Genomic DNA, 222,941 nt, shown 5'->3' with positions numbered 1-222,941 from the left:
GTGGTGAAGGAGTCGCCGCCGGTCGCGGCCGAGATCTGCTTCAGCTCGCTGGAATCGATGTCCGGGCCGATGCCGATCCCGATCACGGGCAGCGGTTTCCGCGGGTCCTGCAGCCGGTTCAGCTCGGCGAGCAGGCCGGGCAGCCCGATCGAGTCGCTGTCTTCGTTGCGCCCGTCGGTGAGCACGACGACGACGTTGATCCGGCCGAGCTGCCAGCTCTGCCGGGCGTTCTGGTACGCGGCGAGGATCGAGTCGTACAGCCCGGTCGCGCCGCCGGGTTTCGGCTTGACCGCCTGCAGCGTCGCCACCCCGCCGGAGGCGAGCTGCTCGGAGATCGGCCGCATCGGCAGCAGTTCCTTGTAGTCCTTGTCGCCGTCGAGCTTGGTCGAGAACAGCCAGAGCCCGATCTCGGTCGTCGGCTTGAACAACCCGAGCCCCTGCGTCGCCGCTTCGAGCGTGAGTGCCATCCGGCTGCGGCCGGTGCCGGGCACGGTGGCGGCCATCGAGCCGGACACGTCGAGCAGCACCTGGACGCGCGCGCTGAGGTTCGCCCCGGCCCACGCCTGGAGCACGCCGTACACCGCTTCGGGCGCGGGCGGTCCGGCCGGGCGCGGTGCGGCGTCGAAGCGGGTGTCCCGGGGCCGGTCGCCGAGGAGCTGCCCGGACGGCGTCCGGAAGCCGCCGTCCGCGAACGCCTTGGTGGCGGTCTGGTCGAGCAGCAGCCGCAGGAACCGCTCCGCCGCCGAGCGGGACGCCTCCGACGCCCGCGGCAGCACGACGTACGGGTAGTCGAAGCTCGGCACGCCGGCGGCCGGGTAGGCGGCGACGAGCTTGCGGGCCAGCACCGACTGCTCCGACGCCGGCCACGCGGTGAACGGCTGCTTCACCGCCGAGAGCTCGCGGATCTCCTCGGTGAACGCCGCGGCCGGGTCGGGCGCGTCCTTGCTCAGCTGCTGCAGCCCGATCAGCGCGCCGATGGCGGCCGGGTCCCGGCCCGGGTCGGGCAGCCCGACCGGGCTCCCGGCGAGGACGTCCGACCAGGACGGCGACTTCCCCGGCCAGCCGGCCCGCTTCGCGACGTCTTCGGTCAGCGCCAGCACGACCGGCGAGCTCGCCACCGGCTGGCCGGACTCGGGGAGGTTCCACGCGCCGCCGTCGCGGGCCTGCAGCAGCCAGGTGCTGGACTCCGGCACCCAGACGTCGGGGCCGTTCGCGCCGTTGGCCTCGAGGGCGGTCGCGGTGGCCGCCGACGGGCCGGCGGTGACCTCGACGGCGTAGCAGTCGCGTGGCGGCACGGTCCGGGCGAGCTCGGTCAGCACCGGCGCGATGTCCGGCGCGGCCGTGAGGTGCACCGCGGTGGTCGTGTCGCAGCCGCTGCCGGCCAGCCGGTCCTTCAGCCAGTCGACCCCGGCCCACGCGAGCAGCGCGACCACGAGCAGCGCGCTCAGGACGACGACCCGCGCGTCGATCCGCCGGGCCCGCGCCGGGTGTGCCGCCATGCACGTCCTTCCCTCATGAGGTGCTGGCAGCTTGCCAGCCGGGTGAGCGGGAAGCCAGTACCGGAAGCGGAACGTCACCATCGGCGCGTGAGCCGGGGGTGAAGGACGGGCCGGGTGCGGCCGTTTTGGTGATTCACCGTGCGGTGACGCGCTTTTCGCTTGACGGGCACCCCACGGGGGTAATTGCACGATGGCGGACCGCGAGAACGATTCGCCGTCCCTTCCACGGCGATGCGGCACGAACGGAGGCCGAAACCCGTGCGCACGATGTACGACGCGGTGACGGCCGCGAACATCCCCGCCGACGCCCGGATGGTCGCGGGCTACATCGACCGGATCAAGCTGGCGCCCTGGTCGGCGGCGGACTGGGCGCGGTTCCCCTACGCGGTCAAGGTGACCATCGTCAAGAAGGCGTCGACGAACGACGGGCACGTCCTCGACGTCGAGCCCGGCGACGCCACCCCGGCCGAGGCGCCCGGCTGGGTCCGGATGCGGCGCGCGGCGGGCGCGGACCCGACGGTCTACTGCAACCTGTCGACGTGGCCATCGGTGCGGTCGGCGTTCTCGTCCGCCGGCGTCGCCGAGCCGCACTACTGGATCGCCCAGTACAACGGCGATCCCGCCATCCCGGCCGGCGCGGTCGCCAAGCAGTACCGCGGGAACGTCGCCCCGGGCTACGACGTGTCGTCCGTCGCCGACTACTGGCCCGGGGTGGACGGCCCATCGACGACGACTGGAGTGGAGATCATGGAGCGCATCACCGTCACCCCGCCGAACGCCGCGGAGAACGCGGTGCGCGTGTTCCTGTCCGGCAGCCCGGGAGCCGCGGTCATCATCCGCCCCCGCCTCGGCGGCGACGGCTACGCGACACCGATGTGGGTGGGCGACATCTACGCGTGGGGCAACGACCACCAGGGCGTCGGCCACAACCCCACGAAGACGGGCGGGTACGACTCGAAGCTGACGTCGCACCGGAGGTACGACCTGCCGGGCGCGGTGTGGGCCGACATCAACTACAGCGCGGCCGAGCCGTTCGAGATCGACATCGTGGGGTAAGCCCTTACGCGGGCGGCAGGGCGCGGCACAGGGCGTCGAGCGCCGCCGGGTAAGCGTGTTCCGGCGGGGTCGCGTAGCCGACCACCAAGCCGTCCATTGTGGACGCCGTACTCTCCGGATGCCGGAACTCCGCCAGGCCGTCCAGCGCCAGTCCCTGCCAGGCCGCCGCCTTCAGTGCGGTGGTCTCGGTGCCCGGCGGGAGACGCAGGACCGCGTGCAGGCCCGCCGCGATGCCCGTCGGCGTCACGTGCGGGGCGCGCTCGGCCAGCGCCGTCACCAGCTGGTCCCGGCGGCGGCGGTAGCGCTGGCGCATCCGGCGGATGTGCCGGTCGTACGCCCCCGAGGTCAGGAACTCGGCCAGGGTGAGCTGGTCGAGCACGCTCGCCCAGGCCTCGCGCTCGCCCTTCGCCGCGAGCACCGGATCGACGAGGTGTCCCGGCAGCACCAGCCACCCCAGGCGTACCGCGGGCGACAGGCTCTTGCTGACCGAACCGGCGTAGACGACGTGCTCGGGGTCGAGGCCCTGGACCGCGCCGACCGGCTTGCGGTCGTAGCGGAACTCGCCGTCGTAGTCGTCTTCGAGGAGCACGCCGCCGGTTGCGCGGACGTGGCCGACCACCGCGGCGCGGCGGTCGTGGTGCAGCGGGCCGCCCGTCGGGAACTGGTGCGCGGGTGTCAGCAGCACGTTCGGGACGTCGAGGTCGTCCACGCGCGCGCCGCGTTCGTCCAGCGCCAGGGGGATGGTGCGCACGCCGGCCGCGGCGAGGATCGAGCGGTGGAACGCCAGGCCGTAGGACTCGACGGCGAGCGGGCCCCGCAGCACGGCCGGGAACAGCAGCCGCAGGGCGTGCGCGAACCCCGAGCACACGACGATCCGCTCCGGGGCCGTGCGCACGCCACGCGCCCGCGCGAGGTACTGGGCGAGCGCCTCCCGCAGTTCCGGCCGTCCCCGCGGATCGCCGGGGCCGAAGGCGTCGGGCGGGGCCACGTTCAGCGCGCGGCGGGCGGCGGTGAGCCATTCGGTGCGCGGGAACGACGTCGCGTCCGGCTGGCCCTGGCGGAGGTTGTACGCCGGTGCCGGTGCTCCCGGGGCCTTCTTCGGCGTCCGGACCGGTTTCAGCGGCTCGGCGCGCCCGGCGACGCGGGTGCCGGACCCCTGCACGGCGGTGAGCCACCCTTCCGCGACCAGCTCGGCGTAGGCGTCGGCGACGGTGTTGCGGGCCAGGCCCAGGTCCGCGGCCAGCGACCGGTAGGGCGGCAGCCGGGTGCCCGGCGCGAGCCGTCCGGCGCGCACGGCGTCCCGCAGCGCGGTGCTGAGCGCCGCCCGCTTGCTGCCGGCTTCCGACAGCTCAAGGTGCAGGTCCGCGCCGAGCCGCTCCCCCGAATTGACCCAGGATTCCGCCACGGAAATGCACCCTACACACGGGTCAAACCGGCCCTAGATTTCTGGTCATGACGCACCGAGTGAACTTCGCCAAGACCGCCCCGAAGGCCTTCAAGGCCCTGATCGGCTTCGACGCCGCCGCCCGCGCCGGGCTCGACCCCGCGCTGGTCGAGCTGGTCCAGATCCGCGCGTCCCAGCTCAACCGCTGCGCGTACTGCCTGCACATGCACACCGCGGACGCCCGCAAGGCCGGCGAAAGCGAGGAGCGGCTGCACATGGTCGCGGTGTGGCACGAGGCCACGGCCTTCTTCAGCGAGAAGGAGCGGGCCGCACTGGCGCTGACCGAAGCCGTCACGCTGATCTCGGGCGGCGTCCCCGACGAGGTCTACACGCGGGCCGCCGGCCAGTTCGGCGACGAGGAACTGGCCCAGCTGCTCGCGCTCATCTTCACGATCAACACGTGGAACCGCATCGCCATCACGACGGCGAAGGTGCCGGGCGCGGACGAGCGCGCACTCCGCTGAGCGCGCCCCAATGTGGCCTTCGGTGCGTGAGACGCAACCAAGGCGGCCTTGGGTGCGCGAGACGCAACCAAGGCCGCCTTGGGGCTCGAGTCAGTCCGCGAGGGCCAGCAGGTCGTCTTCCACGACCGGCTCCTCGGCCGGTCGCTTGCGGGCCACCAGGCCGCTGATCGCGACCAGCAGGCCCAGCACCGCGATCGCGGTGACCACGGTCAACGCCGGTGTCAGCCCGGTCAGCAACGCCGCCGGTGAGGCTTCGCGGCCGCCGTTGGCGGTCAGGACCGCCGTCACCACCGCCAGGCCGATCGCCCCGCCCACCTGCAGCGACGTGTTCAGCAGACCGCCGGCCAGGCCCTGTTCGTCGTCGGAAATCCCGGCCGTGGCCTGGATGTTGAGCGACGAGAACGCCAGCGTGAAGCCGATGCCGAGCAGGATCATGCTGGGCAGCACGCTGCCCGCGTAGCCCGAGTGCTCGTCGATGCGCAGGAACAGTGCGTAGCCGATCACGTGCGCGACCACGCCCGCGAAGATCGTGCGGGATGTGCCCACCCGGTCGATCAGCGGCTCGATGCGCGGGGAGCCGAACGCCACGATGAGCGCCGCCGGCAGGAAGCCCAGCGCCGTCTGTAGGGCCGACCAGCCCAGGACCCGCTGCAGGTACAGCATCACGACGAACTGGAACCCGATGTACGCGCCGAAGAACAGCGCGCCGCCGAGGTTGGCCCTGGCCAGCGGGCCCGACCGCAGGATGCCCAGGCGCAGCAGCGGGTGGCGGCTGCGCTTCTCGATGACCACGAACGTCACCAGCAGCGCCAGCGCGACGGCGAACGTGATCAGCGTGCGCGGCGCGGCCCAGCCGACCTCCGGCGCCTCCACCACGCCGAACACCAGCAGCAGCGAGCCGGCGGCGCCGGTGATGGCGCCCGGGAAGTCGTAGCCCCGGCCGGTTTCGGCGCGGTACGACGGGATCAGCTTCCACGCCGCCACCAGCGCGACCAGCGCGATCGGGGCGGGCAGCAGGAACGTCCAGCGCCAGCCGACCTCGGTCAGCAGGCCGGAGAACACCAGACCGGCGGAGTAGCCGCTCGCGCCGAACACGGCGAAGATGCTGATCGCCTTGTTGCGGGCCGGGCCCTCCTGGAACGTCGTGGTGATGATGGACAGCGCGGCCGGCGCCGTGAACGCGGCGGCGAGGCCCTTGATGAACCGGCTCGCGATGAGCAGCGCGCCGTCGTCGACGAGGCCGCCGAGCAGCGAGGCCAGCGCGAACACGGCGACGGCGACGAGGAACACGCGGCGGCGGCCGAGCAGGTCGGCGGTGCGGCCGCCGAGCAGCAGCAGCCCGCCGTAGCCGAGCACGTAACCGCTGACGACCCATTGCAGCGCGTTGGTGGACAGGCCGAGGTCGGCCTGGATGGCCGGGAGCGCGACCCCGACCATCGACACGTCGAGCGCGTCGAGGCCGATGACGATCGAGACGGTGAGCAGGACACCCCAGAGACGTGCGTCCCACCGGGTCGAGGTGGTGGACAGGGACACGGAAGAACTCATGGCGGCGACATTACATGCACACGCATCTAATGTCCAAGCATTAAATGCGTTTGCATCTGATGTGCGCGCATGCTAAGTTGGTCGCCGTGAGCGACGTCGCTGTTGAGCAGGGTCTGGTCCGGGAGTGGCACGAGCTGCTGGCCCGCTACTCGGCTGTGTTCAGCACGCTGGAGTGCCGCCTGCAGGAGCGCCACGGCATCGGCGCGAACGAGTTCGAGGCCCTCGAGCGCCTCGCCACCTGCGACTTCAAGTGCCGCTCGGCCGACCTGATCAGCACCATCCACCTGAGCCAGAGCGCGACCTCCCGCCTGGTCGCCCGCCTGGAGAAGGAGGGCTTCGTGGAGCGCGCGCTGTGCGAGGTGGACCGGCGCGGCATCTTCGTCACGATCACCGAGGCCGGCCGGGAGAAGTACCTCGCGGCGAAGAAGACGCACCGCGAGGTGCTCGCGGAGACCCTCCGCTAGCCCGTCGGCCCTTCGGCCGCCTTCACCTGGATCTGCTGCTGACCACCGTCGGCGCCGGCCACCGTCAACGTCAGCTGGTCGCCCGGGTGGTGGGTGTCCATCACGTTCGTCAACGCCGTCGCCGAGGCGGTCGGCTTGCCGTCGATGGCCGTGATCACGTCACCCGCCGCCAGGCCGGCCTTCTGGGCCGGGCCGCGCTGGACCACCTCGCGGACCCTCGCCCCGCCCTGGCCGTCCGAGACCGAAACGCCGATGAACGCCGTCTTGCCGATGTGGATCCTGTCGGACGCCTGGCCGGCGACGATCTTGTGGGCGATGTCGACCGCCTGATTGATCGGGATGGCGAAGCCCTGGCCCGCACCGCCGCTGCGGCGCCCGTTCAGCTGGTAGCCCGTCGACGCCGCGGTGTCGACGCCGATGACCTGGGCGTCCGCGTTCACGAGCGGGCCGCCGGAGTCGCCCGATTCGATGTTCGCCCGGACCTGGATCAGCCCGGTGAGCTGCTCGGACGACCCGCTGGACTCGTCCGACGCGGTGATCGACTGGTCCAGCGCCGTCACCGTGCCCGGTGCGGGCACGGGGTCGCCGCCCTTGCCGCCCGCGTTGCCCAGACCCAGGATCTGGTCACCGACCTTCACCGAGTCCGAGTCGCCGATGGCGGCGGTCGGCAGCCCGGACGCGCCCCGCAGCCGGATGACGGCGACGTCCTCGGTGCGGTCGTAGCCGAGCACGTCCGCCTGGTAGGTGTCGCCGGTGCCGATGCTCGTCACCTTGATGCTGGTCGCGCCGGCGACGACGTGGTTGTTGGTCAGCACCTCGCCGTCGGCGGTGAGCACGATGCCGGTGCCCGCCGCGGCCGCGCCCTGCAGGCCGAGCTCGGAGTTGATGTTGACGATCGCCGGGTCGACCTTGGCCGACACGGCGTCGACGTCGAGCACCGTCTTCGCCGCGCCGGGCTGGCCGGAGAAGCCGAAGTTCTGGTTGCCGCCCGCGGTGGGGGCACTCACCCCGGAGATCAGGCGGCCGATCCCGAGCCCGGCGACCACGGCCAGCGCGATCGCGACGACGGCGACGGTCAGGGCCCGCAGCGGGTGCCGCCGCGGCGGCGGCGGAACCGGGGGCGGGTAGCCGTAGCCGTAGGGCGGCCCCTCCTGGCCGTAGAAGCCCGGCGGCTGGGGGTGCTGCGGCGGGTACGGGCGGCCCCACTGGTCACGGGGCTGGTAGGGGTCCTGCGGGTAGCCGTTCTCGCCGTAGTACTCGGGCGGGTACCCGCCCTGGCCGTAGCCGTACGGGTACTCGCCGCCGCGTCCTCGGTCGTACTCGCTCATGCACAGCTCCAGCTCTCGACAAGCCTCCGGCTCGTACCAGCAAACGCCCCGTTCCTGAGAATTTCCTGGTGCACCGCCATGGACTTGCTGTGGATTACCCGCCCGAGAGCCGGGCGTGACCCGACGTGACCGGTGTTACGCCGCCGCTTCGGGATCAGCCGGGCGCGCTCACCGCCGGATCCGGTCCATGCCCGGGTCGACCAGCGGCTCGGCGGCCACGGTGGCCGCGACCCGGCGGCCGAAGTACTCGATCTCCACGCTGCTGCCGATGTCCGCCGACGCCGGGAGCCACGCGTAGGCGATCGGCCGGCCGACGGTGTACCCGTACGCCGCACTCGTGACGTAACCCGAAGGCACACCGTCGACGAACACCGGTTCCTTGCCCAGCACGACCGTGCGGCCGTCGTCGACCGTCAGGCACCGCAACCGGCGCGACGGTGTCCGGCCCTCGAGCGCGTCACGGCCCAGGAACTCGCCCTTGGCCGGCCGCACCGCGAAGTCGACGCCGGCCTCGTACGGGTCGTGCTCGGTGGTCATGTCGGTGCCCCAAAGCCGGTAACCCTTCTCCAGCCGCAGGCTGTTGAACGCCGCCCGCCCGGCCGCGATGACGCCGAGGGGCTGCCCGGCCGCCCACAGCGCGTCCCACAGCCGCAGTCCGTTGTCCGCGCTCGTGTAGATCTCCCAGCCGAGTTCGCCCACGTAGGACAGCCGCAGCGCGACCACCGGCACCCCGGCGATCCGTGCCTTCCGCGCCCGGAAGTACTTCAGACCGGCGTGCGAAAAGTCCTCGCGCGAGAGCGGCTGCACGAGATCCCGCGCCAGCGGCCCCCACACGCCGACGCAGCAGGTCCCGCCCGTGGTGTCCCGGACCTGCACCCCCGCAGGCGCGTGCTTGACGAAGTGGTCGACGTCGATGTTGCCGTTGATCCCGACCTGGAAGACCTCGGGCTCGAGCCGCGCCACCGTGACGTCACTGCGGATGCCGCCGGCGTTGTCGAGCATCAGCGTGTACGTCACCGAGCCGACCGGCTTGTCGAGCTGGTTGGTGGTCAGCGACTGCAGGAACGCCAGCGATCCCGGTCCGCTGATCTCCACGCGTTTCAACGGTGTCATGTCATACAGCGCGACGCCGTTGCGCGTGTGCCACGCCTCGGCGGCCGCGACGGGCGAGTGGAACCGCGCCGACCACGGGTCCCGCTCCGGCGGGAGCGCGTCCTGCGGCAGCTTCTCGAGCAGCGGCGCGTTGGCCTCGAACCAGTGCGGCCGCTCCCAGCCACCCGCCTCCAGGAACACCGCGCCCAGCTCGCGCTGCCGCGCGTGGAACGGCGTCACCCGCAGGTCGCGCGGGGACAGCTTGGGCTGCAGCGGGTGCAGGATGTCGTAGACCTCGACGAAGTTCTGCTGCGCCGTCTCGTCCACGTAGGACGGTGCGAGCTGGACCTCCTCGAACCGGTGGACGTCGATGTCGTGGGTGTCCACTTCGGAATGCCCGTCGACGAGCAGCTCGGCGACCGCCTTGGCGATGCCCGCGGAGTGCGTCACCCAGATCGCCTCGGCCAGCCAGAACCCGCGGACGTCGGCCGACTCGCCGACCAGCGACTGACCGTCCGGCGTGAAGGAGAAGATGCCGTTGAAGCCCTCCTCGACCTTGCTCCGGCGCAGTGCGGGCAGCAGCAGCCGGCTTTCTTCCCACGACGGCGCGAAGTCGTCCTCGGTGAAGGGCAGCATCGACGGCATCGTGGTTCCGGTGACCGACGGGTCCAACGTGGACTCGTCGACCGGCATGGGGCGGTGGGCGTAGGAGCCGATGCCGAGCCGGTCGACGTGCTCGCGGAAGTACAGGTCCTGGTCCTGGTGCCGCAGGATCGGCAGGCTCGCCTCGGCGCCTTCGGTGTTGCGCCCGGCGAGTTCCGCGAGCTGCCCGGTCTTCGCGTACTGGTGGGCGAGCGGCAGCAGCGGGACGTCCATGCCCACCATCGCCCCGATTTCGCGGCCCCAGAACCCGGCGCACGACACGACGACGTCGGCCGGGAAGTCGCCCTGGTCGGTCCGGACGCCGGTGACGCGCCCGCCTTCGGAGAGCACTTCGGTGACGCGGGTGGTGCCGAGGAACCGGGCCCCGCGCGAACCCGCTCGCGCGGCCAGCACTTCGACGGCCTTGGCGGCCCGCGCGAGCCCGTCGGTCGGGACGTGCAGCGCACCGAGGATCCGCGAGCCGTCCAGGAGCGGCCACCGGCGGACGCACTCGTCGGCGTCGATGAGCGAACCCGGCACGCCCCACGACGTCGCCCAGCCGTGCTTGCGCTTGAGGTCCTCCCAGCGGGCCGGGGTGGTCGCGACCTCCATGCCGCCGACCTGGAGGAAGCAGTCCAGCGCCACGAGCTTTTCGACCGTGTAGCGGGCGAAGTCCGTCATGGCCTTGGCCGCGTTGGTCTGGAACACCAGGCCGGGCGCGTGCGAAGTGGACCCGCCGGTGCGCGGCAGCGGGCCGCGGTCGAGCACGGTGACGTCGGTCCAGCCGCGGGTGGTCAGCTCGTCGGCGAGGTTCGCGCCGACGATGCCGGCGCCGACGATCACGACCTTCGGTGCACTCATGGCGGAACTCCTTCTACCGGAACACGACAGTGCTGTTGCCGTTGAGCAGGACGCGGCGTTCGCAGTGCCAGCGGACCGCGCGGGAGAGGGCCAGCGCTTCGGCGTCGCGGCCGACGGTCACCAGCTCGCGCGGCGAGTACGTGTGGTCGACGCGCTGGACCTCCTGCTCGATGATCGGGCCTTCGTCGAGGTCGGGCGTGACGTAGTGCGCGGTCGCGCCGACGTACTTGACGCCGCGGTCGTAGGCCTGGTGGTAGGGCTTGGCGCCCTTGAAGCCGGGCAGGAACGAGTGGTGGATGTTGATCGCGCGGCCCTCGAGCTTCTGGCACAGCTCGTTCGACAGCACCTGCATGTACCGGGCGAGCACGACGAGGTCCACTTCGTACTCCCCGACCAGGTCCAGCAGCCGCTGCTCGGCTTCCGGTTTGGTTCCGGGCGTGACCGGGACGTGCACGAACGGGACGCCGGCCGCCTCGGCCATCGGCCGCAGGTCCTCGTGGTTCGACACGACCACCGCGATCTCGGCTCCGAGACCGCCCGCGCGCCAGCGGAACAGCAGGTCGTTGAGGCAGTGCCCGAACTTCGACACCAGCACGAGGATCCGCGGCGGGGTGCCGTCGGAGAACCCGAACTCCATGCCGAAGTCCCCGGCCACCGGGGCGAACGCGCGGGTCAGATCGTCCACGGTGGTCTCTTCGGTGCAGGTGAACGAGGTGCGCAGGAACAGCGAGCCGCGGACGTCGTCGTCGAACTGCTGGTGCTCGACGATGTCGCAGCCCTGGCCGACCAGGAACGTCGTGACGGCGTGCACGATGCCCGCGCGTTCGGGGCACTTGAGGGTCAGGGTGAAGGTCACGACACGTACTCCAGGCTCGCGTCGGCGAGCCACGCCCGGAAGTAGTCCCAAAAGGACTGTCGTACGAGGATGGTGAAGCCGTCTTCCCGGACCATGAGCACGATCCCGGTGCGCGCCAGCAACGTCTGCACGCAGGTGCCCGGCGGCGCCGTTTCCAGGTCGATCGAGCAGCCGTGCGCCAGCACGTCGGCCGCGTGCGAGCCGGTCAGCCGGAAGACGTTCCGCTGCGCCGACACGTCCACCACGGCGAGGGCACCTTCACGCGAAAGTGCCCCTTCCAGCTCGGCTTGGCGGCCGGGTCCGGCGAGGACGAGGTACTCGTCGGGCCCCAGCCAGAGGAGGTCGACGCCGTTGCCGCCGGTGAAGCGGCACGGGCCGGGCAGCTCGACGCCGAGGAGCGTGCCGCCTCGCCGGAGGCGGACGGTGAGCTGGGTGCGGAACGGTTCGTCGACCGCCTCAACCGTCACGGCGGGCTCCTTCCTTGTCGAAGAGCACGGATTCGGTCACGGTCACCGGCACGACCTGAGCACCGACCGGCACGTACAGCGTCTCGCCGATCCGCTCGCGCCCCGAGCGCACCAAGGCGAGCGCGAAGGTGCGGCCGAGGGCCGCGCTGTCGTAGCTGGAGGTGACGTGGCCGAGCATCCGCACCGGCGGTTCGGGTACCGTCTCCGACTCGATGATCTGGGACCCTTCCGGCAGCAGCACCGACGGATCGACCGGCAGCAGGCCGACGAAGTGCTTGCGGTCGGGGCGGTTGTTCTCGGCGCGGGCGAAGGAGCGCTTGCCGATGAAGTCGGCCTTCTTCTTCGACACCAGCCAGGACATGCCGAGGTCCTGCGGGGTGACCGTGCCGTCGGTGTCCTGGCCGATGATCGGGTAGCCCTTCTCGGCCCGCAGCACGTGCATGGTCTCGGTGCCGTACGGCGTGGCGCCCTGGTCCACCAGGGACTGCCAGAGCGCGGGGCCGTCCCAGGACCGGACGTTGATCTCGTACGCCAGCTCACCGGAGAAGCTGATCCGGCAGACGCGCGCCGGGATTCCGGCCACCTCGGCGTCCTGCCAGGTCATGAACCCGAAGGCGTCGTTCGAGACGTCGAGATCCGGCGCCAGGCGGCCGAGGACTTCCCGGGAGCGCGGGCCGACCAGCGGAATGGTGGCCCAGTGTTCGGTGACCGACGTGGCGAAGACTTCCCGGTGCGGCCACTCCGTCTGCAGCCACTCCTCCATCCACTCGAGGATCTTCGCCGCGTTGCCGGTCGTCGTCGTGACGAGGAACCGCTCCTCACCGACGCGGATGACCGTGCCGTCGTCGATCACCATGCCGTCGACCCCGCACATCACGCCGTAGCGGATCCGGCCGACCTTGAGGGTGCTCATCAGGTTCGTGTAGAGCATGTCGAGGAACCAGCCGGCGTCCGGGCCCTGCACGTCGATCTTGCCCAAGGTGGACCCGTCCAGCACGGCGACGTCGTTGCGGGCCGCGCGGCATTCGCGCCGGACGGCGTCCGCCATCGACTCGCCCGGCCGCGGGTAGTACCACGGCCGCTTCCACTGGCCGACGTTCTCGAACGCGGCGCCGTGCTCGACGTGCCACGGGTGGATCGTGGTGACGCGCACGGGATCGTGCAGCTCACCGCGGTTCCGCCCGGCCAGCGCGGCGAAGGAGACCGGCGTGTACGGCGGCCGGAACGTCGTCGGCCGGCGGTCGGCGAGGTCGACGCCGAGGGCTTCGGCCGTGATGCCGGCGGCGAGCATGCCGGACGTCTTGCCCTGGTCGTGCGCGGTGCCGATGGTCGTGTACCGCTTGACGTGCTCCAGCGAGGTCAGCCCGGCGCCGGTGGCGCGCAGGACGTCCGACACGGTCGCGTCGCGCTGCAGGTCCACGAACCGGGTGTCTACTTCGGACTCAGGGGCGGGAACCTGCCAGAGCACCTTCGTCTCGGGCAGTCCGTCCCCCGCCGCCGCGCCCACCACGGTGACGTTCGGCAGGTCCCCGGCGGGGACGTACGCCCCGAGTTCCGGCGCGTACCGGAGGGTGCCGCGGGCCTGGCTGTACAGGTGCACGGCCGGGTTCCAGCCGCCGGACACGAGCAGCAGGTCGCAGGGCACCCGCTCCCCTCGCAGCTCGCCCAGTTTCGCCACGTGGGCGGCGGTGACGTGGGTGTCGCCGTCGGTGCCGACGACGCCGTAGCCCTCGCGAGCGTCGACGATCCGCACGATCCCGGCCCCGGCTCCGGCCAGTTCGGCGGCGGCGTCGTACGCGGAGTCGTTGGTGGTGAACACGACCACGCGCTGCCCGGCGAGGACGCCGTAGCGGTTCAGGTAGGTGCGCGCGGCCGAAGCGAGCATGATGCCGGGGCGGTCGTTGTCCGGGAACACGATCGGCCGCTCGTGGGCGCCCGTCGCGATGACGATCCGCCTCGCCCGGATCCGCCAGACCCGCTGCCGCGAGACCCGTTCGGGGGCCGCGGGCTCGCCCCGGCGCTCCAGGGCGAGCACGAACCCGTCGTCGTAGACGCCGAACGCCGTGGTGCGCGGGAGGAACCGGACACCCTCCGGAGCTTCGCCGTCGGGCTGCTCGTCGACGAGGAACACCCGGCCGGAAGCAGCGGCGGCGGCCGCGCGGCCCGCGGGCCCGGCGCCGATGACCAGGACGTCGCAGTGGGCGTGCTTGGCGTCGTACCGTGCCGGGTCGGGCTCGGCGGCGAGCCGGCCCCGGCCCCGCAGGCCGCGCGCCACCAGGCCGTCGTACAGCTCGACGGTGGTCGCGGACAGCATCGGCTCCGGGAACGGCGCTTCGATCTGCACCAGGGCGTTCGGGTCCTCGACGCCGGCACCCATGATGCCGCGCGGCCGACCGTGGGTGATGCTGGTCGCGACCTGGTGGATGCCGTTGGCCAGCAACGCGGAAGCCAGGGTGTCGCCGAGGAAACCGGTCAGCTCGCGGCCGTCGAAGGTGAACTTGAGCGGGACGCCGGACAGCCGGGTCACGAGCGCACCGGCCGAGGCTCGTCGAGGCGGTAGACCGCCAGGAGGTCGTGGGTGCGGGTGTCGCGGACGGCGTTGAACCACCGGCGGCAGCCCGCGGAGTGGCTCCAGCGCTCGGGATGGGGCCCGCTCGGGTTGTCGCGGAAGAAGACGAACTTCGCCCACTCCTCGTCCGACAGCGCCGAGGGATCCGGCGGGTAGGCGAGGTGCGCCTGGCCGCCGTAGTGGAACTCGGTTTCCTCGCGCGGCCCGCACCACGGGCAGGGGATCAGCTGCATGGAAGTGCTCCTAGTGGGCCACGGCGGCGGCGCCGTGCTCGTCGACGAGGGCACCGGTGGTGAACCGGTCGAGGGCGAAGGGCTCGGCGTACTCGTGCGGCTTCCCGCGCGCGATGGTCGCGGCGAAGACGTCCCCGACGCCGGGGGTGGCCTTGAAGCCGCCGGTGCCCCAGCCGCAGTTGAGGAAGAGGTTCTCCACCGGCGTGAGGCCGATGACCGGCGAGGCGTCCGGGCTGACGTCGACGATCCCCGCCCAGGTCCGCAGCAGGTGCGCCCGCGCGAAGACCGGGAACAGTTCCAGCGCGGCGGCCATCTGCTGCTCGATGATGTGGAACGAGCCGCGCTGGCCGTAGCCGTGGTAGCTGTCGATGCCCGCGCCCATCACGAGCTCGCCCTTGTGCGCCTGGGAAACGTAGACGTGCACGGCGTTCGACATGACGACGGTCGGGTGGACCGGCTCCAGCAGCTCGGACACCAGCGCCTGCAGTGGGTGCGACGTCAGCGGCAGGTCGAGGCCGACCATCTTCGCCAGCACGGACGTGTGCCCGGCCGCGCACAACGCCACCTTGCCCGCGGCGATCCGGCCCCGGGAGGTCTCGACGCCGGTGACCCGGCCACCGCGGGTCGTGATGCCGGTGACCTCGCAGTTCTGGATGAGGTCGACGCCCATCCGGTGCGCGGCGCGAGCGAAACCCCAGGCCACGTAGTCGTGCTTCGCGATGCCCGCGCGCGGCTGGAAGGTCGCGCCGAGCACCGGGTAGCGGACGTCCGGCGAGGTGTTGACGATCGGGCAGATCTCCTTGACGCCGTCGGCGTCCACCCACTCGGCGTCGATGCCGTTGAGCTTGTTGGCCTCGACGCGGCGGATGCTGTCGCGGACGTCCTGCAGGCTGTGCGCGAGGTTCAGCACCCCGCGCTGGCTGAACAGGATCGGGTAGCCGAGGTCGTCTTCGAGGCCTTCCCACAGCTTGAGGGAGTGTTCGTAGATGCCGGAACTCTCGTCCCAGAGGTAGTTGGAGCGGATGATCGTCGTGTTGCGGGCCATGTTGCCGCCGGCGAGCCAGCCCTTCTCCAGCACGGCGACTCCGCGGATGCCCTGTTTGGCCAGGTAGTACGCGGTGGCCAGGCCGTGCCCGCCGCCCCCGACGACGATGACGTCGTAGGCCGGCTTCGGCTCGGGGTTGTCCCAGAGGAAGTCCGGGTGTTCCGGCAGGTCCGCGCCGGGTGTGCGGATCATCGGGCCTCCTGCGGGTGGGGCGGGAACTGCTCGGCCGAGCCCGCCAAGCGGGCGCGGACCCAGTCGTGGAAGGCGCCGATGTGGTGCTCGCTCGGCACCAGCACGCCGCCCCGGGCGTACGAGCGCGAGTCCATCGCCAGCTGGCAGCGTTCGCAGGCTTCGAAGTCCTGCAGGTTGACGCGGTGGAACAGCTCCACCGAGCGGCTCAGGTCGCGTCCGGACCCGACGACTTCGGGCAGGTAGAGCCAGTCGCAGCGCACCAGCGTGCGGTCCGGGGCCAGCGGGAACATCCGGTGCAGGATCACGTGGTCCGGCACGAGGTTGACGAAGACACCCGGTTTGATGGTGATCGCGTAGTACTTCCGGTCCTGGGCCTCGGTGACGCCGGGCAGGCGGTCGACGCCTTCACTGCCGTCGACGGTGAAGCCCTTGATGCCACTGCCGAATTCGGCACCGTGGCCGACGTAGTACTGCGCGGCGTAGCCGCCGGCGAACTCCGGGAGGACTTCGGTGAGCTCCGGGTGGATCGTCGCGCAGTGGTAGCACTCCATGAAGTTCTCGATGATCTGCTTCCAGTTCGCCCGCACGTCGTACTCGACGCGCTTGCCCAGCGCCAGGCCGTCGATGCCGTAGGCGTCGATCTGCGCCGGGCCGCCGAGGCGTTCGGTGACGGCGCCGACCACGGTCTCTTCGAACGACGGCGGCTCGTCGGCCAGGCAGACCCAGGCGTACCCGAGCCACTCGCGCAGGTGGAGCTTCGTCAGGCCGAACTCGGTGCGGTCGACGTCCGGCATGCCGGTGAGGTTCGGGGCGGCGATCAGCTTGCCGTCGAGCCCGTACGTCCAGGCGTGGTACGGGCACTGGAAGGCGCGCTTCACCGTGCCGCTTTCGCCGGTGCACAGGCGGGCGCCGCGGTGGCGGCAGACGTTGAGGAACGCGGTCAGCTTGCCGTCCCGGCCGCGCGAGACCAGCACGCTCTCCTTGCCGATCTGCACCGTCTCGAACGCCCCCGGCCCGGCGAGGTCGGCGCTGCGCACGGCGCAGAACCAGTCGGCCTCGAAGATCTTCGCCTGCTCGGCCGCGAAGATCGCCGGATCGGTGTAGGCGCTGCCGGGCAAGGTGGCGAGCAGGCTCGGCGGCAGATCGGTTGTGGTCACCGGCGTGGTCCTCTCCGCGGATCAGAACGGGAGTTGCGCAGAACGCGTCTTGTTGCTCACTCCGGAACAGAGTGACTGCCGCCACGCACGGCTGTCAACAAGTTCGGGCCGACGGTCCCTCGATCGCCCGGCGGAACAGTGTTTCGATCTCCTCGCGGGTGGGACGCGGGTCGGCCAGCGCGGCCTGCATCAGGAGGCCGCAGAACAACCCCGCGAGCAACCGGCCGGTGAGCGGGTCGGTGCGGGAGCCGAAGAACGCGATCAGGGCGTCGTCCCAGGCGGCACTCGCCTTGCGCAGCGCCGGCCGGTGCAGGGCGGCGACGTACAGGTCGTACTCGACGACCGTGTCCCGGTACTGCTCGTTGATGTAGCCCATCACCAGTTCGGCGAGCGCCGCGGCGAAGTCGGCGTCCGGCGGCAGCGCCGACTCCCACTCCTTCAGGGCGTGGACGTTCCGCTCGGCCGCCTCGTGCAGCGCCACTTCCAGCAGGTCGTCCAGGGTCGCGAAGTGGTAGGTCGTCGAGCCGAGCGGGACGCCGGCCGCGGCCGCCACCGAGCGGTGCGTGACCCCGTCGATCCCCCGCTGCGCCACGACCTCGATCGCCGCCTTGGCGATCCGCGCGCGGCGCTCGGGATCGTTCGGACCGCGGCGCCGCGTCGCGCCGGGTTCGCTGTTCGCCACCGAGCCTCCTTGTGGACATCTGTACACACTTCGCGTACAAATGTACGCACTCTGGACGCGAAGCAGCCACTACCGCTCCGGGAAGGGCCGCATGTTCGATGTGCTCAACCCCGCCACCGGCCAGGTCATCGCCACCCTCGCCGAGGCGGCCCACGAGGAGGTCGACGCCGCGGTCGAAGCTGCGCGGAAGGCGTTCGACGCGGGTCCGTGGCGGCGGACGACCGCCGGCGAACGCAGCGCGCTGCTGCGCCGGACGGCCGACCTGCTGGTCCGCGACCGCGAGGAACTCGCCCGCACGGAGAGCCTCGACACCGGCAAGACGCTCGGCGAAGGCCGCATCGACATCGACGACGTCACGAACGTCTTCCGCTACTACGCCGACCTCGCCGACAAGGACGCCGGCCGCCTGGTCGACGCGGGCAGCGCGACCGTCGTCAGCCGGATCGTGCACGAACCGGTCGGCGTCTGCGCGCTCATCGCGCCGTGGAACTACCCGCTGCTGCAGATGTCCTGGAAGGTCGCGCCCGCCCTCGCCGCGGGCAACACCGTGGTCCTCAAGCCCAGCGAAGTCACCCCGCTGACCACGATCAAGCTGGTCACCCTCCTGGAGGAGGCCGGGACACCGCCCGGGGTGGTCAACCTGCTGCTCGGCGACGGCCGCGTCGGCGCGGCGATGGTCGAGCACCCGGGCGTCGACCTCGTCTCGTTCACCGGTGGCTACGCGACCGGCGAGAAGATCATGGCGGCCGCCGCCAGGGGCGTCCGCCGGGTCGCCCTCGAACTCGGCGGCAAGAACCCGAACGTCGTGTTCGACGACGCCGACTACGAGACCGCGCTCGACTACGCTCTGATGGCGGCGTTCGTCCACTCCGGACAGGTGTGTTCGGCGGGGGCCCGGCTGATCGTCCAGGAGGGCATCCACGACCGGTTCGTCGCGGATCTCGCCGCGCGTGCCGACCGCATCCGCGTCGGGAACGGCCTGGACCCGGAGACCGAGACGGGCCCGCTCGTTTCGGCGCAGCACCGCGCCAAGGTCGAGAGCTACGTCGAAAGCGCTCTCCAGGACGGCGCGGTTCTCCGTGCGGGCGGCAAGCGGCCCGAAGGACCGGAGTACGACGGCGGTTTCTTCCTGCGGCCGACCGTTTTCTCGGACTGCACGAGGGACATGGCGGTCGTCCGGGAAGAGGTCTTCGGCCCGGTCGTCACCGTGGAACGCTTCCGCGAAGAGGCCGACGCGATCGCGCTGGCCAACGACACCGAGTACGGGCTCGCCGGAGCCGTGTGGACGTCGGACGCGTCCCGCGCCCAGCGGGTCGCCGGGGCCCTGCGCCACGGCACCGTGTGGATCAACGACTACCACCCCTACCTGCCGCAGGCGGAGTGGGGCGGGTTCGGCAGATCGGGCATCGGCCGCGAGCTCGGACCGTCCGGGCTGGCGGAGTACCAGGAGAGCAAGCACATCTACCAGAACATCGATCCCGTTCCGCAGCACTGGTTCAAGGGCTGAAACCTCCCTCCCCCACCACGTGAGGACGCATGCCATGACCACTCAGGAAATACCGGCGGGCGGGGGGCCTGCCGCCGACGACTCCTCCGAACTCGAAAAGTTCGGCTACCGCCAGGAACTCGAGCGCTCGCTCGGATCGTTCTCCAGCTTCGCCGCCGGCTTCAGCTACATCTCCATCCTCACCGGCGTGTTCCAGCTCTTCTTCTTCGGCTTCGGGTCGGGGGGCCCGGCCTTCATCTGGACGTGGCCGCTGGTCTTCCTCGGCCAGCTCGCCGTCGCCCTGTGCTTCGCCGAGCTCGCCGGGCAGTTCCCGCTGGCCGGCTCGGTCTACCAGTGGGCCAAGCAGATCGCCAAGCCGGCGACGTCGTGGCTGGCCGGCTGGATCATGATCATCGGCGCGATCGTCACCGCGGCGGCCGTCGCGGTCGCCTACCAGATCATCCTGCCGCAGGTGTCGACCGCGTTCCAGATCGTCGGCAGCGCCGACGACGCCGGCCTGACGTCGACGCCCGGTGGCGCGCAGAACGCCATCATCCTCGCCTTGGTGCTGGTGGTGTTCGCCACGATCGTCAACATCATCGGCGTCAAGCTGATGGCGAAGATCAACAACTTCGGGGTCGCGGTCGAGCTCGGCGCGAGCATCCTGCTGGTGATCGCGCTGGCCATCCACATCAAGCGCGGCCCAGGCCTGGTCTTCGACACCGCGGGCACCGGCGAGGGCCAGTCGTTCGGGTACCTCGGGGCGTTCCTGGTGGCGTCGCTGATGAGCGCGTACGTGTTCTACGGCTTCGACACCGCGGGTTCGCTGGCCGAGGAGACCACCCAGCCGCGGCGGCACGCGCCCCGCGCGATCCTGCGGGCGCTCACCGCGGCCTTCGTGGTGGGCGGGCTGATCATGCTGTTCGGCATGATGGCCGTCGGCGACCTGCGCGCCAAGGAGCTCAGCACGTCCGGCATGCCGTACCTGCTGAAGAGCACCCTCGGCGAGGGGCTCGGCGACGCGTTCCTGATCTGCTCGGCGATCGCCATCACCGTCTGCTGCCTCGCCGTGCAGACCGCGGCGATCCGGATGACGTGGGCGATGGCCCGCGACGGCCGCCTGCCGTTCAGCCGCGCGCTGGCGAAGGTGTCGCCGCGGTCGAAGACCCCGGTACTGCCCGCACTGCTCACCGGCGGCCTCACCGTCGTCGTGCTGCTGATCAACCTCGGCAACCAGCGGGCGTTCTTCATCCTGACCTCGACGGCGATCATCCTGTTCTACATCCCGTACCTGATGGTCACCGGCCCGATGCTGGTACGCCGGCTGCGCGGGCACTGGCCGCGGCCGGAGCACGGCCCGTACTTCAGGCTGGGCCGCTGGGGCACGCCGGTGAACCTGGTCGCGGTGCTCTACGGCGGGGCCATGACGATCAACCTGATCTGGCCGCGCGCGGAGGTCTACGGCTCCGACCACTGGTACTTCCAGTGGGGCGCGGTGATCGTCACCGGGCTGATCGCGGTCGTCGGTGCGATCATGCTCTACGTCCGGCGCCGCACCTGGGGCTCGGCCCACACGAGCCCCGAGCACCTGCCCGACACCGCCCCGGACACCCTGCCCGGCTGAGGAGGCGCCATGAGTTCCGATACCTACGACTTCGTCATCGTCGGCGGGGGCTCGGCGGGCTGCGCACTGGCGAACCGGCTCTCGGCCGACCCGGCGAACAAGGTGCTCGTCCTGGAAGCCGGCCGGGCGGACTACAAGTGGGACGTCTTCATCCACATGCCGGCCGCGCTGACCTTCCCGATCGGGTCGAAGTTCTACGACTGGGGCTACCGCAGCGAACCCGAGCCGTTCATGAACCGGCGGCGCATCTACCACGCGCGCGGCAAGGTGCTCGGCGGGTCGTCGAGCATCAACGGGATGATCTTCCAGCGCGGCAACCCGATGGACTACGAGCGCTGGGCGAGCGACCCTGGGATGTCCACTTGGGACTACGCGCACTGCCTGCCGTACTTCCGGCGCATGGAAAACTGCCTCGCCGACCCGCCGGACGGGCCGTGGCGCGGCCACGACGGCCCGCTGGAGCTGGAGCGCGGCCCGGCGTCGAACCCGCTGTTCCGGGCGTTCTTCGACGCCGCCGAGCAGGCGGGCTACCCGCGCACCGACGACGTCAACGGCTACCGGCAGGAGGGCTTCGCGGCCTTCGACCGCAACGTCCGGAAAGGACGGCGGCTGTCGGCGGCGGGTGCGTACCTGCACCCGGTCATGGACCGGCCCAACCTGACGGTGAAGACACGCGCGTTCGTGTCGCAGATCCTCTTCGACGGCACCCGCGCGGTCGGCGTCGAGTACGCGCAGGGCCGTGGCGTGCCGGGCGAGGTGTACGGCAAGGAGATCATCCTCTGCGGCGGGGCGATCAACACCCCGCAGCTGCTGCAGCTGTCCGGCGTCGGGAACGCCGCCGAACTGGAGAAGCTCGGCATCGACGTCGTCAAGGACCTGCCGGGCGTCGGCGAGAACCTGCAGGACCACCTGGAGGTGTACATCCAGTACGCCTGCAAGCAGCCGGTGTCGATGCAGCCGTCGCTGGCGAAGTGGAAGCGGCCCTTCATCGGCGCGCAGTGGCTGTTCCTGCGCTCGGGGCCGGCCGCCACCAACCACTTCGAGGGCGGCGGGTTCGTCCGGTCCAACGACGAGGTGCAGTACCCGAACCTGATGTTCCACTTCCTGCCGGTGGCGATCCGCTACGACGGCTCGGCACCCACCGAAGGGCACGGTTACCAGGTGCACGTCGGCCCGATGTACGCCGACACGCGCGGGTCGGTGAAGATCACCTCCACCGACCCGCGGCAGCACCCGGCGATCAGGTTCAACTACCTGTCGACCGAGACCGACCGGAAGGAATGGGTCGAGGCGGTGCGGGTCGCGCGGAAGATCCTCAACCAGCCCGCGCTGGACCCGTACAACGGCGGGGAGATCTCGCCGGGACCGTCCGTGGAAACCGACGAAGAGATCCTCGACTGGGTGGCCAAGGACGCCGAAACGGCACTGCACCCGTCGTGCACGACGAAGATGGGCGTGGACGAGAAGTCCGTCGTCGACCCGCAGAGCATGCGGGTGCACGGCACCGAGGGCCTGCGCGTGGTCGACGCGTCGGTGATGCCCTACATCACCAACGGCAACATCTACGCACCGGTGATGATGACCGCCGAGAAGGCGGCCGACCTCATCCTCGGCAACACCCCGCTCGCCCCGGTCAAGACGCCGTTCTACCGCCACGGCGAGAACTAGCCCGGCCGTCGCCGCGCCCGTGCCGCCATCCCCGGTACGGGCGCCTCGGCGTGTCCGGAAACGGCGTTACGTGGCAACGGAAACTACCCGGGCGTACCCCCTTGACGGCGTCCGGAGCCGGACTCAGACTTGAGTTGCGTATCGCAGTGGATGTTCCCCAATGCGCAACAATCTCGGAGGCGTCATGATTCGCGCGTGCACGGTGGACGAGCTGCCCCCCGGTGAGGCCGTCCGGCTTCCCGGGCCGCCGGCGATCGCGGTGTTCCACACCGAGGACGGGCAGCTGCACGCCATCGGCGACACGTGCACCCACCAGGACGCCTCTCTGGCCGACGGCTGGCTCGAAGGCTGCTTCGTCGAATGCCCGCTGCACGCGGCGCGGTTCGACCTGCGCACCGGCGCGCCGACCGGCCTGCCGGCGAAGGACCCGGTGCCCACGTACGCCGTGGTCGTCGACGAAGGCGTCATCTACGTGCGGAACGCGGCGGGCGAGGACGCCGCGTGAAGCGCATCGCGGTCGTCGGCGCTTCGCTCGCCGGGGTCCGCGCGGCGCAGGAACTGCGCGCGCAGGGGTACGACGGCGGGATTGTGCTGATCGGCGAGGAACCGCACCTGCCCTACGACCGGCCGCCGCTGTCCAAGGCCTTCCTGGCCGGGACGGCGTCGCGCGAGTCGCTGGAGCTGCTCGACGCCGGCGACCTGGCGGCGCTGGCCCTGGACTTCCGGCTCGGTGTCCGGGCCACGGCGCTGGCACCGGCCGACCGGCGCGTGCTGCTCTCCGACGGCACCTCGGTGCACGCGGACGGCGTCGTCATCGCCACCGGTGGCCGGGCGCGCACGCTGCCGGGCTTCGCGGGCGCTTTCGTGTTGCGCACACTCGACGACGCTCTGGCCTTGCGTGCCGCGTTGGTCCCCGGGGCCCGCGTGGCCATCGTCGGGGCCGGGTTCATCGGCGCCGAGGTGGCCTCGACGTGCCGCTCCCTGGGGCTCGACGTCGTCGTCCTGGAAGCGCTGGCCGCGCCGCTGGCGCCGGTGCTGGGCCCCGAGCTGGCCGCGGTGTGCGCCCGGCTGCACCGCGACCACGGCACGGACCTGCGCTGCGGTGTCCGCGTTTCCGGGCTCACCCCGGCCGGCGTCGAGCTGGCTTCGGGTGAGCTGGTGCCGGCCGACGTGGTCGTGACGGGCGTCGGGATGACGCCGTCGACCGGCTGGCTGACCGGATCCGGGTTGAAGGTCGGCGACGGCGTCCACACGGACGCGGGGCTGGTCACTTCGCTGCCGCAGGTGGTCGCGGCCGGGGACGTGGCCCGGTACGGGGGCCGGCGGCACGAGCACTGGACGAACGCGTCGGACCAGGCGCCGGTCGCGGTGGCCAACCTGCTGGCCGGGCACACGGCGCGGACGTACACCCCCAGCGGATACGTGTGGTCGGACCAGTATTCGGGAAGGTTGCAGCTGGCGGGCCACCCGCGTCCGGACGACACGCTGGCCTTCGTCGACGGCGGCCCGGGGTCGGCCTCGTTCGTGGCGACCTGGCAGCGGGACGGCGCCACGGTGGGCGTGTTCGCGTTGAACAACGCGAAGCTGTTCAACCGCCTGCGGCGCCAGGCCCTGCGCCACCCGGCCACCGTCTGAAAGTCTCAACCGGCGGTTCAAAGCTACGCTTCAGGGGCATGGAGCTGACTCTCGACGAACTCCGGGCGTTGACGGGCTGGGCGGCGGCCTGCGCTGCCCGGGTCCTGCCGTTGATCCCGGACGACCCACGCCCGGCCGCGGCGCTCTCGGCGGCACGCGAGTTCGCGGACGGCGGCCCCCGCACGAAGGCGCTGCGCACGGCAGCGTGGGAGGCACTGGCGGCCGCGGGCGAGGCGGCCGATCCGGCGGCTTCGGCGGCGGCGCGCGCGGCGGTGGGTGCGGCCGGCGCGGCCTACCTGCACCCGCTGGCGTCGCCGCACCAGGTGAAGCACATCGTCGGCCCGGCCCAGCAGGCCGCGTTGGCGTGCGAACTGGCGGGCGGTTCCGCGGAGGCGGAGCTCGAGTGGGCCCTCGCGCAGGCCCCGCCCGAGGTGCGCGAAACCCTGCGGAAGTTCCCGCCGGGCAAGCCGGGCAAGACCCGCTCGGGCGAGCTGCACCGCCGGTTGGAGGCGGCCCTGCGCGGGTGACCGGGTCTAGAGCGAAAGGGCGTCCAAGTCCGACTCCAGCCTCGCTCGCCAGGTCCACCGCCGTTCCGTCGGGTCCGCGGCTTCCGGCGCCGGCGGGCCGAGCGGCAACGCCGGGTCCGTGATCCCGAACGTCACCCGGTACGCGAGCACCGACGCCGCCGTGCGGATCCACGCGTCACCCGACGTTCCGGACGGTGGGGCCACGCCCAGTGCGTTCCCGAACCACATCGGCAGCAGGGCGTTCGACCCCAGAGCGTCCGTGATCCGCGTGCGCAGCCGGACCTGCAGGTCGTGCCACGCCCGCTCGGCGCGCTCCAGCTGCGGCACCACCCGCGCCTGCACCGCGTCCGCCTCGCGCAACGCCAGACGGGCCTGCTCCGCCGCCGCCGAAGCCGCCGGGACCTCTTCGTCCAGCAGCGTCCGGCGGCGGGTCGACAACGCCCGCAACGACGACTCCGCGTCCCCGCGGGGCCGGGACCCGCGATCCGTCGACGCCAGCACCCGGATCACTTCCCGCAGGTCGGCGTCGCACCGGGACAGGGCCGACCGCACGGCGTCCAGGTGCGCGATCTCCTCCGCGTACCGGGCGCGCTGCTCCTTCGTGACCAGCTCCTTGTGCAGGTCGTCCCAGCGGGCCGCCTCCGCGGCGAGCGCCCGCGTCTCCGGGCCGACGTCGTCGAGGTCCGCCTGAGGCACCCCGTCGGAGACGCGGACCGCGCGCTCCAGGACCCGCACCTGCTGCTGCAGCCGCTCCAGCCGGCGCGCGAGCAGATCGATCCGGTCCTGCTGTTCCGCCGGGCCGCCGGTTTCCAGCCGCTCGGTGAGGTCGGCGACGTCCTGGCCCAGGCGTTCGTCGGCTTCGCGCAGCCCGTCCACGGCCGCGAACAACTCGTCGAGGTCGCGCCGCGTCGGATCCGCCGGCTCGAGGTACTCCTGCGAGAACTCGGGATCGTCGCCGTAGGTCGCGTAGCCGTGGCTCACGGTATCCGGCTTTCCCGCCACAGCAGCGCGAGCGTGCCGGCGACGCCCAGTGCCGTCAGGATCGTGCAGACCACCGCCCCGGACCACGGGATCAGCGCGAGAGCCAGCACCACCGCCGTGGCACTGCCCGCCCACGCCGTCCGCGTCCGCTCGCGGAGCACCGCCCCGGACCGGCGGACCGGGGCGAAGCCGATCCACAGGCCGGCGCCGAACAGCGGTACCAGCGCCGGCAGCCACACCGGCGACAGCACTTCGAACAGCACCAGCGCCCCAGCGACCAGCGGGACCAGCAGCGGCGCGGCCGCGAACCAGACGACCGCGCGCTGCGTCGCCGCGTGCCGGGACTCGAGTTCGGCGTCGGCGAGCCGTCGCTTCGCCTCGTCGAACGCCAGCTCGGCGTCGAGCAGCCGGTGGGCCGCCGCCACGAGCTCGTCCATCGCTTCGACGTCCACGGGCGGGGTCACGAGCCCGTCCCGCAGGTCCTGCTTGAGCCGGGCGACGCGCCCCTCCGCGAGGTCGCGGTCGTGCTGCGCCGGTGTCGTCACGCCACCACTTTAGGTGCGCCCGCCGGCCCCACCGGCCAACGCGGCCGGTGAGTCGTCAGAGGTCGCCGAGCGCGGTGACCGGCGACTCCACGCAGTCGGCGACGAACCGCAGGAACCCGCCGGCCGTGCCGCCGTCGCAGACGCGGTGGTCGAAGGCCAGCGTCAGCTCGCAGACCTTCCGCACGCCGAGGGCGCCGTCGACGACCCACGGCCGGTCGATGATCCGGCCGATGCCGAGGATCGCCGCCTCGGGGTGGTTGATGATCGCGGCCGAGCCGTCGACGCCGAAGACGCCGTAGTTGTTGACCGTGAAGGTGCCGCCGGTGAGGTCCGCGGGCGCGAGCTTGCCGTCCCGGGCGGTGCGCGCGCGGTCGCCGATCGCCGCCGACAGCTCCCGCGTGGACAGCGAACCGGCGTCCCGCACGACCGGCACGACGAGGCCGCGGTCGGTCTGCGCGGCGAAGCCGAGGTGGATCTCGTCCAGCAGCACGATTTCGTCGCCCTCGACGCGCGAGTTCAGCTCCGGGTACTTCTTCAGCCCCGCGACGGCGAACCGCGCGATCAGCCCGAGCAGGCTGACCGGCCGGTCGGACTTGGCGTTCAGCGCGGCCCGCGCGGCGACCAGCTCGGTCGCGTCGACGTCCACCCAGACCGTGGCCTCGGGGATCTCGCGCCGGGACGTCGTCAGCTTGTCGGCGACGGCCTTGCGCACCCCGGTCAGCGGAATCCGCTTGCCGCCCTCGGCCGGCTTCTTCAGCAGCGCTTCGACGTCGGCGCGGCGGATGATGCCGTCCGGGCCGCTCGGGGTGACCTTCGCCAGGTCGATCCCGTTGTCCGCGGCCAGTTTCCGGACGAACGGCGAGATCACCCCGGGCGCCTGCTCCGGCCGCGCGGGTGCCGGGGCGACGGTCACCGGGCGCCGCGCGCGCTTGCGCCGGGTGGTGGGCGCGGTGCCGTAGCCGATGAGGACGTTGCCGCTGCCGGAAGACGGGGAAGACGCGGAAGACGTGGAAGACACCGTGACACCGGGTTCGGCGAACCCGCCGACGCTCAGCAGGGGCGCGCCGACCGGCAGCAGCTGCCCCGGCTCGCCGTGCAGCGCGGACACCACGCCGGCGAACGGCACCGGCACCTCGACCGCCGCCTTCGCCGTCTCGACCTCGACGACGACCTGGTCGACGTCCACGGTGTCGCCGACCTTGACCCGCCAGTCCACGATCGCCGCCTCGGTCAGGCCTTCGCCGAGGTCCGGCAGCAGGAAGTCAGGCACCGGCCACCACCGGCGTGTCGGCCCACTGCAGGCGCGCGATCGTGTCGAGGATCCGGTCGACGTCCGGCAGCTGGTGGCGTTCGAGCTTCGGCGCCGGGTACGGGATGTCGAGCCCGGTGACCCGCAGGACGGGCGCGTGGAGCTGGTGGAAGCACTGTTCGGTGACGCGCGCGACGACCTCGGCGCCGTAGCCGCCGAAGCCCGCGGCCTCGTGCACGACGACCGCGCGCCCGGTGCGGCGGACCGAAGCCGTGACGGTCTCGTCGTCGAACGGCGACAGCGAGCGCAGGTCGACGACTTCGACGTCCCAGCCCTCGGCCTTCGCCGCTTCGGCGGTCTCGAGCGCGGTGGCGACCATCGGGCCGTAGGCGATGAGCGTGACGTCCTTGCCGTGGCGGCGGACCACGGCCTGGTCCATGGCCGGGCCGGACCGGGTGAAGGACACCTCTTCGCTGGACCAGTAGCGGCACTTCGGCTCGAGGAAGATCACCGGGTCCGGCGACTCGATGGCGTCGCGAAGCAGGTCGTAGGCGTCTTGGGCGGTGCCCGGGGTGACGACGCGCAGGCCCGGCGTGTGCGTGTAGTAAGCCTCGCTGGAGTCGCAGTGGTGCTCCACGCCGCCGATCCCGCCGGCGTACGGGATCCGGATGACCATGGGCACTTCCAGCGCACCCCGGGTGCGGTTGCGCAGCTTCGCCACGTGCGAGGTGATCTGCTCGAACGCGGGGTAGGCGAAGGCGTCGAACTGCATTTCGACGACCGGGCGGAAGCCGCCCATCGCCATCCCGACGGCGAACCCGACGATGCCGGACTCGGCGAGCGGGGTGTCGAAGCAGCGGTCTTCGCCGAAGTCGGCGGTGATGCCGTCGGTGACGCGGAAGACGCCGCCGAGGGTGCCGACGTCCTCGCCGAAGACGAGGACGCGGTCGTCGTCCTTGAGGGCGTCTCGCAGGGCCGCGTTGAGCGCCTGCGCCATCGTGGTCGTCATCAGGCCTCCAGTTCGGCTTCGAGGGCGGCGCGCTGGGCTTCGAGCTGGCGCGTCGGTTCGGCGTAGACGTGGTCGAACAGGGAGCGCGGGTCGAGCTCCGGCTCGGCGTTGAGGGTGTCGCGGACGGACTGGGCGAACACCTCGGCGTCGGCCGCGAACTGCTCGATCTCGCTGTCTCGGAGGAGGTTCTCGTTCTTCAGGTGGGTTTCGAGCCGCTTGAGCGGGTCGGCTTCGCGCCACTTCGCGACTTCTTCGGCGTCGCGGTAGCGGGTGGCGTCGTCGGCGTTGGTGTGGGCGTCGATGCGGTAGGTGTGGGCCTCAACGAGGACCGGTCCCCTGCCTTCGCGCGCGTGCTTCACGGCGTCGCCGAGCACGGCCAGGACGGCGACGGCGTCGTTGCCGTCGACCTGCTCCGAGCGCACGCCGTAGCCGATGCCCTTGTACGCCAGCGCTTCGGCGGCGCTCTGCTTCTCGAAGGGCACCGAGATGGCGAAGCGGTTGTTCTGCACGAAGAACACGACGGGCGCCTTGAAGACGGCCGCGAAGTTGAGCGCTTCGTGGAAGTCGCCTTCGCTGGTGGCGCCGTCCCCGATGAGCGCGAGCGCGACGGCGTCTTCGCCGCGTCGCTGCATCGCGTGCGCGAGGCCGGCGGCGTGCAGCGTCTGCGTCGCGAGCGGAGTGCACTGGGGCGCGACGCGCGTCTCGACGGGGTTGTAGCCGCAGTGCGCGTCGCCGCGGAGGAGCGTCAGGACTTCGCCGGGTTTCAAGCCGCGGGCGACGAGGGCGACGGAGTCGCGGTAGGTGGGGAAGAGCCAGTCCTGGCTTTCCAGGACCAGCGCGGCGGCGACCTGGCAGGCTTCCTGCCCGGCGCTGGAGGGGTAGACGGCGAGGCGGCCCTGCTTGGTGAGCGCGGTCGCCTGGACGTCGAACCGGCGGCCCAGGACCATCAGCCGGTAGGCCTCCTTGAGCCGTTCGCCGGTGGGTTCGCCGTACCCGCCGCGCCGGTCGGCCCGGCTCCCGTCTTCGGCGACGAACCGGACCGGGGTAGCGGACGGCAACAGCGTCTCCGAAGACACGACAGCCATGACGCACCACCTCTCACAGACATATGATGCTGAAATGGTGGTTCTCGGCGGTGTTGTGTACAAGGGTTGGCGGAAATGAGCGACAAACGGTCTTCCGATCCGGCCCCAATGGACCAAACGTCCACGGGCGCCCTGACGCACGGCTCGTGGACGGGACGAACGGTCCCGGCACTGGACGAGGTCGACCGGGCGATGCTGGCGGAGCTGTCGGCGGACGGCCGCCTGGCGGTGCGCGCGCTGGCGGAGCGCCTGCACATCTCGCGCACGAACGCCTACGCGCGGCTGGAGCGGCTGATGGCGGAGGGGGTGATCACCGGGTTCGGGGCCCGCATCGACCCGCGCCGGGCGGGCTTGGGCACGTCGGCGTACATCATGGTGACGGTGGAGCAGACGTCCTGGCGCACGATGGCGACGGACCTGCACGAGATCCCGTACGTGGACCACGTGGCGTTGGTGGGCGGGGACTTCGACATCCTGCTGCTGGTCCGGACGCCGGACAACTCGACGCTGCGGGACGTGGTGCTCGAGCGGTTGCAGGCCTTGGAGGGGGTGCGGTCGACCCGGACCTGGTTGATCTTCGAGGAACTGCCCGGCTCGGTGTTGAGCTGACCCCGCTGGGCCGGACGCGCGACGCGGGATCACCCGCATGGACGCACCCCGGCGACCGCCGGGCAAAAGCCTTGCCCCCCTGCACTCTTGACGTTCAGCGCGCCACCGGATAGGAGTGGCCCGACCACCGAGCGACTCTTATTTTATGTCGAGAATTAACACGCCCTCCAAACAATCGAAACCCTTGACGGCCTCCCCGTCGCCCGGTGAGGATCGGCCGGTCCGCCGTTCATCGCAGAATGGACCAGACCCATGGCCAGTAGATCCCGCGCGTGGTCACGTGCGCGCCGAAGTTCGCTCGTCACGCTGATGAGCCTGAGCCTGCTGGGCGCCGCAGCACAGGCCCTCCCCGCGCAAGCCGACGCACCCGCGCAGCCCGTCATCGGGCAGCCGGCCAAAGACAAGGACGGCTGCGCCAAGATCGAGAAGAGCCTGCCGACCCTCGCGGACTGGCCGAAGGTCGACAGCCGGTTCAAGGGGAAGGCCGGCGACGAGCAGCGGATCGCCGAAATCCTCAAGGGCATGACCCTGGAGGAAAAAGTCGGGCAGATGACGCAGCCCGAGATCGCCGCCATCACCCCCGACGAGGTCCGCCAGTACGCCATCGGCTCGGTCCTCAACGGCGGCGGCTCGTGGCCCGGCGCGAACAAGCACGCCACCCAGCAGGACTGGCTGAACCTCGCCGACGCCTACTGGAACGCCTCCAAGACCAGCCGCACGAAGGTCCCGGTCATCTGGGGCATCGACGCCGTGCACGGCAACAACAACGTCTACGGCGCCACCGTCTTCCCGCACAACATCGGCCTCGGCGCCGCGCACGACCCGTGCCTGGTCCGCGACGTCGCCGGCGCCACCGCCCGGCAGATCCGCGCCACCGGCCAGGACTGGGCCTTCTCGCCCACCCTCGCCGTCGTCCAGGACGACCGCTGGGGCCGCACCTACGAAGGCTTCTCCGAGGACCCGCGCATCACGCGCTCCTACGGCTTCGAGGCCATCAACGGCCTCCAGGACGGCGCCACCAAGCGCATCGGCTACAACGGCGTCATCGCCACCGCCAAGCACTTCATCGGCGACGGCGGCACGCTCAAGGGCCAGGACCAGGGCGTCAACCCCTCGTCCGAGGCCGACATGATCAACATCCACGGCCAGGGCTACTACGGCGCGATCGCCGCCGGTGCCCAGACCGTCATGGTGTCGTTCAACAGCTGGACCAACCCCGACCTCGGCATCAACGAGGGCAAGCTCACCGGCAGCGACAAGGCGCTGAACCAGATCCTCAAGGGCAAGATCGGCTTCGACGGCCTGCTCGTGTCGGACTGGAACGCCATCGGCCAGGTCCCGGGCTGCACCAACTCCTCGTGCCCGCAGGCGATCAACGCCGGCATCGACATGGTGATGGTGCCGAACGACTGGAAGGCGTTCATCACCAACACGGTCGCCCAGGTGCAGAGCGGCCAGATCCCGCTGTCCCGCATCGACGACGCCGTCACCCGCATCCTGCGCGTCAAGCTGCGTGACGGCCTGTTCGAGTCGCAGAAGCCGTCCGACCGCTCCTACGCCAACTCCGACGAGGCGCTGAAGGACAACTGGCTGGCCCGCGACGCCGTCCGCGAGTCGCAGACGCTGCTGAAGAACAACGGCAACGTGCTGCCGCTCAAGCCGGCGTCGAAGGTCCTGGTCGTCGGCAAGAGCGCCGACAACATCCAGAACCAGACCGGCGGCTGGACCCTCAGCTGGCAGGGCACCGGCAACACCAACGCCGACTTCCCGAACGCCACGTCGATCCTGACCGGCCTCAAGCAGGACCTGGGCGACGCGAACGTCACCTTCGACGCCACCGGCACCGTCGACCCGAAGGGCTTCGACGCGGTCATCGCGGTCATCGGCGAGACGCCGTACGCCGAGGGCGTCGGCGACCTGACCCGCAAGACGCTCGAGGCGTCGAAGCTCTACCCCGAGGACCTGGCCGTGCTGGACAAGGTCAGCGGCAAGGGCACCCCGGTCGTCACCGTGTACGTCGGCGGCCGCCCGCTGTACATGAACAAGGAGATCAACCGCTCCGACGCGTTCGTGGCGGCCTGGCTGCCCGGCACCGAGGGCGGCGGCGTGGCGGACATGCTGGTCAAGGGCAAGGACGGCAACGGCTACCAGGGCACGCTGTCGTACTCGTGGCCGAAGAGCGCGTGCCAGTCGCCGCTCAACCCGTGGTCGCCGGACTACGACCCGCTGTTCAAGCTCGGCTACGGCCTCAAGACCGGCCAGCGCGCCACGGTCGGCCAGCTCGACGAGACCCCGGGCCCGGCATCGTGCGGCTCCACCGGCGGCGGCGGGACGGCGACCGAGGACCTGTCGATCTTCGACCGCACCGACGTCCCGCCGTACACGAGCCAGATCGGCTCGGCGGAGAACTGGGGCGGCACGGTGATCGGCCCGGACGGCACGGCATCGCACACCGAGATCAACGTGGTCCCGGCGGACGTCAACGTGCAGGCCGACGGCCTGAAGGCCACGTGGACGGGCGCGGGAGCGGCCCAGCTGTACATGCAGAACACGGCGGGCACGAACGACCTGCGCGGCTACCTCAACGCGGACGCGGCGCTGGAGTTCGACACGATCGTGCAGGAGGCCCCGGCCAACCGGACGGTGGTCAGCATGCACTGCGTGTACCCGTGCTTCTCGGAGGTGAACGCGACGAAGTTGTTCACGGACCTCGCGGGCGGCCCGAAGACGACGGTGAAGATCCCGGTGTCCTGCTTCAACAACGGGCTGGACTTCGAGCACATCAACACCCCGTTCCTCGTGTACACCGACGGGAAGTTCCAGGCCTCGTTCGCGAACGTGCGGTGGGTGCCCCAAGGGGCGAAGGATCCCGACGCGAGACCCTGTTCGAGCTTGACCTGACGGCGACCGGGCCGGGAGCGATCCGCTCCCGGCCCGGTTTCGTTTTCGTCGGCGGCACGAGCCGAGGGGCCCGGACCGGGCCACACCGGCTCCATCGACGCCCCGCATAATCCGGACAGGTTGTGTCCGGTATCCGGGATAGCGTCGTGATCATGACAACGAACACCGTCCAACTGGCCTCCGTCCGCGTGATCACCGACGACCTACCGCGGCTCGTCCGCTTCTACGAGGTCCTCACCGGCGCCACCCCGCAGTACCTGACCGACGACTTCGTCGAACTGGTGACACCGTCCGCGACATTCGCGCTCAGCACGCCGGAGCGGGTCGCTTTCATCACGGACAACCCACCGCGGGCGGCCGCCAACCGCACCGCCATCGTCGAGTTCGTCGTGGCGGACGTCGAATCCCTGCTCGCCCTCATGAAGACCGAACTCGGCGATGACCTCGACATCGTGCAGGCGCCGACGATGATGCCCTGGGGCAACATGTCCGTTCTGATCCGCGACCCCGAAGGGTCACTCGTCAACCTCTACACGCCGGTCACGCCGCAGGCGCGGCAACTGCAGCAGAACCGGACACCCAAGATGCCGCCGCCCACCACCGAGGCGGACTGACCACAGACGCAGGCCGGAAAGCGCCACGCGGTCCTAACCCGAGTCACGGCCGGGATCGACGGTCGCCGCGGCGATCAGCTTCCGTCCCAGCGCAGCAACGACGCCGTGCAGAGCTTCCGGCTGCTCGATGACGAACGGTCGATCGAGCGCGGCCAATCTTCCCGCGACCCATTCCAGACGTTCCGCGCGGACGAAAATTCTCAGCCAGTGACCATTCCCGGAGACGCCGGCTACCGGTTCGACCGACGCCAGCGTCTCCGGGAACAACGCTCGCACCTGCATTGCGTCGGCGTCGACGAGCACTGACACCTCGTGTCGCCCGGGACCCGGCGCGAGCGGGCCCACCACCCGCTGCACCGGGTTCAGGTCGTCCGGCACCTCGAACGTGCCCTCCAGCAGGCGCAGGCCGGCGATGCGGTCCAGGCGGAACGTCCGCTCCGCCTGGCGCCCGACGTCGTGACCGGTGAGGTAGAGCAGCCCGTCCACGGCAACGATGCCGTGCGGGTGAACGGTGCGTGACCGTGCCCGCCCGTGCCGCGGCACGTAGTCGAAGGCAATCGGACGCCGGTTCCCCGCCGCCTGCGCCAGTCCGAGAAGCACGCTCGCGCGTGCCTCCTCGCCACTCCCGGTGCGCTCTGCCTCGCCGATCCGACCGCCGGTGAAGTTCACGGTTTCGACCACTGCGTCGATCTGCCGTGCCAGGGCCGGGGGCAGTACCCGGCGCACCTTCGAGGTGGCGGCCTCCACGTCACCGATCGAGGCCGGACCAGACCCCGGCCGGCCCGTCAGCAGCAGCCCCCAGACGACCGCCAGTGCTTCCTCGTCGGTGAGCATCAACGGAGGCATCCGGTAGTGGCGCGCCAGTCGGTAACCGCCGTGACGACCACGTACGGAATCCACCGGAATGCCGAGGTCACGCAGATGCTCCACGTAGCGGCGGACCGTGCGTCCATCCACGTTCAGCCGCTCGGCCAGCTCGGCAGAGGTACGGGTGCCACCGGACTGCAGTAGTTCGAGCAAGGTCAGCACCCGGGCTGTCGGCCGTGCCACGTCACCGCCACACGATCCATTCAAGCGTCGAACGATGATCGTTCCACGGGCGACCCGCCCGCACACCAGGACCGGGCCACCCCGGCTCGATCAACGCCCCCAACTCATCAGAGAACACCTCAGCGCGCACCATTTGCCCATCCTCGGCCCGAGAGCTCGAATAACCAGGAGACACGCCCAGGCGTACGACCTGGCCGCCCTGGTCCACACCGCCTGACCCGCCGAACGCCGGGGCCCATCAAGACCTGCGCAGCCCGCTCACCCGGCCGAGCCGATCGCGAACACGTGCAGGTCCGCCTCCGACGGCAGCGTCACGGACGCGATCCGCTTCCCGGCCGGGGCGTCGAACGGCGCCGTCGCGTAGATCGAGGCCCCGCCGCCCGGGCCGCCCGGCTGGTTGCGGTGGTCCGTGCGCGCGACGAGCGTGTTGCCGAACACCGGGTCCGTGCCGCCGCCCGGGAAGACCCAGTCGCCGAACGACAGGTCCGCCTGGCCGGTGGTGCCGTCGGTGAAGGTGACCGTCGCCGACGCGCGGTGGTCGCCGTTGGACGCCGTCCCGATGAACGCCAGCCGCGTCCCGGCCACCCGGATCGTCTGCCCGGCCGGGACGACGTTGTCCGGGCGGCCCGCGGGCGCCGCCGGCCACGTGAACGTCGTCCCCACCGCCGAAGCGGCCCGGCCGCCGGCGAGCCCGGCCGTGGCCAGTGCCTGCCGGGACAGGCTGTTCCCGGCCCCGTCGATGTCCGCCGAGCCCGCGTCGCCGTCGTCGGAGATGCCGACGTTCGAGTACGTCGCCGCGAGGCCGTTCTCCGGTGCGACCAGCACGACCACCGAGGACGTCACCGTCGTGGCGCCGCCGCGGACGGTCACCGGCACCTGGTAGTAGCCCTCGGGCGTCCCGGCGGCCACCGCCACCGTCAGCTTCGCGGTGCCGCTGCCGGTGCGGTCGTCCAGCCGGAGCTGCCGCGGGCCGGTCACCGTGATCCCGGACGGCGCCCGCGTGCCGACGTCCAGCACGCGGTCGTGCCCGCCGAGCCGCTGCCCGCCGACCGCGACCTCGCCGGTGCTCCCCGGTTCGACGACGACCTGGTTGGCCACCGAAGCCAGGAACGGCTGCTCACCGTCGCGATAGGACGGTGGGGTCGAGCCGGCCGCCCACCGCTTGTCCGGAGTGGACGCGAGCGAGAAGTCGAGCCGCCCGCCGTCGCGCGCGGTGTTCGCGGGCAGGGCCGTCCGGTCCCAGTGCCGGCCGTTCAGCGCCAGGTCGTGGACGTACGTCGCGGGGGCGGCGGGCGCGTGGATGTCGATCGTCCGCCCGTTCGGCAGCGACAGCACCGCGCGCTCGAACAGCGGGCTGTGCACCACCAGGTCCGGCGTCCCCGGCGTGGCCGGGTAGATGCCGAGCGCGGCCCAGACGTACCACGACGACTGCGCGCCGAGGTCGTCGTTGCCCGGCTCGCCGTCCGGGGTGGCGCTGAACAGCGTCGTCGCGATCTCCCGGACGACCTGCTGCGTCTTCCACGGCTGCCCGACGTGGTTGTAGAGCCACGGGACGCCGAAGTCGGGTTCGTTGCCCGCCCACATGTACGGCTCGTTCGGGCCGGCGTTCAGCTTCCGGAAGAAGGTGTCCAGCCGCTGCGAAACCGCCGCCGGACCGCCCATCGCCGTCACCAGGCCGGCCGGGTCCTGCGGGACCAGCCAGGTGTACTGGGCGGCGTTGCCCTCGTCGAAGCCGTCCTGGCCGAACTTCCCGGGCGGCGGCGGGACGTAGGCCGGGCCGTCCGGGAAACGGCCGTCCTGCCCGCGTGGCTGCAGGTAGCCGGTCAGCGGGTTGAAGATGTGCTGCCAGTTCTGACCGCGTTTCGTGAACTCGCGGGCGACGGCCCGGTCGCCGATGCCCTGCGCGAACTGCGCGATGGCGAAGTCGTCGATCGCCCATTCGAGGGTGATCGACGCGCCGACGCGGGCGTGGTCGCCGCGGGCGGCGTCGTTGTTCGGCAGGTAGCCGCGGGCGACGTAGTCCTCGATCCCCCGCCGCTCCTGGTACGCGCCCGGCGTGTGGTCGACCGAGGTGGCCCCCTTGACCAGGTACTGCAGCGCGGTCTTGACGTCGAAGTCGCGGGCGCCGAACGCGTACAGGTTCGAGATCAGCGCGACCGAGCTGTCGCCGGTCATCTGGCCGGTGTAGCCGTTCGCCATCGGCCAGCGCGGCCACCAGCCGCCCTGCACGGCGTCGTTCGTCAGCGACTGCGCCATGTCGCTCGCCTCCCGCGGGAACAGCATGGCGTGCAGCGGTGCGAGCGAGCGGTAGGTGTCCCAGTCGGAGAAGTTCGCGTACTGGTGCCGCCCCGCGGGCAGCGTCCGGACCTGGTTGTCGAAGCCGATGTACCGCCCGTCGGCGTCGTCGAAGGTGTTCGGGTGCAGCAGCGAGTGGTAGAGCGCGGTGTAGAACGTCTTGAGCTGCGCGGTGTCCTTGCCCGCGACGCGGATCTTGCCCAGCGCCTGCGTCCACTTGTCCCGGGTGGACTGCCGGACCGCGCCGAAGTCCCAGCCGGGGACTTCGGCGGCCATGTTGGCCTTCGCGCCGTCGACGCCCACATAGGACATCGACACCTTGGCGTGCACGGTCCCCGTACCGAACGTCAGGTACGCGCCCGCGCGCGGCGAGTCGACGCTGTCGGTGCCCGGCTTGACCGACGAGCCGTCCCAGGTGCCGTGGGCGGTGAACGGCTGGTCGAACGTGATGGCGTAGTAGACGGTGTACTTGTTCCCCTTGCCGCAGAAGTTGCCGGTGGTGGCCGAGCCGCTGACCTCGCGGTCCCCGGTGATCTTCAGTGTGGCCGCGGAGTTCCCCGCCAGGCTGGCACCTCCCTTGACCAGCACCTGCGGTGTCGAGCCCGCCGGGTAGGCGAAGGTGGCGAGCCCGGTGCGGGTCGTCGCGGTCAGTTCGGCGCGGACGTTCGAGTCGGCGAGCGTCACGGCGTAGTAGCCCGGCTCGGCCTGCTCGCCGTCGTGGGCGAAGCGCTCGGTGCGGTCCCAGGGCGCACTGCCGACGTCACCGGTGACCGGCAGGATCGGCACGTCGCCGAACGCGTTGCAGCCGACCGAGGCGTGGTCGAGGCTGAACCCCCGGATCCGGTCGGAGTGGTACTGGTAGCCGGCGTACGCGCCTTGCGTGTCCGGCGAGAACTGCATCATCCCGAACGGCGCGGCGGCCCCGGGGAAGTTGTTGATCTCGCCGACCGAGCTGCCACCCCGGCCGGTCCCGATCAGCGGGTCGACGTACGCCGCCGGGTCCCCGACCAGCGCTGACATCGTTGTCGGAGCCGCCGAAGCGACCGCGGGCGCCCCGAGCACCGCCGTCGCGACCATCGCCGCCATGAGTCTCGCCCGCACCGGTGTTCCTCCTCGTCGACGCTCCCGCTGGTCCGACCTTCGCCGCCGCCGCGGCCGCGGTCAACACTTTGACAAAGACCTGGCTCGTGCCCGCAACGTATGAAGATCCGGTCAGGATGCGGTGGCAACGGTGTCAGGACGCCTACCCTCGACGCCGTGTGCGCACGTGTACTGGTCGCCGAAGACGACGAGAAGCAGGCCGAGGTCCTCCGGCTGTACCTCGAAAGCGAAGGCCACACCGTGGTGCTGGCCCCGGACGGCCGGGCGGCGCTCGACGAGGCCCGGCGCGACCGGCCCGACCTGCTCGTCCTCGACGTGATGATGCCGAAGGTCGACGGCCTCGACGTCTGCCGGATCCTGCGGCGGGAGTCCGACGTCGCGGTGCTGATGCTCACCGCCCGTGCCACGGAGGACGACCTGTTGCTCGGCCTCGACCTGGGCGCCGACGACTACCTGACCAAGCCGTACAGCCCGCGCGAGCTGATGGCCCGGGTCCGGACGCTGCTGCGGCGCACCGCCCGCCGCCGCGAGCCGCCCGACACGGCGTTGCGCGCGGGCGCGCTGCGGCTCGATCCCGTGCGGCACGAAGTGTCGGTCGGCGGCCGCCCGGTCGAGACGACGCCGGGGGAATTCCAGCTGCTGGAGACGATGATCCGGCAGCCCGGCCGGGTCTTCACCCGCCGCCAGCTGCTCGAACTCACCCGCGGCGACGACCGGTTCGTCAGCACCCGGATCATCGACGTCCACGTGCTCAACCTGCGGAAGAAGCTCGAACCGGACCCGCAGAAGCCCGTCCACCTGCGGACCGTTTTCGGGGTCGGCTACAAGCTGACGGCGGAAGATGACGCGTAGCCCGAGGCGCGCTTCCCGGCCGAGGGCGCACCAGCACAGCTTTCCCCGGCGGCGCAGCCTGGTCGTCCGGCTCACCGCCGTCTCGCTGCTCATCGCGCTCGCCTCCATCGCGGCGACCGCGTGGCTCGCCGTGCAGACCACCACCCGCGCGATCCAGCAGGAGCAGGGGCAAGCGCTCTCCGGCGACGCCACGATCTACACGGAGCTGCTCGGCTTCGCCGCGGACAACCACACGTGGGCCCAGGTCGGCCCCCGGCTGCGGGCGCTGTCGGAGCAGACCGGCCGCCGGGTCGTGCTGACCACCCTCGACCGGCACGTGCTCGGCGACTCCGGCGGCGCGCCGGTGACGCTGCCGGTCAAGGCGACCGCGTCGGTCGACCCGCTGCACGTCGACCCGGTGCTGCTGCCCCAGGCCGGGACGAGCGGCATCGACCCGCGCGCGGTCGGCCCGTTCAAGCTGCCGCCGCCCGAACGCGAACGGCTCGCCACGCTGGCCAAGAAGGCCGCCGCCTGCCTCGCGCTGGTCGGCCTGCCCGGCCAGTTCCGGGACTCGCCGAGCGGGCGGCCGCAGCTGACCGGGCTCGACCCGTTCTCCGCCCGCTACTTCGCGGGCAAGTGCTCGCTCTTCGAACTGGCCGAGCCGACACCGACCGAGCTGGCCGCGCTCACGAGCCTGAACAACGCCGTCAACCACTGCCTGCAGAGCCAGGGTGGCGAGCAGGTGAAACTGGACCTGGACCTGCAAGCCCGCGACGCCGGTGACCAGCGGCCGGTCCAGGGCTGCCTCGATTCGGCCCGCCGCGAGCAGCTCACGCCGTACGTCGCGCCGCCCGCGCTGCTGTTCACGCTCGGCCCGGGCGGCTCGCCGCTGCCGACGTTCACGCTGTCGCGGGAGAACCTCGCCCGGATCCTCGCGGTGACCGGCGGCGTGCTGCTGCTGGCCGTCGCGCTCACCGCGCTCGTCGCGCGACGGCTGTCGCGCCCCCTGCGGGCGCTGACCGAGGCCGCTAAGCAGGACCGGCCGGCCCCGGTGAAGTCCTGCGACGAGGTCGGCTACCTCGCCGCCGCGTTCAACGACCTCACGGCGCGGCGCGAACGCATCGAGGAGCAGCGCAAGGCGATGGTCAGCGACATCGCCCACGAGCTGCGCAACCCGCTCAACGTCATCCGCGGCCGGCTGGAGGCCGCCGAGGACGGGCACCTGCCGTTCGACCGGGCCCTGACCGCGTCGCTGCTCGAGGAAACCGTGCTGCTGCAGCACATCGTCGACGACCTGCAGGACCTCGCCGCGGCCGACGCCGGGCAGCTGCGCCTGCACCCGGAGCCCCTCGACGCGGCCGAGCTGGCCGGCCACGTCGCCGCGGCGCACGCCGACCGGGCCGCCGCGGCCGGGGTCGCGCTGGCCGTGGACACCACCGGCGACTGCGCGCTGGAGGCCGACCCCGTGCGGCTGCGCCAGGTCGTCGGCAACCTGGTGACGAACGCGATCCGGCACACGCCGCCCGGCGGCCGGGTCACCATCCGCGTGTCGTCCACAGTGGACCAGGTGACGCTCGCCGTGGCGGACACCGGCACCGGGATCGCCGCCGCGGACCTGCCGCACGTGTTCGACCGGTTCTGGCGCGCCGAGAAGTCCCGCAACCGCCAGACCGGCGGCAGCGGGCTCGGCCTCGCCATCGTGCGCCACCTCGTGCAGGCGCACGGCGGGACGGTGGCCGCGGAGTCCGAAGTGGACGCCGGGGCGACGTTCACCGTCCGGCTGCCGGTGACCTACAGGGGCAGGCCGGCGTAGTTTTCGGCCAGCTCGGTCTTCGCGGCCGCGGACGTCACCGTGCGGTGGAGCTGGGAGAGCTGCAGCTGGGCGTCGAAGTCGTCGCCGTGGCGGTGCAGCATCGACGTCATCCACCAGGAGAAGTGCGTGCAGCGCCAGACCCGCCGCAACGCCGTCTCCGAATACGCGTCCACGAGCCGGTCGTCGCCGCGGACCGACGCCGTCAGCGCCTTCGCCAGCAGGGCGACGTCCGCCACCGCCAGGTTCAGGCCCTTCGCCCCCGTCGGCGGCACGATGTGGGCGGCGTCCCCGGCCAGGTAGAGGTGCCCGTGCCGCATCGGGGTCGTCACGAAGCTGCGCATCGGCAGGACGCTCTTCTCCGTGATCGGCCCGGTCTCCAGCGTCCACCCCGGCACGCCGAGCCGCTCGGCCAGCGCCGTCCAGATCCGGTCGTCACTCCACCGCGCGATGTCCTCGTCCGGCGAGACCTGCAGGTAGAACCGGCTGACCCGCGGCGAGCGCATGCTGTGCATCGCGAAGCCGTCCGGGTGCCAGGCGTAGATCAGCTCGTCCGTCGACGGCGCGACGTCGGCGAGCACCCCGAGCCACGCGAACGGGTAGGCCCGCTCCCAGACCTTCGGCTCCGGGATCGACCCGCGGCTCGGCCCGTGGAAGCCGTCGCAGCCGACGACCACGTCCGCGTCGATCCGCCGCGCCGTGCCGTCACCGTCCACAAAGGTCACGTACGGGCGCTCGGTGACGTCGTGCAGCGTGACGTCGGCGGCCGAGTAGAACGCCGGGCGGCCCGCCTTCTCCCGCGCCGCCATCAGGTCCTTGGTCACCTCGGTCTGCCCGTAGACCGTCACCGACCGGCCGATGAGGTCGGTGAAGTCGATGTGGTGGCGGTTGTCCGGCCACTGGAGGTGGATGCCGCGGTGCTCCATCCCCTCGACGTCGAGCCGGGCGCCGAGGCCGACCTCCCGCAGCAGCTCGACCGTGCCCGCTTCGAGGATGCCGGCGCGGATGCGGGCCTGGACGTACTCCGCGGTCTGCCGTTCGAGCAGCACGGAGTCGATGCCTTCGAGCCCGAGCAGGTGGGACAGCAGCAGCCCGGCCGGGCCGGCGCCGACGATGACGACCTGGGTGCGCACTGGCGGATGTCCTTTCCCGTGACAGAGCCCGAGCATGGATCGGCGACCCCGCCCGCGACTACGTCGTTCTCATTCAATGAGAGTAATTCCCCATCGCCCGCGAGATCCCGCGCGCCGCGGCCTGCAGCGCCGGGATCTGCATCCGCGCGGCCCGGTCGTTGGGCACGATCACCGACAGCGCCGCGACGACGTCCCCGCCGGGCCCCCGCAGCGGCACGGCGATGCCCGTGGTCTCTTCGTCGATGAAGCCGGCGCAGAACGCGTACCCGGTGCGCCGGACGTCGGCGAGGAACCGGCGCAGCCGCGCGGGCTCGGTCAGCGTCGTGCGCCGGAAGGCTTCCAACGGTCCCGCCAGCACCTGTTCCTGCAGGTCGGCGGGCGCGTGGGCGAGCAGCACGAGCCCCGACGAGGACGCGTGCAGCGGCAGCCGCCCGGCCACCCGCGTCACGTTGACGACCGCGCCGGGCGCCGAGAGCCGCTCGACGAACAGCACTTCGCGGTCTTCCAGCACCGCGAGCTGGGTGTGGTGCCCGACGACGGCGTGCAGGTCCTCCATGAACGGCATCGCGGCTTCGCGCAGCCCGAGCGTGGGCGAAGCGCGGGACGCCAGTTCCCACAGCCGGACGCCGACGCGGACCCGCCGGTCGGGATCGCGCCGCAGCCACCCGTACCCGACGAGCTCTTCGACCAGCCGCGACGCCGTGGCGACGGGCAGGTCCGCCCGCCGCGCGATGTCGGTGACGCGCAGCGCGGGGGTGTCCGGCCCGAAGGTCTCGAAGATGCGCACGACACGCCGGAGCACCGATTCGCCCCGCGCCGGCTTGACCACGTCCGACAGTGTGCCCCACCCGGCGGGCGGGGCACACCGCGCGGCGTCACGGCAGGGCGTTCAGGAACGGCTCGTGGCTGTTCTGGAATTCCCAGTTGTAGTACTTGTCCCAGTTGATCGACCACGTCATCAGCCCGCGGAAGCTCGGCGAAGTGCCCCCGCGCAGCGTGTACGAACCGCAGCCACTGCCCTTGACCAGGCAGTTCACCGCCGTCTGGACGTCGGCGGGCGAGGTGTAGCCGTTGCCCGCGCTGACGGCCGCGGGCAGCCCGACGGCGATCTGGTCCGGGCGCAGGCCGGGGAAGAACTGCCCGGTGTTGGCCACGGTGAAGCCGGCCTTGAGCATGTCGGTCATGGCGATGTGGAAGTCGGCCCCGCCCATGTTGTGGTACTGGTTGTCGAGCCCCATGACGGGGCCGGAGTTGTAGTCCTGGACGTGCAGCACGGTGAGCGAGTCGCGCAGGGCGTGGATGACGGGCAGGTAGGCGCCGGTCCGCGCGTCACCGGCGCTCGTGCCGCCGTAGAACTGGTAGCCGATCTGCACGAAGAAGGTTTCCGGCGCCATGGTGAGCACGAAGCCCGAGCCGTACTTGGCCTTGAGCGTCTTGAGCGCGGAGATCAGGTTGACGATGACGGGCGTGGTCGGGTTGCGGAAGTCGGTGTCCCCGGCGTTCAGCGACAGCGAGTGGCCCTCGAAGTCGACGTCGAGGCCGTTGAGGCCGTACTTGTCGATGATGGCGGAGACGGAGCTGACGAACTTGTCCCGGGCGGCGGTGGTGGTCAGCTGCACCTGGCCGTTCTGCCCGCCGATGGAGATGAGCACCTTCTTGCCCTGAGCCTGCTTGGCCCTGATGGCGGCGACGAAGTCGGCGTCGCTCTCGACGTTCGGGCATTCGGTGACGGGGCACCGGGTGAAGCGGATGTCCCCGGAGGTGACGGAGGTGGGTTCCCCGAAGGCGAGATCGATGATGTCCCAGGCGGCGGGCACGTCGGCCATCCGGACGTAGCCGGAGCCGTTGGCGAAGCTGGCGTGCAGATAACCGACGAGGGCGTGCTTCGGCAGCCCGGTGTCGACACAGCCGGAGGTGCCGGCGGTGGCGGTGGCGCTCTTCGGCGACTCACCGGCGGAGTTGTAGGCGGCGACGGCGTAGCTGTGGGTGGTGCAGGCGGCGAGCCCGCCGACAGTGGCACTGGTACCGGTCCCGCTGGCAACAACGGTGCTGCCTTCGTAGACGCGGTACCCGGTGACGGTCCCGGCGTCGGCACCCCAGCTCAGGGCGATGGAGTTGTCCGTGACCGCGCCGATTTGCGGGGTGCCGGGAGCCCCGGGTGTCCCGGGCGTGTTCCCGCCGGGCCCGTCGAAGAGGACGTCGTCGGCGTAGTAGGTACCGGCGCCGTACCAGCCGTGGAGGTAGAGCTGGGCGGAGGTCTGGTTACCGGTGGTGAAGGTGAGCGAGAGCTGGTTGTAGGCGCTCGAGTTGCCGGACCAGGTCGAGGGCCCTCCGGTGACGCCGAGGTAGACGGGGTTGCCGCGCACCCAGGTGGAGAGGGAATAGGTGGTGTTGGGCTGAACCGAGACGCTTTGCGAGCACTGAGCGTAATCAGCTCCGACGGGCGTACCGGCGAGGGCATAGCTCCCACTGTGCGCGGGAGTGCCGACAACGGCAGCGTTGGCACAGGTCCAGCCGGACAGCGAGCCGGCTTCGAACCCGGGATTGGCGAGAAGGTTGGCGGCCTCAGCCGGCCCGGCGACCAGGGCGGAGAAGCCAAGCAGAAAGACGGCGAGGGTGGCGGACAGTCGGGAACGCCTCATCGGGTCCTCCAGTCGAGGGAGGCCTTTATTGTCTAGACCAATACGCGAGTTGTCCAGACCAAAAGGAGGGTTGCGGTCACGGCGGCGGTCGTGCTTGGGGGGTACCAGCCACCAAAGGCGAGACGCCGGAGCAACCGAGCCCACCGCATACCGGCGCGCGGGCAAGCACCCCAGAAGACGACAACCCACCCGCCGCAAGCATCCCCCGACCACACCCCCCTGCCGACCCGATACGCCGCCGCCTCAGCGGCCGCCGCGCCGGGTCAAGGCACGCTTTCCCGCCTTGACGCGGCGTGGCGGCCGTTGAACAATCCGGCGTCCGGGTCGGCGGAAAGCCAACGGCCAATAACCCAGACCCACCACCGGACCCGCAGCGCAATCTCACCCAAAGTGACCAACAGCCATCCGTGCACCGAAGACCACCCACCCGGAACCGCCGTTGTCACCCCCCGTGCCCTCCTTCACCCCATCGCCTGAGAACCCCTGCGCGACAAGGTATCCGACGTCCGGAACCGCTTCGGGTGAAGATCGCCCGCACCCCTTCCCGGCGCCCGGGAAATCCTTATCTTCGGAAAGGACGCTCAGTGAGAACAGGGGATACTAGTCATGACCCAGTCGCTGGAACTCCCGGTCCAGGAATTCTGTCTCGAGTGGACGCTCACGGGCGCCGAAGACGCCCGGGTCGGCATCGCCCTCTCCGGCCAGGTGGCCCTGCTGGACAACAACCGGTTCTACAAGATCGACGGCGTCGTCTACGTCACCGACGGCGGCACCGACGTCCGCGCGGTCGGCAATCCGCGGATCTCCGTGCGCCGCAACGGTGTCGAGAAGACCGGGCGCCAGTGGGGCTGGGAGATGTGCTCGGCGCGCAAGACCCTCGGCTCGCTGAACACGATGGAGGGCTACTTCGTCCGCACCGGCTACTGGGCGCCGGCCGACCGCGCCATCCAGCTGAGCCTGTGCGCCGAAAACGGGTGGAGCCGGCGCAAGAGCTACAGCCCGCACGTCACCGTCCGGATGGTCGACTGACCACTGTGGACGCCCGCCGCCGGGCCGCGGCGACGACGAGCCCGGCCGCGACGGCGCCCGCCACCGCGCACCCGGCCCCGAACCTCGGCGACGGCTCGTGCACCCGCAGCACGGACACGCACAGCCACACCGCCGCGCCGAACAGCAGCCCCAGCACGGGGCCGCCGACGGCCGCGCCGCGCCAGCGGTGGCCGTTGCGGATCGTGCGCAGCCCCGATTCGAGGTAGGCGAGGGCGAACAACGCGAGGATCAGGCTGCCCGCGCCCATCGCACTGGCCAGCGGGTGCTGGCTGGTGAGCAGGGTGAAGGACTGCGTGGCCGAGCCGGTCCGCACGTCGGCGGTGACGGCGCCCCCGACGATCCACCGGGCGATCCCCGGCAGGGTGAGTTCGGCGGTGAAGCCGCCGGCGCCCGGCTTGGCCTCGGCCGACGCGGACCCGAGCGGAATTCCGGCGGCGGAGAGGTCCAGCTCGACCCGGCCGGGATTCCCGGGCCCGGTGAGAACGAGCGGCTTGCTGAGATCCACCTCGACCGGCGCGGAGACGGAGGCGCCCCCGAGGCTCAGCGTGGCTCCTTGGTGCGACAGCCGAGCGGGGTTGAGCAGGGCGAGCACGATGAGAACGATCGCCGCCGCCGCTGCCGCCAGCCGCAACCACACCACCAGGGCCTGTGAAGCCGCGGAACCCTCGGCCGCGCCACCGGTCGCACCGCCGGGCCACCCGGCACCGGAGCCCTCGGCGCCCGGCCCGGCACCAGCCGCACCACCAGGCCACCCGGCACCCCCCTGCCCACCGGACCACCCACCACCGGCACCCTCGGCGCCCGACCCCGCACCGGCCTGTCCGCCGGGCCACCCCGCGCCGCCCGATCCGGCACCACCCTGCCCGCCGGACCACCCGCCCTCGGCGCCCGACCCCGCACCAGCCACACCACCGGGCCACCCGGCACCGGCACCGTCCGACCCCGCACCCGCACCACCAGGCCAGCCCGGGTCGTCCACCTCGGCGGGCGCTCCCACCAGCGTCGCCCCCGGCCGCGCCACCGGGCGGGTCCGGGCCTCCCCCGGCGGCGCCGGCGCCGTCGCCGCGTTCAACCCCGCGATCACCCGGGGCGTCAGGTGCAGCACCGGCACCCCGGAGCGCTCCAGCCAGCCCGAGCCGTACGCCACCGTCGCCGCCGCGGCCAGGTCGGCCGCGAACGACTCCGCCTCCCGGTAGCGGGCGTCCAGTTCGCGGGCCAGGCTGCGCATCACCACGCCGGCGATCGGGGCCGGCACGCCCGCGATCGGCCGGGGGTCGGTGAACATGTGCTGGCGCATCATGCTGATCGCGCCCCGGGTGTTGTCGAACGGCAACTGGCCCGAGAGCAGCTCGTACAGCACCGTCCCCGCCGCGTACACGTCCGCCGCCGGGCTCAAGGCGTTGCCCATCGCCTGCTCCGGCGCGATGTACGCCGGCGTTCCCAGGATCTCGCCACCGTGCGTCACCAATGTGGCGCCCTCGCTGATCACCCGGGCGATGCCGAAGTCGGCCACCTTCACCACGCCCTGCGTGCTGAACAGCAGGTTCCGCGGCTTGACGTCGAGGTGCAGCACGCCCGCCCGGTGCGCCGCGTGCAACCCGGCCAGCATCGCCAGCCCGATCGCGCACGCCTGCTCGCCGCTGACACCGCCGCCGTGGAAGCGGCTGTGCACCGTCCCGCCGTCGAGCCGCTCCATCACCAGCAGGTGCTCGCGGCCCGTCCGGACGTAGTCGTACACCGGCACGATGTGCGGGTGGTCCAGGCTGGCGAGCACCCGCGCCTCGCGGTCGAAGAGCTCGCTGCTCGCCGCGTGGTTGAGCACGTCCCACGGCAGCTGCTTGATCGCGACGCTGCGGCCCAGCGTCCGGTGCACGCCGGCGAACACGACACCCATGCCGCCCTCGCCGATCGACTCCCCGATGTCGTACTGCGGCAGGGCGGCGACCAGCTCGGCCGGTGCGCTCATCGGGTGAATTCCTGGGTGGACGGGACCGGCAGCTGCACCGTGGCGTCGCTTTCGGTGACCGCCGGTGGGGCCGGGGACGGGGTCAGGTAGCCGAGCAGGAACGCGATCGCCGCCGCACCGAGCACGACCGGGATCTCGACCGCCGGCTCCGGCGGGACCAGGCGCAGCACCGACAGGCTGATCACCGCGACCAGGCCGGTGCCGAACCCGGCGGGCAGGAACCGCACGCCGCGGCGCCAGCGGTTGGGCGCCAGCCGGTGCCGGGCCAGCGCGAGAAGCGCGGTCACCCACGCGAGGATCGTCAGCACGAGCATCGCCAGGCCGAAGACCCCGTAGACCGACCAGAAGGAGCCGCGGACGTCGGCGACCGTCGTCGCCTCACCCAGCGTGACGCGCCCGGCGTCGAGCAGCTCCACCGACGACGGCAGCAGCCCGGTCGCCTGCCCGGCCAGGTCGCCGAGGTCGAGGACGAACGTCCGGGACACCGAGCCGCGGGCCGGCACCTCGAAGGGCGCGGTCGTGTCGTAGGCGAAGAACGTCAGGGCGAGGGCCACCCCCGAGAGCCGCACGCTGCGGACCTTCACCGGCGCCGTGCCCGGGTTGGTCGCCACGACCTGCAGCTCGACCTGGTTCGCCGGATCGATCGGGATCGTGGCGTCCTCGATGGGCCGCTGGTCGATCGACACCTGCAGCCGCAGCGTCGCGGACTCCGCGGAAGCGGGTGGGGCGCCCAGCAGCACCGCACACAAACCCAACGCAACCCCCGCCGCGATGACACGTCCCATTGGGCACCCCTACTTGCGTTATCCGACTGGTCCGGAATGCTACAGCGAGCACACACCGGGGAGGGACGTCCCAATGCGATTCGTGGTTCGGCTGGTTTTCGGGGCCGTGGCCGGAACGTTGCTTCTGCTCGCGGCGGCCGGCACCGCCGACGCACAATACACATCGTCGGTTGGTTTGAAACCGTCGAGCGGGCAGGCCGGGAGTTCCTTCACCATTTCCTGGAATTTCTACCCCTGCAAGGGACCGGTCACCTTTTCCTGGAACGGCACGCCGATGTGGTCGGCGACCGCGACCCTCACGCAGACCAGCGGCACGGTCGCGGCCACCGTGCCCGGCGGCGCCCAGCCGGGGACCTACCCGGTCACCGGTACGTGCACCAACGCCCGCACCGGCGGGCCGCTCAGCGCGGGCAGCCGGTTCACCGTGACAGCCACGCCGACCACCGCACCCCCGCCGCCGGTGACGACCACCCCGCCACCGCCGCCGGTCACCACGCGCCCGACCCGGCCGGGCACCACCACGACCCCGGCCACCCCGACGACCGCCACCACCCCGCCCACGACGACGAGCACGCCGCCGACGACGACGGCTCCGCCGGCCACGCCCGGCACCCCGGCGACGTCCAGCACCACACCGAAACCCGGCGAACTGGTGCTCGACCGGCCGAGCGTCAAACCCGGTGAGCCGCTCTCGGCGTCCGGCAAGGGCTGCCTGCCGGGCCGGGTGGTGACGCTGCTGTCGGACGGCACCGAGGTCGGCACCGCTTACACCGACAGCTCCGGCGCCTTCACCGCGCCGGTCGAGTTCACCCGCATCGAGGCCGGCCGGCACACCGTCGTCGCCGAGTGCGGCGTGCGGCTCACCGGCGCCGTCGACCAGGTCGTGACCCGCTCGTCCGGCAACCAGACCGGCACGCTCGTCATCCTCGTGTTCTTCGTCCTCGCGAGCATCACGGTGATCCGCTTCCGGTAGTCCCCCGCGCTTGACATGCAGCCGGATGGCTGCCTATCGTCAAAAGGCAGCCATCCGGCTGCCTTTTCGGAGAGGCGCGATGGACGAGGTCTTCAAGGCACTGGCCGATCCCAGCCGACGCCGGCTGCTGGACGTGCTCAACGAGCGCAACGGCCAGACCCTGCGCGAACTGTGCGCGGGACTGGACATGGCCCGCCAGTCGGTCAGCAAGCACCTGGCCGTGCTCGAGGCGGCCGGGCTGATCACGACCACCTGGCGCGGCCGCGAAAAGCTCCACCACCTCGACGCCGCGCCGATCAACGGGATCGCCGAGCGCTGGATGACCCGCTACGACCGGCGGCGGGCCGGCGCGCTGGCCGACCTGAAACGAGCACTGGAGTCCGCCCCGATGAACGAGTTCGCCTACACCACCTACATCAACACGACCCCGGAAAAACTCTGGCAAGCGCTTACCGACCCCGCCTTCACGCGCCAGTACTGGGGCGTGTCCCTCGAAACCGACTGGAAAACGGGTTCACCGATGACGTGGACCGAGAGCGGCGCGAAGACGCAAGACCCCGAGCAGGTCGTCCTGGAATCGGAGCCGTACCGCAGGCTGTCCTACACCTGGCACACTTTCACCGCCGATTGGGCGAACGGAAACGGGATCGACGGCGAAACGCTGGCTGAATTGCGACGGGAAAGCCGTTCCAAAGTCACGTTCACCATCGAACCGCACGGGGAAATGGTGAAACTGACCGTGCTGCACGACGGTTTCGACGATGGCAGCAAGACGCTGGCGATGTGCAGCCAGGGCTGGCCCGCGCTGCTGTCCAGCCTGAAGACGCTGCTGGAGACGGGTGCGCCGCTGCCGTGAGCTCGGCGAACCGGTCGAACAACCCGAACCCGACAGATCTGGCACAGGGAAACGTCTGAATTCTCCCCCTTTCGTGGGCGCCTGGCTGAAGTCCGGGTGAACTTCCCCCTTTCGATCCGATCCGATGCGGTTTTCCGGGCGATAGGCTCGCATAATCCGGGACCGGGATGGTCCGATCGAGTGACGGGAGAGCCGGCGTGCCGGGGACAGTGCGTAGCCGCTGGATCGTGGTGGCCGTGGTGCTGGCCGCCGCGGCGGGCGGTGTCGTGGCGTTCTGGCCGGACGACGCGGCCGCCGTCGACCCCGAGATCGCGGTTTCGCGCTCCGCCTGCGGTACCGGCTGGACGGACCCCAAGCCCGGGCCGCAGACCTTCCGCCTGCACAACACCGGGTCGGTGACGGCCGAGGTCGACCTGATCGACCCGGCGACCGGCGTGATCTACGGCGAGGTCGAAGGCCTCGGCGCGGCGACGTCCCGGCCGTTGCGGGTCAACCTGGGCAACGGCAGCTACGCGTTCCGCTGCCTGCCCGAGGACGCGGGCGCGATCGTCGGGCCGGCGGTGCAGGTCACCGGCGGCGCCGAGCGGACCGGGCCGGGCGTCGCGCCGGTGACGCACGACGACCTGCTCGGCCCGCTCAAGGCCTACCAGCAGCACGTCACGACGGGCCTCGGCGAACTGGTCGCGAACACCGGCGCGCTGAAGACCACCGTCCACGGCGGGGACCGCGCGGCGAGCCGGGCCGCGTGGCTGACCGCCCACCTGACCTACGAGCGGCTGGGCGCGGCCTACGACGCGTTCGGCGACTCCGACGGCGCGCTCAACGGCACGGCCGACGGCCTGCCCGCCGGGGTCGCCGACCCGGGGTTCACCGGCTTCCACCGCCTGGAGCAGGGGCTCTGGCACGGCGAGGACCTGGGCGCGCTCGCCGCCGTCGCCGACCGGCTCGACACCGACACCCACGCGCTGCAGACGTCCTTCGCCGGCAGCCAGGTCGACGGCAACGACCTGGGGCTGCGCGCGCACGAGATCATGGAGAACACCCTGCAGTTCGAACTGACCGGCCGCACCGACTACGGCAGCGGCACCAACCTGGCCACGGCCCGCGCGAACCTCGACGGAACGCGCGCGGTCCTGGACGTCCTGCGGCCCCTGCTGGCGCCCCGGTACCCGGCTCTGTCCAAGGTGGACAGCTGGCTGAACCGCACGCAGTCCGCTTTGGACGCCGCCCGCCGTCCGGACGGCACGTGGGTCCGCCCGGCCGAGCTGAGCCGGGCACAGCGGCAGCAGCTCGACGCGGATGTGAGCGAGCTGACAGAGCTGCTGGCCCCGATCGCGGCGATCGCCGAGCCGAGGAGGGTCTCGTGACGCACCCGCAGCACGACCGCGCCGAAACCGGCCCTTGTCGCGCGAGGAGGGTCTCGTGACGAACCTGCCGCGCCGGTCGTTCCTGCGCCGGGCCGCGATGGGCGCCGGGCTCACCGTGGCCGCCGGGGCCGGGCTCGGCGCCTCCTCCGCGAGCGTGCCCGACGGCAGCTCGCCCGTGCCCTTCCACGGCGACCACCAGGCCGCCATCCTCCGGAAGCCGCCCGCCCAGACGGTCTTCGCCTCCTTCGACGCCGTCGCCGAGTCCAAAGCCGAACTCACCGAGCTCTTCCGGGCCGTCACCGACCGGGCCCGGTTCCTCACCGCCGGCGGGGCGCCCGCCGCGCTGGGGATCACCGCGCCGCCCGCCGACTCGGGCGTCCTCGGGCCCGTGGTCCCCGGCAGCGACCTCGGCGTCATCCTCGGCGTCGGCGCGAGCCTGTTCGACGACCGGTACGGGCTGGCGAAACTCAAGCCCGCCAAGCTGAAGCCGATGACGACGTTCCCGGACGACGCCCTCGACCCCGCCCAGTGCCACGGCGACCTCAGCCTGGTCCTGTCGGCGAACGACACCGACACCGTCCTGCACGCGCTGCGGGACATCGCGCGCGCCACCCGCGGTGGCATGCAGCTGCGCTGGAAGCTCAACGGCTTCAGCTCCCCGCCGCGCCCGGAGGGCACACCGCGCAACCTGATGGGCTTCAAGGACGGCACCGCCAACCCCACCGGCTCAGAAGTGGACAGTCTGGTGTGGACACGGGGTGAGCCCGCGTGGACGGCGGGCGGCAGCTACCAGGTCATCCGGCTGATCCGGATGCTGGTGGAGTTCTGGGACCGGGTTTCCCTGGCCGAGCAGGAGAACATGTTCGGCCGCCGCCGCGACACCGGCGCCCCGCTCGACGGCACGGCGGAGACCGACGTCCCGCGGTACGCCGACGACCCCGTCGGCACGGTGATCCCGCTGACCAGCCACATCCGGAAGGCGAACCCGCGCACACCGGAGACCGACGCCAGCCGGATCCTGCGCCGGGCGGTGAACTACGACCGCGGCGTCGACAGCAACGGCAACCTCGACATGGGCCTGGTCTTCGTGTGCTACCAGCAGGACCTCGAGCGCCAGTTCGAGGCCGTCCAGAAGCGCCTGGCCGGCGAACCCCTGACCGACTACATCTCCCCGTTCGGCGGCGGCTACTTCTTCGCGCTGCCGGGTGTCACCGGACCGGACGACCACTTCGGGCGGGCCCTGCTCGCCTGAACTTCTCCATCCCCACCACGAAAGGAATCCACTGTGGACACAAGGACCCGCCGGCGACGGCGCGGCCTGCTCGGCGCCGGGGCACTCGCCTCGGTGGCCACACTGGCCGTCGTCACCGGCTCCGCGGCGGCCTCCGCGGACGCCCAGCCGCTGAACCTGTTTCCGGCGCACTGGATCCCGACGTCGACGCCGATCAAGCACGTCGTCGTCATCTTCGGCGAGAACATCTCGTTCGACCACTACTTCGGCACCTACCCGGACGCCGCCAACACCGACGGCACGCCGTTCACCGCCGCGCACGGCACCCCGAAGGTCAACGGCCTTGACCACAGGCTGCTGACCGCCAACCCGAACGCGTACAACCCGAAGCGGCTGACGCACGAACAGGCGCTGACCTGCGACCAGAACCACAACTACGGCGCGGAGCAGGCCGCCTTCGACGGCGGCAAGATGGACAAGTTCGTCGAGAAGACCGAGACGGACAAGTGCACCGGGCAGCCGATCCTGTTCGGCGAGCCGGGCCTCGTCATGGACTACTACGACGGCAACACCGTCACCGGCATGTGGAACTACGCCCAGCACTACGCGCTGAACGACAACTCGTTCAACACCGTCTTCGGCCCGTCGACGCCCGGTGCGCTCAACCTGATTTCCGGGCAGACGCACGGTGGCCAGGCCGTCGACCCGGTGACGCACGAGCCGGTCAGTGACGCGTACGTGGTGCAGTCGCCGGACGCGGGCGGCGTCGGCACGGTGATCAACGACCCGGACCCGGCCTGGGACGACTGCTCGGGCAAGAACCACACGAGCAAGGACAACCTGGCCACGATGCGGGGCCGCAACATCGGTGACCTGCTCAACCAGCGCCGCGTGACGTGGGGCTGGTTCCAGGGCGGCTTCCGCCCGACCGGCACGGCCAACGGGTACGCGGTCTGCGGCCAGAAGCACACGAACATCGGCGGCAACGCGGTCGTCGACTACAGCCCGCACCACGAGCCGTTCCAGTACTACCCGTCGACGGCGAACCCGAAGCACCTCCCGCCGTCCTCGGTGCAGGCGATCGGCCAGACCGACCGCGCGAACCACCAGTACGACATCAGCGACTTCAACGACTCGCTGCAGGCCGGCTCGATGCCCGCGGTCAGCTTCCTGAAGGCCCCGGAGTACCAGGACGGTCACGCGGGTTACTCGGACCCGCTGGACGAGCAGCAGTTCGTGGTCGGCGAGATCAACCGGATCCAGCAGTCCCCGGACTGGAAGTCGACGGCGATCGTGCTGGCCTACGACGACTCGGACGGCTGGTACGACCACCAGAAGTCGCCGATCGTCAACGGCTCGCACGACGCTTCGCAGGACCAGGCGGTGTGCACGGCCAAGCCGACGACGCTGGGCACGTACGCCGACCGCTGCGGCTACGGCCCGCGCCTGCCGCTGCTGGTGGTTTCGCCGTTCAGCCGGGTCAACCACGTCGACCACACGCTGACCGACCAGACCTCGGTGCTGAAGTTCATCGAGGACAACTGGTTCACCGGCCGCATCGGCGACTCGTCGTTCGACACGCGCGCCGGTTCGCTCAACGGCATGTTCGACTTCTGGTGGCCGAAGGCCCGCAAGGTCACCCTCGACCCGAAGACCGGAGCCGTCGTCAAGTAGCACCCCAATGTGGCCTTGGTTGCGTGTGACGCACCCAAGGCGGCCTTCGGTGCGTCTGACGCACCGAAGGCCACATTGGGGCGCTCGGGTCAGGACTTGATCGGGTCCAGGTTCCAGCTCAGCGTGACCACCGTGCCCTGCTCGCCCGGGGTGATGTCCGCGCGGTCGGCGCTCGCCCGCAGCAGCAGCAGGCCCCGGCCGCGCAGGGAAACCGGGCGGGGGTCCGGGACCGGCGTCCGCCACCGGCCGTGGTCGGCGATCACCACTTCGAGCCGGCCCGGGTGCACCGCCGCGTCGACGTCGACCACCCCGGGCTCGCCCTCGTCGTAGGCGTGGTCGGCCACGTTCGCCAGTGCTTCGTAACTGGCCAGCACGATGTCGCCGGCCCGGTCTTCGTCGACCCCCGCTGCCAGTACCCACGCCATCAGGTCGTGCCGGAGGCGGCGGAGCGCGCCGGGGGCGGCGGGCACGCCGTGGCAGCGGAACGGTTCCGGCATCCGCTTCACCGCAGTGCTTCGTCGACGGTCGGGTGCAGGCCGATCCACGTGTCGAGCCCGGTGGTCTTCAACGGGCCCGACGTCACCGGGGAATCGCTCACCACGCACAGCGCGCGCTCGGGCAGCCTGCGGTGGGCCGCCGCGAGCACCTGCAGCCCAGCCGAGCAGAAGAACGTCACTTCACGCAGATCGACCACCAGCTTCTCCGGCCCACCGGCCAGCACCACGTCGACGACTTCCCCGAACTCCGGCGCGCTGAGCAGGTCGATCTCCCCCGCCACGGCCAGCACCGCGGTCCGGCCCCGCCACTCGAGCGTCACGGCCAGCTCCGTGGCGGGCAGGTCCGGCGGCGAGGGGGTCATGGCCTCCCATCGTGCCGCACTCCCCGCGAAACGGCTACCGGGGCGGCAGCTGCACCACCGTGACCCAGAAGTCGTCGATCTTCCGGACCACCTCGACGAACTTCTCGAAGTCGACCGGCTTGGTCACGTAGGCGTTGGCGTGCAGCTCGTAGCTGCGCAGGATGTCCTCCTCCGCCTCCGACGTCGTCAGCACGACCACCGGGATCGTGCGCAGCCCGGGGTCCTGCTTGATCTCGCCGAGCAGCTCCCGGCCGTCCTTGCGGGGCAGGTTGAGGTCGAGCAGGATCAGCCCCGGCCGCGGCGCCGCCCCGAACGGGCCTTCCCGCTTCAGGAACCGCAGCGCTTCGACGCCGTCCTCCGCGACGTGCAGCGGGTTGCGGATCTTGTGGTGCGCGAACGCTTCCCGGGTCATCAGGACGTCACCGGGGTCGTCCTCGACGAGCAGGATGTCGATCGGGGTCGGCGCCGGTGTCATGCGGTCCCCTTGTCCTCGATGGCGGGCAGCGTGAAGCGGAACGTGGTGTCCACGGCTTCGGTGTCGAGCCAGATCCGGCCGCCGTGGTACTCGACGATCCGGCGGCACAACGCCAGGCCGATGCCGGTGCCCGGGTACGCCGACCGCGTGTGCAGCCGCTGGAAGAGCGCGAACACCCGTTCGGCGTACTCGGCGTCGATGCCGATCCCGTTGTCCACCACGGAGAACACCCAGTCGTCGCCGTCCCGCTCCGCGGTGACCCGCACCTCCGGCGGGGCTTCGCCCTTGAACTTCAGCGCGTTGCCGATGAGGTTCTGGAACACCGCGGTCAGCAACGCCGGTTCGACGCGCACCTGGGGTAGGTCACCGCGGCTGACCTTGCCGCCGCTGAGCGAGAGCGCGACCTCCAGGTTCGCGGTCGCGTCGTCGACCAGCGCGCCCGCGTCGGCCACGACGTGCTCGCCCGGTTTCCGGCCGACCCGCGAGAACGCCAGCAGGTCGTTGATCAGCGTCTGCATCCGCTTCGCGCCGTCGACGGCGTACTCGATGTACTGCTCGCCGCGCTCGTCGAGCAGGCCCTCGTAACGCCGCTGCAGCAGCTGGCAGAAGCTCGCCACCTTCCGCAGCGGCTCCTGCAGGTCGTGCGAAGCGACGTACGCGAACTGCTCCAGGTCGGCGTTGGACCGTTCCAGCTCGCGCGTGCGCCGGTCCAGCATCGCGTTGGACTCCTCCGCTTCCCGCGTGCGCCGGTCCAGCATCGCGTTCGACTCCTCCGCCTCCCGCGTGCGCCGGTCCAGCAGGGCGTGCGCGCGCTCGAGCTCGGCGACCTCGTCGAGGATGCGCTGCCGCATCGCTTCGACGTCCGCGCCCAGCTGGGCGATCTCGCGCGGCCCGCGGCCGTGCACCGGGTGGTGGATGTCGGCGTCGGCGACCTGGCGGACCTCGCCGGCCAGCCGCAGGATCGGCCGGGTGATCACCTGCCGCAACCCGAGGAACAGCACGGCGAACAGCAGCAGGACGAGCAGGCCGACGACCACGAACATCGCGTTCAGGAAGCGCGCCGCCCGGTCCAGGTCGGCGCGGCCGGCGTCGCGGAGCGCGGCGAGGTGGTCGAGCTGGGTGTCGAGCGCCGTGCGCACCGGGACGAACAGCATCCGGCCGCGTTCGACCTCGGCCGGGGTGACCGGCGGCGCACCGGGGACGATGGTGGGCTCGGCCGCGGCCTGCCAGGCGCCGGCCGCGCGGAGCACGGCCGCCAGGTCGTCGCCGATCCGGGTGCCCGGGGCCGCGCCGAGCTGCCGCAGCTGGCTCACCGCGTCGGCCTGCGAGCGGACACCGTCGGTGTAGGGGACGAGGAACTCCGGCCGGCGGCCCAGCTGGTAGCCGCGGACGCCGCTTTCCTGGTTCAGCAGCGCGGTGGACAGCTGGCTCGCCGCCAGGCGCTGCGGCGCCACCACGTCGAGCAGGCGGGTCCGGGCCTCGGTGAGGTTGTGCAGCGCGATGCCGGCCGCGACCAGCGCGGCGACCAGCAGCACGGCTTCGGCGGCGGCGAGGACGGTCAGCCAGCGGCGGATCGGCCAGCCGCGTGCTTCAGCGCTCATCGAGCGGACTCCCCGGGGTGTGGCTCAGCAGGGCAAGGGCGACGTCGTCGTCGAGCGGGCCGGAGTTCAGCCGCTCGGCGCGGGCGATCAGCTCGTCGAGCAGGGCGTGGTTGTGGATCCCGGTCTCGCGCTTGATGTCGAGCACCAGTGCGGCCATCCGCTCGTGGCCGAGCCGCTCGGACCCCGCGCCGACGCGGCCCTCGAAGACCCCGTCGGTGTAGAGCAGCAGCGACCACCCCGGCTCGAGCGGGACGTCCAGCGCTTCCCACTTCGCCCCCTCGACGACACCGAGCGGCACACCGAGGCGTTCGCGGGAGAGGAGGTGCCCGTCGCCGGGGGTGAGCAGCAGCGGCGGCAGGTGCCCGGCCAGCGACAACCGCAGCGATCGCCGGTCCGGCGCGATGACGACCATGCACACGGTGGCGAACAGCGGCTCGATCCGCTCGTGCACCAGGACCCGCTCCACCATGCTCAGCACGTCGGCCATCGGCAGGCCGGCCATCACGAGCGAACGCCAGGCGATCCGCAGCGCGACGCCGAGGGCGGCCTCGTCCGGGCCGTGGCCGCAGACGTCGCCGATCATCATGTGCACCGTGCCGTCGGCGAGCTCGATCGCGTCGTAGAAGTCGCCGCCGAGCAGGGAACCGTTGCGACCGGGGCGGTAGCGGGCGGCCAGGTCGAGGTGCGGATCGCGCAGCAGCGGGCTCGGCAGCAGGCCGCGTTCGAGCCGCGCGTTCTCGCTCGCGAGCAGCTGCTGCTGGAGGAACTGCTGCTCGACCTGCTCGGCGCGCTTGCGTTCGCGGGCGAACGCGAGCGCCTTGACCAGCAGCGGGCCGTCGACCTGGTCCTTGACCAGGTAGTCCTGCGCGCCGGCGGCGACCGCCGCGACGCCGGTCGCCTGGTCGTGCTGGCCGGTCAGGACGACCACCGCGACCCCGGGCGCGTGCTGCCCGAGCTTGGTCAGCCCGTTGAGGCCCATCGCGTCGGGCAGCTGCAGGTCCAGCACGACGCAGTCGGCGGTGAGCGGACCGCTGAGGGCGGCGGTGAGCGTCTCGACGCGTTCCAGCGCGTACGGCACGGTCGTGTCCGCCAGCATCTCTTCGACCAGCAGCGCGTCGCCGTCGTCGTCCTCGATCAGGAGCACCCGCAAGCGCGTGCGGGGATCCCACGATGAGTCGAGCGCGGCGGTCACCAGCGTCTCCCGTTCGGCTGCTCTTGAGCCAGCACATCCAGACGATCAACCCTAGCGGCACCGGCCACCGCCGCCTACGGCCGCGAAACCGGTCCCACTGGGGAAGCGTTTTATAGCACCCCCGTGTGACACCGGGTCGATAACGGTTCGGGTGGCGACCGTGCCGGATCCGGGCACACCGCGCCTACGCTGCGCGGATGGCCCTTGCCTGGTGGGGTGCGGCGGCGTGCTGGTTCCTCGGGACGCTGGCCGGCCGCCTGACCGGCAGCCACACCGCGATCACCGGCGTCCTCCCCCTCCCGGTGGCGGTGTTCCTGTTCGCCGTCTGCGCCGGGCTGTGGGCGTTGCTGGTCTACGCGGCGCACCGGGGTCTGCGAGGCGCCCGCACCGGGCTCGCGGTGGCCGGCGGGCTCGGGATCGTGGACCTGGTCGTGCAGCTCGTCGGGGACGTCGTGACGCGCAACTACGTCCACGGCGGGTTCTTCCTCGCCGCGCTGGTCCTGTCCGGCGCCGGGTTCACGCTGCTGTTCCGGCGCGGGTGAGGCCTCAGAACAGCGGACGGCCACTGTTCACGGCGGTGACGTACGCCTGCCAGTCCCGGGTGACCTGGTCGGCGTAGCTCGTCGCGAAGGTCCGCGTTTCGGCCTGCAGCCCGGAGACCGACGTGATCGCGCCGTCGATCGCCGCGTCCGCCGAGTAGGTGAGCCCGGTGCCGGGGATGTCCTGGTCGGCGCGGGCGTGCGCGGCGGCGAGCAGCCGGGCGACGTCGCGGACCGTGTCGTCCCAGATCGCCGATGTCGACAGGTCGCCGATCTTCAGGTCCTCGGCGAACGGGGACTTCTCCTTCACCAGCACCGGGGTGCTCCCCACGTTCGTCCAGCCCACGAGGGGGTCCGACTGGTTCGCCAGCCAGCGCAGGGCCAGGGCCGGACGCTGCCCGCCGGTCAGGGTCGTGGCGGTCGGCGCGAGCGGCTTCGGGGCCGGGTCGACCTCCTGCTTGAGTTCGAGGATCCGGTCGTCGGACGCCGCCGTCGTGGCCCCCTCGACCAGGACGTACCAGCGGAACCGGCCGAGGCTGCCGGTGCCCGCCCCGATCCGGCGGCGGACGTCCTTGACGACGGCTTCGGAGGCCTTCAACGGCTTGCCCGCGGTGGTCCGGTAGGCCGCGACGGCGTCGGTGAGCTGGGTCCGCGTCGCGGCCGGGACGGCCTGGAGCTGCGGGTCGTCCTTGAAGTGGCCGCCGGTGGTCCACTTCGCGAGCAGGTCGGCCCGCTTGTCGCCGGCGGACTCGTCGATCAGGTCCGCGACGAGGTCGGAGGTGTTCGCCGACGTCAGCCGCCAGCTCGCTTCGTCGTTCGTCCCGTGGAACTTCGCGATCCACTGGGCGTACTCGGCGACGAAGGTGTCGACGTCGGTGGCGATCTGGCCGGTGCTGCGGCCGCCGGCCCGGCCGGCGAGGACGATCGACACGGCTTCGCGGCGCAGTTCCCACGTCCACGACCCGCGCCAGGCGTCATCGGTGTCGTCGAGCGCGAACTGCTCGTCGTTGTCGGCGCCGCGGTCCGCCCCGGTGTTCTCCAGGTGCGCGTCGCCGGTCAGCCAGACGTCGCCGCCCGCGGTGGCGTAGGCCGACGACGGCAGTTCGCCGAGGTCGCGGTAGTACAGCGGCGATGTGCCGCGGAAGAACGCCCACGCGCTCGACGCCAGCGCCTGCGTCCGCAGCGTCAGCTCGTCGTCGGTGGCGCCGCCGTTCAGCAGGTGTAGCGCGTGGTCCCGGTCGTAGACCAGTGCCACCGGGTCCCGGCTCAGGCCGGCGGCCTCCCCGGGTGCGGCGGTGGCGAGCAGCGTGACAACGACCAGAGTCCCCACAGTGGTTCGGCGCATTCCCCCACGTATACCCGGATCGGGTGAGCGGCAGTCAGCGCGCAGTCAACGTCAGGGCGAACGTGTTCCCCTCGCCCTGCACCAGGGAACTGAGGTACGCGGTGAACGCGCCGCAGGCGGTCAGCGGCGGGATCGTGTAGGTGCCGGTGACCGGACCGCCGGTGGCCAGGGCGAACCCGCTGCCGGTCCGCAGGTCGACCGGGATGGGGGCGCTCGCCCGGCAGCCCGCGTCGGCGACCGGCAGGCCGAAGAGCGTCACCTGCGGCAAGGCCAGCGTGAAGACCGGGTGCGCGACGAAGCCGCCGCCGTCGAGTTCGCCGGTCTGCGGGCCGTCCGGGGTGAACTGCAGGTCCGCGTGGCCGGGCACGAACCCGAACGCCTTGAAGTCGGTGCCGGTTTTGTCGAACGCCGTCGCGAACTCCGGGCCCGCCGCGAGCGACCCGGTCAGCGGCGCGGTCGCGGCGAGCGCCTTCACCGCCGTCGATCCCGCCACGGCGTACCGGTGCTGGGCCGGCGCGGTGGCGAGGTCGAAGCTCAGCAGCACGGGATCCTGCCCGGGGTCGAGCGTGCAGTCCGAGGTGAACGAGCCGAGCCCGGTGTACGAGCCGTCGGCCTTCTTCGGCGTGAGGCGGGTGCTGAAGTTCCCGATCGTCAGCGTCGTTTTACCCGCGTTCGGCAACTGCACCGGCGGAACCGAGCCCGACGCGTTCGTGGTGAACGGCCCCGACGCCGGCACCGCCGTCTTCGCCACCGTCAGCGGCAGGCTCAGCGGCAGCGTCAGCGGCCCGTTGGCCAGCGTCACCCCTGCGGACGCCGTCCCCTCGATGCTCGCCGCGCCGACCAGGGCCAGGCCGCGGGTGGACTTGTCCGGCACGGTCACCGCGACCGCGAGGTCCCCGGTCGTGAACGTGCCGCCGGGCGTGGCCGGCACTTCGAACGACGCCTTGATCTCCACGTCCAGTTTCTGCAGCCCGATCAACGGGAACGGGCAGGTGAAACTCAGCTTCTTGTCGATCGGCGTCGACGCCGCCGCGGGCGTGGCGACGGCGAGAGCGAGCACGCAGGCGGCGAGCAACGACCGGGCGATCCGCACGGGCGCCCCCCTTTCTCGAGACGTGGCACCGGCCCCCGCCGCGGCACAGTCAGCGCGCGGCGGGGGCCGGCAGATCGGTCACTTCTTGGCGAGCACCAGGTCGAGCGAGTTGCCGTCGCTCTTGGCGAAGGCGCTGATGATGTCGTTCAACGAACCGCAGTTCTGCAGCGCGGACAGCGAATAGGTGCCCGACAGCTTGCCGCCCTTGAGCAGGTCGAAGTCGGGGCCGGTGGTCATCTCGCTGGTCGACGGCGTGGTCGTGCCGCACTTCGGGTCGGTGCTGATCGGGATGCCGAACAGGTTGACCGTGGTGAGGAACGTGTCGAACTTGATGTGCGCCTTGAAGCCGGTGCCGACGAGCTCACCGGTCTGCGGGCCGTTCTGCACGACCTTGACGTCCGAGCTGCCCTGCAGGAAGCCGAACAGCTTGAAGTCGGTGTGCGTCGGGTTCAGCTGCAGGTTGCCGGTGAACTTCCTGTTGGCCAGGTCCACGTCGGCGTCGAACGAGCCGGTGATCGGCGCGGTGCTGCCGAGCGACTTCAGCGCGGTCTGCCCGGTGATGCCGAAGGAGTACTTGATGCCCCCGCCCGGCGGGGTGGTCGTGGGCGGGGTCGTCACCGGCGGGGTGGTCGTCGGCGGGGTGGTCGTCGGCGGGGTGGTGACCGGCGGGGTCGTGGTGGGCGGCGTCGTGCCGCCGCCACCGTTGATGGTGATTGTCGCGAGCGTGTTGTTCTGCCCGCTGTCCTGCGTGCAGGGCGCGTCGATCGTGCCGTCCGGCGTGATGCCGGTGACCGAGCCGTCGGCCTTGCGCGGGGTGACCTTGAGGTTGAGGTCGCCCACGGTGATCTTCGCCTGGCCGGCCTGGGTGAACGTCAGCGACGGCGTCTTGCCCGCGGCGTTGATGTTCATCTCACCGGACGCCGGGATGTTCGTCTTGTCCAGCGTGATCGGCACGCTGACCGGCAGGTTGAGGCTCGGCGCGGCGACGGTGGCGCTCGCGGTGGCCGTGCCTTCCAGCGTCGTGGCGCCGATCAGGCTCAGGCCGCTGACGGTGTCCGCGTTGATGGTGGACACGGCCTTGATGTCGAACGCGCCGGTCGGCTGCCCGGTGTTCACCGTGGTCGGCAGGTCGGTGTTGATCACCACCTTCAGCGACTGGGAACCCACCAGCGGGAAGGTGCAGTGGTAGTTCAGCGTCAGCGAAATCGGGTCGGCGGCGCTGGTCTGCGCCCCGGCGACGAGCGCGGTGGCGACGAGCCCCACCGCACCCGCGGCCGCGGCGGCCGCGACCGTCTTCTTCATGCCTCTTGGGTGACTCACGATGGTCCTTCCGTGTATCAACAGTGATACGAAACGGCGGCGCCTTTTCTCGAAAATCGCTACCGAACGGTAAGCTAACGAGCGGAACCGGCGACAATCAAGGGCTTCACGTGAAAACGTCACGCACGCCCGGCAATTTGTCACCCCGGCACGCCGGCGCAGCCGGTTTCCTAGCAGGGCGGGCAAGGTTTCCCCAGGACAGCCCCATCTTCGAACCGCTGACCCGCGTGACAAATCCGGGCGCCGGAATGTTGACGCGCGTGCCAACCCCCCATTCTCTTCTTGCTCGCGCGCGAGCGCGGCGCGTAGCTTCGAAACCCATGAAAAGAATGCACAACGCGGTGCTCGCGATGTCGGCGGCCGCGCTTCTGTCGTGCGCCGCGTGCGCTTCGGACACCCCGCCCGACCCCGGCCGCCACGCCGATCCGGCGGCGCTGGCGTGGGCCGACAAGGTGTGCACCGGCGTCGCCGCGGGCTCGGCGAAGCTCGCCCAGCCACCCGCGGTCGACGACGCCGACCCGGTGAAGACCCGGGACGCGATGGTGGGGTTCCTCGGCCGGCTCGGTTCCGCGCTCGACGACATGGCCGGCGGCATCCGCACGGCCGGCGTGCCACCCGTCCCGGATGGACAGTCCGTTGTGGACAAGGCCACCGGCAACCTCGGTGAGACGCGGAGCAGGCTGGCCGAGACGAAGACGAAGATGGAGCGGGCGACGGTGACCGACCAGGCCGGCCTGCGCCAGGTCATTTCCGAGGCCGACGCGACGATGGGCAAGCTGGCCGATCCGGAGGGGCCGATCAAGGACCTGCGGGCCAACCCGGAACTCGACCTGGCCTTCCGCGAGTCCGCGACCTGCAAGCGCGTCTACGGGACGGGCTCGTGACCGCCCGCCGCGTGCTCGCCGCGCTGGTGACCCTGGTCCTCGCCACGGCGTTCGCGCCCGCGGCCGCCGCCGCGGCGCCCGCACCGGCGGACGACTCCTTCTACGTCCCGCCGTCCCCGCTGCCCGCGGGCAAGCCGGGTGACGTGCTCCGGTGGCGGCCGTCTTCCGCGGGGCCGCGCAAGGCGTCGGTCGACGCGTGGCAGGTGATGTACCTGTCGACGAACGCGCTCGGGCAGCCCGACGCGGTCACCGGCACGGTGCTGGTGCCGAAGACCGCCGACCGCGCTACGGCCCCGATCGTCGCGTTCGCACCGGGCACGCACGGCCCGGCGTTCACCTGCACGCCGTCGGCGATGCTCGGCATCGGCGCGTTCTACGAGCAGCCGGGCCTCGACGACCTGCTCGACGCGGGCTACGCCGTGGTGGTCCCGGACTACGAGGGCTACCAGCCGGCCCCGAAGACGACGTACGTGGTGGGCCGGTCCGAAGGCCCGGCAGTGATCGACGCGGTCCGCGCGGCCCAGCGGCTTCCGGCGGCCGGGTTGCCGGCGTCGGCGAAGGTCGTGTTCCGCGGGTATTCGCAGGGTGGCGGCGCGGCGGCGTGGGCGGGTGAGCTGCAGCCGTCGTACGCGCCGGAGCTGAACCTGGTCGGCATCGCGGCCGGCGGGGTGCCGGCGGACCTGGTCCAGGTGACGCTGCAGCTCGACGGCAAGTTCGGCTTCGGCGTGTTCGCGTACGCGCTGCTGGGCCTCGACCAGGCGTATCCCGAGCTGCGGCTGGACTCGTTCCTCAGCGACAACGGGCGGGCGAAGCTGGCCGAGATGAAGCAGAGCGCGTGCACGTTCGAGCTGCTCACGACGTACGCGAACCAGCGGATCGCGGACTACACGACGGGTCCGGGCTACATCAAGCCCGCGTGGGTGGCCCGGCTGAACGAGAACAAGCTGGGCGGCACCCCGCCGCGGGTGCCGGTGTTCCTCTACCACGCGACGGGTGACCAGCTGGTGCAGTTCGCCCAGGCGGACAGCCTGCACAAGGCGTACTGCGCGGCCGGGGTCCAGGAGACGTGGAAGACCTACGACACCGACCACATCACGCTGGTGTACACGGGGAACGCGGACGTGCTGGCCTTCGTGAAGGACCGGATCGCGGGCAAACCGGCCACGACGAACTGCTGACCCGCGGCCTCGGTGCTGCTTCCGGGCTTGTCGGGCTGTCTCGACAAACGGACCTGGGGGCGCCTCGAAGAGGCGGGGCCGCCGTCAGTGGCTGCGGCCGCCGTGGGGGCGTTGCTGCCAGGAGCTGATCACCGAACTCACGTACTCGCGCCACTGGTCCTGCGGGGATGTCGAGGTGGGCGTCGGCTCGGGGCGGGCGGGCTTGCGGCCCGCGCCGGGCGGGGCGCTCGTCGGCTCGGCCGTCGTGTGGCGGACCGAGGCCGTGAGCGGGGGCGCCGAGGCGGAGGCGCTCATCGTCTCGACCGCGTCGCTGGAGGTCGGCGGCGGCACGACCGGGGCGGGCGCCCCGGGCGGCGGCACGGCCGTCCCACCCACCTGGTGCGGCTGCAGCAGCACCACGGCGGCCAGCCCGAGCCCCACGGCCGCGCCCGCGGCGAGGACGTAGGGCTTCGCGCGGCGGGACCGGTCGGCCGGCGGGGCCTCCCGCGGGCGGGGGTCTTCGTCGCCGGCCGCCAGCTCGGCCTCGAGCACCGCCAGCGGGTCAAGGGCGGGCTCGGGTTCGGTGGCCGCCTCTTCGGCGAGCTTCGCGTCGAGCTCGCCGCGGATCATCAGCGGCTTCGTCTGCGAAGAGTTCACCAGTTCGGCGACCGTGGGGAGTTCGTCCTCACCGCCCGTGCGTGCCATCGAAAACCTCCACCCTGTCCGGCGTCACCTGGAGGAACCATGCCCGAGCCGCGAGAGCTGCTCCGCTTCGCCGTCGTCGGCCTGGCCGCGTACGGGGTCACACTACTGGGCGACTACAGCCTGAAGCTCACCGTGTGCCGGGAGAAGCCGGTGACGGCCCTCGCGATCGCCACGGTCGTCTCGACGGCGCTCGCGTACCTGCTGTCCCGCCGCTGGTCGTTCGCGGGCCGGGCCGGGCACCCCCGGCTGCGCGAGGCGGCCCTGTTCCTCGCCGTCAACGCGGGCGCGGTGGCCGTGAACCTCGTGCCGGCGCTGGTGTCCCGGTACGTGCTGCACCTGTCGGTGCCGCACGTCGGCTACCTGACGCAGGAAACCGCGGACTTCGTCGCCGGGATGCTGCTGGGCACCCTGGCCGGGACGGCGTTCCGCTGGTTCGGCTACCGGCGGTGGGTGTTCCCGTCAGCGCCACCAGGCGGCGTCGCCGAGGGTGACGAACCCGAGCTTCTCGTAGAGGGGCCGGCCGGCCCGCGAGGCGGTCAACGTGACGGGCACGTCGTCGAAGTGCCGTAGCACCGCGTGCATCAGCGCGCGCCCGATGCCCTGCGAGCGGTGCTCCGGCCGGGTCGTCACCCAGTAGGCGCCGCCGACGCCGCCGACGCCGCCGTGGGCCATGGTGAGGCACGCGCCCCGGGTGTCCTTGCGGAAGAAGGCGGTGGCCCGGCCGAGCAGCTCGGGCGGGAAGACGGTGCCGGGCCGGTAGGGCTGGTACTCCTCGAGCGGGAACGCGTGGACGACGAGGTCTTCGGCCCCGGCGAGCCCGGCGGGGGTGGTGACGCGCTCGACGCCGTCGGGCGCGGGGACCGGACCGGGCTCGCGGGCCATCACCGGCAGCAGCCCCGCGCTCATCCCGAGGGCGCCCAGGTCGAGCACCCGGAACGGATCTTCGACGACGACCGTCCGCCCTTCTTCCCGCCGCGCCCGGGCGAGCTCGGTCAGTTCCTCGACGGCGGAGTCACCGGGGGTGGCCGTGCGCAGCATGATCCGGAACCGTCGGCCGTCGATCACGGTGAAGGCGGCGTGGTCGGCCACGCCGTCCCCGCGGGCACGGGCGACGGTGGACCACATGGCGGCGGCGTTGTCGGAAGCCTACCGCAGGCGCTCGGTGAGCAATCCGGTCATGCCGGGCAGCCTAGAGCGGAAGCGGGCGCTTGCCCTGGGCCGATCGGGACGCGACGGAGCAGTCCATCCGGCCGGATCGGAACCGTGTCAGCCGCGCTCCGGCAGCGCCCGTTCCGCCAGCAGCGCCAGCTCCAGCCGCAACCGCTCCCCCGGGTCGTCCAGCTTCTCCCCGAACAGCTCGCCCAGCTTCTTGAGCCGCGCCCGGATCGTCTGCGGGTGCAGGTCGAGCAGGCGGCCGAGCTCGGGCGCGCTCCCGCGGGTCCGGACCAGCGCCAGCAACGTCTCCGCCAGCTGCTCGCGGCGGCGCCCGGGCAGCCCGGCCAACGGCTCCAGCGTCGTCGACGCCAGCCGGCCGACCAGGAACTCGTCCGCGAACAGCAGCAACGTCGTCAGGTGGTCGCGGCACCAGATCACCGGGCCCGGTACGTCCAGGAGACCGCGGGCGGCCAGGTCGGCCGCGCGGCGCGCGATCCGGAACGACTCCGGTGCCTCGGCCGGCGGGACCAGTGGCCCGACCGCCGCCGTCCAGCCCGGGGGCAGGCCCGTCAGGTCGATCAGGTCGACGTCCGGGGCCGGGGTCAGCGCCGCCGGCGGGTCGCCGGCCGGGTCCGCGGGGACGTGCTCCGGCAGCAGACCGGGCGGGAATTCCGGGGCGCCCGGCAGCGCGCGGAACGCCACCGCCGCGACGCGCTCGGGCACCGGCAGCCCGGACGCCGCGATCAGACCGTCCACTTCGGCTGGTGTGCGGCCGCCCAGCAGCGCGCGCAGCAGGCGGCGGTGCCGTTCGCCGGTGCCGGACACCGCGGCCTCCGCGGCGCTGTACCCCTCCGCGACGGCCGCCATCGACGTCTCGACGTCCGCGAACATCCCTTCGGCCGCGCCGTAGAGGACGTCAGCGGAGAGGCCCGCTTCCCGTGCTATGTCGGCGATCCACCGCCAGGTGACCCGGCTCGACACGCGCACGGCCGCCTGCACGGCTTCGCGGCTGAGGCCATTGTGGAACGCGTCGCGCCCGTGGCCGCGGAACCCGGCGAGCCGGTCGGCCTGCCACAGCGCGGGTGTTCCGACGCGGTCGACGTCCCGCTCGATCCCGCGCCGCGCCAGCTCGATCGCGGCGGCGCGGGCCGGGCCGTCGCGGAAACTCGCGGAATAATCGGGAATCTCGGCGGCGATCGCGTCGACGCAGGCCCGGGCGATCTTCGGGATCCGCGGGCGCACCGCGTCCCCGAGCTCGCGCGGCAGCCGGGACCAGACGGAACTGTCCGAGGCAGCGGAACCGCGCATGGGAATTCCGTCCTCCGCTGGGAATTGGTACCGCGAAAATACTGACACGGAGCGTAGAACGCGCACCCGTCTGTGTCAAAAGGACGTGTCGGCGTCACCCTTTCCGGGAACCGGTCGTTGATTTTTCAGTGACATCGGCGTCGGATACGCTCGGCGCACCGCACTCGAAGGGGGATTCGTGGTCGAGTACCGCAGTTTTCGCCTGCTGGCCTCGCTGCCGCGCGCGCTGGGCGCGGGCCTGCGCCCGCACGTCGGGCACGCGGCGGCCTCGATGATCCAGGAGGTGCAGCGCACGGTGCCGGCCTACGGCCAGCCGCTGAAGGGCGTGTTCGGCAAGGTCCTGGTGAAGAGCGTCGAGTTCGCGGTGCAGCACTGCATCGATTCCATGGGCGAGCCGGCGCGGTCGCACGAGCACTGGATCGAGTTCTACCGCGGCCGCGGCCGGGTCGAGTTCGCCGAAGGCCGCAACCTCGACGCCCTGCAGGACACCGCCACGACCGGGGCACGGGTGGCCTGGCGGGCAATGCACCCGGCGGTGGTCGCGGCCGGCGTCGACCCGGCCGTCATTTCGGTCGCCGCGGAAGCCATCTTCGCCTACGTCGACGAGCTGTGCGCCACCGCGATCGAGGGCTACCAGCTGGCGCAGGCCGAGGCCGAGGGCGCCGTCCCGGTCCGGCGGAGGCGCCTGCTGGAGCTGATCGCCGGAGCGCCGGAGGGCGCCGCGAGCAGCATCGCGGGCCTGGCGGGCGGCGCGGGCTGGCCGTTGCCCGAAACGGCGGCCATGGTGGCGCTCGAACGCGGTCCGGACGCGGCGGACTTCCCCGCCGACCTGCTCGGCGACGGCGTCCTGGCCGACCTCGACGGCCCCGAGCCGTACCTGCTGACCCGCGACCCGGACGCCGACCTGGCCCCGCTGGCGGCCGAGCTCGACGGCTGGCGCGCGGCGGTCTCCCCGACGGTCCCCCTGGCCGACGCCCCGGCGGCGCTGCGCACGGCCCGGCGGGCGCTGCTGCTGTCGGGGCCGGACGTCCCGGGCCCGATCATCTGGTGCCGCGACCACCTGGCGACGCTCTGGCTGCTGGCCGAGGACTTCCTGGCGGCCGAGCTGGCCCGGCAGAGCCTGGACCCGTTCGCCTCCCTGAGCGAGAAGCAGCGCGACCGGCTGAGCGAAACCCTCCTGGCCTGGCTGGAAACCCGGGGCGGCGCCCCGGAGATCGCGCACCGGCTCGGCGTCCACCCGCAGACGGTCCGCAACCGCCTGCGCCAGCTGGAGGAGCTGTTCGGCGACCGCCTCAAGGACGCCGACGACCGCCTGGGCATGCAGCTGGCGTTGCGCGCCCAACGCCTGATGCGCGCACACCGGCCCCCGGAGAACTGACCGGCCGCGGTGACCAGCCCGGATGCGCCGCTGCGCGGCTCTCGCCGGTCGGTCGAGCACGCGCACCGGCCGCCGGAGAGCCGACCGACGGTTGCGTCCTTAGGTACTCGTCACCGATTTCCCTCTGGCGGTCGGGCACACATCGGCTCCCTCACCCGAGCGCCCCAAGGCGGCCTTGGTTGCGTCTCACGCACCGAAGGCCGCCTTGAGCGCCCGGTTCCGGGCGACTCCAATCGGGACGGATCCGCAGCTCAACCGGCCCGCGCCGGGGCGCGCACCGCACCTGTTCGCGCGGGCGCCTCGAAGGCGTGCCCCGCCGCACTGAGTGCGCGGTCGAGCGCGCGCACCGGCAGCGGCAGCACCCGCCGCCACGGCCGGCGGCCCGGCCACCGGCGCGGCAGCCCCGGGCCGGGGGGAACGAAATGGAAACTCGCGCGGCAGGACATCAGCGCGCCCGGTGCGTCATTGCGACCATGCCTGCGAGCATTACCGGGTACCGGCGGAATGTCGATACGCATTCCCGGTGACGCCGGGAAACCCGCACGCGCCGCCGCATTTCCCCAATCCTTCTTGTCACGCCCGTCCGTGATTCTCCGCGGGTGGCGTTCACCGGGAAAGGGCGCACCGCCGGCCGCACGACCAGTCGCCGGCTCCCGCGGCCGGGCGGTCGTGCGCCGGACAGCCGCTTGACGACGCCGGAAAACGTGAAACACTTTCTGCACGCCTCGTCGTCACGAGGCTGACAACCCGCGGACCACCCCGCCGCGAAAGTTGTCACGCGCGCACCATTCGCCCGCGCCGGAAGTGTCACGTCCTCTCGCGGCGGTCCACCCGTTCGGGTGTAGTCCGGACGGGTTACCGCAAAGTCAGCGGAGAACCCGTTGACAGTGCCGTTCGCGCGAAATTATGTTGCCTGAGCCACAAAAACCGGATCGGCGCCTCCGCCGACGAGGCCGCTTTTGTTGCCAGCAAGGATAAAACACATGCCCGATGTGGACGCCGTGGACACCGTGGACGCCGTGGACACCGGTTTCGCCGCCCCCGCCCTGCGGGCCGGCCGGCCGAACCCCGGCGAGCGCACTTCCGGACCGGCCTACCGGCAGCAGTCCGTGTCGGCCGACCGGCCCCGGCCCGCCTACCCGCCCGCCCCGCGCACCCCGGCGGATCCCCGGCACGGCCGCGCTTCCGGCGCGATCGGGCTGTGGGCGTCCCTGCCCCGCGAGCTGGCGATCCGCTTCAAACCGCGGGTGGACCCGCTCGCCCGCGCCATCCTGCAGGAGGTGCAGCGGGCGGTGCCCGAGTACCGCCAGCCACTGGAAGGCGCGTTCGGGCACATCATCACGCAGGGTGTCCGGCAGTCGATCATCCAGTGCCTCGACAGTGTCGGCACGCCCGGAGCCGTGCCGCTCGAGACGTGGACGACCGTGTTCCGCAACCTCGGCAAGATCGAGTTCAACGAGGGCCGGAGCCTCGACTGCCTGCAGACCGCCTACCGGGTCGGCGGGCGGGTCGCGTGGCGGCACATCAGCGAGTTCGGGCAGGCCGCCGGCGTCTCCGCGGACACGCTGTGCACGAGCGCCGAGGCGATCTTCGCCTACGTCGACGAGATCTCGGCCCTCTCGATCGAGGGCTACACAGCGGCCCAGACGCGCGCCGCGGGCACCCGAGCGCGCCGCCGCCGACGGCTGCTGGAGCTGCTGCTCGCCGACCCGCCGTCCGCACCGCAGACCATCACCGCGCAGGCCGCCACGGCGCAGTGGCCGCTGCCTGCCGAGGTCACCGTCGTCGCCCTCGAACCGCGCGCCGACCAGCACAGTCTGGCGGCGCCCGACCTGCACGCCGACGTCCTCGTCGACCTCGAGGGCAGCGAGCCGTGCCTGGTGACCGGCGACCCGGGGCGGCACCTGAAGAACCTCGCCGAGCGGTTACCGGGCTGGCGTGCGGTGATCGGCCCGACCGTGCGGCTCACCGACGCGCCGCGCTCGCTGCTGTGGGCGCGCCGCACGCTGAAGCTGCTCCAGCGCGGTGTGCTGCCGGACGCGCCGGTGACGCGCTGCACCGACCACCTGTCCACGCTGTGGCTGCTCGCCGACGAGTTCCTCGTCCGCGAACTGTGCGTACGCAGCCTGCAGCCGTTCCAGGGCCTCACGCCGAAGCAGCGGGCGCGGCTCGGGGAGACGCTGCTGATCTGGCTGCAGTCCCGCGGAAGTGCCCCCGAGATCGCGAAGCGGCTGAAGGTGCACCCGCAGACCGTCCGGTACCGCATGCACCAGCTCGTCGACCTGTTCGGCGACCGGCTCGACAACGCCGACGACCGGCTCGACATGGAGATCGCCCTGCGGGCGGAGGCCCTGCTCGGTTCCTGACTCCCTTCGACGACGAGGTGAGCCATGACGGGATCGCCCGTCGAAACGGCCTTCGGGCCGATGCTGAGCGGCGACGGCCGGCCGGGACAGCTGTGGGCCATGCTCCCCCGCGAGCTGGCCGCGGTGTTCCGGCCCCGGCTGCTGGACGTCGCCGACGAGGTGCTGCGCGAAATCCAGCGGACCATCCCGGACTACGCGCGGCCGCTGGACGGCGCGTTCGGCAAGGCGCTGCGGGCCGGCGTCCAGGCGGCGATCCTGCAGTTCATCGACCGGATCGCCGCGTCGGGGCCGGTGCCGGACGAGCGGCGCAAGGTGTTCGTCGGGCTCGGCGTGCACGAGCTCGCGCAGGGCCGCAACCTCGACGTCCTGCAGGCCGCCTACCGGGTCGGCGCGCGGGTGACCTGGCGGCGGATGGCCGAGGTCGGGACGCGGGCCGGGGTGCCGTCGGCGACGCTGTGCCTGCTGGCCGAGGCGATCTTCGCCTACATCGACGAGCTGTCGGCGTTGTCGATCGAAGGCCACGCGGCAGCCCAGGCGCGGGCGGCGGGCGCGCTGGAACGGCGGCGCCGCCGGCTGCTGGACCTGCTGCTGGCGCACCCGCCGTCGCCGTCCCGGACGGTCCAGGAGGCCGCGACGGCGGCGGACTGGCCGTTGCCGCACCGGCTCGTCGCGGTGGCGCTCGACGGGCCCGCCGACGTCACCGGGCTCGGCGCGCTGGAGGACCTCGAAGACGGGGCCCCGCGGCTGCTGCTGCCGGCGCCCGAGAACCGGTGCGCGCTGACGACGGCCCTGGCCGGCCACCGGGCGGCGGTGGGGCCGCCGGTCCCGCCGCGGCAGGCGGCCCGCTCGCTGGCGACGGCCCAGGAGGCCCTGCGGCTCGTGGGCGACGTCCTGCCGGACGAGCCGCTGACGTGGTGCGAAGACCACCTCGCGACGCTGTGGCTGCGCAAGGAGCCGTTCCTCGTGACCGAGGTGTCCCGCCGCCGCCTGGCCCCGCTGACGGCGTTGACGCCCAAGCAGTACAACCGCCTGGCCCCCACGCTGCTGGCCTGGCTCGAGACGTGCGGCAACGTCCGCGAGGTCGCCGACCGCCTCGCGATCCACCCCCAGACGGTCCGCGCCCGCGCGGCCGAGCTGGAAACCCTCTTCGCGGACCACCTCCGCAACCCGGACGACCGCTTCGAGATGATCCTCGCCCTCCGCGCCACCCTCCCCTGACCCGTGTCGACCCTCTGATCACGCGTGCTGACCCTTCAATCACGCGTGATGCGCGCTCAATCACGTACGAAGCCCCTTCCCGCCCGGGAGCCGGCGCGAACCGGCGTGAACCGGTGTGCGGGAAGGGGCATCTCGTGTGATCGGGGAGGCATCACTCGTGATTGGAGGGTCATCACTCGTGATTGGGGAGTCAACACTCGTGATTGGGGGGTCGACACGGGGTCAGAGGGTGGAGAAGTAGGGGCGGGGGAGGTCGGGGAGGCGGGGTGGGCCGAGCTGGACGATCGTGGCGGGGAGGCCGCGGGAGCGGCGCCAGGCGGCGAACGCCTCCAGCCAGGCGTCCGCGGTGGCGCGGGAGGTGCCGCCGGGGGCGCCGAACAACGCCGTCGCCGAGGAGCACAGCAGCCACCACTCCGGTGGGCAGTCCGCCGTGGCCTCGTGGAGGCGGCGGGCGCCCAGGACCCGGGGTCGCCAGCCGGACGACGGGTCGTCGGCGAGCACGCCCGCCGCGTGCACCATGCCGCGCAGGGGCAGGCCGTCCGCCGTGGCCGTCGCGACCAGGCGCTCCGCGACGCCGGGCTCGGCGATGTCACCGGGGACCACCACCGCGCCGGGTTCTCCCGACTCCGGTCCACAAAGGACGACCCGGGTGGCGCCGGTCCCGGCCAGCCAGCGCGCGGCTGCCGGCCCGAGACCGCCCGTGACCACGTACGCGCCGGGTCCGGCCGGCACCGGGGCGGCGAGCGGCGCGCGGGCCAGCCGTGCCGCGTACCGGACGTCGTGCCGCCAGCGGACTTCGTCGTCCGGCGCGTCCGACCGCAGCTCGCGCACCAGGACGTCCACATCGGACCGCGCGTCGACGTCGACCAGGCTCGCCCGCAGCTGCGGGCGCTCGAGCGCGAGCACCCGCACGAGCCCGCGCAGGAACGCCAGCCCCGGCTCGCCGCCCGCCTGCGTCACCAGGTGGAACCGGACGCCGGAGCCGAGGCGCGCGACCACCGACCGCACCGCAAGCAGCAGCTCCTGCGCGGCATCGGGATCGCGGTAGGCGTACGGCGACCCGGTCAGGTAGACGACGCCGCGCACCGGCCGCTCGGCCAGGAACCCGGGCAGCTCGCCGAGGTCGTCGCGCGGCAGCGACAGCGCGTCGTCCCCCGACGCGGCCAGCGCCAGGGCCAGCGCGACGGCCCGGCCGAGCGCCGCCGGGTGCTCGTCGGTGAGCAGCAGCCACGCGCCCGGCCCGTCCGGCGCGACCGGCGGCAGCGGCACTTCGGGCCAGGTCACCTCGAACGACGAAGTGGCGAACGGGACGCCCGGCGACAGCGCCCGCTCCGCCGGCCCGGTCACCACAGCCCGTCCCCGGCGGAGGACGGCCGGACGACGACTCTGCGCAGCGTGAGCCCGTGCCGCGCCGACACCGCGTGCCGCACCGCCCGTTCGACCTCATGAATTTTAGGCGAGTCACCGCGTGGCGGGACGACGCCGTCGGCCAGCTCGAGCACGAGCACGGCCTGGTCGCCGCGGACGGCGAACGCGGCGGACGCGTGCGGCCGGATCGCCGGGTGTGCCTGCTCGGCCGTCGCTTCGAGGTCCGCCGGGCGGTACCCGGCGACGAGGTCCCGGCCGGTGACGCACAGCTCGCCCGAAGGGGTCAGGAAACCCTGGTCACCGGTCCGCAGCCACCACCGCGGTTCGTCGTCGCCGGTGATCCGGGCGCAGAAGACGCGCGCGGACTCCTCCGGCCGCCGCCAGTAGCCACGGGCGACGTTCGGCCCGCTCACCCAGATTTCGCCGGCGTCCCCCGCGGGCACCCGCCGTCCGTCACGGCCGACGATCGCGACCTCCTGCCCGGCCGGGTGGCCGCAAGGAACCAGCGCGGTCGCTTCGGCGACGACGTAACACCCCGGCAGCGCGCCGGGAGCGGACTCGTCGATCGTCACCGGCCGGCCGGTGACGATCGGCACCGCCACCCCGAGCACCAGCCCCAGCGGATCGCTCGGCGGCAGCGGGCTCACCACGGTCGACGCCGCCGGCACCTGAGCCGCCTGCCGCGCGTTGGCCACGACGTTCGCGTGCGTGACCATCACCCCGCCCGGGTACTGCAGGTACGCCACGTCCGAAGGCGCGACCGGATCTCCGGTGCAGCCGGGAGCGTCCGGGGCGGCGTCCACGGCGAGCACCCGGTGCCCGCAGGTGTCCGACGTGGCCAGGAAGTGCCGGATCGCGCGCACGGAAGCCGACGTCGCCAGCACGATCGACGGCTCGGCGTCGGCGAGCACCCGGGTCCGGCCGTCCGGTCCCAGCGGGATCGCGACCAGCCCGGCACGCAGCGCCCCGAGGAAGGCGACGACGTACTCGGGCGACGGCGGGACGAGGATCGCCGACCGCTGTCCCGGCTCGGTGACCCGGCGCAGGGCCGCGGCGGCGGCGGTGACGCGGCGGTCCAGCTGCCCCCAGGTAAGGGTGGCCGCGGGCCAGGTCAACGCCGTCTCCCCGCCCGCCGTCGCGGCGCGGTGGGCCAGCAGCTCGGAGAGGGTCATGGGTTCCTCGCGCATCCTCAGGCCGCGGACATCCCGGTGACGCGCCACTTCCCGGCGACGCGCTCGGCCGTGACGCTCAGCTGGGCGGCACCGGTGCTGCGCTGCCCGTCGCCCCGCGTGCCGGTCTGGTCGAGGAACACCAGCAGCGCCGCGCGGTCGCCGTCCAGCAGCTTCACGCCGGACGCGACGGCGGTGGAGGTGACCACGAGCTTCTGTTCGGCGGCCAGCTTGCGGACCTGGCCGAACAGCTGCTCGTACTGCGCGAGCGCCGGTCCGGTCAGGACGTCCTTCGCTGCCTGCTCGCTCTTGGCCGGATCGTCGTAGCGGTAGGAGAACACCGTGCCGAGCGCGGCGTCGATCTGCTTGGCGGCGTCCGCGGTGCCGGCGACGTCGGACAGCGCGCTGTTGTGTGCCACGACGGCGTTCGTGGCGCGCGCTTCGAGCGTGCCCCACACCGCGAGCCCGGCCATGACCGCGGCCACCACCGCGAGCACCGCCGTCGCTCGCCGCCGCGGCCGGGTGACAGGCGCGGGCGCCGGCTCGCCGGAGTCCTCCCGGACGTCGTCGTGGTGGCGGCCGGCGACCTTCACCGGGCGCTTCTTCGTCGCTGTCTTCACGGTGCCTCCCCGACGGGAACCTGGCCGAGCCCGGTGACGTGCCAGCCGTCCGGCCCGCGGGTCAGGTCGGCCCGGAACCGGTTGCGTTTGGTGACGGCGTCCCCGCCGTCCGGCGTGACGACGAGCTCGACCGACGCGATCAGCTTCGCCGTCCCCGCGCCGGTGTCCACTTCGGTCACCGCCGCGTCGGTCACCTTCCCGGTGGTGACGGTCTTCGCCTGGGCGATCCGGTCGAGACTGCCCGGCCGGTCGGCCGCCAGTTCGTCGCGCAGCGTGCCGCCGGAAAGCGCCAGCCAGCGCTCGTACCCCGGCGCCGCCTGCCGGTAGTCCAAAGTGGTCAGCCCCGCGACCGCCGTCCGGCCCGCCGCCAGGGCCTCCTCCCGGACGACGGCGCGCGCGACGCCGTCGTCGTGCGCCGCCTGCCACCAGGTGAACCCGGACCACCCGGCCGTGGCGGTCGCCAAGACCACGGCCACCCACGCCAAAACCCTCATGGCCGTCCTCCCGGTGCGTTCTGCGAACCCCGCACGTTCGTCGGGTCGCCCTGCGGCAGCGCACACCGCGCGGCCGTGTCCAGCGGGCGGACCGACGTGTCGAGGCCGTCGCGGTACGCCGCCGGGTACCCGGTGGTGCACGGCGGCGGGTCGAAAAAGGTCAACGAGAGTCCGATGTGGACCCCGTCCGGCCGCACGACCGCGCCGGCCGCGGCGACCGCCTGCGGCGCGGTGATCAGCAGCTGCCGGACGCCGTCCCGGCGTGCCTCCAGGACGTCCGCGGTGGTCAGCAGGTTCGCGAGCAGCACGCCCAGGCCCGGCCCGGAGTCGCGGAGCAGCGCGCTCACCTCGTTCGCGGCCGCGGGCACCGCCGGGATCAGCGTGCGCAGGTCGCCGTCGGACTGCTTGAGCGTCGACGCCAGCAGCTTCGCGTTGACGCCGAACTCGCGGATCGCGCCGGCCTGCTGCACCTGCGTGTCGAGGACGGTGTGCGCGTCGGTGACGAACCGGGTCAGCGGCGCCACGTGCGCGCTCGCCGCCTGCACGAACTCGATGCCCCGGCCGATCAGCTGGTCCAGCGCCGGGCCGGCGTCGGAGGTCGCGTTGTACAGCTCGTCGACGACCGTGCGTAACGCGGGCTTGGGCACCGAGTTCGCGAACGAGTCCACTGTCGACAAGACGACGTCGACCGGCAGCGGGACCTTCGTGTCCGCCTCGGTGATCACCGAGCCGTCGTGCAGCTTCGGCCCGCCGTCGGTGCGCGGCCGCAGGTCGACGTACTGCTCGCCGACGGCCGAGCGGTCGGCGACGACGGCTTCGGTGTCGGCCGCTACGGGCGCGGTGCCGGAGTCGATCTCGAGGTCGGCTTCCATCCCGGCCGGCGTCAGCCGCAGCTCGCCGACCCGGCCGATCGGCACCCCGCGGTAGGTGACCTCGGCGTTCGTGAAGATGCCGCCGCCGGTCGGGAACTGCGCCGTCACGGTGTAGCCGCGGTCGAAGAACACCTTGTCCAGACCGGCGTAGGTGGCTCCGACGTAGGCCACGCCGACCACGGCGATGACGACGAAGGCCGTCACCTGCACGCGCACGAACCGGGTCAGCATCAGCGGCCCGCCTTGAGGAAGCCGTTGAGGTAGTCACCGCGGATCGTGTCCAGTGCGGCGTCCGGGAACGGGAAGGTGAAAATCATCTCCATGGCCTTCGGCAGTTCGTCCCCGGAGTCGGCCAGCCGCCGCAGCACCGGGGCCAGCGCGCGCAGGTCGGCGACCAGGTCGTCCTTGCTGCGGTTGACCGTGTCGACGGCGACGGAGGTCAGCCCGTCCAGCGACTTGAGCATCCCGACCAGGGCCTCCCGCTGCTGGTCGAGGACGCCGATGCCCGGCGTGAGGCCGGTGAGCGTGGTCGTGATCCGGTCGGTGTGCGCGTTCAGCGTGGCCGCGAGCTTGTTGACGCTCTCGATGGCCCGGGTGATCTCGTTCCGGTGCTTGTCGAGGCCCCGCACGAACGTGTCCAAACTGGACAGCAGGCTGCGTGCGGCCGTCTCGCGCCCGCCGAGGGCGTCGTTCAACTGGTGGCTGATGTTCTGGACCTGCGCCACGCCGCCGCCGTTGAGCAGCAGCGACAGCGCGCCGAAGACCTCCTCGATCTCCGGCGTCAACGACGAACGGTCGAGCGGGATGGTCGCGCCGTCGAGGAGCCGGCCGGCCGGTGTCGCGTCGTCCGGGGCCGCGAGTTCGACGAACTTCTCGCCGAGGATGCCGGCCTGCCGCAGCCGGGCGACGGCGTTGCCCGGCAGGTCGACGTCGCCGTTGAGCAGCAGGTCGACGACCGCGCTGCGGGAGTCCGGCGCCAGTTCGACCTTCACCACCTGCCCGACCGGGACGTCGTTGACCTTGACCCCGGACTGCGGGACGAGGTCCAGCACGTTCGTGAAGCTCGCGGTCACGTGGATCGGGTGGTCGCCGAGCGCGGCGCCGCCGGGCAGCGGGATGCCGTAGACGCTCACCCCGCGGCCGCAGCCGGTGGTGACCAGGGCCAGGGCCAGCACCGCGGCGAGCTTGACCGGGGACTTCACTTCGGCTCCGCGAACTCGAGGAGGTTGCCGCGGCCGTCGATGGTGCCGTTGGCCTGGTCGTAGGCAGCCAGCAGGTTCGTCAGGGCGTTCGGGGCCGTCCGGAGGGCCTCGGACAGGGAGTCCTTCTGGTTCACGAGCACCTTCGTGACGTCGGCCAGCTTGTCCACATCGGACCGCACCTTGCCGCGGTTGTCCTTGACGAACCCCTGCACGACGCTCAGGGCCTGGGTCAGCTCGGTCAGCGCGCCGGAGAACTGGTCGCGCTGGTCGGCCAGCACCTTGCTCAGCGACGCGATCTGCGAGATGGCCCGCTTCACCTGGCCGTCGTTCGCCGCCAGCATCGCGGTGAACTTGCTGATGTTGTCGACCGAGGTGAACAGGTCGTCCTTCGAGTCGCTCGCGGTGCGGGCGAACTCGCCGAGGTTCTTGATCGCCGTGCCGATGGTCTGCCCGGTGCCGTTCAGGTAGTCCGCCGACCGGGTCAGTACGTCGCTCACCGCGCCGTCCTTGTTGGCGCCCTGCGGTCCGAGCGCGGACATCAGCTGGTTGAGGCTGTGCAGCAGGTCGTCGACTTCGACCGGGGTGGCGGTGCGCTCGCGCGGGATCGAGGCGCCGCCGGGCAGCTGCGGCCCGCCGCGGTAGACCGGCGTGAGCTGCACGTACCGGTCGGCGACCAGGCTCGGCGTGATGACGACGGCCCCGGCGTCGGCGGGCAGCCGGACCCCGGGCTTCAGCGTCATGGTCACCTTGACGTCGGTGCCGTTCGGCTCCACTTCGGACACCGAACCGACGGCGACGCCGAGGACGCGGACATCGGAGTTCGGGTAGATGCCGACGGCGGCGGCGAAGTGGGCGGTCAGCGTCCGCTGTCCGGGCGCGGTGACCAGCGGCCACGCGGCCGAGACGACGAGCGCGAGCACGACCCCGAGCGTGAGCGCCCGCAAGCGGGCCCGCCGTCGCGCCCGGGCGCCCAGGTCGGCGAGAGCGGCGGGGAGGGCACTCTCACGGGAAAGGGCCCTCTTCGAGCCGTGGCGGGCCATCAGCGTCCCCCGTTCTTCGGCGGCCGGCAGCTGCCCGGCGTGGTGCCGGTGGGGATCAGGCCGCAGATGTAGGTGTCGATCCACCGGCCGTTGCCGACGGCGTTGCCGAGCAGGCGGTAGAAGGGGCCGGCCAGGCGGAGGCTGTCCTCGAGCTTGCCCTGGTTCTGCTGCAGCACGGTCGCGACGCGGTCGAGCTGGTCGAGCGCCGGGCCGAGTGTCTTCTGGTTCTCCGCGACCAGGCCGCGCAGCTGGATCGAGAGGTTCTTGATGCCGGTGAACAGCTTGGCGATGGCGTCCTTGCGCGCGTTCAGCTCGGTGAGCAGCGTGTTGCCGTCGCGGATCAGGGCCTGGATCTGGCCGGACCGCTCGCCGAGCGTCTTCGAGACCTGGTTGGTGTTCCGGAACAGCTTGACGAGTTCTTCGTCGCGCGAAGCAAGCGTTTGCGAGAGGGCGGCGATCCCGGTGAACGCCGTCTTGACGTCGCTGGGCGCCGACGCGCCGAGCGTGTCGGACAGCACCCGGAACGCCTGCGCGAGCTGGTTCGTGTCGATCGCCCCGACCGTGCTCGCCAGGTCGTTGAAGACGTCGGTGACGTCGTAGGGCGAGCTCGTGCGCTCGGCGGGGATCGGCTGATCGGGGTTCAGCTCGGCGTTGCCGACCGGGTCCAGCACCAGGTTCTTCTGGCCGAGCAGCGTCTTGATCTTGATCGCCGCGGTGGTCCGGTTGCCGACCCAGGTGTCGCGGACCCGGAACAGCACTTCGACGTGGTCGCCGGCCAGCCGGACGTCGGTGACCTCGCCGACCTTGACCCCGGCGACGCGGACTTCGTCGTTCGGCCTGAGGCCCGCGGCCTCGTGGAACTCCGCCCGGTACGTGGTGCCGCCGCCGATGACCGGCAGGTCGTCGGAGAAGAAGGTCGCCGTGCCGACCAGCGCCATGACCAGCGCGGTCACCGCGCCGACGGCGATCGGGTTGCGGCTGCGGAACGGTTTCACCGGCACCTCGCAGCCGTCACGGGGATGCCCGGCGGCAGGCCCCCGGGCGCCGGTTTCGCGTCCGTCCGCACCGCGCAGAGGTAGAAGTTCGCCCACGAGCCGTAGGAGAAGAGCGTGCCGATCCGGTCGAGTTTCTTCGGCAGGTTGTCGACGAACTGCTGGAACACCGGGGTGTTGTCGGCCAGGTTCTTCGACAGGTCGCCGAGGCCGGCGATGCTGTCCTTGAGCGGCTGCCGGCCCTGGTCGAGCAGCCCGGCGGTCGCGGTGGTCAGCTCGCCGAGGCCGCCGATGGCCTGCCCGATCGGCTTGGCGTCCGCGGCGAGGCCGGTGACCAGCCGGGCGGTGGTGTCGACGAGCGTGTCGAACTGGTCGCCCTGGGCGTTCAGCGTGTCGAGCACGGTGTTGAGGTTGCCGACCACCTGGCCGATCACGGCGTCCTTGCCCGCGAGGGTGGCGGTCAGCGACGCCGTGTGCCGCAGCAGGCTGTCGATCGTGCTGCCCTCGCCCTGCAGCACCTGGATGATTTCGAACGACAGCTGGTTGACGTCGTTGGGCGACAGCGCCTGGAAGAGCGGCTTGAAGCCGTTGAACAGCGCGGTGAGGTCCAGCGCCGGTTTGGTTCGCTCCAACGGGATTTCCGCTCCTTCGGCCAGGGTCGGCGAGGTGTCCGTGGCGCCGGGGTCGATCGAGAGGTACCGCTGGCCGACCAGGTTGCGGTAGCGGATGGTGACCGAGGCGGACGCGGTGAGCCGGTGCGTCCGGCCGACGGAGAACCCGACGTCGGCGAGGCGGTGCTCGACCACCCGCACGGAGCCGACCTGGCCGATCCGGACCCCGGCCATGCGGACCTCGTCGCCGGGGTTGACCGAGGTCGCGTCGGTGAACCGGGCGGTGTAGCCGATGATCGCGCCGACGTTCGAGTTGGCGATCGTGACCGCCAGCACGGCGGTCGCGGCCGCGGTGACCAGGAAGAAGATCAGGCCCTTGACGGCGGGGCCGACGACGCTCCTCATCGGACGGTCACCTCCGTGCCGCGCAGCGCCGGTCCGATGAGGACACTGCTCCAGTCGGGTACGTCACCCAGCGCCGGCCGCAGGAGCTCGGCGACGAGCTGCCGCTCACCGGGCGAGTTCGCGGGGCCGAGGTCGCCGTCGGTCGCTCCCGCCGCCGCGGCTCCCCCGCCGTAGCACTTGGGGCCGCCGGTCGCGTCGAACCGCGGGGTGTCCCGGCCGGGGACGTATTTCTCGCGCGGGTCCTGCACGGAGAGCGTCACGTGCAGGCCCGGCTCGCTCGTGCCCTTGCCGAGGGCCTGCTCCATCAGCGGCTTGAGCCGGTTCACGGCGTCGAGCAGGCACGGGAACTCCGGCGAGTACCGCGCCAGCAGCTCCAGCGTGGGCCGGCTCGCGGCGGAGACGCCGATCAGGTTGTCCTTGTTCTTCCGCAGGAACTCGTTCAGGTGGCCGGTGGCGCTGGTGACGCTCGTGTAGAGGTTGTCGAGGTCGGCGCGGGTGTCCACGATGGTCTTCGCGGTCGTCGACAGGTCGGACAGCGCCTGCAGGATGTCCGGCGCGGCTCCCGTGTAGACGTCGGCGGCGTTCGCCAGCCCGGTGACGTCGGCCTTGAACTGCGGCATCAGCGGGTTGACCCGGGCGAGCAGGTCCTGCAGCTTGACGATGCTGTCGCCGAGGGGTTTTCCGCGGTTGTCGAGGGCCTGGGAGATCGCGCCGAGCGAGCTGTTGAGCTTCTGCGGCTGCACCGCACGCAGCAGCGGCAGCAGGTCGCCGAGGACGCGTTCCAGCTCGATCGCGTTGGTGGACCGGTCCTGGGCGATGACGTCGCCCGCTCGCAGTGTCCCGTGTGGACTGTCCGGCAGGACGAGGTTGACGTACCGCTCGCCGAACACCGTCTTCGGCAGCAGCCGCGCGGAAACGTTCTGCGGCAGCAACCCGATCTTCGTCGGGTCGAGCGCGAGGTCGACCTCGGCGCCGGTGCGGGTGCTGCGCACCGCCCGGACCTCGCCGAACGGGACGCCCTTGACCTTGACCTCGGCGGGCGGCGCGAGCTGGTTGCCGACGCGGTCCGCCCGCAGCGTCACGAGCTCGGCGTCGTCGAAGTCCTTGTCGTAGATGGCCACCGCGAGCCAGCCGAGCAGGACGAGCACGCCGAGGAACGCGACCCCGGCGAGCTGCGTGCGGAAGCGGCTCATCCGGACACCTTCACCGTCGTCGTCGCGCCCCAGATGGCCAGGGACAGGAACAGGTCGAGCACGCTGATCAGCACGATCGACGTCCGCACGGCCCGGCCGACGGCGACGCCGACCCCGGCCGGGCCGCCGGACGCGCGGTAGCCGTAGAAGCAGTGCGTCAGGATCACACCGACGCTGAAGACGAGCACCTTGCCGAACGACCACAGCACGTCGCCGGGCGGCAGGAACAGCGTGAAGTAGTGGTCGTAGGTGCCGCCGGACTGTCCGAAGAAGACGACCGTCGTGAGCCGCGAGCCGAGGTAGGAGATCAGCAGGCCGATGACGTACAGCGGGACGATGGCGATGAACCCGGCGACGATCCGGGTGGTGACCAGGTAGGGCAGGCTCCGCACGGCCATCACCTCGAGGGCGTCGATCTCTTCGGAGATCCGCATCGCGCCCAGCTGCGCGGTGAAGCCACTGCCCACAGTGGACGAAAGCGCGAGCCCGGCGACGAGCGGTGCGATCTCCCGTGTGTTGAAGTACGCGGTCAGGAAGCCCGTCATCGCCGAGATGTTGATCTGGTTCAGCGCGCTGAAGCCCTGCAGGCCGACGGTGACGCCGGTGAACACGCACAATCCGACCATCACGCCGATCGTGCCGCCGATCACGGCGAGCGCGCCGCTGCCGAACGTCACTTCCGCCAGCAGCCGCACCACTTCCCGGAAGTAGCGGGTGACGGCCAGGGGGACGGCGGCGAGCGCGCGCACGTAGAAGAGCAGCTGGTCGCCGAGGTCGAACAGCCGGTCGCCGGGTTTGCCGAGGAGGGTCACTCAGGTTCCCTTCGCCGGGACGAGCTGCAGGTACAGCGCGGTGAGCACGGTGTTGACGAAGAACAGCAGCAGGAAGGTGATGACGACGGACTGGTTGACGACGTCGCCGACGCCCTTGGGGCCGCCCTTCGGGTTCAGCCCGCGGTAGGCCGCGACCACCCCGGCGAGGTAGCCGAAGATGACCGCCTTGATCGAGCTGACGACGAGGTCGGGCAGCTGCGCGAGGGCGTTGAAGCTGGCCAGGTAGGCCCCGGGCGTGCCGCCTTGGACGATGACGTTGAAGAAGTACCCGCCGAGCACGCCGACCACGCTGACCAGGCCGTTCAGCAGGACGGACACCCCGACGGCGGCCTGCACGCGGGGCACGACCAGCCGGTGGATCGGCGAAACGCCGAGCACCTCCATCGCGGCGATCTCCTCGCGGATGCTGCGCGCGCCGAGATCGGCGCAGATGGCGCTGCCGCCCGCGCCGGCGATGATCAGCGTCGTCACGATCGGGCTCGCCTGCTGCACGACGGCCAGCACGCTCGCCGCGCCGTTGAACTGCTGCGCGCCGATCTGGCTGGTGAGCGACCCGAGCTGGAGGGAGATGACCGCGCCGAACGGGATGGACACCAGGATCGCCGGTGTGATGGCCACGCTGGCGATGAACCAGAACTGCTGGACGAACTCGCGCACCTGGTACGGGCGGCGGAGCATGGCGAGCAGGACGTCGAGGCCCATCGCGCACATCCGGCCGAACTCGCGCAGGCCGTTCGCCGCCTTCTGCGGCGCTTCGCCGAGGAACGTCGTCATGACTGCCTGCACCCGGTGCTGAAGCAGCGCAGCGTGAGGTTCGAGACGAAGGTGTTGCCGGGCCCGGAAACCAGGCCGGTGAGCAACCGGCTGACGTCCTCGTGCCCGACGCACCCGGCGAAGGCCGGTGTCGTGAAGGTGGACGTCACCTTGACCGGCGGAGCGGGCAGCGAGATCGGGACCAGTGCCTTGATCGTGACCGCCGCCGGCTGGGCCGTCCGGCAGTCCGGGCCGACGTCGAGGGCACGTCCGTCCACTTTGACGTCGGAGAGCCTGATGAACACTTTCGCGGTCACGTCGGTGTCGGCGCAGATGTTGGTCCGGGTGGCGCGGCAGTCCTTGTCCTTGCCCGTGTGGACGGTCGCCGTTCCGGCGGCGTCGCCGTCCGGGACGATCTCGACCCGGCCGGTGGTGGCCATGAACCGGAACGCGACGAAGTAGCCGTCCGTCGGCGGGATGGCGAGCTTGCCGGTGATCGGCACGGTGCTGGTCAGGCCGCCCAGCGCGCCGTCGAAGGTGCCCGGCGGGAAGGCGATGTCGGACCCGAGCTTGGCCACGCGGCTGGTGGTCGGCTGCTGCGCGTCCCCGAGGGTGAAGCCGAAGGGGAGCTGGGTGGCCTGCGTCACCGGGCCGGTGCGGTCGGGCACGGTCCCGCTCGGCGCCGCTTCCGCGGCGCCGAGCGAGAACGCGGCCACTGCCAGCACGAGCGGCAGGGAAAATCGGGTCAGCATCATCGAGGTCACTTCTTGGTGAGGGTCACGTCCAGCTTGTTGCCGGGACCGGAGGTGAGGGCGCTGATCAGGCCGGTCAGGAAGCCGCAGCCGGTGAACCGCGGGATGCCGTAGGTCGCGGTGAGCTTGCCGCCCTTGAGCGGGTCGAAGCCGGGTGCGGAGGTGAGCGGCACGTCCGCGGGCTTGACCGTGTGGCAGGAGTTCGACGACAGGATCGGGAAGCCGAACACGCGGACCTTGGTCAGCTGGACGTCGACCCGGGCGTCCGCCTTGACAGCGCCGGCGGTGAGCGTGCCGTTGATCGCGCCGACCTGGGCCAGCTTCACCGTTGCCGACGCGGGGATGAAGCCGAGGACGCGGAAGCGGACGTCCGACTTCGGCAGCGCGAGCTGGGCACCGAACTTGCCGGAGGCCGCGTCGAGCTTCGCGTCGAGGGTGCCCGGGCCGAGGGGCAGCGTGGCGTGCAGCTGCTTGAGGTCAGACTTGCCCTTGATCGAGTACTTGACCTCGATGCCGCCCGGCGGAGTGGTCGTCGGCTGGGTGGTCGGGGTCGTGGGCTCGGTCGTCGGGGTCGTCGGTTCCGTGGTCGGGGTCGTCGGCTCGGTCGTGGGCGTCGTCGGTTCCGTGGTCGGAGTCGTGGGCTCGGTCGTCGGCGTGGTCGGCGTCGTGGGTTCCGTCGTCGAGGTCGTCGGCTCAGTGGTGGGCGTAGTCGGCTCGGTCGTCGGAGTTGTGGGTGTGGTGGGGGTGGTCGGCTCCGTCGTGGGCGTCGTCGGTTCCGTGGTCGGAGTCGTGGGTTCCGTCGTCGGAGTCGTCGGTGTCGTCGGCTCGGTGGTCGGCGTGGTCGGCTCGGTCGTCGGAGTCGTCGGCTCAGTGGTCGGCGTCGTGGGCGTGGTCGGGGTGGTGGTCGGGGTTGGGGTGCCGCCCGCCGGCTTGATCTCGAACGTGCCCAGCTGCTGGTTCTGGCCCGGCACCGCCACGCAGTCCGAGGTGAACGTGCCGAGGTCGGTCGGCTGGCCGTCCGCCGTGCGCGGGGTCATCGTGGTGCTGAAGTTCCCGACCGTCACCGACGCGGTACCGGGGCTGGGGAACGTCACCGCCGGCGCCTTGCCGCTGCTCTTGACGTGGAACGCGCCCGACGGCGGCACCGGCGTCGAGGCGATCGTCAGCGGCAGGTTCAGGTTCAGCGTCTTGTCGACCGGGTACTTGAGCACGGCCGCGGCCTTCGCCGAGCCGTCCAGCGAAGTGGCGCCGACCAGGGCCAGGCCCTCGGTGGCGGTCTCCGGCACGGTGACGTCGACGTCGAAGGTGATCGGCGTCGAAGCGGCACCCGCGACGGCGTTCTCGGGCAGGTTCGTGTCGATCTTCACCGACAGCACCTGGTCGCCGATCAGCGGGAACGGGCAGTTGTAGTTGAGCGTCAGGCTCACCGGCGCGGCCTGGCTCGGGCCCGCGCCGACGAGCGCGACGGCCGCCGCGAGCCCCGCGGCCGTCACGGCGGCCAGGCCGAAAGCGGGCTTTCTCGACTTCCACGAAAACTTCACGGGTCGCCACCTCGGAAATGGGGGAATTTCGGCAAAGCTACCTCCGTGTTTCCGGGTGAACAAGCCACTCCGAATTCTTTGTCACGCGCGGTAGATCGCCCCGCACAGGAAGAGTCACGCAGGTCAGGCCTTGTCACGCGCGTGCTACCCGATTACCCGGAAATTGTCACTCCCGCGGCGGATGACGGCGTTCTTCTTGATCAGCAGGGCTCGGTCCGGATACCTTTTCCGGGGCCAGGAAAGGAGCGGCCATGTCCCAGCCGGTCATCGCCGTGACGGACCTCGCCAAGCAGTACGGCGCGGTCACCGCGCTCGCCGGGATCAACCTCACCGTCGCCCGCGGCGCGGTGCTGGCGGTCCTCGGCCACAACGGCGCCGGGAAGACCACGTTGCTCGACATCCTCAGCACCCGCGTGCGGCCGAGCGCGGGCAGCGCCCGGGTCTGCGGGTACGACGTCGTGCAGCGCGGCCGCGCGGTCCGGCGGCGGATCGGCGTGACCGGGCAGTTCGCCGCGGTCGACGACGCGCTGTCCGGCCGCGGGAACCTCGTGCTGATCGCGCGGCTGCTGGGCGCCCGGCCGCGGCAGGCCCTCGCCCGGGCCGCCGAGCTGATCGCCGCCTTCGGCCTCGAAGACGCGGCCGAGCGCCCGGCCGGGACGTACTCGGGCGGGATGCGGCGCCGGCTGGACCTGGCTGCGGGCCTGGTCGGCGCGCCGCAGGTGCTCTTCCTCGACGAGCCGACCACCGGCCTGGACCCGGTGAGCCGGGCGGGGCTGTGGACGATCGTCGAGGGTCTCGCCGCGCGCGGCACGACCGTGGTGCTCACCACCCAGTACCTCGAGGAGGCGGACCGGCTGGCCGACCACGTCGTCGTCCTCGGCTTCGGGCACATCACCGTGGCGGGGACACCGGCGCAGCTGAAGGCCCGGCTCGGCACCCGGACCGCGACGTGCACGTTCGGCACCGAGCTCGCGCTGCGGCGCGCGGTGGACGCGTTGTCGCGCCTGGGGCTCGCGGCCGGCCGGGCCGGGCTCGTGCTCACCGCGCCACTGTCCGGCCCGGGTGACATCCCGGTGCTGGTCCGCGCGCTCGACGCGGCGGGTGCGCCGCTGCGGGACCTGACGGTGACCGAGCCGACGCTCGACGACGTCTACCTTTCGCTGCACCGGGCGGCGTCGTGACCCGGTCCCGCCACCACGCGGCCGTCGCCGCGCTCGGCGACCCCACGGCCTGGCCCGAAGCCGGCTTCTGGACGCAGGTCCGGGTCCTCACGGCCCGCTCCCTGCGCACGGCGTTCGGCGACCGGCGGCTCGTCTTCTTCGGCCTGCTGCAGCCGGTGGTGCTGCTGCTGTTGTTCAGCCAGGTCTTCAGCGGCGTCGGGGCGCTGCCGGGGGTGGCGGCGTACCAGGGTTACGTGAACTTCCTGGTGCCGGCCACGCTGGTCAACATCGCGATGACGACGGCGATGAGTTCGGGAGCGGGCCTGCTGGCGGAGATCTACGGCGGCTTCACCGGACGGCTGCGGTGCCTGCCGATCTCGCTGTCCTCGGTCCTGGTGGCCCGGACGCTGGCGGACTCGGCGCGGCTGGGCGTGCAACTGGTGGTGACGGCCCTGGCGAGCGTGGTCTTCCTGGGCTTCCGCCCGGCGGGCGGGGTGGCCGGCCTGGGCCTGGCGCTGGTGCTGACGCTGGTGGTCGGCTGGTGCCTGAGCTGGGTGTTCGTGGCGATCACGACGTGGCTGCGCAAGGCGGAGACGCTCCAGGCGGCGTCGTTCGTGGTGATGTTCCCGCTGATGTTCTCCTCGAGCGCGTACATGCCCCTGGACACGATGCCGGCGTGGGTCCGCGCGGTCTCGACGGTGAACCCGCTGACGTACGCGATCGACGCGACCCGCGCGCTCGCCCTGGGCCGCCCGCTCGGCTGGTCCCTGGCGGCGGCGCTGGCGATAGCGGCGGTGGCGGCGGTGGCGGGCTCGTTCCTGGCCGCCCGCACCTTCCGGGCCCGCGGCTAACCGAGGGACTCCAAGCGGGTCGCCGCCTCCCGGGCTCCCCCGGCGGCCGCGAACGAGTCGCGGATCTTCTCCGCGCCCGGGCGGTACCGGGCCGCCGACTCGATCGCCTTGCGGATCTCCGGCGCCTTGGCGCGGTCGAACCGCACCCGGACGCCCGCCGCGGCCGTCACCACCTGCTGGGCCAGCATCGACTGGTCGTCGCGGATCGGGGCCACCACCAGCGGCACGCCCGACGAAAGCGCTTCGCACACCGTGTTGTGGCCGCCGTGGCAGACCACCACCGAGGCGCGCTCGAACACCGCCGGCTGCGGGATCCAGCGCGCCAGCTGCACGCGCTCGCTCACCAGCTCGCCCGACGGGTCCACCACGAGCCCCCGCACCGACGGCATCCCGGCGAGCGCGTCCACGCTCTCGGCGAGGAACCGCGCTCCGGCCGCCGCGTTCGACGTTCCCAGCGTCACCACGACGAGCGGGCGATCGTCCACAACAGACCATTCGCCCGACGCCGCGGGCAGCGCCGGGCCGACGTACGACACCGGCACCGCCAGCCGGGACTCCCCGGCCAGCGCCCGGGTCGTGAAGGCCAGCACCAGGTGCGGGGAAAACCGCAGGTCACCGAGCAGGACGCCGTGGCGGGCCCGCAACCCGGCCTGGAGGCCGGAAACCCAGGACGCGATCTTCGGCAACGACCCGAGCGGATCGGCCAGCTCGGTCGACGTCGACGCCGAGGTCGCCCACGGGAGTCCCGACCGCGCGGCGACCAGCGCCCCCGCCATCGCCTGCTGGTCCACCACGACGACGTCCGGCGCGAAAGCGGCCACCGCGGCCGCGACCCCGGGCGCCATCGCGTCGGCCAGCGGCACCAGGTACGACTCCCACAGGTACTTCAGCGCGGCGAACCCGCGTAGTTCCGGCGGCCGCAACGCCGGGTCGAACGGCTCCGAATCCCCGGCCGGGAACACCGGCCCGGAGACCAAAGTGGACAGCGCGGGCTCCGGACCGCACCAAGCCACGGGGTGGCCCCGCGACGAAAGCTCCGAAGCCACCGCGCGCAACGGCGTAACGTGCCCGGCCAGTGGCGGCACGACCACCAGGAACCTCACCCCGCGTGCCGTTCGACCCACTTCAGCACCAGCTCGCGGACCTCCCGGTGCTGCTCCACCAGCACCGAATGCCCCTGGCCCTCGAACACGTGCAGCTCGCCGTTCGGCAGCACAGAAGTCAGCGCTTCGAGGTCGTCGGCCTGGTAGCCGTGACTGCCCAGGATGGACAGCACCGGGCAGCCGATCGCCGCCACCTGCTCCCAGGTCAGCAACGGCCCGAGCGGCACTTCCTCGGCCATCTTCGTCGACGTGATCCGCTCGGCCGCCAGCCGCGCGAGGCGCCGGTGGTGCGCGCCGAAGTTCGCTTCGATCCAGTCGAAGCTCTCCTCCACCTGCAGGAACCGCACGGTGTGCGCGAGGATCGCGCTCATCTTCTCCGCCCACACCTCGGTGGCGGGCTCGGACTCGATGCACACGATGCTGCGCACGCGTTCCGGGCAGGCGACGGCGTAGCTGTAGGCCAGCGTGCCGCCGAAGCTGTTGCCCACCAGGTGCACCGGCCGGTCGACGCCGAGCTGGCGCAGCAGGTCGTCGAGGTCGGCGACGAAGTCCCCGAGCGTGTACCCGCGCTCCGGTCGCTCGGTCTTGCCGTGGCCGCGCAGGTCGTAGCTGATCACGTCGATGCCGGCGGCCGCGACCGGCGGCGCGAGGGTGAGGTAGAAGCTCGCCAGGCTGTCGGTGCCCATGCCGTGCAGGAACACCACGGTCTCGCTGCCGCCGGCGGGCACGAGCTGCACGTTGGTGCGCAGCCCGTTGACGGTCATCGTGGGCACGTGCGCTCCCCCACGAACCGGGCGATGTCGCCGACGGTCAGCCCGATGACGTCGTCGAGGTCCTTCTCCGCCAGGTACTCGGCGAGATTGACGTCGGCGCCGAAGTGCTCGGCGAGGATGCTCGCGAACGTCACCAGGTCGATGCTCTCCAGCTGCAGGTCTTCGTGGAACGTCGTGTCCGGCGTGATCTCGATGCCGAGCACCTCGGCGTCGCCGACGAGCTCGGCGAGCAGTTCGGCGACGACGTCGAAGGTGGCGGACGCGTGGTCGATGGTCATGAAGTGCTCCTGACGTGGGCGATGGCGGTGTCCCCGGCCAGTTCGACGGAGACGGCGAACCGCGGCAGGTCCCGGTGGTGCCCGGACACCGTGCCGTCGTCGTGGCCGCGGAGCTCCGCCGGGTAGACGGGTTCGTCGAGCTGAGCTCGGACGGCGTCCTTGACGGCGATCCGCCGCAGCAGCCAGCCGCGCTGCTGCCGCGGCGGGACGGCAGCGAACTCGGCGCGTTCTTCCGCACTGAGGTAGATCCCGGCGTAGATGTCCCGTGCGGCGACCGTGGGCCAGCGGTCGGTGACGGCGACCGAGCCGTCCTCCCGCCGTTCGCCCAGGAGGTTTTCCGCCGGGAACGCGTAGACGCGGTGAGCGGCGCGGTCGCAGGGGAACCGGACGTCCCGCCAGCCTTCGATGCTCGCCAGCACCCGGCTGTCCGAGACCAGTTCGGCGTCCATCTCGAGGACGTCCGGCCGCGGGAGCCGGACCCGCACCAGGCACTCGAGCCGCGTGCCGGGCGCCGGTTCGGGGCCGTGCCACGTCAGCCGGCCGATCGAGCGCGGGAACGCGAGCAGGTCCTCGGACCGGCTGGCCATCAGCCAGCACCCGAGCAGCTGGCCGACGTTGTCGAGCAGGCCGCCGGGCGCTTCCGGGACGACCAGTTCGCCGCGGATGTGCCGCTCACCGAGGCCGGTCAGCCGGGACAGCCCCTGGTACGCCGGGCCGTGGAACATCTCGCGCCGCGCGTAGACCTCGGCCGCGGTCAGCGGCGGCGTGGTCTCCGGCCCGGGCACCGCGGTCCGCGGCGGCGGCGGGGTGCGGGTCCCCAGCTCGACGGTCAGCAGCGCGTACGGTCCGATCTCGACGGTCACGTGGTCGTCCTCGCGGTCCATCGAGAGCGGCACCCGCTGCGCCGGGGACGCGATCAGCCACCGCGAGAACACCGCGTCCCGCACCGCGACCGCCGTCGTGCCCGGCCAGGCGCGTTCGACGGCTCGGCAGGCGAGGTCGACCAGGGTGGTCGCGGGTACCACCGGCCGGAAGTCGGACTCGTCGGGCCAGCCGTCGCGCTGCCGGAAGAACCGGTGGTCCCGCAGGTACGGCAGCGCCGCGAGCGAGACATCCACAGTGGACTCGAAACGCCGCCGGGCGGCCGCGACGACGTCGGCCGCGGCCCGGCGGGTTTCGGTGAGCAACGCGGTGAACTCGGCGACGATCGCGTCCGGCACCCCGGTGGGCAAGCTCGGTTCGTGCAGCAGGCCGCGCGCCGATTCCCCCAGCGAGAGCAGGGAGTTCCCGGTGGAAAGCCGGATCCGCCGCGGTTCCAGCGCCGCGAAGTCCGGGTCGCCGCCCTCGGTCCACACCGCCGTGGCGAGGCGCCGCAACTGCGCGAGCCCCGGCCGGGTGCCGGACGCGGCCGCGACGACCAGGTGCCGCCGCTCGCCGAGCGTGTCGGTGACGTAGGAGCCGAGCTGCCCCGCGCCGACCTGCACGAACACCCGGAACCCGGCGTCGTGCAGCGCCTCGGTCAGCGCCCGGAACCGGACCGGGCGCAGCAGGTGGTCCAGGTAGAGCCGGCGGACCTCGTCCGGCGCGGCGGGATACGGCCGCGCGGTCGTCGCCGACCACACCGGCAGCGCCGGCGCCCGCAGGTCCAGGTCGGCGGCGAGCCGGGCGAAGGGCGCGAGGTGTGGCCGCATCAGCGGGGTGTGGAAGCCGGAGCGGAACGGCAGCGTCGTGGCCACGATGCCCCGGCTACGGCAGGTCTCGGCGAAGCCGGTGACGGCGGCCGGCGGTCCGCACACGATCGTCTGCTTGGCCGCGTTCTCGTGCGAGACGACGAGGTCGGCGGGCAGCAGCCCGGTCACCTGCGCCGCCGGAGCGCCCAGCACGAGGTAGTCCGCCTCGGGCAGCTCGAAGCCGTCCGGCCAGTACCGCGCCACGGCGTCCGGTGCCGCCCGGTACATCCCGGCGGCCTGCATCGCGGTCCACTCCCCGACGCTGTGCCCAGCGAGCGCGTCCGGCCGGATCGCCAGCCGCTGCAGGACTTCGCCCAGCAGCAGCCCGGCCGCCGACACGCTCGCCGCGCGGTCGAGCACGCTCGCCGTCGACCACTGTGGACGGTCAAGGCCGAAGTGCTGCACGACGTCGCCCAGGCGCGGCTCGGCACCCGCTTCCAGTCCCGGGTGGACGAACGCCGTCTTGCCGCCCGGCAGGAGGGGGTCCACGCTGCACCAGACGTCGCCGGCGCCGTGCCACGACCGCCCGTCGGCCGCCACCTTGGCGATCACCCGGCGGGCCGTGGCCCGCTTGCGCTCGTCCGGGCCGACGATCCCGAGCCGGCACGGGCCGTCACCCGGGCCGGACCGGTCGAGCCGGTCGAGCTGGTCGAGCAGGTCCTCCGGCGTGCGCGCGGCCAGGCGCAGCACGCGTTCCGGCTCGTCGACGCGCACGCGTCGCTTCGGTGCCGGGTCGCCGGCTTCGAGCACGACGTGGGCGTTGATGCCGCCGAAGCCGAACGCGTTGACCGCGGCCACCCGCGGCAGCGCCCCCCACGGCTGCGCCTCGGCCAGTACCCGGAACCGGGTCTTGTCGAGCAGCGGGTTCGGATCGGCGCAGTGCAGCGTCGGCGGCAGGACGCCGTGGTGCAGCGCGAGGGCGACCTTGACCAGCCCGGCGACCCCGGCGGTCGGCAGCGTGTGCCCGATCATCGACTTGACCGAGCCGATCACCGCGCGCGGCCCGGCGGCCGGGCCGAAGACGTCGGCGACGGTGGTCAGCTCGGCGGCGTCCCCGGCCGGGGTGGCGGTGCCGTGGGCCTCCAGCAGGCCGATTTCCGCCGGATCCCGTCCCGCCCAGTCCCAGGCCCGGCGCAGGGCGAGGGTCTGCCCGGCGACGGACGGGCTGAGCAGGCCCGCGCCCCGCCCGTCGCTCGACGTGCCGCAGCCGCGGATCACGGCGTACACGCGGTCGCCGTCGCGGCGGGCGTCGGCCAGCCGCTTGAGCACGACGATCGCGGTGCCTTCGCCGATGAGCATGCCGTCCGCGTCGCGGGACAGCGGGCTGATCCGCTGGCTCGGCGACAGCGCGCCGAGCTGGGTGAACAGCGACCACAGCGTGTCGTCCTGCGTCTGGTGCGCCCCGCCCGCGAGGACGGCGTCGCAGCGGCCGCGGGTCAGCTCGCCGATCGCCTGGTCCACGGCCACCAGCGAAGACGCGCAGGCGGCGTCCACCGTGTACGCCGGGCCGCCGAGGTCGAGCCGGTTGGCCACGCGGGCGGCGGCGAGGTTCGGCACCAGCCCGGCGGCGGTCTCGGGCCGGAACTCGCCGAGCGGTGCCAGCAGGGCTGTCCGCAGCCGGTCGAGGACAGCGGGCCCGGCCGACGGCATCAGCTCGCCGACCGTGCGGGTGATCTGCCGGACGGTCCGGACCCGCTGGTCGAAGCCCTGCAGGCCGGGCGAGAGGTACCCGCCACGGCCGAGCACGACCCCGATCCGCTCGGGGTCGCCGAGCCGGCCGAGGCCACCGGCGTCCCCGACCGCGCCGACGGCGACGGCCAGCGCCGTCAGCTGGTCCGGCTCGGTGCCCTCGAGGGAGGTGGGCGGAACGCCGTGGGCGACCGCGTCGAAGTCCAGGGTGTCCGGGGTGAAGCCGCCGCGGCGGCCGTGGGTGCGGTCCGGCGCGGCGCCGTCACGGCCGTGGAACCCCGGGTCCCGGCGGTGCTTCGGGATGTCTGTGACGGCGTCGGTGCCCTCCACCAGGTTCTGCCAGTACTGGTCCACCGTGGACGCACCCGGCAGGAACACGCCCATGCCGACGATGGCGACCGGGGTCACCACAGCGACGCCGTGTAGAGCACCGCACGGTCCGTGCCGTAGGCGAGCTCGCGCAGCAGGGCGGCGGTGGCCTCGGCCGGGTCGAGCAGGGCGACGTCCCGGCGTTCGTACTCGCGCGCCAGCTCCGGCGACACCATGCCGCCGTGGTCGGCGGCCGGTGCCCACGGTCCCCAGTGGACGGTCACCGCGCGGCCGGGCCAGTTCGCGCCGATCGTCTCGAGCGCGTCGTTCGCGGCGGCGTAGTCGGTCTGGCCGCGGTTGCCGAGGACCGCGGCGATGCTGCCGAAGAACGCGACGAACCCGGGCTCGGCGCCGAGCGCGCCGAGCGCGCCGAGCAGTGCTCCGGCGCCGTCCGCTTTGGTCTCGTACACCGTCCGGAACGACGTTTCGTCCTTGTCCGCCATGAGCTTGTCGTCGATCACCCCGGCCGCGAAGACGACGCCGTCGAGCCGGGTGGGGAGTTCCTCGACGAGGTGCCGCACGGCGTCCGGGTCGCGCACGTCGAGCGAGGTGTAGCTCGGGTTGCCGCCCGCGGCGCGGATCTCGTCGAGGGTACGGGCGATCTCGCGCTGGGCCAGGACGGTCCGGACGCGGCGTTCGATCTCGGCGACCGGGCCACCGCGGCCGGCCAGCACCGCGCGCATCGCCGTGGGGTCTACGGGCAGGTCGTCCGGCTCGCCCGGCCACGGGGTCCGTCCGGCGAGTACCAGCCGGCAGCCGGCGGCGGCGAACGCGACCGCCGCCCGGGCGGTGATGCCGCGGGCTCCGCCGACCAGCAGGACGACGGACTCCGGGCCGAGGCCCAGCGCGGCGAGTTCACCGCCGCCCGGACCGGCGCCGGAGTAGGCGATCGAGGGCAGGTCCGCCGGTCGCGGCTCGATCGTGAAGCGGCCGGCGTTGTCGTGGCCGACGACCGCGGGGCCGTCGCTGAGGGCTTCGTCCACCAGCGTTTTCGCCACGTCCTGGGTGACCTCGACGAGCCGGGTCACCCCGGCGCGCTCCAGCGCGGCGGACCGCACCAGTCCCCGCAGCCCGGGCACGGTGTCCGGCGCCGCCGCCACGAAGACGTCCCCCCGCAGCGCCTTGAGCCGGGTGAACACCTCCGTGAGGTCGCGGGCGAACAGGACGGTGATGTCCGCGTCCCCGGTGACGATCTCCGCCCCGGCCGCGGCGAAGGCGGCCCGCACGGCTTCGTCCGGCGCGGCCACGCTCTTCCCCCGCAGCCGCCCGGGGTCGGGATCCAGCGGCACGGGCACCCGCTCGAGCCGGTACCGCGTGGGCGCGGCCGCGGCCGGCGTGGGGTTCAGCCAGCTTTCGAGGTGCGCGGCGAGGGCGTTCGCCGTGCGGCCGCGGCTGAGCTGGTCGGTGCGGTCGTCGGCGGGCAGGCCCAGCCGGGACAGCAGGGTGCCCGCGATTTCGGTGCGCTTGATGGAATCGATCGAGAGGTCGGCCTCGAGGTCGAGGTCGGCGGCGATCATGTCGGCCGGGTAGCCGGTGCGTTCGCTGATCACGCCGATCACGGTGCTCATGACGTCTTCTGGTTCTGCTTCGGGTTCTTCCTCGAGTTCGGCCACGGGCTTCTCGCTGACCACCGGCAGCGGGGCCGGAACGGCGGGCGCGCTGCCGAGGTAGCCGAGCATGACTTCCCGCTGGGCGGCGACGAGCTCGCGGGTGGTGCGCAGGAAGTCCACGATCGCCTGGTCACGGCCGGGCGCGGGCTGGGTCATGGCGGTACTCCGGATTCGTCGGGCCGTCGGCAGGGCGGGGGCGTCCGAGCCGGGCGCGCGGGCGGACCGCCCGTCCACGGCCCAGGCGGTGGCGGACGGTTCGGGCGGCTGCGGCCGGGTCAGCCGTTCGGTACGGACGTCCACGCCGGCTTCGGCGAGTGTCCGCAGCGCGGTCAGGAAGGCGGTCAGGTCGGGCCCGCAGGCGACGACGGTGTGCGGCCGGTCGCCGAGGATGTCCTTCACCAGTCGCGAGAGGACGCGCCCGGGCCCGGCTTCGACGAAGATGCGCGCCCCGGCCGCGTACATGGCCTCGATCTGGTCGAGAAACCGCACCGGAGCGCCGATTTGCGCGGCCAGTTCCTCGCCGACGTCGTCCTGGTACGGCTTCGCCGTCCGGTTCGCCCACACCGGTTTCCGCGGGTTCCCGATTACCGCTCCGGCCAGTTCCCGGGCGAAGACGTCACCGGCGCCGGCGACCAGCGGACTGTGGAAGGCGCAGGAAACGGGGATCCGCTGGGCGCTGATGCCGGTTTCCCGGAGCCGCCGGATGGCGCGTTCGACGGCGGGACCGGGCCCGGAGAGGACGACCTGTTCGGGGGCGTTGTGGTTGGCGACGACGACGTCCGGACCGATCAGGGTGGGGGTGAGGGCATCTCGCGCCGCTCTGACGGCGGCCATCGTGCCGGGCTGGGCGACCTGGGCGATGGCTTGCGCCCGCGCCCGGCTGAGGTCCAGGAGGGTCTCGGTGTCGAAGGCCCCGGCGACCGAGAGGGCGACGAGTTCGCCGTAGCTGTGCCCGGCGAGGAAGTCGGGCCGGACGTTGAGCTGGGCGAGCAGCCGGGCCACGGCGGTTTCGACGAGCCCGAGCGCCGGCTGGGCAACGCGGGTATCGGTGAGGGCGGCCTCTTGGGCGTCCGCGGCCTCGGCGGTGAAGGCGTGCGGCGGAAAGGCCTTGACGGCGATGTCGGGCGCGAGGCGGAGGAGCTCGGCGAGTTCGGGGAAGTGGACGAAGAGCTCGGCCAGCATGCCGGTGCGCTGGCTGCCTTGGCCGGGGAAGAGGAAGGCGATCTTGCCGGGGCGGCTGTGCGGCCCCCGCTCCGCCACCGCACGTTCCAGCTCCGTCAGCGCTTTCTCCGCCGCCGGTGCCCAGTCGCGCAGGCCGTGCCGCCGGTCCGGGGCCACCGGAGCCGCGGCCAGGACCGCGTGGAAGTTCGTCCCGCCGAAACCGAACGCGCTCACCCCCGCCAGCCGGGCCGGGGTGGCCCACGGGCGGGCGCTCGTCGTGAACGTGAACGGGCTCGCCGTCACGTCCCACTCCTCGTTCGGGCTGCTCAGGTGCAGGGTCGGCGGGACCACCTCGTGCCACAGCGCCAGCGCGGCCTTGATCAGCCCGGCCAGTCCCGCCGCGCACTTCGTGTGACCGATCTGGCTCTTCACCGAGCCCAGCACGCACGTCCCCGGGGCGGCGCCGGCGTCGGTGAAGAAGCCGGTCAGCGTCCGCAGTTCCGTCGCGTCGCCCACCACCGTTCCCGTGCCGTGGGCCTCGACCAGGCCGACGTCCACCGGGGACACTCCCGCGTCCCGGTACGCCCGCTCCAGCGCGCGGCGCTGGCCGTCCGGCCGGGGCGCCGTCAGGCCGAGGGCCTTGCCGTCGCTCGCCGCACCGATTCCCTTGACCAGCGCGTAGATCCGGTCACCGTCGCGCTCCGCGTCGGACCGTCGCTTGAGGACCAGGCACGCCACCCCCTCGCCGAGTGCGATGCCGTCGGCCGCCGCGTCGAACGGGCGGCAGCGGCCCGTCGGGGACAACGCCCCCGCCGAGGTGAACATCAGGTAGTCGTGAATCCCGTTGTGCAGGTCGACCGCGCCGCAGAGGACCAGCGAGCTCGTTCCCGCGCGCAGTTCCTTCGCCGCGAGGTCGAGCGCGGCCAGCGACGACCCGCAGGCGGCGTCCACCGTGTAGTTCGCGCCGCCGAGATCGAGCCGGTTGGCGATCCGGCCGGAGATGACGTTGGCCAGCGTGCCCGGGAAGGTGTCCTCGGTCGGTTCCGGTAGCTGGGCGAGCAGTTCGGGCGGTACCTCGTCGAGATAGCCGTCGAGCAGTGACCGCAGCGTGCCCGCGTTCGCCAGGTCACCGCCCGCCTCGGCCCCGAACACGACGCTCGTGCGCTCGCGGTCGAAGTCCCGGTTCGCGTAGCCGGCGTCGGCCAGGGCGCGGCGCGCGGTTTCCAGGGACACCAGCTGCGCCGGGTCGATGCTGCCCATCGCCGACGGCGGAATGCCGAATGCGAGGGGGTCGACGTCCAGCGCGGGCAGGAACCCGCCCCACTTCGACGTCGACTGTCCGAAGTAGACGTCCGGGTCCCAGCGTTCGCGGGGCACTTCGGTGACGGCGTCGGCACCGCGCAGGACGTTCGACCAGAACGCCGGCAGGTCGCGCGCGCCGGGGAACGTGCAGGCCATGCCGATGATCGCGATGTCGCGGGAGTCCGGCACCGGTTCCCCGGGGCGGGCGAACGTCTTTCCGGAAGCGACCTCGCGGTGCAGCTCGGCGATCGTCGTCCGGCGATCCCGCAGGACGGCGACCTCGCCCGCCATGAACATCCCCTCGGCCAGCTGCGTAGCGGCGGCCAGGGACTGGCCGTCACGGCGCACGCCCTTGCTGGCGACGCGCAGGCGCCCGGTGTTCAGCTCCTCGAGCTGCTGCCACGCTTCGGGCGTGTCACCCAGACCGGCCTTGACCTGCGCGAACTCCGCCGTGTACGGGCTGGGCAGGCACCGCGTGCGGTGCCCGGGCGCGGTTTCCAGCGTCACGGTCGCGTCCGCGGCGAGCGCGCGCTCCTGGAACAGCCCGGTGATCGCGCCGTGTTCGACGGCCTCCTCCGTGAAGAGGTAAGCCGTTCCCATCAGGACGCCGGCCGCGTCGAGCGGCGCCGCCATCGCGGCGACCACCGCGGCCGACCGGGCGTCGTGGATCCCGCCCGCGAAGAGGACCTCGACGTCCTTCGCGGCGCCGAGGACGGCCAGTTGTTCCTCCCACAGCTCGAAACTCGGCCGCGGGCCGACGTGCCCGCCGCACTCGGCGCCCTCGAAGACGAACCGGCGGACCCCGGCGTCGAGGTACTGGCGGAGCAGGATGGGCGAAGGCACGTGCAGGAACGTCGCGATGCCCTCGGCCTCCAGCGCCTTGGCCTGGCCGGGTTTCCCGCCCGCGACCAGCACGCACCGCGGTCGCGCCGCCTGGATCGCCGCGAGCTGGGCGGCGCGCAGGTCGTCGGGCACGAAGCCGAGGATGCCCGCGCCCCACGGCCGGTCGCCGAGGCGCCCGGCGGTCCGGGCGAGCAGCTCGGCGGTGCGTTCGCCGTTCGCCGTGGCCACGGCGACGAAGGGAAACCCGCCCGCGTCGGCGACGGCGGCCGCGAAGCCCGGCTGGTCGCTCACCCGCGTCATCGGGCCCTGGACGATCGGCAGCGCACTGCCCAGGGTCCGGCACAGCCGCGTGCCGAACACCGGCTCCGGCACCGCCGCGCCGACGATCGCCCCGACATCCACTGTGGACCCGACGACGACACCGGCCGCACCCCCGGCGAGCGCACCCACCGCCGTCCGCGGCCCGGCCACGCTGCCCCAGACCGGGACGTCGAAGGTGTTCAGAAGCTGTTGCAGCAGCACGAAGTCGCTCAGCTCGCCGCCGCGGGCGAGGAGACCGGCCGCGCCACCGCGGACGGCTTCGGCGGCCGTGGCGACGTCCGTGACCTCGGCGAGCGCCCCGGCCCACGGCGCTTTCGTGCGGACGGCGAAGGCCGGGCCTTCGGGCAGCGGGCCGTCCGTCCGCACGGCGTACGGCACCCGGACCCGGGCCGCGACCAGCCGCAGGTCCGCCGGATCGGCGCCGTCGAGTACGCCAAGGCCGCCGCGGCGCGCGACCGCGGCGACGACGTCGGGGTCGCCGATCCCCAGGCACCGCAGCCGGCGAGCGTGCGACGGCGGGACGAGCTCGGCCATCGGCGGACCTCCTGTGCGCGGGGAGTGGCGATCTTCAGGAATAACGCACGAGGCACCGGAAACGCAATAGTCGTGCTAACGTGCAAAACCGTGGAACACGGCACGATCATAAGTCTGACCTGCATTTTTATCACCAGCGTCGCAACCGGAAAATACATTTCCCGCACGCACGTGACAATTCGAAGCTGAAATGACTGGGGCCCGCGTGGAACTGACTGGACGCGTGGTCGCGCTGACCGGCGCGGCACACGGGATCGGGGCCGCGATGGCCCGCCGCTTCGCCGCGGAGGGCGCGGCCGGGGTGGTCGTGTCCGACGTGGACGCCGACGGCGCCGCCCGGGTGGCGGCGCAGATCGCGGCCGCGGGCGGCCGGGCCGTCGCGGTGGCCGCCGACGCGACGTCCAAACAGGACCTCAAGGCGCTGGTCGCGACGGCCCGCGCCGAGTACGGCCGCATCGACGTGTTCTGCGCCAACGCGGGGGCCGCGTTCGGCACCGGCGTGCACGCGGCCGACGAGCAGTGGCAGCGGTCGTGGGAGATCAACGTCATGCAGCACGTCCACGCCGCGCAGGTCGTGCTGCCCGCGATGCTGGCGCGCGGCGAGGGCTACCTGCTGATCACCGCGTCGGGCGCCGGGCTGCTCGGCATCCCCGGCGACGCGCCGTACTCGGTCACCAAGCACGCCGCCGTCGGCCTCGCCGAGTGGCTGGCGATCACCTACCGGCCGCGCGGGGTGCGGGTCAGCGCGCTGTGCCCGCTCGGCGTCCGGACGGCGCTGCTGGAGCCCGGCATCGCGGCCGGCCACCCGGCCGCGCTGGCCATCGCCGCGGCGGCCCCGCTCATCGACCCCGAAGACGTCGCCGAAGCGGTCGTGCGCGGGCTCGGCAAGGAGGAGTTCCTGATCCTGCCGCACGAATCGGTGCGGGAGTCGGTCGCCCGCAAGGCGGGTGCGATCGACGCGTGGATCGACGAGATGGCCGCGGGAGGCTGAGGTGGAATACCGCAGGGTGGGCGCGAGCGGGCTCGCCGTCAGCGAGATCGCGTACGGCAACTGGCTGACGCACCAAGCGCCCGGCTGCGTCGCCGCGGCGCTGGACGCCGGCGTCACGACGTTCCACACCGCGGCGGCCTGGGACGGCGGCGCCGCGGAGGAGGCCTTCGGCGCCGCGTTCGCCGGCGTGCGTCGCGAAGACCTCGTGCTGTGCACCGGCGTGTTCTGGCCGGAAGGCCCGGGCCCCAACGACGCGGGCCTGAGCCGCAAGCACCTGATTGCGTCGCTGGAAGGGTCGCTGCGGCGGCTGCGCACGGACTACGTCGACGTCCACCAGCTGCTGCGCTTCGACTACCGGACGCCGGTCGCGGAGACGTTCCTCGCGCTCTCGGACCTGGTGCGGCAGGGGAAGATCCGGTACGTCGGCACGTCGGAGTGGACGGCCGAGCAGCTGCTGCAGGCCCACGAGGCCGCCGCGCGGTACGACGTGCCGCTGATCGCGAACCAGCCGCACTACTCGATGCTGTGGCGGGTGCCCGAAGCCCAGGTGATGCCGGTGGGCGCGCGGATCGGCGTCGGGCAGTTCGCTTCGGTGCCGCTCGCCCAGGGCGTGCTGACCGGCAAGTACCGGGACGGGCGGATCCCGGCGGGATCGCGGGCGGCCACGCAGCCACACGCCCGGCCGTTGCTCATGCCGGGCCTGCTGGAGCGGGTGGAGCTGCTGCGCGGCGTCGCCGACGACGCCGGCCTGACGATGGCCCAGCTCGCGCTGGCCTGGACGCTGCAGCACGAGAGCGTCGCCGCGGCGGTGACCGGCGCGAGCACGCCGGAGCAGGTCACCGAGAACGCCAAGGCCGCCGGCGTCCGGCTCGACCTCGACGTGCTGACCCGGATCGACCAGCTGCTCGGCAGCTTCGTCCAGACCGACCCGCGGCTGGTGTGGTCCCCGCCGGCGACGGTGTCTTGAGCCCGCGGTCTTAGAGCGCGGTCTTAGCGCGCGGTCTTAGGGCGCGGCCTCAGCCCGCGCCCAGGCAGACGAAGGGGCGCCGGAAGGGGTCGACGGCGATCGCGTCGGCCAGTGCGAGCGCCGGGCTCTCCCGGACGGCCAGTGCGCGGTAGTAGTCGTCCATCGCGGCGGCCGAGGCGAGGTCGCCGACGCGCGAAAGCGGCGCGATCACCGTCCGGGAGCCGCTGGCCAGCAGCGCGCTGGCGAACCCGAGGGCCTCGTCGCCGGGCCGGATCCGGTTCATCGCCAGCTCGCACGCGGCGAAGACGACCTGCCGCGGGGGCTGTCGCAGCCCGGCCATCTCGTGGCCGAACAGGGCGCCGTCGGCGAGTTCGAGCCGCGAGAACAGCGCGTTCTCCGGCTCGTGCGCGCCGTGCGCGGCGAAGTGCGCGAGCTTGGCGCCGTCCATCGCGCGCAGCACGGATTTCACGGTGGCCTTGGCGCCGGTCATCGTGGTGGCGGTGCGGTAGTGCGTGGTCAGCTTCTCGAGCTCACCGCGCGCGCCGGCCAGCCCGGGCCCGCGCACCAGCACGATCTTGCGGGCGCGCGACGACTTCGTCAGCTCGGCGGCGAGCCAGGCGGTCGCCGACGGCGCGACGACGGCCGGCCGCCCCCGCAGCCCCGGCAGCACCCCCCACGGCACGGCGTAGAGCGGCCCGGTCGGGACGATGACCAGCTGGCGGTCGCCGATGACGTCCGCGAGAGGCTGGATGAGCTGCGCGTCGAGCCGGTCGGCCTGCTTGCGCGCCGAGGCCATGACGACCTCGGCGAGCCGCTCGGGCAGGTTGTCGGGCGCCAGGGCATCGAGGTCGACGTTGAGCACGCGCGCGGACTCGGCGGCGGCCCCGGCGGACCCGAGCCGCACGAGCCGGCAGTCACCCCCGGCCACGACGACGGCGACGAGCTCGTCCCCCGAAGCGGCAAAGCTGACCATGGCCCGCTCACCGAGCCGGGCCGCGACTTCGGCGAGCCCGGCCACCGGCCGAGGCCGGCCCCACCGCCCGGTGTGCCAGCCGAGCCGCTGCGCTTCCCGCAGCCGTTCGTTGTACTTCGCCCGCAACCCGGCGATGGGGTGCCCGTCGTGCTGGGCCTCCTGGATGGCCTGCCCGAGCCCCCGCACCTCGGCCACGCGCGCGGCGAGCTCCGGATCGGTCCCGGCGGAGAGCGGTTCGTAGCGGTAGGTCTGCGCCCGGGTCCGTTCGAGCCAGACGAAAAGGCGCCGCGCATCATTGCGTTCGAGCACGAGCTTGACGGCGAGATCGGCGAGTTCCTGCCCGTGCAGAGCGGTCCCGGAGACGAGATCCAGCCCACCCATCCGATCCCGGACGGCATCGAGCTCGGTGAGCCCGGACCGGATCTCGGTGAGCGCCTTACCCCGGTCCCCCTGCGCCACGGCGAGTTCGGCCCGGCAGAGCCGCCGCAGCATCCGGTAGTCGATGGGGGTGAGCTGCCCGGGCCGGGGAACGTTCCGGAGGGTCTCGACGGCCCGCTTGAGGTTGCCCCGCCGGATGTCCAGCCGCACGGCGAGCATCCGCGCGGTGGCGGCCTGCTCGCCCAAGCGGGCTGAAGGCATTTTCTCGGCCACCCGGATCGCCCGGGTCGCCAGCGCGCCCGCCACCGTTCCGCTCGCCAGCATCTCCCTGGCGTCGGCCTGCAGACCCAGCACGGCCGCATTGGCGGCGCAGGTCTGGCAGCCCACTCGCTGCAGTTGCTTGCGCGCCGAGGCGGCCATCTCCCGGGCGAGCTGGATGTCGTCGCTCAGGAGGGCCGCTGCCGCCCGCTCGAGTTCCGTGGCTCCGATGTCGCGGGCGAGGCTGGGCTCCGCCCGCATCTTGGCGACGACCTCGTCCAGCTGGCTTCCTGCCTCGTCGGCCAGCCCGGCTGCGAGCAGGGCCTGCGCCTGTTCCCGCCAAAGCAGCGGCGGCACCTCGAGCCCCAGTGCCCGGTAAGCCTGTTCGCTCGTCTCGTAGAGCCGCAGGGCCTCGGGTATCTGCCCGGTGCGGAGCGCCAGGGTGCCGAGGATGCGCCTGGCGTCCGCAGCTTCGGCGCGCAGCTCGTACTTCTCGGACAGCTCGAGCGCCCGGTTCAGGTCTTCCCGCGCCGATTGAACGTTGCCCAGCTTGGTGTGCACCCAGCCCCGGCAGTAGAGGGTGATCACGAACCCGCGCATCTGGGACTCGCGGTCGCCCAGGCTGAGCCGGTGCTCCTTGTGCTCGAGCGAGGCGTCGAACGAAGCGAGGCTGTCCTCGTTGCGTCCGACCGTCATGAGGCGCATGGCGTAGTTGTGGTTCAACGTGCCGTTGAGCTCGGCCCGCAACTCCGGATCCGGAACGGCGTTGATCAGGATGCGGACGTCGTCGAGGCCGGCGAGCCCGGCGGCGACGTCCCCGGTGATTTCCGAGGACATGCCCGCCAGGGTGCTGGCCACCTTGATCCGCGTGACGAGCCAATCCGTGCGGTGCTCGTCGGCGACCGGGTGGATTGAGTCCAGCAGGCTCATGCCCCGCCTCAGGTGCTTGACACCCTCGTGGAAGCGCCCCAGGCAAGATGCGTCCGCGGCGGCTTGCTGCAGAGCGCGGACCGACTCGATGACTGCCGGAGGGTCCAGGTTCGTCACAGGCACCCTCTTATGACAGCACAGCCGATGGCAGAAAGGAGCCCGCCTACCGGTCAGAGATCAGCAGGCGGGCATTGGACCGCAGGTGCGCTCAGGCCGTGATCTTCTGGTAGCACCCGCCCGTGCAGTCGGTGTGGACCGGGTGCTCGGTGTGGATCTTGCCGTCCGAGTCGGTCCACTGGACCGTGGGCCCGGTCGGCTCGACCGGCTCCGGTGCTTCCTCCGGCTTGACATCCGTGGGCGTCGACATGGTCGATCTCCTCTCCCCTGGGGATCTTCATGGGGACGCTGCCGTGACGGTGAGTCCCCCCGTCGCGGGGCCCTCTCCCCGCAACGGCCCAATAGTTTCACATCAGCGCGGTGATCGGGAGAGTTTTAGCTACGGAAAGTCAGACCGAAGCGCGTGAGCAGGGTGGATGTCTCGATCGGAACGTCCTAACGGGTGAAGTCTGTAACGACGTCCACTCCAGACGTGCATTCCCGCAGCCGGGGGAACGCCGCCAGGACCGGCCGCAGTCACGTGTTCCTCCGGGTACGGAACGTTACCAACGAGCCGGTGCGACCGGGTGGCGTGTCCTGTGTGGACGGTCAGGCCGTTGCGGCTGCGTGGACCGCGCGGACCAGGCGGACGTTCTCGGGGGCCGCCCCGCCCGGGAAGGCGAAGCGGCGGCGGTTGTAGCCGTACGCCAGGCCGCTGCGGGGGTCGGCGAACGCCTGGGAACCGGCCGCGCCGCTGTGGCCGAAGGCGCCCTGGCCCAGGACCGGGTAGTTGTCCGAGACGATGGCGAAGCCGAGGCCGAACGCGTTGCGGTTGCGCGTGGCCAGGTCGTCGCCGGCCGAGTGGATCTGGGCGAACTCCGCCCGGGTCTCCGGGCGCAGGAGCGGCTCCGGGCCGCTGATCGTCGCCGCGTACATGCCGGCCAGGCCCCGCGCGGACGCCACGCCACCCACCGACGCCGGGCTCAGCCGGCGGACCACCTTGATGTTCGGCAGCTCCCAGAGCTCGGGCGCCTCCGGGTGGTTGCGGGCGAAGGCGATCCCGGTGATGCTGTTCGGCCCCGTCGCGTTCGCCTCCAGCTCCGCCAGCTGCTCCGGCGTCGGCTGCATCGGCTGGGTGGTCAGGAACCGCGGCTCCAGCTCCTCGGGCAGCCCCAAGTAGAAGTCGAGCTCGAACGGCTTCCGGACGCGCTCTTCGTAGTGCTCCTGGATGCTGCGGCCGGTGACGCGCCGGACCACCTCCCCGGTCAGCGCGCCGATCACCAGCGCGTGGTAGCCGAACGCGGTGCCGGGCCGCCAGTACGGCCGCTGCGGGGCCAGGCGCTCGGCGATGACGCGGTCGTCCGCGAGCTCGTCGGCCGTGAACCCGTCGTCGGCGCCCACGAGGCCGGCGCGGTGCGCGAGCAGCTCCCGCAGGGTGATGCCGCTCTTGCCGGCGGCGCCGAACTCCGGCCAGTAGTGGGCGACCCGCTCGTCGAGGTCCAGCACGCCGTCCTGGACGAGCAGCGCGACCACCAGGTGCGCGGCCCCTTTCGTCGAGGAGAACACGCCGGTCAACGAGTCGCCGGTGATGCCCGGACCGGTCCACAGGTCGACGACGCGTTCGCCGTCGACGTGGGCGACGAGCTGAGCGGCGTAGTCGCCGCCCTCGTCGGCCGCGACGGCGGCGAACTCCTCCCGGACGGACTCGAACCCGTCGGCAACGGTTCCCTGGATGCGCTCGGACGACATGGCAGCTCCTCGGTGATCGCAACGCCTGCGCCAGGAACCAACCCACGGGCTGCCGAGGTATTCCGGTAACACCAAACCCTCCCGGAGGGATGTTCCCGGCATGGGGGAACCGGAGTCCGAAGCGCGCGAAACCACCCGTCCCACCGGCCGCCGCGGCCTGGCGATCGCGTCGCTCGCGATCGGCGCCTCCGGCCTCACGCTGGCCATCGCGACCTGGGCGGCCTGGCTGATCGTGCGGCCGGGGGTCGTGTCGGCCTGGGCGCTTTCCTGGATCGCGCAGGCGTTCGTGCTGGTTCTCGGCGCACTGTGGTTCGCACTGCTGCCGATCAGCGTGCTGGCGCTGGTCTTCGGCGTCTGCGCCGGCGCGCGCACCCGGCCGGGGTTCGGCCGCATCGGCGCCACGCTGGCCGTTGTCACCGCGCTGCTCGCGTTGTCGGGCGCCGCGGTGTTCGCGACGACGTCGTGGCGGCAGGTCGGGCCGCCGATCGCCTACTTCGACACGGGCACCTCCGGACCGCGGTAGGAATTCCGCCTCGCGGGTACCAGTCCGATCATGAAGCTGACCTCCACCGTGCTCGGCACGCCGGAACCCCGTGCGCTCGCCGAGTTCTACTCGAAGCTCCTCGGCTGGCCGATCCGCACGGACGAACCGGAGTGGGTGACCCTGCGCCCGGACGACGGCAGCGCGGGGCTTTCCTTCCAGCTGGAGACCGGACACGTTCCGCCGGTGTGGCCGCCGGTCAACGGCGCCCAGCAGATGCAGCTGCACCTCGACATCGAAGTCGACGACATCCAGGAGGCCACGGCGGTGGCGACCGCGGCGGGCGCGGTGGTCGCCGAGTTCCAGCCGGAGGACGACGTCCGCGTCTGCTTCGATCCGGCCGGGCACCCGTTCTGCCTCTGGACCCGCACGGCGTGACGCCCCGCGTTCGAACGGTGACAGGATCCGCTATGTTCGGCTGAGGTCCTGTTCCCGGCGAACGGAGTTGAGTCCTGTGGGGGTGCACCGGCTCTGGCACCACGGACTGGTCCCCACCGAGGGAAAACGCCCGCTGGACGCCCTGCGCAGCAGGCTGATCAGCCGCCAGCGGCAGCACGACGACTACACGGTGACCGATCTCGGCTCGTCGGACGACGGGGGTTCGCGCCGGTGCGACCTGAAGTTCGCCTACGAGAGCAGCGAAGGCCGCTACTCCGTTCAGGTATTGCTTTCGCTGTGCTACCGCGCCGGCGAAGACCGGGTGACGTGGCTGCTGAGCGCGGCGTGCACGCGGCCGTGGCGCAGCTGCCACGACGCACCGGCGCAGCGGATCGGACTCGAGGAACTGGGCGCCAGCGGCAGCGACGAAATCCCGATCGAAACGCCCGTGCTGGCGATGCGCGGCTGGTCGCGCAAGGAGTGCGACCACCTCGCCGATCTGCTCGGCGAAGCACTGGTGGCGCCCTGGCGCTCTTCGGCGGTGCTGGTGCTCACCGAGCCGCCGACGGTGCCGGTCGAGGGCTGGCCGGGGCTGGTCAACGTCTTCGACGTCGACGACCGCTTCCGCCACACGCTCAACCGGCACCTCCCGCTCGGCTGCGCGGTGCCCCAGGGCGCGCGGCTGTACGTACCGCCGTGCGACCAGCTCCCGGATTTCGTCGTGACCGCCAGCCCGGTCTCCGGTGAAGCACTGCAGGGCGCGATCACCCGCCTGATCCAGACCCGCGGCCGGACGCCCCTGCCCGAGGAGTGGGCGGACGTGCCGAGCGTGCGGGCCTGGTACGAGGCCGACCCGTTCGCTTCGCCGGAGCACGAGCCCGATGCCGAGCTGGTCGGGAAACTCGGCCGCGCCGAGCGCGAACTGGCCGAGGCGCGGGGCGTGATCACGATCCTGCGGAAGAAGGCCAAGGTCCACGCCGAGGAGCGCGACCGGCACGCCTGCGAGGTCAAGATGCTCCGCCGGCGCCTCGAGGAGGCGTGTGCCACCGACGTCGCCTGCCTGCGCGACCAGCTCGCGCAGCTGCAGGCGGAGGTCGACGACTACGCGCGGGCCTTCGAAGAGACCGAGGCCGAGCGCGACGAGCTCCGGCGGGTCAACGGGCTGCTGGCGGGCCGGCTCGCCCGCCACCACGACGCCGACGACGAGGTCGCCGCCGCCGAGCGGCCGCCGGAAGAATTCCCCAGCTTCGCGGAGCTGATCGGCGCCGCGACGGCCTCGCTCAGGCACCTCGCGATCACCGCCGAGCCGGCGCCGGCCGCGATCCTCGACCACCACCCCAAAGCCGCCGCCTGGCGCCGGAAGGCGTGGGACGCGCTGCGCACCCTCGACGCCTACGCGGGCGCCCGGACGTCCTTGCTCGACGCGGGCCAGGACCCGGGCCCCGAGCTGTCGGACGTGCTCGCGTTCGCCCGCACCGGCCAGCCGGGTTCGCTGATCAGCGCCAACATCATCGCCCTCGCCGAGTCGGACACGGTGACGACGAACGAGCGGCTCCGCCAGGCCCGCACGTTCCGCGTCGACCCCCGGACGAACCCGGCCGGGCGCGACTACTTCGGCGCCCACATCGCCTTGGAGCGCTTCAAATCGCCGGCACCCCGGCTGCACTTCCTCGACGACACCGACCGGACGGGCACGGTGTACGTCGGGTACCTCGGCGCCCACCTGCCGACGTCGAAGACCAACTGAGCGAGAATCGCCCGCATGACGGAGCTCGCGCACAAGCACCTGGCCTACTGCTGGATCGCCCGCGGCGACCGGGTGCTGTTCCTCCGCCGCGGGCCCGGCGTGTTCCTCGCCGGCCGGTGGGAACTTCCCGGCGGCACGGCGGAACCGGGCGAACACTTGGAGGACACAGCGGCGCGCGAAGCGGCGGAGGAGACCGGATTGCGGGTGCGCGTCACCGGCGAGCTGGCGCGCGACGCGTGGCCGGACATCACCGGCCGCCCCTTGCGCATCCACGCTTTCGTTTACACGGTCGAAGAAGAAGGGGCGCGCGAGGTCGTGCTCAGCCCGGAGGAGCACGACGACTTCGCTTGGCTGACGCGGGAAGAAGCTCGGGAGCTGCCGCTGCCGGACCACTTCCGGCGACTGCTGGATCGGTAGGGGTTTTCCTTGGCGCAGCACCGGTTCGCGGTGCTGCGGACGTCTTCGGGTCGTGATCATGTCTCCGACGGTACTCGAACAAACGTGCGACCGTCATCACTGGAACGGGTGAACTCCTGACAAGACTCCGGCAGCGATTTTCCTTGTGCAGCAAGGGAAAGCCGCCTAGGTAGCCCCCGAATTCCACATTACCGGAAGGCACCGACAAAACTAGCGACGTGCCAGGTACCGCAGCAGCACACTGGCGCCATCGGTGAGCACCGAAGCCAGCTCCAGCTCCGCCGGATCGACGACCCCGCCGAGTGCGGCCCGGCTCGACGTTCCCGCCACCAGGAACGGTGCCACCGTCAACCGGAACTCGTCGACCACTCCCGCCTCGATCAACGAGCCGAACAACCGAGGGCCGCCTTCGCAGTCGATGCGGCCCAAGCCCTCCGCCACCAGCGTCGACACCACCCGCTCCGCCGGCACCGACGACTCCCCCGCCACGAACACCCGGGCGCCGTTGGCCGCCCAGGCTTCGCGCAGCTCCGGCGGCGCCGACGCGCACGTGAAGACCAGCGTCGGGACCGCGGCCTTCGTGATCACCGGGGCGTCCGGGGGCAGCGAACGGCCCGTGGTCACCACCGCCACCGGGGCGATCGGGGCCAGGCCGAACCGGCGGCGACGGTCGGCCGTCGCCGCATCCGGGCGCATGCCCTCGAACCCCTCCGCCACCGCCGTTCCCGCACCCACCAGGACGACGTCGGCCAGGTCGTTGCCCAGGCGGTAGACGATCCGGTCCGCCGGGGTGGACAAGCCCCCCGACCGGCCCTCGACCGTGATCGCGCCGTCCGTGCTCGACACGAAGTTCACCGCCAGCCAGCGGGGGTCCGCCGGGTAGCGGTACAGCTGCTCGAGGTCGTGCGAAGTCAGCTCGCGCGCGGACGGCCAGACCTGGTTGATCACTCCCATCGGACCGCCTTCGCCGGCGGGCGGGTGCCCGCGATGCTCGCCGCCATTTCCGCCACGTGCCGCACCTGGCGGACGTGTTCCGTGCGCAGGATCGCCACCCCGGCCGACGCCGCGAGCGCCGCCAGCGCCAGCCCGCCGGGCGTTCCGTCGCCCGGCACCGAAGCCAGCACGGGCGAATCCGGCAACGGCGTGCGGAACTCCCCGATGTCCAGGACGACCGCGGAATCGGGCAAACCGGCCTCGGCAGGGATGGCGGGAGCGGCGTAACCGACGCCGTACCGGGCCGCGACCTCGGCGAGGTCCGCGCGCGCGAGGATCAGGTCGGCGCCCGCCTCGCAGCAGGCAGCGGCGACCGAGGCGTCCGCGGTGGCCACCCCGACGAAGAGGCCGGGGAAAGCCGCCCGTGCCGACTCGACCAGCGACTCGGCGTCCGAGCCGGCGAAACTCACGAGATCGGCGCCCTCGGCCACCGCGGAGCGGGCCGCGGGGAGCGACTCGACCGCGGCCAGCACCAGCGCGCGGTCACTGCTCAACCGGCGGCCCCGGAAGACGAGGTCGGGGGTTTTCATCGCACTCTCCCTGCTGGACGTCGCTCGCGATCATAAGCGAGACGCAGCGGGCGAGCTTTCTTCGCCGTCAGGTGGCGGGGCGTCGTCGCCGGGCCACCCGACCTCGGCGGATCCTCAGGAGGCGATCGCCTCGTTGATGGCCAGCAGCTCCCGAGCGGTGCGCGTGGCGGTGAACTCGATGACGTCGTAGCGGGCGAGCCGCCGGACCACGAACGGGTCGCTGGCGAGCACGGCGTCGAGCTTGCCGCGCAGCACCGACCGGATCAGGATCACGTGGTCGGCGGAGCCGTTGCCCTTTCCGCAAACCAGGAAGAGCCCTTTCGTGAATTGTTTACGCACCCACTCGGAATGGTCGGGCAACGCGTAGTCGACTTCCGTTTCGGGCGCCGTGTATGTCAGCAGTGCGATGTACATGTTCGCAGCGTAGAACGCTTTCACGACCACCGCATCCGCCTGGCGAGTGGCTCCGGGCACGCCATTCGTTAATATTCCGTCAAGAACAAAGTAATTTCTTTACCCGCGCTTTTTCGACATACTCGCCGCTTGCCGTACGCCCCTCGTCGTACGTTGTGGTGCCGCCACCGGGCCGATGTGACGACCTGGGCAGCGGCGCCAGACTCCACCCATGAACGCACTGACCCAGGTCTGGCCCGACGCACGGCGGGCCGAGCGCATCGCCTACGCCGTCGGCGCGGCGCTGTTCTTGAGCGGCGTCGCGCACGCTTTCGTGCTCATCGCCACCGGCGGCTCGTGGCTGGGCCCGCTGTCGATGCGCAAGGCCGTCACCTTCGGCCTGTCGTTCGGGTTGACGCTCGCGTCGGTCGCCTGGGCGACGTCGTTCCTCACCATGCGCGCCCGGCTGCGGAGCGTCCTGCTCGGCGCGTTCACCACGGCGAGCGTCGTCGAAGTCGTGCTGGTCAGCATGCAGGCGTGGCGGGGCGTGCCGTCCCATTTCAACTTCGAGACGTCGTTCGACACCTTCGTCTCGATGACGCTGGCCGCGGGCGGCGGCGTGCTCGTCCTGACCGTCATCGGCTTCACGGCCACCGCGCTCGTCGAGCCCGGCCCGGACGCGCCGAGCCTGCGCCTGGCCGTCCGCGCCGGCCTGGTCGTGCTTCTCGTCGCGCTGACCACCGGCGCGGTGATGATCGGACGCGGGGTCGTCGCGGCCCGCGGCGGCGATCCGCAGCTGGCCTACACGACGGCCGGCTCCCTCAAGCCGCTGCACGCCGTCGCCATGCACGCGATCCTGGTGCTGCCCGCGCTGGCCTGGCTCCTGCGCTTCACCGGCCATTCCGAGGCGCACCGGCTGCGCCTCGTGCAAACGGCCGTCGCCGCGGACGCCGTGCTCACCGCGGTGATCGGTTACGAGTCCTTCACCGGCATCGACCCGCTGGCCGCGCCGCTGCCGCTCATGCTCCTGTCCGCACTGGCGGCCGCCGTGCTGGCGGGCACCGAGATCCACGCGCTGTCCGGCACTGAACCGGCCGTCCGATTCGCACGTGTGCTCAACGGGAAGGTCAGGGGCCGGTGAACCGGCGGACGGAGAACACGCGTGCGGCACGGTATGACCACCCACGGCCCGGTCCGGCCGCCGGCGGGGGTGCGGCGGCTCAACCCCCTGGCCAACGGCTCGACCGAGCTGATCACCCGGATCGACCAGCTGCTGCTCGCCGGGCACCACCCGCTCGTGCGCCAGTGCGGCGGCAAGATCGGCATGACCAGCCGGTTCATGCGGTTCAGGGCGCGGCCGGACGCCGAGGTCGAGCGGCTGGCGGAGGGATCGCGCGGCGTGGACCGGCTCGGCGACGGGCGGCACACGCCGGCCATCGAGCTGGTCTCGCACGCGCGCGAGCCGGAACGGCCGATCAGCTGAGCACCTGGGCGATGGCCGACTTCCAGGCGAACAGCCGGCCGTTCGCCGAGCTCGACCGCGCCGGCCGGACGCGGCGCCTGCGCCGGCTCGCCGAAGCGGCCTTGACGGCCTACGCCGTGCCGGTGGCCCGCCTGACCCCGCTGGGCCACGGGCAGAACACGGCGTTCCGCGTCGACGGCGCGGACGGCCACCGGTACGTGCTGCGCGTGCAGCGGCCGGACGGCCCCGGCGTCGCGCAGGTGCGGGCCGAGATGGCCTGGCTCGCCGGACTGCGCCGGGAAACCGAACTCGTCGTTCCGCAGCCGGTGCCGACGCGGGCGCGGGACCTGGTCACCGTGGTCGCCGATCCGGCCGTGCCCGAGCCGCGCACCTGCGTGCTCCGCCACTGGGTCGAGGGCCGGTTCCTCGACGAGCGGCTCAGCGCGCCGCAGCTGTACGCGGTGGGCGAGTTCGCCGCGCGGCTGCACCTGCACGGCACCCGGATGAACGGCCTCGACCGCGGCCGCGTCGAGGACCTGACCGAGTACGGCCGCACGCAGGTGGACGGCTTCTCCGCCGCGGTCGTCGACCGGGCCGTCGCGGCAGCGGGCGGCGACGAACGGATCCGCCGGGCGGTGGCCCGCGCCCGCGCGGTGCGGGCCGAACTCGGGTACGGCGCCGACGTCTTCGGCCTGGTGCACGGGGACCTCCACCAGCGGAACTACCTGCTGCACCGCGGCCGGGTGGGCGTGATCGACTTCGACGACTGCGGCTACGGGCACCACGCTTACGACCTCGCCGTCGCCTGCACCGCGCTCGCGCACCTGCCGCAGCGGGAAGAGCTGAAGGAAGCGCTCCTGGACGGCTACCGGTCGGTCCGCCCGGCCGCGGCCGCGACGGACCCGGGCGTGCTGGCCGCGTTTGCCGGGCTCCGGCGGGTCCAGCTCCGGCTGCGCTGACCGCTACAAGACGGCGTTACAATTGCTACATGGCCGGACGATCGAGCAACGCCACCAGCACCCGCGACCGCCTGCTCATGGCGGCGGGCCAGCTCCTGCACGAAGCCGGCGACGGGCCGGTGTCGACGCGGGCGATCTGCGAACGCGCCGGCGTGCAGGCTCCGACGCTGTACCACCACTTCGGCAGCAAGCAGGGCCTGCTCGACGCCGTCGTCAACTACGGCTTCACCCAGTACGTCCAGGCCCCCGAGCCGGGCGGCGACCCGGTGGCGCGGATCCGCGCGGGCTGGGACCGGCACGTCGAATACGGCCTGGCGCACCCCGCCTTCTACGTGCTGCTCTACGGCCAGATCGAGCCGGGCGTGCCGTGCAACCTCACGTCGAGCGCCGAGGCGATGCTGCTGGAGCTGTTCACGCCGTTGGCGCGCGACGGCCGCCTGCGCGTCGACGCGGGGGAGGCCGCGCGGCAGTTCGCGGCAGCCAACAGCGGCGTGACGCTCAGCCTGATCGCCCAGCCAGAGGAAAACCGGGACCTGGCGATGTCCGCGCAGGTCAGGGAGTCGGTCCTGGCCGGGCTGCTCGCCGACCGCCCCGCCGAAGGCTCGTCCGTGGGCGCTCTCGCGGTCGCTTTGTCGACCGCACTCGAGGACGACACGGACGTTCTGACGACGACCGAGCGCCAGATGCTGCGCGAATGGCTGCACCGGTTGGCCGCCTGACAGCGGTCGCTACATTTGCTACATTCGCCACCATGGCAAATGTAGTGATGCAGTTCGGCCTGTTCCTCGCCCCGCACCGCGACGACGTGACCCGCAAGGAGCAGGCGATCGCGGCCGACGAGCTGGGCTACGGCGCGGTGTGGCTCGGCACCGGGAGCAACTCGGTGGGCGACCTCGCGCTGGTCGAAGACATCCTCGCCTCGACAGAGCGGATCACCGTGGCGACGGCGATCGTCAACATGTGGCTCGACGAGCCGGAGACCCTCGCCGGGTCCTACCACCGGCTCGCCGACCGCTACGGCAGGCGCTTGCTCCTCGGTATCGGCGTCGGCCACCCGGAGTCCGTCACCGAATACCGCAGCCCGTACGCCAAGGTCGTCGACTACCTCGACCGGCTCGACGCGGCCGGTGTCCCGGCCGAAGCCCGGATCCTCGCCGCGCTCGGCGACCGCATGCTGAAGCTGGCCGCCGAGCGCACCGCGGGCGCACACCCGTACCTCGTGCCGGTCGCGCACACCCGGCACGCGCGGGCGGTCCTGGGCGCGGGCAAGCTGCTGGCGCCGGAGCAGAAGGTGGTCGTGGACGACGACCCGGTGGCCGCGCGCACCATCGGACGGCCGTACGTCCAGACCCCCTACCTGGGCTTGCGCAACTACGTGACCAACCTGCTGCGCCACGGGTACACCGAGGCCGACGTCGCGGGCGGCGGCAGCGACCGGCTGATCGACGACCTCGTCCGGCACGGCACGCCGGAGGCGATCGCCGAAGGCCTGCAGTCCCATGTGGACGCCGGAGCCGACCACGTGGCGGTGCAGGTGCTCGGCCCGTCACCCGAAGCGGAACTGGCGAACCAGCGCCGACTGGCCGAAGTGCTGCTCTGAATCAGCCCGGCGCGGGCAGCAGGGCGTTGAGCGCGGCCACGAGCGTCTGCTCCTCGTAGGCGAAGTGACTGTCCAATTCGGACTTGAGCCGGTCGAACTCCGCGCGGAGCCGGACCGGATCGGCTTCCTGCGCGACGAGCTGCTGCACCTCCTCCTGCAGCCGCGCGACGACGACATGTTCTTCGTCGAGCTTCGCCAACGTCGGCGCGAGTGCCGGGAACCGCTCGGCGAGCAGCGGGAAGATGTTGTTCGCCTCACCGGTGTGGTGCCGGGTGAGGGCCGTGCAGAAGCCGGCGCAGCGCAGACGCAGCTCTCGTGGGGTACCGCAGTCGAGTTCGGCGCGCATTTCCGTCAGCTCGCCGCGCAGCCAGTCGTGCATCTCGACGAGCCAGTCACCCATCCGGCGGGCGGTGTCGACGCGGTGCAGCTCGACGACGGGCAGGATCCGGGTCGTCCGCGCCTGGTACTGCGCGAACCCCGGCTCCCGCTCGATCACCTCGAGAAACAGCTTGTCGCGGTCCGGCGGGAGCGCCGCCATCGCCTCGAACGACTCGGTGTCCGTTTCCACCAGGACGAGCGGGTTGCGCCGGATGTTGTGATACCAGGCCGGGTGCTTCGGCGACCCCATCGCCGAGGCGACGACGACCAGCCGGCCGTCGATGTCCAAGGCGCCCAACGGAACCCGGTGCTTCCGGCCCGTCCGGGCGCCGGTCGTGGTGAGCATGATCAAACTGGGTGGTCCTTTCCGATGACGGAATCACCGGAGGCCGAGAGGCCGACACGAAGGGCACAGCTCCGCCAAGGAACGGCAGAACGTGTCGATCTCAAGGGGGCTGAGTAGCCACTACCTCCGTGTGTCGGCCCATCCGGGGCACCATCGCAGGTTACCAATCGGACCGGCACACGGCCATCCCTCAATCGCATAGCCCGCTCAGCGGGCGGCGTCAGCGGCTTTCCGCGCGGCGGTGGCGGCCGCGTCGGCTTCCTCGAACGCCGCTTTCGCCTTCTCGAACTCGGCCGTCTCCCGCTCGGCGCGTTCCTCGGCTTCCGCGAGGCGCTCGCGCAGGTCGTCGACGCGGGCCTTCGCCTGCTCGGCCGCGCGTTCGGTGCGGACCAGGTCGCGCTCGGCCGCCGCGCGATCCCGGTCGCGCTCGGCCGCCTCCTTGCGCAGGCGTTCGCGTTCCGCGCGGGCCCGCTTGCGGTCCTCTTCTTCGCGCCGGTGGTCCCGCTTCGGCTTGGCCGGTTCGGCCTTGTCCACCAGCTTCTCGGGGCGTTTGCCGGTGACCGGGGGGACGCTGGCGGCGAGGCTGAACCACTGGTCGGTGTCCTGGTGCGCCATCGACGTCAGCCGCCCGGCGAGTGCCAGTGCGGCGGTGTCCGGGTCGGCCGCGACCGCCTCGAGGGTCGCTTCGACCTCGCGGGACACCGTGTCGCTCATCGACGGCAGTTCGTGCAGGATCCGCCGGACCAGCTCGCCGCGGCGCCGGGTCAGCGCGCGCAGCTCGTCACCGGCCAAGCGGGTGTGCGCGTCGCGCAGTTCGGCGCCGAGCTCGGCCAGTTCCCGCAGCTGCTCGGAGTCGTCCCGGCCCAGGCCGTTGACGATCGCCGCCGCCGTGGTCGGCTTGCGAAGCTGCTGGATCCGCTTCGCGAGCTCGGCGTCCCCTTCCGCCTTCGCGGCCTTCGCGGCCTTGTTGCGCGCGCTGACGAACTCCGCGAGGTCGCCCCCGTAGAGCTCGCCGGCCACCGTGTCGAAGTCCATCGCCCTCCAGCGAACCACATCGGACTGGTGCGGGCACCCGCGACGAGTCATCATCGGGGGATGTTCTTCGATCTGGGTGTCCGGGACTTCCTCGACCGCGCGGAAACGGTGTACCCGGACCGCGTCGCCGTGGTCGACGAACCGAGCCAGCCCGCGCCGAGCTGGGGTTCGCTCACCTACCGCGAGGTGGCGCGGCGGGCCCGCGCGCAGGCGGCCAACCTCGACGCCCTCGGCGTGCCGGCCGGCGGGCGGGTCGCGATCGTGTCGCACAACGCCGCCCGGCTGCTCGTGTCGTTCTTCGGCGTGTCCGGCTGGGGCCGGATCCTGGTGCCGGTGAACTTCCGGCTCGCCGCGGCCGAGGTCAAGTACATAGTGGAGCACTCCGGGGCGGAGGTGCTCATCGTCGACCCGGAGCTCGAGCACCTGCTGGACACGGTGACGGCGAAGCACGTGTTCGTCCTCGGCCGCGACGACGACGCCGTCTGGGGCGGCGGCGGCACACCCGTGCCCTGGGACGGCGACGAGTCGGCCACCGCCACGATCAACTACACGTCCGGGACGACCGCGCGGCCGAAGGGCGTGCAGCTCACCCACCGCAACATCTGGCTGAACGCCGCCGTCTTCGGCCTGCACACGACGTTGAGCGACAACGACGTCCTGCTCCACACCCTGCCGATGTTCCACTGCAACGGCTGGGGCATGCCGTACGCGGTGACCGGCCTCGGCGGCCGGCACATCGTGCTGCGGAAGGTCGACGGCACGGAGATCCTGCGGCGGATCGACGAACACGGCGTGACGATCCTGTGCGCGGCTCCGGCCGTGGTCACCGCGGCGCTGGACGGCGCCGCGAAGTGGGACGGCGAGATCCCCGGCCGCGACCGCGTCCGGATCGTCGTGGCCGGCGCGCCGCCGCCGACGCGCACGATCGAGCGGGTCCGGGCCGAGCTGGGCTGGGAGTTCATCCAGATCTACGGGCTCACCGAGACCGCGCCGCTGCTGACGGTCAACCGGATGCGCAGCGAATGGGCGGACCTCGACCCGCACGAGCAGGCCCGGCTGCTGGGCCGCGCGGGGACGCCGGCCCTGGGCGTCCGGATCGCCGTGGACGGCGACGGGGAGGTGCTCGCCCAGTCGAACCACAACCTCGACGGCTACTGGGAGAACCCGGCGGAAACCGCCCGCGTCCAGGAGGGCGGCTGGTTCCACACCGGCGACGGCGGCACCTTCGAAGACGGCTACCTGACGATCGCGGACCGCAAGAAGGACGTGATCATCTCGGGCGGCGAGAACGTGTCGTCGATCGAGGTGGAGGACGCGCTCAACTCGCACCCGGCGATCCGCGAGGCCGCGGTGATCGGCATCCCGGACGAGAAGTGGGGCGAGCTGGTCACGGCGCTGGTCGTGGTGGAGGGCGAAGTCACGGCGGAGGAGCTGATCCAGCACTGCCGGGGCTACCTGGCTGGGTACAAGTGCCCGAAGCGGGTCGAGTTCCTGGCCGAGCTGCCGCGGACGGCGACCGGGAAGATCCAGAAGTTCAAGCTGCGGGAACCGTTCTGGCAGGGGCAGTCCCGCCGGGTGAACTAGCGGACCAGCCGGAAGAACGTCCGCACCTCGTCGACGAACAGCTCATGCTGCTCGTACGCCGCGAAGTGCCCGCCCCGGTCCAGCTCGTGCCAATGCCGGATGTCGGTGTACCGCCGCTCCGCCCAGCGGCGCGACGGCCGCGGCATCTCGGCCGGGAAGATCGAGCACCCCGTCGGGACGTCCACCGTGTCGTCCGTCGCCTCCGAGAACCACTTCTGGACCTTGCGGATGCTCTCCCAGTACAGCCGGGCCGACGACGCCGCGGTGCCCGTCAGCCAGTACAGCGTGATGTCGTCCAGCAGCTCGTCACGGGTGAACGGGAAGCCGTCCGACCAGGCGTGGAACTTCTCCACCAGCCAGCCGCACAGCCCCGCCGGCGAGTCGGCCAGGCTGTAGCCGATCGTCTGCGGGCGGGTCGACTGCAGCACCGAGTACCCGTCTTCCCACCGCTGCGCGTGCGCCAGGGCGGCCAGCGCGGTCCGCTCGGCCGGCGTCAGGTCGTCGAACGTCGCCGGGTCCGGGGCCGCGATCGGCGGGTTCAGGTGGATGCCCGCGAGGTGGGCCGCGTCCTGCTGGGCCAGCGACGTCGTGATCGACGTCCCCCAGTCGCCGCCCTGCGCGCCGTAGCGGGAGTACCCCAGGTGGGCCATCAGGGACGCCCACGCGGCCGCGATGCGCTCGATGCCCCAGCCCGGCGCCGACGGCTTGTCGCTGAAGCCGTAGCCCGGCAGCGACGGGATCACCAGGTGGAACTCCTCCGACAGCGGCTCGATCACCTTCGCGAACTCGAGGAACGAGCCGGGCCAGCCGTGCGTGAGGATCAGCGGCAGCGCGGCCGGATCCGGCGAGCGCACGTGCAGGAAGTGGATGCCCAGGCCGTCGATTTCCGTGCGGTACTGCGGGAACCGGTTGAACCGGGCTTCGACGCGACGCCAGTCGTAGGAAGCCGCCCAGTACTCGCACAGCGGGCGCAGGTAGCTCAGGGGCGTGCCCTGGCTCCAGTCGTCCACCGGCTCGGCCTCCGGCCAGCGCGTCCGCCGCAGCCGCGCGCGCAGGTCTTCGAGGTCGGCCTCGGGGACCTCGATCCGGAACGGCGTGCTCACGCAGGCGCGTAGGTCAGCTGCACGACGCCGTTGCCGAACGTCGCCGATTTCTTCAGCTCCAGCGAGAACGACGAGCCGTCCTCGGGGAACAAGCGCTTTCCGCGGCCCACGACGATCGGGTACAGCAGCAGGTTCAGCTCGTCGACCAGCCCTTCGGACAGCAGCCACCGCACGGCCGTCGTGCTGCCGCTGGTCATGATGTCCCCGCCCGGCTCGGCCTTCAGCGCCCGGACCGCCTCGGCGGGGTCTCCGGTCAGCAGCGTCGAATTGTTCCAGGTCACTTCCGACAGCGTCGACGAAAGGACGTACTTGCGCACGTTGTTCATGAACTCGGCGCCTTCGTCGTCCTCGACGGTCCGGCCCGGCCACGCCTCGGCGAAGCCTTCGTAGGTGACACGTCCGAGCAGCATCGCGTCGGCGGCGGCCATCCCGCCGCCGACCGCCTGGCCGATTTCGTCGCTCCAGTAGCGCAACGACCACTTGTCCGGCGCTTCGACAACGCCGTCCAGCGAGATGAACAGGTTCGCGACGATCTTGCGCATGGGCCCACTATAAACCGGTCGGACGTCCACTCCCGACGGTCTCGCGGACGCGCGCGCTGTCCGCCTCCGCCCGGGCCCGCTCCTGTTCGGTCGCCGGCTCCAGGCGCGCCGGCACGTCCTTGTGGTGCGGGGTGCCGGCGATCGGGTCGCGGTCCAGCGCGTCGGTCAGGAGGTTGATCCGCGGGCCGCTGACCACCCGGCGGCCGTGGGCGTCCGGGTGGGCCATGCCGTAGCCGTGCGGCAGCGCGAGCTGGCCCGGCCGCAGCGCCGGGTCGGCCTCGGCGCGGACGACCACGCGCCCGGCCGGCGTCACGACCGCCACCCAGTCACCCGGGGAAGCACCGATCGCGGCCAGCTCTTCGGGACGCGCGCGCAGGGCGCCGTCCGGGTCCGTGCGGCGCCAGCGCGGGTCGCGGAGGATCTGGTTGGCGTTGTGCGCCCGCCGTTGCCCGTTGAGCAGCGAAAGCGGGTACGCCGGGTCCGGCCGTTCGGCGGCCGGGTCCAGCGCGGCCAGCCAGTCCAGCAGTTCGGGCACGGCCAGCCGGACGCGTTCGCGGCGCAGCAGGCTCCACACCTCGTCCTGCTCGTGCACCGAAAACGGCGTCGGACCGGCCAGGATCCGCTCGAAGAGCTCCTCGCCCAGCTGCGCACCGGTGGCGGAGCTGCCGAGTGCGCGCTGCACCGGCACGGTCATCGTCTTCGCCGCGCGGTGGCAGCCCGCCCACAGCGGCGCGATCGACGCGGCGCCGCCGGGCAGGGACGCGCCCAGGGTGCGGTAGAGCAGCACCGGCAGGATCGCCGCGCGTTCCGGCATCGCCTGCACCAGCGCGCCGAGGCCCGCCTGCAGCTCCGCGCGCGGCCCGGCGGCGAGCTCGCCCAGGATGCCGGACGGCGGGAGGACGCCGAGTGCGTCGAAGAGCCGCGCGTAGATTTCGGCTTCGACGAGCGTCCCGGGCAGCGGGTCCAGCAACGGCCGCCGCAGCTGGAAGTAGTTCGTCGGCCATTCGAAGGTGAAGAGGGTGAACTCCCACTTCTCGTGCTGGGACGCCGCCGGCAGCACGTAGTCCGCCAGCGCGGCCGTTTCGGTGTAGGCGACGTCGACGACGACGGACAGCTCCGCGGCCCGCAGCGCCCGTTCGACGTCCCGTGTCCCGGCGAAGGTGTTGGCCGGGTTCGACGACTCCACCCACACCGCGCGGACGCGGTTCGGGTGGTCGGCGAGGACCTCCTCGGCGAGGGTGTTCGCCGGCAGCAGGCCGCCGATGTACTCGAAGCCGGTGATTTCGGAACGCATCCCGGTCGTCGCGCCCCACAGCGGCAGCAGCCACGAGTGCAGGTTGTTCGTGCCACGACGGCCGAAGTGCCCGGTGATCAGGTACAGCAGCTTCTCGAGGTAGCTGTTGAGCGTCGAGTGCCGTCCCTGCTGGATGCCCAGCTCGACGCGCACGGTCATCGCTTCCGCCGCGCAGATCAGGTCGACGGCCCGCTCGACGTCCACACGGGACACTTCGGCGTGCGCGATCCACCTGTCCACCGGCACTTTCGCCAGCACGGCGGCGACCTCGTCGAAACCCTCGGTCCGGGCGGCGAGGAACTGCTCGTCGGCGGCACCCCGCTCCAGCAGCAGCGCCAGGATCGCGCCCAGCAGGTAGCGTCGGTGCCCGGCCGCAGCGGCAGGTGCAGGTCGGCCAGCTCCGCGGTCTCGGTGCGCCGCGGGTCGATCACGATCATCCGCCGCGAAGGGTCGTTCTTGAGCGTGTTCAGGGCGTGCCGGGCGTTGCTGAACCCGTGGGCCTGCCACGGGTTGCAACCGAGCACGACGAGCAGGTCGCAGTGCTCGACGTCCTCGGCGGTGTGCACGATCGTCGAGCCGAACAGGTGCCCGTTGACCCAGAAGTCGCCGGTCTTCTCCTGCGACAGCGCGTTGAAGTGCCGCGTCGAGTTCATCCACTTCAGCAGGGCCGCGCCATACGCGCCGCCGGAGTGGTTGCCCTGGCCACCGCCGCCGACGTAGGCGAACGAGCCGGGCCGCCCGGCCGCGGTGTCGGCGTCCCGGATCGCGTGCAGCTTCGCCGCGATCTCGGTGAGCGCGGTGTCCCAATCGATCGGCTCGTGCGTGCCGTCGGGACGACGGCGCAGCGGCGTCGTCAGGCGGTCTTCGTGGTCGCCGTACCAGGTCAGGCGCTGCGCCTTCTGGCAGAGGTACCCACCGGAGCGCGGATGCGCCTTGTCGCCGCGGACGCGGGTGATCTTCTGGCCGTCGAGCTGCACCTCCAGCCCGCAGTTGAGGTAGCAGAGGCTGCACGCGGTGCGCTGCCAGTCGCCGGTCACATCAGCTCCATTGCACGGCCGAGCGTCGTGAGACGCGCTTCGAGCGTTTCACCGGCCGGGTAGAGCCGGACGGTGTCGATGCCGGTGCCGCGCCAGACGCGCAGCCGTTCGCGCACCATCTCTTCGGTGCCGATCAACGTCGTGCCGAGCACCATCTCGTCGGTGACGAGCGCGGCGGCGCCGTCGCGGTCACCGGCCTGCCAGCGCTCGCGGACCTCGGCGGCGACGTCCGCCCAGCCCTGGCGGCTGTAGGCGTTGTTGTAGAAGTTCGTGGTGGCCGAGCCCATCCCGCCGAGGCTGAAGGCGAGCTCCTTCTTGCGGCTGCCGACCAGGACCCGCAACTCGTCTTCGTTGTCCGCGAAGGCGACTTCGGCACCCTGGCAGACGTCGATGTCCGTGCGCTGCCTGCCCGCCTTCGCGAGCCCCACGTCGAGGTGGGCGAAGTACGCGTCGGCGCCTTCGGGCACGAAGCTGGTGCCGAGCCAGCCGTCCGCGACCTCGCCGGTGAGCTCCAGCAGCTTCGGCGACAGCGCCGCGAGGTAGATCGGGATGTCCGGGTTCGGCGCGGTGGACAGCCGCATCGGCCGCGCTTCGCCGGGCAGCGGGATCTCGAACGCCTGGCCGGAGAAGGCGATCTTCTCGCCCGCGAAAGCCTGGCGGATGATCTCGACCGTCTCCCGCGTGCGCGTCAGCGGCTTCGCGAACGGGACGCCGTGCAGGCCTTCGACGACCTGGGGCCCGGACGGGCCGAGGCCGAGCGCGAACCGGCCGCCGGACAGGTCGGCGAGGGTGAGCGCGGCCTGCGCGATCGCGACCGGCGCGATCGCGACCGGCGTGCGCGTGCCGAGCTGGATGATCCCGGAACCGAGCCGGATCCGGGAGGTGCGGGCGGCGAGGTAGCCGAGCGCGGACGGCGCGTCGGCACCCCAGGCTTCGGCGACCCAGCAGACGTCGAGGCCGAGCTTTTCCGCCTCCAGCACGAAATCCAGCGTCGTGCGGGTGTCCCGGGAGAACTCGACGGTGGTCGCCGTCTTCATCGTTGTTCGACCCGGGCTTTGATCGCGGCGACCGTGCCGGCCATCGCCGTCTCGAACTCCCGCATGCGGACGAAGACGATCTTCTGTTCCTTCTCCGGCATCCGTTCGATGGCGAACGACAGGCCGGACCGGCCGGGGCCCATCCGCATCCACTGGCTGAGGCGGGTGCCGCCGTGGTCGGGTTCGAGGGTGAACTTCCAGACGGCGCTGGGCTCGTCGGGGTCCTGGACGGCCCACGCGAACACCCGCGGCGCTTCGCACTCGACGACGTACGAAGTCGTCTCCCACTCGCCGAACGCGTCGTGCTTGCTGCGGCCGACGAACTTGCGGCCCGCTTCGCACCACTCGACGGACTGGAGCTCCGGGCTCATCCCGGGCATCAGCGAGATGTCCGAAACCACCGGCCAGACGTCTTCGGGCGCGGCGTCGATCCAGGTCGAGACCTCGGCCGTCGGCAGGTCGGCGTACCGCGCACCCGTCCACTCCATCGTGGCCGCCCTTTCTCCAGGTTGACCACGATAGTTGCGTAGATGGACTTACTCTGTCAACGGCTACTCCTGCCGGGCGAAGCGCTCCTCGACGTCCGGCCGCTGTGCCAGCCGGGGCGGGAACCCGGGGCCGCGGCGCATCCGCGTGTCGTCCGGGGTCATCGGTGCCCGGCACTCGGCGCAGACGATTTCGGCGTGCGTGTCGTGCCCGCAGGCGAGGTGGTGCACGGTGATCGGCGGGCCGGCCTCGCTGGCGAGCCACTTGTCGCCCCAGCGGGTCATCGCGAGCAGCACGGGGTAGAAGTCGCGGCCCTTTTCGGTGAGCACGTAGTCGTGGCGCACCGGCTCGGTCTGGTACGGCACCTTCTCCAGCAGTCCCTCGTCGACCAGCCGCTTGAGCCGGTCGGCGAGGGTGTTGCGCGCGATGCCGAGCGCCTGCTGGAACTCGTCGAAGCGGCGCACGCCGTAGAAGGCGTCCCGCAGCACCAGCGGGGTCCACCAGTCGCCGAGCAGATCCATGGTGCGCGCGATGGAGCACGGCCACTGCGCGAACGATGTCCGTTTCATGCGGCCGAGAGTACGCCGTAGCCGGGAAAGACTCAGCAGGTCAGCCGGGGGGGTTCGCGTTGGGCGGGCGGCTGGTCGGCCGGGGCGGCCGGTGGCTGGGCGGCGGGAGCGGCCGGTTGTCACAGCCCCGGCGAGACGGCCCGGCCCCGGGCTGCCGGTTGGGCACAGCCCGGCGAGGCGGCCAGCCCGCGGCGGCCAGTTGCCACAGCCCGGCGAGACGGCCCGCCCAGCGCGGCCGGTTGCCACAGCCCCGGGGGAGGCGGCCCGCCCCAGCGCGGCCGGTTGTGCACAGCCCGCCGCGGTTGTGGACAACCAGGCCGCCGGCGGCGCCGATCCCCGATTTCCGTCGGGCCGCCTCGATACGCTGGAAGCGGGGGCAGCCCCCAGGGAGGGCGGGCCGTGCCGGGGCCGCCGTCAGACGAGGTGCCCGGTGGTGACGTCGACGTGGTCGGGCACCTCGTCGTGCTCGTCGCCGACCGACAGCGTCCCCGCCGGTTCCACCAGCAGCACGCTCGCGCCGGTCTTCGACGACGGCTTGTGGAACGTGCCCTTCGGGACCACGAACACCTGCCCGCGGCCGAGCGTGACGAACCGTTCGCCCGGGTCGCGCAGGCCGATCTCGATCTCGCCGTCCAGCACGAGGAAGAACTCGTCGGTGTCTTCGTGGACGTGCCAGACGTGCTCGCCGTCGAACCGGGCGAGGCGGATGTCGTAGTCGTTGACGCGGGTGACGATGCGCGGGCTCCAAGCTGCGTCGAAGCTCGCGAGGACTTCGTTGAGGTCGATCGGGTTCATGCGCTCATGCTCGTCCTGGTGCGACGGCACCGGGAGTGCTAGGAATCGCACATGCCGCAAGAATTCTCGCACCGGGTCGTCGCGATCGTCACCGAGGAGTCGAACCCGTTCGAGATGGGCGTGGCGACCGAGCTGTTCGGCCTCCGCCGCCCCGAACTCGACCGGCCCTGGTACGACTTCACGCTCTGCGCGGCCACGCCTTCGGTGCGGATGAACCTCGGCATGTTCACCCTCTCCGGCGTGGCCGGCCTCGAGGCCGCGGACACGGCGGACACCCTGATCGTCCCGGCCCGCCCGAACACCGGTGTCCCGACGGCCCCGGCGATCATCGCGGCGATCCGCCGGGCCGCCGACCGCGGCGCCCGCCTGGTCAGCTTCTGCACCGGGGCGTTCGCCCTCGCCGAGGCCGGCGTACTGGACGGCAAGCGGGCGACCACCCACTGGCAGTGGGCGGCGTCGCTGGCCGCGCAGTTCCCGCGCGTGCGCTGGGAGCCGGACGTGCTGTTCATCGACGAGGGGAACGTCCTGACGGCGGCGGGCAGTGCGGCGTCGCTCGACCTCGGCCTGCACCTCATCCACCGCGACCACGGCGCCGAAGTCGTCAACGCGGTCAGCCGCCGCCTGGTCTTCACCGGCCACCGCGACGGCGGCCAGCGGCAGTTCATCGCCCGGCCGGTGCCCGCGGTGCCGGAGACGTCACTCGCGCCGGTGCTGGCCTGGGCGCTCGAGCGGCTGGACACGCCGCTGACCGTCGCGGACCTGGCCGCGCGGGCCGCGACCAGCCCGGCGACGCTGCACCGGAAGTTCCGCGCGGAACTGGGCACGACGCCGCTGGCGTGGCTGACGACGGAACGCGTGACACTGGCGTGCCGCCTGATCGAGCGCGGTGAACTGCGGCTGGACCGGGTGGCTTCGGCCAGCGGGTTCGGCACGGCCGCGAACCTGCGGGCGCAGCTGCGGCGGCACACCGGCCTCAGCCCGAGCGCCTACCGCCGTCGCTTCGGCCCGGCGGCGTGATCTCGGCGAGCGCCGCGGCCAGCGCGTCCTGCTGCAGCCGCGCCGGGTAGGTCTCCGGGTCGGCCGCGGCCAGCACGTTCAGGCCCTCCACCAGGGCCACCAGGCTCTTCGTCGTCAGTTCGCGCCGCTGCTGCGTCCACTCGGGACGGCACGCCGTCACCAGGCGGTGGACACGGGCCAGGAAGGACCGGTTCGCCGCGCGGTGGCGGTCGGCCAGGTCGTCGTCGGCCAGTGCCGCGGCCAGGAAACCGACCCAGACCCGGGATTCCTCGTGGTGGCCGTGCGGAAGGTCCACGGCTTGGCCGAGCACCGCGGCGAGCGCGCCCGGCGCGTCGGCGGAGGCCGCTTCGGCCGCGTCCGCCCGGATCGCGGTGCGTTCGTACAGCAGGTCACGCGCGTGCAGCAGCAACGCCTTCTTCGTCGGGAAAGCGTGCATCACCAGCCCGGTCGTGCAGCCGGCGCGCTCGGCGACCGCGCGCAGCGTCAGCCCCGGCAGGCCCTCGTCGGCGAGCACCTGCCAGGTCGCGTTCGACAGCAGTTCCCGCTGCGCCCGGACGTCACGCTGCTTCGGCATCGAGCTCCCTTCCCGGTAAGCGTAACAGATGCTACGGTAACGCTTGTTACGAATCCGGAGGTGGGCCTTGCCGATCGACTGCACGCTGACGATCACCGCGGTGGCCTGGGACGACCCCGACGCCGTCCGCCTGCGCCGAGCCCAGCGCACCGAACTCGACGCCCGCTACGGCACCGACGACCACGAGCCCGGCGCGGTGCCCACCGCCGAAACCGTCGCCGTCTTCCTCCTCGCGCGCGACGCCGACGGCATCGCCGTGGGCTGCGGCGGGCTGCGTCTGCTGGGCCCCGGATCGGGGGAGGTCAAGCGCATGTACGTCGAGCCCTCGGCCCGCGGCACCGGCGTCGCGACCGCGCTGCTGCGTGCCCTCGAAGACCACGCGCGGGACCTCGGGATCACGCGCCTGCTCCTGGAAACCGGCACCGGCCAGCCGGACGCCATCCGCTTCTACCAGCGCGAAGGCTACGAACCGATCGAGGCCTACGGGCCGTACCGCGGCGAACCGCTCTCCCGCTGCTTCGCGCGCGACCTGTGATCGGTTTTCCGATGGCCGCCCCAAGCCGGGCTATTGGCGGCCGAGTGCGCACCGGGCCTACCTTCGAGGGCACGGCGATCTGGGGTTCTTTTCGCCGCTCCCTTCACGAACCGGAGTTTCCCTTGCGCATCAAGCACATCGGCGTCGCGCTGGCCGCGGCCGCCGCCCTGGCCGTTCCGGCCGCGCCCGCCCAGGCGGCACCGAGGATCGTCCCGCTCGACCTGGCCGCCGGGCAGCAACCCGAAAACATCGCCCTGGAGCCCGACGGCTCCGCCGACCTCACCTTCGCCTACACCGGCGAGATCGGCCGGGTCGCCCCCGGCGGGCAGGTCGGGGTCATCGCCCGGATCCCGGTCCCCGCCGACGGCGACGTCCCGGTGGTGCACCGGAAGCTGTTCCTCGGCGGGATCGTCCGCGCTCCCGGCGGCGACCTGTACGTGGCCGTTTCGACCGGTACGCCGGCGACCGGTCTCTACCGCGTGCGGCCCGGTACCGCGCCGGTGCAGGTGGCCGCGCTGCCGCCGGCCGGCTTCCAGAACGGCGTCGCCCGCGACCCCGCCAGCGGTGACATCTTCGTCGCCGACTCGTTCGGCTCGGTCGTCCGGCGCGTTTCTCCGCGCACGGGCCGGGTCACCGACTGGGCCACCGGCGAACTGCTCGCCCCGGCCGGCGGGTTCGGCGCCAACGGCGTCAAAGTCCACGACGGCGCGGTCTGGGTATCCAACCTGGACCGCGGCACGCTGGTCCGGTTCCCGCTGACCGGCACACCCGGCCGGGTCGTCGTCTCGGGTCTCGGACCGGTCGACGACTTCGCGTTCCACGGCGGGACCGTCGTCGCCGCGATCAACCAGCAGAACCGCGTGGTCACCGTCGACGGGAGCGGCATCCGGACCATCCTGTCCACTTCGGACGGCTTGGCCAACCCGACGTCGGTGGCCGTCCGCGGTGACACGCTGTACGTGGCCGACAGCGCGTACTTCGGCGGGTCGCCCAACCTGCTGCGCACGCGGTTGCGGTGAGCGTGCATCAGCACGCCGATTGTGCACACGCTTTCCGGTGATCTCGGGGGAACGGTTGCTGTGAACCAAAACCACCGGTAAGTTGGCGGATCCCGGTGTTCGTCATCGGTCACCGGGGTTCGCGCTGCGCGGCGGAAGCGGGGAGGCCACCGCCGGGCAAGCGCTTTCCGGCGGTAGGGGTCGCCGCCGGGTGCAGGAGGGAAGCAGTGCCTTGGTGTTGCGGGGAACGGTCATGTCCGAGCACGTGACCGAGCCGTACGTGGTCGGACTGGAAGCCATCGCGGGTGAGCTCCTGCGCGGGAAGTGGTGCGTCTACCTGCACGAATGGCTCGGTGACGACCTCGATCTCCCCGGCTGGCAGGCCGAGGTCGCCGCCCACGCCGAACACGCCGGCGTCGAGGTCTGCTTCATCGAAATCCCGCGCAAGGACATGACACTGGTGGCCAACGTGCGCGCCCTCCCCAGCTTCGAGCAGGTCACCGAATCCGTGGCGGCATTGGAGCACTACCGGGGCCTCAAGGCGGGGAGCCGGAATGTCGTCAGCCGCCGTTCAGCCCAATGAAATGAGCCCGATCGCCTAACCGGCGCCGGGCAGTCCGGCGACCCGGGCTCGGCTCGGTCGTCCGTGCACGAAGACCAGGGTGGCCGACACCGCCGGTGCGTCCGGCCGAGGTTGACTTCAAGCCTTCTCGAGCTTTTACCGTCGGCGGCATGACCGATCTCCGCACCGTCCCACCGATCCCGCGGCACGTCTGGATCGCCTCCGGGGTGATGGCACTCGGCGGCTTCCTGGGCAACATGGACGCTTCGATCGTCGCCGTCGGGCTCGAATCGATGCGCGACAGCCTCGGCGTCGCGCTCGTCGAGATCCAGTGGGTCGCCACCGCGTACCTGCTCGGCCTCTCGGCCGCACTGCCCCTCACGCCGTGGCTGGTGCGCAAGTTCGGCGCCGGACGGCTGTGGCTCGGCGCGCTGGCCGCGTTCCTGCTCACGTCGGTGGCGTGCGCCCTCGCCCCGGACGCGGGCACGCTGATCGGCGTCCGGGCCGGACAGGGCATGGCCGCCGGCGTGCTGGTCACCGCCGGGCAGACCGTGATCGGGCTGGCCGTCGGCCCGGAACGGCTGGGTCGCACCATGGGCACGCTCGCGCTCGTCGTCGGGCTGGCGCCGGTGGTCGGGCCGAGCGTCGGCGGGTTTCTGCTGGCCCACTTCTCGTGGCCGGTGCTGTTCTGGCTGAACCTTCCCATCGGGCTGCTCGCGTTCGGCCTGGCCCTGCGGTACGTGCCGCGCGGCGACCGGCACCGGCCGCCGCCGATGGACTGGCGTGGCCTGGCCATGGTGTCGCTCGGCCTGCCGCTGCTGGTGTACGCGCTCACCGAACTCGGCACCCCCGGCTCGCTCGACATCGCCCTCGCGGTCGTCGGCGCCGCCGTCATGGGGCTGTTCACCTGGTGGTCGCTGCGCACACCGCACCCCGTGCTGCAGCTGCGGCTCGTCGCGCGGCCGGTGCTGGGTGCCGCGCTCGCGTCCGTGCTGCTCGGCGGAGCCGGGATGTTCGGTGCCGTCCTGCTGCTGCCGCTGTGGTTCCAGGTCCGGCTCGGCGCCGGGCCCGCCGAAACCGGCGTCCTGCTCGCGCCGATGGGGCTGGCGACGACGGTGTTCGTCTTCGTGGCCGGCCGGATGACCGACCGTCACGGCGGCGGCACCGTCGCGCTGACCGGGTCACTCGTGGTGCTGGCGAGCACGCTGCCGTTCCCCTGGCTCGGCACGGACTCGCCGATGTGGCTGGTCCAGGCCCTGCTGCTGGTCCGCGGCGCCGGACTCGGGCTGTCGATCATGCCCGCGTCGACGGCGGCGTACGCGTCGGTCGACGCGGCGGAACTCGGCCACGCCACGGCACTGGTGAACATCGTGATGCGCGTCGGCGGTGCCCTCGGCGGCGCGTTGTGCGTGATCGTCCTGTCGCAGGGACTGAGCGCCGGCCCGGCAACCGGGTTCGGCTGGGCTTTCGGTGTGCTGGCGGCGACGTGCGTGCTCGGGGCGGTGGCCACGGCCTGGCTCCGACGAGCCGAGCGAGCGTCCACAATGGACGTAGGGGCCTGAGCCACCAGGGGAGCTGGCGCGCACCCCGGATCGGTGATTCCCTGGAGTCGGTCAACCACTGTCGGTGAAGGGAAAGGGCTGACGATGTCGGGGGTAGCCAGGCGGCTGGTGACGGCGGTGGCCGTGACGACGGTGTGGGGAGGCCTGCTGGCGGCAACGCCTGCTTCGGCCGCGGAGTCCGTCGACTGGCAGCCGTGCGCCGACGCACCCGGCGTCGACTGCGGGTCGGTGACCGTGCCGGTGGACTGGGCGCACCCGGACCGGGGCACCACGACCGTCGCGCTCGCCCGGCGCAAGGCCGCGGACCCGCGGGCCCGGATCGGCTCGGTGCTGATGGACCCGGGCGGGCCCGGCGGGTCGGGCACCGAGCAGGTGAAGAACGGCTGGTCGCTGTCGCCGGAGATCACCCGGCGCTTCGACACCGTGGGGTTCGACCCGCGCGGAGTCGGCGCGAGCGGCCGGATTTCCTGCGGGCTCGAGGAACTGATCGCCGACCACCCGCGCGTCCCCCGCAACCAGGCCGAGTTCGACCGGCTCGCGGCGTACAACCGGAAGCTCGGCGAGAGCTGCGACCGCCTTTCCGGACCGCTGGGGCGGTTCGGTGACACGAAGAGCGTCGCGCGGGACATGGACGCCATCCGCGTCGCGCTCGGGGAACCGAAACTGACTTACTACGGCGTTTCCTACGGCACGCTGATGGGCCAGCAATACGCCGAGCTGTTCCCGGACAAGGTCCGCGCGCTCGTGCTGGACAGCAACATGGACCATTCCCAGTTGACCGCGGCCGAGTTCCTGATCAGCGAAACGCGGTCGGTGCAGGCGGAGTTCGCCGAGTTCGCCGCCTGGTGCGACCGGACGCCGAGCTGCGCACTCCACGGCCGTGACGTTTCCCGGCTGACGCGGGAATTGCAGGAAAAAGCCGCACGCGGCGAACTGAAGGATCCCCAAAGCGGCGAACCGGTCGAGCCGCTGGACCTCGCGGCGGCTTTTCAGGGCAATTTCTACGCGCCCAGCTGGAACCGGCTCGCCACGGTGCTCAAGGGGCTGACGGACGGCACCGCGCCACCGCGCCTGCGTGACGACGTCCCGATCAACTACGTCTTCCCGAGCGTGTTCTGCGACGACTGGCGGATGCCGGTGCACGATTTCGCCGAGCTCGAGACTGATCGCCGCGTGGCGGCGGCGTTCGCCCCGGACGTCAAGGTCAATTCACTCGGCTGGACGGCGGTGACCAGCTGCATCGGCTGGCCGGACCCGGCGAACAACCTCCAGCACCCGCTGAGGGTGCACGGCGCACCGCCGGTGTTGCTGCTGAGCAGCCGCCACGACCCGGCGACGCCTTATGCGTGGTCGCAGACCGTGGCTCGCCAGACCGGCGGCACGCTTCTGACGTACGACGGGTGGGGTCATGGCGCGTATTTCAAGAACAGTTCTTGCGTGGTCAAGGCAACGGACGAGTATCTGATCAGCGGCAGGCTTCCGGCGCCGGGCACGCATTGCGCGGCGGTCGAGCCGGGGACGACGGCCCTGATCGCCCGACCGCCTTCGACGATCAGCTTCTAGTCTTTTCCAGGGGATAAGACTGTTCTGAGGTGCGGACAGTGGGTTCCATTTCTTGCCTGATCGAGTGATGACAGGTGTTCGAATCCCGGTAGCTTGGAGGTATGACCAGCAACGCGGCTCCCTCGCCTGAAGCGGTGGCTCTCGCCGACCGTTTCGGTGAGCTGCTCGCGCGCAAGCGGGCCACCGAAGCCGAAATCGGTGCGCTCGTAGTGGAGATCGAGCAGCGTGGCGTGCTGGAGCTGTTCGGCTACCGGTCCGTCGCGCGGCTGCTGGAACACCTGGCTGATATCCCGAAGTCAGCGGCCGAGCGGCTGGTGCAACGGGCTCGGGCGCTCCACCCAGGCCGGGCCCTGGACGGGACTCCGATTCCGGCGGTCGCGCCCGCGACCGGTGCAGCGGCACTGGCGGGGCGGTTGAGTGACCCGATGATCGACGTGATCACCGGAGTCCTCACCCAGGTTCCGGCCGAGCATCAGGACAGTGCTGAGCAGCACCTGCTGACCTTCGCTGCGTCGGCCGGATACAGGCAAGTCGCTGCCCTCGGGGCCCGGATCCTGGCCCATCTGGTTCCCGATGGCGTCGAGCCCGACGACACCGAACCTGCCGTTCCCACGCGGGAACTATTCCTGCGCCGGAAAAGAACCGGGGTGTGGGAGCTGACCGCCCAGTTCGACGACGAAACCGTGCCACCGGTGTTCCTCGACAAACGCCGAAAACCCCGACGCAACAACCTCCACCAACCACTCCCACACGCAGCAGGAACAACGGGAAAGGCCCGCAGCCACACGGCTACGGGCCCACACCCACGCGTCTTCATCCCCGATCTATCGGCGCCGACCAGGTTCAACCCGCCACTACCCGCGCCGCCTCGCGAGTCCTCCTCGCCAACGGCAGCTCCCAAGCACCGAACCCAGGCGCGCGTAACCCACTACCCGCCGCACAACCAGCGGCAAGCGCCAATCACCGAGGCCGACCATCTTCCCCAGCCACGACCCCGCGACCCAGGTACCGAAACCCGGGACCGGCCTACCGGCCCCGGCGCCGCCAAAGGCCAGTCACTGCCGCCAGTGCCCTGGCTCCCGGCGAGCGGACCTGCGCCGCCGTCTCCGGGCCGATTCTGCGGCGCATGCGGTACGCCAGTTCCAGGACCTCGAGGTCTTCCGGACGGCGCCGGCCGCGGACATCCGGCCGCAGCATCAGCTCCCCCACCGTCACACGTCTTCCGGTGGCACGGTGCGCCGTGCGCGCCATCAGGAACCTCCGCTGCTTTCGCCGACCCGGGCTCCGCGATTCTATGAATTTGATTCGGGTTCGTCACCTTACTGGTGAGTTGTGTCCGGCGTCTGTCCCCGGACCCGGCCTCAGCGGCGGTGCCGGCCACCGCCGCCGCAGCCGTGGTGGGCGCCCGAGGGGAAGCCCGCGGGGCGGTGGGCGGCCCACATCGCCGGCCAGTCGGGGGTTTTCGGACGGCCTCGGGACCACAGGGGCACGTCCGGGATCTCGTGGCGCACCGGCGCCACCACCTGCTCCGGCGCCGTCGGCTTCGGTTTCGCCTTCGCCAGCGGGGACGGCTTCACCTTGTCGACGATCTTCACCGCCCGGGCCAGCGTCCCGCGGTGGCCCACCGGGCTTGCGGAATCCGGCTCCGGGTCGCCCACGGCCGGAGAGATTCCGTCCGGCCCGGCGGGCGTCGCCGCGGATTCCGGATCGGACGGCACCGAAGGAACCGAAGGCTGCTGCTTGGCCGGCGGGACGACGACGTCCGCCGGCAGCGGCACCAGCGCCACCGCCGGTGGCTCCAAGCCGACCGGAGGCCACGCCGCGACCGTGTTGCGGGAGGACGGCATCGACACCGCCGCGCTGACGCCGCCCGTCAGCGCCAGTGCTCCCGCGACCACCGACAACACCCGCAACCGCGTCAGCGAACGCAGTACCTGCGGCTTCTCCCGGTGGCGCGCCCGCGGGAAGACCACCGTGTCCTCGTCGCGCGGCAGGTCGGACCGGACCAGCAGCTCGGCGACGGTGACCTGCTCTCGGCGCGGAGCCCTACGTGCCATCAAACCCTCCACCTGGGCCGTCCGGACGGGCGGCAACGCATCCGGACGGCCGATCATAGGAACCGTTCAAGTCCCTGTAAAGGCTTGCTCACCCACGGTTTCCACCGAGCCGGCCGCCACCGTCCACATGCAGCAGCGACCCCGTGACGAACGGGTTCGCCAGCAGCTGGAGCGTGGCCGCCGAAACGTCGGCCGGCCGGCCCACCCGGCGCGCCGGATTCGCCTCCGCGGTCCGGCGGAAGAACTCGGCCTTCGCCTCGCCGAGGCGGTCCCACGCGCCCGAGTCCACAATGCCCGGCGAGATCGCGTTGACCCGGATCGGCGCCAGCTCCACCGCGAGCGCTTCGGCGAGGAACGCGACCGCGCCGTTCGTGGTCGCCATGACCGTCCTTTCCGGCACCGGGCGCCACGCGGCGACGCCGGAGAACAACACCATGGCGCCGCCTTCGCGGAAGCGGGCCGCGAAGTGCTTGGCCAGCAGCAGCGGACCGACCACTTTGGCGTCGAAGGCCCGCGTGACCGCGGCCCGGTCCAGCGTCGCCAGCGCCCCGTTCGCCGGCGCCGCGGCGAGCGAGACGACGAAGTCGACCTCGCCCACTTCTTCGGCAAGCGCTTTCAGTGACGCCTCTTCCCCGAGATCCGCGAACGCCGCCCGGACACCGGGCTCCTTCAGCGCGGCCGGATCGCGGCCCGCCCAGGTCACCTCCGCGCCCGCCGCGCGCGCGTCCGACGCGATCCGCCGGGCGATCCCCGAACCCCCGCCGACGACGACCAGCTGCTTGTCCTCGAACGACATTTCCGTGCTCCTTCCGTCTCGCACACCGCGTTCAGCGCCGGACCGCCACGGAACAGTCCCGTCGTGACACGAAGGTTTTCGATTGCTGCGATAGAATTCGCGAATGCCTACGCTGCGCGCGCTCGAGTGCCTGGTCGCGGTCCTGGACGCGGGCTCGATCACCGAGGCGGCCGCGCGGCTGCACCTGTCGCAACCCGCGCTGTCCCATCAGGTCGGAGCGCTCGAACGGGAACTGGGGACGCCGGTGCTGGAACGGCTGCCGCGGGGCGTCCGCCCGACCGCCGCCGGGCGGGCCGTCCTCGCGGACGCGCGGGCGGCGCTGGCCGCCGCCGAACGGGTGGTCCGGACCGGCCGGGCGGTGGCCGGCGGCGGCGAAGGCACCCTGCGGATCGCGTGCGCGGAGAGCATGACCGCCGGGCTGCTCGCCCCCGTGCTGCGGGCCTGGCACCGCCACCGGCCGGACGTGCTGATCACGCTCACCGAGACCACGAGCGCGGACGCACTCGCAGAAGCGCTGGAAACGGGCGAAGCGGACGTCGCGGTCGGGCCGCGACCGAGCCGGTGGACCGGGTCCGCCGAGGTCGTGGGGCGCGAGGAGATCGTCGTGGCGCTGGCCGCGGACCACCCGCTCGCCACCCGGCCCGCGGTGTCGATGACCGACCTCGGCGGGCTGCCGGTGGTGCACTACCACCGGGACAACGGCCTCGGCGGCTGGCTCGACCAGGAGGCGGCCCGTCGCGGCGTCGTGCTGGACGTGGTGATGCGGACGAAGCAGGCGGCGACGGCGGCCCAGCTCGCGGCCGCGGGCCTGGGCGCGGCACTGGTCCCGACCACCGCGCTGACCCGGGCTTTCCCGGGGGCGCTGCGGCGGCTGAAGCCCCCGCTGCACCGGGACGTCGTGACGTTCACCGCGACGCCGTCGGATTCGCTCGTCCGGCGGTTTTCTTCGGACGTGACGCACCGCGGGCTCACCGTCCCCGGTGTCCTGTCGGACAAACTCTCCGCACCGACCGGTTAAGTCCTGGTGAATCTGACAGATTCCCTACGAAGGTTTTGTGCCATCCAGACGAACTTCGCCTCCAGGAGCAGATTTGGCTGTGGCATTCGCCAAAGTTTGCTTCCATCGGATAGCTTGCTCCTACCGGTCAGTACCGGTGGGTGAGGCCGATCGGGTGAGGCGATCAGCGACAGATCGAGGGAAGCGGGGACCAGCATGCCCAAGCACCGGCCACGTCGCAGGAGCGGGAGTGCGCGTTCGGTCCGCCGGACCGCGGCCGCGCTCGCGGGTGGGGCGCTCGTCGTGCTGCCCACGCTGACCACGGGTCTGCCGGCGCCGGTCGTGGTGACCAACGCCGGGGACGCCGCGCCGGACCGGACCGTCGCCGCCGCGCCGCAGCAGCCGAACATCGTCATGCCGCCGATCGCGGTCGACGGCAGCCTGCCCCAGCCGCCGCTGCCGGAGCCGCTGGTCGTACCGGGCGGGCGCGCCGGCTCCGCGGGCGTCTCCGGCTCGCTCGGCATCCCGGGCAGCATGCTCAAGGCGTACAAGAACGCCGCCGACATCCTCGCCAAGGAACAGCCGAACTGCCACCTCGACTGGGCGCTGATCGCCAGCATCGGCCGGATCGAGTCGAACCACGCCCGCGGCGGGTACGTCAACGCCAACGGCGACACGCTGGAGCCGATCCTCGGCCCGGTGCTCAACGGCGCCGGCGCGTTCGCCGCGATCCCGGACACCGACGGCGGCAAGTACGACGGCGACCCGGTGTGGGACCGCGCGGTCGGCCCGACGCAGTTCATCCCGTCGACGTGGCGCGGTTACGCCTCCGACGGCAACGGCGACGGCGTGTCGAACCCGAACAACGTCTACGACGAAACCCTGGCCACCGCGCGCTACCTCTGCTCGGGCGGCCTCGACCTCTCGACCGACGCGGGGCAGCGCATCGCCGTGCGCCGCTACAACAACTCGCAGTCCTATGTGGACACGGTGCTGGCGTGGGCCGCGGCCTACCGCGGCGGCGTCGCCCAGCTGCCCGACAGCCAGGTGCCGATCGGCGTGCCGAACGCCCCGGACGCCGCCGCGGCCGGGTCCCCGGCCGGCGTGCCCGCGCCGCCGGCGCCCCCGGCCGTCACCCCGCCGCCGGACGCGCTCCCAGGCACCCCGACGACCCCGGCCCCGACGACGTCGGAGACGCCCACCTCCACCACGCCGACGTCGACGACCCCGACCAGCCCGGCTTCCTCGACCCCGGTCACCCCGCCGTCGTCGGACTCGGCCACGCCGCCGCCGTCGCCGCCGTCGACGACGAGCACCACCCCGCCGCCGGCGTCCACGGCTGCCGCCACCCCGGCCGACTCGACCGAAAAGCCCACCGAAACCACCTCGACCAGCCCGGCCAAGTGAGCCCGGTGGAGCCGTTCCTGGTGCACATCCGCTGCGACACCGACGGCTACACCCACGCCGTCACCGAGGACGAGTTCGCGGCGGGGCGGCACGACGGGCGGTTCCGGGCGGTGTGCGGGCACGTCGTGCTGGCGGCCCCGATGATCGAAGAGCCGGGCCGGTTCGACCCGGTGTGCCGGGACGTCCTGCGCGCGGTGCCGTCGGCCGCGGTGCCCGAGCAGGAGCGACGCCGGCTGCGGTGGCGCAGCCGGCGCTAGTCCACCAGTGCCTGGATGCCGTCGAGCATCCGGTTCAGGCCGAACTCGTACGCCGTGTCGCCCTGGGCCTTGGCGCTCTGGTCGAAGCCGCCGCCGAGCCAGATGCGGTTCATCGCCGGGTGCGCGTCGACGACGAAGTAGTTCTCCCAGAACGACGACCGCTGGTGCCACCACGCCTCGGTCGACTGGCCGGTGCTGCGCTCCAACCGGGCGTTCTCCGCGTCGAGCGCGGCGTTCGCGTCGACGTAGGTGCCGATCCCGTTGGCCGCCGCGACCGCCTGGCGCGGCGGCAGGCCCAGCTCGGCCATGATCGACAACAGGTACTCCTGGCCCGCCAGCTGGCCCGGCCCCAGCGGTGGCCGGACGCGTGAGACCTCGCACAGCCACGGGTGGTCGCGGTAGGCCTGCCGGGTCCGCTCGGCGTAGAGCGCGACCTGTTCACGCCAGTCACCGGGGCGCGGTTCACCCGGCCCGGGCAGCCGCCGCCCGACGAGCACGTCGTCGACCATCAGGTCCACCAGCTCGGCCTTGCCGGGCACGTACGTGTAGAGCGTCATCGTGCCGTTGCCGAGCTCCTTGGCGACCCGGTGCATCGACGCGGCGGCGAGCCCGTCGGCGTCGGCGACCGCGATCGCGGCGGCGACGATCCGCTCGATCGACAGCGTCGGACGGCGGCCCCTGGTCGGTTCGGCGGCGCCACCGCGGGCGCGCCAGAGCAGCGCGAGCGTCCGGTCGACGTCCTCGGCGCCAGTGCGTTCGGCGGTCATGCGATCCCCTCGTCGTCGTTCGGACATTACCCTGGAAGCAGACGGAGGGGGTGTGACGAGATGAGCAGGCGCAAGCCGCCCAAGGTGTCCTTCCGCTGGTGGGTCGACCGGCAGATCGACGAAGCCCGCGAACGCGGCGAGTTCGACGACCTGCCCGGCACCGGCAAGCCGCTGCCCAGACCCACCGGCAACGACGCGGCGACCGACTGGGTGCTGCGCGAAGTCCGCAAGGGTGGCCACGACACGAAAGCGCTGCTGCCGCCGGCGCTCGCGCTCAAGCGCGAAGTCCAGGACCTGCCGGAGACGCTCGCCGCGGAACGCACCGAGGTGCGGGTGCGGGAAGTCGTGGCCGAGCTCAACCAGCGGATCCGGCAGGCCTACCTCAACCACCACACCGGACCGCCGCTGACGGTCGCGCTGGTGGACGTCGAGGAAGCGGTCGCGGACTGGCGCCGCTCGCGAGCCGCGTCGTAGCGACGCCGGCGAGCGGGAACCCGAGCGGGTGTCGTGCTGCTCTGTAGGGCAAGTAGCGAAATCGCTAACAGCCCGATGGGCTGTAACCTGGTTCGATGAGAGGGCAACTGGTCGTCGTGCCGCTGCTGGCGGTGCTCCTGCTGTTCACCGTCCCCTGGTGGACGCTGGTGCTCGCGCCCGAGTGGGGCACCGCGGGCACGATCGCCGGGACGGTTTTGTTCGCGGCGGGGCTGGTGACCATGCCGGTCGCGATGTACCGCGGCCACTCCCGGCACCAGAGCGACGCCGCCGCCCGCCTCGGCGACTCGCTGCTCGCCGTCATCTGGGTGCTGTTCAGCTGGTCGATCCTGAGCCTGGTGCTGCGGGTCGCGCTGCTCGGCGTCGACGACCCGGCGCGGTCGCGGATCGTCGCGGGTGCGACCGCGTTGATCGCCGCCGGGCTGCTCGTGCACGGCCACCGCGTCGCCATGCGCGTGCCGCCGGTGAAGGCGGTCGACGTCGTCATCCCGCGGCTGGGGCCGGGGCTCGACGGCCTGCGCGTCGCCGTGCTGACCGACACCCACTTCGGGCCGATCGACCGGACCAAGTGGTCGGAAGAGGTCGTCGCGGCGGTCAACGCGCTCGAGGCGGACGTCGTCTGCCACGCCGGCGACCTCGCCGACGGCGCGGTGGCCAAGCGCCGCAAGCAGGTCGACCCGCTCGGCGGCGTCCAGGCCGGGCTCGGGCGGTTCTACATCACCGGCAACCACGAGTACTTCGGCGAAGCCCAGGCGTGGCTCGACCACATGGCGGGGCTCGGCTGGGACACCCTGCACAACCGCTCGACGCTGCTCGAGCGCGGCGGCGACCGGATCCTCTTCGCCGGTATCGACGACCCGACCGGCGCGGCGTCCGGCCTGCCCGGCCACGGCCCCGACCTGGCCGCGGCGCTGGCCGACCGGCCCGCCGACGTCCCGGTGGTCCTGCTCGCCCACCAGCCGAAGCAGATCCGCCAGGCCCGCGAGGCCGGTGTCGACCTGCAGATCTCGGGGCACACGCACGGCGGGCAGATCTGGCCCTTCCACCTCCTGGTGCGGTTCGACCAGCCGACGCTGTCCGGCCTGACCCGGCACGGCGAGACGCAGCTGTACAACAGCCGCGGCACCGGGTTTTGGGGCCCGCCGTTCCGGATCTTCGCCCCCAGCGAGATAACACTCCTCACGCTGCGTTCCGCCTGACCCGAGCGCCCCAATGTGGCCTTGGTTGCGTCAGACGCACCCAAGGCGGCCTTCGGTGCGTCTGACGCACCGAAGGCCACATTGGGGCGCTCGTCCACCACCGACAACTTTTTTTGTCTTGACAGTTTCAACCATCGGGTGCCACGCTGGCCGCCATGACCACCACAGCGCTTCGCACGAGCACCTTCCTCTCCACCCGTACGCTGTTGACCTGCGGAATCCTCGCCGGGCCGCTGTTCGTCGGCACCGGCGTCCTCCAGGGCCTGACCCGCGCCGGCTTCGACTTCACGCGGCACCCCGCCAGCGTCCTGTCCAACGGCTCCCTCGGCTTCGTCCAGATCACGAACTTCGTGGTCACCGGCCTGCTGACGATCGCGGCCGCGGCCGGGATCCGCCGCGTCCTGCCCGGCCGGTGGGGGCCGGGACTCCTCACGGTGTACGGAGCCGGCCTGCTGTGCGCGGGTGTGTTCCGCGCCGACCCGCAGGACGGCTTCCCGGCCGGCACGCCCGCGGGCCCGCCGTCGTCGGTCAGCTGGCACGGCACGCTGCACTTCGCCGCCGGTGGCGCCGGGTTCCTCGCCCTGGTCGCGGCCTGCTTCGCGATCGGCTCTCACCTCCCGCCCGCGCGGGCGTGGTACTCGCGGGTCAGCGGGTTGCTGTTCCTCGCGGGCTTCGCGGGCGTAGCGTCCGGGTCGACGAGCCCGGCGGTCATCCTCGGCTTCTGGGCGGCGGTCGTGATCGCCTTCGCCTGGCTCGCCACCACGTCCGGCCACCTGCTGTCGCGAGGAGAGTCCCGATGAGCTCGACGGTTTCCGCCGACGGCACGAAGATCGCCTACACCCGCGCCGGATCCGGCCCCGCGCTCGTCCTGGTCGACGGCGCGATGTGCTACCGCGGCTCGTCCCCCAACGACGCGCTGGCGAAGGAGCTGGCCGCGCACTTCACCGTGTACACCTACGACCGCCGCGGCCGGGGCGAGAGCACCGACACCGGGCCGTACACGGTCGAGCGCGAGGTCGAAGACATCGCGGCGCTGGTCAAGGAAACCGGCGGCGAGGCGCTCCTGTTCGGCATCTCCTCCGGCGCCGCGCTCGCCCTGGAAGCGGCGCGCAGCCTGCCGGTGCCGAAGCTGGCGGTGTACGAGCCGCCGTTCGTCGTCGACGGCTCACGCAGCCGCGTCGCGGCCGACTACCCGGCCCGGCTCGACGAGGCGCTTAAGGAGGGCAAGCGCGGCAAGGCGGTGAAGATGTTCATGACCGAAGGCGTCGGGCTCAGCGGCGGGACGGTGGCGCTGATGCGGATCATGCCGTTCTGGGCGAAGCTCAAGCGAGTGGCCCACACGCTCCCGTACGACACGGCGGTGGTGGGCGGCCACCAGTCGGGCGAACCCCTGCCGCCGGCCTGGCCGGAGGTGAAGATCCCGGTGCTGTGCGTCGACGGCGGCCGCAGCCCGGACTGGATGCGCAACGGCGTGGCGTCGCTGGCGAAGGTCCTGCCGTCGGCGGAGTACCGGACACTGCCGGGCCAGACGCACATCGTCAAGGCGACGGCACTGGCCCCGGTGCTCAAGGACTTCTTCCTGGGCTGAGCGGCGCTTGTACCGGTTTTGTACGGTCGCGCCCGATCGTGGCCGCCATGAGACGTTTGCTGGGCACCACACTAGCGGCCGCGGTGGCCACCGGAATGCTCGCCGGGCCCGCCCCGGCCGGCGCGGCCGACCTGCGGATCGCCAACGGCGGGTTCGACCAGGGGCTGACCGGCTGGAGCGGGTCGCACAGCCCGGGCGGGGTCACCGCCGTGACGTGGGACGGGCGCACCACGGCGCGGGTGGACGACACCTCGGCGGAAAACGCTTACGGCCGGGAGAGCCAGCCCGGGCTGCCCGCCGCGGCCGGAGTCCGGTACACCGCCTACGCCCAGGTCTGGACCGAGAGCGGCGTGGCGGACCTGTACCTGCGGTTCCGCGACTCGGCCGGCCGGCTGCTCGGCAGCGTGACCGGCGGCTCGGTCTCCGGCAAGAAGTGGAACACCGCCACCGCCTCGGGGACGGCGCCCGCGGGGACCACCAGCGTCTCCGCGCTGATCTACTCCGGCGTCGGCAACGTCGGCACGGCGTACTGGGACGAGGTGGCACTCGGCCAGGACGACACGGACCTCGGTGTGCAGCTGGAAAGCAGCGTCCCCAACGCCACCACCTTCGCCGGCGGCAAGGCCTACGCGGTGTACACCGGCACCGCGGACAGCAACCCGCAGCTGGCCGTCATCGACGTCGCCACCGAAAAGGTCACCTCGAAGCTCACCTTCCCCGACACCACCGACACGCCCACCGTCGGCGGCTGGGCGGCCACCACCGCCACCGACGGCAGCGTTTACCTCGGCACCTATCCCAACTCGAAGCTGTACCGCCACGTGCCGGGCACCACCACGCTGACCGACCTCGGCCGCGCCGAAGGCGGGTACTCCTTCATCTGGGACCTCGAAGCCGGCGCCGGCGGCAAGGTCTACGGCGGCACCTACAACGACGGCCGCTACTTCAAGTACGACAACGGCAAGTTCACCACCATCGGCGCCACGCCGATCGTCGCCGGCGCGGAGTACGTGCGCAGCATCGCCCACGACCCGGCCGCCAACACGACCTACCTCGGCACCGGGACGAACGCCTCGCTGGTGCGCTACGACAACGTCACCGGGCGGACCGACAGCCTGCTGCCCGCCGAGTACGCGCACAACTCCATGGTGGGCGGGCTGACCTGGACCGGCGGCCGGCTGTTCGCCTGGCTCGACCGCACGCTGCTCGTGCTCCAGGTCGTCAAGAACGCCGACGGCTCGTACCGCTCGGTGGTCGACGCGGCGATCACCGACACCGACCTGCACCACTCCCCGGCCGCGGACGGCAAGGTGTGGTTCGTCAAGGAGGGGCTGCTGCAGTCCTACGACATCGCCACGAAGGCCGTGCAGCCGACGAGCGTCCGGCCCGACCTCGACGTCACCGGCTACAGCTGGGAGAACGGCACCCTGACCGGCCTCGGCGGCGCGCCGGACGGCACCCGGATCTTCAAGTACAGCCCGGCGACCGGCACGTCGAGCACCCGGCTCGTCTCCGGCACGCCGGTGCTGCCCGCCGCGATCAACGCACTCGGCACCGGCCCGGACGGCAAGATCTACACCGGCGGCTACCTCACCGGCGGCACCGGGGTGTACGACCCGCGGCACGGCGACGCCGACGAGAACCACCCGGACACCCCGACCCGCACCGGGCTCAACCAGACCGACAGCCTGCTGGGCCACGACGGGAAGCTCTACATCGGCGTCTACCCCTCGGCCCGGCTGTACAGCTACGTACCGGGCGGCGAATGGCCGCCGAAGCTGCTGTACACCGGCGGCGCCGCGGGCGACAAGGCCGCCGACTGCCGTGCGGGCGAGGGCCCGCCGCCGCAGGACCGCCCGTACGCGCTGGCCGGCGCCCCCGACGGCACTGTCTACATGGGAACGGTCCCGAAGTACGGCAAGCGCAGCGGCGCCTTGAGCATCTGGAAGGAGGGCACGCCGGGCCGGACCGTCTGCGTCGTCCCGGACCAGGCGGTGGTCTCCCTGGCTTACGCCGGCGGCAAGGTCTTCGGCGGCACGTCGACGCGCGGTGCGCTCGGCGTCAACCCGGTGTTCGCGCCGGGCGCCTCGGCGGAGGTGTTCTCCTACGACCCGGCGAACGGCGCGGTGACGCGCTACCCGCTGCCGTCATCCCGGGCGGTCACCGCACTGGCCGAGGTGGACGGTCAGGTGTGGGGCCTGTCCGGCGGATCGCTGCTCACGTTCGACCCGGCGGCGCCGGGAGCGATGAAGACGCAACGGCTGTTCGCGGACCCGGACTACGAGACGAAGTCGACGATGGCCTGGCGCGACGGCGTGCTGCTGACGGTGCCCAAGGACCCGGACCACGTCTACGGCACCCAGGGCGACCGCATCTTCAAGATCGACAAGGCCACGAAGGCGGTGACGGTGCTGCTGACGAAATCCGGGGTCGAGGACCTGACGGCGGACCGGTTCGGGGACCTGTACTACAAGATCGGCGAACGCCTGTACCGGCTGACCGTCCAGCCGTAGCCCGGTCCGGGAGAATGGCGGCATGCGCATCCGGATCCTCGACGCCGACATCACCACCCTCGAGGTCGACGTCGTCGTCAACGCCGCCAACTCCTCGCTGCTCGGCGGCGGCGGGGTCGACGGGGCCATCCACCGGGCGGGTGGCCCCGAGATCCTCGCCGCGTGCCGGAAGCTGCGGGCCGGGCACTACGGCAAGGGGCTGAAGACCGGGCAGGCCGTTGCCACCACCGCCGGAAACCTGCCCGCGAAGTGGGTCGTGCACACCGTCGGGCCGGTGTGGTCGGCGACGGAAGACCGCTCCGGGCTGCTCGCCGACTGCCACCGCAACGCCCTGCGCGTCGCGCGGGACCTCGGCGCCCGGACCGTCGCGTTCCCCGCGATCTCCACCGGCGTCTACCGCTGGCCGCTGGAGTCCGCCGCGGACATCGCGCTCACCACCGTCTCCGCAGCCGAACCCGGCTCCATCGAGGAGGTCGTCTTCGCTCTGCGCGGCGAGGCGGCCGGCCAAGCGTTTCGGGCTCGTCACAACTCCCTTGCCTGAACGATCACCCAGCGGGCAGGGTGCAGGCGTGCCCACCCGCGCCCTGGTCTTCGACTTCGACGGCACGCTCGCCGACACCGAATCCGCCGTCCTCCAGGCCTGGCAGGCCATCTTCCGGGAACACGGCACCGAACTGCCGCTGGACGCCTGGTACGCCGTCATCGGGACCCAGCGGACCACCCCGGCCATGGTCACCCTGCTCGGCGAGCACGTCCCCGGGATCGACCCGGACGCGCTGCGGCCCGGGCTCCGGGCGCACGTCCTGCGGCTCCTCGAAGACCTCGGCCCGCGCGACGGCGTCCGCGGCTACCTCGAAACCGCGCGCGAGCACGGGCTGAAGCTGGCCGTCGCCTCGAGTTCGTCCGGGGCCTGGGTGAACCCGCACCTCGAACGGCTCGGTCTCGACCACTACTTCGACGCCGTCCTCACCGGGGACCTGCACCGCGCCAAACCCGACCCCGACCTCTACCTCGCGGCCCTCGACGCACTCGGCGCCGAAGCCGAAGAGACCATCGCCTTCGAGGACACCCCGCACGGCGTCACCTCCGCCAAGGCCGCCGGGCTCACCTGCGTCGCCGTGCCCAACGCGATCACCCGGAACCTCGACTTCGGGCAGGCGGACGTCGTCCTGCCGGCGTTCACCGCCAAGCCGCTCGAGGCCCTGCTCAGCCGCTGACCAACGCCAGCAGCCGGTCCAGGAACGGCAGCTGGCCCTTCACCAGCTTCTCCCGGGCGACCGACGGCGAAAACCACGCGACCCGGTCCACCTCGGGGAACTCCTGCTGACGGCCCGAGCGCGGCGGCCACTCCATCGTGAACGTCCCCGGCACGACCGCCGCCGGATCGAGGTCGGCCTCGACCGCCCACGCCGTGACGACCTTGCCGCCCGACTGCTTCACCACGCCCAGCTCGACGTACTCCCCCGGGGGCGCCGGCAGCCCCAGCTCCTCCTCGAACTCCCGCCGGGCCGCCTGCTCCGGGGACTCGTCCGGGTCGAGCTCGCCCTTCGGCAGCGACCACGCGGCCGCGTCCTTCTTCGCCCAGAACGGGCCGCCCATGTGCCCGAGCAGCACTTCGAGGTCGTCGCCGCGGCCGCGGTAGAGCAGGAGCCCGGCACTCTGTTTGCCCGCCATCGGCCCAGTCTGCCGAAACCCGGCCGAAGTTTTTTCCGCGGGGTTGTCGATCCGGGGAGCACACGCTCGACGCGTAGGCAGAAGGCAAGCCAGTCACCCAGGGAGGAACCGTCATGACCAGCACGATCGCCACTGAGACCCGGACCGCCGCCGAGACCAGGACCACCGCGGTCACCGGCATCGTCGTCGGCGCGAGCCGGATCGTGATCTCGTTCCTGTTCGGCTTCCACGGCCTGCAGGGATTCGGCTTCTTCGGCGGCATCGACGGCCAGGGCGGCGGCGTCCCGTTCGGCAGCTTCCCCGGCTGGTGGGGCAGCGTCCTGGAGCTCGCCGGCGCGCTGCTGCTGCTCTTCGGGCTCGCCAGCCGGCCGGCCGCCATCCTGCTCTCCGGCATGATGGCCTACGCCTACTTCACCGTGCACGCCCCGATGGGCCTGCTGCCGCTGCAGAACATGGGCGAGCCCGCCGCGGTCTACTCGTGGGTCTTCCTGCTGCTCGCCGCGGTCGGCCCGGGCCGGTTCGCGCTCGACAACGTGATCAAGCGCCGCCGCTGAAGCCCAGGCGCGGTCCGGTCAGTAGCCGCCCTGGGCGGCCGCGAGGTCGGACCGCGCCATCACGTGTTCCATCAGGCTGGTCAGCACCTGCTTCGTCGACTCCCGCTCGCGGGCGTCGCACAGCAGCAGCGGAACGTCCATGCCGACGTCGAGCGCCTGCCGGACCTCCTCCGTGCCGTAGCGGTACGCGCCGTCGAAGCAGTTCACGCCGACGACGAACGGCAGGTTGCGGCGCTCGAAGAAGTCGACCGCCGCGAAGCAGCTGTCGAGCCGCCGTGTGTCGGCCAGCACGACGGCGCCGAGCGCGCCTTCGGCCAGCTCGTCCCACATGAACCAGAACCGGTCCTGCCCGGGCGTGCCGAACAGGTACAGGATCAGGTCCGGGTTGATCGTGATGCGGCCGAAGTCGAGCGCCACCGTCGTGGTGGTCTTCTGCTCGATGCCCGACAGGTCGTCGACCCCCTCGGACGCGGTGGTGATGACCTCTTCGGTCCGCAGTGGCGGGACTTCGCTCACCGAACCGACCATCGTGGTCTTGCCGACCCCGAACCCGCCGGCGATGAGTACCTTGACCGCGGTCGCGGTCAGGTTCCGCCGGGGGTCAGAGTTTCCGGATGCCATCAAGAACCGCCTGCAATACGTGTCGGTTGGGAGTTTCCTGGGCCGGTGCCGCGGTACGGAACAGCACCAGGTTCTGCTCGATGAGGTCGCTCAGCATCACCTTCACCACGGGCAGCGGGAGATCGACCCGGGCGGCCACCTCGGCCACCGAGACCGGCCGCTGGCACAAGGCGATGATGCGCGCGTACTCCGGTTCGAGCATGCCCGCTTCGTGCGCGGTGCGCAGGGCGACCACGAGCGTGATGAGGTCGAGCCCGAGCGTGTCCGACCGGGTGCGGCCGCCCGTGACCGCGTACGACCGGACCAGGGGGCCGGCCTCTTCGTCGAACCAGGCTTCGTGCCGTGCGCTCATGGCGTGGGCTGCACGCCGGCGCCGGTGCGGGGCGCGGAGGTGAGGACCTGGCCGACCCGCTTCACCATCAGGTTCATCTCGTACGCGACCAGCCCCATGTCCGCGTCTTCACGGGCCAGCAGGGCGAGGCAGGCGCCTCGGCCGGCCGCCGTCACGAACAGGAACGCGTGGTCCATCTCGACCATCGTCTGGCGGACGTTGCCGCCGCCGAAGTGCCGCCCGGTGCCGCGGGCCAGGCTCTGGAACGCCGAAGCCACCGCGGACAGGTGTTCGGCGTCCTCCTCGGAAAGGTTGCCGGACCTCCCGATGAGCAGGCCGTCCGAGGACAGCACCACCGCCCGGTCCGCCCCGGCGACCCGCTTGACGAGGTCGTCCAGCAGCCAGTCGAGCTCGTGGGCGCCTGAGTTGACCATTACTCGCGCTCTCCGTACCTGTCGTCGTTCTCGGGAAACTCTTCGTCACGGGCCCGGCGGGTGCCCTGCTGGAAGGCGGACAGCCTGCTGCGGGCGACCTCCGGCGAGTCCAGCCGGACCTCTTCCCGTTCCTGCGCGGGCTTGTCTTCCCGCAGCTGGGGCACGAGGTTCTGCTGGCGTCGCCGCTGCGGCAGCGGCGGGCGGCCGGGTGCCTCCGGGCGGCGCGGCTGCTGCGGACGGCTTTCCGGCGTCGCCGCGGCCCGCGGCTCCTGCGGCGGCCACACCGGCTGCTGCGCGGCCGGACGCGCCGGGCGCGAAGTCCGGGACGGCGGGGCGGGCGGCCGGACCGCGGCCACCGGCTGGGCCTGGGTCGGCTGGCTCACCGGCTCCGACACGGACCCGACCGGGACCGGCGTCGGTGCGGACGGCGGCTGCGGCCGCTCCGGAGCCGGCGGCGGGACGGTGACCGGCGGGGTGACCACCGGCGCCGGCGGCGGGGTCACGGCGGCGGGCGCCGTCACGGGTGCGGCAGGCGGCTCGGTCCGGTGCCGCGCCGGGCGGCGCACCGGCCGCTTGAGCGGCGCGACCTCCTCGTTGGCCGTGGTCTCCGGCTCGGCCAGGCTCGGGACGAGCTCCGGCTTCGGCGGAGTGATCGGCTGCTCGGGCTCGATCTCGGCCAGCGGGGCGAGCAGGTCGGTGCGCACCAGCACGATGGCCCGGGTGCCGCCGTAGGCCGACTCGCGCAGGTGCACCTGGATGCCGTGGCGGGCGGCCAGCCGCGCGACCACGAACAGGCCCAGGCGCGGCTCGTCCGACAGGGCCATGATCCCGAAGTCCGGCGGGTCGGCCAGCATCGCGTTGATTTCTTCGGTCTGGTCCGGCTCGAGCCCGAGGCCCTGGTCCTCGACCTCGATCACGACGCCCTTGCCCACCACGTTGCCGCGGATCTCGACCCGCGACTGCGGCGGCGAGAACGACGTCGCGTTGTCGATCAGCTCGGCGAGCAGGTGCACGAGGTCGCCGACGACCGGGCCGCGGATGGCGATCTGCGGCAGCACCGCCGTCTTGACCCGCGCGAAGTCCTCGGTCTCGGCGGACGCGCCGCGGACCAGCTCGGCCAGCCCGACGGGGTTGCGCCACTGGCGGCCCGGCTGCCCGCCGCCGAGGATGATCAGGTTCTCGGCGTTGCGGCGGGCGCGGGTGGAGAGGTGGTCGAGCTGGAACAGCGTGTCCAGCTGGTCCGGGTCCTCCTGCTTGCGCTCGGCCTGGTCGAGCACCTTGAGCTGGCGGTGCACGATGACCTGGCTGCGGTGGGCGATGTTGAGGAACACCGCCTTGGTGCCCTCCTTGGTCTTCGCCTCGTCGATGGCGGCCGCGATGGCGGTCTGCTGCGCCTTGTTGAACGCGTCGGCGACCTGGCCGATCTCGTCGGTGCCGTGGTCGAGGAAGTGCCCGCCCTCTTCGAGGTCGACGGGCTCGCCCGCCTGGACCCGGGCGACCAGCTCGGGCAGCCGCACCTCGGCGGCGTCGAGGGTGTCCTCGCGCAGCCGGTGCAGCCGGCCGATGAGCCGGTTCGACAGCCGGACGGCGACGAACACCACGAAGACCGCGAACAGGACCGCGACCACGCCGGCGATCAGCGATTCGGTGAACGTGGAGTCCGCGTCGTTGATCGCGGCCTGGCTCGCGTTCGAGCTCTGCAGGATGAAGATGCCCATCAGCGCGTCGCCGACCTGGCGGGCCGCGGCGCGCCACTGGTCCTGCGGCACCGGCAGCTTCGACAGGTCACCGCGCAGGAACGCGGTCTCGACCTGGGTCACGGCCTGCCACGGCTGGCTGGCCAGCAGCTGGTCGTACTTCGCCTTGACCTCGGGGATCATCTTCGGCGCCGACGCGTCCAGCTGGGCGTGGTAGGCACCGACCTGGCCGACGTAGGCGCGGAAGTCGTCGTTCGTCAGGCCGCCCGCGGCCAGCCCGGCGGCGGCGAGCGCGTCACTGCGCTGCATCGCGTCGGCCGCGGTGAACAGCGGGATCGCGGTCAGCCGGTCGTAGGCGTTCTGCGCGCCGCGCGCTTTCTGCGCGAGCCCGGCGACGCCGTCGGTGAACTGGTCGAACAGCTTGTTGTAGTAAGCGAACGCCTGGCTGATCTGCATCTGGCCGCTGTCGACCGCCTGGCGGGTCTGCGGCAGCTGCTGGAACAGCCCGAAGAACGTGGCGATGTTCTTCTGCACGCTCGGCGGGGTGTCGTCGTAGTCGGCGAAGTTGTCGCGGAGGTTCTCGATCTCCTTCGCGGCGGTCGCGTCCGTCTTCGGGCGGACGGCCGCGAGCACGGCACGCTGGTTGCTCTGCCCGGCCAGCAGGCTCAGCGTCGCCTGGCGCTCCTGCTGCAGCGCGGCGAAGAAGGGGATCGCGGGGGCTTCCGAGTTTCGGATCCGGCTGGTGTAATCACGAGCGGTGACCGCGTCGTAGATGAGGTAGCCCGCGAGGGCCACGCCGACCAGCAGCAGGGCCACACTGGGGATGAGCGCGATCGTGAGCACGCGCTTCCGAATCGAGGATCCCCGGTTGCGTCGAAGAGAAATCTGCTTCACCTGGGTCCGTTTTCCTTCCGGCAGTACATGGTTTCGGGTCGCCCGAGGCGGTCAACACCCGGATTCCGACCAGCCGGATCAACATCACCGTGGTCTGCTTCGCCCGCGACGACGTTAGGCAGCCCTCCAGGGCGCGTCAAGTCCGTGGCGAGAACGTGATCTTGAACCGGTGATCCGTCCACACTTGCTGCCTGCGCTTCGAAAGTCCACCACCGTAAGTCGTGACCTTCGTCGCAGGACGACTTCGGTTCCACGCAAGTATGTGAGTACTGGGAGCGCTCCCAGATTCGGCGTTCGTCGCGGCGGCGCCCTCTACGTACGACAGCGGCGAATCGTTCGGTGACGAACGTCACGGACGTGCGCGAGCGACCCCGGAGACCCCCTTCGTCCGGAGTAGACAGCCGCGCGAAAGCGGAATGCGGCAGGATCGGCGAGCGCAGCCGCGGATTCGCCGGAGACCGCGCCGGAATTTCCGTTATTCCGCATTCGCAGCCGCGCGATCACGCTGAGGTGCTCCGGTACCGGTTCCGCGGCGCGGTCGGCCCGTCAGCCCGGGAACTCGTCGGCCAGGGTGTTCCAGAAGAGCAGTTCGTAGCTCTGGAACAGCCGCGCGCAGCGATGCGCTTCCCGTTCGTCGAGCCGGCGCGCGTCGAGGCCGGCCTGGATCGCGGCGAGCGCTTGTTCTTCTATTTCCGGGACGTCCGCAGCAAAGAAGTCGAAGAAAGCGCACTGCGCATCGGTGAACCCGTAGTGCTCGCGCATGCCGGCCGCGACGTCCCGGCAGTACCGGCCGAAGGCAGCGAAGTTGGCGAAGATCCCCGCCGCGGTCGCCGACGATTCGCCGTTCAGCGCCAGCCAGGCGACGTACGCCGGGTACACCTGGCAGCCCGCGCGCGGGAGCTCCTCGCCATGGTCCGGACCAGTCGCGGCGAGCAGGCTGTCCAGCATTCCGTTCGCCTGCTGCTCCCCCGGTGCGAGCCCGCCGAAGAAGAGGCGGGCGTTCGGTTCGTCGGCGCGGGCGGCGAGGGCGTGGAAGCTCCGCCAGTCGCTGAGCGTGATCAACTTTTCTTCCGCGGCGAGCGCGGCGAACACCGCGCGTGGCGCCCGGCCCGCGGCGATCAGCGGCACGAGCCGGTTGTCGCCGTCGCGCGGCGCCAGTTCCGCCTGGATCTTCACGAGCAGTTCACGAGCCGACCGCGTCATCGGTTCCCCCTCGAGTCCGTGTCCCCTCCATTGAAGCGCGGTTCCGGCGCGGACGCCCGCGTACACAGTGGACACTCGTGGATACCTGACCGCTTTGTCCGGTTCGACGGTGACGCTTGACGTGGCCGCGATTCTCTATCCACCCGCGCCGGGAGCCCCTACAGTGTGGCCATCCGGAGTACCGAGGAGGCCAGCGTTGACCACCCCGTCCGTCGCCGAGCAGACCGAAGGCCAGACGATCCCGCGGCTGCTGCACCGCAACGCGGTCGAGTACCCGGACCTGCCGGCGATCACCTCGCTCGACCTCGAAGGACAGCCGACGCTGACGTGGCACGAGTTCCGCACCGCGATCGCCGAGGTCTCCCGCGGGCTGGCCGGGCTCGGGCTCGCCGCGCGCGACCGCATGCTGATCATGGCGCCGGGCTGCCCGGACCACATCGTCGCCGACCTCGCCGCGACGCACCTTTCGGCGATCCCCTGCACCGCCTACGCCACCCTCAGCCCGGACCAGATCCGGTTCGTCGCGCGGCACAGCGCGGCGCCGGTCGTGGTGCTCGGCGGGGAGAACGAGCTGGCGCGCTGGCGGCCGGTGCTCGAAGACCTGCCCGCGCTGCGGCACGTCGTCGTCATGGACGAGACCGCGATCCCCGAGGGCGACGACCGCTTCCTCTCCTTCGCCGAGCTGCGTGCCCGGGGCCGGGAAGCGCTTGCCGCGGACCCGGACGCCTTCGAGCGGTCCTGGCGGGAGATCAAGCCGGACGACCCGCTGTCCATGATCTACACCTCCGGGACGACCGGTGACCCCAAGGGTGTCGTGCTCTCGCACCGCAACGCGGTCCACCAGGCGTACGCGGTCACCGAGCTGCACCACCCGCCGATGCACGCGACGAACATCGCGTACCTGCCGCTCGCGCACATCGCCGAGCGCGAGCTGTCGATCTACCTGCCGATCGTGTGGGCGGGGCACGTGCACACCCTCGCCGACCCGTCCGGCGTCGTCGGCGCGCTCGGGAAGGTGCACCCGGAGAGCTTCTTCGGCGTTCCGCGCGTCTGGGAGAAGATGGTCGCCGGGCTCAAGAACATGCTCGCCGGCGTGCCGGAGGACCGGCGCACCGCGCTCCTGCAGGCGAACGAGCTGCTGCAGCAGGGGTACAAGCTGCGCAGCGCCGGGAAGCCGGTGCCCGAGGAACTGGCCGAGAAGATCCGGCAGACCGACGAAGCCGTGCTGGCACCGGTGCGCGCGCTGCTCGGCCTGGACAAGGTGCTCGTCGCCTCCAGCGGCGCGGCCGCCCTCCCCGTGGAGATCATCTACTTCCTGGCCGGGCTCGGCATCGAGATCTGCGAGGTCTGGGGCCTGTCCGAGACGACGGGCGCGGCGACGTCCAACTCCGGCTCGGACTTCCGCGCCGGCACCGTCGGCAAGCCGCTCGACGGCGTCGAGGTGAAGGTGGCCGAGGACGGCGAGCTGCTGGTGCGCGGCCCGATCGTGTTCCTCGGCTACCTGCAGGAGGACGGCACGATCGCCGACGCCACCGACGCCGACGGCTGGTACGCCACCGGCGACATCGGCACGATCGACGAAGACGGCTTCGTGACGATCACCGACCGCAAGAAGGAACTGATCATCACCTCGAGCGGCAAGAACATCGCGCCGACCCGGATCGAGGGCCTGCTCAAGGAACACCCGCTGATCGGCCAGGCGGTCGCGATCGGCGACGACCGGCCGTACGTGACGGCGCTGATCGTCCTCGACGACGAGATCGCGCCCGGCTGGGCGGCGGCGAACGGCGTCGAGGCGTCACCGGACGAACTGGCTTCGCACCCCGCGGTGCGCGCCGAGCTGGAACGCGCGGTCGAGTCGGCCAACAGCAGGCTCGCCCGGATCGAGCAGATCAAGCGCTACCACGTGCTCCCGAAGGCGTGGACCCCCGAATCGGGCGAACTGACCCCGACGCTCAAGCTCAAGCGCCGGGTCATCAACGACCGCTATTCGGCCGACATCGAGGGCCTCTACGCGGCCGTCCGCGACCCCGAACCCGCCGCCGGCTCCTGACCAAAGCGCCCCAATGTGGCCTTCGGTGCGTCAGACGCACCCAAGGCGGCCTTCGGTGCGTCAGACGCAACCAAGGCCGCCTTGGGGCGCTTGAATCAGGCTGTGCGGGGCGAGGTCGACTCCGTCCACTTGCGCAGCCGCGGCGGGACGCGCTTCTCCAGGCCGTAGTTCTCCAGGTGGGCGGAGAAGACCTCGTCGAACGCCTTCTGCACCGTCTCGGTGTCCCACACCGGGCGCTCGAGGATCGGCTGCTTGAGGAACGGCTGGCCCATGACGTGCAGCTGCGGGCCGTTGCACCGGATCATCTGGCCGGTGATGCCGTGGGAGCCCTCGCCGAGCAGGAACAGCACGACCGGTGCGATCCGGGCCGGTGTGCGGTCCGGCGGGCAGGCCCGCAGCGAGCGTTCGGACTTCCACACCATCCGCGTGTGCGCGAGCGGGCAGACGGCGTTGACGCGGATGCCGACGTCTTCGAGGTCGAGGGCCCAGGAGTAGGTCAGGGACGCGACCGCGCCCTTGCTCGCCGCGTAGACGCCGAGCTTGCGCTGCCCGAGCGAGGCACCGGAGGAGATGTTGACGATCGAACCGCCGGTACCCGCGTCGACCATCGCCTTGATCGCGGCCAGCCCGGTGTTCACCACGCCGAGGACGTTGACCGCGACGAGCTCCCGCGCCTGCTCGGCGTCGTCCTCCCAGGGCAGCGCCTCGTAGTTCAGCCCGGCGTTGTTGACCAGCCCGTCGATCCCGCCGAACTCCTTGACGCACAGGTCGACGATCTCCTGGGCCTCGCCCGCCTCGGCCACGCTGTGGCCGCTCGCGACGGCGCGGCCGCCGTGGGCCCGGATGTTCTCCGCGGTCCGCTCGGCCAGGTCGGCGTCGACGTCGTTGACCACCACCGCCCCGCCCGCCCGCGCGACGTGCACCGCGAACGCCTCGCCGAGGCCCCGGCCGGCGCCGGTGACCACGACCGCCTTGCCCTGCATCAACCCGTCCATTGCTCTCCCCGATCTGCAGCGCCGGCGGCGCGCGGTCCGCCCACCCCGGCCGGCTCATGTCCAGTCTTGGCCCATTCGGTCCAACGCGGCATCGGCGCGACGACGAGCGGCCGCCGCCCTGCGCCGAGCGAGTCCGGTTCGATCAGCCCGGACGTACCCGCGAGCCGGTCACAAGGGGGTGACTGGCTCGCATTCAGGGGACATCGGCGCGTAACCGGCGGCATACTGTGGGTGCTTCCCGGTGGTGAACAGTGACACCCCCGGCCGTGATCGTCACCGGAGAGGCACAATGCGCAAGGTCCGTGTTCACTCGATCGGGGGACGGTGGTTACGAGGTGACGACACGCGCGACACCCCGGCTCCGGGCCGTCCTGGCCAACCGTGAGTTCCGCGCGCTGTGGTTCGCCGAGACGCAGTCGATGCTCGGTGACCAGCTCACCATCGTCGCGCTGGCCATCCTGACCTTCGACCGGACCGGGTCGCCGCTGCTGTCGGCCATCGTCTACTCCCTGACGTTCCTGCCCGCCCTCGCCGGCGGGCTCGGGCTGGCCCAGCTCGCCGACCGGTTCCCCCGGCGCGCGGTGCTGGTGACCGGCTCGTTCGCGCAGGCCGTGCTGATCGGGCTGATGGCCCTGCCCGGGATGCCGATGGGCGGGCTGTTCGGGCTGTTCGTCCTCGCGCGGCTGGCCAACGCGCCCTGCAACGCGGCGCAGAACGCGCTGGGCCGCGAGGTCTTCGCCGACGACGACGTCTACCTGCAGAGCCAGGACCTGCGCGGGATCACGAACAACACAGCGATGCTGGCCGGCCTGGCCACCGGCGGGCTGCTGGTGACCACGATCGGGACGTCGTGGGCGCTGGCGATCGACGCGCTGACGTTCCTGGTGGCGGCCGTCGCCGTGCGGCTGCTGGTGCTGCGGCGGCCCGCCGCGGGCGACGGCGGCGCCCCGTGGTTCGGCGCCGTCCGGCAGGTTTTCGGCGACGAACGGCTGCGGGTGCTGCTCTACCTGTCCTGGCTGGTCGGCCTGGCGGTGATCCCGGAGGGCCTCGCGGCACCGCTCGCCGCGCAGCTCGGGGCGGGCGAGCAGGCGGTCGGCTGGCTGTTGGCCGCCGACCCGCTGGGCTTCGTCGTGGGGACGTTCCTGCTGTCGCGGTTCGTCACGACCGAGCACCGCCGCAGGCTGCTCGGCGTGCTGGCCGCGCTGCCGCTGGCCGCGCTGGCGGCGTTCGCCCTGCGGCCGAACCTGGCGTTCGCGCTGATCCTGCTCGCGCTGGCGGGCGCGACGGGCGCGTACGTCATCACGGTGTCGGCCACGTTCATCACCTGGGTGCCGAACGACATCCGGGGCAGCGCGGGGGGCCTGTACCGGACCGGGCTGCGGGTCGCGCAGGGGGTCGGCGTCGGCGCGGGTGGCCTGGTCGCGCAGGTGCTCGGGTCCGCGCACACGACCATCGCGCTCGCGGGGGCGGTGGGCCTGCTGCTGGCCGTGCCGGTGGGGTTCGCCTGGCGCCGGGTGGGCGCGGCGGAACCGTGGCCGTCGTGAGCGCCAGGTGCCACCTCCGGGTACGGCCAAGATCATGAATGGCATTCGCGGACAGCGCGGGCGACAATTCGAGGGTGGTTCAGAAGTCGCGGTTGCTCATGGGGGCCACCTCCATGCGGGGAGAGTCTCGCAGAACCTTTTGCGCCGCGTTCCCGGCAGTTACTCCGGGCTCTTGGCCGATCCGTTGCTGTGGGATGGTACCCGGCTACGGAATGCGTGAACACTCTGCCAGGTACCGATGAGATTACTCAAGACCGGGACTAGGCTGGAAAGGAGGTGACCAATTGCATCCAGGACCGGACGGGGACGCGGCCGCACCGGGCGAACCGGGCGAGCGGCCGGCGGCGCGGGCGGAAAGCCCCGCGGCACCGGACGTGACCACAGGTACGCCCGCGACCACGACCGGTGGTCCGCTCGCGGTCACCCGGGTGCACCACCCGTACTGGCCGGGCAACTGGGCGCTCTGGCGCCGCCGGCCGGTGCAGGTCGCCTTCATGCTGGCGGCCGAAGCCGTCGCGATCGCCATTCTCGCCGTCGCGATCGCACGCTCGCCGATTCCGTCCGGAAACGACTGGATCAATTTCGCGATCCTGGCGGCCGGCGCCACCGTCCACATTCAACTGACCCAGCGCCAGGAAGAGCGGCGGCGCAACCGCACCAAAACGGTGCTGATCGACCTCACCGCCGTGTGGACGTTTTCCGCGGCGATGATACTGCCGGTACCGCTCACCCTTTCCGTCATCGCCGTGATCCGGCTGCAGCACTGGTTCATCGCGCGACGGCCCGCCCACAACTTCCTTTTCTCGTCCATCACCCACGGCCTCGCCGGCGCGCTCGCGCACCTCACGTACACGGCGCTCGGGCCGCACCTGCTCGGCCGGCCGGGCTGGGGCGACTTCCTCCACGAGTTCGGCACCATCGTCGTCACCGGGGCCATCTACGAAGCCATCCAGATCGCGTACGTGGGCGGGGTCCTGCTGCTCGGATCCCCCGCCGGGCGTACCGTTCGCAACGTTCTCGGCAGCCCGGCCGACAACATGCTGGAAGCGATCACCATCGGCCTCGGCGCGGTGACCGCGATCCTGCTCGCCGCCGTCCCGCCGATGGTGGCGGTGATGGCCGTGGTCACCGTGGTCTTCAATCGCCTCGCGGAACTCGACCAGCTCCAGAACGACGTCCGGACGGACCCGAAAACGGGCATTCTCAACATGCGTGGCTGGTCGGAGGCGGCGGAGCGGGCGCTTGAACGGACCGCCAGATCGGGTGATCAACTGGCGCTGCTGATGGTCGATCTCGACCACTTCAAGTGGATTAACGACACCTATGGACATCCGGCGGGCGACGACGTGCTGCGCACGGTTGCGCAAACGCTCGACGAAGTGACCAGGCCGAGCGACTTGGTCGGCCGTTTCGGCGGCGAGGAATTCCTCATTCTGCTGCCGGACATCGGCGAAGAGGCGACCTGGGACGCCGCCGAGCGCATCCGGATCGCGATCGCCAAGCTGCACATCGTGACGACGGACAAGCGCGGCGACCCGGCGACCATCGCCGACCGCACGACGTCGATCGGCGTGGCCCGCCACCCCCGCCACGGCGACAACCTCGAGCGCCTGCTGCAGTCGGCCGACGCGGCCGTCTACCTGGCGAAGGAGAACGGCCGCGACCAGGTCTGCTTCGCCCCGGACACGGTCACGCCCCCGGCCGCACGGTGAGTTCGAGCTCGCCGAGCACGTCGGCCGACCCACCCCCGGGGGGGGGGAGGCAGGCCGGACATCCCTCGGGTTATCCCCATGTCGGTCCCCCAACGGGGCTGGCACCCTTGAACCCATGCCGGCACCGACCGTCCCGCCACGCACCCGCCGACCCTGGTCGACGTCCGGGTGGCTGCTGCTGGTCCTGCTGGTGGTCTTCGCCTTCGGGCTGATCGCCTCGCGCCCGCCGTCGCCGCCGGACCAGGGGCCGCCCACCGGTGACGTGCTGGCCGCGCAGGACGCCGTCGAGGCGCTGGTCCACCCCGGCCCGCACCCCGACGCGCTCGCCCGCCTGCCGAAGGACTTCACCGCGCTCAGCGGCGTCACCCCGGGCGCGATGCCCGCCCGGGACGGCACCGTCCGCGCCGTGCACGTCGACGGCGGTTGTTCGACCCCGTGGGGCGACGACAACACGAAGTGGGACTACGCCGTTCCGTGCAAGGCCCACGACCTCGGCTACGACCTGCTGCGGTACGCCGACCGCAAGGGCCACCCGCTCGGGCCGGAGGTCCGGGAAGCTCTCGACGACCGGCTGTCCTACGACATGCACCACACCTGCGACCTCAACCCGAGGAACTCGGCGCTGTCCTGCCGGGTCGTCGCGTCCCTCTACTCGGCCGGCCTGGTCGTCAACTCGTGGCACCAGCGCTGGGGCCCGCCGGTCGGCGACCCGATCGGCCCGATGATCGCCGGCGTGCTGGTGATCGGCTGTCTCCTGGTCTTCCGGCTGCGCGGCTGGCTGCGGGCCCGGCGCGAGCCGCGGCCACAACCGCCGGCCGCCCTTCCCGCCGAGGTGAGCCGGTGGGCGCTGCTCGGGGCCGGCGGGGTCGTCCTCCTGCTGCTCGGCGAATCGGCGACGGCGCTGGCGCACTGGGCCGGGGCCCCCGAGCCGGCGCTGTGGCCGGTGACCTGGCTGGCCCAGCTCGCCCCGCTGATCTACTTCGCCGGCGGGCACGCCAACGCGGCCGGCTGGCGGGCCGAACAGGAGGCGGGCGGTGGCTACCGCCACTACCTCGCCGAACGCGCGAGCCCGCTGCTGCGGCCGGCGTTGATCTTCGCGGTCGTCGCGCTGCTGACGCCGCTCGCCCTCGAACTGCTCGGCAGCCCGGCGGGGACGACGGCGACGGTGATGCGGATCGCGCTGCACCCGCTCTGGCTGCTCGGCGTCTACCTGCTGACCATCGTCTGCGCGCCCCCGCTCCTGGCCCTGCACCGCCGGGCGCCGGTGAGCGCGGCCGTGGGGCTGCTCGCCCTGGTCGCCGCGGGTGAGCTGGCCGCGAGCTGGGCCGGCTCGCCGCTGCCCCGCTACGCGGCGACGTTCGCCATCGCCCTGCTCGCCCAGCAGCTCGCCTTCGCGCACGCCGACGGCGTCCGCCCGGCCCGGGGGCTGCTCGCCGCGGCCGCCGCCACCGGGGTCGCGGGGCTCGCCGGGATGAGCGTCCTGCGGGACGGGCCACCCGTCCTGCTCGGCAGCCCCGGCGCGCCCGCCGCGTTCTCCGCCCCGCCGTGGGGCGTGCTGCTGCTCGGCCTGGTCCAACTGGGCGTGCTCGGGCTGCTGGCCCGCCCGCTCGGCAGGCTCGGCGACCGGCCCGGCGTCGCCCGCGCCTGCCGGCTCGTCCTGCGGGCGCCGATGAGCCTCTACCTGGCGTTCCTCGCCGCGATGCTGCTGCTGGTCGCCGTCGTGTACCTGCCCGGCCGGCTCGCCGACGGCCTCAGCTGGCTGATCCGGCCCCGCACGCTGGTCGCGGTCGGTCTGCTCGCCGTGCCCGCCACGCTGGTGTTCTGGTGGTTCGAACGGCACACCCACGGCGCCCGGCAGCCCCGCGCGGCCGACCACCCCGGCCGCCGGACGGCGGTGCTCACCCGGGCCGCGGCCGGGCTCGGCATCGGCTACGCGACGCTGGGGGTGTTCGGCTTCGCGCTGACCCGCTTCGGCGGGGTGGCCGCCGACGCCGACCTGCTGGGCCTGCGGCTCGACCCGATCCAGAGCCTGGTGCACCTGCTGCTCGGGGTCTTCCTGCTGCACACGATCCGGATCGGGGCCGGCGCGGCGACCGGCACGTGGCTGGCCACGGCGCTGGCCTGCGCACCTTCGCTGCTGTTCGCCGCCGACGGCAACACGCCCGGCTTCCTCGGCGTCACCCTCCACGCCGTCACGGCCGGGTTTGCCCTGCTGGCCGCCGCGGGCACCCTCATCCCGGCCCGGCCACCGGCAAATGTGCCGTGCTGACCAGGCGAAACCGTCGAACCTGCGGGAAACTCAGTGGTGCAGCACACATTGGCAGGGGGATGTGAAACGCTCTGGCAACCCGGGGAAGGCACCATGCGTCCCATCCCCTAGCACCACCCGATCGCATGAGTGAGGAGTCGCCCGCGTGGAGCACCCGCCTCGGAACGGGCAAGGCGGCCGCCGCCCCGCCCGGCCCTGGCAGGACGAGCCAGGCCGGGACGACGCACGCCGCGGCACCCCGCCCCCGCGCCGACCCGCACCCCGCCGCGAACCGGCGGACGCGCGCCGCGCGGCCACGCCGCCGTCCCGCCGCCCGCAGCCGCGCCCGGCCCCGCGTGCCCGCGCCAGCTCCTTCCGCGGCGGCAAGATCGCGCTGGCCGTCGTCTCGCTGCTGGTGATGGGCCTGACCGGGTACGCGTGGGCGGCCATGCAGGGGCTGGTCAACGGGCTGAACTACACGAACGTGCTCAGCGACGGCGGCGGTGGCGAGAAGCCCGCCGACGGCGCCCGCGACATCCTGCTGGTCGGTCTCGACAGCCGCACCGACGCCCAGGGCAACCCGCTGCCGCGCGAGGTGCTCGACGAACTGCGCGCCGGCGACGCCGACGGCGAGCTCAACACCGACTCGCTGATCTTCGTGCACATCCCGAACGACGGCAGCAAGGCCGTCGCGATGTCCCTGCCGCGCGACTCCTACGTCGACATCCCCGGCTACGGCAAGCACAAGATCAACTCGGCGTACGCGCGCGCCATGCTGCAGGCCCGCAAGGACCTGCAGAAGCAGGGCGTCACCGACCCGAAGGAGCTCGACGTCAAGGCCAACCAGGCCGGGGCGAAGGAGCTCATCGAGACCGTCGAGAAGCTCACCGGCTCGACCATCGACAACTACGCCGCGGTGAACCTGCTCGGCTTCAGCGAGATCACCAAGGCCATCGGCGGCGTCGACGTCTGCCTGAACAACAACGTCAAGGACGAGTACTCCGGCGCGAACTTCACCAAGGGCCAGCACACGATCTCCGGCGTCGAGGCCCTCGAGTTCGTCCGCCAGCGCCACGGCCTGCCCAACGGCGACCTCGACCGGGTCGTCCGCCAGCAGGTGTTCATGGCGGGCATGGCGCGCAAGGTGCTCTCGGCGGGCACGCTGACCAACCCGGGCAAGCTCAACGACCTGATCGAGGCGATCAAGAAGTCGGTCGTGCTCAACCAGAACTGGGACATCTTCGGCTTCGCCCAGCAGATGAAGGGCCTGACCGGCGGCCAGCTCGAGTTCCGCACGATCCCGGTGAAGAACGTCGAGTACCGGACGCCCGAGGACGGCGTCGCCATCCAGGTCGACCCGGCCGCGGTGAAGCAGTTCGTGCAGGGGCTGGCCGGGCCGCAGCCGGGCGAGTCGGCGCCGCCCGCCCAGCAGGCCGACCCGGCCAACAAGGCGACCACGGTCGACGTCCGCAACGCCTCCGGCCGCACCGGCCTCGCGGCGAACGTCGCCAAGACCCTCGAAGCCAAGGGCTTCACCTCCGGCGACACGGCCAACGCGACCGCGCGCAGGACCACGGTGATCTGGGTGCCGAAGGGCGCGAAGGAGAAGGGCCAGGCCGTCGCGGAGGCGCTGGGCGGCTCGCCGACGATCCAAGAGGACAAGAGCGTGCCCGCGGGGCACGTGACGGTGTTCCTCGGCGCCGACTACCAGGGCACCAACGCCGACGCGAACTCGGGCGCCGGTGCCGGCGCCGCGGCAGCGACGTCGCAGGCAGCCGTGCCTCCGCCGGCCTCCGGCGGGGAGGACAAGCCGATCACCGCCGAGGGCGTTCCCTGCGTCAACTGAGCCGGTAGACGAGCCGCCGTTAACCCGTTCGGCCTAACTCGCGCAATCGGTATCAAAGACATGCCCGAAATCGCGTAAGGGCCGGGGCCCAGCGCACTTACATACACGTGAGGGTGCACCTGCACGGGAATCATCACGCCCGGGCGGTGCCGTGGGAGCGCGCACGGCAGGGGACATTGATGTGCTGATCGACGCTGAGGAGTACCAGCGGATCCTCGGAGACGAGCTCCGCAAGCTCCGGCGCAGCCGAGGGTGGACGCGCAAGGAGCTGAACCAGCACTTGCAGAGCGAGATCTCGCTGCAGACGCTGGCCACCTACGAGCTGGGCACCAGACAGTGCTCCGTCGTGCGCCTGGTCGAGCTGTGCGTCGCGATGGACGAACTGCCCCAGGACCTGCTGGCCAAGGTGCACCGCCGGGTGTTCCTGGACGAGCCCGGCCGGGTCCGCGTCGACCTGCGCAAGGTCGTCGCGGACGCCCCGGCCGACCTGATGCCGCTGCGCCGCTGGGCCGAAGACCGCCTGCGCCAGGGCGGCGAGCAGGGCGGCGGCGAGGTCGCCCTCGACCTGCCCGCGCTCGAGCGCATGGCCGAGCTCTGCCGCCTGCCGACCGTGGAGCTGATCGCCCGCCTCCGCCGCTACACCTCCCGCTGATCCCCGCGGGCGGGTCCCTCCCCTCCGACGAGGGACCCGCCCCGGTCAGCCGACCAGGAAGTCCTCGCGCCGCACCTTCCGCGTGTCGAGCCAGTACCGCCAGGTGAAGCCCGGCCAGATCGTCCGGTTGACCCCCTTCGCGTCCAGGTACCAGCTCCGGCAGCCCCCGCGGGTCCAGATGCCCTTCGCGAGTTTCCGCTGGATCCGCGCGTTGAACCGCTCCTGCACCTCGGGTTTCGGCTCGATCTCCCGGCCGCCGGCCAGCCGCAGCGCCTCGGCGACGTAGGAGATCTGCGCCTCGATCATGAACACGACCGAGTTGTGCCCGAGACCGGTGTTGGGGCCGAGCAGGAAGAACAGGTTCGGGAACCCGGCGACGGTGATGCCCAGGTGCGTCCGCATCCCCTCGGTCGCCCACTCCTTGCCGAGGTTGCGCCCGTCGCGGCCGACGATCTCCAGGTCGTCGAAGGCGTCGGTGACGTGGAAGCCGGTGCCGTAGATGATGACGTCGGCCTCGTGCTCGACTCCGGCGGCGTCGACGACGCTGCGCTCGCGGACCTCCCGCACGCCCTCGGTCACGACCTCGACGTTGTCGCGCGCCAGCGCCGGGTAGTAGTCGTTGGAGATGAGCACGCGCTTGCAGCCCATCGTGTAGTCCGGGGTGACCTTGCGCCGCAGCTGCGGGTCCGCGATCGCGCTCTCGATGTGGCGCCGGGCGATCCGCTGCCCGAGTTCCATCACCCACGACTGGCCGTTGAAGCCGATGGCGCGCGCTTCGAGCAGCCAGTAGAGCAGGGTGCGGTAGGCGCGCTGCGCCGGCGGGAACGCCTTGAACAGCGCGCGCGTCCGGCCGGACATCTCGTGGTCGGCCTTCGGCATGATCCACGGCGGCGTCCGCTGGAACAGCGTCAGCTCCGCCACCTCGGGCGCGATCTTCGGCACGAACTGGACCGCGCTGGCGCCGGTGCCGATGACGGCGACCTTCTTGCCCGCGAGGTCGACGTCGTGCCGCCACCGCGCGGAGTGGTAGGCCGGGCCTTCGAACTTCTCGATCCCCGGCAGCTCGGGGATCATCGGCAGGTGCAGCGCGCCGACGCCGGCGACCAGCGCGGTCCCGGCGAACTCGTCGCCGGCCCTCGTGGCGACGTGCCACCGGTTCTCCTCGGCGTCCCAGCGGGCGCCGGTCATCTCCTGGCCGAACCGGATGAACCGGCGCAGGTCGTGCTGGTCGGCGACCTCGCGCAGGTAGCGCCAGATCTCCGGCTGCGGCGAGTAGGCCCGCGACCAGCCCGGGTTCTGCGCGAAGGAGAACGAGTACATGTGCGACGGGATGTCACAGGCGCATCCCGGGTAACTGTTGTCCCGCCAGGTGCCGCCGACGTCGTGGGCCTTCTCGAGGATCACGAAGTCCTCGCGGCCCTCTTTGCGCAGCTGGATCGCCATGCCGAGACCGGAGAAGCCGGTCCCGATGATGACGACCCCGGTTTCCGTGCGGTTGCCCATGACGCCTCCGGTTCCTGTTACTCGTCGTCCATCTTACTGAGAGTAGGTTACCCGCGGTAGAGTGTGACCCGTGACCACCGCGAAGCGCAAGCGCATGCCACGGGCCGACCGGATGCGGCAGATGATCGAGGTCGCCGAGCAGGTCTTTTCGGCACGCGGTTACGCGGCGGCGTCCATGGACGAGATCGCCGAACTGGTGGGCGTCTCGAAGCCGATGCTCTACGAGTACTTCAACTCGAAGGAAGGCCTGCTGCTGGCCTGCATCCGGGAGTCACGCGCGGTGCTGCGCGAAGTCACCGAGCAGGCGACGGTCGGGGCGACGGACGCCGAGGACGCGCTGCGGCGCGGCCTGCTGGCCTTCTTCGTCTTCATCCGCGAGCGGCGCCAGGCGTGGTCGCTCCTGCGGCACGAAATGGCGTTGATCGGCACGCCGGCCGCCGACGAGGTCGAGGAGACCCGCCGCCAGCAGACCGACCTCATCGCCGCGCTGATGAGCGGCTACTTCGACAACGGGGACGACCTGCGGGCCGAAGCGGCCGCGGAATTCGTCGTCGGAGCCTGCGAACGGCTCGCGATCTGGTGCGAGCGGCACGACGAAGTGAGCCCCGAAACGGCGACCGAATACGCCATGGACGTGCTGTGGACCGGCCTGCGGCAGCGTGCACGTTAGCCTGCGCGTGCACTGGGCCATCCGGTGACTACTCAGCGCAATCGTGTCCTGTAACACAGAGTTGCTCTACTGTACTGCTGACAAGGTAGAAAGTGTGCTGGACCTTCGCGACCGGAGGAGGGGCGCGGGAACCACGTCACGATTGCGCGGTGGCCGCGTCACGGTTGTGTAAGGATGCTGGAGAGGGAGAGGGGCGTGAGGCAGATGCTGGAAACGATCACGGCGACGTACGTCCAGGAAGACGCCGACTGGGCCATCACGGTCAGCGGCCGCGGCAAGGAGCTGACCGCCCGCGCGCCGGGCATCATCGCCGCGCGCGACCGGGCCGACCAGCTGGTCGAGGAGCTCGCGGGTGACGCCAAGACGACGGTGGTGCACCTGCTCAACGGCAGTGCACTGGACTTCACCAGTGCGTACATGACGGCCCGGCTGACGCTCCCGAAGCTCCCGCCGCTCGAGGTCCCGCCGCCCGGCAGCGTGCCGAAGCAGCAGACTCCGGCGTCCGCGGACAAGAAGCCCCAGCTGCCGCCGAGCAAGCAGCTCCCGCAGGCGGTCGAGGACCGCAAGGCCCCGGCCGAGCCGGCGCCCGCTGCCGAGAGCAAGGCGCCGGCGAAGCAGGCCTGAGCGCTACTTGAGCAGCTTGCGCACCAGCAGGACCAGCACGAGGACGCCCGCACCGATCAGCGGGAACTTGACCTTGGGGTTGTCCAGCTTGGCGCGCACGCCGTCCTTGGCCGCGTCGGCGAGCTTCTTCGGGTCGGCCTTGACGGTCAGCTGGTCGAGCGTCGCCGCCAGAGCCGTCCTGGCCTGCTCGATCTCACGCTCGATCGTCTCGGGATCGCGGGCCACGTGTCCTCCTCGCCGCAGGGACTTGCAGGCCCCAACTTAGTCGACCGCCCCGCCGCCGCCGCACGGGCCACGCCGCACGCTAGGCTGCGGACTACCGCGGGCCCGTAGCCCAATTGGCAGAGGCACACGGTTTAGGTCCGTGCCAGTGAGAGTTCGAGTCTCTCCGGGCCCACGCGAACGCGCTGACCGGCGCCGATCCCTCCTCGGTTCGGCGCCTGGTCGGGCCCCGGCAAGTCCCTTCAGGACCGGAACGTCCGCCGGTAGGTGTCCGGCGGCACCCCGACCGTCCGGTTGAAGTGCCGCCGCAGTGTCGTCGCCGTGCCCATGCCGACCGCCTCCGCCACCGCGTCGATGCCCGCGTCCGTGTGCTCCAGCAGCTCCTGCGCCCGGCGGATGCGCTGGTTCAGCAGCCACTGCAGCGGGGTCGCGCCCGTCGCCGCGCGGAAGTGGCGGCCCAGCTGGCGGGTGCTCAGGTTCGCGCGGCGGGCCAGGTCCGCCACCGTCAGGGGGCGGTCGAGGCGGGCGGTGATCCACGGCAGCAGCGACGCCAGCGGGTGGTCGTCGCGGGACGGCACCGGCGCCGGCACGAACTGGGCCTGGCCGCCCGCCCGGTGCGGGGGCACCACCAGGCGGCGGGCGATCGCGTTGGCCGCCGCCGGGCCGTGGTCGGCGCGGACCAGGTGCAGGCACAGGTCCATCGCCGCGGCCTTGCCCGCCGAGGTGAGGACCTGGCCGTTGTCGACGTAGAGGACGTCCGGGTCGACCGTCACCGCGGGGTAGCGGGCGGCGAGGACGTCCGTGTGCGCCCAGTGCGTCGTCGCGCGCAGGCCGTCCAGCAGGCCGGCGGCGGCCAGCACGAACGCCCCCGTGCACAGCGAGGCCACCCGGGCCCCGCGCGCGTGGGCCGCGCGCACCGCGCCGACCAGGTCGGCGGGCGGAGCCGCGTCGACGTCGGCCCAGCCCGGCACGAGCACCGTGTCCGCCCGCGCCAGCCGGTCGAGGTCGTGGTCCGGCTCCAGCAGGAACCGGCCCACCCGCACCGGGGCCGAGCCGCAGACCGCGAAGCCGTACCGCGGATCGTCGCCGAAGACCTCCGTGGCGATGGTCAGCTCGAACGACAGCATCCCGTCGGTGGCCGCGAGCGCGACAGCGTGCATGTCCGAAAGTGTACGCACCACGTCGTTCCGGACACTGGTGACGCTGACGGGCCGTCGCCAGGATTGCCCCATGACTCCGGTACTGGTTTACGGCGCTTACGGGCACACCGGCCGCTTCGTGGTGGCCGAGCTGCGGGAACGCGGGTTCGAGGCGGTCCTTTCGGGACGGAACGCCGCGAAGCTGCGGGGCGGGCGGCCCACGGCGGCCGACGACCCGGCGTCCCTCGACCGCGCGCTCGAAGGCGTGGCCGCGGTGATCAACTGCGCGGGGCCGTTCGCCGAAACGGCCCTCCCGGTCGCCGGGGCGGCCATCCGCGCGGGCGTCCCGTACGTGGACGTCGCCGCCGAGATCGAGGCGAACCTCGACACCCTCGGGCTGACCGCCGACACCGCGGTGGTGCCCGCGATGGCGTTCTTCGGCGGCCTGGCCGACCTGCTCGCCACGGCGGCGATGGACGGCTGGACGGCGGCGGACGAGGTGCACGTCGCCTACGGGCTCAGCGGCTGGCACCCCACTCCCGGGACGCTCGCCGCGGGCAAGGTGTCCCGGGAACGCCGTGGCGGCAAGCGCATCCGCTACGCGGGCGGACGGCTGGAGTACCGCGACGACGCACTGCCGACGCGCGAATGGGTCTTCCCGCAGCCCCTCGGCCCCCGGTCCGTCTTCGCCGAGTTCTCGATGGCCGACATCGTCACGATCCCGCGACACCTGCGGGTCCGCGACGTCACCAGCTACATGACGGCCGACGCGGCGCGGGAGCTGTCGGCGGCCGGGGAGCGCGACGCGGCCGAGGAGTTCGTGGTGGAGGTCGTCGTGCGCGCCGGCGGTGACGAACGCCGGATCGTGGCCCGCGGCGAAGACATCTACGCGGTCAGCGCACCGATGGCCGTCGAGGCGGTGGACCGCCTCCTGACCGGACGGACGAAGGTGAAGGGCGTCGCGACGGCGGGCGAGATGTTCGACGCGGCCGACTTCCTGCGGGCGCTGGCCCCGCACATCGCGGTGGAGCGGCCCTGAGGTCCGATCCGTTCAAGACCACCGTTCCCGCCGGGTGCGACGCTGACGGCATGTCCGTGAACCTCTCCGCGGCGGCGTCCTTCATGGCGACGCACGCCCGCCTCCTCGACCGCCGCCGGTTCGAACTGCTCGCCGGCGCCACGAACACCGACGCCGTGCTGGCCGCCGTCGACGGCTACCGCAACCCCGACGGCGGCTACGGCTGGGGCCTCGAACCGGACCTGCGCGCCCCGGAAAGCCAGCCCGGCGGCGCGCTGCACGCCTTCGAGGTGTTCGAGGAGATCGCCCCGGCGACGACCCCGCGCGCGGCGAAGCTCTGCGACTGGCTGGCCACGGCGTCCCGCCCGGACGGCGGGCTGCCGTTCGCCCGGCCCGTGGCGGACCCGGCCGGCTGCGCCCCCTTCTGGGTCCAGGCCGATCCGGCGGCGGCCTCCCTGCAGAGCACGGCGTTCGCCGCGGGCGTGGCGTTGCGCGTCGCCCGCCACGACCGGGCCGTCCGCGAGCACCCGTGGCTGGCCGCGGCGACGCAGTACTGCTTCCGGGCCATCCGCGAGCTTTCCGAGCCGCCGCACGCGATCGCGTTGTCCTTCGCGGTGCAGTTCGCGGACGCCGCGCACGAACTCCACGAGGAGGCGGCGGAGCTCTTGGCGCACCTCGCCGCCTTCGTCCCGGCCGACGGCCTGGCCCCGGTGGCCGGTGGGTCCGAGGGCGAAACCCTGCGCGCCCTCGACTTCGCGCCGCTGCCGGACCGGCCGGCGCGCTCGTTGTTCGACGCCGACGTCATCGACGCCGAACTGCAGCGGCTCGCGAACGAGCAGCAGGACGACGGCGGCTGGCGGGTCGACTTCGCGAGTTTTTCGCCCGCCGCGGCGCTCGAGTGGCGCGGCTACGCGACCGTGCGCGCGGTGTCGGTGCTGCACCGTCACGGACTCGCCTGAACTTCTACACGATCGACAGCGCGGATCACCCGGCCGTGGTGAGTCGGGAGTGGACGGCTGCCCGCGTCTTCCGTCGTGCGTAACCGAACGCGTACTGTGACGGCGAGGATCGGGCACCCGGAGGTGAGGCATGTCGTCGCGCAATCCCTTGCACTGGTTCGCCCGCTGGGCGGACTGGTTCGAAGAGCGCGGCGTGTACGTGCCAGGCGAGGAGAGCCGCGCGGTGGACCCGGTCCGCGATTTCGGCTGGCTGATGGCGGCCTGGGTGGCCGGCGTCGCGATCTTCATCCTGTTGTTCGCGCTCGCGGTTTAAGTGGCATGTGGCCAGAGATTGTCACGAGCCGTGCCGTTCCGGTCACGGATTGGCCACGGGGTGGCACCAGGTGCGCGACAACCCCCGGTTGCGCCTCGTAACCGCGCGCGATCACGGCCAGAGTGGAGCGGGTTCGCCCGGCAATCCCCCGTTGCCGACGGCACCCGACCCGCCGACTGGAGTACCCGCAATGGCGCTCGCGCGCACCGGCAAGATCATGTTCACCGCAGGACTGCTCGGCCTGGCGGTGGCGTGCGGGGTCCCTTCGGCCCGTGAGGGCACCGCGGCGCTCGGCGCGGCCGGCTCCCCCGCGGGGGCCGGCGCCTCCGCCTCGCCGGCGGGCAACGACCTGAAGTTCGGCGCCGACCACCGGTTCGCCAGCGGCCTCACCATCTCGGTCGGCTCCCCGCAGTCGTTCCGGCCCAGCCCGTCGGCGTACCCGCAGAGCCCGCGCGGCGCGGCCTTCGACGTCCAGCTGACCAACGACGGCTCGACGACGTACAAGCTCTCCGGCCTCAACGTCACCGCCACCTCGGGCGGCACCACGGTCAAGCAGGTCGTGGACACCACCCAGGGCTTCACCGGTATCACCGACGCGGGCAAGGACGTCCTGCCGGGCCGTTCGGTGCACCTCACCCTGGCCTTCGCGGTCCCGCGCGAGCAGACGCAGCTGCGGCTGCAGATCCGACCGAGCACGACCGAAGGCGTCGCGGTCACCTACTGCGGCCCCGCCTGACGTTAGGCTGGGCGCATGACCGAGCGCCTTTCCCCCGGTGACGAAGCCCCGGACTTCACCCTGCCCGACAGCGAGGGTAAGCAGGTGTCGCTGCGCGACTTCCGCGGCCGGTCCGTCGTCGTGTACTTCTACCCGGCGGCGAGCACGCCGGGCTGCACCAAGCAGGCCTGCGACTTCCGCGACAACCTCGCCGAGCTGAACGACGCCGGCTACCAGGTCATCGGCATCTCGCCGGACACGCAGGCGAAGCTGGCGAAGTTCGTCGCGAAGGAAGAGCTGACCTTCCCGCTGCTGGGTGACCCCGACAAGGGCGTCATCGAAGCGTGGGGTGTGTACGGCGAGAAGAAGAACTACGGGAAGACGTACCTGGGCGTGATCCGCTCGACGTTCGTCGTCGACCCCGAGGGCAAGATCGCGAACGCCTGGTACAACGTCCGGGCCAGCGGCCACGTGGCCAAGCTGATCCGGGACCTCGGCCTGGCTTCCTGACACCGGTGGACCGGCGCTGCCGGGAGCTACCGAGGTTGAGCTCGTGATGTCGCCGGGTGGCTCAGGTGGGTCTGATTGTCGGGCCGGTCTCGGCGAGGCGGCCGTCTACGACCAGACGGCCGGCCGCCGCTGATCACCTGGTGCGCTCAGTGCGCTCGTCGTACTCTCCGCGGGCGGTGATGACTTCTTCGATGTGCAGCACGGACCACTCCGTGAGCGCCTTCAGCGGTTCCCGTAGCGTCCGGCCGAGCGCGGTCAGCTCATACTCCACGTGCGGCGGCACTTCCGGGTACACGGTCCGGCTGACCAGCCCGTCGCGTTCGAGGGTGCGCAGCGTCTGGGTGAGCATCTTCTCGCTCACGCCCGCCAGCGCCTGCCGGAGCTGACCGAACCGGGAGGTCCCGTTCCGGCCGAGTTCGCCCAGCACGAGGACCGCCCACTTGCTGCCGATCTGGTCGAGCAGGTCCCGCGACGGGCAGCCGCGCTCGTACGGATCGAATGACGGCATGGGCCCGGTCACGTTCTCGACAGCAGCCATGCGGCTCACCTCGATGCTTTCGCTGCGGTAAGTACCCTACCAAGAAGTGGCTACTCCCCAACAGAGAGTGTCCAGGTCATTCTGTGTTCCAGCCGCGGCGGACGGACCGCGGCAGGCGTGCGGGGCACGCGCGGAAGGAAGGAATGACCATCATGCCGATCGTCGTCACCGGAGCCACCGGGCAGCTGGGCAGGCTCACCGTCGAGGCACTGCTGCGGCGCGGGATCCCGGCCGCGGACATCATCGCGACCGGCCGGGACATCACCGGGATCAAGGATTTGGCCGACCGGGGCATCACGGTGCGCCGCGCCGACTTCGCGGACACCGACGGCCTGGCCGAGGCGTTCGCGGGGGCGGACAGGCTGCTGCTGATCTCGGCTTCGGTCCCCGTGGGCGAGCGGGTCGCCAACCACCGCCGCGTGATCGATGCCGCGGCATCCGCAGGCGTGTCACTGGTGGCGTACACGAGCACGACGCACGCGGACACGGCCACCACCGTCATCGGTGCCACGCACGGCGAGACCGAGGTGTACCTGCGGGACCGCGGAATCCCCAGCGTGCTGCTGCGCAACGGCTGGTACCTGGAGAACTACACCAGCCAACTGCCGCAGATCCTGCAGAACGGCGCGGTCGTCGGCGCCGCAGGCGAGGGGCGGATCAGCGCCGCGTCCCGCGCCGACTACGCCGAAGCCGCAGCGGTCGTCCTCACCGCTGAAGGCCACACCGGCGCCGTGTACGAGCTCGGCGGCGACGAATCCTTCACCCTGACCGAGCTCGCCGCCGCGATCTCCGCTGCGGCCGGGAAGCAGGTTACCTACGCTGACCTCCCGGTGGTCGACTTCGCCCAGGTACTGGCCGCCGCCGGCCTACCCGCCGAGCTGGCGGAGGTCCTCGCCGACGCTGACCGCGGTATGAACCGCGGCGAGATGTACACCGACTCCGGCGACTTGCGCCGCCTGATCGGCCGCCCGCCCGTGACCCTGGCCGAGGCACTCGCGGCCGCTCTGCATTCCTGAGGTTGAACTCGTGAGGGGGCCGGGTTGTTCAAGTGGGTCTGATTGCCAAGCCGGTCTCGGCGAGGCAGCCGTCTATGAGTTCGCTGCCGTACTGGATGTGCCGTAGGCCGCGCCGGATGCGCTGGCGAGGTGTTCAGGGGTACGGAGGCGAACCGCTCAGCCGTCTTGAGCCGTAACTCCTCGCGGAGCTGCTGCCGTTCGGCAGTCAGCCCGCCTCCTTGTGGATCGCATGCTCCGGTGATACCGCACGGACGACGAGCCATCAGCCCTTACGACACCACGAGTCCAACCTCCGCTAACCCAGCTCCCGCAGGGCCGGCACCAGCAGCCGCAAAGCCAGCCCCCGGTGGGAAACCGCATCCTTCTCCGCGGGCTCCATCTCCGCCGACGTCCGCGGCTCCCCGTCCGGGCGGAAGATCGGGTCGTACCCGAATCCGTTGCTCCCACGCCGTTCCCGGACCAGCGTGCCGCGCCACTCGCCGCGGACCACCGTTTCCTCGCCCGAGGGCAGCACCAAGGCCGCCGCACAGACGAACTGCGCTCCGCGGCGCTCGTCCGGCACGTCCCGCAACTGCCCCAGCACCAGGTCCAGGTTCGCCTCGTCGTCCCCGTGCCGGCCGGACCACCGCGCCGACAGCACCCCCGGCATCCCGTTCAACGCGTCCACCGCCAGACCCGAGTCATCGGCGATAGCCGGCAACCCCGTGGCCGCGACGGCGTCACGGGCCTTCGCCACCGCGTTGCCCTCGAAGTCCGGTGCCGTCTCGGGCGCCTCGGGGAACGACGGCACGTCCGCCAGGCCGAGGACCTCGATGCCGGACAGGCCTTCCGCCTCGACGATCCGCCGCAGCTCGCCCAGCTTCTTCTCGTTGCGTGTCGCCAGAAGCAGCTTCGTCACTTCGAGCCCTTCTTCTTGTCCGGGCGCGGTTCCGGCAGCTCGCCCGGGTACGGCAGCGCCAGCGCCTCGTTCTGCAAGCGGGTCAGCTCCGCGCAGCCGGCCAGCGCCACGTCCAGCATCCTGTCCAATGTGGACCGCGCGAAGGTGGCGCCCTCGCCGGTGCCCTGGACCTCGATCAGGGTGCCCGCGTCGGTCGCCACCACGTTCATGTCGACCTCGGCGCGCGAGTCCTCTTCGTACGGCAGGTCGAGCCGGACGCGGCCGTCGACCACGCCGACGCTCACCGCGGCCACCGACGACGACAGCGGCTGCGGGTCGTTGAGCCGGTTCGCCGCGCCCAGCCACGTGATCGCGTCCGCCAGCGCCACGTAACCGCCGGTCACCGCGGCCGTGCGGGTGCCGCCGTCGGCCTGGATGACGTCGCAGTCGATGACGATCGTGTTCTCGCCCAGCGCCGCCAGGTCGATGCAGGCCCGCAGCGAGCGGCCGATCAGCCGCGAGATCTCGTGCGTGCGCCCGCCGATCCGGCCCTTCACCGACTCGCGGTCACCGCGCGTGTTGGTCGCGGACGGCAGCATCGCGTACTCGGCCGTCACCCAGCCGAGGCCCGAGCCGGCGCGCCAGCGCGGCACCCCTTCGGTGACGCTCGCCGCGCACAGCACCCGCGTGTTGCCGAATTCGATCAGCACCGACCCCGCCGGCCACTGCTGGAACCCCCGGGTGATCTTGATGTCGCGGAGCTGGTCGTCGTTCCTGCCATCTTTACGAGCCACAGGTGCACTCTATGACCGCCCGCTCAGACGTCGTAGACGGCACCCTGCTTGACGACCTCGGCTCCGGGGAACCCCGCCGAGGCCTCGGCCAGCACCGCCCCGGCGTCGGTCCAGGGCGCGATGTGCGTCAGCAGCAGCCGCCCGACACCCGCGTCGCGCGCCAGCTCGCCGGCCTGCTTGCCCGACAGGTGCACGCCGGCCGGCCGTTCCGCCGAGTCGGTCCAGGACGCTTCGGCGAGCAGCAGGTCGACGCCGTCGGCGAGTTCGTTCAGCGCCGTGCACGGCCCGGTGTCGCCGGTGAACGCGAGGATCCGGCCGCCGTAGGAGATGCGCAGGCCGTACGCCGGGGTCGGGTGGTCGACCTCGAGGGCGACGACCTCGAACGGCCCGATCCGGACCGGCTCCGGCCGCAGCGGCCGGAAGTCGTAGACGTCGGAGAGGTCCGTGACGGCCCGCTCGGTCTCGTTGGGCGCGTACGCGTTGGCCAGCCGGACCGGCGCGTCCGGCGGGGCGTACAGCGGCAGCAGCCGCGGGCGCGCCGGGTACGGCGGCGCCGGGTGGTAGCGCCGCAGGACGGTCAGCGCGCTGACGTCGGCGCAGTGGTCGGGGTGCAGGTGCGTGAGCACGAGCGCGTCCAGGTCGAACGGGTCGGCCACGGCCTGCAGCTGCGCGAGCGTGCCGTTGCCGAGTTCGAGGCCGAGCAGGAAGCCCTCGGCCTCGACCAGGTAGCCGGACGCGGCGGCGTTCGGCCCGGGGATGCTGCCGGAGCACCCGAGGATGGTCAGTCGCACGACGACACCCTAAGCGTCCGCCGCCGCGATCACGCGGTGGTGGGAGCGAGGACACCCGGAGCGAACCCCATGAACCGCTGGGCGAGCCGGGTGAACGGCTCGGGCGACCCGGTGGCGAGGAACTCGTGCCGCGGCGGGGTGTCCCGCGTGGCCAGCAGGTCCCGCTCGGTGAGCACCCGGACGAGGTCCTTGGCGGTCTCGTCCGCGCTGCTCACCAGGGTGACCTCCTGGCCCATCACGATCTGCAGCACCCCCTGCAGCAGCGGGTAGTGCGTGCAGCCGAGCACGAGCGTGTCGACCTGGGCGTCGAGCAACGGCTGCAGGTAGCCCTGCGCGAGCCCGAGCACCTGGCGCCCGGTGGTGATGCCGCGCTCGACGAAGTCGACGAACCGCGGGCAGGCGACGCTGGTGAGCGTGACGTCCGGCGCCGCGGCGAAGGCGTCCTCGTAGGCCCGGGACCGCACGGTGCCCTCGGTGCCGATCACGCCGACGCGGCCGGTGTGCGTGGCCACGACGGCGCGGCGGGCGGCGGGCAGGACGACCTCGATCACCGGGACGTCGTAGCGCTCGCGCGCGTCGCGCAGGCAGGCCGCGGACGCCGTGTTGCAGGCGATCACCAGTGCCTTCACGCCGCTTTCGACCAGCTCGTCGAGCGCGGCGAGGGCGTAGCTGCGGGCGGTGGCGATCGGGAGCGGGCCGTACGGGTTGTGCGCCGTGTCTCCGACGTAGCGGAGCTGCTCGGCGGGCAGCTGCTCGAGGATCGCTCGCGCGACCGTCAGCCCGCCGACGCCGGAATCAAACACGCCGATCGGGGCATCAGCGGGCGAAGATGTCACCCTTCGAGGTTACCCGGGACGGCCTTGCCGGACCGGCGGGTGGTCAGCCAGGCCGCGAGGATGCCGGCCAACGCGCCGAAGAGGTGCCCCTGCCAGGAGACGCCGGGGTTGCCCGGCAGCAGTCCGGCCAGCATGCCGCTCCACACGCCCAGCAGGACGACGGCGACCACGATCTGCCCGGCCGCGCGGTTGAAGAGGCCGCGCACCAGCAGGTAGGCGAGCCAGCCGAAGGCCAGCCCGGACGCGCCGACGGTGACGCCGTCCGCGGGCCCGATCAGCCACACGCCGAGCCCGGAGACCACCCAGATGATGGCCGTGACCAGGGCGAACCGGCCGATCCCGGCGGCCATCGCGAGGAAGGAGAACACGAGCACCGGGACGGTGTTCGCGAACAGGTGCGCCCAGCCGGCGTGCAGGACCGGGGCGAACAGCACGCCGTCGAGCCCGGACAGCGACCGCGAGTGGATGCCGCCCTGGTCCAGGTCGGCGGGGAGGATGACGTCGACCAGCTCGACCAGGTAGAGCAGGAGGGTGAACGACAGCGCGACGATCGCGGCCGCCACCGGCTTCGGCGGCAGCACGCGCTTGGCGGCGTCGGTTTCCGGGGCGGGGTTCAGTGTGCTCACCCGTCGAGGCTACGGCGGGCCGTGGCCGCGCCACCTCGGGTGAAATCCTGATCCCGCGGTTTTGTCGGTGGTCGCCGCTAGCGTGGCGGGCATGGACGTCACCGGTTACCTCGCCCGGCTCGGCCTCGACCTCGAGCCGCCGAGCCTGGCCGCGCTGCGGCGCCTGCACGCGGCCCACGTGGAGCGCGTGCCGTACGAGGCGCTCGAGATCCAGCTCGGGCGGACGACCCCGCTGGCGCCGTCGGCGTCGCTGGCGCGGATCCTGCGGGGCCGCGGCGGGTACTGCTACCACCTGAACGGCGCTTTCTCGGCGCTGCTGCACGAGCTGGGCTACCGGGTCACGCGCCACCTGGGCGGCGTGCAGGGCGGCGCGGCGGACGCGCCGAACGTCGACCGCAACCACCTCGCCCTCACCGTCACCGGCCTGCCGGAAGAACCGTCGGCGACCTGGCTGGTGGACACCGGGCTGGGTGACGGCTTCCACGAGCCGCTGCCCCTACGGGAAGGCACCTACGTCCAGGGCCCGCACACCTACCGGCTGCGGCCGTCGGAAGTGGCACCGGGCGGCTGGCGGTTCGACCACGACCCTTCGGGCAGCTTCGCGGGCTTCGACTTCGCCCCCGGCCCCGCGCAGATGGCGGACTTCGCGGCGAAGCACGAGTGGCTGTCGACGGCGCCGGAGTCGGGGTTCGTGCGGGTCTGCGTCCTCCAGCGGCGGGACGCGGCCGGCGTCGACACCCTGCGGGCGCTGACCCTGAACCGCCACGGCACCAAGGAGCAGATCGAGGCACCGGCCGGCTGGTGGGCGGCCGCCGGCGACGTGTTCGGCATCCCGGCGGCGGAGTTCACGGCGGCGGAGCGCGAGCGGCTGTGGCGGCAGTGCGTCGAGCAGCACGAGGCTCACGCCGGCGGCCGGGGCAGCGAGGTGGTGCCCAGCGCGTGATCCACCGCGGCCTCGGCGTGCAGGCGGGTCGTCGGGAACGTCGGCACCGGGGAATCCTTCGGGCCGACCAGCAGCTCGATCTCGGTACAGCCGTAGATGACGCCCTCGGCACCCGCCTCGGCCAGCCGCGCGATCACGCCGCGGTACGCCTCGCGGGACTCGGGTTGCACAACGCCGAGCACCAGCTCGTCGTAGATGATCCGGTGCACGAGGTCGCGGTCCTCGGGGCCGGGAACGAGCACGTCGAGCCCGTGCGCGGCGAGGCGGTCGCGGTAGAAGGGCTGCGCCATGGTGAACCCGGTCCCGATCAGCCCGACGCGGCGGACACCGGCGGCCTCGATGGCCGCCGCGGTGGCGTCGCCGATGTGCAGCAGCGGGATGCCGAGGCCGTCTTCGAGCTGGTCGGCGACCTTGTGCATGGTGTTGGTGCAGAGCACGACGAAGTCGGCGCCCGCGGCCTCCAGTGCCTTGGCGGCCCGGTTCAGCTCGGCCCCGGCGTCGTCCCAGCGCCCCTCGGCCTGCATGGCTTCGATCGCGGCGAAGTCGACGGAGTAGAGGACGGTCTGCGCGGAGTGGAACCCGCCGAGGACGGCTTTCACCCGCTCGTTGACGAGCCGGTAGTACTCGATCGAGGATTCCCAGCTCATGCCGCCGAGCAGCCCGATGACCTTCATGGGGACAGCATGCCCGAACCGCGCACCGCGGTCGTCGGGGTTTCGGACATCCTGGCGACCGACGGCGAGCCGGCCGTACTGGTCGACAGCTGGCAGCTCGAGTGGCTCAGGCCCAGAGCTGGCCGTCGAGCCGCTCGGCCGCCTCGTCCAGGGAGCCCGCGTAGGCCCCCGTCGAGAGGTACTTCCACCCCGCGTCCGCGACGACGAAAGCCACGTCCGCCTGCTCACCGCGCGCCGCGGCCTTCTCGGCCACCGCCAGCGCCGCGTGCAGGACCGCGCCCGTCGAGATGCCCGCGAAGATGCCTTCGTGCTCCAGCAGCTCCCGCGTGCGCCGCAACGCGTCGTACGCCCCCACGGAGTACCGGCCGTTGAGCACCGAAGGGTCGTACAGCTCCGGCACGAACCCCTCGTCGAGGTTGCGCAGGCCGTACACCAGCTCGCCGTAGCGCGGCTCGGCCGCGATGATCTGGACGTCCGGCTTCGCCTCGTGCAGGTACCGGCCCACCCCCACCAGTGTCCCGGTCGTGCCGAGGCCGCCGACGAAGTGCGTCAGCGTCGGCAGGTCCTTGAGCAGCTCGGGCCCGGTGCCGCGGTAGTGCGCGTCGGCGTTGGCCGGATTGCCGTACTGGTAGAGCATCACCCAGTCGGGGTTCGCCTCGGCCAGCTCCTTCGCCCGCCGGACGGCCTCGTTCGAGCCACCCGCCGCCGGGGAGAAGACGATCCGCGCGCCGTACGCCTGCAGCAGCTGCTTGCGTTCGGTGGAGGTGTTCTCCGGCATCACGCAGACCAGCCCGTAGCCCTTGAGCTTGGCGGCCATGGCCAGCGAGATCCCGGTGTTGCCCGACGTCGGCTCGAGGATCGTCGAACCGCGCCGCAGCTTGCCTTCGCGCTCGGCGGCTTCGATCATGGCCAGCGCGGGGCGGTCCTTGATCGAGCCGGTCGGGTTGCGGTCCTCCAGCTTCGCCCACAGCCGCACGTCGTGCGTCGGGGACAGCCGGGGCAGCCCGACCAGCGGGGTGCCGCCGAGCGCGTCGAGCAGGGACTCGAAGCGAGCCATCGATCAGCCACCGGCCACGGCGGGGAGGATGGTCAGGGTGTCGCCGTCCTTGACCTCGGCCTCGAGCCCGCCGGCGAAGCGCACGTCCTCGTCGTTGACGTAGACGTTGATGAAGCGGTGCAGTTTCTCCTCCTTGACCAGGCGCGCCTTGAGGCCGGCGTGCCGGGACTCGACGTCGTCGATGACCTCGAGGACGGTCGCGCCCTTCGCCTCGACGGACTTCTCGCCGCCGGTGTGGGTGCGCAGGATCGTCGGGATGGAGACGGTCACGGCCATGGGTTCTTACCTCCGGTGGGTTCTTACACGCAGACGCCGGTGGCGCGGCGGTTTATTCCGGTCGTCAGTCGATGATCTCGACCGGCTCCTCGGTGATCTCGGCGTCCACGATCCGGTACGACCGGAACTCGTGCACTTCGGGGTCGCGGGTGGAGACGAGCACGTAGTGCGCGTCCGGCTCGGCCGCGATGTTCGCGTCGGTCCGCGACGGGTACGCCTCGGTCGCGGTGTGCGAGTGGTAGATCACCACCGGTACCTCGTCGTTCGCGGCCATCTCGCGGTAGAGCTTCAGCAGGTCACCGGAGTCGAATTCGTAGAACGTCGGCGACCGGGCGGCGTTCAGCATGGGGATGAACCGCTCGGGCGAGTCGGACCCTTCGGGCCCGGCGATCACGCCACAGGCCTCGTCGGGGTGGTCACGACGGGCGTGGGCGACGATCTCGTCGACGAGTTCACGGCGGATCCGGAGCACACCGACATCTTAGGTGGTGGACAAAGCCGGTCCAGATGATGAGACATACCGCTCACCTGCCGTTTCTGGGACACTGGCCGGGTGCCGCTGTCGTCGAAAGTCCGTGATCGGTGCCGGGCTTACCTGGGCACGGACGAGCGGATCCAGTACGTCATCCCGGGGATGTCGCTGTACGTGAACCGCATGCGCGCGCGGGTCGGCTTCCTGGTCATGGTGACCGACCGGCACGTCACGCTGCTGGCCTGCAGCCGCTGGACCCTGAACCGGCCGAAGCAGATCTGGGAGCGCCTGCCGCGCAGCACCGAGCTGGGCCCGCTGGAGATCCACCCGTCGCTCGGGCCGATCCTGTCGGTCGGCGGCATCGACCTCGAGATCGACGAGGAGTACATCGCGGCCGTGCGCGCGGCGAACCTGGAGATCACCGGCGACGCCGCCCTGCCCGAGGACCCGTACCCGGGCGGCTGACCCACCGGTCGCGCGCGACCTGCCGCCGGACCTCTAGCCGAACGCTTCCGGCCAGACGTCCCGGTAGGCGGGCACCCCGCCCGCGGTGGTCGCTGCCAGGAGGCCGTGCACCATCGCCCGCGCGAACACCCGCGCCGCCGCCGAGCACAGCGCGTCCAGCGCCGCCGGGCGGGCCGCCGCACCGAACGGGCCGCTCGCGTCCGGCAGCTCACGCGCACCCGTGGCCAGCGCGAACACCGTGTCACCGTCGAACATCGTGTGCGCCGGCCGCACGGCACGCGCCAGCCCGTCCTGCGCCGCCACCGCCAGTCGCCGGGCCTCGGCCTTCGACAGGGCCGCGTCGACCGCGACCACGCCGATCGTCGTGTTCAGGTCCGTCGGCTTCGACGAGAGCGAGGCCGCCCGCGAAGGCCACTTCACCCCGAAGTCGCCGTGGTCGGCCGCGTAGGCCCGGCCCGTCGTGAGGTCCACGGCCTCGCCCGCCGCGTTGACCGCCGCCAGCGCCCCGACCGTGAACTCGCCGACGACTTCGCTCGCCGAGCCGATCCCGCCCTTCAGCGACCCGACGGCCGCTCCCGCACCAGCGCCGACCGTCCCCTGCGCGAAGGACACCGAAGCCGCTTCGCAGGCCGCGTAGCCGAAGGACGCGTCGGGCCGGTTGCCCCACTCGCTGCGTGGCAGGTCGAACAGCACGGCCGCGGGCACGATCGGCACCACCTCGTGCGGCTGCGTCCCGACGGGAAAGCCCAGGTTGCGCTCCGAAAGCCACCGCATCACGCCGTCGGCCGCGGCGAGCCCGTACGCCGACCCGCCCGACAGGCACACGGCGTTGACCCGCTGCACCAGGTTCTCCGGCTCGAGCAGGTTCGTCTCGCGGGTGCCGGGTGCGCCGCCGCGCTGGTCGACCGCGCCGACCGCGCCCTCGGGCACCAGGACCACCGTCGTCCCGGTGGCCCAGCCGCCGCCGACCCGCTCGTGGTGCCCGACCAGGACACCCGGCACGTCGGTGATCATCCCGTCAGCGCCTGGATCAGCGTCTCCTGCACCCACGTCAGCCAGTGGTAGACACCCAGGTGCGGCGCCCGCGGGTCGTCTTCGGGCAGCTCGTCGGGCATGTCCTCGGTGACGTCGAGCGCGGTGCCGAGCGCCAGCCGGACGTCGTTGAGCGCGGCCAGCCACGCGTCGGCCTGCTCCTCGGTCAGCCGGACGTGGCCGCCGTCGCGGGGCAGCGTGTCCAGCACGATCTTGGCCACGCCGACCTTGATGTCGAGCAGCTCCGGCTCGTGCAGCGACCGCATCGCCGCGACCGAGTCGATGTCCTCACGAGACGGGTTGTCCGGGTCCAGCTTGTGGAAGTCCGGCAGCAGCCGCGAAAGCACCGGGTCGTCCGGGGACTCGGTGGGCCCGGTCCGGATGCCGGTGAGCTCGGCCAGCTCGTCCTGCGGGGCCTCCTCGGCGCGCGCGGTGAGCATGTCCTCGAGCTGGCTGACCAGCCCGCGCAGCACGGCCGCTTCCTGCTGCTCGAACCCCGCGTGGATCACCGCGCCCTTGCGCCGCCAACCGTTCACGAGGGCTGCTCCATGGTGGCCCAGAGGCCCGCGGCGTGGAGTTTCGCCACGTCCACCTCCACCTTCTCCTTGCTGCCGGACGACACGATCGCCTTGCCCTTGTGGTGCACGTCCAGCATCAGCTTGGTGGCGTGGTCGCGGCTGTAGCCGAACAGCTTCTGGAAGACGTACGTCACGTACGACATCAGGTTGACCGGGTCGTTCCACACCACGGTCCGCCACGGTGTGTCCGACTCGGCGACTTCGGCACCGGCCGGTTCGACCTGCGTCTGTTCGGATGCGACAGGCGTGGACATGCACCCCATGGTGTCACGGGGGTCACCGGGTACGCCGCGCCAGGTCCGGCCATGTGGGTGAATAGGCTTACCCCATGGGTTCACCGGAACCGGCCACGGCCAGCACAGCGCTGCTCACCGACCACTACGAGCTGACCATGCTGGGCAGCGCACTCGCCGACGGGACGCACGCGCGGCCGTGCGTGTTCGAAGTCTTCGCCAGACGGCTGCCGGACGGCCGCCGCTACGGCGTCGTCGCGGGCACCGCCCGTGTCCTCGACGCGATCGCCGACTTCCGCTTCACCGACGCCGAGCTGGCGCAGCTGGAGGCCACCGCGGTCGTCGACGACGCCACGCTCGCCTGGCTCGCGGACTACGAGTTCTCGGGTGACATCGACGGCTACCCCGAGGGCGAGCTGTACTTCCCGGGCTCGCCGATCCTGACCGTCACCGGCTCGTTCGGCGAGTGCGTGCTGCTGGAGACGCTGGTCCTGTCGATCCTCAACCACGACAGCGCCATCGCCTCGGCGGCGGCCCGGATGTCCGGCGCGGCGCACGGCCGCCCGATCATCGAGATGGGCGGGCGCCGCACGCACGAGTACGCCGCGGTCGCGGCCGCGCGCGCCGCCTACCTGGCCGGCTTCGCGACGACGTCCAACCTGGAAGCCGGGCGCCGCTACGGCATCCCGACACGCGGCACCGTCGCGCACGCCTTCATGCTGCTGCACGACAGCGAGGAGGCGGCCTTCCGCGCCCAGGTGGACAAGATGGGCGCGGACACGACGCTGCTGGTCGACACCTACGACATCACCGCCGGCATCGAGACCGCCGTCCGCGTCGCCGGGCCCGAGCTCGGCGCGATCCGGATCGACTCCGGCGACGTCGGCCCGCTCGCCCGCCGCGCCCGCGAACAGCTCGACGCCCTCGGCGCGAAGGACACCCGGATCGTGGTGTCCGGCGACCTCGACGAGCACGCCATCGCGGCGCTGCGCGCGGAGCCGGTGGACGCCTACGGCGTCGGCACCTCGGTGGTCACCGGGTCCGGCGCACCGACCGCCGGGATGGTCTACAAGCTGGTCGAGGTGGACGGCAAGCCGGTCGCCAAGCGCAGTGCGCACAAGGAGTCGCGCGGCGGCCGCAAGTCCGCGCTGCGGCGCCACCGCAGCACCGGCACGGCGGTCGAAGAGGTCGTCTGGACGACTTCCGGGGCCGCGCCCGAGGCCGAGGCGGACGACCGGCCGCTGCAGATCCCCCTGATCCGCGCTGGCCGTCCGGAGCCGGACCTGCCTACGCTCGACGACGCGAGGCAGCGGCTGCGCCGCGGCCTGGTCAGCCTGCCGTGGGAGGGCCTCAAGCTCTCGCACGGCGAGCCCGCGATCCCGACGTTGTTTCTCTGACAGGAAGGCCGACCGATGGCGACCGCGCTGATCGTGGTGGACGTGCAGAACGACTTCTGCGAGGGGGGTTCGCTCGGGCTGCCGGGCGGGGCCGCCGCGGCCGCCGGCATCTCCAAGCAGGCCGCGGAAGGCGGGTACAGCCACGTCGTGGCCACCCGGGACAACCACATCGACCCCGGTGACCACTTCAGCGAGACACCGGACTTCAAGGACAGCTGGCCGGTGCACTGCGTCGCCGGCACGCCGGGCGCGTCGTTCCACCCGGCGCTCGACGTCGTCCCGATCGGCGAGGTCTTCTCCAAGGGCGAATACAGCGCCGCGTACTCCGGCTTCGAGGGCGCGGCCCGCGACGGGAAGTCCCTGGAGGCGTGGCTGCGCGAGCACGACGTGACCGACGTCGACGTCGTCGGCATCGCGACGGACTTCTGCGTCCGCGCGACGGCGCTCGACGCGGCGAAGGCCGGCTTCGGCGTGCGAGTGCTGCTGGACCTGACCGTGGGCGGTTCGCAGCCGACCGTCGACGCGACGCTGAAGGACTTCGACGAGGCGGGGGTCGCCTACGCCGGCACCGCGGTCGTCGGCCCGGCCGCGTGAAGGACCTGCGGGAAGCACTGGCGGAACACCGGCTCGTCGCGATCCTGCGGGCCGCCGACGCGTCCCGGTTCGCCGACGCGGCGATGGTGCTGCACGCGGCGGGCGTCCGCCTGCTCGAAGCGACGCTGACGACGCCGGGCGCGCCCGCGGCCATCACCGCGCTGCGCCTGGCGCTGGGCGAAGCCGCGCTCATCGGCGCGGGCAGCGTCCGCGAACCGTCCGATGTGGACATCGCGGTCGACGCCGGTGCCGCGTACCTGATCACGCCGACGGTCAACCCGGCGGTGCTCGAGCGCGCCGCGGCCCGTGACACGCCGGTGATCTGTGGCGCGCTGACGCCGACGGAGATCGACCAGGCCTGGCGGCTCGGCGCGGCCGCGGTGAAGGTGTTCCCCGTCGCCGCCGTGGGCGGGCTCGCGTACCTGCGCGCGGTACGCGCGCCGCTGCCGGACGTCCCGCTGGTGCCGACCGGCGGCGTCCACCTGACCGACGTCGAGGGCTACCTGCGTGCGGGCGCGATCGCGGTCGCCGCGGCGACGCCGTTGCTGGGCGACGCGCTGACTCCCGGCGGCAGCCTGCCGGACCTGGCCACACGGGCGGGCGAGTTCGTCGCGGCCGCTGCCCGCTTCACCACCGCCTGACCGCCGCTTTCCCGTGAAAGCGGCGCGTCACTTCTTGCCGAAGGGGTCGCAGGCGGCCGTGCCGAGGTAGATGTCCCCGCTCGCCGGGCCGCCCTGCGGGAACAGCTTGATGTGCACCGCGTGCGTCACCAGGCTGCCGTCCGGCGGCTGGGGCGTCACGGTCTCGTTCAGGGTCACCGTCGCCAGCGCCGTGCCCGCCGCGCCGCCGGGGATGACGATCCGGTAGTTCGCCGGGATCTCCGACGGCACGGTGACGCCCTCGACCGCGCCGACTGCCACCTCGCCGACGCTCCCGATGTCCGTCGTCGAGCACTTGGCCGAATAGGTGCGCACAGTGAGTTCCGGACCGCCGTAGCGCTGCAGCACGGTCGCCTTGAAGCGCCGCCCGGCCGCCTCGGCGATCGACGTCCCGCCGGACCGCCCGCAGCCGGTGTCCCCGGAGCCGAACACCGCGATGTCGCCCGTGGCACCCCCCTGCGTCCAGCCCTTGTAGGGGCCGTCGACGGTGCATTTCGCCAGTTCACCGGTGACGACGTGCTCATTGTCGATCAGCACGTCCGCCGAGCCGGCCGACGCCCATCCGGTGGACGTCACGGGGGCCGCCGCGCCCAGGAGCGGAACGGCCAGCGCCGTCACAGCGAGCAACCGATATGTCCGCTTCCTGGCGTTCCGCATGCTCCGGCCTCCACAGTCGGCGTCACCGTTCGCAATCACCCCCTACGTCATCGGCCGATCCGGCGGCCGCCCTGATCGGGTCCACCCGGACGAGTGGCCGGTGAGGAAGGCAACTCGGCGGGTCCGCGGGACGGTAACGAGCGTTAACCTCGGTCGTCGCCTGTACACCTCGGGAGGTTTCGTGTCTTCGCTGTCCTTCGCCGGCAAGCGGCCCGTCTTGGCCGACCTCGTCCCCGGCTCCCTCGTGCGGGACATCGCGCTGGTCGCCGGCGGTGCCGTGCTCACCGGCGCCGCCGCACAGCTGACGATCCCGGTGCCGGGCAGCCCGGTGCCGATGACCGGCCAGACGTTCGCCGCGCTGCTCGTCGGCGCGTCGCTGGGCCTGTCGCGCGGTGCCGCGTCGATGCTCGTGTACCTGCTGGTCGGCGCGGTCGGGGTGCCGTGGTTCCAGCACGGCACCGCGGGCCTGTCCGGCGCGAGCGCCGGCTACATCGTCGGGTTCGTCTTCGCCGGTGCCCTGGTCGGCGCGCTCGCCGGCCGCGGCGGCGACCGGACGCCGGTGCGCACCGCGGGCACCATGGTGCTCGGCAACGTGGTGATCTACGCGTTCGGCGTGCCGTGGCTGATGGCCGCGACCGGGTTCGACCTGTCCACCGCGTTCGCCAAGGGCGTCACGCCGTTCCTGGTCGGGGACGCCATCAAGATCGTCGTGGCCGCCGGGCTGCTGCCGCTGACCTGGAAGCTGGTCTCCGGCCGCAACCAGGACTGACGCTCGCCGGGGGACCTCCCGCGCGGGAGGTCCCCGCGACGCGAGTGGCCCGTTCGCGACGGAGCACCGATCTCTGTCGGTGGTGACGGCTAATGTGTCGCTGTGCCCGCCCGAACCGATTTCCCCGGCGTCCTCGAACTCCTCACCCACGCGGTGGAGTCCGTCGGCGGTGCCGAACGACCGGGGCAGGTCCAGATGGCCGACGCCGTCGGCCGCGCCATCCGCACCGGTGAGCACCTGGCCGTGCAGGCCGGCACCGGCACCGGCAAGTCACTGGCCTACCTCGTGCCCGCGATCCGCCACGCCGTCGAAAAGGAGGCCACGGTCGTGGTCTCCACGGCCACGATCGCGCTGCAGCGCCAGCTCGTCGACCGCGACCTGCCGCGCCTGGCGAAGGCGCTGAAGAAGCCGCTGGGCCGCGAGCCGACCTTCGCCATCCTCAAGGGCCGCCGCAACTACATGTGCCTGCACCGGCTGGATTCCGGCGCGCCGGACGAGCCGGAGGACGCCCAGCTCTTCGACCCGTTCGCGGTGTCGCGGCTGGGCAAGGAGGTCACGCGGCTGCGGGAGTGGGCGTCGGACACCGAAACCGGCGACCGCGACGAGCTCGTCCCCGGTGTCACCGACCAGGCGTGGCGCCAGGTCTCGGTGACGGCGAAGGAATGTCTCGGCGCTTCGCGCTGTCCGATCGGCACGGACTGCTTCGCCGAGAAGGCCCGCGCCGAGGCCGGCCGGGCGGACGTCATCGTCACCAACCACGCGCTGCTGGCGATCGACGCGCTGCAGGGCTACCAGGTCCTGCCGGACCACGACGTGGTGATCATCGACGAGGCCCACGACCTGGTCGACCGCGTCACCTCGGTCGCCACCGGCGAGCTGACCAGCGCGATGTGCGCCGCGGCCGCGCGCCGCTGCGGCAAGCTCATCGACGCCGACGTCGCCGACGGCCTGCTGGAGGCGGGTGACGGGCTGGCGCTGATCGTCGACGACCTGCCCGCGGGCCGGATGGACGAGCTGCCGCGGCCGCTGAAGGGTGCGATCCCGGCGATCCGCGACGCCGCCCACCGGTGCATCACGGCACTGGGCAACGACCGCAAGGAGGACGTCGAGGGGGCCACCGCGCGCAAGCTGGCGCGGTCGCTGCTCGACGAGGTGCACGACACCGCGGTCCGCCTGCTCGAGGCGTTCGACGAGGACCAGGCGCACCAGCGCGACGTCGTCTGGCTGTCGGGCGACAAGTACTCGTCGAACCCGCGGCCGCCGGCGCTGAAGGTGGCGCCGCTGGGGGTGGCCGGCCTGCTGCGGGAGCGCGTGTTCAACCAGCACACGACGATCCTGACGTCGGCGACGTTGACCCTGGGCGGCACGTTCGACACCATGGCGCGGCAGTGGGGTCTCCCGCCCGGCGCGGCCCGGGTGGAGCAGGCGCCCGGCGCGGCGACGGAGAAGGAAGCGCCGTCGGACGACTCGGGCCCGAAGTGGACCGGCCTGGACGTCGGCTCGCCGTTCGACCACCGGCGCAACGGCATCCTGTACCTGGCCAAGCACCTGCCGCCACCGGGCCGGGACGGCCTGACGTCGTCCACAATGGACGAACTGGCCGAGCTGATCGAGGCCGCGGGCGGGCGCACGCTCGGCCTGTTCTCCTCGATGCGGGCGGCCAAGCAGGCCACCGAGGAGATGCGCGAACGGCTGGACTTCCCGATCCTGTGCCAGGGCGACGACGCGACATCGCTGCTGGTCCAGAAGTTTTCCGAAGACGTCCGCACGTGCCTGTTCGGCACGCTGAGCCTGTGGCAGGGCGTGGACGTGCCCGGGCCGTCGCTGCAGCTGGTGGTGGTCGACCGGATCCCGTTCCCGCGCCCGGACGACCCGGTGTCCTCGGCGCGGCAGCGCGCGGTGGAAGCCCGCGGCGGCAACGGGTTCCTCACCGTGGCGGCCACGCACGCGGCCCTGCTGCTGGCGCAGGGCACCGGGCGGCTGCACCGCGCGGTCAGCGACCGCGGAGTGGTGGCGGTGCTGGATTCGCGCCTGGCGAACGCCCGCTACGGCGGCTTCCTGCGTGCATCGCTGCCGCCGTTCTGGCCGACGATGGACCCGAAGGTGGTGCGGGAGGCACTGCGCCGGCTGGACGCAGCCGCGCCCGCGTGACGCGGTGCACAGCCGCGCCCGGTACGGTGAAGCCACCGAAGCAACAAGGGAGCACCGGTTGACCCAGGATTCGTCCAGCGCCCAGTCCCGGACCGTCAGCGTCGACGACACCGGAGTGCGGCGGCGGCTCGCGGACGGCAGCGAAGAGGCTGTCACGTGGGCCGGCCTGTCGTCGGTGATGGTGCGGGTGATCCCCGACGGCCCGTGGAACGAAGACGTGTTCTTCATGCTGGTGGGCACCGACGGCAAGGGCACCGCGGTACCCAGCGGCGACCCGGCGGCCGACGCCCTCATCGAGCGCCTGCAGGCGCTTCCGGGCTTCGACAACGAGAAGTTCATCGAGGCCATGACGACCGACGCCGACCAGGCCTACGTCGTCTGGGAATCCAGCACGAACTAGGCCTGCGGGAAGGTTTCCGTCACAGGAATCCCCTTCTTGAGCGTCCGGCTCACCGTGCAGAGCCGCTCGATCGCGCGGTCGACGGCGCCGGCGAGCGCTTCCCGCTGATCCGGCGCCAATGTCGACACGTCGACATCGAAAGCGACGTGCACGGCGTCCAGTTCCGAAGCCCCTTCGCGCCGGTCCGCGGTCACCGTGACGCGGAATTCGGCGTCTTCGCCGATCCGCCGGGTGATCAGCTCTTCCGCGGTCACCGCACTGCAGCCCGCGGCCGCGATCTGCAGCAGCTCGGCCGGCGAAAACGCCCCCTCGGCGCCCTTGCGGCCCAGCCGGACCTCCGCGCCGCGCTCGTTGCGGCCGACGAACGCGTGCTCGCCCGTGCGTTCCACTTCCAGTGTCATGCCCGCTCCAACCGGCTCAGCCGGCCACTTGTTCCGGCGCCCACTGGGCGAGCACCGTGATCGTGCCCGGATCGACCTCCGTGAACCCGGCGTCCCGCACCGCGATGACGCGGTCGCGCCGCCACGCGCCCTCGGGGTCGTCGCCGGGGTGCAGTTCCTTCCACTGCACGGAGCTCGCCGTGCGCACGGCGACCCGGAACCCCCGCTCGGCCCACGCCGCTCGCTCGGCGTCGCCCAGCAGCGCGGCGAGGATCATCGTCGCGTGGCCGACCTGGGCGGCGCCCTTGCCGACGGTCATCGGCACGTGCGGGTTGAGCAGCAGCAGCGGCACGCCGCCGGGGACCGGGCCCGGTTCGTCCGGCGGCAGCTCGCTGCCGGAGATCTGCAGCCGCGCGACCTCCTTGGGCGTCTCGGTGACCAGGCCGGGCACGAGCGCCCGCGCCTCGGCGCCGTCGACCTCGACGGTGATGCCCGGCAGGTCCTGCACCGCCGCCCAGTGCGCGCCCCGCGCCCGCCGCGCGACCTTCCGGATCCGGTTGTCGAGCCAGGCGTGCATCGGCTCGGCCCACTCGCCATCCGGCTGCGAACGCTCGTCCAGGCACACCGCCAGCGCCGCCGCGGCCGCCGCCTCCAGCAGGGGCGTGCGGCCGGGCGGCTCGGCCCGTTCGATGCGGAGGATGACCGGCATCGCGCGGACTTCCTCGGGGAGCTCGTCGGAGGTGTCCGAAGTGTCTTCGGCCGGCAGCCCCAGCCAAAAGGCGTAGCGGGCGCCCAGGGGGTCGAGAACGCTGCTCACGGACGCATCAGCTCGAGCCCGTCGGCGGCGTCGGCCGCTTCGACCTCGCCGCGGGTGAGGCCGAGCACGAACAGCACGGCGTCGAGGTACGGGTGCGACAGCGCGGTGTCGGCCACCTCGCGCAGCGCGGGCTTCGCGTTGAACGCGACACCCATGCCCGCGGCCGACAGCATGTCGATGTCGTTGGCGCCGTCCCCGACGGCGACGCACTGCTCGAGCGGGATGTCGTACTCGGCGGCGTAGCGGCGAAGCACCTTCGCCTTCCCTGCTCGGTCGACAACGTCACCGATGACCTTCCCGGTGAGCTTGCCGTCCACGATCTCGAGCTCGTTCGCCACCGCGAAGTCGAGCCCGAGCTCCTCCGCCAGGCCCGCGATGACCTGCGTGAAACCGCCCGAGACGACGCCGGTGCGGAACCCCATCCGCTTGAGCGTCCGGATCGTCGTGCGCGCGCCGGGGGTCAGCTCGATCGACGCGGCGACCTGGTCGATCGCCGTCGCCGGCAGGCCCGCCAGCAGCGCGACCCGCCGCTCCAGCGACTCGGTGAAGTTCAGTTCGCCGCGCATGGCCGCTTCGGTGATCTCGCGGATCTCCGGCTCGACCCCGGCGTGCGCCCCCAGCATCTCGATGACTTCGCCCTGGATCAGGGTCGAGTCGACGTCGAACACGACGAGCCGCTTCGCCCGGCGCGTGATGCCCGCCCGCTCGACCGCGATGTCGATCCTCGCCTCGACGGCGGCGTCGGCGAGTTCCGAACGCAGCGCGGCGTCGGCTTCGGGAGTGTCCCGGTCGACCGAGACGTACAGCTCCAGCCCGGTCACGGGGTAGTCGGCGACGCTGCGGATCGCGTCGATGTTCGCCCCCAGCGAGGCCAGCCGGCGCGCGACCTCCGAGAAACCGCGCGCGGTGACCGGGCGGCCGAGGATGACCAGCACGTGCGAGGAATCGCGGCGGCCGAGGGCGAACGGGTCGTCCCCGATCGCGCTGCCGATCTTGACGTCGACCTGCATGCCGACCGACGCCATCGCCTGCTCGACCGCCTCCTGCAGCCCTTCCGGGTCGCGGTAGACCCCGGCGAGCACGCCGAGCACCAGCTGCCCGCGGATGACCACCTGCTCGACGTCGAGCACGTCGACGTCGTGCCGGGTCAGCACGGCGAACAGCACGGACGAGACACCCGGCTTGTCGGGGCCGGTGGTCGTGATCAGGACGGGGGTCTGGGTCACTCTCGTCATCCCTCGCTCGGCAACGCTGCAGGGCCAGTCTGCCGGTCCGGGGTCGGGCATAAGTAGAGCGCGTGCCCGGCTTCACAAAAGCCGGGCACGCGCTCACTCGATCGGGGGTGCTACTTGTCGCCCTGCTCGCTCGCGTTGTCGTTCGAGTGATCCCCGGGGATCACCGCTTCGGTGAGCAGCTGCGACGGCGCCGCGTGGCTGTTGACCTTCTGCTTCCCGAAGAAGCCGATCTCGCCTTCGGAGTGGATGCGTTCGATCATGTGCGGGTAGTGCAGCTCGAACGCGGGCCGCTCGGAGCGGATCCGGGGCAGCTCGGTGAAGTTGTGCCGCGGCGGCGGGCAGGACGTGGCCCACTCGAGCGAGTTGCCGTAGCCCCACGGGTCGTCCACCGTGACGATCTCGCCGTACCGGTAGCTCTTGAAGACGTTCCAGATGAACGGCAGCGTCGAGGCACCGAGGATGTACGCGCCGATCGTGGAGATCGTGTTCAGCGTGGTGAACCCGTCGGTGGACAGGTAGTCCGCGTACCGGCGCGGCATGCCCTCGGCCCCCAGCCAGTGCTGGACCAGGAACGTGCCGTGGAAGCCGATGAACGTGGTCCAGAAGTGCCACTTGCCGAGTTTCTCGTCCATCATCCGGCCGGTGATCTTCGGGAACCAGAAGTAGATGCCGGCGAAGGTGGCGAACACGATCGTGCCGTAGAGCACGTAGTGGAAGTGCGCGACGACGAAGTAGCTGTCCGACACGTGGAAGTCGATCGCCGGCGCGGCCAGCAGGATGCCGGTCAGGCCGCCGAAGAGGAACGTGACGATGAAGCCCATCGAGAAGATCATCGGCGTCTCGAAGGACAGCTGGCCCTTCCACATCGTGCCGATCCAGTTGAAGAACTTGATGCCGGTCGGGACGGCGATCAGGAACGTCATGAAGGAGAAGAACGGCAGCAGCACGGCGCCGGTGGCGTACATGTGGTGCGCCCACACCGCGACCGACAGGGCCGCGATGGCCAGCGTCGCCCAGACCAGGCTCTTGTAGCCGAACAGCGGCTTGCGGCTGAACACCGGGAAGATCTCCGAGACGATGCCGAAGAACGGCAGCGCGACGATGTACACCTCGGGGTGGCCGAAGAACCAGAACAGGTGCTGCCAGAGGATCACGCCGCCGTTTTCGGGGTCGAACACGTGCGCCCCGAGGTGCCGGTCCGCCAGCAGGCCCATCAGTGCCGCGGTCAGGATCGGGAAGGCGAGCAGGATCAGGATGCTCGTGACCAGGATGTTCCAGGTGAAGATCGGCATCCGGTACATCGTCATGCCCGGCGCGCGCAGGCAGACCACGGTGGTGATCATGTTGACCGCGCCGAGGATGGTGCCGAGACCACCGATCACCAGGCCGGAGATCCACAGGTCCGCGCCGACGCCCGGCGAGTGGATGGCGTCCGACAGCGGGGTGTAGGCGAACCAGCCGAAGTCGGCGGCGCCACCCGGGGTCAGGAAGCCGGACATCACGATCAGGCCGCCGAAGAGGTACAGCCAGTACGAGAACGCGTTCAGCCGCGGGAAGGCGACGTCCGGCGAGCCGATCTGCAGCGGCAGGATGAAGTTCGCGAAGCCGAAGAGGATCGGGGTCGCGTACAGCAGCAGCATCACCGTGCCGTGCATGGTGAACAGCTGGTTGTACTGCTCCTGCGACAGGAACTGCTGACCGGGGCGCGCCAGCTCGGTGCGGATGAGCATGGCCATCGCGCCGCCCGCCATGAAGAAGGCGAACGACGTGACCAGGTACATGATCCCGATCTGCTTGTGGTCCGTGGTGCGGAACAACCGCAGCAGGTACGAACCCTTGACCGACTCGCGCGCGGGATACGGGCGCGTCGCGATCGGCTTGGGGGCTACGGCCGTCACTCCTGCCTCCAACACTGAAACCTTGTGGTGGTCATCGTCGCGCCACCGGGGCTCGGGAAAGCCCGATCCGGCGGCTTAGGGGGATCGTAGCCCTCGCTACCGACAGTCGCGCGCACCGGCTGGCAAGATCGGGCCGTGGCCGACGACTACACCCGCGCGGCGGTGCGCGCGGCCCGCGCCGTGACCGCCCGGCTGGGCCTGCCCGCCCACGAGCCCGAGCTGCTCCACGAGCGGTCGAACGTGCTGGTGAGACTGGGTCCGCTGGTCGCCAGGGTGCCGGCGACCACCCGCCTCGCGCGCACCGGCCCGGCGTGGCAGGAGCGGGACGTCGCGGTGTCGGAGTTCCTCACCGACCGTGGTGTGCGCGTCGTCTCACCCAGTACGGATCCCCCGGCCGGGCCCCATTTCGCCGAGGGTCTTCCGGTCACGCTCTGGCACCACACCCCGCACGACCCGGGCCACCGGTACGCCCCCGAGGTCGTCGCGCGATCGCTCGCCGAGGTGCACGCGGCCCTGCGTGAGTACCCCGGCGAACTGCCCCGGCGGGGCCCGCTGGCCGACCTGGACCGCATCTTCGACCGGCATGACCTGGACCCCCGCTTGCGCGCGGAGGCGGCCCGGCTCGCGGCGGCGCTGCCGGACGCCGCCGTGCAGCCGCTGCACGGCGACGCGCACCCCGGCAACCTGATCGCCACTCCCGCCGGTCCGTGCTGGCTGGACTTCGAGGACACCTGGTGCGGCCCGCTGGCCTGGGACCTCGGGATCCTCGGCCGCCAGGGTGGCCCCGAGTACCTCGCCGCGTACCCCGCTTCCGTGGACGAAGCCGCCCTTCGCGCCTACACGCGGCTTCGGGAGCTGTACTCCGTCGTGTGGCACCACGTCGTCGCGATCCGGTTCCCGGACCGGCTGGCGGGCGCCCGCGCGGCGCTCGCCGCCTACTTCTCGTGAGTCGCCGGGTACCAGGACAGGATCGCCTCGACCACGCCCGCGGGGTCTTCCAGCGGCGTCAGGTGCCCCGCGTCCGGCAGCACGACGAGCGTCGCGCCGTCCATCGCCCCGGCCATCTCGCTCGCGGCGGCCACCGGGGTGATCGGGTCCTCTTCGCCGACGATGACCAGCGCCGGGACGTTCGAGTTCCGCAGCAGGTCCAGCGAGCCGGGCCGGGTCCGCAGCGCCAGCGCGGTCCAGGCGACGCCCGCGGGTGGCTGGGACTCGATGATCTCCCGGACCGTCTCGACGAGCTCGGGACGCTGTTCGCGCGTCGACGCGGCCAGCAGGGTGGGCAGGTTGGCCTCGGCGAGCCAGCCTTCGATGCCTTCGGCCTCGACGCGCGCGGCGACGTCGAGCCGCGTCCGGGCGGCCTCGGGCGTGTCGGGCGCGGCCTTCGTGTCGATGAGGACGAGGCCGCCGACCCGCTCCGGCGCGAGCCGCAGCACGGCCATCGCCAGGTAGCCGCCCATCGAGCAGCCGCCGAGCACGACGCGGCCGAGTTCCAGCCGGTCGAGCAGGGCGACGACGTCCCGCGCGGCGTCTTCGAGCCGCGGCTCGCGCGGGGACTCCGGCAGCGGCGAGCGGCCGAGCCCGCGCTGGTCCGGGGTGATCACCCGAAGGTGTGAAGCGAGGGGCTCGCGCACCGCGTTCCACATGCGGGAATCCAGGGGGAAGGCGTGGAGGAGGACCAGCGGCAGTTCGGTCATGCGCGTCATTTTGTCGGACCCCCTCGCTAGTTTCGCCGATGTGTTCACCGACATCGAAACCGACCGGCTGCTGCTGCGTCCGCTCCACGAGGCGGACCGGCAGGCGATGGTCGACATCCACACCGACCCGCGGACCAACCGCTTCCACCCCGACCCACCCGACGTCCCGCGCGCGTCGGCGATGTTCTCGGAGTGGCTCGCGCACTGGGCCGGGCACGGGTTCGGCTACCCGGCGGTCTTGGAGCGCGGCGGTACCGAGGTGCTCGGCGTGTGCGGCGTGCGGTGGCGCGAGTTCCACGGCGAGAAGGTGCTCAACCTCGGCTACCGGTTCCGGCCCTCGGCGTGGGGCAAGGGGTACGCGGTGGAGGCGGGGCAGGCGGTCCTGGAGTGGTGCGCCCGCGAGCTGCCGTCCGTGCCGGTGCTGGCGAGCGTGAGCGTCGCGAACAAGCCGTCAGTGCGGGTGGCGGAGCGCCTCGGGTTCACCGAGTACACGGAGGAGGTGTACGACGGCGCGATGTCGCGGCACTACCGGCGCTGAGCGCCGGGCGGTGTTTGACAACTCCAGAGCGGAAGTCACCAGCGGCGGGAGGGCCGCCGCCGGGCCCGCGCTTCCCAGCAGGCCCGGTGCCAGTGCCGGCGGTCGGCGACCGAACCGGTCTCGTCGGCGGGCCAGACGACCAGGTGCGGCGTCCCCGGCCGGATCTCGTGGTCGCAGCCGGGGCACCGGTAGACCTTGGTGGCCTGGCTCCCGGGCACGGTCCGCACCAGCCAGTCCCCGTCCGCCCCGGCCTCGGCCCGCGCCCACCCGGTGGCGGCCCCGAGGTCGCGTTCGGGCGGCCCACCGTCCGAGCGGCGGCCGGGACGGTTGCGTCGTGGCACCCCCCAACGTTAACCGCCACCCCCGCCCGGCCCTCCAGGCCCGCAACCCGACCCTCCCGGCACGTGAGTCGACCCTCCAATCACGAGTGATGCCTCTCCAATCACGCGTGATGCCCCTTCAATCACATGTGATGCCCCTCCAGTCACGAGTGATGCCTGCTCGATCACGAGGGATACCCGGCGGAGCTCACGCCGCCCGGTCCGTCACGCGGGGGTCGGCACCCAGCCGGTCCAGGATCGCCTCGTGGCCGAGGCCGTCCCAGCCGAGGCGGTGGAGGGTGCGGCCGGTCCGGCGGAAGTCCTCGCCGCCGAGCACGGACATGATCGTGATCGCCGCGTCGACCACCGGCGTGGCGACGCCGGCGCAGCGGGCGAGGGCCTGCAGCGGCACCAGCGTCGAGCGGATGTCCTCGGTGAGGAAGCGGTGGTCGAGGCTGGTCGGCGCGGCGATCGTCCGGTACGGCCGCACCGTCCGGAGCGCGTCGAGCAGCGTCGTGGCCGGGCAGCCGTAGTAGCGGTCGAGGACCTCGGTCATGGGCAGCAGCCGGGCGCCGTAGGCGTGCGCGACGGCGGCGAACTCGGCTTCGGTGCGTTCGAGCAGGGCGATCGTGCGCGCCGAAACGCCTTCGACGTAGAAGAGGAGCTCCTCCGCGCGGTCGAGGGTGCCGAGGTTGGCGAGCGCGATCGGCACGTGCGCGACCGCGCCGAAGTCGTGCAGGCCGCGTTCCACTGGGTTGCGCGCGAGCTCCAGCATGGGGAACCACTCCCGCAGCAGCCCGGCGTGCCGGGCGACGGCGGTCGCGGTGCTGCCGGAGATCAGGTTCCACACCTTGACGCCGAGCACGGTCACGCCGTCGGTTCCGGACGGCCGCGCGGCGAACAGCGCATCCGTCTCCACGACGTCGACGCCGGGCGCCCCGGCGGCGGCGAGCGCGTGGGCGAACTCGACGCTCCCGCAGAGCTTGCTCGAGAACAGCACCACGACCTGTCCCCGGCGCAGGTGGGGCGCGATCCGGGCGGCGATCTCCGGGTAGGCGGTCGTCACGGCGGCGATCAGGACGACGGCCCGCCCACCCAGCCCGGCCGGGTCCGCGGTCACCTCCCGCAGCGGGAACCGCCCGTCGAGCACCCCGTGCGCGGCGATCTCCCGGCGGCGCGCGATCTCCGCCACGGCCCGGAGATCGCGCGTGTGGAGGTGCACGGGCAGCTCCCGCGCGGCCAGGTACGCGGCGACGGCCCGCCCCTCGCCGCCCGCCCCGACGACCCCGACCCCGTCCAGCACGCTCATCCCGCCCTCTCCCGTCAGTCCGGTACGCAGTGGAGAGGTCGGCACCGGAACGGGGAAAGTTCCCGCGGGAGCCCGTTCCCGGAGTGCGGGCACACGTCCGTGTCACCCCGTCCGAGGGACGGCTATCCCTGGGCCAACGCCAGCGGCACCAGCTGCTCGGCGGTGGTGAGCGACCCGTGCTGCCCGATCATCGACGTCTCCACGGCCTCCGCGAGCCCGCGCACCATCCCGAACCGGCCCCGGGCCGCGGCGACGACGTCGCCGATGCGCGGCAGCACGCGGTCGCTGACCGTGTGCCCGAACCAGCCCTCGGCGACGGCCTCCTCGCGCGAGCGCACCCAGGCCCGCTCGCCGAGGACCTCCCGCCAGGCCGCGAGGACGTCGGCGGCCGCGCCGGGCTCGGTGTAGACGTGCCGGGCCCGGATCTCTCCCCCGAACGTCCGGACGCCGGCCAGCAGCTCCGGGCTGTCCTCGAGATCGAGCTGGTCGTCGACGCTCACCATCCCGTGATCGGCCACCACCGCGAGCAGCGCACCCGGCGGCAGACCGTCCACAAGGGACTCGACGAGCCGGTCGATCTGCCGCAGCTGCATCCGCCACGCGGTCGAACCGGGGCCGTGGATGTGCCCGAGCAGGTCGAGTTCGCTGTGGTAGGCGTAGCAGAACGCGCGCCCGCCGAGCACTGACAACGTCCGCGCGGCGAGGTCGCCCAGTGCGTGCACGCCGGCGTACTGCGCTCCGCTCTGGGTGGCCAGGGTCAGGGCCGTGTCGCGGAACCGGGCGGACGACACCACGGCCGCATCGATGCCCGCCGCGGCGGCGCGCTCGAACGTCGTCGGCAGCGGCTGCACCTCGCGGGGCGGGAGGGCGCCCCGCAGATCGCTGCCGTCTTCGTGGCTGCACCAGCGCAACGCGTTGAGCACGCCGGTGCCCGCCATTTCGAAGGTGTAGCCCACCATCCCGTGCTCGCCCGACGCGAGCCCGGTGCCGATGGCGGCGACCCCGGCGGCCGTCGTCGACGGGAAGCCCACGCGCAGCGGCTCGCGGGCGAGCTCGGTCAGCACCGGGGCGTCCGCGGCGTGCTCGGCGAGCAGTTCCCAGCCGAGCCCGTCGACGAGCAGCACGCCCGCGCTGCGCGCTTCCGGCAGCGTCAGGGCGTTCCCGCAGCCGGGCACCCCGAGCGCGGCGAGCAGGGACGGGACGACCTGGCCGAGGTGCGGGACGCCGGCGAGCGAAGGGGGCTGCACGCGCCCAGCTTCCCATCCCCGGGCGCCTCCGGCGATAATCGCGGCATGCCGACCTACGCCTACCGCTGCCGCGAGTGCACCGAGACGTTCGAACTCCTGCGCCCGATGAGCGAGTCCGGTGCGCCGGCGGCCTGCCCGGAGGGCCACGCCGACACCGTCAAACTGCTCACCACGGTCGCCCTCACCGGGGCCGCGAGCGGTCCCGCGGCCCCGGCCGGCGGTGGCGGTGGCTGCTGCGGTGGCGGCTGCTGCGGCTAAAGCGCCTTCAGCGCCTGCTCCAGATCGGCCCACAGGTCCTCGACGTCCTCGAGGCCGACTGACATCCGGACCAGCTGGTCGGAGACGCCGGCGCCGTGGCGGTCGCGCTCCTCGACGATCCGGTGGCTGATCGAGCCCGGGTGCTGGATGAGCGTGTCGACGCTGCCCAGGCTGACGGCCGGCGTGATCAGCCGGACCGCCCCGATCAGCGCGTGCGGGTCGCCGCCGACCTCGAACGCCACCAGCGGACCGCCGATGCGCGGGTAGTGGACGGCGCTCACAGCCGGGTGCTCGCCGAGCCGTGACGCCAGCGTCGCCGCGGTTTCGGACGCCGCGTTGACGCGCAGCGGGAGCGTGGAAAGCCCGCGCAGCAACAGGTAACCGGCCAACGGGTGCAGCACGCCGCCGGTGGCGAAGCGGATCTGGCGCAGCCGCGCGGCCTCCTCGACACCGCACGCGACGATCCCGCCCATCACGTCGCCGTGGCCGCCCAGGAACTTGGTCGCGCTGTGCAGCACCAGCCGGGCGCCGTGGCGGCCGGGGCGCTGGAGCACCGGGGTCGCGAACGTGTTGTCCACCAGGAGAGGCACCTCTCCACAGGCGAGGGCCAGCTCGGCGAGGTCGGTCTCGGCCAAGGTCGGGTTCGCCGGCGTCTCGACGAACACGAGCCCGGTGTCCGGCCGCAGGGCGGCGGCGACGGCCTCGGGCGCGGCCCAGGTGACCTCGGTGCCGAGCAGCCCCGACTCGAGCAGGTGGTCGCTGCAGCCGTACAGCGGGCGGACCGCGACGACGTGCCTTTTGCCCTGCGCCACCGCGGAAAGCAGGCAGGCCGAGACGGCGGCCATGCCGCTGGCGAACGCGACGCCGTGCTCGAAGCCTTCGAGCTCGGCGAGCGCCCGCTCGAAGCGCTCGACGGTGGGGTTGCCCACCCGGCCGTAGATCGGCGGCCCGTCGAGTTCGGCGCCGGCGGCGAAGGCGTCGATCCGGGCGGCTTCGGCGGCACTGTCACGGGACGGGTAGGTCGTGGACAGGTCGAGCGGAGCCGCGTGCACGCCGAGGTCCGTGAGGTCGTCACGGCCGGCGTGGACGGCTCGCGTGCGCAGCGAGGAAGTCATGCCAGCATCGTCGAGCTTTCACCGGATCGAGGGCAATGGTCTCGGATATCATTCGGCGATGTCCGCTTCTGTCGAACTGAGTCCGGTCGATCTCGAAATCCTGCGCCTGTTGCAGAACGATGCCCGGATCACCAACAAGGACCTGGCGGCCGCGGTCGGCATCGCGCCGTCGACGTGCCTGGACCGCGTCGCGCGGCTGCGCGACACCGGCGTGATCACCGGCCAGCACGCCTCGGTCGACGCGGCGAAGCTGGGACGGCCGCTGGAGGCGTTCCTGTTCGTCCAGGTCCGCCCGCACCGGCGGCCGCTGGTGGACCCGTTCATCGAGCACCTGCTCTCCCTGCCGGAGGTGCGCGCGGTCTACCACCTGACCGGGCCGGACGACTTCCTCGCGCACGTCGCCACCAGCTCGGCCGGGGAGCTGCAGCGGCTGGTGCTCGACGAACTGACCGCCCGGGACGAGGTCGCCCGCGTCCACACCAACCTGGTGTTCCAGCACTGGAGCGGCGGCCCGCTGCTGCCGCCGGGGGCCTGAGCTCAGAACGTATCGAGCCAGCGGCGGGTCTCGCTCGGGGACGTCAGCCGGACGACGGCCGGGCCGGGTGACTCGGCGGCCCACGCCCGGATGCGGGCCCGCTTGCTCGCGAACGACGTGAAGTGCCAGCGGATGATCGAGTCCGCGGAGAACACCTGCCGGAACGACTCGACGTTGCCGTTGCAGATCCGCCGCCGCGTCACCGCCCGCACGAACGTCCGGCGCACCAAGCGACCCAGCGAAAGCCAGCGCGGGTAGTCGAGGCCCACCACCAGCTGGGTGCGGGGCAGGACGATGTCCTGCCAGTTGCCGTAGACGGCGTCGAGGACCCAGCGCTCCTGCGCGCACACCTCGGCGATCCGGCGGCGCTGTTCCTCGTCGGGGGTGCCGACCCAGCCCGGCTGCCAGCTGATGTCGTCCGCGGAGTGGTAGGGCAGGCCGGTCCGCTCGGCGATCCGCGCGGCGAGCGTCGACTTGCCCGAGCCGGTCACGCCGTAGACGACGATGCGGTCAGGCCTCGAGGTCACGGGCGGGCTCCCACGGTCCGCGGTAGGGCAGGGTCTGGCGGTAGACGAGGTTGGTGGTCGTGCTGCCGAACTGGCACAGCTCGTCCACCGTCCGCTCGAGGTGGGCCATGGAGGCGGCGGCGATCTTGAGCGTGTAGCAGTCGTCGCCGGTGGTGCGCAGGCATTCGAGGATCTCCGGACGCTCGGCGAGCAGCTTGTGCAGCGGCTCGTGCCGGCTGCCCGGGTACTTCAGCCGGACCACGGCGAGCACCGGGTAGCCGACCTTGCCGAGGTCGATTTCCGCGCGGTAGCCGCTGATGACGCCGGCGGCCTCCAGCCGCCGGAGGCGTTCGGTCGCCGCGGACGCGCTGAGGTTCACGCGGCGGCCGAGCTCGGTGAGCGGCAGCCGGGCGTCCCGCTGGAGCTCGGCCAGGATGGCCCAGTCCGTCGGATCGAGACTCTCGGTCATCCGCCGAAGATACCGTGAGATCCACGGCCGGACGGCCCGAACGCCGTGATCGTTCCCTTCCGGATGCCGACCGGACGTCGATAGCCTTTTGCCGTGAAGATCGGCGTGAACGTCCCCAACTTCGGGCCCGGCACGGACCCGGGTGTCCTGCGCGCCTGGGCGCAGACCGTGGAAGGCCTGGGCTACGACCTGCTGATGGTGTCCGACCACGTCGCCATCACGCCGGACGTCGCCGGGCAGTACCCGGCGCCGTTCTACGAGCCGTTCACGACGTTGTCGTGGCTGGCGGGGATCACGCAGCGGGTGCGGCTGGGCACCACGGTCCTGGTGGTGCCGTACCGGCATCCGCTGCTCGTGGCGCGGATGGCGGCGAACCTCGACGAGCTCAGCGGCGGCCGGTTCGTGCTCGGCGCCGGGATCGGCTGGGCGAAGCAGGAGTTCGAGGCGCTGGGGGTGCCGTACGAGCAACGCGGCCGGCTCACCACCGAGCACCTGCGGGCGATCCGGGCCGCGTGGGCCGGGCGCGACGACTACCGCGCGGGCTCGATCCCGCTGTGGCTGGGCGGGCACAGCGACGCCGGGCTGCGCCGGGCGGTGGAGCTCGGTGACGCGTGGCACCCGCTGCGGCTGACGATGGCCGGGTTCCGGGAAACGTGGGGGCGCTTGGAGAAATTGGCGGGTGAGCGGCCGGTGCCCGCCTTCGCGCCGCGGATCCTGCTGCGGGTGACCGCGGCGCCGGTGACCGGGCCGGGCCGGCGAGCCGGCGAAGGCACGCTCGAGCAGGTGCTCGACGACCTGGGTCAGTTGCGGGCACTGGGGGCCGAGACCGTCGTGCTCGACCCGTTCGACTCGGATCCGGCCGAAACGCTGCGCCCGGAGGTGGCGTGGCGAGACCTCGCGGCGGTGGCCGCGTCCTGGAAGGAGAACCGGTGAAGGACACCGAAGAAACCCTGCTGCGACGGGCGATCGAGCTCGCCCGCGAAGCGCGCGAGGAACACGGCAACCCGCCGTTCGGCTCGCTGCTGGCCGACGCCGACGGCAACATCCTGGCCGAGGACCGCAACACGTCGTTGACCGACAACGACATCACGGCCCACCCGGAGCTGAAGCTCGCCCGCTGGGCGGCCCAGCACCTGGACCCGGAAACCGCGGCGGCCACGACGATGTTCACCAGCACGCAGCCGTGCGGGATGTGCGTCGGCGCGATCGAGCGGTCGAGGCTCGGCCGCGTCGTCTACGCGCTGTCGACGGAACAGTTCCTCACCCTGCGCCCGCCGCTCACGTGGGGCGGACCCGAGCTGGAGGGCCCGGCGCTGTTCGACGAGGCTCGTGTGCCGGTCGAGGGCTACTACCAGTGACGAGCTACCACGTGCGGCCGGTGGCCAAGGTGGAGTCGCCGCTCGACCTCGCCACGGCCCCGAAGCAGGGCGACGAGGGCGCACCACCGGCCCGCGTGGTGTTCGAACCGGAGTTCCACGCCGCCGCCGCGGACCTCCGGCCGGGCGACCGCCTGGTGCTCCTGACCTGGCTGCACGAAGCAGACCGCGATGTCCGGGCCGTCCACCCCCGCGGCGACCGGAACCGCCCGAGCACCGGGGTGTTCTCGACGCGCGCACCGGACCGCCCGAACCCGATCGGCCTGCACACGGTCACCGTGACGGCGGTTGAGAACGGCACGCTCACGGTCACCGGCCTGGAGGCCATCGACGGCACGCCGGTCCTGGACGTGAAGCCGGTCCTCGGCGAGGTGGCCGACCGCTGACCGACCTCGTCGAGGTGTCACACCGGGGCCGGATCATGGTGCAGCCCGAAGATGCCCGGAACGGGAAGGTCGCGCTGAGCCTGGGCCACTGACTCAGTAGTCCTTGAAGCCCTTCCCGGTCTTCCGGCCCAGCCTCCCCGCGGTCACGAGGTGCTCCAGCAGTGGCGCCGGTGCGAAGCCTTCCTCGCGGAACTCGTTGTACAGCGTCCGCTGGATGGCCAGTGACACGTCCAGGCCCACGACGTCCAGCAGTTCGAACGGACCCATCGGCAGGCCGCAGCCGACCTTCATCGCCGTGTCGATGTCGTCCGCGCCCGCGTAGTGGGCCTCCAGCATCTTCACCGCGTCGTTGAGGTACGGGAACAGCAACGCGTTGACGATGAAACCCGCTCGGTCGCCGCAGTGCACCGCGTGCTTGCCCACCGCCGCGCAGACCGCGCTCGCCGTGGCCACCACGTCCGGGGCGGTCGCGATCGTCGACACGACCTCGACCAGCTTCATCACCGGGGCGGGGTTGAAGAAGTGGAGGCCGACCACGTCGGCCGGGCGGGACGTCGAGGCCGCGCACTCGATCACCGGGAGCGAGGACGTTGTCGTCGCCAGGACCGCGCCGGGGCGGACCACCTCGTCGAGGGCCGCGAACACCGCCTGCTTCACCGGCAGCTCCTCGGCCACGGCCTCGACGACCAGGTCGACGTCGGCCAGGGCCGCGAAGTCGGTGACGGGGGTGATGCGGGCCAGCGCCGCCGTGGCGTCCTCATCGGACAGTTTGCCCTTGACCACCGCCTTGTCGAGCGACTTCTTGACTCGAGCCACCGACGCCTGCGCCTTCTCCAGGCTCCGGGCGCGCAGCACGACGTCGAGGCCGCGCTTGGCGAACACCTCCGCGATGCCGGTGGCCATGGTCCCGGTGCCGACCACCCCGACCTTCGCCACCGGTCGCGGCGAAACCGAGTCCACAGTGGACGCAGGCGCCGTGGCCGCGACCACCGTGGGCGAATCCGGGGCGTCATAGGTGTAGAAGCCGCGGCCGGTCTTGCGGCCGAGCAGACCCGCCGTGATCATCTGCTTGAGCAGGGGCGCGGGCGCGTGCAGGCGGTTGCGGGACTGGTGGTACATCGTGTCGAGGATTTCGTTCGCGGTGTCCAGCCCGATCAGGTCGAGCAGCGCGAGCGGACCCATCGGGTAGCCGCAGCCGAGGCGCATGGCGGCGTCCAGGTCCTCGCGCGTGGCGTAGCGCTGCTCGTACATGCGCACCGCGTGGTTGAGGTAGCCGAACAGCAGGGCGTTGGCGATGAACCCGGCCCGGTCGCCGATCACCACCGGCACCTTGCCCAGGCGCTCGGCGAACTCGACGGCTTCGGCGACCACCTCCGGCTCGGTCACCACCGTCTTGACGATCTCGACGAGCTTCTGCACCGGCGCCGGGTTGAAGAAGTGCATGCCGACGACCTTGCCGGGACGCGCGGTGTGCACGCCGATCTCGGTGATCGACAGCGACGACGTGTTGGACGCGAAGACCACTTCGGGCCGGGTGATCTTGTCCAGCTCGGCGAAGACCTCCGCCTTCAGCTCGAGGCTCTCCGGAATGGCCTCGATCACCAAGTCCACTTCGGACAGGTCCGACAACGACGTGCGGTAGCCGATCCGGCCGAGCAGCGCCTCGCGGCCGGCCGCGTCCAGCTTGCCGCCGGAGAGCGCCCGTTCGGTGGAGTGCTCGAGGTGGCCGCGGCCGCGGGCGACGCCGGCTTCGTCGAGCTCGACCGTGACGACGTCGAGCCCGCTGCGCGCGAGCACTTCGGCGATGCCGGCCCCCATGGTGCCCAGGCCGACCACTCCGACCGTCGAGATGTCCCGCGCCATCGAGGCCTCCAGAGATGTTACTCGCTGGTAATTGGCCTCGATAGTGCCACGCGATGCGCCCGGAAGCCCAGACGGAATCGAGTCAGTACCGCTCAAGTCACCCGGTCGGCGACGCCGGCTTCACTCGCCGAAATTGCCGTCCACCAGCTCTTTCACCCTCTCCAGCGCGGCGGACGCCTGCGGCCCGCGCGCCCGCACGCGGATCCGGTCACCTTGGCGGGCGCCGAGCGACATGAGGGCCAGGACGCTGTGCCCGTCGGCCTCCTGGTCGCCGAGCCGTACGGTCACTTCGGCGTCGAACGCGCTGAGCGCCCGCACGAGCACCGCGGCCGGCCGCGCGTGCAGGCCGACGTCGTTCCGCAGTTCCAGCTCGATTCCGGCGGCGTCGCCGGCGGGGTCGGCAGGGGCCAGGTCCTCGGGCATGCCGGCCGCCGCGGCGGCTTCCGCCACCGCCTTGCGGTCCCGGCCGGCCTGCGCGGCGACGGCCGCCGCGATCGCGCCCTCGACCAGCGGGCCGTCCACGACCACCGCGGCCGAGGGGTCGGCCAGGGACTCGATCGCGAGTTCGGCCGTCATCTGCGCGCTGCCGAGGTCGTAGAGCAGCACGACGCCGTCGCCGCGGTCGGCGCGCTGGGCGGCGGCGACGACCTCGTCGTAGTCCGTGCCGATCGAGCCGTCGGGAAGGCCGCCGGCCGGCACGATGGTGACGTCCGGTGCCATCTGGGCGGCCAGCTCGGCCAGGCCTTCGGCGAGCTTGGCACTGTGCGAGACGAGCACGATTCCCACGCTCACCGGGCGGCCTCCGCGAACGCCCGCAGCAGCAGCGCCGACGACCGGGCGCCGGGATCCACGTGTCCCACGGCGCGCTCGCCGAGGTAGGACGCCCGGCCCTTGCGGGGTACGAGGTCCACTGTGGACTCCGCACCGGTGTCGGCCGCGTCGGCCGCCGCCGTGAGCACCGCGGCGAGGTCGCCGCCGTCACCTGCCGCCTTCTCGGCGGCCGCCACCGCGGGGATGAGGGCGTCGACCATGGTCGCGTCGCCGGCCACGGCCTTGCCGCGGGCCTGGACGCCTTCGAGGCCGGCGCGCAGCGCGTCCAGCAACGCCGGGACGTCGAGGTGCTCACCAGCACCCAGCTTGGCCGAGGCCCGCAGGAAAGCCGTGCCGTACAACGGCCCCGCGGCCCCGCCGACCTTCGAAATCAACGTCGTCGCCACCAGCTTCAGCACCCCGCCGGGGGTGTCCGGCACCGCGGAATCGAGCGCCGCGACGACGGCCGTGAAGCCGCGGTTGAGGTTCTCGCCGTGGTCGCCGTCGCCGATCGCGCGGTCGAGGTCGATCAGCTCCACCCGGTGCTCGGCGACCACCGCCGCGGCGGCGCGCACCGCCGCCGCGACACCCTCGGCCGTGCAGGCCATCAGAGCCCCCACCGCAGGGCCGCGGTGTTGACCGGGGCGTCCCACAGCTCGGTCAGCTCGTCGTCCAGTTTGAGCAACGTCAGACTCATCCCCTGCATCTCGAGGCTGGTGATGTACGGGCCGACCAGCCGGCGTTCGACCACGATCCCACGGTCGGCCAGCAGCCGCTCGGCGATGCCGTGGGCCAGGTAGAGCTCGACGAGCGGGGTGCCGCCCATCGAGTTGGTGAACAGCAGCACGCGGTCACCGGAGGCGAACGGCAGGTCCGAAACGACCGCCTCGACCATCCTGGCCACCAGCGCGTCGGCCGATTCGGCGGGGATCCGCTCGCGGCCGGGCTCGCCGTGGATGCCGATGCCGAACTCGACCTCGTCCTCGCCGAGCTCGAAGCTGGGGGTGCCGGCGTGCGGCACGGTCGGCGCGGTGAGCGCGACGCCGATCGACCGGACCTGGCCGATCACCTTCTGCGCCAGCGCGGTGACGGCGTCGAGCGAGTCGCCGCGCTCGGCGGCGGCGCCGGTGATCTTCTCCAGCAGCACCGTGCCGCCGACCCCGCGGCGGCCCGCGGTGTAGGTCGAGTCCTTGACCGCGACGTCGTCGTCGATCACGACGCTGCGCACCTCGAGGCCCTCGGCGGCGGCCAGCTCGGCGGCCGTCTCGAAGTTGAGCACGTCGCCGGTGTAGTTCTTCACGATCAGCAGCGCGCCCGCGTCGCCGGTGGTGGCGGTGACCGCGGCCTGCACCGCGTCCGGCGTCGGCGAGGTGAACACCGCACCGGGCACCGCGGCGGTGAGCATGCCGGGACCGACGAAGCCGCCGTGCAGCGGCTCGTGCCCGGAGCCGCCACCGGAGATGACGGCGACCTTGCCCGTGACCGGGGCGTCGGCTCTGACCACGACGTCCGGGTCGTACTGGACGCGGAGGACGTCGGCGTGCGCGGCGGCAAGCCCCCGCAGCGACTCGGCGACCACGTTCGCCGGATCGTTGATGATCTTCTTCACGGCAGCCTCCGGCACATCGGCGGGTGGGTGTCCCCTTCCTACCTCTCCGCGCGGCCCGCCGCCAGATCAGGGTTTGGGGAGCTTGGTGACCACGTTCTTCGCGACGGTCACCGCCTTGCCGCACGGATCGGTGTCGTTGTCGTCGTAGCCCTGGTAGTCCACCTGGGCCAGTTCGACGTCGTCGCCCTGCCAAGGCCGGTGCTGCCACTGGACCTTGCACCGGGCCGAACCCCCGGTCTGCGGCTTCTGGAAGCCGGTGACGCCGTTGCCGAGGTCCACCTTGGAATAACCGTCGCCGACGAGCGGGGGCAGGCCCGGGAGGAACCCGACCGTCACGGACGGGCCGCGGTCCCGCCACTCGCACGAGTGCAGGCCCGACGGCGCCGGTTTCGCCGACGGCACGGCGGTGGTCACCACCGCGGCGTCGGCCATCGCGCACGGGTCGGCGGTCAGCACCGTCCCGGCGGGCGTCGAATACTTCTCCGGGGCGTTGTGCACCTTCTGGACGACGGCCTCGACCAGTGCCTGTCCGGGACGGCAGGGATCGCTCGCGTAGACCACCGACACCTCGAGCGCCATGTCCGGGTTCAGCGCCGTCATCGCGGCGACGGTGCAGTCGGTGTCGCCGGTCTTGTTGACGCGCAGCGGCAGCCCGCCGACGACGCCGGCCGTCTTGTCGGCGCGCGGCACCACGGTGCTGCCGATCTGGAGTTCGAGCCGGAGCTCCTTGCCGCCCGGGTCCTTCACCTTGTTGCGGCAGGTGTCGAAGGCGATCGAGGACGGCGACGGGTCGTTTTCGACGGTGCCCAGCCCCAGCCCGCCGAGCGCGTCCTTGGTCAGGAACTGGCACGGCTGGATGGTGCGGAGCACGACGGCCGCGACGGCGGCGTCGGTGATCGGGCCGTCGGCGACCTGGCCGGTGCCGGCCGCCGCCGGCACCGTCGTCCGGGCGAAGTTGGACTTGCCGAGGTCCGGCCCGCACGCCGTCAGCGACAAAGTGAGGGCCGTGACCAGCAGGAACAGCTTCGGAAGACGGCGGTGCCGAACGTCTGGGAACACGCGATGCACGGTAGCGGCACCTGCGCGCCGCTGTCCGGACAACCCGGCTATTCGCCCGCCACCGCGGGTGTGTCGCCGGTCTCCGTCTCGGTGTCCGCCGGCACGACGAGCGGGCGGATCACGGCCCAGAGAATGAACAGCGCGGCGACCACCAGCATGCCGATCCCGGCCCACAGGTTGATGTTGACGTCGGCCGCCTTCTTGATCTCCTCGTCGGAGGTGAACCAGAGGCCCATGACGGTGAGGATGATGCCGTAGACGCCGATCAGCAGGGCGATGATCAGCCGGATGTCGAAGGTGCCTGCCTTGTGTGCGCGCGGCTGCGACTCGGTAGCCATTCCGACCTCCTAGAAGATGGCGTTCAGGGCGATGGTCAGGACGAGCACGATGCCGGCGAGCAGGCCCGGCTTGCGGTACCAGCCCGCGTTTTCACCGGTCGAGTCGTGCTGGCGGGTTTCCTTCGGCGTGAGCGAGTAGACCAGGCCGACCAGCTCCTCGTCCGGCTTCGGCTTGGTCACCAGCGAGACGACGACGCTCACCACGATGTCGACCACGAAGGCGACGCCGGCGGCCACGAAGCTGGTGCCCTGACCCTCCAGGCCGATCACGCCCTTCTGGGACAGGCCCCAGATCGTGATCGCGGAGGCCGTACCCAACACCAGGCCACTCCAGCCGGCGTGCGGCGTCATCCGCTTCCAGAACATGCCAAGGATGAACGTCGCGAACAGCGGCGCGTTGAAGAAGGAGAACAGGTCCTGCAGGTAGTTCAGGATGTTGCCGGAGTTCGACGCGATGAACGCGGTGCCGATCGCGAGGATCGTGCCGGCCGAGGTCACCACGCGGCCCAGGTTCAGGTAGTAGCCGTCCGGCTTGTCCTTCTTCACGTACGTCTGCCAGATGTCGTACGTGAAGACGGTGTTGAACGAGCTCAGGTTCGCCGCCATGCCGGCCATGAAGGACGCGAGCAGACCGGCGATGGCGATGCCGAGCATGCCGTTCGGCAGCAGGTCGCGCATCAGCAGCAGGAGCGCGTTGTTGAAGGTGACGCCGCTTGCGGCCTTGCCCCCGTCGAGCAGCACCTGCTTGTCCTTGACGTACTCGGACACGCTGACCGCGGCGATCATGCCGGGGATGATCACGATGAACGGGACGAACATCTTCGGGAACGCGCCGATGATCGGCGTGCGCCGCGCGGCCGACATGCTCTTCGACGCCATCGCCCGCTGGACTTCGACGAAGTTCGTCGTCCAGTAGCCGAAGGAGAGCACGAACCCGAGACCGAAGACGATGCCCAGCACCGAAAGCAGGCTGTTGCCGAAGCCGGTCAGGTTGTCACCGGGCCACGAGTGCAGCTGCGCGGTGCCGCCGGGGCTGTTGGTCACCTTGTCGACCAGGCCCTGCCAGCCGCCGACCTTGACCAGGCCGATGATCGTCAGCGGCACCAGCGCGATGACGATGACGAAGAACTGCAGGACCTCGTTGTAGATCGCGGCGGAAAGGCCGCCGAGCGCGGTGTAGGAGAGCACGATCGCGGCGGCGACGATGATCGACACCCACAGCGGCCAGCCCAGCAGCAGGTTCACCACGCTGGCCAGCAGGAAGAGGTTCGCGCCTGCGATCAGGATCTGCGCGGCGGCGAAGCTGATGCCGTTGACCAGGTGGGCCGGCTTGCCGAAGCGCCGCCGCATGAACTCGGGGACGCTGCGGACCTTCGAGCCGTAGTAGAAGGGCATCATCACGATGCCGAGGAACAGCATCGCCGGGATGGCGCCGATCCAGAAGTAGTGCACGGTCGGCAGGCCGTACTGGGCGCCGTTGGCCGACATGCCCATGACCTCGACCGCGCCGAGGTTCGCCGAGATGAACGCCAGGCCGGTGACCCAGGCGGGCAGCGACCGGCCCGACAGGAAGAAGTCGAGGCTGCTCGACACCTGCCGCCGCGCCAGGTACCCGATGCCGAGCACGAGCACGAAGTAGAACGCCAACTCGATGTAGTCGATCGCGCTCGCGTCGAGTCGCAGGTTCGCATCGGCTAGGACGAGCACCCGACCCACCTCCGGCAGTTCCTCTTCGAACAGGACAAGATCCGACAGGAATCACCACCGTCCTGTCGGATCCGGACAGTACTGCATGGATTCAGGGTCGGCACGCTGACCTGTCCACAATGGTCAGAAGGCGCGTCTCCCCCGGCTCTCACCAGGGGAAACGCGCCTTCGTCCCATGCGCCGCGGGAGCGGCCGGGATCAGCGATCGGTCGGTACGGCGACCTCGCCGTCCTCGCCGATCAGGTGGGCCAGCACTTCGTCGGGCAGGTAGGTCCGGTGCGGGTAACCCGGGCCCCAGGAATTGAGGATCGGGACGGCGCCGAGTTCGTCGGCCCGCGGGTTGGCGAGCACGGCGTGCACGTCGTCGACCGACTTCGCCCAGCGGAACGCCTTGATGCCCTGCTTGGCCTCGGGCGTGTACTTCTCCCGGGCCTGCCAGTCGTCGGCGGCGTAGGAGTCGTCCCACAGGACGTGCCCGCTGTCCTTGAGCACCTCGGCCGCGGCGCGGACCGACGTGCCGTTCTCGTCGCCGGGGTTGGTCGCGGGCCACTCGTCGCGCAGCTTGGCCGCGTCCCAGAGCCAGCGGGCCGCGTACTCGCTGCCGTTGAAGATCGACATGCACCGCGACCAGCCGAAGCCGACGCAGGCGCCTTCGTGGCCCTGGTCGTAGAACGCGTACCAGGCGTCGGTGTCCGGGGTGCCGCCCGGCTCGAGGCAGACGCAGTGGCCGCCGCGGATGTGGCCCAGTTTCTTGACGCCGGCCTTCGCGACGAAGAACTCGCCGGACGTCTCGTCCTGTTCCGGCTGGTCGAACGCCGAGTACCAGTTGACCCCGATCACGACCGGCGAGCGGGTGGGCCGGTCCTCGTCGGCCAGCGCGCCGAGCGGATACCTTTCCACGTGCCGCCAGTCGTCCGGAATGAACCGGCCCAGGCGCGGGTCGGCCGGATCGGAACCCAGTGGGCGATAACGCATGACTCCTCCTCCGTGCAGGCGAAAAATGCGCGCACGCCGGCCGGATGGCATGCACACCACGAGCTCGAAGGCGGACTGAACCGTTGGTACGACGAAGAAGAAACGGCCGAGCGCACCACCCTCCGGCCACGCCGGACGCACCGGCGGAACCCCTCGATCCGAGTGTCGCACGGCGACCGGGAATGAGATCCCGAGCTCACCCGAACAGCGCAAGAATGGCGGTGGAAAAGTATCCGCTCACCGCGCACGCGCCTATCGGGTTGACGATTTCCTGGCGGAGTCACAATGCGCGAATCAGATACCTCGATTTCCGCATCGATTCGGTATCGGCCCCGAGACCACCCCTTCGGGCGACCGGAAGGTCAATTTTTCAACGGCCGGCCGGGCGACCGGCCCGCTGCGCGAACCGAGGTCAGTTCGCCACGCGCCGGAACCGCGGCACGCGCCCACCGGCCGTCTCGACCGGCTCGGCGAACATCGCCTTCGGGCGCACCCACAGCCCGCGCTCGCCGTAGAGCGCCCGGTAGACCACGAGCTCCTCTTCGGTCTCGCTGTGCCGGGCGACGCCGATCACCTCGTACTCGCCGCCCTTGTGGTGGACGTAGCGGCCCGGCTCCACGTCGGACACGTCAGAAGAGCCGGAACTCGTCGGACTCGATGCCGCGGAGCTCGTCGTAGTCGAGCGTGAGGCAGCGGATGCCGCGGTCCTCGGCCAGCGTGCGGGCCTGGGGCTTGATGATCTGGGCCGCGAACACGCCCTGCACCGGCGCCAGGAGCGGGTCGCGGTTGAGCAGCTCCAGGTAGCGCGTCAGCTGCTCGACGCCGTCGATTTCGCCGCGGCGCTTGATTTCGACCGCCACCGACCGGCCGTCGGCGTCGCGGGCCATGATGTCGACCGGGCCGATCGCCGTCGGGAATTCGCGGCGGACCAGCGTGTAGCCGTCGCCGAGGGTCTTGATGTGCTCGGCCAGCAGTTCCTGCAGGTGCGCCTCGACGCCGTCCTTCTGCAGGCCCGGCTCCGCGCCCAGGGCCTGGGCGTGGTCGTGGAAGACCTCGTCGATCGAGATCACCAGCTTCTCGCCCTGCTTGTTCTCGACGATCCAGAGCTTGCCGTCCTCGATCAGCCAGCACGGCGGGCTCATCCAGTTCAACGGCTTGTACGCACGGTCGTCGGAGTGCACCGACACCGAGCCGTCGGACTTGACGAGCAACAGGCGGGTGGCCATCGGCAGGTGGGCGGTCAGCCGGCCGGCGTAGTCGACCTGGCACCGCGCGATCACGAGACGCACCCGAGGAGGGTAGGACAGGGTCGGTGATACTGGGCGCGTGGACCCCATTCAGCGTGTCGCGTCCCGCGAGGTGTACCGGAACAACTGGATGACGGTGCGGGAGGATGAGATCCGCCGCCCCGACGGCTCGGCGGGTATCTACGGCGTGATCGACAAGCCGGACTACGCCCTGGTCGTCGCCCAGGACGGCGACCGGTTCCGGCTGGTCGAGCAGTTCCGCTACCCGCTGGGCGAACGGCGCTGGGAGTTCCCGCAGGGCACCGCGCCGGAGCTCGCGGACGTGCCGCCGGCCGAACTCGCCGTGCGGGAGCTGCGCGAAGAGACCGGGTTGCGGGCCGGCTCGATGGTGCCGCTCGGCAAGCTCGACGTCGCCGCCGGCATGAGCAGCCAGCGCGGCTGGGTGTTCCTCGCCACGGACATCAGCGAGGGCGAGCCGGAACGCGAACTCGAGGAGCAGGACATGCGCAGCGCGTGGTTCGCGCGCGCCGACGTCGACAAGATGATCCTCGCCGGCGAGATCACCGACGCCCAGTCGATCGCCGCGTGGGCCCAGCTCATGCTCTTCGAGCGGCACCGGCCTTGAGCATCCCCCGGATCACCAGGTGGTGGAACGGCTTGATCAGCGCGAAGTAGGCCGGCCCGACACGGTTGTGGAAGTGCACGAGCGTGCCCAGCCGGAACCCGCGGGGCACCGCTTCGACCGTCAGGTACCCGGTCAGGTGACTGTCGTCGACGCCCGCGACGAGGTAACGCTCGGGGTCGCCGGCCCGGACGGTGAAGAACGCGACCCGGTCGCCGGGCGCGAACCCGATGTCCTCGGGCCGGAGCCGGCCGGTCCGCGGCACCGAAGCGGTCTCCAGCCGCAGCGCCTTCGCGAGCAGGTACCGGGCGCCGAACAGGGCCTTGACCCAGGCCGGCGACCAGCCGAACACGCCGGCGACGAACTCGCGCAGGGTGTTCTCGCTCGCGATCTCCTTGAACTCGACGTAGTCCGCACCTTCGGCGAACGGTTCGGTCATTTGCTTCTCCCCAGTACTAGTTCGAGCGCGCTCCGGAGCCGGCGGCCGGACAGCGGTGGCACGACCTGCCCGGCCCCGACGACGACCAGGTAGAGCGCCTGACCGAGCCCGGCGTCGCCGCAGAGCTCGGTGAGGTAGTCGGTGCGGGTGCGGTCGATGCGTTCCTGGACCGTGCGGGCCTCGGCGTCCTGCAGGGCCCAGGCCCGGACGGCGATCTCGAGCTCGGGGCCGGGTCCCGGCGCGAGCACGAGGTCCATGAGCGCGCGCAGGCGGTCACCTTGCGCCTGCTCGGCCAGCTCCACGAACCGCGTCGTGCGTTCGGCTTCGAAGTGCTCCAGCAGCGCCGTGCGGTAGCCGCTCATGCCCTTGAAGTGGTGGTAGAACGAGCCCTTCGACAGCCCGAGGCGGTCGGCGAGCCGCTCGATGGTCACCGACGGCGCCCCCTGTTCGGCCAGCAGCACCAGCCCCGCTTCCAGCCAGTCCCGATTGCTCGCCATGGCCATACCATACCGTATGGTATGGCCGCCTGGCCGCGAAAAGCCGCACTTCGCTCAGGGAAGTGCGGCTCGGGGTCAGTCGGGCCAGGAGGGCTTGCGCTTCTCCAGGAACGCCGCCATGCCTTCGCGGGCCCCGGGCAGCTGCGACGCCGCGGCCATGACCTCCAGGGCGATCGCGTACGCGTCGGCTTCCGGCCGGTCGAGCTGGGCGTACAGCGTCACCTTGCCCATCGCTTTGCTCGCGCGGCTGCCGCGCGTCGCCCGGGCCAGCAAGTCCGCGACGGCGTCGTCGAGCTGCTCGTCGGGGACTACCCGGTTGACCAGGCCCCAGTCGAGTGCCGTCGCCGCGTCGATGACGTCGCCGGTCAGCGCCAGCTCCATCAGGCGCTTGCGGCCGATGGAGCGCGCCACCGGGACCGCCGGCGTGTGGCAGAACCAGCCGCCCTTGCCGCCCGGCAGCGCGAAGCCGGCCGACTCGGCCGCCACGGCCAGGTCGCACGACGCCACCAGCTGGCAGCCCGCCGCGGTGGCCAGGCCGTGCACCCGCGCGATCACCACCTGCGGGATCGACTGCATGGTCTTCATCAGGTCCGTGCACAGCGCGAGCAGCTCGCGCACGCCCATCAGGTCACGCGCGGCGACGTCGGCGAAGTCGTGCCCGGCGGAGAACACCGGGCCGTCGCCGGCCAGCACGACGCCGGTCGCGTCGGTCGTCCCCGCCTCGCGGAACGCGGCGAGCAGCTCGGCGAGGTGCTCCGCGGACAGCGAGTTGCGCCGCGCCGCGCGGTTCATGGTGATCGTGACGGTGTCGCCGTCCCGCTTCACGAGAAGGTGCTGGTACATGCCCCGACGGTAGCCGCTCGGAAGGTGCGCCGGTAGCTGTCCGGCCCGACGCCGACTTCGGCGCGCATCCGCCGCCGCAGGTTGGCCGCCGTCCCCAGCCCGGAGCGCTCGGCCACGCGCTCGACCGGCAGGGACGTCGTCTCCAGCAGGCGCTGCGCGTACCGGACGCGCTGGACGCGCAGCCAGCGCCCCGGTGTCACGCCGGTGGCCGCGGCGAACTCGCGGTGGAACGTCCGCTCGCTCATCCGCGCGTGGCCCACCAGGTCCTCGACGCCGATCCCGGAGCCGAGGCGGGCCAGCGCCCAGTCCATTGTGGACGCCATGCCGGGCTGGGCCGCCGACGGCGGCCGGGGGTGGTCGACGTACTGGCGCTGCCCGCCTTCGCGCGCCGGGGGCATCACCAGCCGGCGGGCGAGCGCGGCGGCGACGTCGGCGCCGTGGTCGCGGCGGACCAGGTACAGGCAGAGGTCGAGGCCGCCGACGACCCCCGCGGACGTGAGCACACCGCCGTCGTCGGTGTAGAGCACGTCACGCTGCAGGTCCGCCCGCGGCGCAACGCGGGCGAGGGCGTCCAGATCGCGCCAGTGCGTGGTCGCCGGGCGGCCGTCGAGCAGGCCGGCGGCGGCGAGGGTGAACGCGCCGGAGCACAACCCGGCGACGGTCGCCCCGGCCCGGTGCGCCCGCCGCAGCCCCGTGACCGCCGCCGCGGGCACCGGCGCGAGGGGGTCGTCACGGCCCGGCGCCAGCACGAGGTCGCAGCCGTCGAGGCCGGCCAGCCCGTGCGTGGCCGCGACGTCGCCGAACGGCGACACGGCCGTGCGGACGCGGCCCGCGCTGCACAGCCGCACGGTGAACGGGCCGATCCCGCTGTCGGTGCGGTCCTGGCCCCAGACCTCGCCGATCACCGCGAGGTCGAACATCCGGGTGCCCGGCAGCAGGAGGACGCCGATGGTGCGCATGGCAGGAAAGTACCGCATCGCGCGTCTTCTGCCACTCCCCTCCGCCGCCGGTGGGCGTGAAACTCGACGCCATGACCGAAACGGCACTGATCCTGATCGACGTCCAGCGCGGGTTCGACGACCCGGAGTTCTGGGGCCCGCGCAACAACCCCGGCGCCGAAGCCAACATCAAGGCGTTGCTCGACGCCTGGCAGGAGCGGCGGCTCCCGATGGTGCTCGTGCACCACGACTCGCCCAAGCCGGACTCGCCGCTGCGGCCGGGTCAGCCGGGCAACGACTTCAAGCCCGAGCTCGACGGCGCCCGGCCGGACCTCGTCTTCGGCAAGCAGGTCAACTCGGCGTTCCTCGGTGACGTCGACCTCGACGCGTGGCTGCGCAAGCGCGGGATCACGAGCATCGTCGTGGCGGGGATCCAGACGAACTTCTGCTGCGAGACGACCGCCCGGATGGGCGGGAACCTCGGCTACGACGTGACGTTCGCCCTCGACGCCACGTTCACCTTCGACCTCCCGGAAGTGAGCGCGGACGAGCTGTACCGCGTCACGGCGGCGAACCTGGCCAACCAGTTCGCCACCGTGAAATCCACAAAGGACGTCCTGGCCGGGCTCAGCTGAGCCCGGTGCGCTCCCGGACCAGCGAAACGATGCCGTCCATGATCCCGGTGAGCTCGTAGTCCTTCGGCGTGAACACCCGGGCGATGCCGCGTTCGGCCAGCAGCGCGGCGTCGTCCGGCGGGATGATCCCGCCGACGATCACCGGCACGTCGCCCGCCCCCGCGGCCCGCAGGCCGTCGACGACGTGCGGGACCACTTCGAGGTGCGAGCCGGAGAGCACGGAGAGCCCGACGACGTGCACGCCTTCCTGCACCGCGGCCGCGACGATCTGCTCGGGCGTCAGCCGGATGCCCTGGTAGACGACCTCGAAGCCGACGTCGCGCGCCCGGACGGCGACCTGCTCGGCGCCGTTGGAGTGCCCGTCGAGGCCGGGCTTGCCGACCAGGATCCGCAGCCGCTCGCCCAGCTCCGCCTCGGTCTCCCGCACCCGCGCGCGGACGCGCTCGATCTCCGGGTCGCCGCCGCCGCTCGCCGCGGCGGAAACGCCGGTGGGCGCCCGGTATTCGCCGAACACCTCGCGCAGCGCGCCGGCCCACTCGCCGGTGGTCACGCCGGCCCGCGCACAGTCCACAGTGGCCTCGAAGAGGTTTTCCGTCGTCTGCGCGCGCTCCCGCAGCGCGGCCAGCGTCCGCTCGACGGCCTCGTTGTCGCGCCGGCCCCGCCAGTCCTCGAGCGCCGCGACGGCGTCCTTCTCGACCTCCGGGTCGATCGTCTCGATCGCCTTCGCGCCCTCGGCCTGCAGCGGCGACGGCTCGGTCGTCTCGAACTTGTTGACACCGACCAGGACCCGCTCGCCGTTCTCCATCTCGCGGCGGTACTCGGCCAGCGAAGCGACCAGCTGCGACTTCATGTAGCCGCTCTCGACCGCAGCGACCGCGCCGCCGAGGTCCTGCACCCGGGCGATCTCCTCGCGGGCGCCCGCCATGATCTCGTCGACCTTGGCCTGGATGACGTGCGAGCCGTCGAAGATGTCCTCGTACTCCAGCAGGTCGGTCTCGAAAGCGAGCACCTGCTGCATCCGCAGCGCCCACTGCTGGTCCCACGGCCGCGGCAGGCCGAGGGCCTCGTTCCACGCCGGCAGCTGGATCGCGCGGGCGCGGGCGCCGCGGGAGAGCGACACCGCGAGCATCTCCAGCACGATCCGCTGGACGTTGTTCTCCGGTTGCGCCTCGGTCAGCCCGAGCGAGTTGACCTGCACGCCGTAGCGCAGCCGGCGGGCCTTGGGATCCGTTACGCCGTAACGGTCCCGCGTGAGCTCGTCCCAGAGCGCGGTGAACGCGCGCATCTTGGCCATCTCCTCGACGAACCGGACGCCGGCGTTGACGAAGAAGGAGATCCGCGCGACGACCTTGACCATGTCGGCCGCGTCGACCTGGCCCGAGTCGCGGACGGCGTCGAGCACGGCGATCGCGGTGCACAGCGCGTACGCGACCTCCTGCGTCGGGGTCGCCCCGGCTTCCTGCAGGTGGTAGCTGCAGATGTTGATCGGGTTCCACTTCGGCACGTGGTGCACGGTCCAGGCGATCACGTCGGTGATCAGCCGCAGGCTGGGCCCGGGCGGGAAGATGTAGGTCCCGCGGGACAGGTACTCCTTGATGATGTCGTTCTGCGTGGTGCCGGTGAGCTTCGCGAGGACTTCGTCGACGTCCCGGCCCTCGGCTTCGGCCTGCTCGCGCGCCACGGAGACGTACAGCGCGAGCAGCCACATGGCCGGCGCGTTGATGGTCATCGACGTGTTCGCTTCGGCGAGCGGGATGCCGTCGAAGAGCCGCCGCATGTCGCCGATGTGCGACACCGGCACGCCGACCTTGCCGACCTCGCCGCGGGAGAGCTGGTGGTCGGGGTCGTAGCCGGTCTGGGTGGGCAGGTCGAAGGCGACCGAAAGGCCGGTCTGCCCCTTCGCGAGGTTGCGCCGGTAGAGCTCGTTCGACGCGGCCGCGGAGGAGTGCCCCGCGTAGGTCCGCATCACCCACGGTCGGTCTCGCTCGCGGTCCGTTGGGTACGGCACTGGGCACCTCCGGCGGTGGACGTTTCGTCGAGTGTACCGGCCGGTAACTTACGGAGGCAGTGGAATCGGACACGTCCGGGTGACGTCAGTGCGGGCCCGGCTCGGTCAGCACGCGGAGCTGCTCGACCGCCGGCACCGCGAACAGCTGGATCGCGGGGGGCCGTCTCCGCATCGGAACACCGAGCGCGTTGCCGGGGGCGTCCCAGCGCGTGAAGGTGAGCGTGGCGGTGCCGTCCCGGCCGATCCGGACGACCGCCGGCGCCAACGCGCTCCGGTACTCCGAGGCGCGTGTGCGTCCGGTGACGCGGTCGGCCACGACGATCCGCTCGTCGGTCACCGCGTACACCGCGCGGCGGGTCACCCACACCCGCCTGCCCACCGGTACCCAGGTGACCGCGATCCCGCACAAGACGACAGCCCCGTCGACGAGCGGAACCGGACCGGTCACGAACGGCACCCCGTGCGCGGCGAACACCACGACCACGAGGACCGAGCCGAAGGCGAGCCGGTACCACTCGGGGCCCGTCAGGGCGATCCGTTGCGGCCGTCCCGACCACAGCACCCGCTCACCCGGCTCCAGGACGATGTTCGGCTCCGCCACCGCGACCTCCCTTTACCGGGCTGACGCTCCGGGATGCCGTGCGGGTTGCCCTTCTCAGGCGGCCGAACTGCCCGCTTCCGGCGGCGCCTGGCGGGCCTTGGCCTCGTCGATCGCCTTGGTGAGCAGGTCGCGGACCCGCTTGGGCTCGCCGATGCCCATCAGCGTCACCGTGCCCGGTCCGCCGAAGGAGAGGGTCCCGGTGCGGGACGGTCCCGCCTTGAGCGCCGGCGCCGGCAGGCCGGCCAGTTCGCTGGAGCGTTCCTTCTGCCGGAACAGGCCCGAGCGCGCGATGATCCGGCTGTCGGTGACGGCGTACGTCGTGCGCCCGAGCGCGAGGTACCGGACGACCGACCGGCCGACCGCGCCGTAGAGGCCGAGCACCAGCACGACCACCGCCGCGGCCATGGTGCCGCCGCTCGGCTCGCGCGTGAGCAGGAACCAGAGCGCGGCGACGGCGAGAACCAGCCCGGCGAGCGCGAGCACCCCGTCCGCGGCGACGTAGAGCGGCCGCTGGACCGGCTCGCCCGCCCAGAGCACGCGTTCCCCGGGCGAAAGCTCGATCTCCCCTGGTGACATGGCCGAACACTACTCCGCCGGCGGCCCTCCCGCCGAGTCCCGCGCGTGCTCGGGCACCAGCTGTGCCCGGCCGGTCTCGCACGGCCGCGAAGCGGCGGCGAACCGACGTGACCGAAATCCGCGAGACCGGGCCCGGCCCCGTCGGTTAGCGTGCAGCCGTGACGTGGAGTTCGTACGGGAGTTACCTGGTCATCGTGGTCCTGATCGTCCTCGCGCCGGGGCCCGACACGATGGTCATGCTGAAGAACGCGCTGTCCGGCGGATTCCGGGGCGGCCTGCTCGCGTCGCTCGGCATCTTCACCGGCAACGCCGTGCAGGGCAGCGCCGCGGCGCTCGGGCTCGGCGTCCTCGTCGCCCGGTCGCAGCCGGTGTTCCTCGCGCTCAAGTGGGCCGGTGCGGCCTACCTCGTCTTCCTCGGCGTCCAGGCGCTGCGCGGCGCGTTCCGCGGCAACTACTACGTCGTCGAAGCGGCCCAGCGGCGCCGGGGCGGCGGCTTCCGGCGCTTCCGCGAAGGCTTCCTGTCCAACATCACCAACCCGAAGGTGCTGGTGCTGTACCTGTCCGTGCTGCCGCAGTTCCTCGACCCGGCGCGGACGACGACGGCGGACGCGCTGGCGCTGGCGTACACCGTCGCCGTGCTCGGCGTGGTGTGGCTGCTGGTGCTGCTGGCGTTCGTGCACCGCGTACGGGTGTGGCTGGAGCGCCGCCGGGTGCGCCGGGCCCTCGACGGCGTCACCGGGACCGCGCTGCTCGGCTTCGGCGCCGCGCTGGCTCTGGAGTCCTGATGAGCTGGAGCACCTACGCCGGTTTCGCGGGGATGATGGCTTTGCTGGCGATGATGCCCGGCCCGGACACGATGGTCGTGCTCAAGAACGCGTTGACGGGCGGCGCCCGCGGCGGCGGCTGGGCGTGCGCCGGGATCACCGTCGCGAACTTCCTGCAGGGCACGGCGGCGGCGCTCGGCCTCGGCGCGGTGATCACGCGCTACCAGCCGGTGTTCGAGACGGTGAAGTGGCTCGGCGCGGCCTACCTCGTCTTCCTCGGCGTCCAAGCCCTCCGCGGCGCCTGGCGCGGCGACTACGAGGCCCTCGACGACGTCCGGAAGGCCGGTGCCTCCCGCGGACGGCGGTTCCGCGAAGGGTTCCTTTCCAACATCACCAACCCCAAGGTGATCGTGCTGTACCTGTCGGTGCTGCCGCAGTTCCTGACCCCGGGGGTGACCGGCCAGGCCGACGCGCTGCTGCTGGCGTACACGGTGGCGGCGCTGGGCGTGGTGTGGCAGGTGCTGCTGCTGTTGTTCGTGCACCGGGTCCGGGGCCGGCTGCAGCGGCGGAAGGTCCGGCGGGCGATGGACGGCGTCACGGGTGCCGCGTTGGTGGGATTCGGCGCAGCGCTCGCCCTCGAGGCCTAACCTGGGGCCATGACCTGGGGAACTTACGGCACGTACGTGCTTTTCGTCGTGCTCGTGCTGATCGTGCCGGGGCCGGACACCGCCCTCGTGCTCAAGAACTCCCTCGCCGGCGGCCGGCGGGGCGGTGTCCTCACCGCGCTGGGCATCGGGTCCGGCAACCTCGTCCAGGGCCTCGCCGCCGCGCTCGGGCTCGGTGCCGTGATCGTGCGCGCCGAGCCCGTCTTCGTCACCCTGAAGTGGGCCGGGGCGGCTTACCTCGCCTACCTCGGGGTCAAGGCGCTGATCGCCGCCTGGCGCGGGGACTACCGCACCCTCGCCGACACCCGGCCCCACAGCGGACGGCGCTGGCGGGAAGGGTTCCTCGGCAACCTCACCAACCCGAAGGTCCTCGTGTTCTACCTGTCGATGCTGCCGCAGTTCCTGACCGCGGACTCCACGATCGCCGAGTCGTTGCTGCTCGCCGTGACCGTCGGGGTGCTGGCGACGCTCTGGCAGCTCGTCATCGTCGCCGGCGTGCACCGCATCCGGAGCTGGCTGGAACGGCGCCGGGTCCGCCGCACCCTCGACGGCGTCACCGGCACCGCCCTCGTCGGCTTCGGGGCGGCGCTGGCTCTCGAAGGCTAGATCGTCCGGTCGAGCCAGTCGTAGATCCGGCCCGTCGCGAGCCGCTGGGCGCCGACGTGGCAGTGCGCGTCGGCGCCCTCCTCCGCCGTGAACGTCAGCAACGTCTTCGGTGCGGTCAGGTGCGCGTACAGCCGCCGGGGTTCGGTCTCCTGCGCACCGCCGAAGAACAGGTCGTCCGCGGCTTCGCACACCAGGACCGGGCAGGCGATCTTCTCCGCGACCCCGCCTTCGAGGGTGTACTCGAGGTACTTCGCGATGAACTCGCGGTCGCTCGCCGCGCCCAGGACGTACCGGCCGTGGTCGCACGCCCAGCGCAGCGTCGAGCTCTTCTCGCGGCCCGCCGCGAGCAGCGCGTCGAACTCCTCGTCCGCCGTAGAACGGGCCCGGCGCACGATCTCTTCGCGCGGCCACGGCAGCATCGACGTCACCGCGGCTCCGGCGTCGTACACGCCGTCCACCGCGATCACCGCCGCCAAGCGGGGTTCGAACGCGGCCGCGCGCGGGGCCAGCTCGCCGCCGAGGCTCACGCCGAGCAGCGCGATCCGCGCCGGGTCGACTCCGTCGATCCCCAGCGCGAAGTCCACCACCGGCGTGACGACGTGCTCCCAGTCCGGGCGGAAGACGAGCTTGTTCCGCCGGATCGCGCTCGGCTGGCCCGGCCCGTCGAACGTCAGCACGTGGTAGCCGTGGTCCGCGCCGGCCGCCGCGCCCAGGTGGTGCAGTTCCTCGGCGCTGCCGTCGAACCCGTTGTGCATGATCAGCAACGGCTTCGGGCCGTCGCCCGGGGCGCGGTAGAAGTAGCCGTGCAAAACCGTTCCCTCGTAGGGGATTTCGACGGACTCGGCCACACCCGCGCGGCGGAAGCACTCGACGCTGCGGTCGTACGCCGCCGCGATGCGCGGGTCCGCCGGGTCGCCGTGCAGGAAGAACTCCGACGAAAAGTAGTACGTCGACGCGCGCAGCAGGAGATCGCGCGCGGTGACCGGGCCGGCGTCGGCCGCCTCGGCGTACAGCCGGTCGGCCAGCGCGCGGTAGGCGTCGTGCCAGCTGTCGTAGTCGCCCGGGGTCACCGTGGACGCCGCCGCGAGGACCTCGCCGAAGTCCGCGCCGCCGTAAGCCGCGTGGCCGAACAGGCGCAGGGTTTCGAACCAGAACTGCGGGTCCTCGTCGAACAT

220 protein-coding genes and 1 tRNA gene (2 of these 221 only partly in view) are annotated in these 222,941 nt (G+C 72.0%); 94 read left to right on the top strand and 127 right to left on the bottom strand.

The features are described 5' to 3' along the window. Positions 1-1,499 carry the 5' portion of a substrate-binding and VWA domain-containing protein gene (locus ACLJOU_RS16655; protein WP_410568246.1) on the bottom strand. It extends 82 nt beyond the left edge of the window, so the window shows 1,499 of its 1,581 coding nt (coding positions 1-1,499); its start codon is at positions 1,497-1,499; the stop codon falls past the left edge of the window. Positions 1,500-1,757: 258 nt separating this feature from the next. Here ACLJOU_RS16655 and ACLJOU_RS16650 point away from each other — a divergent pair, with 258 nt between their 5' ends. Further along, the gene (locus ACLJOU_RS16650; protein WP_410568244.1) at positions 1,758-2,555 is read left to right on the top strand and encodes a hypothetical protein; all 798 of its coding nucleotides are present in this window, start codon (positions 1,758-1,760) and stop codon (positions 2,553-2,555) included. A gap of 4 nt (positions 2,556-2,559) precedes the next feature. Here the strand turns inward: ACLJOU_RS16650 and ACLJOU_RS16645 are convergent, their stop codons facing one another. Continuing rightward, on the bottom strand, positions 2,560-3,960 hold the full coding sequence (locus tag ACLJOU_RS16645; protein WP_410568242.1) for a PLP-dependent aminotransferase family protein: 1,401 nt from the start codon (positions 3,958-3,960) through the stop codon (positions 2,560-2,562). A 47-nt stretch (positions 3,961-4,007) separates the two neighbouring features. Here ACLJOU_RS16645 and ACLJOU_RS16640 point away from each other — a divergent pair, with 47 nt between their 5' ends. Continuing rightward, positions 4,008-4,463: a carboxymuconolactone decarboxylase family protein gene (locus tag ACLJOU_RS16640; protein WP_410568241.1), complete on the top strand. Its 456-nt coding sequence runs from the start codon at positions 4,008-4,010 to the stop codon at positions 4,461-4,463. A gap of 90 nt (positions 4,464-4,553) precedes the next feature. Here ACLJOU_RS16640 and ACLJOU_RS16635 read toward each other — a convergent pair whose 3' ends face one another. Beyond that, on the bottom strand, positions 4,554-6,011 hold the full coding sequence (locus ACLJOU_RS16635; RefSeq protein WP_410568239.1) for an MFS transporter: 1,458 nt from the start codon (positions 6,009-6,011) through the stop codon (positions 4,554-4,556). 86 nt (positions 6,012-6,097) lie between these two features. On the opposite strand from ACLJOU_RS16635, the gene ACLJOU_RS16630 reads away from it, so the two are divergent. Next, on the top strand, positions 6,098-6,475 hold the full coding sequence (locus ACLJOU_RS16630; protein WP_410568237.1) for a MarR family winged helix-turn-helix transcriptional regulator: 378 nt from the start codon (positions 6,098-6,100) through the stop codon (positions 6,473-6,475). Here ACLJOU_RS16630 and ACLJOU_RS16625 read toward each other — a convergent pair. The 9 genes from ACLJOU_RS16625 to ACLJOU_RS16585 form a co-directional block, all read right to left on the bottom strand. Beyond that, entirely contained in the window at positions 6,472-7,803 is a 1,332-nt protein-coding gene (locus ACLJOU_RS16625; protein WP_410568235.1) for a S1C family serine protease, read from the bottom strand. The two genes, ACLJOU_RS16630 and ACLJOU_RS16625, sit on opposite strands and share 4 nt — an antisense overlap. Before the next feature lie 168 nt (positions 7,804-7,971). Then, positions 7,972-10,398 carry a GcvT family protein gene (locus ACLJOU_RS16620; protein WP_410568234.1) on the bottom strand — a complete coding sequence of 809 codons (2,427 nt, stop codon included), beginning with the start codon at positions 10,396-10,398 and terminating at the stop codon, positions 7,972-7,974. A gap of 13 nt (positions 10,399-10,411) precedes the next feature. Beyond that, positions 10,412-11,254 (bottom strand): formyltetrahydrofolate deformylase, encoded by an 843-nt coding sequence (gene purU / locus ACLJOU_RS16615; RefSeq protein WP_410568233.1) that lies wholly within the window; start codon positions 11,252-11,254, stop codon positions 10,412-10,414. Beyond that, complete coding sequence (locus tag ACLJOU_RS16610) at positions 11,251-11,721, bottom strand: sarcosine oxidase subunit gamma (RefSeq protein ID WP_410568231.1); 471 nt, start codon at positions 11,719-11,721, stop codon at positions 11,251-11,253. The genes purU and ACLJOU_RS16610 overlap by 4 nt, the downstream gene beginning before the upstream one ends. After that, a complete protein-coding gene (locus ACLJOU_RS16605; protein ID WP_410568229.1) occupies positions 11,711-14,248 on the bottom strand; it encodes a 2Fe-2S iron-sulfur cluster-binding protein in 2,538 nt (845 codons plus the stop codon). Before ACLJOU_RS16605 ends, ACLJOU_RS16610 begins: the two co-directional genes overlap by 11 nt. After that, positions 14,245-14,523 carry a sarcosine oxidase subunit delta gene (locus ACLJOU_RS16600; RefSeq protein ID WP_410568227.1) on the bottom strand — a complete coding sequence of 93 codons (279 nt, stop codon included), beginning with the start codon at positions 14,521-14,523 and terminating at the stop codon, positions 14,245-14,247. Before ACLJOU_RS16600 ends, ACLJOU_RS16605 begins: the two co-directional genes overlap by 4 nt. Before the next feature lie 10 nt (positions 14,524-14,533). Further along, the gene (locus tag ACLJOU_RS16595) at positions 14,534-15,760 is read right to left on the bottom strand and encodes a sarcosine oxidase subunit beta family protein (protein WP_410568225.1); all 1,227 of its coding nucleotides are present in this window, start codon (positions 15,758-15,760) and stop codon (positions 14,534-14,536) included. Then, complete coding sequence (locus tag ACLJOU_RS16590; protein WP_410568223.1) at positions 15,757-16,917, bottom strand: aromatic ring-hydroxylating oxygenase subunit alpha; 1,161 nt, start codon at positions 16,915-16,917, stop codon at positions 15,757-15,759. The genes ACLJOU_RS16595 and ACLJOU_RS16590 overlap by 4 nt, the downstream gene beginning before the upstream one ends. Positions 16,918-17,011: 94 nt before the next feature. Beyond that, positions 17,012-17,599 carry a TetR/AcrR family transcriptional regulator gene (locus ACLJOU_RS16585; RefSeq protein ID WP_410568221.1) on the bottom strand — a complete coding sequence of 196 codons (588 nt, stop codon included), beginning with the start codon at positions 17,597-17,599 and terminating at the stop codon, positions 17,012-17,014. 40 nt (positions 17,600-17,639) lie between these two features. On the opposite strand from ACLJOU_RS16585, the gene ACLJOU_RS16580 reads away from it, so the two are divergent. From ACLJOU_RS16580 to ACLJOU_RS16555, 6 genes are all read left to right on the top strand, one after another. Next, positions 17,640-19,106, top strand: coding sequence for an aldehyde dehydrogenase family protein (locus tag ACLJOU_RS16580; RefSeq protein WP_410568219.1), 1,467 nt, complete (start codon positions 17,640-17,642; stop codon positions 19,104-19,106). 34 nt (positions 19,107-19,140) lie between these two features. Beyond that, positions 19,141-20,709 (top strand): amino acid permease, encoded by a 1,569-nt coding sequence (locus ACLJOU_RS16575; RefSeq protein ID WP_410568217.1) that lies wholly within the window; start codon positions 19,141-19,143, stop codon positions 20,707-20,709. A gap of 9 nt (positions 20,710-20,718) precedes the next feature. Next, on the top strand, positions 20,719-22,377 hold the full coding sequence (betA, locus tag ACLJOU_RS16570) for a choline dehydrogenase (protein WP_410568215.1): 1,659 nt from the start codon (positions 20,719-20,721) through the stop codon (positions 22,375-22,377). 184 nt (positions 22,378-22,561) lie between these two features. Next, positions 22,562-22,882, top strand: coding sequence for a bifunctional 3-phenylpropionate/cinnamic acid dioxygenase ferredoxin subunit (locus ACLJOU_RS16565; protein WP_410568213.1), 321 nt, complete (start codon positions 22,562-22,564; stop codon positions 22,880-22,882). Beyond that, positions 22,879-24,012: an NAD(P)/FAD-dependent oxidoreductase gene (locus ACLJOU_RS16560; RefSeq protein WP_410568211.1), complete on the top strand. Its 1,134-nt coding sequence runs from the start codon at positions 22,879-22,881 to the stop codon at positions 24,010-24,012. Before ACLJOU_RS16565 ends, ACLJOU_RS16560 begins: the two co-directional genes overlap by 4 nt. Positions 24,013-24,050: 38 nt before the next feature. Next, the gene (locus tag ACLJOU_RS16555; protein ID WP_410568209.1) at positions 24,051-24,539 is read left to right on the top strand and encodes a putative immunity protein; all 489 of its coding nucleotides are present in this window, start codon (positions 24,051-24,053) and stop codon (positions 24,537-24,539) included. Positions 24,540-24,545: 6 nt separating this feature from the next. Here ACLJOU_RS16555 and ACLJOU_RS16550 read toward each other — a convergent pair whose 3' ends face one another. From ACLJOU_RS16550 to pdhA, 5 genes are read right to left on the bottom strand one after another with little or no spacing between them, the layout of a single operon-like run. Further along, a complete protein-coding gene (locus tag ACLJOU_RS16550) occupies positions 24,546-25,520 on the bottom strand; it encodes a hypothetical protein (protein ID WP_410568208.1) in 975 nt (324 codons plus the stop codon). Further along, the gene (locus ACLJOU_RS16545; protein ID WP_410568206.1) at positions 25,517-26,065 is read right to left on the bottom strand and encodes a hypothetical protein; all 549 of its coding nucleotides are present in this window, start codon (positions 26,063-26,065) and stop codon (positions 25,517-25,519) included. The genes ACLJOU_RS16550 and ACLJOU_RS16545 overlap by 4 nt, the downstream gene beginning before the upstream one ends. Positions 26,066-26,120: 55 nt before the next feature. Then, a complete protein-coding gene (locus tag ACLJOU_RS16540) occupies positions 26,121-27,335 on the bottom strand; it encodes a dihydrolipoamide acetyltransferase family protein (protein ID WP_410568204.1) in 1,215 nt (404 codons plus the stop codon). After that, positions 27,328-28,323 (bottom strand): alpha-ketoacid dehydrogenase subunit beta, encoded by a 996-nt coding sequence (locus ACLJOU_RS16535; RefSeq protein WP_410568202.1) that lies wholly within the window; start codon positions 28,321-28,323, stop codon positions 27,328-27,330. Before ACLJOU_RS16535 ends, ACLJOU_RS16540 begins: the two co-directional genes overlap by 8 nt. Beyond that, positions 28,323-29,408, bottom strand: coding sequence for a pyruvate dehydrogenase (acetyl-transferring) E1 component subunit alpha (pdhA, locus tag ACLJOU_RS16530; RefSeq protein WP_410568200.1), 1,086 nt, complete (start codon positions 29,406-29,408; stop codon positions 28,323-28,325). Before pdhA ends, ACLJOU_RS16535 begins: the two co-directional genes overlap by 1 nt. Positions 29,409-29,516: 108 nt before the next feature. On the opposite strand from pdhA, the gene ACLJOU_RS16525 reads away from it, so the two are divergent. The 3 genes from ACLJOU_RS16525 (at position 29,517) to ACLJOU_RS16515 (ending at position 33,532) form a co-directional block, all read left to right on the top strand. Beyond that, complete coding sequence (locus ACLJOU_RS16525) at positions 29,517-30,017, top strand: Lrp/AsnC family transcriptional regulator (protein WP_410568199.1); 501 nt, start codon at positions 29,517-29,519, stop codon at positions 30,015-30,017. Between the two features lie 309 nt (positions 30,018-30,326). Beyond that, the gene (locus ACLJOU_RS16520) at positions 30,327-32,918 is read left to right on the top strand and encodes a glycoside hydrolase family 3 protein (RefSeq protein ID WP_410568356.1); all 2,592 of its coding nucleotides are present in this window, start codon (positions 30,327-30,329) and stop codon (positions 32,916-32,918) included. A gap of 152 nt (positions 32,919-33,070) precedes the next feature. Next, positions 33,071-33,532 (top strand): VOC family protein, encoded by a 462-nt coding sequence (locus ACLJOU_RS16515; RefSeq protein WP_410568197.1) that lies wholly within the window; start codon positions 33,071-33,073, stop codon positions 33,530-33,532. Between the two features lie 33 nt (positions 33,533-33,565). Here ACLJOU_RS16515 and ACLJOU_RS16510 read toward each other — a convergent pair whose 3' ends face one another. Together ACLJOU_RS16510 and ACLJOU_RS16505 are read right to left on the bottom strand one after the other, a co-directional pair. Next, a complete protein-coding gene (locus tag ACLJOU_RS16510; RefSeq protein WP_410568195.1) occupies positions 33,566-34,561 on the bottom strand; it encodes a helix-turn-helix transcriptional regulator in 996 nt (331 codons plus the stop codon). Positions 34,562-34,840: 279 nt separating this feature from the next. Beyond that, a complete protein-coding gene (locus ACLJOU_RS16505; RefSeq protein ID WP_410568193.1) occupies positions 34,841-37,978 on the bottom strand; it encodes a GH92 family glycosyl hydrolase in 3,138 nt (1,045 codons plus the stop codon). Between the two features lie 156 nt (positions 37,979-38,134). Between ACLJOU_RS16505 and ACLJOU_RS16500 the strand changes: the two genes are divergently transcribed. Then, positions 38,135-38,830, top strand: a complete 696-nt coding sequence (locus ACLJOU_RS16500; protein ID WP_410568191.1) for a response regulator transcription factor — start codon at positions 38,135-38,137, stop codon at positions 38,828-38,830. Then, positions 38,820-40,622: a sensor histidine kinase gene (locus ACLJOU_RS16495; protein ID WP_410568190.1), complete on the top strand. Its 1,803-nt coding sequence runs from the start codon at positions 38,820-38,822 to the stop codon at positions 40,620-40,622. The genes ACLJOU_RS16500 and ACLJOU_RS16495 overlap by 11 nt, the downstream gene beginning before the upstream one ends. Here ACLJOU_RS16495 and ACLJOU_RS16490 read toward each other — a convergent pair. From ACLJOU_RS16490 to ACLJOU_RS16480, 3 genes are all read right to left on the bottom strand, one after another. Next, positions 40,601-41,752, bottom strand: a complete 1,152-nt coding sequence (locus ACLJOU_RS16490; protein ID WP_410568188.1) for a 4-hydroxybenzoate 3-monooxygenase — start codon at positions 41,750-41,752, stop codon at positions 40,601-40,603. The two genes, ACLJOU_RS16495 and ACLJOU_RS16490, sit on opposite strands and share 22 nt — an antisense overlap. Before the next feature lie 73 nt (positions 41,753-41,825). Then, complete coding sequence (locus ACLJOU_RS16485; protein WP_410568187.1) at positions 41,826-42,581, bottom strand: IclR family transcriptional regulator; 756 nt, start codon at positions 42,579-42,581, stop codon at positions 41,826-41,828. Between the two features lie 46 nt (positions 42,582-42,627). Continuing rightward, a complete protein-coding gene (locus tag ACLJOU_RS16480; RefSeq protein ID WP_410568185.1) occupies positions 42,628-44,394 on the bottom strand; it encodes a chitinase in 1,767 nt (588 codons plus the stop codon). Positions 44,395-45,000: 606 nt separating this feature from the next. Between ACLJOU_RS16480 and ACLJOU_RS16475 the strand changes: the two genes are divergently transcribed. Beyond that, positions 45,001-45,423 (top strand): hypothetical protein, encoded by a 423-nt coding sequence (locus ACLJOU_RS16475; protein ID WP_410568183.1) that lies wholly within the window; start codon positions 45,001-45,003, stop codon positions 45,421-45,423. Here the strand turns inward: ACLJOU_RS16475 and ACLJOU_RS16470 are convergent. Both ACLJOU_RS16470 and ACLJOU_RS16465 read right to left on the bottom strand, forming a co-directional pair. After that, complete coding sequence (locus tag ACLJOU_RS16470) at positions 45,401-47,410, bottom strand: serine/threonine-protein kinase (RefSeq protein ID WP_410568181.1); 2,010 nt, start codon at positions 47,408-47,410, stop codon at positions 45,401-45,403. The genes ACLJOU_RS16475 and ACLJOU_RS16470 overlap by 23 nt on opposite strands. After that, positions 47,407-48,195, bottom strand: coding sequence for a hypothetical protein (locus ACLJOU_RS16465; RefSeq protein WP_410568179.1), 789 nt, complete (start codon positions 48,193-48,195; stop codon positions 47,407-47,409). Before ACLJOU_RS16465 ends, ACLJOU_RS16470 begins: the two co-directional genes overlap by 4 nt. A gap of 175 nt (positions 48,196-48,370) precedes the next feature. Between ACLJOU_RS16465 and ACLJOU_RS16460 the strand changes: the two genes are divergently transcribed. From ACLJOU_RS16460 to ACLJOU_RS16440, 5 genes are all read left to right on the top strand, one after another. Beyond that, positions 48,371-49,168, top strand: a complete 798-nt coding sequence (locus ACLJOU_RS16460) for a hypothetical protein (protein ID WP_410568177.1) — start codon at positions 48,371-48,373, stop codon at positions 49,166-49,168. Between the two features lie 79 nt (positions 49,169-49,247). After that, entirely contained in the window at positions 49,248-50,024 is a 777-nt protein-coding gene (locus ACLJOU_RS16455; protein ID WP_410568175.1) for an ArsR/SmtB family transcription factor, read from the top strand. A 209-nt stretch (positions 50,025-50,233) separates the two neighbouring features. Continuing rightward, positions 50,234-51,391 carry an EfeM/EfeO family lipoprotein gene (locus ACLJOU_RS16450; RefSeq protein ID WP_410568354.1) on the top strand — a complete coding sequence of 386 codons (1,158 nt, stop codon included), beginning with the start codon at positions 50,234-50,236 and terminating at the stop codon, positions 51,389-51,391. A 55-nt stretch (positions 51,392-51,446) separates the two neighbouring features. Continuing rightward, on the top strand, positions 51,447-52,643 hold the full coding sequence (locus ACLJOU_RS16445; protein WP_410568173.1) for a Dyp-type peroxidase: 1,197 nt from the start codon (positions 51,447-51,449) through the stop codon (positions 52,641-52,643). Between the two features lie 33 nt (positions 52,644-52,676). Then, positions 52,677-54,296: a phospholipase C gene (locus tag ACLJOU_RS16440; RefSeq protein ID WP_410568171.1), complete on the top strand. Its 1,620-nt coding sequence runs from the start codon at positions 52,677-52,679 to the stop codon at positions 54,294-54,296. A gap of 89 nt (positions 54,297-54,385) precedes the next feature. Here the strand turns inward: ACLJOU_RS16440 and ACLJOU_RS16435 are convergent, their stop codons facing one another. From ACLJOU_RS16435 to ACLJOU_RS16415, 5 genes are read right to left on the bottom strand one after another with little or no spacing between them, the layout of a single operon-like run. After that, entirely contained in the window at positions 54,386-54,793 is a 408-nt protein-coding gene (locus ACLJOU_RS16435; RefSeq protein ID WP_410568169.1) for an ATP-binding protein, read from the bottom strand. A gap of 5 nt (positions 54,794-54,798) precedes the next feature. Continuing rightward, a complete protein-coding gene (locus tag ACLJOU_RS16430; RefSeq protein ID WP_410568168.1) occupies positions 54,799-55,155 on the bottom strand; it encodes an STAS domain-containing protein in 357 nt (118 codons plus the stop codon). Between the two features lie 34 nt (positions 55,156-55,189). Then, positions 55,190-55,630 carry a response regulator gene (locus tag ACLJOU_RS16425; protein WP_410568166.1) on the bottom strand — a complete coding sequence of 147 codons (441 nt, stop codon included), beginning with the start codon at positions 55,628-55,630 and terminating at the stop codon, positions 55,190-55,192. Continuing rightward, on the bottom strand, positions 55,627-57,231 hold the full coding sequence (locus tag ACLJOU_RS16420; protein ID WP_410568164.1) for a sensor histidine kinase: 1,605 nt from the start codon (positions 57,229-57,231) through the stop codon (positions 55,627-55,629). The genes ACLJOU_RS16425 and ACLJOU_RS16420 overlap by 4 nt, the downstream gene beginning before the upstream one ends. After that, positions 57,221-58,423, bottom strand: a complete 1,203-nt coding sequence (locus ACLJOU_RS16415; RefSeq protein WP_410568162.1) for a PP2C family protein-serine/threonine phosphatase — start codon at positions 58,421-58,423, stop codon at positions 57,221-57,223. Before ACLJOU_RS16415 ends, ACLJOU_RS16420 begins: the two co-directional genes overlap by 11 nt. A 197-nt stretch (positions 58,424-58,620) precedes the next feature. On the opposite strand from ACLJOU_RS16415, the gene ACLJOU_RS16410 reads away from it, so the two are divergent. Beyond that, a complete protein-coding gene (locus ACLJOU_RS16410; protein WP_410568160.1) occupies positions 58,621-58,965 on the top strand; it encodes a hypothetical protein in 345 nt (114 codons plus the stop codon). A 4-nt stretch (positions 58,966-58,969) separates the two neighbouring features. Here the strand turns inward: ACLJOU_RS16410 and ACLJOU_RS16405 are convergent, their stop codons facing one another. From ACLJOU_RS16405 to ACLJOU_RS16395, 3 genes are all read right to left on the bottom strand, one after another. Then, positions 58,970-60,307, bottom strand: coding sequence for a DUF2252 family protein (locus tag ACLJOU_RS16405; protein WP_410568158.1), 1,338 nt, complete (start codon positions 60,305-60,307; stop codon positions 58,970-58,972). Positions 60,308-60,341: 34 nt separating this feature from the next. Then, complete coding sequence (locus tag ACLJOU_RS16400) at positions 60,342-61,400, bottom strand: DUF6801 domain-containing protein (protein ID WP_410568157.1); 1,059 nt, start codon at positions 61,398-61,400, stop codon at positions 60,342-60,344. 78 nt (positions 61,401-61,478) lie between these two features. Beyond that, the gene (locus ACLJOU_RS16395) at positions 61,479-62,702 is read right to left on the bottom strand and encodes a DUF6801 domain-containing protein (protein ID WP_410568155.1); all 1,224 of its coding nucleotides are present in this window, start codon (positions 62,700-62,702) and stop codon (positions 61,479-61,481) included. Between the two features lie 338 nt (positions 62,703-63,040). On the opposite strand from ACLJOU_RS16395, the gene ACLJOU_RS16390 reads away from it, so the two are divergent. Both ACLJOU_RS16390 and ACLJOU_RS16385 read left to right on the top strand, forming a co-directional pair. Continuing rightward, positions 63,041-63,604, top strand: coding sequence for a hypothetical protein (locus ACLJOU_RS16390; RefSeq protein WP_410568153.1), 564 nt, complete (start codon positions 63,041-63,043; stop codon positions 63,602-63,604). After that, positions 63,601-64,782 (top strand): lipase family protein, encoded by a 1,182-nt coding sequence (locus ACLJOU_RS16385; protein WP_410568151.1) that lies wholly within the window; start codon positions 63,601-63,603, stop codon positions 64,780-64,782. The genes ACLJOU_RS16390 and ACLJOU_RS16385 overlap by 4 nt, the downstream gene beginning before the upstream one ends. An 84-nt stretch (positions 64,783-64,866) precedes the next feature. On the opposite strand, the gene ACLJOU_RS16380 is transcribed toward ACLJOU_RS16385, so the two are convergent. Continuing rightward, positions 64,867-65,466, bottom strand: coding sequence for a hypothetical protein (locus ACLJOU_RS16380; protein ID WP_410568149.1), 600 nt, complete (start codon positions 65,464-65,466; stop codon positions 64,867-64,869). A 39-nt stretch (positions 65,467-65,505) separates the two neighbouring features. On the opposite strand from ACLJOU_RS16380, the gene ACLJOU_RS16375 reads away from it, so the two are divergent. Beyond that, positions 65,506-66,036 (top strand): GtrA family protein, encoded by a 531-nt coding sequence (locus ACLJOU_RS16375; RefSeq protein ID WP_410568147.1) that lies wholly within the window; start codon positions 65,506-65,508, stop codon positions 66,034-66,036. On the opposite strand, the gene ACLJOU_RS16370 is transcribed toward ACLJOU_RS16375, so the two are convergent. Further along, positions 65,926-66,591 (bottom strand): GNAT family N-acetyltransferase, encoded by a 666-nt coding sequence (locus ACLJOU_RS16370; protein ID WP_410568145.1) that lies wholly within the window; start codon positions 66,589-66,591, stop codon positions 65,926-65,928. The genes ACLJOU_RS16375 and ACLJOU_RS16370 overlap by 111 nt on opposite strands. Before the next feature lie 141 nt (positions 66,592-66,732). Then, positions 66,733-67,929: a helix-turn-helix domain-containing protein gene (locus ACLJOU_RS16365; RefSeq protein ID WP_410568143.1), complete on the bottom strand. Its 1,197-nt coding sequence runs from the start codon at positions 67,927-67,929 to the stop codon at positions 66,733-66,735. 178 nt (positions 67,930-68,107) lie between these two features. On the opposite strand from ACLJOU_RS16365, the gene ACLJOU_RS16360 reads away from it, so the two are divergent. From ACLJOU_RS16360 to ACLJOU_RS16350, 3 genes are all read left to right on the top strand, one after another. Then, positions 68,108-69,307, top strand: a complete 1,200-nt coding sequence (locus tag ACLJOU_RS16360) for a helix-turn-helix domain-containing protein (RefSeq protein WP_410568141.1) — start codon at positions 68,108-68,110, stop codon at positions 69,305-69,307. A gap of 983 nt (positions 69,308-70,290) precedes the next feature. Beyond that, positions 70,291-71,673: a helix-turn-helix domain-containing protein gene (locus ACLJOU_RS16355; protein ID WP_410568139.1), complete on the top strand. Its 1,383-nt coding sequence runs from the start codon at positions 70,291-70,293 to the stop codon at positions 71,671-71,673. A gap of 24 nt (positions 71,674-71,697) precedes the next feature. Then, positions 71,698-72,891 (top strand): PucR family transcriptional regulator, encoded by a 1,194-nt coding sequence (locus tag ACLJOU_RS16350; protein WP_410568137.1) that lies wholly within the window; start codon positions 71,698-71,700, stop codon positions 72,889-72,891. A 222-nt stretch (positions 72,892-73,113) separates the two neighbouring features. Here ACLJOU_RS16350 and ACLJOU_RS16345 read toward each other — a convergent pair whose 3' ends face one another. From ACLJOU_RS16345 to ACLJOU_RS16280, 14 genes are read right to left on the bottom strand one after another with little or no spacing between them, the layout of a single operon-like run. Continuing rightward, positions 73,114-74,238, bottom strand: a complete 1,125-nt coding sequence (locus ACLJOU_RS16345) for a KR domain-containing protein (RefSeq protein ID WP_410568135.1) — start codon at positions 74,236-74,238, stop codon at positions 73,114-73,116. Beyond that, the gene (locus ACLJOU_RS16340; RefSeq protein ID WP_410568133.1) at positions 74,235-75,431 is read right to left on the bottom strand and encodes an AMP-binding protein; all 1,197 of its coding nucleotides are present in this window, start codon (positions 75,429-75,431) and stop codon (positions 74,235-74,237) included. The genes ACLJOU_RS16345 and ACLJOU_RS16340 overlap by 4 nt, the downstream gene beginning before the upstream one ends. 17 nt (positions 75,432-75,448) lie before the next feature. Continuing rightward, a complete protein-coding gene (locus ACLJOU_RS16335) occupies positions 75,449-76,048 on the bottom strand; it encodes a hypothetical protein (protein WP_410568131.1) in 600 nt (199 codons plus the stop codon). Beyond that, complete coding sequence (locus ACLJOU_RS16330) at positions 76,045-76,542, bottom strand: hypothetical protein (protein WP_410568129.1); 498 nt, start codon at positions 76,540-76,542, stop codon at positions 76,045-76,047. The genes ACLJOU_RS16335 and ACLJOU_RS16330 overlap by 4 nt, the downstream gene beginning before the upstream one ends. Continuing rightward, on the bottom strand, positions 76,539-77,645 hold the full coding sequence (locus tag ACLJOU_RS16325; protein ID WP_410568127.1) for an MlaD family protein: 1,107 nt from the start codon (positions 77,643-77,645) through the stop codon (positions 76,539-76,541). The genes ACLJOU_RS16330 and ACLJOU_RS16325 overlap by 4 nt, the downstream gene beginning before the upstream one ends. After that, entirely contained in the window at positions 77,645-78,616 is a 972-nt protein-coding gene (locus ACLJOU_RS16320) for an MCE family protein (RefSeq protein ID WP_410568126.1), read from the bottom strand. The genes ACLJOU_RS16325 and ACLJOU_RS16320 overlap by 1 nt, the downstream gene beginning before the upstream one ends. Continuing rightward, on the bottom strand, positions 78,613-79,656 hold the full coding sequence (locus tag ACLJOU_RS16315; RefSeq protein WP_410568125.1) for an MCE family protein: 1,044 nt from the start codon (positions 79,654-79,656) through the stop codon (positions 78,613-78,615). Before ACLJOU_RS16315 ends, ACLJOU_RS16320 begins: the two co-directional genes overlap by 4 nt. Beyond that, positions 79,656-80,651: an MCE family protein gene (locus ACLJOU_RS16310; protein WP_410568123.1), complete on the bottom strand. Its 996-nt coding sequence runs from the start codon at positions 80,649-80,651 to the stop codon at positions 79,656-79,658. The genes ACLJOU_RS16315 and ACLJOU_RS16310 overlap by 1 nt, the downstream gene beginning before the upstream one ends. Continuing rightward, positions 80,648-81,664, bottom strand: a complete 1,017-nt coding sequence (locus ACLJOU_RS16305) for an MCE family protein (protein WP_410568121.1) — start codon at positions 81,662-81,664, stop codon at positions 80,648-80,650. Before ACLJOU_RS16305 ends, ACLJOU_RS16310 begins: the two co-directional genes overlap by 4 nt. Beyond that, a complete protein-coding gene (locus tag ACLJOU_RS16300) occupies positions 81,661-82,857 on the bottom strand; it encodes an MCE family protein (RefSeq protein WP_410568119.1) in 1,197 nt (398 codons plus the stop codon). The genes ACLJOU_RS16305 and ACLJOU_RS16300 overlap by 4 nt, the downstream gene beginning before the upstream one ends. After that, positions 82,854-83,669 (bottom strand): MlaE family ABC transporter permease, encoded by an 816-nt coding sequence (locus ACLJOU_RS16295; RefSeq protein WP_410568117.1) that lies wholly within the window; start codon positions 83,667-83,669, stop codon positions 82,854-82,856. Before ACLJOU_RS16295 ends, ACLJOU_RS16300 begins: the two co-directional genes overlap by 4 nt. After that, the gene (locus ACLJOU_RS16290) at positions 83,670-84,464 is read right to left on the bottom strand and encodes an MlaE family ABC transporter permease (RefSeq protein ID WP_410568115.1); all 795 of its coding nucleotides are present in this window, start codon (positions 84,462-84,464) and stop codon (positions 83,670-83,672) included. After that, positions 84,461-85,198: a hypothetical protein gene (locus tag ACLJOU_RS16285; protein WP_410568113.1), complete on the bottom strand. Its 738-nt coding sequence runs from the start codon at positions 85,196-85,198 to the stop codon at positions 84,461-84,463. Before ACLJOU_RS16285 ends, ACLJOU_RS16290 begins: the two co-directional genes overlap by 4 nt. A 5-nt stretch (positions 85,199-85,203) precedes the next feature. Then, entirely contained in the window at positions 85,204-86,736 is a 1,533-nt protein-coding gene (locus tag ACLJOU_RS16280) for a DUF6801 domain-containing protein (RefSeq protein WP_410568111.1), read from the bottom strand. Positions 86,737-86,987: 251 nt separating this feature from the next. Between ACLJOU_RS16280 and ACLJOU_RS16275 the strand changes: the two genes are divergently transcribed. Together ACLJOU_RS16275 and ACLJOU_RS16270 are read left to right on the top strand one after the other, a co-directional pair. Continuing rightward, the gene (locus ACLJOU_RS16275; protein WP_410568109.1) at positions 86,988-87,917 is read left to right on the top strand and encodes an ATP-binding cassette domain-containing protein; all 930 of its coding nucleotides are present in this window, start codon (positions 86,988-86,990) and stop codon (positions 87,915-87,917) included. Beyond that, positions 87,914-88,747, top strand: coding sequence for an ABC transporter permease (locus tag ACLJOU_RS16270; RefSeq protein ID WP_410568107.1), 834 nt, complete (start codon positions 87,914-87,916; stop codon positions 88,745-88,747). The genes ACLJOU_RS16275 and ACLJOU_RS16270 overlap by 4 nt, the downstream gene beginning before the upstream one ends. On the opposite strand, the gene ACLJOU_RS16265 is transcribed toward ACLJOU_RS16270, so the two are convergent. From ACLJOU_RS16265 to ACLJOU_RS16245, 5 genes are read right to left on the bottom strand one after another with little or no spacing between them, the layout of a single operon-like run. Beyond that, entirely contained in the window at positions 88,744-89,850 is a 1,107-nt protein-coding gene (locus tag ACLJOU_RS16265) for a glycosyltransferase (RefSeq protein WP_410568105.1), read from the bottom strand. The genes ACLJOU_RS16270 and ACLJOU_RS16265 overlap by 4 nt on opposite strands. Beyond that, complete coding sequence (locus tag ACLJOU_RS16260; protein ID WP_410568103.1) at positions 89,847-90,623, bottom strand: alpha/beta fold hydrolase; 777 nt, start codon at positions 90,621-90,623, stop codon at positions 89,847-89,849. Before ACLJOU_RS16260 ends, ACLJOU_RS16265 begins: the two co-directional genes overlap by 4 nt. Beyond that, entirely contained in the window at positions 90,611-90,901 is a 291-nt protein-coding gene (locus ACLJOU_RS16255) for a phosphopantetheine-binding protein (RefSeq protein WP_003096809.1), read from the bottom strand. The genes ACLJOU_RS16260 and ACLJOU_RS16255 overlap by 13 nt, the downstream gene beginning before the upstream one ends. Next, positions 90,898-94,731, bottom strand: a complete 3,834-nt coding sequence (locus tag ACLJOU_RS16250) for a beta-ketoacyl synthase N-terminal-like domain-containing protein (RefSeq protein ID WP_410568101.1) — start codon at positions 94,729-94,731, stop codon at positions 90,898-90,900. The genes ACLJOU_RS16255 and ACLJOU_RS16250 overlap by 4 nt, the downstream gene beginning before the upstream one ends. Next, the gene (locus ACLJOU_RS16245; protein ID WP_410568099.1) at positions 94,725-100,460 is read right to left on the bottom strand and encodes an SDR family NAD(P)-dependent oxidoreductase; all 5,736 of its coding nucleotides are present in this window, start codon (positions 100,458-100,460) and stop codon (positions 94,725-94,727) included. Before ACLJOU_RS16245 ends, ACLJOU_RS16250 begins: the two co-directional genes overlap by 7 nt. 205 nt (positions 100,461-100,665) lie before the next feature. On the opposite strand from ACLJOU_RS16245, the gene ACLJOU_RS16240 reads away from it, so the two are divergent. Further along, on the top strand, positions 100,666-101,451 hold the full coding sequence (locus ACLJOU_RS16240; protein WP_410568097.1) for an SDR family oxidoreductase: 786 nt from the start codon (positions 100,666-100,668) through the stop codon (positions 101,449-101,451). Between the two features lies 1 nt (position 101,452). Then, complete coding sequence (locus ACLJOU_RS16235; RefSeq protein WP_410568095.1) at positions 101,453-102,418, top strand: aldo/keto reductase; 966 nt, start codon at positions 101,453-101,455, stop codon at positions 102,416-102,418. 49 nt (positions 102,419-102,467) lie between these two features. Here the strand turns inward: ACLJOU_RS16235 and ACLJOU_RS16230 are convergent, their stop codons facing one another. From ACLJOU_RS16230 to ACLJOU_RS16220, 3 genes are all read right to left on the bottom strand, one after another. Then, positions 102,468-104,957, bottom strand: coding sequence for a CHAT domain-containing protein (locus ACLJOU_RS16230; RefSeq protein ID WP_410568093.1), 2,490 nt, complete (start codon positions 104,955-104,957; stop codon positions 102,468-102,470). Positions 104,958-105,165: 208 nt separating this feature from the next. Then, positions 105,166-105,324, bottom strand: a complete 159-nt coding sequence (locus ACLJOU_RS16225) for a hypothetical protein (RefSeq protein WP_410568091.1) — start codon at positions 105,322-105,324, stop codon at positions 105,166-105,168. A 338-nt stretch (positions 105,325-105,662) separates the two neighbouring features. Next, positions 105,663-106,802 carry a serine hydrolase domain-containing protein gene (locus ACLJOU_RS16220; protein WP_410568089.1) on the bottom strand — a complete coding sequence of 380 codons (1,140 nt, stop codon included), beginning with the start codon at positions 106,800-106,802 and terminating at the stop codon, positions 105,663-105,665. Between the two features lie 100 nt (positions 106,803-106,902). Here ACLJOU_RS16220 and ACLJOU_RS16215 point away from each other — a divergent pair, with 100 nt between their 5' ends. The 4 genes from ACLJOU_RS16215 to ACLJOU_RS16200 all read left to right on the top strand — a co-directional run bounded on the left by ACLJOU_RS16215 (position 106,903) and on the right by ACLJOU_RS16200 (position 109,885). Beyond that, a complete protein-coding gene (locus tag ACLJOU_RS16215; protein WP_410568087.1) occupies positions 106,903-107,325 on the top strand; it encodes a hypothetical protein in 423 nt (140 codons plus the stop codon). A 30-nt stretch (positions 107,326-107,355) separates the two neighbouring features. Further along, on the top strand, positions 107,356-107,721 hold the full coding sequence (locus ACLJOU_RS16210) for a VOC family protein (protein WP_410568085.1): 366 nt from the start codon (positions 107,356-107,358) through the stop codon (positions 107,719-107,721). A gap of 76 nt (positions 107,722-107,797) precedes the next feature. Then, entirely contained in the window at positions 107,798-109,468 is a 1,671-nt protein-coding gene (locus ACLJOU_RS16205) for a hypothetical protein (protein ID WP_410568083.1), read from the top strand. Between the two features lie 15 nt (positions 109,469-109,483). Beyond that, a complete protein-coding gene (locus tag ACLJOU_RS16200) occupies positions 109,484-109,885 on the top strand; it encodes an NUDIX hydrolase (RefSeq protein WP_410568081.1) in 402 nt (133 codons plus the stop codon). A 210-nt stretch (positions 109,886-110,095) separates the two neighbouring features. Here the strand turns inward: ACLJOU_RS16200 and ACLJOU_RS16195 are convergent, their stop codons facing one another. The 3 genes from ACLJOU_RS16195 to ACLJOU_RS16185 form a co-directional block, all read right to left on the bottom strand. Then, entirely contained in the window at positions 110,096-110,833 is a 738-nt protein-coding gene (locus ACLJOU_RS16195) for a dihydrofolate reductase family protein (protein ID WP_410568352.1), read from the bottom strand. Then, the gene (locus ACLJOU_RS16190; RefSeq protein ID WP_410568079.1) at positions 110,830-111,408 is read right to left on the bottom strand and encodes a dihydropteroate synthase; all 579 of its coding nucleotides are present in this window, start codon (positions 111,406-111,408) and stop codon (positions 110,830-110,832) included. Before ACLJOU_RS16190 ends, ACLJOU_RS16195 begins: the two co-directional genes overlap by 4 nt. A 114-nt stretch (positions 111,409-111,522) precedes the next feature. Continuing rightward, positions 111,523-111,822, bottom strand: a complete 300-nt coding sequence (locus ACLJOU_RS16185) for a YciI family protein (RefSeq protein WP_410568350.1) — start codon at positions 111,820-111,822, stop codon at positions 111,523-111,525. A 211-nt stretch (positions 111,823-112,033) separates the two neighbouring features. Here ACLJOU_RS16185 and ACLJOU_RS16180 point away from each other — a divergent pair, with 211 nt between their 5' ends. Genes ACLJOU_RS16180 through ACLJOU_RS16160 form a run of 5 tightly spaced genes read left to right on the top strand, consistent with a single transcriptional unit; the run spans position 112,034 to position 115,822 of the window. Beyond that, positions 112,034-112,942: a hypothetical protein gene (locus tag ACLJOU_RS16180; RefSeq protein WP_410568077.1), complete on the top strand. Its 909-nt coding sequence runs from the start codon at positions 112,034-112,036 to the stop codon at positions 112,940-112,942. Between the two features lie 21 nt (positions 112,943-112,963). Then, positions 112,964-113,284 (top strand): hypothetical protein, encoded by a 321-nt coding sequence (locus tag ACLJOU_RS16175; protein WP_410568076.1) that lies wholly within the window; start codon positions 112,964-112,966, stop codon positions 113,282-113,284. 11 nt (positions 113,285-113,295) lie between these two features. Then, entirely contained in the window at positions 113,296-114,222 is a 927-nt protein-coding gene (locus ACLJOU_RS16170) for a phosphotransferase enzyme family protein (protein WP_410568074.1), read from the top strand. A gap of 29 nt (positions 114,223-114,251) precedes the next feature. Next, positions 114,252-114,941, top strand: coding sequence for a TetR/AcrR family transcriptional regulator (locus tag ACLJOU_RS16165; protein ID WP_410568073.1), 690 nt, complete (start codon positions 114,252-114,254; stop codon positions 114,939-114,941). A gap of 32 nt (positions 114,942-114,973) precedes the next feature. Further along, entirely contained in the window at positions 114,974-115,822 is an 849-nt protein-coding gene (locus ACLJOU_RS16160) for an LLM class F420-dependent oxidoreductase (protein ID WP_410568071.1), read from the top strand. Between the two features lies 1 nt (position 115,823). Here ACLJOU_RS16160 and ACLJOU_RS16155 read toward each other — a convergent pair whose 3' ends face one another. Then, a complete protein-coding gene (locus ACLJOU_RS16155) occupies positions 115,824-116,552 on the bottom strand; it encodes a nitroreductase/quinone reductase family protein (RefSeq protein WP_410568069.1) in 729 nt (242 codons plus the stop codon). Between the two features lie 201 nt (positions 116,553-116,753). Then, positions 116,754-117,581 carry a hypothetical protein gene (locus ACLJOU_RS16150; protein WP_410568067.1) on the bottom strand — a complete coding sequence of 276 codons (828 nt, stop codon included), beginning with the start codon at positions 117,579-117,581 and terminating at the stop codon, positions 116,754-116,756. 60 nt (positions 117,582-117,641) lie between these two features. On the opposite strand from ACLJOU_RS16150, the gene ACLJOU_RS16145 reads away from it, so the two are divergent. Further along, on the top strand, positions 117,642-119,165 hold the full coding sequence (locus ACLJOU_RS16145; RefSeq protein ID WP_410568065.1) for an AMP-binding protein: 1,524 nt from the start codon (positions 117,642-117,644) through the stop codon (positions 119,163-119,165). Here ACLJOU_RS16145 and ACLJOU_RS16140 read toward each other — a convergent pair. From ACLJOU_RS16140 to ACLJOU_RS16105, 8 genes are all read right to left on the bottom strand, one after another. Further along, positions 119,162-120,268, bottom strand: coding sequence for an epoxide hydrolase family protein (locus tag ACLJOU_RS16140; RefSeq protein ID WP_410568063.1), 1,107 nt, complete (start codon positions 120,266-120,268; stop codon positions 119,162-119,164). The two genes, ACLJOU_RS16145 and ACLJOU_RS16140, sit on opposite strands and share 4 nt — an antisense overlap. Continuing rightward, a complete protein-coding gene (locus ACLJOU_RS16135) occupies positions 120,265-120,810 on the bottom strand; it encodes a dihydrofolate reductase family protein (protein WP_410568061.1) in 546 nt (181 codons plus the stop codon). The genes ACLJOU_RS16140 and ACLJOU_RS16135 overlap by 4 nt, the downstream gene beginning before the upstream one ends. 7 nt (positions 120,811-120,817) lie before the next feature. Continuing rightward, on the bottom strand, positions 120,818-122,362 hold the full coding sequence (locus ACLJOU_RS16130) for a molybdopterin dinucleotide binding domain-containing protein (protein ID WP_410568059.1): 1,545 nt from the start codon (positions 122,360-122,362) through the stop codon (positions 120,818-120,820). Continuing rightward, complete coding sequence (locus ACLJOU_RS16125; protein ID WP_410568058.1) at positions 122,281-123,141, bottom strand: molybdopterin-dependent oxidoreductase; 861 nt, start codon at positions 123,139-123,141, stop codon at positions 122,281-122,283. The genes ACLJOU_RS16130 and ACLJOU_RS16125 overlap by 82 nt, the downstream gene beginning before the upstream one ends. Further along, the gene (locus tag ACLJOU_RS16120; RefSeq protein ID WP_410568056.1) at positions 123,138-124,178 is read right to left on the bottom strand and encodes an LLM class flavin-dependent oxidoreductase; all 1,041 of its coding nucleotides are present in this window, start codon (positions 124,176-124,178) and stop codon (positions 123,138-123,140) included. Before ACLJOU_RS16120 ends, ACLJOU_RS16125 begins: the two co-directional genes overlap by 4 nt. Next, complete coding sequence (locus ACLJOU_RS16115; protein ID WP_410568054.1) at positions 124,175-124,666, bottom strand: SRPBCC family protein; 492 nt, start codon at positions 124,664-124,666, stop codon at positions 124,175-124,177. Before ACLJOU_RS16115 ends, ACLJOU_RS16120 begins: the two co-directional genes overlap by 4 nt. A gap of 63 nt (positions 124,667-124,729) precedes the next feature. Further along, positions 124,730-125,233 (bottom strand): winged helix-turn-helix transcriptional regulator, encoded by a 504-nt coding sequence (locus tag ACLJOU_RS16110; RefSeq protein ID WP_410568052.1) that lies wholly within the window; start codon positions 125,231-125,233, stop codon positions 124,730-124,732. Between the two features lie 414 nt (positions 125,234-125,647). Further along, positions 125,648-126,028, bottom strand: coding sequence for a cupin domain-containing protein (locus tag ACLJOU_RS16105; RefSeq protein ID WP_410568050.1), 381 nt, complete (start codon positions 126,026-126,028; stop codon positions 125,648-125,650). A 51-nt stretch (positions 126,029-126,079) separates the two neighbouring features. On the opposite strand from ACLJOU_RS16105, the gene ACLJOU_RS16100 reads away from it, so the two are divergent. Then, a complete protein-coding gene (locus tag ACLJOU_RS16100; RefSeq protein WP_410568048.1) occupies positions 126,080-127,045 on the top strand; it encodes a helix-turn-helix domain-containing protein in 966 nt (321 codons plus the stop codon). Here the strand turns inward: ACLJOU_RS16100 and ACLJOU_RS16095 are convergent. After that, complete coding sequence (locus tag ACLJOU_RS16095) at positions 127,002-127,619, bottom strand: TetR/AcrR family transcriptional regulator (protein WP_410568046.1); 618 nt, start codon at positions 127,617-127,619, stop codon at positions 127,002-127,004. The genes ACLJOU_RS16100 and ACLJOU_RS16095 overlap by 44 nt on opposite strands. 67 nt (positions 127,620-127,686) lie before the next feature. Between ACLJOU_RS16095 and ACLJOU_RS16090 the strand changes: the two genes are divergently transcribed. From ACLJOU_RS16090 to ACLJOU_RS16065, 6 genes are all read left to right on the top strand, one after another. Further along, positions 127,687-128,154 (top strand): GNAT family N-acetyltransferase, encoded by a 468-nt coding sequence (locus ACLJOU_RS16090; RefSeq protein ID WP_410568044.1) that lies wholly within the window; start codon positions 127,687-127,689, stop codon positions 128,152-128,154. 122 nt (positions 128,155-128,276) lie between these two features. Beyond that, positions 128,277-129,173 (top strand): hypothetical protein, encoded by an 897-nt coding sequence (locus tag ACLJOU_RS16085; RefSeq protein WP_410568042.1) that lies wholly within the window; start codon positions 128,277-128,279, stop codon positions 129,171-129,173. A gap of 232 nt (positions 129,174-129,405) precedes the next feature. Beyond that, the gene (locus ACLJOU_RS16080; protein WP_410568040.1) at positions 129,406-129,735 is read left to right on the top strand and encodes a hypothetical protein; all 330 of its coding nucleotides are present in this window, start codon (positions 129,406-129,408) and stop codon (positions 129,733-129,735) included. A gap of 149 nt (positions 129,736-129,884) precedes the next feature. Continuing rightward, positions 129,885-131,276, top strand: coding sequence for an MDR family MFS transporter (locus ACLJOU_RS16075; protein WP_410568038.1), 1,392 nt, complete (start codon positions 129,885-129,887; stop codon positions 131,274-131,276). A gap of 84 nt (positions 131,277-131,360) precedes the next feature. Further along, entirely contained in the window at positions 131,361-132,839 is a 1,479-nt protein-coding gene (locus ACLJOU_RS16070; RefSeq protein WP_410568036.1) for an alpha/beta hydrolase, read from the top strand. A gap of 101 nt (positions 132,840-132,940) precedes the next feature. Next, on the top strand, positions 132,941-134,137 hold the full coding sequence (locus ACLJOU_RS16065; RefSeq protein ID WP_410568034.1) for a DUF222 domain-containing protein: 1,197 nt from the start codon (positions 132,941-132,943) through the stop codon (positions 134,135-134,137). Between the two features lie 63 nt (positions 134,138-134,200). Here ACLJOU_RS16065 and ACLJOU_RS16060 read toward each other — a convergent pair whose 3' ends face one another. Then, complete coding sequence (locus ACLJOU_RS16060; RefSeq protein ID WP_410568032.1) at positions 134,201-134,896, bottom strand: hypothetical protein; 696 nt, start codon at positions 134,894-134,896, stop codon at positions 134,201-134,203. An 88-nt stretch (positions 134,897-134,984) separates the two neighbouring features. Then, entirely contained in the window at positions 134,985-135,692 is a 708-nt protein-coding gene (locus ACLJOU_RS16055) for an SDR family oxidoreductase (RefSeq protein ID WP_410568031.1), read from the bottom strand. A gap of 103 nt (positions 135,693-135,795) precedes the next feature. On the opposite strand from ACLJOU_RS16055, the gene ACLJOU_RS16050 reads away from it, so the two are divergent. The 3 genes from ACLJOU_RS16050 (at position 135,796) to ACLJOU_RS16040 (ending at position 138,353) form a co-directional block, all read left to right on the top strand. Next, positions 135,796-136,710 (top strand): LysR family transcriptional regulator, encoded by a 915-nt coding sequence (locus tag ACLJOU_RS16050; protein ID WP_410568029.1) that lies wholly within the window; start codon positions 135,796-135,798, stop codon positions 136,708-136,710. Positions 136,711-136,905: 195 nt separating this feature from the next. After that, positions 136,906-138,096: a lytic transglycosylase domain-containing protein gene (locus ACLJOU_RS16045; protein ID WP_410568027.1), complete on the top strand. Its 1,191-nt coding sequence runs from the start codon at positions 136,906-136,908 to the stop codon at positions 138,094-138,096. Beyond that, positions 138,093-138,353 carry a hypothetical protein gene (locus ACLJOU_RS16040; protein WP_410568025.1) on the top strand — a complete coding sequence of 87 codons (261 nt, stop codon included), beginning with the start codon at positions 138,093-138,095 and terminating at the stop codon, positions 138,351-138,353. Before ACLJOU_RS16045 ends, ACLJOU_RS16040 begins: the two co-directional genes overlap by 4 nt. Here ACLJOU_RS16040 and ACLJOU_RS16035 read toward each other — a convergent pair. After that, positions 138,350-139,120, bottom strand: a complete 771-nt coding sequence (locus tag ACLJOU_RS16035; RefSeq protein ID WP_410568023.1) for a TetR/AcrR family transcriptional regulator C-terminal domain-containing protein — start codon at positions 139,118-139,120, stop codon at positions 138,350-138,352. The two genes, ACLJOU_RS16040 and ACLJOU_RS16035, sit on opposite strands and share 4 nt — an antisense overlap. 60 nt (positions 139,121-139,180) lie before the next feature. On the opposite strand from ACLJOU_RS16035, the gene ACLJOU_RS16030 reads away from it, so the two are divergent. The 7 genes from ACLJOU_RS16030 (at position 139,181) to ACLJOU_RS16000 (ending at position 146,129) form a co-directional block, all read left to right on the top strand. Next, the gene (locus ACLJOU_RS16030; RefSeq protein ID WP_410568021.1) at positions 139,181-139,594 is read left to right on the top strand and encodes a DUF1992 domain-containing protein; all 414 of its coding nucleotides are present in this window, start codon (positions 139,181-139,183) and stop codon (positions 139,592-139,594) included. Positions 139,595-139,689: 95 nt separating this feature from the next. Beyond that, complete coding sequence (locus ACLJOU_RS16025; RefSeq protein WP_410568020.1) at positions 139,690-140,811, top strand: metallophosphoesterase; 1,122 nt, start codon at positions 139,690-139,692, stop codon at positions 140,809-140,811. A 155-nt stretch (positions 140,812-140,966) separates the two neighbouring features. After that, positions 140,967-141,611, top strand: coding sequence for a DUF998 domain-containing protein (locus tag ACLJOU_RS16020; protein ID WP_410568019.1), 645 nt, complete (start codon positions 140,967-140,969; stop codon positions 141,609-141,611). After that, complete coding sequence (locus tag ACLJOU_RS16015; RefSeq protein WP_410568017.1) at positions 141,608-142,399, top strand: alpha/beta fold hydrolase; 792 nt, start codon at positions 141,608-141,610, stop codon at positions 142,397-142,399. The genes ACLJOU_RS16020 and ACLJOU_RS16015 overlap by 4 nt, the downstream gene beginning before the upstream one ends. Positions 142,400-142,446: 47 nt before the next feature. Then, complete coding sequence (locus ACLJOU_RS16010) at positions 142,447-144,912, top strand: hypothetical protein (protein WP_410568015.1); 2,466 nt, start codon at positions 142,447-142,449, stop codon at positions 144,910-144,912. 22 nt (positions 144,913-144,934) lie between these two features. After that, entirely contained in the window at positions 144,935-145,453 is a 519-nt protein-coding gene (locus ACLJOU_RS16005) for an O-acetyl-ADP-ribose deacetylase (protein ID WP_410568013.1), read from the top strand. A 28-nt stretch (positions 145,454-145,481) separates the two neighbouring features. Beyond that, positions 145,482-146,129: an HAD family hydrolase gene (locus tag ACLJOU_RS16000; protein ID WP_410568012.1), complete on the top strand. Its 648-nt coding sequence runs from the start codon at positions 145,482-145,484 to the stop codon at positions 146,127-146,129. Here ACLJOU_RS16000 and ACLJOU_RS15995 read toward each other — a convergent pair. After that, complete coding sequence (locus tag ACLJOU_RS15995; protein ID WP_410568010.1) at positions 146,119-146,586, bottom strand: NUDIX domain-containing protein; 468 nt, start codon at positions 146,584-146,586, stop codon at positions 146,119-146,121. The genes ACLJOU_RS16000 and ACLJOU_RS15995 overlap by 11 nt on opposite strands. 113 nt (positions 146,587-146,699) lie before the next feature. Between ACLJOU_RS15995 and ACLJOU_RS15990 the strand changes: the two genes are divergently transcribed. Beyond that, positions 146,700-147,140, top strand: a complete 441-nt coding sequence (locus ACLJOU_RS15990) for a DoxX family protein (RefSeq protein WP_410568008.1) — start codon at positions 146,700-146,702, stop codon at positions 147,138-147,140. 18 nt (positions 147,141-147,158) lie between these two features. Here ACLJOU_RS15990 and ACLJOU_RS15985 read toward each other — a convergent pair whose 3' ends face one another. The 5 genes from ACLJOU_RS15985 to ACLJOU_RS15965 form a co-directional block, all read right to left on the bottom strand. Then, entirely contained in the window at positions 147,159-147,761 is a 603-nt protein-coding gene (locus ACLJOU_RS15985; protein WP_086674902.1) for a GTP-binding protein, read from the bottom strand. After that, positions 147,742-148,113, bottom strand: a complete 372-nt coding sequence (locus ACLJOU_RS15980) for a DUF742 domain-containing protein (protein WP_410568006.1) — start codon at positions 148,111-148,113, stop codon at positions 147,742-147,744. The genes ACLJOU_RS15985 and ACLJOU_RS15980 overlap by 20 nt, the downstream gene beginning before the upstream one ends. Next, positions 148,110-148,526 (bottom strand): roadblock/LC7 domain-containing protein, encoded by a 417-nt coding sequence (locus tag ACLJOU_RS15975; protein ID WP_020640887.1) that lies wholly within the window; start codon positions 148,524-148,526, stop codon positions 148,110-148,112. Before ACLJOU_RS15975 ends, ACLJOU_RS15980 begins: the two co-directional genes overlap by 4 nt. Further along, positions 148,526-151,066: a nitrate- and nitrite sensing domain-containing protein gene (locus tag ACLJOU_RS15970; protein WP_410568004.1), complete on the bottom strand. Its 2,541-nt coding sequence runs from the start codon at positions 151,064-151,066 to the stop codon at positions 148,526-148,528. Before ACLJOU_RS15970 ends, ACLJOU_RS15975 begins: the two co-directional genes overlap by 1 nt. Before the next feature lie 597 nt (positions 151,067-151,663). Then, positions 151,664-152,320 carry a transcriptional regulator gene (locus ACLJOU_RS15965; protein ID WP_410568002.1) on the bottom strand — a complete coding sequence of 219 codons (657 nt, stop codon included), beginning with the start codon at positions 152,318-152,320 and terminating at the stop codon, positions 151,664-151,666. 196 nt (positions 152,321-152,516) lie between these two features. Between ACLJOU_RS15965 and ACLJOU_RS15960 the strand changes: the two genes are divergently transcribed. After that, positions 152,517-154,373 (top strand): AMP-dependent synthetase/ligase, encoded by a 1,857-nt coding sequence (locus ACLJOU_RS15960; RefSeq protein WP_410568000.1) that lies wholly within the window; start codon positions 152,517-152,519, stop codon positions 154,371-154,373. A gap of 95 nt (positions 154,374-154,468) precedes the next feature. Here ACLJOU_RS15960 and ACLJOU_RS15955 read toward each other — a convergent pair whose 3' ends face one another. Beyond that, complete coding sequence (locus tag ACLJOU_RS15955) at positions 154,469-155,368, bottom strand: SDR family NAD(P)-dependent oxidoreductase (protein ID WP_410567998.1); 900 nt, start codon at positions 155,366-155,368, stop codon at positions 154,469-154,471. Positions 155,369-155,703: 335 nt separating this feature from the next. On the opposite strand from ACLJOU_RS15955, the gene ACLJOU_RS15950 reads away from it, so the two are divergent. From ACLJOU_RS15950 to ACLJOU_RS15930, 5 genes are all read left to right on the top strand, one after another. Further along, a complete protein-coding gene (locus tag ACLJOU_RS15950) occupies positions 155,704-156,912 on the top strand; it encodes an MFS transporter (RefSeq protein WP_410567996.1) in 1,209 nt (402 codons plus the stop codon). A gap of 284 nt (positions 156,913-157,196) precedes the next feature. After that, positions 157,197-158,624 (top strand): diguanylate cyclase, encoded by a 1,428-nt coding sequence (locus tag ACLJOU_RS15945; protein WP_410567994.1) that lies wholly within the window; start codon positions 157,197-157,199, stop codon positions 158,622-158,624. 115 nt (positions 158,625-158,739) lie between these two features. Then, positions 158,740-160,893 (top strand): phospholipase, encoded by a 2,154-nt coding sequence (locus tag ACLJOU_RS15940; protein WP_410567992.1) that lies wholly within the window; start codon positions 158,740-158,742, stop codon positions 160,891-160,893. A 145-nt stretch (positions 160,894-161,038) separates the two neighbouring features. Continuing rightward, positions 161,039-162,718 (top strand): LCP family protein, encoded by a 1,680-nt coding sequence (locus ACLJOU_RS15935; protein ID WP_410567990.1) that lies wholly within the window; start codon positions 161,039-161,041, stop codon positions 162,716-162,718. 181 nt (positions 162,719-162,899) lie between these two features. After that, a complete protein-coding gene (locus tag ACLJOU_RS15930) occupies positions 162,900-163,370 on the top strand; it encodes a helix-turn-helix domain-containing protein (RefSeq protein ID WP_410567988.1) in 471 nt (156 codons plus the stop codon). Positions 163,371-163,415: 45 nt separating this feature from the next. Here the strand turns inward: ACLJOU_RS15930 and ACLJOU_RS15925 are convergent, their stop codons facing one another. Beyond that, positions 163,416-164,873, bottom strand: coding sequence for a flavin-containing monooxygenase (locus ACLJOU_RS15925; protein ID WP_410567986.1), 1,458 nt, complete (start codon positions 164,871-164,873; stop codon positions 163,416-163,418). Between the two features lie 112 nt (positions 164,874-164,985). Here ACLJOU_RS15925 and ACLJOU_RS15920 point away from each other — a divergent pair, with 112 nt between their 5' ends. Next, positions 164,986-165,543 (top strand): TetR/AcrR family transcriptional regulator, encoded by a 558-nt coding sequence (locus tag ACLJOU_RS15920; RefSeq protein ID WP_410568348.1) that lies wholly within the window; start codon positions 164,986-164,988, stop codon positions 165,541-165,543. 204 nt (positions 165,544-165,747) lie between these two features. Further along, on the top strand, positions 165,748-166,167 hold the full coding sequence (locus ACLJOU_RS15915) for a hypothetical protein (RefSeq protein WP_410568346.1): 420 nt from the start codon (positions 165,748-165,750) through the stop codon (positions 166,165-166,167). A gap of 3 nt (positions 166,168-166,170) precedes the next feature. Here ACLJOU_RS15915 and ACLJOU_RS15910 read toward each other — a convergent pair whose 3' ends face one another. After that, on the bottom strand, positions 166,171-166,392 hold the full coding sequence (locus ACLJOU_RS15910; protein WP_004559246.1) for a DUF3618 domain-containing protein: 222 nt from the start codon (positions 166,390-166,392) through the stop codon (positions 166,171-166,173). A 98-nt stretch (positions 166,393-166,490) separates the two neighbouring features. Between ACLJOU_RS15910 and ACLJOU_RS15905 the strand changes: the two genes are divergently transcribed. Further along, positions 166,491-166,564: transfer RNA gene (locus ACLJOU_RS15905), tRNA-Leu, on the top strand. A gap of 67 nt (positions 166,565-166,631) precedes the next feature. On the opposite strand, the gene ACLJOU_RS15900 is transcribed toward ACLJOU_RS15905, so the two are convergent. Further along, the gene (locus ACLJOU_RS15900) at positions 166,632-167,549 is read right to left on the bottom strand and encodes a helix-turn-helix domain-containing protein (RefSeq protein WP_410567984.1); all 918 of its coding nucleotides are present in this window, start codon (positions 167,547-167,549) and stop codon (positions 166,632-166,634) included. A gap of 70 nt (positions 167,550-167,619) precedes the next feature. Between ACLJOU_RS15900 and ACLJOU_RS15895 the strand changes: the two genes are divergently transcribed. From ACLJOU_RS15895 to bcp, 5 genes are all read left to right on the top strand, one after another. Continuing rightward, entirely contained in the window at positions 167,620-168,567 is a 948-nt protein-coding gene (locus ACLJOU_RS15895; protein WP_410567982.1) for a saccharopine dehydrogenase NADP-binding domain-containing protein, read from the top strand. Between the two features lie 50 nt (positions 168,568-168,617). Then, positions 168,618-169,505 carry a hypothetical protein gene (locus ACLJOU_RS15890; protein WP_410567980.1) on the top strand — a complete coding sequence of 296 codons (888 nt, stop codon included), beginning with the start codon at positions 168,618-168,620 and terminating at the stop codon, positions 169,503-169,505. 130 nt (positions 169,506-169,635) lie between these two features. After that, on the top strand, positions 169,636-169,818 hold the full coding sequence (locus ACLJOU_RS15885) for a hypothetical protein (protein ID WP_364278317.1): 183 nt from the start codon (positions 169,636-169,638) through the stop codon (positions 169,816-169,818). Positions 169,819-170,008: 190 nt separating this feature from the next. Continuing rightward, complete coding sequence (locus ACLJOU_RS15880) at positions 170,009-170,554, top strand: hypothetical protein (protein ID WP_410567978.1); 546 nt, start codon at positions 170,009-170,011, stop codon at positions 170,552-170,554. 15 nt (positions 170,555-170,569) lie between these two features. Continuing rightward, entirely contained in the window at positions 170,570-171,043 is a 474-nt protein-coding gene (gene bcp / locus ACLJOU_RS15875) for a thioredoxin-dependent thiol peroxidase (RefSeq protein WP_410567976.1), read from the top strand. 133 nt (positions 171,044-171,176) lie between these two features. On the opposite strand, the gene ACLJOU_RS15870 is transcribed toward bcp, so the two are convergent. Then, on the bottom strand, positions 171,177-171,581 hold the full coding sequence (locus tag ACLJOU_RS15870; RefSeq protein ID WP_410567974.1) for a winged helix-turn-helix transcriptional regulator: 405 nt from the start codon (positions 171,579-171,581) through the stop codon (positions 171,177-171,179). Positions 171,582-171,724: 143 nt separating this feature from the next. On the opposite strand from ACLJOU_RS15870, the gene ACLJOU_RS15865 reads away from it, so the two are divergent. Beyond that, a complete protein-coding gene (locus ACLJOU_RS15865) occupies positions 171,725-172,597 on the top strand; it encodes an SDR family oxidoreductase (RefSeq protein WP_410567972.1) in 873 nt (290 codons plus the stop codon). 295 nt (positions 172,598-172,892) lie between these two features. Here the strand turns inward: ACLJOU_RS15865 and rdgB are convergent, their stop codons facing one another. From rdgB to ACLJOU_RS15840, 5 genes are read right to left on the bottom strand one after another with little or no spacing between them, the layout of a single operon-like run. Continuing rightward, entirely contained in the window at positions 172,893-173,495 is a 603-nt protein-coding gene (rdgB, locus tag ACLJOU_RS15860) for an RdgB/HAM1 family non-canonical purine NTP pyrophosphatase (protein ID WP_410567970.1), read from the bottom strand. After that, positions 173,492-174,268 carry a ribonuclease PH gene (gene rph, locus ACLJOU_RS15855; protein ID WP_410567968.1) on the bottom strand — a complete coding sequence of 259 codons (777 nt, stop codon included), beginning with the start codon at positions 174,266-174,268 and terminating at the stop codon, positions 173,492-173,494. The genes rdgB and rph overlap by 4 nt, the downstream gene beginning before the upstream one ends. Before the next feature lie 23 nt (positions 174,269-174,291). Beyond that, positions 174,292-175,059 (bottom strand): MBL fold metallo-hydrolase, encoded by a 768-nt coding sequence (locus ACLJOU_RS15850; RefSeq protein ID WP_410567966.1) that lies wholly within the window; start codon positions 175,057-175,059, stop codon positions 174,292-174,294. A gap of 29 nt (positions 175,060-175,088) precedes the next feature. Continuing rightward, positions 175,089-175,895 carry a glutamate racemase gene (gene murI, locus ACLJOU_RS15845; RefSeq protein ID WP_410567964.1) on the bottom strand — a complete coding sequence of 269 codons (807 nt, stop codon included), beginning with the start codon at positions 175,893-175,895 and terminating at the stop codon, positions 175,089-175,091. Beyond that, the gene (locus tag ACLJOU_RS15840; RefSeq protein ID WP_410567962.1) at positions 175,892-176,521 is read right to left on the bottom strand and encodes a rhomboid family intramembrane serine protease; all 630 of its coding nucleotides are present in this window, start codon (positions 176,519-176,521) and stop codon (positions 175,892-175,894) included. Before ACLJOU_RS15840 ends, murI begins: the two co-directional genes overlap by 4 nt. A gap of 82 nt (positions 176,522-176,603) precedes the next feature. On the opposite strand from ACLJOU_RS15840, the gene ACLJOU_RS15835 reads away from it, so the two are divergent. After that, the gene (locus tag ACLJOU_RS15835) at positions 176,604-177,464 is read left to right on the top strand and encodes an arylamine N-acetyltransferase family protein (protein WP_410568344.1); all 861 of its coding nucleotides are present in this window, start codon (positions 176,604-176,606) and stop codon (positions 177,462-177,464) included. Here ACLJOU_RS15835 and ACLJOU_RS15830 read toward each other — a convergent pair. From ACLJOU_RS15830 to ACLJOU_RS15815, 4 genes are all read right to left on the bottom strand, one after another. Continuing rightward, on the bottom strand, positions 177,422-178,138 hold the full coding sequence (locus tag ACLJOU_RS15830; protein WP_410567960.1) for an aspartate/glutamate racemase family protein: 717 nt from the start codon (positions 178,136-178,138) through the stop codon (positions 177,422-177,424). The two genes, ACLJOU_RS15835 and ACLJOU_RS15830, sit on opposite strands and share 43 nt — an antisense overlap. A gap of 106 nt (positions 178,139-178,244) precedes the next feature. Further along, complete coding sequence (locus ACLJOU_RS15825; protein WP_378188673.1) at positions 178,245-179,195, bottom strand: PLP-dependent cysteine synthase family protein; 951 nt, start codon at positions 179,193-179,195, stop codon at positions 178,245-178,247. Positions 179,196-179,198: 3 nt separating this feature from the next. Next, the gene (locus ACLJOU_RS15820) at positions 179,199-179,471 is read right to left on the bottom strand and encodes a MoaD/ThiS family protein (RefSeq protein WP_176175260.1); all 273 of its coding nucleotides are present in this window, start codon (positions 179,469-179,471) and stop codon (positions 179,199-179,201) included. 64 nt (positions 179,472-179,535) lie between these two features. Beyond that, the gene (locus ACLJOU_RS15815) at positions 179,536-179,943 is read right to left on the bottom strand and encodes a Mov34/MPN/PAD-1 family protein (RefSeq protein ID WP_410567957.1); all 408 of its coding nucleotides are present in this window, start codon (positions 179,941-179,943) and stop codon (positions 179,536-179,538) included. 81 nt (positions 179,944-180,024) lie between these two features. Between ACLJOU_RS15815 and ACLJOU_RS15810 the strand changes: the two genes are divergently transcribed. Further along, on the top strand, positions 180,025-180,408 hold the full coding sequence (locus tag ACLJOU_RS15810) for a hypothetical protein (RefSeq protein WP_410567955.1): 384 nt from the start codon (positions 180,025-180,027) through the stop codon (positions 180,406-180,408). Between the two features lie 33 nt (positions 180,409-180,441). Here the strand turns inward: ACLJOU_RS15810 and ACLJOU_RS15805 are convergent, their stop codons facing one another. The 3 genes from ACLJOU_RS15805 to clpS are packed head-to-tail and all read right to left on the bottom strand — an operon-like array spanning position 180,442 to position 182,272. Continuing rightward, the gene (locus ACLJOU_RS15805; RefSeq protein WP_410567953.1) at positions 180,442-181,422 is read right to left on the bottom strand and encodes a P1 family peptidase; all 981 of its coding nucleotides are present in this window, start codon (positions 181,420-181,422) and stop codon (positions 180,442-180,444) included. Next, positions 181,419-181,976: a DUF2017 domain-containing protein gene (locus ACLJOU_RS15800; RefSeq protein ID WP_410567951.1), complete on the bottom strand. Its 558-nt coding sequence runs from the start codon at positions 181,974-181,976 to the stop codon at positions 181,419-181,421. Before ACLJOU_RS15800 ends, ACLJOU_RS15805 begins: the two co-directional genes overlap by 4 nt. After that, complete coding sequence (clpS, locus tag ACLJOU_RS15795) at positions 181,973-182,272, bottom strand: ATP-dependent Clp protease adapter ClpS (RefSeq protein WP_103348337.1); 300 nt, start codon at positions 182,270-182,272, stop codon at positions 181,973-181,975. Before clpS ends, ACLJOU_RS15800 begins: the two co-directional genes overlap by 4 nt. Positions 182,273-182,346: 74 nt before the next feature. Here clpS and ACLJOU_RS15790 point away from each other — a divergent pair, with 74 nt between their 5' ends. The 3 genes from ACLJOU_RS15790 to ACLJOU_RS15780 are packed head-to-tail and all read left to right on the top strand — an operon-like array spanning position 182,347 to position 184,883. Continuing rightward, positions 182,347-183,648, top strand: coding sequence for a nicotinate phosphoribosyltransferase (locus ACLJOU_RS15790; protein ID WP_410567949.1), 1,302 nt, complete (start codon positions 182,347-182,349; stop codon positions 183,646-183,648). 15 nt (positions 183,649-183,663) lie between these two features. Continuing rightward, positions 183,664-184,242, top strand: coding sequence for an isochorismatase family protein (locus ACLJOU_RS15785; RefSeq protein ID WP_410567947.1), 579 nt, complete (start codon positions 183,664-183,666; stop codon positions 184,240-184,242). Next, a complete protein-coding gene (locus ACLJOU_RS15780; RefSeq protein ID WP_410567945.1) occupies positions 184,239-184,883 on the top strand; it encodes a bifunctional 4-hydroxy-2-oxoglutarate aldolase/2-dehydro-3-deoxy-phosphogluconate aldolase in 645 nt (214 codons plus the stop codon). The genes ACLJOU_RS15785 and ACLJOU_RS15780 overlap by 4 nt, the downstream gene beginning before the upstream one ends. A 27-nt stretch (positions 184,884-184,910) precedes the next feature. Here ACLJOU_RS15780 and ACLJOU_RS15775 read toward each other — a convergent pair whose 3' ends face one another. After that, the gene (locus ACLJOU_RS15775) at positions 184,911-185,528 is read right to left on the bottom strand and encodes a choice-of-anchor P family protein (protein ID WP_410568342.1); all 618 of its coding nucleotides are present in this window, start codon (positions 185,526-185,528) and stop codon (positions 184,911-184,913) included. A 211-nt stretch (positions 185,529-185,739) separates the two neighbouring features. On the opposite strand from ACLJOU_RS15775, the gene ACLJOU_RS15770 reads away from it, so the two are divergent. From ACLJOU_RS15770 to ACLJOU_RS15760, 3 genes are all read left to right on the top strand, one after another. Continuing rightward, positions 185,740-186,327, top strand: a complete 588-nt coding sequence (locus ACLJOU_RS15770; protein WP_410567943.1) for a biotin transporter BioY — start codon at positions 185,740-185,742, stop codon at positions 186,325-186,327. Positions 186,328-186,429: 102 nt separating this feature from the next. Next, positions 186,430-188,478: an ATP-dependent DNA helicase gene (locus tag ACLJOU_RS15765; protein ID WP_410567941.1), complete on the top strand. Its 2,049-nt coding sequence runs from the start codon at positions 186,430-186,432 to the stop codon at positions 188,476-188,478. A gap of 58 nt (positions 188,479-188,536) precedes the next feature. Further along, positions 188,537-188,878 carry a hypothetical protein gene (locus tag ACLJOU_RS15760; protein WP_410567939.1) on the top strand — a complete coding sequence of 114 codons (342 nt, stop codon included), beginning with the start codon at positions 188,537-188,539 and terminating at the stop codon, positions 188,876-188,878. On the opposite strand, the gene ACLJOU_RS15755 is transcribed toward ACLJOU_RS15760, so the two are convergent. From ACLJOU_RS15755 to ctaD, 4 genes are all read right to left on the bottom strand, one after another. Continuing rightward, positions 188,875-189,279 (bottom strand): OsmC family protein, encoded by a 405-nt coding sequence (locus ACLJOU_RS15755; RefSeq protein WP_410567937.1) that lies wholly within the window; start codon positions 189,277-189,279, stop codon positions 188,875-188,877. The genes ACLJOU_RS15760 and ACLJOU_RS15755 overlap by 4 nt on opposite strands. A gap of 16 nt (positions 189,280-189,295) precedes the next feature. Further along, the gene (locus tag ACLJOU_RS15750) at positions 189,296-190,075 is read right to left on the bottom strand and encodes a peptidyl-tRNA hydrolase (protein WP_410567936.1); all 780 of its coding nucleotides are present in this window, start codon (positions 190,073-190,075) and stop codon (positions 189,296-189,298) included. Continuing rightward, positions 190,072-191,301: a phosphoserine phosphatase SerB gene (serB, locus tag ACLJOU_RS15745; RefSeq protein WP_410567934.1), complete on the bottom strand. Its 1,230-nt coding sequence runs from the start codon at positions 191,299-191,301 to the stop codon at positions 190,072-190,074. Before serB ends, ACLJOU_RS15750 begins: the two co-directional genes overlap by 4 nt. Positions 191,302-191,420: 119 nt before the next feature. Further along, entirely contained in the window at positions 191,421-193,208 is a 1,788-nt protein-coding gene (gene ctaD / locus ACLJOU_RS15740; RefSeq protein WP_410567932.1) for a cytochrome c oxidase subunit I, read from the bottom strand. A 135-nt stretch (positions 193,209-193,343) separates the two neighbouring features. Here ctaD and ACLJOU_RS15735 point away from each other — a divergent pair, with 135 nt between their 5' ends. Further along, positions 193,344-194,156 carry a phosphotransferase gene (locus ACLJOU_RS15735; RefSeq protein ID WP_410567930.1) on the top strand — a complete coding sequence of 271 codons (813 nt, stop codon included), beginning with the start codon at positions 193,344-193,346 and terminating at the stop codon, positions 194,154-194,156. Here ACLJOU_RS15735 and ACLJOU_RS15730 read toward each other — a convergent pair. Then, on the bottom strand, positions 194,144-194,905 hold the full coding sequence (locus ACLJOU_RS15730) for an alpha/beta fold hydrolase (protein WP_410567928.1): 762 nt from the start codon (positions 194,903-194,905) through the stop codon (positions 194,144-194,146). The genes ACLJOU_RS15735 and ACLJOU_RS15730 overlap by 13 nt on opposite strands. On the opposite strand from ACLJOU_RS15730, the gene ACLJOU_RS15725 reads away from it, so the two are divergent. After that, positions 194,904-195,443, top strand: coding sequence for a GNAT family N-acetyltransferase (locus ACLJOU_RS15725; protein ID WP_410567926.1), 540 nt, complete (start codon positions 194,904-194,906; stop codon positions 195,441-195,443). The genes ACLJOU_RS15730 and ACLJOU_RS15725 overlap by 2 nt on opposite strands. A 35-nt stretch (positions 195,444-195,478) precedes the next feature. Here ACLJOU_RS15725 and ACLJOU_RS15720 read toward each other — a convergent pair whose 3' ends face one another. The 3 genes from ACLJOU_RS15720 to ACLJOU_RS15710 form a co-directional block, all read right to left on the bottom strand. Then, entirely contained in the window at positions 195,479-195,784 is a 306-nt protein-coding gene (locus ACLJOU_RS15720) for a hypothetical protein (RefSeq protein ID WP_410567924.1), read from the bottom strand. A 187-nt stretch (positions 195,785-195,971) separates the two neighbouring features. Further along, a complete protein-coding gene (locus tag ACLJOU_RS15715; protein ID WP_410567923.1) occupies positions 195,972-197,072 on the bottom strand; it encodes an NAD/NADP octopine/nopaline dehydrogenase family protein in 1,101 nt (366 codons plus the stop codon). Positions 197,073-197,194: 122 nt separating this feature from the next. After that, positions 197,195-198,319, bottom strand: coding sequence for an alkaline phosphatase family protein (locus tag ACLJOU_RS15710; protein WP_410567922.1), 1,125 nt, complete (start codon positions 198,317-198,319; stop codon positions 197,195-197,197). 45 nt (positions 198,320-198,364) lie between these two features. On the opposite strand from ACLJOU_RS15710, the gene ACLJOU_RS15705 reads away from it, so the two are divergent. Continuing rightward, positions 198,365-198,577, top strand: a complete 213-nt coding sequence (locus ACLJOU_RS15705; RefSeq protein ID WP_020640946.1) for an FmdB family zinc ribbon protein — start codon at positions 198,365-198,367, stop codon at positions 198,575-198,577. Here ACLJOU_RS15705 and ACLJOU_RS15700 read toward each other — a convergent pair. Further along, a complete protein-coding gene (locus ACLJOU_RS15700) occupies positions 198,574-199,692 on the bottom strand; it encodes a trans-sulfuration enzyme family protein (protein WP_410567920.1) in 1,119 nt (372 codons plus the stop codon). The genes ACLJOU_RS15705 and ACLJOU_RS15700 overlap by 4 nt on opposite strands. A gap of 58 nt (positions 199,693-199,750) precedes the next feature. On the opposite strand from ACLJOU_RS15700, the gene ACLJOU_RS15695 reads away from it, so the two are divergent. Next, positions 199,751-200,227, top strand: coding sequence for an Lrp/AsnC family transcriptional regulator (locus tag ACLJOU_RS15695; protein WP_086840754.1), 477 nt, complete (start codon positions 199,751-199,753; stop codon positions 200,225-200,227). A gap of 2 nt (positions 200,228-200,229) precedes the next feature. Here the strand turns inward: ACLJOU_RS15695 and ACLJOU_RS15690 are convergent, their stop codons facing one another. Beyond that, positions 200,230-200,754: an adenylate kinase gene (locus ACLJOU_RS15690; RefSeq protein WP_410567918.1), complete on the bottom strand. Its 525-nt coding sequence runs from the start codon at positions 200,752-200,754 to the stop codon at positions 200,230-200,232. Next, entirely contained in the window at positions 200,738-201,202 is a 465-nt protein-coding gene (locus ACLJOU_RS15685) for an Lrp/AsnC family transcriptional regulator (RefSeq protein WP_410567916.1), read from the bottom strand. The genes ACLJOU_RS15690 and ACLJOU_RS15685 overlap by 17 nt, the downstream gene beginning before the upstream one ends. Positions 201,203-201,295: 93 nt before the next feature. Here ACLJOU_RS15685 and ACLJOU_RS15680 point away from each other — a divergent pair, with 93 nt between their 5' ends. Genes ACLJOU_RS15680 through tsaA form a run of 3 tightly spaced genes read left to right on the top strand, consistent with a single transcriptional unit; the run spans position 201,296 to position 202,964 of the window. Further along, positions 201,296-202,135 (top strand): LLM class flavin-dependent oxidoreductase, encoded by an 840-nt coding sequence (locus ACLJOU_RS15680; RefSeq protein WP_410567914.1) that lies wholly within the window; start codon positions 201,296-201,298, stop codon positions 202,133-202,135. After that, positions 202,132-202,560, top strand: a complete 429-nt coding sequence (locus tag ACLJOU_RS15675; protein ID WP_410567912.1) for a nucleoside deaminase — start codon at positions 202,132-202,134, stop codon at positions 202,558-202,560. Before ACLJOU_RS15680 ends, ACLJOU_RS15675 begins: the two co-directional genes overlap by 4 nt. Continuing rightward, entirely contained in the window at positions 202,557-202,964 is a 408-nt protein-coding gene (tsaA, locus tag ACLJOU_RS15670; protein ID WP_410567910.1) for a tRNA (N6-threonylcarbamoyladenosine(37)-N6)-methyltransferase TrmO, read from the top strand. The genes ACLJOU_RS15675 and tsaA overlap by 4 nt, the downstream gene beginning before the upstream one ends. Before the next feature lie 93 nt (positions 202,965-203,057). Here tsaA and ACLJOU_RS15665 read toward each other — a convergent pair whose 3' ends face one another. The 10 genes from ACLJOU_RS15665 to nucS form a co-directional block, all read right to left on the bottom strand. After that, positions 203,058-204,827, bottom strand: coding sequence for a 3-hydroxyacyl-CoA dehydrogenase family protein (locus ACLJOU_RS15665; protein ID WP_410567906.1), 1,770 nt, complete (start codon positions 204,825-204,827; stop codon positions 203,058-203,060). Between the two features lie 120 nt (positions 204,828-204,947). Then, complete coding sequence (dhaM, locus tag ACLJOU_RS15660) at positions 204,948-205,619, bottom strand: dihydroxyacetone kinase phosphoryl donor subunit DhaM (RefSeq protein ID WP_410567904.1); 672 nt, start codon at positions 205,617-205,619, stop codon at positions 204,948-204,950. Next, entirely contained in the window at positions 205,616-206,245 is a 630-nt protein-coding gene (dhaL, locus tag ACLJOU_RS15655; RefSeq protein ID WP_410567903.1) for a dihydroxyacetone kinase subunit DhaL, read from the bottom strand. Before dhaL ends, dhaM begins: the two co-directional genes overlap by 4 nt. After that, positions 206,245-207,246, bottom strand: a complete 1,002-nt coding sequence (gene dhaK, locus ACLJOU_RS15650; RefSeq protein ID WP_410567902.1) for a dihydroxyacetone kinase subunit DhaK — start codon at positions 207,244-207,246, stop codon at positions 206,245-206,247. The genes dhaL and dhaK overlap by 1 nt, the downstream gene beginning before the upstream one ends. A 66-nt stretch (positions 207,247-207,312) precedes the next feature. After that, complete coding sequence (locus tag ACLJOU_RS15645; RefSeq protein WP_410567900.1) at positions 207,313-208,305, bottom strand: DUF3558 domain-containing protein; 993 nt, start codon at positions 208,303-208,305, stop codon at positions 207,313-207,315. Between the two features lie 47 nt (positions 208,306-208,352). Next, positions 208,353-208,643: a hypothetical protein gene (locus tag ACLJOU_RS15640; protein WP_410567899.1), complete on the bottom strand. Its 291-nt coding sequence runs from the start codon at positions 208,641-208,643 to the stop codon at positions 208,353-208,355. 9 nt (positions 208,644-208,652) lie between these two features. Next, complete coding sequence (locus tag ACLJOU_RS15635) at positions 208,653-210,350, bottom strand: sodium:solute symporter family protein (protein ID WP_410567897.1); 1,698 nt, start codon at positions 210,348-210,350, stop codon at positions 208,653-208,655. 198 nt (positions 210,351-210,548) lie between these two features. Next, positions 210,549-211,325, bottom strand: coding sequence for a hypothetical protein (locus ACLJOU_RS15630; protein WP_410567895.1), 777 nt, complete (start codon positions 211,323-211,325; stop codon positions 210,549-210,551). A 412-nt stretch (positions 211,326-211,737) separates the two neighbouring features. Next, positions 211,738-211,953: a DUF1653 domain-containing protein gene (locus tag ACLJOU_RS15625; RefSeq protein ID WP_410567893.1), complete on the bottom strand. Its 216-nt coding sequence runs from the start codon at positions 211,951-211,953 to the stop codon at positions 211,738-211,740. 1 nt (position 211,954) lies between these two features. After that, the gene (gene nucS / locus ACLJOU_RS15620; RefSeq protein ID WP_410567891.1) at positions 211,955-212,614 is read right to left on the bottom strand and encodes an endonuclease NucS; all 660 of its coding nucleotides are present in this window, start codon (positions 212,612-212,614) and stop codon (positions 211,955-211,957) included. Between the two features lie 37 nt (positions 212,615-212,651). Here nucS and ACLJOU_RS15615 point away from each other — a divergent pair, with 37 nt between their 5' ends. Next, the gene (locus tag ACLJOU_RS15615; RefSeq protein ID WP_410567890.1) at positions 212,652-213,197 is read left to right on the top strand and encodes an NUDIX domain-containing protein; all 546 of its coding nucleotides are present in this window, start codon (positions 212,652-212,654) and stop codon (positions 213,195-213,197) included. Here ACLJOU_RS15615 and ACLJOU_RS15610 read toward each other — a convergent pair. The 4 genes from ACLJOU_RS15610 to ACLJOU_RS15595 form a co-directional block, all read right to left on the bottom strand. Beyond that, positions 213,169-213,633, bottom strand: a complete 465-nt coding sequence (locus ACLJOU_RS15610) for a DUF2867 domain-containing protein (protein WP_410567888.1) — start codon at positions 213,631-213,633, stop codon at positions 213,169-213,171. The genes ACLJOU_RS15615 and ACLJOU_RS15610 overlap by 29 nt on opposite strands. Further along, entirely contained in the window at positions 213,630-214,130 is a 501-nt protein-coding gene (locus tag ACLJOU_RS15605; RefSeq protein ID WP_410567886.1) for a TetR/AcrR family transcriptional regulator, read from the bottom strand. The genes ACLJOU_RS15610 and ACLJOU_RS15605 overlap by 4 nt, the downstream gene beginning before the upstream one ends. A gap of 75 nt (positions 214,131-214,205) precedes the next feature. Further along, complete coding sequence (locus ACLJOU_RS15600) at positions 214,206-214,973, bottom strand: enoyl-CoA hydratase-related protein (RefSeq protein WP_410567884.1); 768 nt, start codon at positions 214,971-214,973, stop codon at positions 214,206-214,208. Beyond that, positions 214,952-215,932 carry a GlxA family transcriptional regulator gene (locus tag ACLJOU_RS15595; RefSeq protein WP_410567882.1) on the bottom strand — a complete coding sequence of 327 codons (981 nt, stop codon included), beginning with the start codon at positions 215,930-215,932 and terminating at the stop codon, positions 214,952-214,954. The genes ACLJOU_RS15600 and ACLJOU_RS15595 overlap by 22 nt, the downstream gene beginning before the upstream one ends. A gap of 71 nt (positions 215,933-216,003) precedes the next feature. Here ACLJOU_RS15595 and ACLJOU_RS15590 point away from each other — a divergent pair, with 71 nt between their 5' ends. Further along, positions 216,004-216,546, top strand: a complete 543-nt coding sequence (locus tag ACLJOU_RS15590) for a cysteine hydrolase family protein (RefSeq protein WP_410567880.1) — start codon at positions 216,004-216,006, stop codon at positions 216,544-216,546. Here the strand turns inward: ACLJOU_RS15590 and ACLJOU_RS15585 are convergent. From ACLJOU_RS15585 to ACLJOU_RS15575, 3 genes are all read right to left on the bottom strand, one after another. Then, complete coding sequence (locus ACLJOU_RS15585) at positions 216,539-218,554, bottom strand: protein meaA (protein ID WP_410567878.1); 2,016 nt, start codon at positions 218,552-218,554, stop codon at positions 216,539-216,541. The genes ACLJOU_RS15590 and ACLJOU_RS15585 overlap by 8 nt on opposite strands. A gap of 85 nt (positions 218,555-218,639) precedes the next feature. After that, the gene (locus ACLJOU_RS15580; RefSeq protein ID WP_410567876.1) at positions 218,640-219,155 is read right to left on the bottom strand and encodes a hypothetical protein; all 516 of its coding nucleotides are present in this window, start codon (positions 219,153-219,155) and stop codon (positions 218,640-218,642) included. A 54-nt stretch (positions 219,156-219,209) separates the two neighbouring features. Next, positions 219,210-219,731, bottom strand: a complete 522-nt coding sequence (locus ACLJOU_RS15575; RefSeq protein WP_410567875.1) for a PH domain-containing protein — start codon at positions 219,729-219,731, stop codon at positions 219,210-219,212. A gap of 158 nt (positions 219,732-219,889) precedes the next feature. On the opposite strand from ACLJOU_RS15575, the gene ACLJOU_RS15570 reads away from it, so the two are divergent. The 3 genes from ACLJOU_RS15570 to ACLJOU_RS15560 are packed head-to-tail and all read left to right on the top strand — an operon-like array spanning position 219,890 to position 221,766. Then, positions 219,890-220,516, top strand: coding sequence for a LysE family translocator (locus ACLJOU_RS15570; RefSeq protein ID WP_410567873.1), 627 nt, complete (start codon positions 219,890-219,892; stop codon positions 220,514-220,516). Then, a complete protein-coding gene (locus ACLJOU_RS15565) occupies positions 220,516-221,142 on the top strand; it encodes a LysE family translocator (protein ID WP_410567871.1) in 627 nt (208 codons plus the stop codon). Before ACLJOU_RS15570 ends, ACLJOU_RS15565 begins: the two co-directional genes overlap by 1 nt. Before the next feature lie 9 nt (positions 221,143-221,151). Then, positions 221,152-221,766: a LysE family translocator gene (locus tag ACLJOU_RS15560; RefSeq protein ID WP_410567869.1), complete on the top strand. Its 615-nt coding sequence runs from the start codon at positions 221,152-221,154 to the stop codon at positions 221,764-221,766. Here ACLJOU_RS15560 and ACLJOU_RS15555 read toward each other — a convergent pair. Then, positions 221,763-222,941, bottom strand: partial view of an alpha/beta hydrolase family protein gene (locus tag ACLJOU_RS15555; RefSeq protein WP_410567867.1) — the 3' portion only. 12 nt of this gene lie beyond the right edge of the window; only the last 1,179 of its 1,191 coding nucleotides appear in the window; the start codon falls outside the window, past its right edge — the gene reads right to left on this strand; its stop codon occupies positions 221,763-221,765. The two genes, ACLJOU_RS15560 and ACLJOU_RS15555, sit on opposite strands and share 4 nt — an antisense overlap.

The organism is Amycolatopsis sp. cmx-4-61 (assembly GCF_046548775.1).
In the GTDB taxonomy this organism is placed as follows: domain Bacteria; phylum Actinomycetota; class Actinomycetes; order Mycobacteriales; family Pseudonocardiaceae; genus Amycolatopsis.
This window is presented reverse-complemented; position numbering and strand designations above follow the sequence as displayed.

Bases quoted from the DNA above. Each gene is read 5' to 3' on its own strand.
- ACLJOU_RS16635 (WP_410568239.1), bottom strand. From the start codon at position 6,011: ATGAGTTCTTCCGTGTCCCTGTCCACCACCTCGACCCGGTGGGACGCA.
- ACLJOU_RS16100 (WP_410568048.1), top strand. From the start codon at position 126,080: ATGCCGCAAGAATTCTCGCACCGGGTCGTCGCGATCGTCACCGAGGAG.
- ACLJOU_RS15755 (WP_410567937.1), bottom strand. From the start codon at position 189,279: ATGACACTGGAAGTGGAACGCACGGGCGAGCACGCGTTCGTCGGCCGC.
- ACLJOU_RS16080 (WP_410568040.1), top strand. From the start codon at position 129,406: ATGTCCGAGCACGTGACCGAGCCGTACGTGGTCGGACTGGAAGCCATC.
- ACLJOU_RS16375 (WP_410568147.1), top strand. From the start codon at position 65,506: ATGCCCGAGCCGCGAGAGCTGCTCCGCTTCGCCGTCGTCGGCCTGGCC.
- ACLJOU_RS16595 (WP_410568225.1), bottom strand. From the start codon at position 15,760: ATGATCCGCACACCCGGCGCGGACCTGCCGGAACACCCGGACTTCCTC.
- ACLJOU_RS15630 (WP_410567895.1), bottom strand. From the start codon at position 211,325: ATGCGTTATCGCCCACTGGGTTCCGATCCGGCCGACCCGCGCCTGGGC.
- ACLJOU_RS16380 (WP_410568149.1), bottom strand. From the start codon at position 65,466: ATGGCACGCACGGGCGGTGAGGACGAACTCCCCACGGTCGCCGAACTG.
- ACLJOU_RS16110 (WP_410568052.1), bottom strand. From the start codon at position 125,233: ATGAAACGGACATCGTTCGCGCAGTGGCCGTGCTCCATCGCGCGCACC.
- ACLJOU_RS16520 (WP_410568356.1), top strand. From the start codon at position 30,327: ATGAGCCTGAGCCTGCTGGGCGCCGCAGCACAGGCCCTCCCCGCGCAA.
- ACLJOU_RS16515 (WP_410568197.1), top strand. From the start codon at position 33,071: ATGACAACGAACACCGTCCAACTGGCCTCCGTCCGCGTGATCACCGAC.
- ACLJOU_RS15565 (WP_410567871.1), top strand. From the start codon at position 220,516: ATGAGCTGGAGCACCTACGCCGGTTTCGCGGGGATGATGGCTTTGCTG.
- ACLJOU_RS15560 (WP_410567869.1), top strand. From the start codon at position 221,152: ATGACCTGGGGAACTTACGGCACGTACGTGCTTTTCGTCGTGCTCGTG.
- bcp (WP_410567976.1), top strand. From the start codon at position 170,570: ATGACCGAGCGCCTTTCCCCCGGTGACGAAGCCCCGGACTTCACCCTG.
- ACLJOU_RS15980 (WP_410568006.1), bottom strand. From the start codon at position 148,113: ATGAGCGCACGGCACGAAGCCTGGTTCGACGAAGAGGCCGGCCCCCTG.
- ACLJOU_RS15610 (WP_410567888.1), bottom strand. From the start codon at position 213,633: ATGACCGAACCGTTCGCCGAAGGTGCGGACTACGTCGAGTTCAAGGAG.
- ACLJOU_RS15715 (WP_410567923.1), bottom strand. From the start codon at position 197,072: ATGAGCGTGCTGGACGGGGTCGGGGTCGTCGGGGCGGGCGGCGAGGGG.
- ACLJOU_RS16145 (WP_410568065.1), top strand. From the start codon at position 117,642: ATGTTCTTCGATCTGGGTGTCCGGGACTTCCTCGACCGCGCGGAAACG.
- ACLJOU_RS15890 (WP_410567980.1), top strand. From the start codon at position 168,618: ATGTCCGTGAACCTCTCCGCGGCGGCGTCCTTCATGGCGACGCACGCC.
- ACLJOU_RS16275 (WP_410568109.1), top strand. From the start codon at position 86,988: ATGTCCCAGCCGGTCATCGCCGTGACGGACCTCGCCAAGCAGTACGGC.
- ACLJOU_RS16135 (WP_410568061.1), bottom strand. From the start codon at position 120,810: ATGCGCAAGATCGTCGCGAACCTGTTCATCTCGCTGGACGGCGTTGTC.
- ACLJOU_RS16350 (WP_410568137.1), top strand. From the start codon at position 71,698: ATGACGGGATCGCCCGTCGAAACGGCCTTCGGGCCGATGCTGAGCGGC.
- ACLJOU_RS16200 (WP_410568081.1), top strand. From the start codon at position 109,484: ATGACGGAGCTCGCGCACAAGCACCTGGCCTACTGCTGGATCGCCCGC.
- ACLJOU_RS16620 (WP_410568234.1), bottom strand. From the start codon at position 10,398: ATGAGTGCACCGAAGGTCGTGATCGTCGGCGCCGGCATCGTCGGCGCG.
- ACLJOU_RS16285 (WP_410568113.1), bottom strand. From the start codon at position 85,198: ATGATGCTGACCCGATTTTCCCTGCCGCTCGTGCTGGCAGTGGCCGCG.
- ACLJOU_RS15900 (WP_410567984.1), bottom strand. From the start codon at position 167,549: ATGCACGCTGTCGCGCTCGCGGCCACCGACGGGATGCTGTCGTTCGAG.
- ACLJOU_RS15605 (WP_410567886.1), bottom strand. From the start codon at position 214,130: ATGGCGAGCAATCGGGACTGGCTGGAAGCGGGGCTGGTGCTGCTGGCC.
- ACLJOU_RS16005 (WP_410568013.1), top strand. From the start codon at position 144,935: ATGCGCATCCGGATCCTCGACGCCGACATCACCACCCTCGAGGTCGAC.
- dhaL (WP_410567903.1), bottom strand. From the start codon at position 206,245: ATGGCCTGCACGGCCGAGGGTGTCGCGGCGGCGGTGCGCGCCGCCGCG.
- ACLJOU_RS15925 (WP_410567986.1), bottom strand. From the start codon at position 164,873: ATGGGCAACCGCACGGAAACCGGGGTCGTCATCATCGGGACCGGCTTC.
- ACLJOU_RS16640 (WP_410568241.1), top strand. From the start codon at position 4,008: ATGACGCACCGAGTGAACTTCGCCAAGACCGCCCCGAAGGCCTTCAAG.
- ACLJOU_RS16255 (WP_003096809.1), bottom strand. From the start codon at position 90,901: ATGACCATCGACCACGCGTCCGCCACCTTCGACGTCGTCGCCGAACTG.
- ACLJOU_RS15805 (WP_410567953.1), bottom strand. From the start codon at position 181,422: ATGATCACCGACGTGCCGGGTGTCCTGGTCGGGCACCACGAGCGGGTC.
- ACLJOU_RS15575 (WP_410567875.1), bottom strand. From the start codon at position 219,731: ATGTCACCAGGGGAGATCGAGCTTTCGCCCGGGGAACGCGTGCTCTGG.
- ACLJOU_RS16210 (WP_410568085.1), top strand. From the start codon at position 107,356: ATGAAGCTGACCTCCACCGTGCTCGGCACGCCGGAACCCCGTGCGCTC.
- ACLJOU_RS16020 (WP_410568019.1), top strand. From the start codon at position 140,967: ATGACCACCACAGCGCTTCGCACGAGCACCTTCCTCTCCACCCGTACG.
- ACLJOU_RS16115 (WP_410568054.1), bottom strand. From the start codon at position 124,666: ATGGAGTGGACGGGTGCGCGGTACGCCGACCTGCCGACGGCCGAGGTC.
- ACLJOU_RS16435 (WP_410568169.1), bottom strand. From the start codon at position 54,793: ATGCCGGAACCGTTCCGCTGCCACGGCGTGCCCGCCGCCCCCGGCGCG.
- ACLJOU_RS16035 (WP_410568023.1), bottom strand. From the start codon at position 139,120: ATGACCGCCGAACGCACTGGCGCCGAGGACGTCGACCGGACGCTCGCG.
- ACLJOU_RS16025 (WP_410568020.1), top strand. From the start codon at position 139,690: ATGAGAGGGCAACTGGTCGTCGTGCCGCTGCTGGCGGTGCTCCTGCTG.
- ACLJOU_RS15725 (WP_410567926.1), top strand. From the start codon at position 194,904: ATGCGCGTCATTTTGTCGGACCCCCTCGCTAGTTTCGCCGATGTGTTC.
- ACLJOU_RS15685 (WP_410567916.1), bottom strand. From the start codon at position 201,202: ATGACCGAGAGTCTCGATCCGACGGACTGGGCCATCCTGGCCGAGCTC.
- ACLJOU_RS15965 (WP_410568002.1), bottom strand. From the start codon at position 152,320: ATGACGCGGTCGGCTCGTGAACTGCTCGTGAAGATCCAGGCGGAACTG.
- pdhA (WP_410568200.1), bottom strand. From the start codon at position 29,408: ATGGCTGTCGTGTCTTCGGAGACGCTGTTGCCGTCCGCTACCCCGGTC.
- ACLJOU_RS15700 (WP_410567920.1), bottom strand. From the start codon at position 199,692: ATGACTTCCTCGCTGCGCACGCGAGCCGTCCACGCCGGCCGTGACGAC.
- ACLJOU_RS16225 (WP_410568091.1), bottom strand. From the start codon at position 105,324: ATGTCGACGCCCACGGATGTCAAGCCGGAGGAAGCACCGGAGCCGGTC.
- ACLJOU_RS16535 (WP_410568202.1), bottom strand. From the start codon at position 28,323: ATGACGACCACGATGGCGCAGGCGCTCAACGCGGCCCTGCGAGACGCC.
- ACLJOU_RS16575 (WP_410568217.1), top strand. From the start codon at position 19,141: ATGACCACTCAGGAAATACCGGCGGGCGGGGGGCCTGCCGCCGACGAC.
- ACLJOU_RS16185 (WP_410568350.1), bottom strand. From the start codon at position 111,822: ATGTACATCGCACTGCTGACATACACGGCGCCCGAAACGGAAGTCGAC.
- ACLJOU_RS16325 (WP_410568127.1), bottom strand. From the start codon at position 77,645: ATGCTGACCCGGTTCGTGCGCGTGCAGGTGACGGCCTTCGTCGTCATC.
- ACLJOU_RS16470 (WP_410568181.1), bottom strand. From the start codon at position 47,410: ATGAGCGCACCGGCCGAGCTGGTCGCCGCCCTGCCGCAGTACGACATC.
- ACLJOU_RS16405 (WP_410568158.1), bottom strand. From the start codon at position 60,307: ATGCGCCGAACCACTGTGGGGACTCTGGTCGTTGTCACGCTGCTCGCC.
- ACLJOU_RS16420 (WP_410568164.1), bottom strand. From the start codon at position 57,231: ATGAGCGCTGAAGCACGCGGCTGGCCGATCCGCCGCTGGCTGACCGTC.
- ACLJOU_RS16410 (WP_410568160.1), top strand. From the start codon at position 58,621: ATGGCCCTTGCCTGGTGGGGTGCGGCGGCGTGCTGGTTCCTCGGGACG.
- ACLJOU_RS16475 (WP_410568183.1), top strand. From the start codon at position 45,001: ATGACCCAGTCGCTGGAACTCCCGGTCCAGGAATTCTGTCTCGAGTGG.
- ACLJOU_RS15785 (WP_410567947.1), top strand. From the start codon at position 183,664: ATGGCGACCGCGCTGATCGTGGTGGACGTGCAGAACGACTTCTGCGAG.
- clpS (WP_103348337.1), bottom strand. From the start codon at position 182,272: ATGTCCACGCCTGTCGCATCCGAACAGACGCAGGTCGAACCGGCCGGT.
- ACLJOU_RS16045 (WP_410568027.1), top strand. From the start codon at position 136,906: ATGCCCAAGCACCGGCCACGTCGCAGGAGCGGGAGTGCGCGTTCGGTC.
- ACLJOU_RS16055 (WP_410568031.1), bottom strand. From the start codon at position 135,692: ATGTCGTTCGAGGACAAGCAGCTGGTCGTCGTCGGCGGGGGTTCGGGG.
- ACLJOU_RS15695 (WP_086840754.1), top strand. From the start codon at position 199,751: ATGTCCGCTTCTGTCGAACTGAGTCCGGTCGATCTCGAAATCCTGCGC.
- ACLJOU_RS15590 (WP_410567880.1), top strand. From the start codon at position 216,004: ATGACCGAAACGGCACTGATCCTGATCGACGTCCAGCGCGGGTTCGAC.
- ACLJOU_RS16430 (WP_410568168.1), bottom strand. From the start codon at position 55,155: ATGACCCCCTCGCCGCCGGACCTGCCCGCCACGGAGCTGGCCGTGACG.
- ACLJOU_RS16180 (WP_410568077.1), top strand. From the start codon at position 112,034: ATGAACGCACTGACCCAGGTCTGGCCCGACGCACGGCGGGCCGAGCGC.
- ACLJOU_RS16165 (WP_410568073.1), top strand. From the start codon at position 114,252: ATGGCCGGACGATCGAGCAACGCCACCAGCACCCGCGACCGCCTGCTC.
- ACLJOU_RS15880 (WP_410567978.1), top strand. From the start codon at position 170,009: ATGGCGCTCGCGCGCACCGGCAAGATCATGTTCACCGCAGGACTGCTC.
- ACLJOU_RS16465 (WP_410568179.1), bottom strand. From the start codon at position 48,195: ATGGGACGTGTCATCGCGGCGGGGGTTGCGTTGGGTTTGTGTGCGGTG.
- ACLJOU_RS16220 (WP_410568089.1), bottom strand. From the start codon at position 106,802: ATGTCGTCCGAGCGCATCCAGGGAACCGTTGCCGACGGGTTCGAGTCC.
- ACLJOU_RS16060 (WP_410568032.1), bottom strand. From the start codon at position 134,896: ATGGCACGTAGGGCTCCGCGCCGAGAGCAGGTCACCGTCGCCGAGCTG.
- ACLJOU_RS16105 (WP_410568050.1), bottom strand. From the start codon at position 126,028: ATGAACCCGATCGACCTCAACGAAGTCCTCGCGAGCTTCGACGCAGCT.
- ACLJOU_RS16050 (WP_410568029.1), top strand. From the start codon at position 135,796: ATGCCTACGCTGCGCGCGCTCGAGTGCCTGGTCGCGGTCCTGGACGCG.
- ACLJOU_RS16625 (WP_410568235.1), bottom strand. From the start codon at position 7,803: ATGAGCGAGTACGACCGAGGACGCGGCGGCGAGTACCCGTACGGCTAC.
- ACLJOU_RS16190 (WP_410568079.1), bottom strand. From the start codon at position 111,408: ATGAAAACCCCCGACCTCGTCTTCCGGGGCCGCCGGTTGAGCAGTGAC.
- ACLJOU_RS16330 (WP_410568129.1), bottom strand. From the start codon at position 76,542: ATGAGGGTTTTGGCGTGGGTGGCCGTGGTCTTGGCGACCGCCACGGCC.
- ACLJOU_RS15990 (WP_410568008.1), top strand. From the start codon at position 146,700: ATGACCAGCACGATCGCCACTGAGACCCGGACCGCCGCCGAGACCAGG.
- ACLJOU_RS15870 (WP_410567974.1), bottom strand. From the start codon at position 171,581: ATGGCTGCTGTCGAGAACGTGACCGGGCCCATGCCGTCATTCGATCCG.
- ACLJOU_RS16215 (WP_410568087.1), top strand. From the start codon at position 106,903: ATGGGGGAACCGGAGTCCGAAGCGCGCGAAACCACCCGTCCCACCGGC.
- betA (WP_410568215.1), top strand. From the start codon at position 20,719: ATGAGTTCCGATACCTACGACTTCGTCATCGTCGGCGGGGGCTCGGCG.
- ACLJOU_RS16095 (WP_410568046.1), bottom strand. From the start codon at position 127,619: ATGCCGAAGCAGCGTGACGTCCGGGCGCAGCGGGAACTGCTGTCGAAC.
- ACLJOU_RS15885 (WP_364278317.1), top strand. From the start codon at position 169,636: ATGTCGTCGCGCAATCCCTTGCACTGGTTCGCCCGCTGGGCGGACTGG.
- ACLJOU_RS16480 (WP_410568185.1), bottom strand. From the start codon at position 44,394: ATGAGGCGTTCCCGACTGTCCGCCACCCTCGCCGTCTTTCTGCTTGGC.
- ACLJOU_RS16010 (WP_410568015.1), top strand. From the start codon at position 142,447: ATGAGACGTTTGCTGGGCACCACACTAGCGGCCGCGGTGGCCACCGGA.
- ACLJOU_RS15665 (WP_410567906.1), bottom strand. From the start codon at position 204,827: ATGGCGCGGGACATCTCGACGGTCGGAGTGGTCGGCCTGGGCACCATG.
- ACLJOU_RS16395 (WP_410568155.1), bottom strand. From the start codon at position 62,702: ATGAAGAAGACGGTCGCGGCCGCCGCGGCCGCGGGTGCGGTGGGGCTC.
- ACLJOU_RS16170 (WP_410568074.1), top strand. From the start codon at position 113,296: ATGGCCGACTTCCAGGCGAACAGCCGGCCGTTCGCCGAGCTCGACCGC.
- ACLJOU_RS16070 (WP_410568036.1), top strand. From the start codon at position 131,361: ATGTCGGGGGTAGCCAGGCGGCTGGTGACGGCGGTGGCCGTGACGACG.
- ACLJOU_RS16015 (WP_410568017.1), top strand. From the start codon at position 141,608: ATGAGCTCGACGGTTTCCGCCGACGGCACGAAGATCGCCTACACCCGC.
- ACLJOU_RS16555 (WP_410568209.1), top strand. From the start codon at position 24,051: ATGGAGCTGACTCTCGACGAACTCCGGGCGTTGACGGGCTGGGCGGCG.
- ACLJOU_RS15705 (WP_020640946.1), top strand. From the start codon at position 198,365: ATGCCGACCTACGCCTACCGCTGCCGCGAGTGCACCGAGACGTTCGAA.
- ACLJOU_RS15895 (WP_410567982.1), top strand. From the start codon at position 167,620: ATGACTCCGGTACTGGTTTACGGCGCTTACGGGCACACCGGCCGCTTC.
- ACLJOU_RS16245 (WP_410568099.1), bottom strand. From the start codon at position 100,460: ATGGCCGAGCTCGTCCCGCCGTCGCACGCTCGCCGGCTGCGGTGCCTG.
- ACLJOU_RS16370 (WP_410568145.1), bottom strand. From the start codon at position 66,591: ATGTGGTCCACCGTCGCCCGTGCCCGCGGGGACGGCGTGGCCGACCAC.
- ACLJOU_RS15955 (WP_410567998.1), bottom strand. From the start codon at position 155,368: ATGGACGGGTTGATGCAGGGCAAGGCGGTCGTGGTCACCGGCGCCGGC.
- ACLJOU_RS16355 (WP_410568139.1), top strand. From the start codon at position 70,291: ATGCCCGATGTGGACGCCGTGGACACCGTGGACGCCGTGGACACCGGT.
- ACLJOU_RS16340 (WP_410568133.1), bottom strand. From the start codon at position 75,431: ATGACCCTCTCCGAGCTGCTGGCCCACCGCGCCGCGACGGCGGGCGGG.
- ACLJOU_RS15830 (WP_410567960.1), bottom strand. From the start codon at position 178,138: ATGAAGGTCATCGGGCTGCTCGGCGGCATGAGCTGGGAATCCTCGATC.
- ACLJOU_RS16150 (WP_410568067.1), bottom strand. From the start codon at position 117,581: ATGGACTTCGACACGGTGGCCGGCGAGCTCTACGGGGGCGACCTCGCG.
- ACLJOU_RS16120 (WP_410568056.1), bottom strand. From the start codon at position 124,178: ATGAAGACGGCGACCACCGTCGAGTTCTCCCGGGACACCCGCACGACG.
- ACLJOU_RS15940 (WP_410567992.1), top strand. From the start codon at position 158,740: ATGCCGGCACCGACCGTCCCGCCACGCACCCGCCGACCCTGGTCGACG.
- ACLJOU_RS16300 (WP_410568119.1), bottom strand. From the start codon at position 82,857: ATGAGCCGCTTCCGCACGCAGCTCGCCGGGGTCGCGTTCCTCGGCGTG.
- ACLJOU_RS15640 (WP_410567899.1), bottom strand. From the start codon at position 208,643: ATGGCTACCGAGTCGCAGCCGCGCGCACACAAGGCAGGCACCTTCGAC.
- ACLJOU_RS16030 (WP_410568021.1), top strand. From the start codon at position 139,181: ATGAGCAGGCGCAAGCCGCCCAAGGTGTCCTTCCGCTGGTGGGTCGAC.
- ACLJOU_RS15915 (WP_410568346.1), top strand. From the start codon at position 165,748: ATGCTGGAAACGATCACGGCGACGTACGTCCAGGAAGACGCCGACTGG.
- ACLJOU_RS15600 (WP_410567884.1), bottom strand. From the start codon at position 214,973: ATGTACCAGCACCTTCTCGTGAAGCGGGACGGCGACACCGTCACGATC.
- ACLJOU_RS15820 (WP_176175260.1), bottom strand. From the start codon at position 179,471: ATGGCCGTGACCGTCTCCATCCCGACGATCCTGCGCACCCACACCGGC.
- ACLJOU_RS15920 (WP_410568348.1), top strand. From the start codon at position 164,986: ATGCGGCAGATGATCGAGGTCGCCGAGCAGGTCTTTTCGGCACGCGGT.
- ACLJOU_RS16425 (WP_410568166.1), bottom strand. From the start codon at position 55,630: ATGACACCGGCGCCGACCCCGATCGACATCCTGCTCGTCGAGGACGAC.
- ACLJOU_RS16290 (WP_410568115.1), bottom strand. From the start codon at position 84,464: ATGACGACGTTCCTCGGCGAAGCGCCGCAGAAGGCGGCGAACGGCCTG.
- ACLJOU_RS16525 (WP_410568199.1), top strand. From the start codon at position 29,517: ATGGACCAAACGTCCACGGGCGCCCTGACGCACGGCTCGTGGACGGGA.
- ACLJOU_RS16075 (WP_410568038.1), top strand. From the start codon at position 129,885: ATGACCGATCTCCGCACCGTCCCACCGATCCCGCGGCACGTCTGGATC.
- ACLJOU_RS16600 (WP_410568227.1), bottom strand. From the start codon at position 14,523: ATGCAGCTGATCCCCTGCCCGTGGTGCGGGCCGCGCGAGGAAACCGAG.
- ACLJOU_RS16495 (WP_410568190.1), top strand. From the start codon at position 38,820: ATGACGCGTAGCCCGAGGCGCGCTTCCCGGCCGAGGGCGCACCAGCAC.
- ACLJOU_RS15865 (WP_410567972.1), top strand. From the start codon at position 171,725: ATGACCATCATGCCGATCGTCGTCACCGGAGCCACCGGGCAGCTGGGC.
- ACLJOU_RS16230 (WP_410568093.1), bottom strand. From the start codon at position 104,957: ATGAGCCTGCTGGACTCAATCCACCCGGTCGCCGACGAGCACCGCACG.
- ACLJOU_RS16160 (WP_410568071.1), top strand. From the start codon at position 114,974: ATGGCAAATGTAGTGATGCAGTTCGGCCTGTTCCTCGCCCCGCACCGC.
- ACLJOU_RS16580 (WP_410568219.1), top strand. From the start codon at position 17,640: ATGTACGCACTCTGGACGCGAAGCAGCCACTACCGCTCCGGGAAGGGC.
- ACLJOU_RS16065 (WP_410568034.1), top strand. From the start codon at position 132,941: ATGACCAGCAACGCGGCTCCCTCGCCTGAAGCGGTGGCTCTCGCCGAC.
- ACLJOU_RS16315 (WP_410568125.1), bottom strand. From the start codon at position 79,656: ATGGCCCGCCACGGCTCGAAGAGGGCCCTTTCCCGTGAGAGTGCCCTC.
- ACLJOU_RS15975 (WP_020640887.1), bottom strand. From the start codon at position 148,526: ATGGTCAACTCAGGCGCCCACGAGCTCGACTGGCTGCTGGACGACCTC.
- ACLJOU_RS15995 (WP_410568010.1), bottom strand. From the start codon at position 146,586: ATGGCGGGCAAACAGAGTGCCGGGCTCCTGCTCTACCGCGGCCGCGGC.
- ACLJOU_RS15825 (WP_378188673.1), bottom strand. From the start codon at position 179,195: ATGGCTCGCTTCGAGTCCCTGCTCGACGCGCTCGGCGGCACCCCGCTG.
- ACLJOU_RS16365 (WP_410568143.1), bottom strand. From the start codon at position 67,929: ATGCGCGGTTCCGCTGCCTCGGACAGTTCCGTCTGGTCCCGGCTGCCG.
- ACLJOU_RS15790 (WP_410567949.1), top strand. From the start codon at position 182,347: ATGGGTTCACCGGAACCGGCCACGGCCAGCACAGCGCTGCTCACCGAC.
- ACLJOU_RS15985 (WP_086674902.1), bottom strand. From the start codon at position 147,761: ATGGCATCCGGAAACTCTGACCCCCGGCGGAACCTGACCGCGACCGCG.
- ACLJOU_RS15730 (WP_410567928.1), bottom strand. From the start codon at position 194,905: ATGACCGAACTGCCGCTGGTCCTCCTCCACGCCTTCCCCCTGGATTCC.
- ACLJOU_RS16305 (WP_410568121.1), bottom strand. From the start codon at position 81,664: ATGAGGAGCGTCGTCGGCCCCGCCGTCAAGGGCCTGATCTTCTTCCTG.
- ACLJOU_RS16390 (WP_410568153.1), top strand. From the start codon at position 63,041: ATGAAAAGAATGCACAACGCGGTGCTCGCGATGTCGGCGGCCGCGCTT.
- ACLJOU_RS16455 (WP_410568175.1), top strand. From the start codon at position 49,248: ATGGACGAGGTCTTCAAGGCACTGGCCGATCCCAGCCGACGCCGGCTG.
- ACLJOU_RS15595 (WP_410567882.1), bottom strand. From the start codon at position 215,932: ATGCGCACCATCGGCGTCCTCCTGCTGCCGGGCACCCGGATGTTCGAC.
- ACLJOU_RS16565 (WP_410568213.1), top strand. From the start codon at position 22,562: ATGATTCGCGCGTGCACGGTGGACGAGCTGCCCCCCGGTGAGGCCGTC.